Below are 182,900 nucleotides of genomic sequence, written 5' to 3' on the forward strand. Positions count from 1 at the left end.
ACGAGCAGCAGAGTGCCGAGCAGCAGGACTCACCGCATCAACAACTGTCCCTTTTCATCCGTACGCGGGTGGGGACGTTCACGTGTACGCCGACATCAGCAGACCAGATTCACGTCGCCTCCACGCCGGGCACCACCTGGCCAGTAAACGGGTTTCCGCCAGACTCATCCCGGGCCAAAAAGTAACACCCGGTTCTGATGCCATTTCATCAATAACGACGCGTCAACAGCGATCCCCTGCAAGGGAACTGCGCTCCGTCTCTCTGATCCCCACCTGACGTCTCACGGACGCCTTTTCCACAGTCGCTCACCACGGTCGCGTCACCGCTCCCGCAGCATGTGGCGGTTTGAAGCCTCCCCCCGCAGGGCGACTCCGAAGGGCCGAAAGTCCTTCATCTCTCGTGCAGCACCGCGTTCAGCTACTCAACTACCGCGAGCAGCCTCCCGCGTTCGTGGCACACCTTTTTTCAGGATCTCCGGTCTGGAGTGAGCGTCAGCCCTGTCCCACGGGCCCTGCCGTGCCCAGCGCCGACCCCGTCTGGTCGCGAGCGTCACTGCCACGGGCCGGGCCCGGAGCGGCCGGACCGGACCCGGAGGTGAGCATGAACCGGCCGAGGTAGTGGCCATTGCCGTAGGCGCGCAGCTCGATCTCGCCGTCCGGCCAGCCGACGGCGTCGAGGCCCCAGGGGCGTGTCCGCACGGAGTCGGATCTGCGAACGCTGTCATCGCCGCCTTGCGCCCGGCCCGTCTTCACGGCGGTGCACATCCGCCTGACCGAGTAGCGACCCTCCGGGCCACGAGTCGGGGCAGGCGAGTCGCAAGGCGGCAAGAGGAAAGGACCGTCCGATGGCACCGCGGCCACTGCCTGGCGCGCCCGTCAGGGACCCGTATGCGTGCGTCAGAGTCCCGTCAGAGAACGGAATTCTGGCTTGCCCCGCCCGTGCGCCACGCTTCCGTGGTCCTCGTTAACAGCGACTGGCCCCTCTTCGAACGACCGCCGAGCTCCCTCGGTGGTCGCGCCGCGAGCCACGCTTACGGGAAGCGCTCGCGCCTCCTCGACTCGCGTCAGCCGACGCCGCCTTCCGTCATCCGAGGGGTTCCGTGACCGACTCCGGTGCCCCTCGGTCCTCCTTCCCCTTCGCACGCACACCACCCCTGACCCGGGGCTGCGCAGGCGTGCGGAACCCCTGGATCGGATCATGTCCGACTAAGCCCTGTCGTCCTTGTCCGGCCGCACCGTCCTGGTCACCGTCGCCACCGCCGGCATCGGCTACGAGACCGTTCGGCAGCCCACTTCCGCGGCACGGGGCACGAGGACGTGGCCGTCCACACCGTCGCCGACCGCAGACGCCGCCATCTGGCTCCGGCCTGCGTAACCGCCGTGCGCGAGGACATCGCCTCCCGCGGCCATACCCCCGGCTGGAACTGCTCGGTTCACAACCGGGCCGGCCGTCTCCTGGCCTGGACCGCTGGATTCCGCCTGGTACGGGAGTATGTCCACTTCGCTGGATGCTGGAGGGCCTGGCCGACATGGGCAAGGACCAGGGGCGGGTGGGGCCTCGCCCGGAGTCCCAGCTGCACCACAAGGGCCAGCCCTGGTACCGCGTGATGTGCCTGACCGGCGTCGACTACTTCTCCACCCTCGGTTACCAGCCGGGCATCGCGGCCCTCGCCGCCGGCCTGCTGTCGCCGATCGCGACCATCGTGCTGGTGATCGTCACCCTGGCGGGCGCCCTGCCGGTCTACCGGAGGGTGGCGGAGGAGAGCCCGCACGGCGAGGGCTCGATCGCGATGCTCGAACGGCTGCTTTCCTTCTGGAAGGGCAAGCTGTTCGTCCTGACACTGCTGGGCTTCGCCGCAACCGACTTCCTGGTCACCATCACCCTGTCCGCCGCGGACGCCTCGACCCACCTGGTGGAGAACCCGCACCTCGAAGAGGCCCTGCACGACCAGCAGGTGCTGATCACGATGATCCTCATCGCGCTGCTCGGGGCGGTGTTCCTCAAGGGGTTCCTGGAGGCGATCGGCGTGGCCGTCGCCCTGGTGGCCAGTTACCTCGCGCTCAACGCGGTGGTGGTCGTCGTCGGCCTCTACCACGTCGTCACCGAGGGGCATGTCGTCACCGACTGGTCGAACGCACTGACCGCCGAACACGGCAACTTCTTCGTGATGATCGGGATGGCGCTGATCGTCTTCCCCAAGCTGGCGCTCGGCATGTCCGGCTTCGAGACCGGTGTCGCCGTGATGCCGCACGTCAAGGGCGACTCCGGCGACACCGAGCAGCAGCCCACGGGCCGCATCCGTGACACGAAGAAGCTGCTCACCACGGCCGCGCTGATCATGAGCGTCTTCCTGATCACGACCAGCTTCATCACCACCCTGCTCATCCCGGAAAAGGAGTTCGAGGAGGGCGGCAAGGCCAACGGCCGTGCTCTGGCGTACCTGGCGCACGACTACCTGGGCAACGCCTTCGGGACGGTCTACGACATCTCGACGATCTGCATCCTGTGGTTCGCCGGCGCCTCCGCGATGGCCGGCCTGCTCAATCTGATGCCGCGCTACCTGCCGCGCTACGGCATGGCCCCGCACTGGGCCCGCGCGGTGCGGCCCATGGTCATCGTCTTCACCCTGGTGGGCTTCCTGGTCACCTGGATCTTCGACGCCGACATCGACGCCCAGGGCGGCGCCTACGCCACCGGCGTCCTCGTGCTGATCACCTCAGCCGCGATCGCGGTGACCATCGCCGCGCGCAAGGCGGGCCAGCGGAACTGGACCGTCGGCTTCGGCGTCATCTCGGTGGTCTTCCTCTATACGACCGTCGTCAACGTCATCGAGCGTCCCGACGGCGTGAAGATCGGCGCCTGCTTCATCGCCGGCATCATCCTCATCTCCCTCCTCTCGCGGCTGATGCGCGCCTTCGAACTGCGCGTGACCGACGTGCACCTCGACGACATGGCGGAACGTTTCGTCCGGGACATCGCCAGCCGCAAGATCCGCTTCATCGCCAACGAGCCCGACGCCCGCGACAAGGCCGAGTACCGCGACAAGATCGCGCAGATCCGCAACGACAACGACCTGCCCGAGCAGGAGGACTTCGTCTTCGTCGAGGTCACCGTCACCGACCCGTCGGAGTTCGAGGCCGGTCTGATCGTGCGCGGCGCGGTCATGCACGGCCGCTACCGTGTCCTGACCCTGGAGTCGTCCTCCATCCCCAACGCGCTCGCCGCACTGCTCCTGCATGTCCGCGACACCACCGGCCGCATCCCGCACATCTACTTCGAGTGGACCGAGGGCAACCCCTTCGCCAACTTCCTGCGCTTCTTCCTCTTCGGCCAGGGCGAGGTCGCCCCGGTCACCCGCGAGGTACTGCGCGAGGCGGAACCGGACCCCACACGCCGCCCGCGCGTGCACGCCGGTTGACATGCCGTGCCTCGCCCGACGCTGCGGTGCGCCGGGCAGGAGACCCCGGCGGCACTCCCCCATGCACGCAGACCGCGCCAGAACCGCTGCGGGTCCGGCACCGCGAGCAAACGGTGACCACAAGACCACTCGAACCCAGTGACGGGACTGATGGGACATGAAGGCACTTCGGCACTGGAGTATGGGGACCAGGATCATCGTGCTCATGATGGGCTCCGGTGTCCTCGTCTCGGCGGGCGCTCTCGCCGAGTGGTGGTGGCTCATGGGCATCGGCGCGTGGATGCTCATCGCCGCCGGCCTGCTCGAAATGATCTACCGCCCTTGATCCACTCACCGGGGTCCGACACCCAGGCATCGTCCCTGTGAGGGAACCCGATTCTCGCCAAGACGTGCTCAGCATGCCGTCGCGCAGGCGGGTCAGCAGGCGTGTGATGAGGCGTGTGGACCGGTGCTCTGTCGCTGCCGGCGGCCTGCCCGTCCGGTCTCCTCGGTGCTGTCCTCCGAGCCGACCAGCAGGGCACGGTCTTAGATCGGAAGGGGACTGCTTTCAGCGACCGTAGTGCTCACCTGCCGGCGGCTGCGGAATCAGGGGTTCCCGACTCCGCAGCTCCCTGTCAGGCGGCCCCGGTGCGGCGGTGCTTGAGCCACCAGGCTCCGCCGCCAAAGGCCAGTACGGCCACACCGATGCCGATGGGCACGGCGAGGGGCATGCCGTCGTCGTCCTCGCTGCCGTCGGCCGCGGCCTTCGCCGAGGGGGCCGGTGTGGCCGGCTGGGCAGTGGGCTCGCCGGCGGTGGCGGTGGGTTCCTCGGCGGGTGTGGGGCTGATCGCCTTGGCGCCGGCTTCGGCGGGCTTCAGCTCGAGGCGCGGTGCGGGATGGCCGTGTCCGTGGCCGTCCCCGCTCTCCTCGTCGTCAAGTTCGATCCAGCGGTCGACCTTGCCGTCGCTGTAGGTCTGCAGGGTCTTGAAGACGAGGGACTCGGCATCGGGCAACTGCCGCACGGTGACGACGTATTCGGCGTCCTCCCCCACGGCGAGCTTGGGCCCCGAGACGGTGTAGCCCCGGCCGGTGGGGGCGAGTCTCCAGCCGTCCGGGCCCTCCTTGTAGGTGATGTCGCCGGGTGTGATGCCCTTGGGCAGGACCACTTCCAGCTTGGTGATGCCCGCGGAGCCGGACTCGGACGCCGCGGAGAACGTCAGGACGGCGTTCCGGCCGAGGGCCCGGGCGCCCTCCGCCTCGACCTCGGCATGGGCCGCGGCCGGTCCCGCGGTGGCGACAGTGACCACGAACGCGGCTGCCGTGAGGGCGCCGAGACGGTGCAGGGTGCGTGCCAGGGTCGGGTGATGCACGGGAAACTCCCTCGATCCGTTGATGTGGGGGCTGTTTTCGAGCGTGGGGCGGGTCCTCTGGCCAGGCAGGGGCGCGCGGACGGCGCTCCCCTGCCTGGCCGAAGGTACGCGTCGATCGCGAAACGACGGGCCGGGCGTCGTGCGGCTCAGACCGCGGCGCCTTGCGCGGCGGCGGTCACCTCGTAGCCCGCCTCGGTGATCGCAGCCCGTACAGCGTCGTCGTCCACCGCCTCTGCGTGTACCGTCACCCGCCCTGCCGGGACGTCGACGTCGACCTTGGTGACACCGGGTACGTCCCTCACCTCTTCGGTGATGCTCGCGGCGCAGTGGCCGCAGTTCATGCCGGACACGGTGTAGGTCTTCTCGGCCATGGGATGCTCCTGACTCTCTGTTTCCGGCGGTTGTGGCGTCGGCCGGGGGTGGGCCGGATCGGGTTGCGGCCGCCCGGAGGGCGAACCGGGCGGCTGTGTACGTACGTGGCAGGTCAGGCCGCGGCGGCCACCGGCGTGCGGTGTTCGGCCTCGTCCAGCCACTCGATCAGCGAGGTGCGGGCCCGGGCGACCCGGGAGCGCACCGTGCCGACCGGGCAGTCGCTGACACTGGCCGCCTCCGCGTACGGAAGCCCGACGAGCTGGGTGAGGACGAAAGCCTCGCGGCGGTCGTCCGGCAGCGCGTCCAGCAGCTCGGCGAGGGCGACGCCGTCGTCGAAGCCGGGCAGGTCGCGCGGCTGGGCGCGTTCGGCGGCCGACTGCCAGTCGTCGGTGTCCGACAGGCGGGGGCGGGAGGAGCTGTAGCGGATGCTGTCGATCACCGCGCGGCGGGCTATGGACAGCAGCCAGGTACGGGCCGAAGACCGGCCTTCGAACCGGTGCAGGCTGCCCAGCGCCCGCAGGAAGGTGTCCTGGGTCAGGTCGTCGGCGCTCTGAGGGTCGGCACCGAGGAAGGTCACATAGCGTCGGACGTCTCGGTGCAGGGCGCGGACGAAGAGGTCGACGGCGTCGGGGTCGCCGCTGCGGGCGGCCAGTGCCCAGGCCGTGATGGACGCGTCTCTCGACGCTTCATTCGCGTCTTCGCGCAGTGCGGACAGGACAGGAGTGAGCACCTGGTGTCCTCCTTCTCTGGAATCCGGGGAGCGGTGTCCGGGTCGACGCGCGCAGGGCAGCGAGCGGGACGGCGGAACCGGTGAAAGGGGAGCGGTCGGGCGTGCAGGTGCGCGCGACCGATGCCCGAGGCGGGGAGACGACGGCTCGTCGTCCCCCTGTGCGGCCTCGGGAAGCCGGCTGTCGTCAGGCGACAGCGATCCCCATGGGTGGACCCCGGGAAGTGATCGCGTGGGCGAGGAGAAGGCGCCGCGGCTTGCGATGCGAACGGCCCCTGAGGGAGCGCACACGTGGCCGGTGCGGCGGCGCGGGCAGCCGGAGGATCAGACGCAGCGGAGCGACGAGCCATCCGGCGAAGGCACGCAGGATGCGGAACGCGGCGCGCTCGCCATGGGCGAGCCACAGGCCGCACAGCACCGCGGCCAGAAGGTGGGTGGCGAGCATGCCGGTCGAGGACATGCCACCCATGCCATGGTCCAGGGAGTGCGCGGTGCCCAAGTGGTGCATCGACCCCGTGTGGTCCATCGACCCCATGGAGTGCATGGCGCCCATCGCATGGTCCATGGAGCCCATCGAGCTCATGGACATCGGCGTGGCGCCGTGCTCGGCGCCCGGACCCGACGGCGAAGCGCACAGCAGGTAGCCCAGCCACTGCTGGACGAGCGACCCGCCGCCGGACGACTGCGAGTGGACCACTGCCTGGGCGAGCGAGAACGACGAGTGGAGTACGGCCTGGGTGGCGACCACGACGGAGCCGACCAGGACGGGCCCGCGCTCCCGGCCGGCCAGCCACCAAGCAGTGCCGCCGGTCGCCGACGACGCCGCGATCATGGCCCACCAGGGCACCGCGGTCCCGGACATCATGACGTGCCCCAGGGAGGCGAGCAGCACGCAGACGGCCGCGAACACAGCGGCCCTGAGCGTGCGAGAACACCACCCAACGGTCATGGCGCCTCATCCTCGCAGTCCGGGTCTCACGCGTCACGAGAGGGTACGGACCTGACCCGGGTGCACGACTCAATCCCCCGACTGTGATCCACGCCACAGCAACGGACGGGAACTCGCAGGAACTTGCTGCCGACTTCTGTCGCGGACCCGGGAAGGTCGCCGGGGGCTGAGGAGGGGTGCCGGTGGCGGCCGAGCAGAGTGAGATCCGGACCGCGGCCGAGGTTCCCCCGGCGCGGGCGACCACGGCCATGACCGCACTCCTGACGTGCGCGATGGCCTTCTCGATGATGCAACTGTTCCTGCTGGGCGCCCTCGGACCACGGCTCGTGGACGACCTGCGTGTCTCGCCCACCGTGCTGGGTCTGACCACGACCGTCGGCTTCGGAGCGGCCGCCGTGCTCTCACCGGCCGGCGGGCGCGTGGTGGACCGGCTGGGGCCGCGCCGCTGCCTCGTCGCACTGCTGCTGGTGTCGGCGGTGGCCCTGGCACTGATCGGCTCGGCGCCGGGGACGGGGCTTCTGCTGGCGGCGGTCGCGTTGGGCGGCCTGCCGCAGGCACTGGCGAATCCCGCCACGAACAAGACCATCCTGGCGGTGGTCCCCGCCGAGCGCCGCGGTTCGGTGACCGGGATGAAACAGTCGGGCGTGCAGTTGGGCGCGTTCGCCGCCGGACTGCCACTGGCCGCGCTGGCCGGGGTCGTCGGCTGGCGGGGCGCGGTGTGGGCGGCCGCCGCGACGGCCGTGGTGGCAGCGGTCTGGGCGGCGCGTACGCTGCCCGCCGATCCACCGCCGAAGTACGCACCCGCCTCATGGCTCCCCCGGGGCACCATCGCCTGGCTGGCCGTCTTCTCACTGCTGCTGGGCTGTGGCATCGCCTCCGTGAACACCTACCTCGTCCTGTACGGCGTGCGGCGGCTCGACCTCGGCCCTACGGCGGCCGCCGCGCTGGTGGCGGTGCTGGGTGTCGCGGGGATCGCCGGACGAGTGGGCTGGTCGAAGGCCGCCGGTCAGCCGGGGCGCGCGCGGTGGCTTCCCGGCGGGCTGGCGGCCGGAGCGGTGGGGGCGGCGCTGCTGCTCGCGGCCTCGGCGTACGCCCATCCGCTGGCATGGGTCGCCGCTGTCGCCGTGGGTGTCTTCGCCGTCTCCGCGAACGCGGTCTCCATGGTGCTGGTGATGCAGCGGGCCGTGCCCGGACAGGCAGGCCAGGACTCGGCCCTGGTCTCGGCCGGTTTCTTCGCCGGCTTCGCGATCGGTCCGCCCCTGTTCGGCCTGCTGGCCGCTGCCGGGCACTACGGGACGGGGTGGCTGCTGGTCGCCGGTGAGTTCGCGGGCGCGGGCGTGGTGGCGCTGGTCTGGGCGGTGCGGGAGCGGCGATCGGTCGTACGGCGATGAGCACGACGCGTGCGGCCGAGGGCCACCTGGACCGGACTGCCGCTGTCCCCGAGTGGGTCGGCCCCGCGCTGGAGTCCGTCCTCGGCCGGGTGGCTGTCACCCGGACCGAAGTCGCGGGCCGCTTCCCCCTGTTCGCGGACTCCCGCAGCGGCCGGTGGACGACGACCGGGCGGGGCTCGTGGACGGGCGGCTTCTGGGCAGGACTGCTGTGGCTCCGCGCCCGGCACACGGGGCAGGAGTCCGACCGCGAGGCCGCCGTGCGGTGCACCGGCCGGCTCACCGACTGGGTGGACACCGACACCGCGACGCGCGGACTGATCTTCTGGTACGGAACGGCGCTCGCCGACACCCCGGAGGCCGCCGCTCTGCGCGCGCGGGCGGCACGAGCCTGCCGGGGCGCGTACGACGCCGAACTCGGCCTGGTTCCCTGGGGCTCGGCGTTCGGCGGGCCCCGGCTGCTGGCACGCGTGGACGGCGTGCCCGGCATGGTCCCGCTGCTGACCTCGGTGGACCCCTGGGCCGCAAGGTCCCATCTCCACCGCCACCTCGAACTCTGCGCGGGCGAGGGCCCCTCGTACTGGTCCTGGCGGTACGAGAGGTCTGTCGGCTGGGCTCCCTGCGACGACCCTCCGCCGGGCTGGAGCCGAGGCCGGGCCTGGCTGCTGCTGGCTGTCGCCGACGCCGTACACCATCCCGATACCGACGATCTCGCGGAAGTCGTGGACCGCCTGCTCCAGGAGCCGTCTGTACCGCCGGCGGACGCGGGACACCCCGATGGCCCTCTCGATACCTCCGCAGCCGCCATCACCACGGTGGCCCTGCTCAAGCTCGGCCATCGCGACCAGGCCGTCGCACTGCTCGACGCACTCGTCAGCACCCATGTCACGGCGAATGGCCGCCTCGTGAACGGTTGCTACGACCTCTCCTCGGGAACGGCGACGCAACACGAGCTGGTCTGGGGCGACTTCTTCCTCGCCTACGCCCTCGCCGCACTCGCGGGCCTGGTCGACCCCCACGACGTCTGAGCGCTCCGCCGGAGGTGCGGTGACGGTTGTTCTTCGTCAGGGGGACCGCAGGACCCGGCGTGCGACCGCGGTGATGTGGAGTTCGTCCGGGCCGTCGAGGATCCGGGCGGCCCTGCCGGTGCGGAACAGGGCGGGCAGCGCGGTGTCAGGACCGAGACCCGCGGCCCCGTACACCTGGATCGCCGCGTCGGCCACCTGCTGCAGGGCGCGCGCGGCGGCCACCTTGGCCAGGCCCACTTCCACATGCGCGTCGAGCCCCGCGTCGAGGCGGGCCACCGCTTCGTACACCAGCGGGCGGGTCGTGCGCAGGGCGAGCAGCGACTCGAAGACGTGACGCTGGACGAGTTGGAGGTCGCCGAGCGGGCCTCGGGAGCGGGTACGGGTCACCGCGCGCGCCCGCATCAGGTCGAAGGCCCGGCGTGCCTGCCCCAGCCAGCGCAGGCAGCGCAGGGTGCGGCCCAGCTGGAGCCGTTCGCCCGCGACGGCCAGGGCCTTGCCGCGCGCGCCGATCAGGTGGTCACCGTCGACCACGACCTCGTCCAGGGCGATCTCCCACTGCCCGCCCGCCCCGAACACCGGCAGCTCGCGCACCACGCGGAAGCCGGGTGAGCCCGTGGGCACGAGGAGCAACGACAGGCCCTCCCGGTCCGCAGGTTCGCCGTCGGTGCGCGCGAGCACCGTGACCAGGTCGGCGTCGGACGCCCCGCTGGTGAACCATTTCCGCCCGCTCACCCGCCAGGTGCCGTGCTCCCCCGGCTCAGCCCGGGTGGCGGTGAGGAAGGGATCCGTACCCGGCGTCTCCGGCTCGGTCATGGCGTAGCAGGCCCGTATCTCCCCCGCGACGAGCCGTTCGGCGTACTGGTCACGGACGCCGGGGCTGCCGTACCTCCACAGCATCAGTGTGTCGAGCAGGGGGGCGGAGCCGAGGGCGGCCGGTCCGTGGTCGCTGGCTCCCTCGGCCTCGGCGACATGGGCGTACGAGCGCAGTGGCAGCCCCTGGCCGCCGAGTTCCGAGGGAAGCGGCAGCGCCCACAGCCCTTCGGCCTTCGCCTCCGCCTGTACTCCCCGCAGCACCGCGGCCGCCTCTGGCCCGCCGGCGTCCAGCACCGGCTCGTGGGGCACCACCCGGTCGCGCACGAACGCCGCGACGCGATCTCGCAACTCTGCTGTGTCCGCCGGGCATCGGGGCGCTCCGGTGATGTCCTCCATGCCGATCTTCCTCACTTTCCCCGGAGCCGCGGGAACCCCGGCGCCCGGCCGTCCGACTGCATCTTCCGTGGAACTGGTCGGGGGCGATCGCCCCCGGGTTCCCGCGCGTCAGGAAAGGAGAGGCATGGCAACTCCAGCCACACCGGCCATCGCGCGGACGGCCGGACCGCTCGACGGGCTCCGCTTCGAGGGTTCAGGTCCACCGGGCGCGGCGGACGCTCTGGTCGCGGAGCATCTGAGGCTGCTCGGCGCTCGGCCTGACGGCGCTTCGGGAGGCCGGTTCACCGTCACCGGGCGCGAGGCCGGCGAGGTCTCCGCCGGCACCGTCTGGGGCGCGACCGCGAGCGATGAGGCCACCGTGCAGGCGGCCAGCGGCATCATGGCGGTGCACGGCCGCCGCGACGGCGCCCCCCGCGGCCTGGCCGTCGACTACGCCGCGACCGCTACCGGTGTCCTGGCCGTGCAGGGCCTGCTGGCCGGTCTGCTGGCCCGGGCGCGCGGGACCGGGCACATCACCCAGGTCGACGTGAGCGCCGAGCGGGCCGGGCTGCTCACGGTCTCCCAGTACCTGGCCGCCGCAGGCGCCGAGGAGGGCGAGGCCGCCGAACTCGCCCCGGGCGGACCGCCCTTCACGTCCGCCGACGGCACGGTCTTCGAGGTGGAGACGCTCGACCCCGGTGTGTGGGCGGCGTTCTGGCGCGCCCTCGACGCTCCCGAGGCTGCGATACGCCAGGGATGGCGGCCCTTCCAGTTCCGCTATGCCACCGCCTGCGCACCCTTCCCCGAGGTGCTGCACGAGGCGGTACGGGTGAGTACCTGGGAGCGGATCCGGCAGGCGGCGGGCTCATCGGGGGCGGATGTGTGCCCGTTGGGGTCGCTGGCCGGGCGGGCCGCCGAGTACGACGGGGCGGCGCCCTGGGAGCTGACCCCGCACGACGCCGTATATGTCCCGCGCGGAACCCCCGGCGGCGGGCCGCTGGCCGGGTTCACGGTCCTGGAGGCCGGTCGCCGTATCCAGGCCCCGCTCGCTGCCCACGTCCTTGGTCTGCTGGGTGCGGAGGTGATCCGGATCGAGCCGCCGGGCGGCGACCCGTTGCGCGGTATGCCGCCGACCTGTTCGGGGATCTCGGCGCGGTGGCTGGCGCTGAACCGGGGCAAGAAGGCCGTCGAGGTGGACATCAAGTCCCCTTCCGACCGGGAGCGGTTGCGTGAGATGGCCGCCGACGCCGATGTGTTCCTGCACAACTGGGCACCGGGCAAGGCCGCCCAGCTCGGTCTCGACCGCGCGGACCTGGCCGTCGCCAACCCCGCGCTGGTCTACGTGTACACCAGCGGCTGGGCGGACCGGCTGCCCGACGCCCCCATGGGCACCGACTTCATGGTCCAGGCCCGCGCCGGCGTCGGCGAGGCGGTACGGCCCGCCGACGAGGCGCCCGCACCGTCCCTCATGACGCTGCTCGACGTGCTCGGCGGACTGCTCGGCGCCGAGGGGGCTCTCGCGGGCCTGCTGCTGCGCGAACGGACCGGACGCGGAGTGCGCGTGGACTCGTCCCTGCTCGGCGCCGCCGACGTACTGACCGCCCCCGCCCTGGCCCGGGCCGCACAGGGACTCGACCCGCGCCGGCCGGCCGGGTTCCGCCGCCCGCTGCGCACGGCCGACGGCTGGATCGCCCTGCCCGACCACGCCGCGATCCCGTACGACGTGAGCGAGCTGCCGACAGCTCAGGTACTGGAGCGGCTGCGCGAACGCGGCCTGCCCGCCGTCCCGGTCGTCACCGACCTCGCCGATCTCCTCTCCTCCGGCCCGATCAGCCGCGACGCACACGGCTCCCCCGCCGTCCCGAACCCCTGGAGCTTCGCATGACCGTGGCCCTGCACGACCTGCTGCCCGCCGAACTGCGCCGCTCCTGGGCCGTCGACGGCACCTGCCCCGACCTCGACCTGTACAGCCTCTTCCGCGCCCGCCAGATCGCCGACCTGCACCACACCGCCGTCCTCGACGCCAAGGGGAAACTCTGTTACACCGCCCTCGACCGCAAGGTGCGATGTCTGGCCGCCGGGCTGTCCGGGCTCGGCATACGCGCCGGTGACGTGGTCGGCATACAACTGCCCAACGGGCGGAACGCCGTCATCGCCGACCTCGCCCTGGCCGCCCTCGGCGCCGTCGCGCTGCCCTTCCCGGTCGGCCGGGGCGGGCGGGAGGCGGCCTCGCTGCTGCGCAGAGCGGAGGCGGTCGCCGTCATCGCCGCCACCGAACACCGCGGCAGCCACCACGCCGCCGACCTGCTCGCCCTGGCCGGCGAACTGCCCACCCTGCACACCGTGATCGCCGCCGGTCCCGGTACGGCCCCGGACCACGCTGTCGCATTCTCCGCGCTGCTGCGCACCGACCCCAGGTCCTTCACCGCGGCCCGCCCGGACCCCGACTCCGCCGCCCGCATCCTCGTCTCCTCCGGCTCCGAGGCCGAGCCGAAGATGGTGGCGTACTCCCACAACGCGCTGGCCGGCGGCCGCGGCAACTTCCTCGCCTCCCTCATCCCCGACGACCGGCCGCCCCGCTGCCTCTTCCTCGTCCCGCTGGCCTCCGCGTTCGGCAGCAACGGCACCGCGGTCACCCTCGCCCGGCACGGCGGAACACTCGTCCTGCTCGACCACTTCACACCCGAGGCGGCCCTGGACGCGCTCGCCGAGCACGAGCCCACCCACGTCCTGGGCGTGCCCACCATGATCCGGATGATGCTGGACCGGATCGCCGAGGGACACCACCCGCAATTCACTCCCCCGACGGCCGTCGTCGTCGGCGGCTCACCACTCGACGAGGCCACCGCCGACGAAGCCCGCCGCGTCTTCGGCTGCCCGGTCGTGAACCTCTACGGCTCCGCCGACGGCGTCAACTGCCACACCGGCCTGGGCGACGAACCCCTGCGCGGAGAAGGGCCCGGCATCCTCGCCGGACACCCCGACCCGCGCGTCGCCGACATACGTATCGCCGTCCCCGGCACACCCGGGTTCACTGAGGCACCGAAGGGTTCCGTCGGCGAGATCGTCGCGCGCGGTCCCATGACCCCGCTGTGCTACGTCGCCGCCCCGGACCTGGACGCCCGCTACCGCACATCCGACGGCTGGGTACGCACCGGCGACCTCGGCCTCATCGAGGACGACGGCACCCTGCGGATCGTCGGCCGCCTGAAGGACGTCGTCATCCGGGGCGGGGCCAACATCAGCCCGGCCGAGGTCGAGATCGAACTCGCCACGCACCCACGCGTACGGGACGTGGTGTGCGTCGGCGTGCCGGATCCGCTGATGGGCGAACGGCTCGCGGCCTGCGTCGTCCCACGGGGCGACGCACCCACGCTGGAAGACCTCACCGCACATCTGGACGCGCGCGGTCTGGAGCGCCGCAAACACCCCGAACACCTGCTGGTCGTCACGGAGTTGCCGCTGACGCCGGCGGGCAAGCCGGACCGGGCCCTCCTGCGTGAGCGGTGCTCCGCACAGGCGCCGGATTCCCTCGCCCGGGCCGTCTGACCCGTACGGCCTGGGGCCCGGCTCGATCGGTTCACCGAAAGGGTGAACGACGTGCGGGGCCGGAGCCAAGAGGCGGCTCCGGCCCCGCACTCGCTCGGCGGGAGCCCTCGCTACGAGCCCATGGCCTTCTTGATGGTGTCCGCCGCGTTCTTGTAGACCGCCATCAGGTCCAGGTCCTTGCCGGGGTAGTTGACGATCTCCACCTGTTTCGCCCCGGAGTCGGGCAGCACCTTGCCCGTCGTCATGTGGACGTTGTCGAAGACGTAACCGGGCTTCTTCTTCGCCAGGTCGGACAGTTGCTGGGCGGTCACGGCCTCAGGGCCGTACGTTCCCGCCACCTCCGCGCCCGCCATCTTCGCCGACCAGACGGAGAAGACCTGGGCGACGACGGCCGGGGCCTTGCCGTCCGGCCAGGCGTCCTTCAGCTCCTTCCGCAGGGTGCCGTACTCACTCCTGAAGGACGTGTCCCACCGGGCGGCGGCATCCTCGGTCCCGAACAGTTTGCCCAGCCGCGTGACTTCGGCACTGGCCTTGTCGGCGGAGTTGTCGAGGTTGACCTCGACCAGTTTCGCGTCCGACCCGGCGGCCTCCTTGATCTTCTCCGCGTACGGTTCGAAGGGTGCGTAGAGCACGAAGTCGGCGCCCGCGATCGCCGTGAGGTCCGACGGCTTGGGGTCGTAGTCCGGGGCGTGCTGCGCGGACGACGGGACGATGACCTTCACGTCCTTCGCGCCCGCGGCCTTGGCGAAGGCGCCCTCCCAGGTGGTGGTGGCCACGACGACAGGGGCGTCGCCGTTCTTCTTCCCACTCGTGCTCGTGTCCGCGCTGTCGGCCTTGTCGGAACCGCACGCGGTGGCGGTCAGGACGAGCGCGGTGCTCAGGCTCAGTGCGAGGACGGAAGGGAGACGGGCGATGCGGACGCGGATGCGCGCCATGAGCTGATTCTCCGTTCGGGAATGAGATGGACGGCCAGGACGACGATCCCGGCCGTCAGGACGAGCACGGGCCCGGGCGGCCAGTCGAGCTTCAGCGCGACGAGGAACCCGGTGAGGTTCACGACGACGCCGATGCCGACCGCCCAGGCGGTGATGGACTTCAGGGAGGTGCCCAGCCGCCGCGCGGCCAGCGCCGGCAGGAGGGTCAGCGCGTCGACGAGCAGCGCGCCGGTCAGTTTGATGGCCCCGGCCACGGACACCGCGACCAGGACGAGGAGAAGGAGGGTGAGCAGATCGACGCGCACCCCCGAGGAGAGGGCGAGTTCACGGTCGTGGAGCAGGAGGGCGAGGTCGCGGCGACGCCAGAAGAACAGGGCCGGTACGACGACGGCCAACACGCCCAGCAGCCACAGGTCGGCCGTGCCCACGGACAGGATCGAGCCCCACAGCAGCGCGAACGCGCCCTGCGCGTTGACTCCGGAGACGGCCAGGACCAGCAGCGCTGCGGCGATCGCCAGGCTCATCAGCAGACCCATCGCGCCCGACAGCCCGTCCGGCGTGCGGGCCAGCGGCGCGACCCCGGCTCCGGCGAGGGCGCAGGCGACCAGCGCGCACAGCATGGGATCGAGCCCGGTCAGCAGCCCCACCGCGATGCCCAGCAGCGCGACGTGCATCATCGCGAACCGCACCGGCATGATGTCAAGACCCACGATGACGACACCGATCACGGGCAGGCCGACTGCGGCCAACAGCAGGGCGGTGCCCGCCCGTTGAACCGGTATGAGCTGGAGAAGCGGTCCGAGGTCGGCGGCGGCGAGGCTGTTCACCGGACCTCCCTCAGCCGGCCTGCGGCCATCTCCAGCACTCGGTCGCAGCGGTCGGCCAGGGCCCTGTCGTGCGTGACGACCACCACGGTCACCGGCAGCGACAGCAGCACATCGGCGGCCTCCTCCTGTCCCGCGAAGTCGAGGGCCGCGGTGGGCTCGTCGGCCAGCAGCACCCCCGCCCCGGCGGCGACACCACCGACCGCGCGGGCCAGATACATGCGCTGCAACTGCCCTCCGGACAGCGTGTGCAGCGGCCGTCCGGTCAGTGCTGCGACTCCCAGTTTCGCCGCCGCCTCCACGGCTTCGGCCCGTGCTCCGCTGCTGGCCAGCAACTCGTGTGCGAGCAGCGGAAAACGCCCCACCGCGGGCTTCTGCGGAATCCAGGCACACGCCCGGCGCCGCCACGCCCACTCGGCCGCCGTCGCCGTGCCCCGCCCGCCGACCGTGATCTGTCCGCCGGCCTGGCGGTGCAGGCCCAGCACCGCGCGGATCAGCGTGGTCTTGCCCGACCCGTTGGTGCCGGTCAACGCGACCCGCTCGCCTGCCCCGATGTCGAGATCGACACCCCGTACGGCCTCGACGCGGCCGTGCCGGCAGGCGACTTCACGCATCCGCACATCCAGACCGTCCATCCCACCTCCTGCTCGTTCCCCGAGAGGAGTCGGAGGGAAAGGGCGGTGAGTTCCCGCCGGGCCAGGCGAATCCACGACACTTCGCGGCATCGCGTTCGCGCGTCTGCCGTCGAGCACGAGCCCGTGCCCTTCAGCGCTCTGCCCGGCCCGCGGCGATGGAAGCGCAGGGAAACGGAGCCGAACGCGCACCGCCCCGGCTTCGCCGCAGCACCCCGTGCGGCGTGGAGCGGTCACGGCCGAGCACGGTCTCGCCGGCCGGCCCGCGTCGCGCGGTGATCTGATCGAGCCCGCGGGCCGCCTACGGCAATGACGTCGAGCCCGGCCGCACCACAGCGGCCACGACCCGCACCGGGCCGCTGTGCCGGAAGTGCAGGGTGAACCGCACGAGGTCGCCCGGGCGCCACTGGCCCGGGCGGACGGGCACCGTCAGATCGACGCCGTGCGGCGACATGGCGAGGGTCTCGCCCGCCGCGACGGAGACGGAGTCGACCAGCGAGCGGTAGGCCGCGTTCCCCTGGGCCATGCGGTGCCGGGACAGCGTGACGTCCCCGGGGACCTCCCGTGCCGTGGCGCGGATCAGTGTGTCGGCCGAGCCGCCCTCATTGGTGATCCGGAAGAACGCCGCCGTCTCCGGCACTCCGTCGGTGGGCATGAGGACCTTGCCGACTTCGACGCGGATGTCCGCCGGACGGCCGGCCCGGCCCGCGCCGACCCAGGTCGTCAGGCCCGCCAGGGCGACGCTGCACGCGGCCACGGGCACCAGGACGGCGAGTGCCCCGTCCCTCAGCCGCCGCGGGGTGAGTCCGGCCAGTGCGGGCACCGGGATCCCTCTCATCGGACCAGAGCCTTCCCGACGGGGGGTCGTCGCCTCCGGCCCCCGGCGACGGACGGCTGCCAGGCGCGCAGCCGAAGGCTGTTGGCGACCACCAGGACGGAGCTCGCGGACATCGCCGCGGCGGCGACCATGGGGTCGAGCAGGCCGACCATGGCGAGCGGCACGGTGACGGCGTTGTACCCGAACGCCCACGCCAGGTTCGTCCGGATCGTGCCCAGCGTGCGCCGGGCCAGGCGTACGGCGTCGACGAGGGCCTCGATGTCCCCGCGGGCCAGGGTCAGATCGGCCGCACCGATGGCCACGTCGGTGCCGCTGCCCAGGGCGATGCCGAGGTCGGCGGCAGCGAGTGCGGCGGCGTCGTTCACGCCGTCACCGACGACGGCGACCCGCGCTCCGTCCTGCCTGAGCCGCTCCACGAGAGCGGCCTTGCCCTCGGGGGTGCACCGGGCGTGGATCTCCTCGATGCCGAGCGCCCGGGCGACGGCCTCCGCGGGGGCCTCGCGGTCGCCGGTGGCGAGCACCGGCCGGATCCCGAGCCGGCGCAGCCGGTCCACGGCCCGGTAGCTGCCCGGCCGCACGAGGTCCCCGACGGCGATCAGAGCCGCGGCCCGGCCGTCGATCGTCACGAGGACGGGCGTGTGCGTGGCTTCCTCCGCAGCGGCGAGCGCCTCGGCGAGGATGCCCGGCACCTCGCCGTCCGGCGCCGCCACTTCGACCGTGTGTCCGTCCACCTGCCCGCTGACGCCGCGCCCGGGGACCGCGACGAAGTCGGTGACCTCCGGCAGTGGTCCACCATTGCCCGCACGGCGTGCGAAGGCGGTGACCGCCCGTCCGATCGGATGCTCGGAGCCCTGCTCCACCGCACCGGCCAGCCGCACCACCTCGTCCTGCCCGGACCCGCCCGGCAGCACGGTCACCTCGGCCACCGTCATGTGACCGGTGGTCAGCGTGCCGGTCTTGTCCAGGACAACGGTGTCCACGTGCTGGAGGGCCTCCAGTGTCCGCGGTCCGCGCACCAGCACGCCCAGTTGGGCGCCGCGGCCGGTGGCGGCCATCAGGGCGGTGGGCGTGGCCAGGCCCAGGGCGCAGGGACAGGCCACGACCAGGACGGCCACGCAGGCGGTGAGCGCCGCCTGCGGATCGGCTCCCGCGCCGAGCCAGAAGCCGAGGACGGTCACCGCGACGGCGAGGACGACGGGGACGAACGCCCCGGCGACCGCGTCGGCCAGCCGCTGTGCCCGCGCCTTGCCGGCCTGCGCGTCCATGACGAGCCTGGTGATGCGGGCCAGTTGGGTGTCCGCGCCGACGGCGGTGGCCTCGACGAGAAGCATCCCGCCGACGTTGACGGCGCCACCGGTGAGGGCGGATCCAGGACCGACCTCGACCGGCCGGCTCTCACCGGTGACCAGGGACAGGTCAAGGGCGGAGCTTCCTTCCGTGACCCGCCCGTCCGTGGCGACCCGCTCGCCGGGACGCACCACGAAGACCTGCCCCACCCGCAACTGCTCGATGGACACCGACCGTTCGCCGTGTGCGTCCTTCACGGACACTTTCTTGGCGGCCAGTTCGGCGAGCGACCGCAGCGCTGCCCCGGTCCCTCGCCGGGCTCGCGCCTCCAGGTAGCGCCCCGTCAGCACGAACAGCGGGACACTCACGGCGGCTTCGAGGTACAGGTGGGCCGTGCCTTCCGAGGCCGAGGGCACCAGGCTGAAGGACATGATCATGCCGGGCTCGCCGGCTCCGCCGAGGAACAGCGCGTACACCGACCAGGAGAACGAGGCCAGCACTCCGAGAGAGACCAGGGTGTCCATGGTGGCCGTGGAGTGGCGCAGTCCGCGAAGTGCCCGGATGTGGAAGGGCCAGGCACTCCACACCGCGACGGGGGCGGCCAGCATGAAGCACAGCCACTGCCAGTTGCGGAACTGCAGGGCGGGCACCATCGACAGCACGAGGACCGGGGTCGACAGCAGCGCGGTGACAACGAGCCGCTCCCACGCGCCGCGGTCCTCGGCATCGAAGCCGTCGCTGTCTTCCGCGCTCCCGCCCTCGCCGTCCTCGCGGGCGGGCAGGGCGGCCTCGTAGCCTGCCTGCTCGACCACGGCCAGCAGGTCCTCGGGGGCGACGCCGGCCGGGTGGCTGACCCGGGCGAGCCCCGTGGCGAGGTTGACCGTGGCCGCCACACCGTCCAGCTTGCCGAGCCTCTTCTCGACCCGGCGGACACAGGCCGCGCAGGTCATCCCGCCGACGGTGATGTCCGTGACCGTGAGACCCGCCGGCGGTCCGCCCACTGTCACCCGCCGCTCCCGTGACGCATCCCCGGCATGTCCTCCATGCGTCCGGGCGCCTCGCCCGTGCCGCCACCCTCCCCGGCCGTTCCAGTTCCGTGCATGCCGGGCGCCACCGGCCCGGACGCCGATCCGACCAGATAGGAGACCGAATACAGCACCACCAGCAGGAGCAGGAATCCGCACAGCGCGGGAGGAGGAAGCAGCTTCCGGGCGGTCGCACCGGTGGAGCGACGGGATGGCTGCGGAGTATCGGCCATGACCGGCCTTTCCTGGTCGCATCGGGTTGTCTTGCCGGGGAGGACGGCCTCAGCCGTACCGCTCCAGTGGTCGGGCCGACGGGATGCCGGGTTCCGGCAGTCGATCGTGAGGCGGGTCACAGCGCGAAGTCGACACGGGCCTCACCTGTCGCGGCGGACCGAGGGAGAGCCCGGCGGGGCAGGGCCCGGCACCCCCACCGTAATGACATCCATTTTCATGTATCGTTTCGCACGCCAACTCGTACTCGGAGGTCCCCATGGCCGTGCCCAAACGCAAGACGTCCCGCAGCAACACCAGGCACCGCCGGGCGCAATGGAAGGCCACGACGGCTCAGCTGGTGACGGTCACGGTGGACGGGGTTCCGTACCGCGTGCCCCAGCGGCTGGCCAAGGCGTACGAGCGCGGCCTGCTCCGCCCCGAGGGCTGATCGCCGTATGACCCACGCCCCCTCGCCGCGCCTTCCCGTCACCGTCCTGTCGGGCTTCCTCGGCGCCGGCAAGACCACCCTGCTGAACCATGTCCTCACCAACCGCGAGGGCCTGCGCGTCGCCGTCATCGTCAACGACATGAGCGAGGTCAACATCGACGCCGCCCTCGTGCGCGGCGGCGAGGCGGCTCTGTCGCGGACCGAGGAACGCCTGGTCGAGATGACCAACGGGTGCATCTGCTGCACCCTGCGCGACGATCTGCTGGAAGAGGTGGACCGGCTGGCGCGCGAGGGACGCTTCGACTACCTCCTCATCGAGTCCTCCGGCATCTCCGAGCCCATGCCGGTGGCCGCCACCTTCGCCTTCGCCCGCGACGACGGCGCCACCCTCGGCGATCTGGCCCGTCTCGACACGATGGTCACAGTCGTGGACGCCGCCAACTTCCTTCCGGAGCTCGCCGGCGGCGACGAACTCGCCGAACGCGGCCTGGACCAGTACGAGGACGACGAACGCACCGTCAGCGACCTGCTGATGGACCAGATCGAGTTCGCCGACGTCATCGTCCTCAACAAGCTCGACCTCGTCGACGCGGCGTCCGCCGACCGGCTGCGAGCCACCCTGGCCCGTCTCAATCCCGCCGCCCGCATCGTGCCCGCCGTACGGGGCCGCGTACCGGCCGCAGAGGTCCTGGGCACCAGCCGCTTCGACCTGGAGCGCGCCCAGCAGGCTCCGGGCTGGGTCAGGGAACTCAACGGCGACCACGTGCCCGAGACAGAGGAGTACGGCATCTCCTCGACCGTCTTCCGCTCCTCGGCGCCTTTCCATCCCGGGCGGCTGTGGACGTTCGTGACCGAGGCCCTGGACAGCGGCGCTCACGGGCAGGTCCTCAGGTCCAAGGGCTTCTTCACGCTGGCCAGCCGGCCGCACGTGACGGGACTGTGGTCCCAGGCGGGCTCCGTGGCACGCTTCGAACCCTCCTCCGCGCGGGACACCGACAGCCCGTACGCCCAGGAACTCGTGTTCATCGGGACCGACTTGAACGCGGCATCCCTGCGGGACGCCCTGGACGGCTGCCTCATGCGGGACGGCGAGGCCCCGCCCGCCACCGATCCCTTCCCCGCGTGGGACACCTACGGTTTCGACGAGAGCTGCGCGCACGAGCACGACCCCCGCACCACCGTGACGGGGCACTGAGACTCCGGGCCGGACGGTGGTCGCAGCCACGGCACCGTCCGGCCCGGTACAACTGCGTCAGGGGGGCCGCACATGGACGGGCAAAAGCCGCGCCTGGGAACGGTGCAGGAGACACTCCTCATCCCGCTGTACGCCCGCGCGGTGGAGAACCGCAAGGAACAGGCCCTGCTGCGGGACCCTCGGGCCGAAGAGATCGTCGCCTCGATCGACTACGACTTCGGACGATTCGACGGCCTCCCCAGCCTCACCGGCGCGCTGCTGCGCACCCTGCTGTTCGACCGATGGGTGGGGGACTTCCTCTCCGAGCACCCCGACGGAACCGTGGTGGAGATCGGCACCGGCCTCAGCACGCGGTACGAGCGTGTCGACAACGGACGCGCCCGGTGGTTCGAACTCGACCTGCCTGTCCCGGACAGTTCGTTGGTGGCCTTCGGCAGTGTCACGGACGTCAGCTTCTCGCCCGAGTCCGGGTCTCAGGCATGCAGTTGGCGCTTGCCCGGCTCCGAGACGTACGCCGTCCGGTCGCGGACGAACAGGGTGGGCCGGGGCTGCTGCCAGTCCAGGGGCTCCATCCAGTCGCCGACCGCGTCGATCTTCTTCTCCACCTTGCCGGTCTCCGGGTCGATGACGTGGAGAACGCCGTTGATACCGAGGACGAGGGCCTCGCCGTGCGGGCCGCGGGCGAGGGAGCGGAAGGAGTAGCTGGTGCCGAGGTCGACCAGCTTCATCTTCGCGGTGCGGGTGTCGATCAGCGAGATGCGGGTGGGCCGTTCCAGTTCGGCCTCGGGGTCGGTCTTGTAGTCGCCGAGGAGGATCGGGAAGTCGTCGCTGCCGGCCTGGTTGCCAGTGCGGGCGTAGTCGTCGGCGGCGTCGACCTTGGTGAACTCGCCGTCCTTGTGCAGGAGTACGCCGTCCTCGCAGCCGAGCCCGATCACCTCGTCCATGGCGGCGGCCTCTTCGTGAAGGCCGGGGCAGTTCTCGGCGCGGGCGATCTCCTTGTCGTCCTTGTTGAGGACGAGGGCGCCGGTGCGCTTCTCCTCGGTGCCCCGGGTGGTGACGAGTTCGCCGTCGGCCAGTTCGATGGCGACACCGTGGTGGGGCTCGGCGCTCGTTTCCTCGACATCGCCCAAGGAACCGGAGAGGGCCGGTCGTTCGGGCATCGGCCCTACGTGGGCCGCGGGTCGGAGCCGGACACCGGATAGGGGACGAACGTGCTGCTGTCCGGGTCGACGCGCAGGGCGCGGCCGAGCGGCGGTGCGGCGCGCTGGGGGCAGTCGAGGCGTTCGCAGACCCGGCAGCCCATGCCGATCGGGGTGGCGGCCGAGGCGTTGTCGAGGTCGAGCCCGTCGGAGTAGACGAGGCGGTGGGCGTGGCGGATCTCGCAGCCCAGGCCGATGGCGTACGTCTTGCCGGGTTCGCCCCAGCCGCCGCGGTGCCGGGTGACCGCGCGGGCCGTCCACAGGTACCGCTGCCCATCGGGCATACCGGCCACCTGGACGTGGATGCGACCGGGGGCTGCGAAGGACTCGTACACGTTCCACAGCGGGCAGGTACCTCCGGCCCGGCTGAAGTGGAACGCCGTGGCGGACTGGCGTTTGGACATGTTGCCGGCCCGGTCGACCCGGACGAAGGAGAAGGACACACCGCGCTGGCGGGGGCGTTGCAGGGTGCTCAGGCGGTGGCAGACGGTCTCGTAGCCGAGGCCGTAGCGGTCGCTGAGGCGCTCGATGTCGTAGCGGAACTCCTCGGCCGCCGCATGGAAGGCGGTGTACGGCAGGATCAGCGCCGCGGCGAAGTAGTTGGCGACACCGATGCGGGCCAGCTCGTGAGCCGGTGTACCCGGCTCGAAGTCCTCCGTGGTGAGACGGCTCAGCCCCTCGTCGTGTTCCAGCAGGGCGAGCTGCGTCGCCATGCGGAAGGCCCGCTGGCCGGGCCGCAGCCGCGGGGAAAAGTGGAGGGTGAGGCCGATCCGGTCGTAGCGGTGCAGCCGTTCGCCGGGCTCCGCGCCGAGGCGGACGCCGTGGGCATCGGCGAGCCTTGTGGTGAGGGCTCCGATCACCTCGCCGGGCCGGACACCTATCTCCTCGGCCAGCTGCTCGGCGGCGAGGTCGGTGTCGTGGAGGTAGTTCTGCCGGCGGTAGAAGACGTCCCGGATCTCCTCGTGCGGCGAGGGCGACGCCGCCGGCGTGTTCCGGTCCCCGTCCCGGCCGTCCGCCGCCCCGGCCAGCCGCTCGGACAGCAACTGGTTGCGGCGCCCCAGGTCGATCAGCACCTGGGCGACCGACGGCATCCGTGACGCCAGTTGGGCGAGGCCGGTCGCGGAGACCCGGTCGGCGGCCAGCTCGCCGGTCAGCGCCTCGCGCAGGTCGGCCACGAGGCGGGCGGTGTCCCGCTCGGAGAAGAAGGCGGCGTCGACACCGAACGTTTCCGTCAGCCGGAGGAGCACCGGCACGGTGAGCGGACGGGAGTCGTGCTCCATCTGGTTGAGGTAGCTCGGGGAGATGCCGAGCACGCGGGCGAGTTCGGCCTGGTTCAGCCGGCGCTCCTCGCGCAGTCGCCGCAGCCGCGCACCCGCGTACATCTTGCTCACCGAGCGCTCCTGCCTACCGGGGGTCCGACCCGGTCAGCGCACGGGACGGACCGACCGTTGAGGGCTTCGCAAAGTTGGCAGAGTACAGCAGGAAGATGCGCAGAAGTTGACACATCGCCAAGCTTGCTGGCACCGAGTGCCAGTGCCAGAGTCTCAGTGCGGCCCGCCGGACACGGCCGAAACCGCCCGGAACCGGGGCGCGATTCACTGCCCTGACGTCGGTGATCCCGGCATTCGGGGCGTACCACGCCGACAGCATTGCTCACCTTCGCCCTCCGGGGTGACGGCGGGCCGCACTCCGGCAAGACGACACGCAGTGCCATCTCTTTTCGCACGGGCAGCGGCATTGGCAGACGGCACAGACCGAGGAGACGGTGACAGTCATGGCAGAAGCAAGGACGCGGGCGGCCGAGGAACTGGCCCGGCGCTGGGCCACCGACCCGAGGTGGCAGGGCATCGAGCGCACCTACAGCGCCGAGGACGTCGTCCGGCTCTCGGGCAGCGTCCGGGAGGAGCACACCCTGGCCCGGCGCGGCGCCGAACGGCTGTGGCGCCAACTGCACGAGCGGGACTACATCCTCGCGCTGGGCGCGCTCACCGGTGGTCAGGCCGTCCAGCAGGTCAAGGCGGGCCTGCAGGCGATCTATCTGTCCGGCTGGCAGGTCGCCGCGGACGCAAACCAGGCCGGGCACACCTACCCGGACCAGAGCCTGTACCCGGCCAACTCCGTTCCCCAGGTGGTCCGTCGGATCAACAACGCACTGCTGCGCGCGGACCAGATCGCCACCAGTGAGGGCGACAGCTCCACCGACTGACTGGCGCCGATCGTCGCCGACGCGGAAGCCGGTTTCGGCGGGCCGCTGAACGCCTTCGAGCTGACCAAGGGCATGATCGCGGCAGGCGCGGCAGGCATCCACTACGAGGACCAGCTCGCCTCGGAGAAGAAGTGCGGGCACCTCGGCGGCAAGGTCCTCGTCCCGACCTCGCAGCACGTCCGCACCCTGAACGCGGCCCGGCTCGCCGCCGACATCGCCGACACCCCGACCGTCGTCATCGCCCGCACCGACGCACTCGCCGCCAACCTGCTCACCAGCGACGTCGATGAGCGCGACGCCGAGTTCGTCACCGGTGAGCGCACGGCGGAGGGTTTCTACCGGGTCCGCAACGGCATGGCACCCGTGATCGCCCGCGGTCTGGCCTACGCCCCGTACGCCGACCTGATCTGGGTCGAGACCGGCACCCCGGACCTGGAGCAGGCACGCGAGTTCGCCGAGGCGATCCATGGGCAATACCCGGACCAGATGCTGGCGTACAACTGTTCGCCGTCGTTCAACTGGAAGGCCGCGCTGGACGACGACCAGATCGCCAAGTTCCAGCGCGAGCTGGGCGCGATGGGTTACAAGTTCCAGTTCATCACCCTGGCCGGTTTCCACTCCCTGAACCACGGCATGTTCGACCTGGCCCGCGGCTACGCCGAACACGGCATGACCGCCTACGTCAACCTCCAGGAGCGGGAGTTCGCCGCGCAGGCGCACGGCTTCACCGCCGTCAAGCACCAGCGCGAGGTCGGCACCGGCTACTTCGACCTGGTCTCCACCGCCGTCAACCCCGCTTCCTCCACCACGGCGCTCGCCGGGTCGACGGAAGAAGAGCAGTTCCACTAGGCCGCCGGACCGGACACCCGGCGTCCGGCCGGGGCCCGGACGGGCGGAGGGGGACGAACCGTCTCCGTCCCCCTCCGCTCCCATCCCTCAGGAGAGCCCGATGACCACCACCGCACTCACCCACCCCGTCCGCGTGCTCGCCGCTCCCGGCCTCCGGCACGACGAGATCCTCACCCCCGCCGCCCTGGACTTCGTCAATCGCCTGGCCGAGGCTTTCGTGTCGCGCCGGCGGGACCTGATGAAGGAACGCCGTCGGCAGGTACTGCGGCTGGCGTCGGGCTCGCCCCTCGACTTCCCCATGGTCACCTCCGCCGTCCGCGACGACCCCACCTGGCGCGTCGCACCGCCCGCGCCCGGCCTGACCGACCGGCGCGTGGAGATCACCGGACCGCCCGACCGGCGCATGGCCGTCAACGCCCTCAACTCCGGCGCCAAGGTCTGGATGGCCGACTTCGAGGACGCCACCGCACCCACCTGGGACAACATCATCGGCGGCCAGCTCACCCTGCTCGACGCCATCGAGCGGCGCATCGACTTCACCACGCCGGACGGCAAGGAATACCGGCTCGGCGACCGGCTCGCCACCATCATGATCCGCCCCCGCGGCTGGCACCTCAACGAGGAACACCTGACGTACGACGGCCGGCCCCTGCCCGCCGCGCTCGTCGACTTCGGCCTGTACTTCTTCCACTGCGCCCAGCGGCAGATCGCCGCCGGGTACGGACCGTACTTCTACCTCCCCAAGCTGGAGAACCGGTACGAGGCCCGGTTGTGGAACGACGTCTTCCTGCTGGCCCAGGAACTGCTCGGCCTCCCGCGCGGCACGATCCGCGCCACCGTCCTCATCGAGACGATCACCGCCGCGTTCGAGATGGAGGAGATCCTCTACGCACTGCGCGAGCACAGCGCCGGGCTGAACGCCGGCCGCTGGGACTACCTCTTCAGCATCATCAAGACCTTCGGCCACCGCACCGACTTCCTCCTCCCGGACCGCGCGAAGGTCACGATGACCTCCCCCTTCATGCGGGCCTACACCGAACTCCTCGTGCGCACCTGCCACCAGCGCGGCGCCCACGCCATCGGCGGTATGGCCGCCCACGTGCCCGGCAAGGACCCGACCACGAACGAGGCCGCCTTCGCCAAGGTCCGCCTGGACAAGGAGCGGGAAGCGGAGGACGGCTTCGACGGCTCCTGGGTCGCCCATCCGGGGCTCGTCCCGGTATGCCGCGAGGTCTTCGACGGTGTCCTCGGCGACCGCCCTCACCAGCTCGACCGCACCCGCGACGACGTCGAGGTCACCGCCGCCGACCTGCTGTCCGTACGCCGGATCAGCGGACCGCCGACCCCCGAGGGTCTGCGCACCAACATCATCGTCGCCCTGCGTTACTTCGCCGCTTGGCTGCGCGGGCAGGGGGCGGTCGCCATCGACGGCCTCATGGAGGACGCGGCAACGGCCGAGATCGCCCGTGTCCAGGTCTGGCAGTGGCTGCGGCACCGGGTCGTCGACCGGAAGACCGTCCTGCGGATGCTGGACGACGAGACCGTCGCACTCGGCGCCGAGTACCCGTACGCCCCTGTCGAGATCCGGGCCCTCTTCCAACGGAACACGCTCGTGGGCGAACTGCCCCTGTTCTTCACCCCGGACGCCTACGCCCGTCATCTCGTTCGCCGCCCCGAGGGTGCGGCATGAGCGGCGGCATCCGCCGCGTCGGCGTGGTCGGCGGCGGCCTGATGGGAGCGGGCATCGCCGAGGTATGTGCCCTGGCCGGGCTGGACACGGTGGTGTGCGAGGTGGACGCGGTCGCCGCCCGGGCCGCCCGCGACCGGGTGGCGGTCTCCCTCGACCGCGCCGTGCGGCGGGGCAGGCTGGAGGAGAGCGCTACTCCTCGGGCAGGACCGTGGCCGCCCACGCACGTCCTCAGCCCACGCTGCAGCGCAGGTCACAGCATCACGAGATGCGTCTGATGCCCCATCAGAACGAGCGTCAAATGAGCGGCAAGACACCTCGGAGAGCGTCATTTGAGCGTCAAGATTTCGCCCGTAACGCCCATAGCGCACATCCCGCACTTCGACTAAAGCTGCAGGTCAACGGCCTTTTTCGGCAGGCTCAAGGATCGCGACACACTCCACGTGATGCGTCATCGGAAACAGATCGAACGCCCGCAGCATCCGCACCCGGTACCCACCGTCCCGGAAGTACCCCAAGTCCCGCGCCAGCGCAGCCGGATCGCACGCCACGTACGCGATCCGACGTGCCCCCAGCGACGCCAGATGCTCCACCGTCTTGCGGCCCGCGCCCGCCCGCGGCGGGTCGAGGACGATCAGGTCGACCTCCTCGATGCCCGTACGCGGCAACACGCTCTCGACCTTGCCCTGTTCGATGCGGACGCGGTCGAAGTCGGCGAGGTTGTGCCGTGCGTCCTCCACCGCCCGCTTGCCGGACTCGATGCCGAGCACCGCACCCTGGTCGCCGACGCGGTCGGCGAGGGCGCCGGCGAAGAGGCCGACGCCGCAGTACAGGTCGAGGGCCATGTCGCCCTTGCGCGGCAGCAGGCCCTGCATGACCGCGGTCACCAGTGTCTCCGCGGCCTTCGGGTGCACCTGCCAGAAGCCGCCGTTGCCGACGCGGTGCGTGCGGCCGTCGGCGCGTTCGCGGACGAAGGGGCGGCCGTGGACCCGGTGGACGCCGCCGGAGCGCTCGTCGACCCGCAGGACCGAGACGGGGCGGTCGAGTTCGACCAGCGGGAGGCGCGCGCCCGGCTTCGGGGTGAGGATCACCTGGCGGTCCTGGGAGCCCGTCGCCGCGATCGCCTCGACGGAGTCCATGCCCGTCCAGGACCGCTTCTCGATGCCCAGCTCGCTGACGCCCTCCGCGGCGATCAGGCAGTGGTCGATCGGCTCCACCTCGTGCGAGCGGTGCCGGCGCAGGCCCGCCCGGCCGTCGGCGGTGACGGCGTACTGGACGCGGGTGCGCCACGCGGGCACCTGGCCCGCGGGCACCTTGTCGCCCTCCGCCGGCAGCACCGTGCCGTCCCAGCCGGCCTCCTCCGGGGTGAGCCCGGCGAGGTGCTGGAGCTGTTCGGCGATGACGTCGGCCTTCAGGCGCCGCTGCGCGCCCGGCTTGGCGTGCTGCCAGTCGCAGCCGCCGCAGCGGCCGGGGCCGGCGAACGGGCAGGGCTCGTCGATCCGGTCCTTGGAGGCGTCGAGCACGGTCACGGCGTCGGCGCGCAGGAACCGCGCGCCCTCCTCGCCCTCCGTCACCCGCGCCACGACCCGCTCGCCGGGCAGCGCGTGCCGGACGAACAGCACCTGGCCCTCGGACGTACGGGCGATGCAGTGACCGCCGTGGGCGACGGGGCCGACCTCGACCTCGTACTCCTCCCCCACCAGCGACTTCCTCGGTTCTGCCTGCATGGCGGGGTGACTCCAAAACACGTGAGGGGGAAGGGCCGAACGGAAACGGCCGGACAACAGCCCACCAGTCTACGTGGCTGTCACCCGACCGTTTCACACGAGCCGTGCCGTCACACGGATCGCACGCGTCACACGAGCACGCGTCACACGAGCACGCGTCACACGAGCACGCGTCACACGAGCCGTCGTCTCAGGAGAGGATCTTCAGCTCTGGTCAGGAGATCTTCAGCTCTTGTGCTCGGAGGACTCCTTCGACCGCACCTGCGCGGGGCCGCGCCGCACCGAGCCCGGCGCGTTCCAGTCCTGCTGCCTGCGGGCCCGCCGCTTGGCCGCCTCGGAGGACTGCAGCTGGTAGGGCACCGAGGTCACCATGATCCCGGGCGTGAACAGCAGCCGGCCCTTGAGCCGCAGGGCGCTCTGGTTGTGCAGCAGGTGCTCGTACCAGTGGCCGACCACGTACTCGGGGATGATCACGGACACCGCGTCCCGCGGAGACTCCTTGCGCAGCCCCTTGACGTACTCGATGATCGGCCGCGTGATCTCGCGGTAGGGCGAGTCCAGGACCTTCAGCGGTACGTCGATGCCGCGCCGCTCCCACTCCTCGCGCAGGGCCTTGGTCTCCGCCGGGTCGACGTTGACGCTCAGCGCCTCCAGCGAGTCCGAGCGCATCAGCTTGGCGTAGGCCAGGGCGCGCAGCGTCGGGCGGTGGATCTTGGAGATCAGCACGACCGAGTGGACCCGTGAGGGCCGTACGAGGTCGTCGCTCGGGCCGTCGGGGGCGGCGATCTCGGCGGCGACCCTGTCGTAGTGCTTCCTGATGGCCGTCATCGTCGCGTAGAAGATCACCATGCCGAGCAGGGCGACCCAGGCGCCGTGCGTGAACTTGGTGAGGAGGACGACGACCAGCACAAGGCCGGTGAAGAAGGCGCCGAAGGCGTTGATGGCGCGGGAGCGGATCATGTGGCGGCGCTTGGCCTGGTCCTTCTCCGTGGCCAGGTGGCGGTTCCAGTGCCGGACCATGCCGGTCTGGCTGAGCGTGAAGGACACGAACACGCCGACGATGTACAGCTGGATCAGCCGGGTGGAGTCGGCGCCGTAGATCCCCACCAGCAGTCCGGCGGCGCCGGCGAGGAGCACGATGCCGTTGGAGAAGGCCAGGCGGTCGCCGCGGGTGTGCAGCTGGCGCGGCAGGTACCGGTCCTGGGCCAGGATCGAGCCGAGCAACGGGAAGCCGTTGTAGGCGGTGTTGGCGGCGAGGAACAGCACCAGCGCGGTGGCCGCGGCCAGGAGGATGAACAGGAAGCTGCCCTTGCCGAAGACGGCCTCCGCGACCTGGGAGATCACCGGGTTCTGGACGTAGTCCGGGCCGAGCGGGACACCGTTGTGGATGAGGTCCTTGGCGGGGTTCTCCGCCATGCGGACGTCGGTGGCGGCGGCCAGCGCGATGATGCCGCAGAACATGGTGACGGCCAGCAGGCCCATCGCCGCGAGGGTGGTCGCCGCGTTCTTGGACTTGGGCTTGCGGAAGGCCGGGACGCCGTTGGAGATCGCCTCGACGCCGGTGAGCGCGGCGCAGCCGGAGGAGAAGGCGCGCAGCAGCAGGAAGACCAGCGCGAAGCCGGCCAGGCCCTGATGCTCGGGCTTGATGACGTAGTCCGCCGTCGGTGCCCGCATGGTGTCGTCCAGGACCAGCCCGCGGAAGGCACCCCACGCGATCATGATGAAGACGCCGAAGACGAAGACGTAGGTCGGGATCGCGAAGAGCGAGCCGGACTCCTTCACCCCGCGCAGGTTCATCAGCGTCAGCAGCACGATCACGCCGATCGCGCAGAGCACCTTGTGCTCGACGACGAACGGGATCGCGGAGCCGAGGTTCTCGATGCCGGAGGAGATCGACACCGCGACAGTGAGGACGTAGTCGACGAGCAGCGCGCTCGCGACCGTCAGACCGGCCTTGGGTCCGAGGTTGGTGGTCGCCACCTCGTAGTCGCCGCCGCCGCTGGGGTAGGCGTGCACGTTCTGCCGGTACGAGGCCACCACGGTGAACATCAGCACGACGACGGCGACGGCGATCCACGGGCTGAAGTGGTACGCCGTCACGCCCGCGATCGACAGGACCAGCAGCACCTCGCCGGGCGCGTACGCCACGGAGGACAGCGGGTCGGAAGCGAAGACGGGGAGTGCGATGCGCTTCGGCAGGAGCGTTTCGCCCAGCCGGTCGCTGCGCAGTGCGCGCCCGATCAGGATCCGTTTGGGCACGTCGGTCAGTTTGGACACAACAGAGGATCGTAGGCGTTCGATTGCGGGGTCGCCCACCCGCCACCCCTGATCGGCGTTCGATCTGCTCTCCGAGTGAATTCACAGGCGCATGCGGCTGCGGATTCCGCAGGTCACGCGCTTCGCATGCCTATATGACTAAGCTCCGTCCGGTTCCCGGCCGTTGCCGCCCCTGGAGGTCCCATGCACACGCCCGCCCAGTTGATCGGCGCCGCGGCCACCCTCGTAGCCCTCGGAATCCTGACGGTGGCGAGCGTGCGCAGCATCAGCCGCCGCAAGGACGTGTCGCAGGGGGCGCGCTAGGAGACGCCGGGGTGCCGGAGGGCTCCGGCCGTTCGGAGCGCTCCAGCTCCGCCACCCCCGCGCGAAGCTCCGCCGGCCCGATGACGGCGGCTCGGGTCGACGGGATCGTGCAGGCGTAGGCGCCGGCCACGGTGCCGTGCAGGGCGCTGCGCCGGGGCGGGGCACCGTCCAGCCAGGCGTGGAGGAACGCGGCGGCGAAGGCGTCGCCCGCGCCGTTGGAGTCGACGACCGGTGCGGGGGGCACGGCGGCGGGTACGTGGGTGAGCTCCCCGTCGGCCAGCAGGTACGCCCCGTCCGCTCCGGCGGTGGCGACGACGACGCGGGCCCGGCCCCGCTCGCCGATCCGCCGCATGGTCCGTTCCGGGTCGGTCAGGGCCGCGCTGGACAGGAAGACCAGGTCGGCCCGGCGGGCGAAGGGCTCGTGGTAGGGGTTGGCGCCGTCCCAGTCGTGCAGGTCGGTGGAGATCGTGAGGTCCGCCTCGCGCAGGGCGGGCAGCGCGTGGGCGCACGGCTGGGTGATGACGACGTGGGCGTGCCGGCTGACGGCCGCGAGTGCGCGGACCGTGTCCTCGGGCAGCCGGTCCGTGTCGGCGGCCCGGGTGGCGTCGTAGAGGGACGAGCGCCTGCCGTCAGGGCCGACGAGGTTGACCGCGCGTTTGGTGCCGAGGGGCTGCGGGACGGTGGTGAGCCCGATGCCGTGCTCCCGGTGCAGCGCACGGACGAGGTCGCCCTCGGGGTCGTCGCCGAGGAAGTCGAGGTGGTGGGTGCGCAGGCCCAGCGCGGTCGTCCCGAGGGCCACGAAGTCCCCGCTCTGGCCCGCGCGGGTCACGATCCCGGGCCGGATCATGTGGCTGTCCGCGAACGGCACGGGCAGCTCGGGCACGTGCACGATCGTGTCCACGCCCGCGCCGCCCAGTACGAGGACGTCGATCTCGGCGCTCATGGCAGTTCCTCCCCCGGCCGAAGGCCCGGCAGGGCCCTCGGCAACCCCCTCGACTTTGCGGATACGTTGGAGTCGGGCAGCCGAACGCGGCACCGCCCCCGGAGGGCATCATGGCGTGATTCCACCGGCATGATGTTGCCCGGCGGCCCGCACGCAGGCCGCGACGTGATCCCCGGCAAGCCGAGAGAGAGACATGAGCACGACATTCATGAAGGCCAGAGGGCCTGCAGGAAGCGCGGTGTGACGCGATGCATATCGTCATCATGGGGTGCGGAAGGGTGGGTTCCGCACTGGCCCAGAACCTGGAGCAACAGGGGCACACGGTCGCCGTGGTCGACCAGGACCCCACCGCCTTCCGCCGGCTGGGCTCCTCGTTCGGCGGCCGCCGGGTCACCGGTGTCGGCTTCGACCAGGACACCCTGCGCGAGGCGGGCATCGAGGAGGCCGGCGCCTTCGCCGCCGTCTCCAGCGGTGACAACTCCAACATCATCGCCGCGCGCGTGGCCCGTGAGATGTTCGGCATCGAGAACGTCGCCGCCCGCATCTACGACCCGCGCCGCGCGGAGGTCTACCAGCGCCTGGGCATCCCCACCGTCGCGACGGTCCGCTGGACGGCCGACCAGATGCTGCGCCGTCTGCTCCCCTCCGGCGCCGAGCCGCTGTGGCGCGACCCCACCGGTGGCGTCCAGCTCGCCGAGGTCCACACCTCCACCGCCTGGGTCGGCCACAAGATCAGCCGGATCCAGGAGGAGACCGGCGTGCGCGTCGCGTTCCTGACCCGGCTCGGCGAGGCGGTCCTGCCCACCTCGCAGACGGTGCTGCAGGAGGGCGACCTGGTGCACGTGATGATGCGCACCGACGAGGTCGACAAGGTCGAGGCGGCGTTCGCCAAGGGTCCCGAAGGGGAGGGCGGTCACTGATGAGGGTCGCCATTGCCGGAGCCGGCGCCGTCGGCCGCTCGATCGCGGGCGAACTGCTGGAGAACGGCCACGAGGTCCTGCTGATCGACAAGGCGCCGACCGCCATCTCGGTCGAACGCGTCCCGCAGGCCGAGTGGCTGCTCGCCGATGCCTGCGAGATCACGTCCCTGGACGAGGCGGCGCTCCAGCGCTGCAACGTCGTGATCGCCGCGACCGGCGACGACAAGGTGAACCTGGTCGTCTCCCTGCTGGCGAAGACGGAGTACGGCGTCCCGCGCGTCGTCGCCCGCGTGAACAACCCCAAGAACGAGTGGTTGTTCAACGAGTCCTGGGGCGTGGACGTGGCCGTCTCCACCCCGCGTCTGATGTCGGCCCTGGTCGAGGAGGCGGTGAGCGTGGGCGACCTGGTCCGCCTGCTCCGCTTCAGCCACGGCGACGCCAACCTGGTCGAGCTGACCCTGCCGGAGGAGTCGGCCCTGGCCGGCACGCAGGTCGGCGACGTCGAGTGGCCGCAGGACACGTCCCTGGTGACGATCATCCGCGGCAACCGCGTCCTGACCCCCTCCCGGGAGGACTCCCTGGAGGCCGGCGACGAACTCCTCTTCGTGGCCGCCCAGGCCCGTGAGGAGCAGCTGGAGGACCTGCTGTCGGTGCGGCGCGACGCGGCGAGCTGAGCCGGTCGCCGAGCGAACGGAAAGGGGCGTCCCGAGTGCTCGGGACGCCCCTTTCCGTCAGCTTCGGGGGGTCATGCGGCTCCAGAAGGTCACTGCTCGGCGGACCGAGCGGCGGCGGCCTGCCGGTCCCGCTCCTCGGCCGCCTTCTCCTCCGCCTCCATCTCCGCGAACACGTCGATGGGTGCGGGCGCCTTCGCCAGGAAGACCCACGTCAGATACACCGCGAGCAGGAACGGCGGGATCTTCAGGGCGACCAGGACCCAGCCCAGCTGCGTGGTGTCGGCCCACCAGTACAGCGGGAAGAGGATCGCGCACTTGGCGAGCAGGATCGCGCCCCACGCGTAGCTGGCCTTCGCATAGGCCTTCTTGCGGCCGGGGTTCCGGGTGCGCCAGGAGAGGTTCTCCTTGAAGACCGGGCCGAGGATCAGCCCGATCAGCGGCACGCCGCACAGGGTGGTGATGATGTAGGCGAGGCCCAGTCCCAGCGTGTAGAGCATGCCGGGCAGGTAGAAGTCCTTGGCGTTGCCGGTCATCATCGCGAAGACGACACCGAAGGCCACGCCGAAGACACCGCTGAAGGCGTGCTTGACGGTGTCCTTCATCACCAGCCGGACCACGACCAGCACCAGCGACACGGCCAGCGCCGCGATCGCCGACAGGTGCAGGTCCCTGTTGATCGTGTAGATGGTGACGAAGAGGAGACCGGGAACCACCGTCTCCACCATGCCCCGCACGCCGCCGAACGCCTCGAACAGGGCGGCCTCGGTCACCGCCCGGGCGTCGTCCGCAGATGTCTCTTCGGTCGGCTTGTCGAGCGACGTCACCGGCTACTCCCGTCCGAGGGGTCTCAGTTCGTACTTGGGATTGAACAGCACCCGGCGGCCCCGGCTCATCGAGATCCGGCCCGATGCGATCAGCTTGCGCCCCGGCTCTATCCCCACGATGGAGCGCCTGCCGAGCCACACCACGTCCAGCGCGGCGGAGCCGTCGAACAGCTCGGCCTCCAGGGCCGGGACTCCGGCGCGGGGCCGAAGGGTGACCGTGCGCAAGGTACCAGTAACCGTCACTATCTGCCGGTCCTGGCAGTCTCCGATCCGGATGCAGCCGGCCGTCTCGGTGTCCTCGCGAAGCTCCTCGGACTCCAGGTCCTCCTGCGACGAGGAGAGCCGGTCGAGCATGCGCCGGAACCGGCCCACCGGCTTTTCGGAACGAGGAACAGCACTCATGTCTGAAGCGTACCGGGGCCTGCTGACGAAGGGCGAGGAGCCTGTTTCCCGACGCGATGCCCCTCACTTCTCGAAGCGATACCCCATCCCCGGCTCGGTGATGAAGTGCTTCGGATGGGAGGGATCCGCCTCCAGTTTCCGCCGCAACTGCGCCATGTACACGCGCAGATAGTTGGTCTCCGTCCCGTACGACGGCCCCCACACCTCCTGGAGCAGCTGCTTCTGCCCGACCAGGCGGCCGCCGTTGCGCACGAGGACCTCCAGCAGGTGCCACTCCGTGGGGGTCAGCCGTACGTCCTTGCCGGCGCGGTTGACCTTCTTCGCGGCCAGGTCGACGGTGAACTCGCCGGTGTCGACGATCACGTCGTCCTCGCCGCCGCCGGCCGGTTCGGCTCGGCGGACGGCGGCCCGCAGCCGCGCCAGCAGCTCGTCCATGCCGAACGGCTTGGTGACGTAGTCGTCGGCGCCCGCGTCCAGTGCCTCGACCTTCTCGTCGGAGGAGTGCCGGGCGGACAGCACCAGGATCGGCACCCGGGTCCAGCCGCGCAGGCCCCTGATCACCTCGACGCCGTCCATGTCGGGCAGTCCGAGGTCGAGGACGACCACGTCGGGGTGGCGGGCGGCCGCGAGCTTCAGGGCGGTGGCGCCGTCGTGGGCCGCGTCGACCTCGTAGGTGCGTGCCTTGAGGTTGATCACGAGGGCGCGCACGATCTGCGGCTCGTCGTCGACCACGAGGACGCGGGTCATGAGGCCTGCCTTTCCGGTTCTGCCGCGGGGTGGAGCTCCGGGCGGATTCCCGCCGCACGGAGGGTGAGGACCATGGTGAGTCCGCCGCCGGGGGTGTCCTCGGCGTTCAGGGTGCCGCCCATGGCCTCGGCGAAGCCGCGCGCCACGGCGAGCCCCAGCCCCACGCCCGCACCGCGCGGGGCGTCGCCGTGGCGCTGGAAGGGCTCGAAGATGCGCTCCTTGGCCTCGTCGGGGACGCCCGGCCCCCGGTCGACCACCCGCACCTCGACCCGGTCGGCCAGCGCGCTGGCGGCGACCAGCACGGGGGCGCCGGGCGGACTGTACTTGACGGCGTTCTCGACGAGGTTGGCCACCGCCCGCTCCAGCAGACCGGGGTCGACGGCGACCATGGGCAGCGTCTCGGGCACGTCCAGGCCGGCGCTGCCCTCGGGGACGCCGCCGAGCGCCATCGGCACCACCTCGTCGAGGTCGATCTCACGGATCAGCGGGGTGACCGTGCCGGTCTGGAGCCGGGACATGTCAAGGAGGTTCCCGACGAGGTGGTCGAGACGGTCCGCGCCCTCCTCGATGCCCTCCAGCAGCTCGGCGCGGTCCTCCTCGGACCACTCGACGTCCTCGGAGCGCAGGGAGGTCACCGCCGCCTTGATGCCGGCCAGCGGCGTCCGCAGATCGTGGCTGACGGCGGCCAGCAGGGCCGTACGGATGCGGTTGCCCTCGGCGAGCGTGCGGGCCCGGTCGGCCTCCTCCTGGAGCCGGCGGCGGTCCAGGACGACGGCGGCCTGGGCGGCGAAGGCGGCCAGCACCCGGCGGTCCTCGGCGGGCAGCACGCGGCCGGTCAGCGCCAGGGCCATGTGATCCCCGACGGGTATGTCCACGTCGGCCTGGTCGGGCCGCTCGACGGGACGTCCCCGGCCGACGCGCCCGGCGCAGGTCCACGGCTCGACGTCGCCGGCCCGTTCCAGCAGGGCCGCGGACTCCATGCCGAAGATCTCGCGGGCCCGTTCGAGCAGGTCCTCCAGGCCGGTCTCGCCGCGCAGCACGTTGCCGGCGAGGAAGGCCAGGATCTCCGACTCGGCCCGCAGCCGGGCCGCCTGGTGGGTGCGGCGGGCGGCGAGGTCGACCACGGAGGCCACCGCCACGCCGACCGCCACGAAGATCACGATGGCGACGATGTTCTTCGGGTCGGCGATGGTCCACCGGTGCAGGGGCGGTGTGTAGAAGTAGTTCAGCAGCAGGGAGCCCACCGCCGCCGAGGCCAGGGCGGGCAGCAGCCCGCCGAGCAGGGCCGCAGCCACCGTCAGCGCCAGGAACAGCAGCATGTCGTTGGCGAGGCCGAGGTCGACGGTGTTGAGCAGCACCGCGAGGACGGGCGGGCCGGCGACGCCGGCGATCCAGCCCCACACCCGCCGGGAGCGCCCGAGGCGCGCGCCCCGGGCCACCGGCAGACCGCGGCCCTTGGCGACCTCGTCGTGGGTGACGATGTGCACGTCGAGGTCGGGCCCGGACTCCCGGGCGACCGTCGCGCCGACCCCGGGGCCGAAGACGTACTGCCACGTCTTGCGTCGCGAGGAGCCCAGCACGATCTGGGTGGCGTTCGCACCGCGGGCGAAGGCGAGCAGTGCGGCGGGTATGTCGTCTCCCACGACATGGTGGAACGTTCCACCAAGATCCTCGACCAGGGTCCGCTGCAGCGCCAGTTCCTTGGGCGAGGCCGAGGTCAGTCCGTCGCTGCGGGCTATGTAGACGGCCAGCACCTCACCGCCGGCGCCCTTCTCGGCCAGCCGGGCGCCCCGGCGGATCAGCGTGCGGCCCTCGGGTCCGCCGGTCAGACCAACGACGATCCGCTCGCGCGAGCCCCAGATCGCCGACACCCGGTGCTCGTTGCGGTACTGCGTGAGGTGGGCGTCGACCCGGTCGGCCACCCACAGCAGCGCCAGCTCGCGCAAGGCGGTCAGGTTGCCGGGGCGGAAGTAGTTCGACAGGGCGGCGTCGACCTTGTCGGGCTGGTAGATGTTGCCGTGCGCCATCCGCCGCCGCAGCGCCTCGGGCGTCATGTCGACCAGCTCGACCTGGTCGGCCCGGCGCACCACCTCGTCCGGCACGGTCTCCTGCTGCCGCACCCCGGTGATCGACTCGACGACGTCGCCGAGGGACTCCAGGTGCTGGATGTTGACGGTCGAGACCACGTCGATGCCCGCGGCGAGCAGTTCCTCCACGTCCTGCCAGCGCTTGGCGTTGCGGGAACCGGGGACGTTGGTGTGGGCGAGTTCGTCCACCAGGGCGACCTCGGGGCGGCGGGCGAGGACGGCGTCGAGGTCCATCTCGGGGAAGACAGCGCCGCGGTACTCCAGCTCCCAGCGCGGCACCTGCTCCAGGCCGTGCAGCATCACCTCGGTGCGGGGCCGTCCGTGGTGCTCGACGAAGCCCACCACGCAGTCCGTGCCCCGTCCGACGCGGCGGTGCGCCTCGGACAGCATCGCGTAGGTCTTGCCGACGCCCGGTGCCGCGCCCAGGTGGATCCGAAGCTTGCCGCGTGCCATGGCTCCATTGTCTTCCGGTGGTCTGCCGACTGCGCAGCGTCGACCCTACGGCCGGAAGGCACGAGGTTCGGGTCCCCTGCCCGGCTCCGGGGCGCACTTTGACGGAACTCTGACGCGGACCGGCGGGCGGACCGGACGCCGCGGTCCCCGCCCGGCGCCCGTCCGGTCAGGGGGTCAGGCGGGGTTGTCGCCGTGCGTGAGGGTCTCCCAGGCGACGAAGAGGTTGTTGCTGCCGGCGGGACGTCCCCGCCGGGTCAGCGTCGCGGTGTTGGTCATGGCGTGAGCGAGACGGTTGGCCAGGGCGTTGAGGCCGACCTCGGTCACCGGCCCGAGGCCGAGCTTGAGCGAGCCGCCGCACAGCCAGCCCTCGGCACCCGCACCGAGCTGGTACTTGGCGTGGAAGCCGAGTCCGTGCCGCAGCCGCTCGCCCACGTCGGTGCCGTAGAGGTCCTGGCCCTGGATGCGGCTGGTCTCGGCGACGTGCGAGATGGCCGAGAGGCCGTAGCCGGTGTGGGTGAAGTCGCGGCAGGTCTCCTGGCTGAGTCCGTTGACGAAGGTCGACTGGCCCTGCCAGTACGTGACGACCTTCTCCCGGGTGTTCAGGTTCTGGCTCGGCACGGTCTTCGGCAGCGCGCCGTCGGACTCCAGGTAGACGTAGGCGGCCGTGCGCGTGCGGAACCTCGCCATGGCCTTGTCGTACGACGCCCTGTCCTCCAGGAAGACGGAGATGCCGACGGCGGCCTCCATCATCGACAGCTCCCAGTTGCCGTTGGAGTTCGAGCCGTTGATGATCTCGGGCAGGTAGACGGTGCGGAGCATGGTGGCGAAGCGGCCGGAGTTCGCCCAGGTGCCGGTGTACGTGTACTTGATGATCTCGGCGGCCTTCGGCCAGGAGGAGCCGGCCCAGCCGGTCTGCAGGGGCGCGTTGCTGTTGGTGTGGTCCCTGATCACGGCGGACCAGGCGTCCATCAGCTCGATGGCCTTGCGGGCGTGCCGTTCGTCGCGGGTGAGGTACCAGGCGAGGGCGTGGGTGTACGCGGCGATCGCGTCCTCGCGCTCGTCGGTGCAGCCGAGGTCGGGGTTGGAGTACGAACCGCACTCGACGACCGCCCGGGGCCTGGGCGTGCGGTTCAGGTCGGCGTATCTGCTCGCCATCATCTGGTCGAAGGCGCCCTTCCAGGGCTGGGCGCCGGCGTTGACCTTGGACCGGGTGAAGTCCAACTGGCCCTTGGAGACGGTGACTCCGGGGTGGGCGAAGGCGGCGGGGGCGCTGGGGGCGGCGTCGGCGGGCCAGGCGAGGGCACCGGCGACGAGGGCGGCCGAGGCCGCGAGGAGAGCGGTTCTGCGCATGCGTGGGGGACCTTCCGTTCTCGTATATGAACGTGAAGCGCCTTTATGAACAGACGCGTGGGACGGAGACGGTAGGTACAGACCAATGCGTCGTCAAGGTTCCGCGCACGAGAAAGGGCCGCACCCCCGGTGGGTACGGCCCTGGTGTCTCTGAGGGGTCAGCGGACCTCGGTGATCTCCGGTCCGCGCTGGAGCTGGCCCATTCCACCCGCGAAACGGGAGCCCTCCTCCTGCTGCACGCCCTCGGGGACCATCTGGGCGTCGTTCGGAAGCTTCAGGACGATCGGGTCGCGGGGCGCCATCGGGCCCTCGCCGCGGACCACGACGGTGTCCCGGAAGATCTGCTCCAGCAGCCCGGCGGCCTGCGGCTGCACCGCGCCCTGGCCCGAGATGACCCCGCGCAGGAACCAGCGGGGGCCGTCCACACCGACGAACCGCACGACCTGGAAGCCGCCGGTGCCGTCCGGCAGCTGTACGGGCACCTGGGCGCGCAGCTCCCAGCCCAGCGGCCCCTCGACCTCGTCGACGATGCCGCCCTGCTGGGTGATGCCGGTGCCGATCTCCTCGCGCACCTCGCCCCAGATGCCCTCGCGCTTGGGAGCGGCGAAGCCCTGGAGCTGGATGGCGCTGTCGCGCAGCACGACCGTGGCCGCGACGATCGCGTCGCCCGCGACCTCGACCCTGAGCTCCATGCCGTCGACGCCCGGCACGAACAGGCCGCCCAGGTCGACCCGGCCTTCGCCCGGGTCACGGACCTCCGAGTCGTCCCAGGGCCCGTCGGGGCGCGGCGCGGGCTCGAGCCTCAGGCGCTCGCGCTCGTCGTCCGCCTCAGTGTCGACACCGTCGACGACCTGCTCGGCCTCGCCGGCCGCGTCCTCGGCGGCATCCCTCTTCTTGCGACGTCCGAACACGTCACTGTCCTTCCCGGTCGGATACGACCGAAGCGTATCGATTCCCACCCGCCTGACCGCCCATGGCGGCCTGACCGCTTGTGCCGCTCGTCCCGTCCACCGCCGCATGGCCTCCGGTGGATCCGAAGCCCCCCTCGGCCCGCGTCGAGTCGGGAAGTTTTGCCACCTCTTGGAAGCGAACCTTCTCGACCTGCTGGACTACCAGTTGGGCAATCCGGTCGAAGCGCTCGAACCGCACGGCCTCGCGCGGGTCGAGATTCACCACGATCACCTTGATCTCCCCACGGTACCCGGCATCAACCGTCCCCGGGGCATTCACCAGGGCGACGCCGCAGCGGGCGGCCAGGCCGGATCGCGGGTGCACGAAGGCCGCGTACCCCTCCGGCAGCGCCACAGACACTCCCGTGGCCAGCACGGCCCGCTCGCCCGGCTCCAGTTGGCACGCCTCGGTGGTGCGCAGATCGGCCCCGGCGTCACCGGGCTGCGCGTACGACGGAAGCGGTACGTCCGGATCGACGCGCCGGATGAGCACGTCCAGCGGCGGCCGAGTCACGGGGCTCGTGAGGGTGGGGGGGCTTTCCGCGCTGACGGGGCTGTCGGGCCGCATGGGACCGGTGGTGTTCCCGGGTCCGGTCGGGCTCACGGGTTCACCTCGAAGGCGCGGGCGCGCCGGACCTGGTCCGGGTCGCTCATGGCGGCCTGGATCTCCTCCTGGCGGCCGTGGTCGACGAAGTGGTCGACCTTCACCTCGATGAAGAGCGCGTCCGCGCGCACCGCGACGGGCCCGTCGGGGCCGCCGACGCGTCCGGTCGCGGTGGAGTAGATCTTCCGCCCGGCCACCGCCGTCACCTCCGCCTGAAGATGCAGCGTGGTGCCGACGGGCACGGGCCGTACGAAGTCGGTCTCCAGCCGTCCGGTCACCGCGATCGTGCGCAGCAGCCAGTTCAGCGAGCCGAGGGTCTCGTCCAGGGCGGAGGTCAGCACGCCACCGTGCGCGAGGCCCGGAGCGCCCTGGTGGGCGGGCTGCACGGTGAACTCGGCGGTGAGCGAGACGCCCTCGCCGGCCCGCGCCTCCAGGTGCAGCCCGTGCGGCTGCTCGCCGCCGCAGCCGAAACACCGGCCGTAGTGCGCGCCGAGGAGCTCGCCGGGCGCGGGTGCGTCCGGGTGCCGCACCGGTTGCACGGCGTCGGCCGGAGGCTGCAGAGCTGCGGAAGTACCACTCACAGCCGGAGACCTTACCCGCGCGTCGGCCCCTTCCGGACACCGTGTCAAGCTTGGCCTCATGCAGCTCTCCGCCGCCCCGTACGAAGAACGCCTCACCGCCCCGCGGACCTGGTGGCTGATCTCGTTCCTCGTGGGCGTCTCGATGGCCCTGATCCTGCTCCCCTTCGGCACGCTGCCGATGCTCGGCGGCCTCGCCGGGGGCACCGCGGTCGCGGCCGTCGCCGCGAGCTCCTACGGCTCGGTCCGCATCCGGGTGGTCGGGGACTCCCTGATCGCGGGCGAGGCGAAGATCCCGCTGGCGGCCCTGGGCGAGACGGAGGTGCTGGACGCGGAGGAGGCCCGTGCCTGGCGCACCTACAAGGCCGATCCGCGCGCCTTCCTCCTGCTGCGCGCGTACATCCCGACGGCCCTGCGCGTGGAGGTCACGGACCCGCAGGACCCGACCCCGTACCTGTACCTGTCCACGCGCGAGCCGGAGCGGCTGGCGCAGGCGCTGCGGACGGAGACGTCGGCGTAGCACACCTGCGCGGGGCATCACCCGGCCGCTGTGGGACGGCCGGTCTCAGCGCCCGTCGCCGTGCCGACCGCGGTGTCCGCCGTCGGGCCGGTGGTCCTCGTGGCGCCCCAGGGGGTCTCTGGTGATCTCGCCCATCTCCAGGGCATCCGCCGGACGTTCCAGGGTGGGGAGCGCCTCCAGGGCCTCCCAGGGCACCTGGATCTTGCGCAGGTCGCGGCGGATCCGGCCGGCGAGCTTTCTCGTCTCGCCCCGGTTCATGACCGCCCCTACGGCGGCGCCCACCAGGAACGGCATCAGATTCGGCATGCTGCGGACCATGCGCTTCATGATCCGCTGCCGCAGTTCGCGCTTCATGCGGCTGTTCAGCGCCGCGCTGAGTGTCGACGGCTTGGTCGCGTCGATGCCGCGCTCCCCCGACCACGAGTCGAGGTACGCGGTGCTGCGCTGTTTGAGGTTGCCGGGCGGGCGCACGCCGTAGACCTCGTGGAGTTCGGCGATCAGCTTCAGCTCGATCGCGGCGACGCCGGTGACCTCGGCGGCCAGTTCCGTCGGCATCGCCGGGGGTACGGGGAGCATCGCGGCCGCGCCGACACCGGCTCCGACCGTCGCCGTCGCGTTCGCGGCGCCCGCCACGAGCTTGTCCGCGATCTCCTCGGGCCCGAGGCCCGGGAACTGTCTGCGCAGCGTGGCCAGGTCCCGTACGGGGACGCGCGGGGCCAGCTCGATGATGCGGTCGGCGAGATAGGCGAGTCCGGCCCGGGCCCGGTCGCCGCCCTTGCGGGCGCCTTCCCTGGCCCGCTCCCGGATCGCCCCCGCCCGCCGTCTCGCGACGGGTGCGGGGACGTCCACGGACGCCGGGCGGTCACCCCGGCCCGCCGGTTCGAGCGAGGCCGCCCCCGTACCGGTGGAGCCTCGCTCGTCGTCACGCGCGCCGTACTGCGGGCCGTCCATCGGCCCTTCGTCCGCTTTCCGTTTGGAGAAGCGGCGCTTCCAGGGAGAGGTCGAGCCAGTCACGGCCGACCCCTCCTCAGTCGCAGTCGCGGCAGATCGGCTGACCGTTCTTCTCGCGGGCCAGCTGGCTGCGGTGGTGGACCAGGAAGCAGCTCATGCAGGTGAACTCGTCCTGCTGCTTCGGAAGCACCCGGACGGCCAGCTCCTCGTTCGAGAGGTCGGCTCCGGGCAGCTCGAGGCCCTCCGCGGCCTCGAACTCGTCGACGTCCACGGCGGAGGCCGACTTGTCGTTCCTCCGAGCCTTCAGCTCTTCGAGGCTGTCCGAGTCGACGTCGTCGTCGGTCTTGCGTGGAGTGTCGTAATCGGTTGCCATGGTCGCTCTCCCCCTCTGGGTGTCTGCGGTGTCTCCAGCGCACGTAACGCGTGAGAGGCCGGACTTGTGCCCGACCTGAGGCGGAGATTTTGCCTCACATCAAGGTCTGTTACTCAATCGACACCCAACCGGACTCCTGACGAGTGATCGGCTTGGATGGCGATGGGGACCGTACACGGTCCGAATGCTGCACGCCAAAGGCGTCTCACCGTGTACTTCCCGTGATCAAGACCCCCGAAAACCGGGATTTTCCCGGCTTTCCGACAGCATGCATGATCACGGAGAGTAGATGGCCGGAAAGGCGTCCCTGTGATCGATCACACACGGTGCGCGCGCGGTGCAGCCTCAGAAATTCCGCGCAAAGCGAACATCCCCGTGTGCCGCCGAGTTGATCGGCGACATGATCTCAGATCGGAAGCGTGACGCGCATGACGAGCCCACCCCCCTCACGCGGCTGGGCGTAGATGTGCCCGCCGTGCGCCCGGGCCACCGACCGGACGATGGACAGCCCGAGCCCGACGCCCTTGTCGCTGCCCGTCCGCTCCGTGCGCAGCCGCCGGAACGGCTCGAAGAGATTGTCGATCTCGTACGCCGGCACGACCGGGCCCGTGTTGGACACGACCAGGACCGCCTGGCCGTGCTGGACGTCGGTGGTGACCTCGACCCAGCCGTCCTCGGGGACGTTGTAGCGCACGGCGTTCTGGACCAGGTTGAGCGCGATCCGCTCCAGCAGCACGCCATTGCCCTGGACCACCGCGGGCTTCTGCTCGCCCCGGATCACCACGCCCTTGCTCTCGGCCTCGCCGTGCACCTGGTCGACGGCCTGCTCGGCGACCTCGGCGAGATCCACCGGTCCGCGCTCGACGATCTGGTTGTCGCTGCGGGCCAGGAGCAGCAGGCCCTCGACGAGCTGCTCGCTGCGCTCGTTGGTGGCCAGCAGCGTCTTGCCGAGCTGCTGGAGTTCCATCGGCGCGTTCGGGTCGGACAGGTGCACCTCGAGGAGCGTGCGGTTGATCGCCAGGGGCGTTCTCAGCTCGTGCGAGGCGTTGCCGACGAAGCGCTGCTGGGCGGTGAAGGCCCGCTGCAGCCGCTCCAGCATGTCGTCGAAGGTGTCGGCCAGCTCCTTCAGCTCGTCGTCCGGGCCGTCCAGCTCGATCCGGCGGGAGAGGTCCGAGCCCGCCACCGCGCGGGCGGTGCGGGTGATCCGGCCCAGCGGGGAGAGCACGCGCCCGGCCATGGCGTAGCCGAAGGCGAAGGCGATGACCGCCAGGCCCAGCAGCGCCAGCAGCGAGCGGCTGAGCAGGCTGTCCAGGGCGTGCCGGCGCTGCTCGTTGACGCACGCGTTCATGGCGTTGTTGAACTCGGCGGGCGACGCCTGGTCCGGCAGGTTGCAGATGTCGCTGGTGACCTTGCCCTCGACGATCTTGAACGGCAGGTCGCTGCCCACGTTCAGGGCCTGCGCGGCCAGCAGGTAGATGATCGACAGCAGCAGGATGCCGGCGATGAGGAACATGCCGCCGTAGAGCAGCGTGAGCCTTATGCGGATGGTCGGGCGCAGCCACGGGAAGGGCGGCACGGGCCTTCTGGGGTCCCAGGTGGGCTTGGGCGGCGCCTGCGGGGGCGCGGGAGTCGTTGCCACGGGATATCAGATCCGGTAGCCGGAGCCGGGGACGGTGACGATGACGGGCGGCTCGCCCAGCTTGCGGCGCAGGGTCATGACCGTCACGCGCACGACGTTCGTGAACGGGTCGGTGTTCTCGTCCCAGGCCTTCTCCAGGAGCTGCTCCGCGGAGACGACGGCGCCCTCGCTGCGCATCAGCACCTCCAGGACCGCGAACTCCTTGGGGGCGAGCTGGACCTCCTTGCCGTCGCGGAAGACCTCGCGGCGGTTGGGGTCGAGCTTGATCCCGGCGCGCTCCAGGACGGGCGGCAGCGGCACGCTGGTGCGCCGGCCGAGGGCGCGCACGCGGGCGATGAGCTCACTGAACGCGAACGGCTTGGGCAGGTAGTCGTCGGCACCGATCTCCAGTCCCTCGACCCGGTCGCTGACGTCACCGGAGGCCGTCAGCATCAGCACGCGGGTCGGCATGCCCAGTTCGACGATCTTGCGGCAGACGTCGTCGCCGTGCACGAGCGGGAGGTCGCGGTCGAGGACGACCACGTCGTAGTCGTTGACCCCGATGCGCTCCAGGGCGGCCGCTCCGTCGTACACGACGTCGACGGCCATGGCCTCCCGGCGCAGTCCGGTGGCCACCGCATCGGCGAGCAGTTGCTCGTCCTCGACGACGAGTACGCGCACGTTCCTGGTCCTTCCTCATGTCCACCCGCGCGGCCCGGCACCGGGCACGCAGGCAGGGGTCTTCGACGGTGCCTTGGTGTGTTGCCCTCCATCCTGCCCTTTTCGGCCATAAGTCGGAGGTAAGGCGGGTGGGGGCGCTGGCCCCGGGCGGGAATACGAGATTTTCTCCTCCGGTTAGGTTTCCACGGAGGGGAGCTTGGGGAGGACGGCTTTACATCCCACGATCACGCTCTGCTGGCGCCGCACCACCATGCGGTGCGCATCAATCCGCTTACCGCAGGGCGGGCGTGGGTGTCCGGCACCGTCGCCGCCCGGCCGAGCGGCGCTGGGCATCCACAGGCGGCGTGATCGTCCCTTCCGAACGGCACACCCCCGTGCCAACGACCCACGACCCAGGACGAGGGGGCGCAGCATGGACGCATTCACCGCAGGACTTCTGCAGCGCATAAGGGCGACCGAGTCCGATCTGTCCCGGGCTCGCGACGAGGGCGACGAGTTCCTCGTCGATGTGGAGCAGGGCGAGCTCGACGACCTGCGCCGACTCGCTGCCGAGCACGGAGTGGTGGTCAGCGCGACGAGCGTCTGATCAGGCAGTACGAAAGCGGGCCCCGGCGAATCCAGCGCCGGGGCCCGCTTGTCGTCACAGATGGCTGTCCACCTCGTGTCCGGCGCATCGTGGGCCGTCGCCGGGCGGGGTGCCGCCCCTCTCAGTCGTGCCAGGCGCCGAAGTCCTCCAGCAGGCGCTGGAGGGGCTCGAAGACGCCGGGGGTACCCGCCACTGCCAGATCGCCCGACGGGCGCTCTCCGGGGCGTCCACCGGTCAGCGCACCCGCCTCCCGGGCGATGAGGTCCCCCGCGGCGAGGTCCCAGGGGTGCAGGCCGCGCTCGTAGTAGCCGTCGAGGCGGCCCGCGGCCACGTCGCACAGGTCGATCGCGGCCGAGCCACCGCGCCGGATGTCGCGCAGCAGCGGGATCAGCCGCTGCGCCACATCCGCCTGGTGGGCGCGGACGCCGGCGACGTAGTTGAAGCCCGTCGAGACCAGCGCGTGATCCAGCGGCGGCGCGGGTCGGCAGGCCAGGGTGCGCTCGCCGCCCCAGGCACCGGTGGCCCAGGCGCCCCGGCCGCGCACGGCGTGGAAGGTCTCGCCGCGCATCGGGGCCGCGACGACACCGACGACGGTCTCGCCGTCCTGCTCGGCGGCGATGGAGACGGCCCAGGTGGGCAGCCCGTACAGGTAGTTCACCGTGCCGTCGAGCGGGTCGATCACCCAGCGGACGCCGCTCGTGCCCTCCGTCGCGGCGCCCTCCTCGCCGAGGATGCCGTCGTCCGGACGACGCTCGGCGATCAGGCCCGTGATCAGCTTCTCCGCCGCGATGTCCATCTCGGTGACGACGTCGATGGGGCTGGACTTGGTCGCGGCGACCGCGAGGTCGGCCGGACGCCCGTCCCGCAACAGCGCGCCGGCGCGGCGGGCCGCCTCCTGGGCGAGTTCGAGCAGGTCCGTGTGCAGGGGGTCGGTCACGGGGCTCCTCACGCGTAGGTGCTGTCGGCGCCCGCGGCGACGGGCCGGGGGGCGCGGGCCGGGCAGCAGCCGACCGGGCAGAGGTTGTGGCTCGCCCCGAGGGCGCCGAGGGCGCACGGCGTGACGTCCTGTCCGCGCTCGACGGCGGCACGCTCGGTGACGAGCTCGCGGATCGCGGCGGCGAACCTCGGGTCGGCGCCGACGGTGGCCGAGCGCCGCATCGGCAGCCCGAGCTCCCCGGCCCGGGCCGTGGCCTCCGTGTCGAGGTCGTAGAGGACCTCCATGTGGTCGGAGACGAAACCGATGGGGGCGATGACGACGGCCGAGACGCCGGCCGCGTGCCGCTCGTCGAGGTGGTCGCAGATGTCGGGCTCCAGCCACGGGATGTGCGGGGCGCCGGAGCGGGACTGGTAGACGAGCTGCCAGGGGTGGTCGATGCCGGTGCGCTCCCGCACGGCGTCGGCGATCTGCTGCGCCACGTCCAGGTGCTGCTTCACGTACGCGCCGCCGTCGCCGTGCTCCTCGACGGGGCCGGAGGTGTCGGCGGAGGCCGTCGGGATCGAGTGCGTCGAGAAGGCGAGGTGCGCCCCGTCCCGGACGTCCTCGGGAAGCTCGGCGAGGGACCGGAGCACCCCGTCGATCATGGGCTCCAGGAAGCCCGGGTGGTTGAAGTAGTGCCGCAGCTTGTCGACCTTCGGCAGCTCCAGGCCTTCCGCCTCCAGGGTCTGGAGCGCGTCGGCGAGGTTCTCGCGGTACTGGCGGCAGCCCGAGTACGAGGCGTATGCGCTGGTGGCGAGGACCAGGATGCGGCGGCGGCCGTCGCGGACCATCTCTCGCAGCGTGTCCGTCAGGTACGGCGCCCAGTTGCGGTTGCCCCAGTAGACCGGCAGGTCCAGTCCGTGCTCGGCGAAGTCCTTGCGCAGGGCGTGCAGGAGGGCGCGGTTCTGGTCGTTGATCGGGCTGACCCCGCCGAAGAGGAAGTAGTGCTGACCGACTTCCTTGAGGCGCTCCTTGGGGATGCCGCGCCCGCGCGTCACGTTCTCCAGGAACGGGACCACGTCGTCCGGGCCTTCCGGGCCGCCGAACGAGAGCAGGAGCAGGGCGTCGTAGGGGCTGACATCGCGCGCGTCTGGCATGAGTCGATCCTGCCACCCTGCACCGACAGCCGGGAAACGGCAGGGGTGACACCGGCGCGGCAGGCGGGCATCACGGGCGCCGCGAGACCGCTCCGAACGGGTGCATCGGAGCACCCCGGGCCGTAAGCTGTGTCTACTGCGTTCGCAGCTTACTGAGCCCTTCGGAGACCCCGTGCCCAGCCCCTACCGCGCCCTGTTCGCAGCCCCCGGCTCCAAGGGTTTCTCCGCTGCGGGCTTCCTCGGTCGGCTCCCGGTGTCGATGATGGGCATCGGCGTGATCACGATGATCTCCCAGCTGACGGGGAGGTACGGCCTGGCCGGTGCCCTGTCGGCCACCGTCGCGCTGTCCGCCGCCGTGGCCGGACCGCAGGTCTCACGGCTGGTCGACCAGTACGGGCAACGGCGCGCGCTGCGCCCGGCGACGCTGATCTCCCTGGCCGCGGCGGCCCTGCTGCTGTGTGCGGCGCACTACGGGTGGCCGGACTGGGTGCTGTTCGTGGCGTGCGTGGGCATCGGCTGCGTGCCGAGCGTCGGCGCGATGATCCGGGCGCGCTGGGCGGCCCTGTACCGGGGGACGCCGCAGTTGCACACCGCGTACTCCTTCGAGTCCGTGGTGGACGAGGTGTGCTTCATCTTCGGGCCGATCATCTCCATCGGCCTGTCCACGGCCTGGTTCCCGGAGGCCGGTCCGCTGCTCGCCGCCTGCTTCCTGGCCGTCGGCGTGTTCTGGCTGACCTCGCAGCGCGCCACGGAACCCGAGCCGCACCCGCGCGAGCGGAAGGGCGGCGGCAGCGCGCTGCGCGCGCCGGGGCTCCAGGTCCTCGTGGCCACCTTCGTCGCCACCGGGGCGATCTTCGGGGCCGTCGACGTGGTCACCGTGGCCTTCGCCGACGAGGAGGGGCACAAGGCCGCGGCGAGCATCGTCCTCGCGGTGTACGCGGCGGGTTCCTGTGTGGCGGGCATGGTGTTCGGACTGCTGCACTTCGCCGGGGCACCGGAACGGCGGTGGCTGCTGGGCGTCTGTGCCATGGCCGTGAGTATGATCCCCCTCCTACTGGTCGGAAACTTGCCGTTTCTGGCCGTGGCGCTGTTCGTTGCGGGTCTGTCCATCGCTCCCACGATGATCACGACGATGTCCCTCATCGAAGAGCACGTACCACGCGCGCAGCTCACCGAAGGCATGACCTGGGTGAGCACCGGGCTCACGGCGGGAGTCGCACTCGGCTCCTCCGCGGCCGGCTGGGTGATCGACGCGGCCGGGGCGCGTGCCGGGTACGGGGTTCCGGCGGTGGCCGGGGCCGTCGCGGTCGCGGTGGGTTTCCTCGGGTTCCGCCGGCTCAAACGACCGGCACCGGGTCGGGGAGGCTCCGTTGAGCAGCACAGCGAACGGAAAGAACGGCACGTGGCGTAACTGGGGCGGCAACGTCTCGGCACGTCCCGCGCGGGAGGTCACCCCTGCCTCGGTCGACGAGCTGGCCGCCGCCGTGCGGCGGGCCGCCGAGGACGGACTGAAGGTGAAGGCCGTCGGTGCCGGGCACTCCTTCACGTCCATAGCCGCGACGGACGGCGTGTTGATCCGCCCTCAACTGTTGACCGGGATACGCGGCATCGACCGCGAGAACATGACGGTCACGGTGGAGGCCGGCACCCCGCTCAAGAGGCTCAACGTGGCTCTCGCCCGCGAGGGTCTGTCGCTCACGAACATGGGCGACATCATGGAGCAGACGGTCTCCGGCGCCACCAGCACCGGCACACACGGCACGGGCCGCGACTCGGGCTCGATCGCCGCCCAGATCAAGGGCCTGGAACTGGTCACCGCCGACGGCTCGGTGCTGCGCTGCTCCGATAAGGAGAACCCGGAGGTCTTCGCCGCCGCCCGCCTCGGCCTCGGCGCCCTGGGCATCGTCACCGCGATCACCTTCGCCGTCGAGCCGGTCTTCCTGCTCACGGCCCGCGAGGAGCCGATGCCGTTCGACAAGGTCCTCTCCGACTTCGAGGAACTCTGGGCCGAGAACGAACACTTCGAGTTCTACTGGTTCCCGCACACCGGCAGCACCAACACCAAGCGCAACAACCGCAGTGCCGGTCCCGAGAGGCCCGTGCCGCAGCTCAAGAGCTGGATCGAGGACGAGTTCCTCTCCAACGGCGTCTTCCAGGTGGCCAACTGGGTGGGCCGCGCGGTGCCCGCCACGATCCCCGCCATCGCCCAGATCTCCAGCAAGGCCCTGTCCGCGCGGACCTACACGGACATCCCCTACAAGGTCTTCACGTCCCCGCGCCGGGTGCGCTTCGTGGAGATGGAGTACGCCGTTCCGCGCGCGGCCGTAGTCGGGGCGCTGCGCGAGCTGAAGGCGATGGTGGACCGCTCCGGCCTCAGGATCAGCTTCCCCGTCGAGGTGCGCACCGCCCCGGCCGACGACATCACGCTGTCCACCGCCTCCGGCCGGGACAGCGCCTACATCGCCGTCCACATGTTCCAGGGCACGCCCTTCCAGCGGTACTTCACGGCCGCCGAGCGCATCTTCACCGCCCATGAGGGCCGTCCGCACTGGGGCAAGATCCACACGCGGGACGCCGAGTACTTCTCCCGGGTGTATCCGCGCTTCGATGAGTTCACGGCGCTGCGGGATCGTCTCGATCCTGATCGGCGGTTCCAGAACGACTACTTGCGGAGGGTTCTGGGGGCGTAGAGGGCGCACCGGGGGTGGTGCTCCCGGTGGCGCTCGGGGTCGGGCTCGGGCTCGGCGTCGTACGGTTGCCCTCGCCGGTGGAGGGCGAGGGGTTGTCGCCCCGCGGTGCGCCGGTGCCGGACGGGTCGGCGGTAGGAGCGTCGTCGGCGCCGGAACCGTCGGACGTGCCGGAGTCGGACGTGCCGTTCGTGCCCGAGCCGCCCGATTCACCGGAGTCAGGTGCGGTGGCGCCGCCGCGGGAGAACGCGTCGCCGACCGTCGTGCTGCGGCCGCCGCTGAGGTTGTGGCCCGACGCCAGCTCGTAGGTGGTGATTCCGGCCATCGTCACGCCGAAGACGACGGCTGCCGCGAGCACGGGCCGCTTCCAGCTCCTGGCCCGCGTCCGGTAGACGGTGCCTTCGGTGAACTCGCCGGGCCTCGGCGGGGCTTGCCCGGCGGACCCGGCCGCTGGCCTGGCCGCCACCGCCGTCACGTCCCTGAACTGCTCGCCGGTGCGCTTGAAGAAGTGCTGGAAGAGACTGCCACCGCAGGTCGCGACCACACTGACGACGCCGGCGCCCAGGATCGTGCCGTACACCCCGAAGTACGAGGCCAGCTTGGCCGCCAGGACCGCCGCCACGGCACCGCCCGCGACCTGGGGCACGTTCAGGTCGATCCGCCTGCTCTTCTCCGTCCCGTGCTCGCTCGACTCGTCGACGCCATCGGATCTTTCACGCATCCCCGGACCTTGCCTGCCTTTCCCGTACACGGTCGTCCATCTGCACAAGAAGGGGACGTGCGGCCGTAACCCTTAGTTCCGATTCTGGTGATTACGTGAAGTTCCCCACGTTCAAGATCGCGGAATGGGGGCATGGGGCGGCCAAGTCCCACCCCTTGCGAGAAGTTGGGCGGCGCGCCAATCCACGCACGTGGCCCGAATGGAGTACTGTTGCGAGCCCTGGGTCCGGTGTCCCGTAAGGGTGCACAGGACCTTGAAGGACCGCCGGGAGGGGGCTAGTTGCACAGGGTGACAGAGTTCGTCACTTAGCGTTGCGAATAGGTAACCGTGCCATAACGGCGATCCAGGGCCCGCGCCCGACACGCCGGGCAACTCGGCAAGGTTGTGGCAGGCTGCACCCGGGCAGGCCACACTCGACTAGCGGAAGCAGCGACGCACGTGACGTCGGCAGGCACCACCCGGGAGGTCCCCATGCCCGAACTGCGTGTCGTGGCCGTCTCGAATGACGGCACACGACTGGTGCTGAAGGCTGCCGACTCTACGGAGTACACGCTTCCGATCGACGAACGCCTGCGCGCAGCCGTGCGCGGCGACCGTCCCCGTCTCGGCCAGATCGAGATCGAGGTCGAAAGCCACCTCCGCCCCCGCGACATCCAGGCACGTATACGTGCGGGCGCGACCGCGGAAGAGGTCGCGCAGATGGCCGGCATCCCCGTGGACCGGGTGCGCCGCTTCGAGGGTCCCGTGCTCGCCGAGCGCGCCTTCATGGCCGAGCGGGCCCGCAAGACCCCGGTCCGCCGCCCCGGCGAGAACTCCGGTCCGCCCCTGGGCGAGGCCGTGCAGGAGCGGCTGCTGCTGCGCGGCGCCGACAAGGACACCGTCCAGTGGGACTCGTGGCGTCGCGACGACGGCACGTGGGAGGTCCTGCTGGTCTACCGCGTCGCGGGCGAACCGCACGCGGCGAGCTGGACGTACGACCCGCCCCGGCGGCTCGTCCAGGCCGTCGACGACGAGGCGCGCTCCCTGATCGGCGAGTCCGACGACCTGGCCGCGCCCGAGCCCAGCTTCCCCTTCGTCCCCCGCATCGCCCGGCTGCCGCGCGACAGACCGCTGGATCGCCCCGAGCGGCCCAGCCTGCCCGCGCAGGCGTCCGAACCAATCGAGGAGACCACGGGCGAGCGCGACTCGCTGACCAGCCTGCTCGAGGCGGTGCCCAGCTTCCGCGGCGACCTGGTGGTTCCGGAACTCCCCCCGGCGGAGCCCGAGGAGGAGCCCGTCGTCGCGGAGGTCGAGGAGGAAGAGCCTCCGGCTCCCGCGGCCTCGGCCGGTTCCGCCTACGCGGACGTCCTCATGCCGCGTTCCGTGGGCAGCCACCGCGACCGGCTCATCGGTGCCACCGACCGCCAAGCCGAGGCGGACGGCGTGCGTCCGGGCCGCCGGGCGGCCGTGCCGAGCTGGGACGAGATCGTGTTCGGGACGCGGCGCAAGAAGCAGGAGTAGCCGGGTCGGCTGCCGAAGGACGAGGGCCGCGCTGTCCGTGCGCGGCCCTCTCTTCGTGTCGGGCTCTTCGTGTCGGGCTTTTGGCGTCCGGCTTTGGCGTCCGGCTTTGGCGTCCGGCCTTTGGCGTCAGGCTTTCGGCGTCAGGTCACCGCGGGTCCGGACCGACGGCCACCGGCCGGTCCGGGTCCGAGGACCACTCCGACCAGGACCCCACGTACAGCTCCGCCGGAATGCCGGCGGCCGCCAGCGCCAGGACCTCGTGGGCGGCGGAGACCCCCGAACCGCAGTACACGCCGACCCGCGCCCCCTCGGTCACGCCCAGTCCCTCGAACCGCGCCCGCAGTTGCCCGGCGGGGAGGAAACGCCGGTCGGCACCCACGTTCTCCGTGGTGGGCGCCGACACCGCACCCGGGATGTGCCCTGCCGCCGGGTCGATCGGCTCCACCTCGCCCCGGTACCGCTCCCCCGCCCGCGCATCCAGCAGCACCCCGGACCGTGCCAGCGCCGCGGCGGCGTCCGCGTCGAGCAGCCCCTCCCCCGGCTCGGGCACGAAGTCGCCCTCCTCCGGAGCCGGCACGGACGTGTCCAACGGCCCCTCCCAGGATGGCAACCCGCCGTCGAGGACCCGCACGTCCGGGTGACCCGTCCAGCGCAGCAACCACCACGCACGGGCCGCCGCCCACCCCTGGCCGCCGTCGTAGACGACCACCGGCGTCCCGGCCGACACGCCCGCCCGGCGCATCGCGGCACCGAAGTGCGCGAGGTCGGGCAACGGGTGCCTGCCGCCCTTGCCCGGCGCGGAGGCCAACTCCCGGTCCAGGTCGACGTATACGGCCGTCGGGAGGTGCCCTGCCTCGTACGCGGCCCGGCCGTCGAACGGCGGCTCCCCGGCCGCCTTGGCCGCGGTGAGCTGCCAGCGGACGTCGAGCAGGACCGGCGGCCGGGCGCCCGCGAGATCCCTGGCGAGGTCGGATGCGGAGATGATGGCGTTCATGGCCCCCATCCTCGCGCACGGGGGTGGCCGAGCCGTCCGTGTCCGGCTACTCTGCTCGGCCGGAGCGAAGCGATCACGCGGCGTACGGGAACAAGCACATGCTGTACAGCTGAACGACACATGCCGACAAGCGCGCCGCGAGGGACAGGGCCCGCACATCGGGCATTGTCCCGGACAAGGGACGCCCTACCGGGCCGCCCCGCCCGGCTGCGGAGAGCACGGCCACCGCGAGGCCGAGAAGAGAGTGACGATGACCGACGCACGGGCGTCCGGCCCGAACGGTGACACACCCGCTCGGCACGCACCCGGCGCGCCCTGCTGGGTGAGCCTGATGGTGCACCGCCTGGACGCGACCGAGGAGTTCTACGGAGCCCTGTTCGGCTGGGAGTTCCAGCCGGGGCCCCAGCAGCTCGGCCCGTATGTGCGCGCCCTGCTCGATGGGTGGGAGGTGGCCGGCATCGGACGGCTGCCTCCGGACCGCCATCTGCCCATCGCGTGGACGCCCTACTTCGCCTCGGAGAACGTGGATCTCACGGCCGGGACGGTACGCAGCCGTGGCGGCACGATCGGCGTGGGCCCGCTGGACGCCGCCGACGCCGGCCGCCTCGCGATCGGCTCCGACCCGTCGGGCGCGGTGTTCGGCATCTGGCAGGCCGCCGCACACCTCGGCACCGCCGTCTCGGGCGTACCCGGCACACCCGCCTGGAACGAGCTGCTGACCTTCGAGTCGGCGAGCGTCGCCAAGTTCTACCGGATGGTGTTCGGCTACGAGGAGGAGCCGGTGGTCTCCGCCGACTTCGACTACGTGACCCTGCACCTGGGCGGCGAACCCGTCGCCGGCATCCACGGCCTGGGGCACGCCCTGCCCCGCGACCAGGGGCCGCACTGGGTGACGTACTTCCACGTCGACGACGTCGACGACGCGCTGGATCATCTCATCCACCTGGGCGGGCACGTACTGAAGCCGGTACACGACACCGCCCACGGGCGGGTGGCGAGGGTGGCGGACCCGGAAGGGGCGCGGTTCGCGCTGCTGCAGCGGCCGAGTTGACGGCCGGAGAGCGGGGCCGGGTCCAGCGACGGACCGACGGCCGGAGAGCGGGGCCGGGTCCGGCGACGGACGGCGGCAGCGGTCGAGCCGGGGGCCCGGCTCGGCCGGGTCCGGCGACGGACGGCGGCAGCGGTCGAGCCGGGGGCCCGGCGGGCCGGCCGCAGGTCGGGCCCGCGCCACCGGCAGCAGGTCAGACGGACGTCACCGGCAGCACGTCCGGGGACAGAGCCGCCGCGTGGGACGTCGCAGCCGTCATCCGGCGGCGGTGGTGACGGCGGCACAGGACCTCGTAGCCGACCTCGTCGGCGGAGTGGGTGACGTCGCCGACGACCACCTGGGCGCCCTCGACGACCATCACCCCGCCTATCGTGCGGGCGTTGTGCGTCGCACGGGCTCCGCACCAGCACAGGGCCTCGACCTGGAGGACCTCGACCCGGTCGGCCAGTTCCACCAGCCGCTGCGAGCCGGGGAACAGCTTGGAACGGAAGTCCGTCGTGATGCCGAAGGCGTAGACGTCAAGGCTCAGGTCGTCGACCACACGCGCCAGTTGGTCGATCTGCTCCGGCGCGAGGAACTGCGCCTCGTCGGCGATCACGTAGTCCGCGCGGCCGCCCTGCGAGAGGTGGTCGACGAGATACCCGTAGAGGTCCTGTCCGTCGGCGACCTCCACCGCGTCCGTGACCAGGCCGAGGCGTGAGGACAGCTTGCCCTCGCCGGCGCGGTCGTCGCGCGAGAAGATCATGCCCTGCAGTCCGCGCGCCGAGCGGTTGTGCTCGATCTGGAGAGCCAGCGTCGACTTCCCGCAGTCCATCGTTCCGCAGAAGAACACCAGCTCGGGCATGTGGAGTTGAGCACCTTTCGGCGTGGGAGGGCGAGGTGGGGCTTGGAGTGGGGCTGCTTCAGGAGCGTACTTCGAGCAGGGGGACCAGCTGCTCGGCGGGGGTCATCGAACCGTGGTTGCCGACCATCGCCGACTCCTTCGGCTCCCGCTCGGAGGCGATGAGCAGGACGTCGTCCCGCGCGGCGGCGACCACGTCACCGATCCTGCCGTACACCCGTGCGTCGATCCGCGGGCCGAACCAGCCCGCCGCGATGGCCTCGTCGCGCGAGGCCACCCAGAACTGCTCGCCGAGCACCTCACGCCAGCAGGTCAGGACGTCGTTCGCCGCGCCGGGCACCGCGTAGACGTGGCGGGCGCGGCCCTCGCCGCCGAGCAGGGCGACTCCGGCGCTCAGCTCCCAGTCCTCGTCGAAGTCGATGCGGTGCTGCTCGTCGAAGGGCACGTCGATCATGCCGTGGTCGGCGGTGACGTAGAGCGCGCTGCGCGGCGGCAGTTGCTCGGCCAGACGCTGGACCAGGCGGTCGGCGTACATGAGCTGGCCGCGCCAGGCGTCGGAGTCGACGCCGAAGCGGTGGCCGGCGCCGTCGACCTCGGCGAAGTACGTGTACACCAGGGAGCGGTCGCCCGCGGCCAGCTGCTCGGCCGCGAGGTCGATACGGTCCTCGCCGGGCAGCCGCCCGAGGAACGTTCCTCCACTGAGCGCGACCTTGGTCAGCGGGGTGTTCTCGAAGGTCGGGGACGACACCTGCGCGGCGTGCACCCCGGCCGCGTGTGCCAGCTGGAAGACCGTGGGGTACGGCTGCCAGGGGCCGGGCGGACTCCACGGCTGCCAGCGCAGCTGGTTCATCAGCTCGCCGGTGTCGGGGTTGCGGACGGTGTAGCCGGGCAGTCCGTGCGCGCCGGGGGGCAGGCCGGTGCCGACGGAGGCGAGCGAGGTCGCCGTGGTCGCCGGGTAGCCGGCGGTGAGCGGACGCCCGGTGCCGCCGCGCGAGGTGGCGAGCAGGGACGTCATGAAGGGGGCGTCCTCGGGGTGCGCCCTCAGCTGCTCCCAGCCGAGGCCGTCGATCAGGAACACGCAGTTGCGGTCGGCGGGCGTCAGCTCGGTGATCGCGGCGCTCATGTCCGGGACGCCCAGGCCGGCGGCCAGGGTGGGCAGGAGGTCGGCGAGCGATCCGCTGCCGTACTCGGGGACGGGCGCGGAGGCGACGGTGAGCGGTTCGGGGTGGTCGTCCCAGACCGTCTTGGGCTGTGCCATCAGCGGGTCGTGTCCGCGGTCGCCTCGGAGAGGGACTGGGCGAAGGCGAGCGCCTCGCGCACGGTCTCCGGTCCGTCCCCGGCCTCGCTGACGCGCAGGCTGAGGTCGTCCGCCGTCGAGTTGCCGGTGTAGCCGTGGTCCGCCTCGCAGTTGGGGTCGCCGCACGCGGCCGGCTCCAGGTCGATGCGGGCAACGGCGCCCCAGCCGATGGTGAGGACGACCTCGCGGGGCAGGGTCCCCGGCTTGTACGACTCGGGGTTGGCGACCACGCGGCTGACCACGACCGACGAGATGCGGCCGATCTTCACGGACTCCGTCGACGTCGTGGCGTACGGCGTCGGGGAGGTGCTGTCGGCTGCCTGCTCGTCGGTGTGGCTGACGATGAAGCGGTTGTCGGTGAGGACGAGCACCGTCACATGCCGCCGGACCTCGTTCTGGTCGAACGTCGTCTCCTGGTGGACCAGGTACGACCGGATGGGCTCGCCGCCCACGGCGGCCTCCACCGCCTCGGCCACGAGGGCCGGGTAGTAGCCGCTGCGCTCGATCGCCGCCCGCAGCCCCTGGGTCGTCGTACTGGTCTTGGCCATGACGCCCATCCTACGGGGGACCACTGACTGCGAGGGACAGCTCGCCCCCTGTCAGTACGCGGGGAGGGTCCGCGGGCCGAGGTCGTCGCGGGCGGGCGGGTGCGCGAGGCGCACGGAGGCACCGAGGACGCTCAGGCCGTGTGAGGCGACGACGACCGGTTCCAGGGTGACCGCGACGACCTCGGGGTGGTCGTCGACCAGCCGGGACACCCGCAGCAGCAGCTCCTCCAGGGCACGGGTGTCGGCCGGTGCCGAGCCGCGCCAGCCGAACAGCAGCGGGGCGGTGCGGATCGAGCGCACCAGCGAGTGCGCCTCCCGGTCCGTGACCGGGATCAGCCGGTGCGCGGTGTCCCCGAGCAGCTGTGAGGCGGCCCCGGCGAGCCCGAAGGAGAGCACGGCTCCGGCCGCGGGGTCGATGACGGCCCGTACGACGACGTCCACGCCGCGTGGCGCCATCCGCTGCACCACCGGCCGCAGCTCCTCCGGCGCGCCGAACAGCTCGGTCAACTCGGCGTACGACCGGCGCAGTTGCTCCTCGTCCGCGAGGTCGAGGCGGACGCCGCCCAGGTCGGCGCGGTGCCTGAGGTGCGGAGCCGTGGCCTTGAGGGCGACGGGATAGCCGAGGTCGCGGGCGGCCTCGGCGGCGGCGTCGGGGGTCGGGGCGGGCAGGGCGCGGTGGACCTGGACGCCGTAGTGACCGAGGAGGTCGCAGGTCTCGTCCGTGCCGAGTGTGAGTCCCTGGCCGCGCGCGAGGAGGCCGTCGATCAGCGCGGCGGCGCCCTTCTCGTTGATGTCCTCGTACTCCGGCACCTTGCCGGGCTCGGCGGCGTCGCGCCGCCACTGCGCGTAGGCCACGGCCTGGCCGAGGGCGCGGACGGCGCGCTCGGCGGCGGGGTAGGCGGGGATGAGGTGGGCGCCTTCCGGGGCCTCGGCGGCGGGGAGTTGATCCGCTGCGGGCGTCGGACTTGGAGCGTTTTGTAGCTGATCATCCGTTGTGGCCTGCGGTGCCGTGCTCGCCGCCGCCGACAGGGCCTCCGCCAGGCCGCCGAGTTCCACGTGGACCACGAGGACAGGCTTCGACGGGGCCGCGGCCGATGCCGAGCGCAGCGCCTGCGCGAGGGCCGCGTCGCCGACCGGGCCCTCCCCCACCGCCGGTATGGCGGTGACGACGACGGCGTCGCACCGGTCGTCGGCCAGGGCACGCGACAGGGCGGTGTGGAAGTCGGCCGCCGAGGCCGCGGTGGTCAGGTCCTGCGGGGGGTGCGGTCGCAGCCCCTCGGCCAGGCACGCGTCGTAGGTGAGCAGACCGAGCGACTCCGAGTTGCCCAGGATCGCCACCCTGGGGCCGCCCGGCAGGGGCTGGCGGGCGAGCAGCAGGCCCGCGTCGACCAGCTCGGTGATCGTGTCGACGCGGATGACCCCGGCCTGCCGCAGCAGCGCCGAGACGGTCGCGTGCGGCAGCCTTGTCGCCCGGACTGCGTGCCCCTGGGGAGCGGCGCCGTGCCGTGCGCCCTGGACGACGACCAGGGGCTTGGCGGCGGCGGTGCGGCGGGCGAGGCGGGTGAACTTGCGGGGGTTGCCGATGGACTCCAGGTACATGAGGACGACGTCGGTGTCGGGGTCCTCGTACCAGTACTGCAGGACATCGTTGCCGGAGACGTCGGCGCGGTTGCCGGAGGAGACGAAGGTGGAGACACCGGTCACGCCCGTGACACCGCCGCCGCGCCGGTGCAGCCGGGACAGCAGGGCGATGCCGATGGCGCCGGACTGGGCGAACAGGCCGATGCGGCCGGGGCGCGGCACCTCGGGGGCGAGGGAGGCGTTGAGCCGGACCCGGGGTGAGGTGTTGATGATGCCGAAGGCGTTCGGGCCGATGATCCGCATGCCGTACGTGCGCGCGTGCCGCACGAGTGCGCGCTGGCGTTCGCGCCCCTCGGGACCGCTCTCGGCGTACCCGGCGGAGACCACGACCAGCCCCTGCACGCCGTGTTCGCCACACTCGGTGACGACCTCCGTGACGTGCTCGGCCGGCACGGCGACGACCGCGAGGTCGACCGGGCCGTCGATGTCCCGCACCGAGCGGTGGGCGGGCACCCCGTCGAGCTCCTTCTGCCCGTCGGGGAGAGCCTTGTTCACGGCGTAGAGGCGGCCGCTGTACCCGGCGTCCCGGATGTTGCCGAGGACGCTGCGGCCCACGCCGCCCGGGGTGCGACCGGCGCCGATGACGGCGACCGAGCCGGGGGCGAGCAGCCGCTGCACCGAGCGGGCCTCGGCACGGTGTTCGCGCGCGTACTGCACGGCCAGGGAGCGGTCGGTGGGTTCGAGGTCGAACTCCAGACGGACGACGCCGTCCTCGAAACTGCGCTTCTGGGTGTAGCCGGCGTCCGTGAACACCTTGATCATCTTGTTGTTGGCGGGCAGCACCTCGGCGGCGAAGCGGCGGATGCCGCGCTCCCGGGCGACGGCGCCGATGTGTTCGAGCAGGGCGGAGGCGACGCCGCGGCCCTGGTGGGCGTCCTGCACGAGGAAGGCGACCTCGGCCTCGTCGGCGGGTGCCGACGCGGGCGTTCCGTCCGGGCCGATCCGGTCGTAGCGTACGGTGGCGATGAACTCGCCGCCGACCGTGGCCGCGAGTCCCACCCTGTCCACAAAGTCGTGGTGCGTGAAGCGGTGGACGTCCTTGGCGGACAGGCGAGGGTACGGCGCGAAGAAGCGGTAGTACTTCGACTCGTCGGAGACCTGCTCATAGAAGCTGACCAGGCGATCGGCGTCATCAACGGTGATGGGCCGGATGCGCGCGGTACCCCCGTCGCGCAGCACCACGTCGGCTTCCCAGTGGGCGGGATACTCGTGCCGGGCCGGCGAGGTCTGCATGGGCCCCAGAGTACGGCTAGCGTCCGGCAGCGGGCGCGAGGCAGTCTGTGGAGGGCGTCAGTCGGGTCGAGGCCGCGATCCGACGGCACCCCTGGAGTGGAACGCGAGGACCGCTCCTGGTGGGCTTCACGATATGGGAAACTGGTCTAGACAACCCTGAAAACCGAAGGGCAGCAACACATGGCTGAGCGCCGCGTCAACGTCGGCTGGGCCGAGGGTCTCCACGCCCGCCCCGCCTCCATCTTCGTCCGAGCCGCCACGGCCGCAGGCGTCCCGGTGACGATCGCCAAGGCTGACGGCAACCCCGTCAACGCGGCCTCCATGCTGGCCGTCCTGGGCCTCGGCGCCCAGGGGGGCGAGGAGATCGTCCTCGCCTCCGACGCCGAGGGCGCGGACGCCGCCCTGGACCGGCTCGCCAAGCTGGTCTCCGAGGGTCTCGAGGAACTGCCCGAGACCGTCTGATCCGCCGAGCGCCCGATCCGGCGCACAGCGAGGGGCTCGTCCGAATCCACCGGGCGGGCCCTTCGCCGTTCCCGGGTGACGCGGGTGGGCCCTTCGCCGTTCCCGGGTGACGCGGGCGGGCCCTTCACCGTTCCCGGGTGACGCGGGCGGGCCCTTCACCGTTCCCGGGTGACGCGGGCGGGCCCTTCGCCGTTCCCGGGTGACGCGGGCGGGCCCTTCACCGTTCCCGGGTGACGCGGGCGGGCCCTTCACCGTTCCCGGGTGACGCGCGCGGGACGATCATCATTCCCCGGTCGACAAGGACGGGTCCTCGCCCTAATCCCCGTTCGGCGCGGGCGACACTTCGCCATTCCCGGTCCACGTTGCCTGGAATTCCGAGAATCCGGGCAGCGGAAATAAGCCCCCGGGAATTGACTGCTCTTTGTATACGGCCGCCGTGTTAATGCCGCGGGCTCGCTGTGTTTACGGGATGTTGCGAGTTCCTCACACGGTCGGCGCGTTCCTGGGCGGAGCCGAACCGCAGGCGGTGCGCGCCCTTGGCGCGCTCGGTGTGCAGCGCCGTGACCGCCCGCGCGCGCTCGCCGTCCCCGCGCGCCACCGCGTCCACGATCGCGCCGTGCTCGGTCCAGGACTCCACCGGGCTGGCCGGCGCCTCCACGGCGTACATCCAGGCGATCTTGTGGCGGAGCTGGGTGAGCATCGAGGTCAGCGCGGGGCTGCCGGAGGCCTGGGCGAGCGTCTCGTGGAACCAGCCGCCGAGAGAGCGCAGGTCGTCACTGTTCCCGCGGCGGGCCCGCTCCTGGCCCAGCCGGACGAGGCCGCGCAGGACCTTCAGATGCGCCTCGGTGCGGCGCTGGGCGGCGCGGGCCGCACCGAGCGGCTCCAGCAGCATGCGCATCTCCAGCAGGTCGCCGGCCTCCTGCTCGGTGGGTTCCGCCACGCACGCGCCCGCGTGCCGGCGGGTCACCACGAAACCCTCGGCCTCGAGCGTGCGCAGCGCCTCCCGGACGGGCACCCGCGAGACGCCGTAGCGGCGTGCGAGGAGTTCCTCGGTGAGCCGGCTGCCGCGTGCGTGGACACCCGCGACGATGTCGTCCCGGATGGCCGTGCACACCGAGTGCGCGGGAATACGCATGACCGACCTCCGCTTAATCCCCGTGAAACGCCGACGAGCGGCGTGCGTTCCGTGACTCTATTGCAATGAGCCGGAATTTCCGACGGCAGGCGACAATCCATGGATATTTTTTGGACAGCGGGGGGCCGTAAACGGCGAAAAGCCCCGGCTCGGGGAGCCGGGGCTTTCGGGGGAAGCGGAGAGGTTGCGGTCAGACACTCACGCCGTGCGAGCGGAGGTAGGCGACCGGGTCGATGTCCGAGCCGTACTCGGGGCTGGTGCGGGCCTCGAAGTGCAGGTGCGGGCCGGTGACGTTGCCGGTCGCGCCGGACAGGGCGATCTGCTGGCCCGGGGTGACCTGCTGGCCCACCGAGACGCCGATGGAGGACAGGTGACCGTACTGGGTGTACGTCCCGTCGTTCATCTTGATCACGACCTGGTTGCCGTAGGAGCCGCCCCAGCCGGCCTCGACGACGGTGCCCGCGCCGACCGCGTGGACGGAGGTGCCGCTGGCGGCGTGGAAGTCGACGCCGGTGTGGCTGCCGGAGGACCACAGACCGCTGCTGGCCTTGTAGCTGGTGGAGACGTACGAGCCGGAGATCGGGGGCACGAAGGAGTTGAGGCGCTTGCGCTCGGCCTCGCGGGCGGCGCGCTCCTTGGCCTCGCGGGCCTTCTCGGCCGCCTCCTTGGCCCGCTCGGCGAGTTCGGCGGCCCGCTTGCGGGCGGCCTCCTCGGCCTTCTGCTTGGCGGCGGCCTCGTCGGCGGCGTGCTGCTGCGCGAGCGCCTGGGCGTCGATCTGCTGGGCCACGGTGTCGCCCATGGTGATGACGACCGGCGTGAGGCCGGTCTGCTCGGCGCTGGGCTCGGCGGCGAAGGCAGCGGGGGCCGCCACGGTGCCGATCACGCCGGTGGTGGCGAGGGCCGCGACGCCCGCCGCGCGGGCGGTGGAGCGCTGCATCCTGCTGGGACGACGGTGCTTCCCGGTGGCGCGAGTGAACGCCATGTGGTGGCTGGTCCTTTCCTTCCCTCTCGCCTACCGGGTTAGCTGACGGGTTCGGAGCAGGAAGGTCTCCTACGGACTCCCTCGCGACTCGCGCGGGCGCCCGATTCACCCCAGGGACTGCGATGGGTCCCCGGCTCCCCTGGCTCGCGCCGTACGGGGACTCGGCGATGACTGTCCGGTGCCGCGGGTGCGGCGCACTACCTGACGAACAGCCCGGATGACGCTAAGCGGCGCCACTTTCAATTCCCAAACGAAACCCGGCTTTTGTAGCGCATCCCACAGGGCAGACAGGCAACTCCCATCCCAATTCGGGCATACAGGGGCCCTGGTGCCTTTGAAGACAAACCAGGGCCCCTGAGCGCGTGTCGTTCCGCGTGCCGCTACTCGGCGGCGACGACGGTGACTTCGCCGATGCCGAGGGCCTCGACCGGCGCCTTGATCTGCGCCGCGTCACCGACGAGGACGGTCACCAGACGGTCCACCGGGAAGGCGCTCACGGCCGCCGCGGTGGCCTCCACGGTGCCGGTCGCGGCGAGCTGCCGGTACAGCGTGGCCTGGTAGTCGTCGGGGAGGTGCTGCTCGACCTGGTCGGCCAGCGTGCTCGCGACGGCCGCCGCCGTCTCGTACTTCAGCGGCGCCACACCCACCAGGTTCTGCACGGCGACGTCCCGCTCGGCGTCGGTCAGTCCCTCGGCGGCGAGGGTGCGCAGCACCGTCCAGAGGTCCTGGAGGGCGGGACCGGTGTTGGGGGTGTCGACGGAGCCGCTTATGGCGAGCATCGCGGCACCCGTGCCGTCCGGGGCGGACCTGAGGACCTGGCCGAACGCCCGTACGCCGTAGGTGTAGCCCTTCTCCTCGCGCAGGACACGGTCCAGGCGGGAGGTGAGGGTGCCGCCGAGGCAGTACGTGCCGAGCACCTGCGCGGGCCATACGCGGTCGTGCCGGTCCGGCCCGATCCGGCCGATCAGCAGCTGCGTCTGGACGGCGCCCGGGCGGTCCACGATGACGACCCGGCCAGTGTCGTCGGCGGTGACCGGAGGCACGGGACGTGGCTCGGCCGAGGAGCCCGTCCAGGCGCCCAGCGTGTCCCCGAGCAGGGCGTCCAGATCGATGCCGGTGAGGTCGCCGACGACCACGACGGTGGCCGTGGCGGGGCGGACGTGCTTCTCGTAGAAGGCGCGTACAGCCGCGGAGTCGATGGCGGCGACGGTCTCCTCGCTGCCCTGCCGGGGCCGCGACATGCGCGCGTCCGCCGGGAACAGCTCCTTGGAGAGCTCCTTGGCGCCGCGGCGGGAGGGGTTGGCCAACTCGTGCGGGATCTCGTCGAGGCGGTTGTTGACCAGCCGCTCGACCTCGCTGTCGGCGAAGGCGGGCGCCCTCAGGGCGTCGGCGATCAGACCCAGGCCCTTGGTGAGCCGGGAGGCGGGCACCTCCAGGCTGAGCCGGACACCGGGGTGGTCGGCGTGCGCGTCGAGGGTGGCACCGGCGCGCTCCAGTTCCGCGGCGAAATCCTCGGCGGAGTGCTTGTCGGTGCCCTCGGAGAAGGCCCGGGCCATGATCGTGGCCACACCGTCGAGTCCGGCCGGCTCGGCTTCCAAGGGGGCGTCCAGCAGCACCTCCACGGCGACGACCTGCTGGCCGGGACGATGGCAGCGCAGCACCGTCAGGCCGTTGTCGAGCGTGCCGCGCTCGGGGGCCGGGAAGGCCCACGGCCGGGCGTCGCCCGCCTGCGGCCGGGGGTGGAAGTCCATCGTGGCGAGCTCGGTCACTTGGCCGCCTCCTCGTTCTCGTCGGCCGCGGCTGCGGTGTCGTCGGTGGTGCCGGCGGTCTCGTCGGCGACGGGCTCGTAGACGAGCACCGCGCGGTTGTCGGGTCGCAGGCGGGCCTTGGCGACCTCCTGGACCTCCTCGGCCGTGATCTCCAGCACGCGCTGGACGGCGGTCAGGGCGAGCTGCGGGTCGCCGAAGAGCACGGCGTACCGGCACAGTTCGTCGGCGCGGCCCGCGACCGTACCGAGCCGGTCCAGCCACTCGCGCTCCAACTGGGCCTGGGCGCGCTCCATCTCCTCGGGCGTGGGGCCCTCCTCGGCGAACCGGGCGAGCTCCTCGTCGATGGCGGTCTCGATGACCGGAACCTCCACGTCACCGGACGTCTTCACGTCCAGCCACCCCAGGGAGGGCGCCCCGGCGAGCCGCAGCAGGCCGAAGCCGGCCGCCACGGCCGTACGGTCGCGGCGCACGAGCCGGTTGTAGAGGCGGGAGGACTCGCCGCCGCCGAGGACGGTGAGGGCCAGGTCGGCCGCGTCGCACGCGCGCGTGCCGTCGTGCGGCAGCCGGTAGGCGGCCATCAGGGCGCGGGCCGGGACGTCCTCCTCGACGATCTCGCGCAGCTGCTCGCCGATGGTCTCCGGAAGCGCCCCGTCGCGCGGGGCGGGCTTGCCGTCGTGACCGGGGATGGAGCCGAAGTACTTCTCGACCCAGGCGAGCGTCTGATCCGGGTCGATGTCGCCGACCACGGAGAGCACGGCGTTGTTCGGCGCGTAGTAGGTGCGGAAGAACGCGCGCGCGTCCTCCAGGGTCGCGGCGTCCAGGTCGGCCATCGAGCCGATCGGGGTGTGGTGGTAGGGGTGGCCCTCCGGGTAGGCGAGGGCGGTCAGCTTCTCGAAGGCGGTGCCGTAGGGGACGTTGTCGTAGCGCTGGCGGCGCTCGTTCTTGACGACGTCCCGCTGGTTCTCCATCGACTCGTCGTCGAGTGCGGCCAGCAGCGAGCCCATGCGGTCGGCCTCCAGCCAGAGGGCGAGCTCCAGCTGGTGTGTGGGCATGGTCTCGAAGTAGTTGGTCCGCTCGAAGCTGGTCGTGCCGTTCAGCGAGCCACCCGCGCCCTGGACGAGCTCGAAGTGGCCGTTGCCCTTGACCTGCGCGGATCCCTGGAACATCAGGTGCTCGAAAAGGTGAGCCAGGCCGGTACGCCCCTTGACTTCGTGGCGCGAGCCGACGTCGTACCAGAGGCACACCGCCGCGACCGGGGTCAGGTGGTCCTCGGAGAGCACCACGCGCAGGCCGTTGGCCAGGCGGTGCTCGGTCGCTGTCAGGCCCCCGGAGCCTGCCTGGGCTGTGGCCGTGTGACCCATGGGCATGTACGTCCCTTCGATCGCTGAGCGGTTGTTCAGACCGCGGATTCCTGCCGGTCCTGCCACTGTATGCAAGCGCGCGAAGCCCTGGTGAAGTTCCCGGCGGCGACCTCGGCCCGACAGCACGCAAGCCGCCCCGGGCAGGGTCCTGGTCCCGGTTGTCAGTGCGGCGGTCCACAATGGTCCGCGTCAGTTCTCGTTCACGCTTCAGCATGAGCGAGCCGAAGGGCGCGCCGGTGATGAGAGGGCGAGCGCGCGGAGGCCCGAAAATTGAGCACGATCGGCCTCTCATCACCGGCATCAGTGCCCGTAGGCGAGCGACCAGGAAACAGAAGGAGCCGGCAGCGATGGCCCGCCGCAGCACGAAGACCCCGCCGCCCGACGACTCGTACGAGGAGCGGATCCTCGACATCGACGTCGTCGACGAGATGCAGGGCTCCTTCCTCGAGTACGCGTACTCGGTCATCTACTCCCGCGCCCTTCCGGACGCACGCGACGGCCTCAAGCCGGTGCACCGCCGCATCGTCTACCAGATGAGCGAGATGGGCCTGCGCCCCGAGCGCGGGTACGTCAAGTGCGCCCGGGTCGTCGGCGAGGTGATGGGCAAGCTGCACCCGCACGGCGACGCGTCGATCTACGACGCCCTCGTGCGCATGGCCCAGCCCTTCTCGATGCGGGTCCCCCTGGTCGACGGCCACGGCAACTTCGGCTCGCTGGGCAACGACGACCCGCCGGCCGCCATGCGGTACACCGAGTGCCGGATGGCCGAGGCGACGAGCCTGATGACGGAGTCGATCGACGAGGACACCGTCGACTTCAACCCCAACTACGACGGCCAGGAGCAGGAACCGGTGGCTCTGCCCGCCGCCTTCCCGAACCTCCTGGTCAACGGCGCCTCGGGCATCGCGGTCGGCATGGCCACGAACATGGCGCCGCACAACCTGCGCGAGGTCATCGCCGCCGCCCGCCACCTCATCAGGCACCCGAACGCCGATCTCGACGCGCTGATGAAGCACGTCCCGGGCCCCGACCTGCCCACGGGCGGCCGCATCGTCGGCCTGTCCGGCATCCGGGACGCCTACGAGTCCGGCCGCGGCACGTTCAAGATCCGGGCGACGGTCTCGGTGGAGCCCGTGACGGCCCGCCGCAAGGGCCTCGTCGTCACGGAGCTGCCCTTCACGGTCGGCCCCGAGAAGGTCATCTCCAAGATCAAGGACCTGGTCGGCTCCAAGAAGCTCCAGGGCATCGCCGACGTCAAGGACCTCACCGACCGCGAGCACGGCCTGCGCCTGGTCATCGAGATCAAGAACGGCTTCGTTCCGGAGGCGGTCCTCGAGCAGCTCTACAAGCTGACGCCGATGGAGGAGTCCTTCGGCATCAACAACGTGGCGCTGGTGGACGGCCAGCCGCTCACGCTGGGTCTGAAGGAGCTCCTGGAGGTCTACCTCGACCACCGCTTCAACGTCGTACGGCGGCGTTCGGAGTTCCGCCGCGGCAAGAAGCGCGACCGGCTGCACCTGGTCGAGGGTCTGCTGACGGCCCTGCTGGACATCGACGAGGTCATCCGCCTGATCCGCTCCAGCGAGAACTCCGCGCAGGCCAAGCAGCGCCTGATGGAGCAGTTCTCGCTGAGCGAGGTGCAGACGCAGTACATCCTCGACACGCCGTTGCGCCGTCTGACCAAGTACGACCGCATCGAGCTGGAGTCGGAGAAGGACCGCCTCAACACGGAGATCGAGGAGCTGACCCGGATCCTCGACTCGGACTCCGAGCTGCGCAAGCTGGTCTCCTCCGAACTGGCCAACGTGGCCAAGAAGTTCGGCACCGACCGGCGTACGGTGCTGCTGGAGTCGGGCGGTGCCCCGGTCGCGGCCGTGCCGCTCCAGGTCGCCGACGACCCGTGCCGGGTGCTGCTGTCCTCCACGGGTCTGCTGGCCCGTACGGCGAACGGCGAGCCCTTCACGGAGGAGCCCGGCGCCAAGCGCGTGAAGCACGACGTGATCGTCTCTGCGGTGCCCGCCACCGCCCGCGGTGAGGTGGGCGCGGTCACCTCGACGGGCCGGCTGCTGCGGCTGAACGTGGTCGACCTGCCCCAGCTCCCGGAGTCGCTGCCGACGCCGAACCTCGCGGGGGGCGCGCCGCTGGCGGAGTTCGTCACCCTGGAGGACGACGAGACGGTGGTCTGCCTGACCACGCTCGACGAGTCGTCGCCGGGCCTGGCGCTCGGCACGGCGCAGGGCGTCGTCAAGCGCGTGGTGCCGGACTATCCGGCCAACAAGGACGAGCTCGAGGTGATCGCCCTCAAGGAGGGCGACCGGATCGTCGGCGCGGTCGAGCTGCGCACCGGCGAGGAGGACCTGGTCTTCGTCACCGACGACGCGCAGCTGCTGCGCTTCCAGGCGTCCCAGGTCCGCCCGCAGGGGCGTCCGGCCGGCGGTGTGGCCGGCATCAAGCTCACCGAGGGCGCGAAGGTCATCTCCTTCACGGCGGTGGACCCGGCCGTGGACGCCGTCGTCTTCACCGTCGCCGGCTCGCGGGGCACGCTGGACGACTCCGTCCAGACGACGGCCAAGCTGACCCCGTTCGACCAGTACCCGCGCAAGGGCCGCGCCACCGGCGGTGTCCGCTGCCAGCGGTTCCTCAAGGGCGAGGACTGCCTGTCCCTGGCCTGGGCGGGCCCCGTCCCCGCGCTCGCCGCGCAGAAGAACGGCACCCCGGCCGACCTTCCGGACATCGACCCGCGCCGCGACGGCTCGGGAGTGTCCCTGGCGAAGACGGTGTCGGTGGTGGCCGGGCCGGTCTAGGCATGACCTAGCTAGAAGACCGATGAAGATCTCACTCCGGCCGCCGGGATCGCCCCGGATTGCCGGTAAATGTCAATCGCCACGAACCGGTGCAAGCCGGGCGCAATTCCAAGATCTTCAGGACACTCCTAGACCGGGTACGCGCCCTGCTCCTCGGGCTCGCGTACGTACCGCAGGACGCCCCACATGCCGTGCTCGTCGGCGTGTGGGGCGTCGCTCCTGGACGCCTCCAGCTCCTTCTCGAGCGCGGCGGCGTCGATCCCCGAGCCGATGAGGACCAGTTGGGTGAGGCGTCCGCCCCCGGCCGGCCAGGGCTCCGGGTAGAAGCGCAGGAACCGCCCGACGGCATGGACGGCGTAGCGGTTGCGGACGTCGTGCGGCCCGAAGTCGACGTAGCCCTTGATCCGGTACAGCCCCTCGGGGCGGCTGTCGAGGAACGTCATCAGCCGGCGCGGGTCGAGGGGGACCGGGGAGACGAACGACAGGCTGTCGTAGGCGGCGTGCAGGTGACCGGCGTGATCGCCCTCTTCGTGGAGGTCGGCTTCGTGGAAATCGGTTTCGTGGAGGTCGTCGAAGGACAGCTGCCCGATGCGCTCCTCGCTCGGCCGGCAGTCGAAGAGGAACTCGGGGTCGATCCGGCCGTAGGTGGCCGGGACGACGGCGGCGCGGTCGACGAGGGTCCGGACCAGCCCGAGCACGCGTTCGCCGTCCGCTGCGCGGTCGAGCTTGTTGACCACGACGAGGTCGGCCAGCGCGAGATGCCGGTCGATCTCGGGGTGCCTGGCCCGGGTGTCGTCGAACTCGGCGGCGTCGACGACCTCGACGAGCCCCCCGTACACCACCCCCGGATGCTCGCTGGCCAGCAGCATCCGCACGAGCTCCTGCGGCTCGGCCAGACCGCTGGCCTCGATGACGATGACGTCGATGCCGAGGCCGGGCTCCGCGAGCCGCTCCAGGTACTGGTCCAGTTCGCTCGCGTCGACGGCGCAGCACAGGCAGCCGTTGCCGAGGGAGACCGTCGAGTCGCCGAGCGCTCCCGCCACGGCCATCGCGTCGATCTCGATCGCCCCGAAGTCGTTGACGAGGGCGCCGATACGGCTGCCGCCGCTGCGGTGCAGGAGGTGATTGAGCAGGGTGGTCTTTCCCGAGCCGAGGAATCCGGCCAGGACGACGACCGGGATCTGCTGCGGTTTCGGACTCGGCTGGCTCACCGTGCGACCTCTCTCGCGCCGACGCGTGCACCGGCTCGCGTTCCCGGCACAACTGGGAAATGGGGATGCCGCCCCAGGATACGAGCCGTGAGATCCACGCCTGAGTGAACGATTGTTAGCAGCACTCGCGGGGCTCGCACGGACCTCCCCGAAGAACTGGACGGGTAGCTTCCCGCCGACGCGTCCAGGGCGGACTACGAGCGCATCGTCGTGGTCTCCCGCAGGACCCTCATCGACGCCAAGGGCGACATCCCCGACGCCTGATCCCGTCGGTCACCCACGGACCCGACGCGAAGGCCCGGTACCTTCCGGTACCGGGCCTTCGCGCTCCGCGGCGCCCTCGCTCAGGCGGGCAACGGCGCCGGGGCCTCCGGCCCCACGTACCGCGCCACCGGCCTGATGATCTTCGTGTCCTCCGCCTGCTCCAGGATGTTGGCGCTCCAGCCCACCGCGCGCCCGGCGGCGAAGGTCGGGGTGAACATCTCGCGCGGCAGGCCGCAGAGTTCCATGACCACGCCCGCGTAGTACTCGACGTTGGTGTGGAGTTCCCGGCCGGGCTTCAGCTCCGCCAGGATCGCCTCGATGCGACGCTCCACCTCGACGGCGAAGTCCACCCGCGGCCCGCCGAACCCCTGGGCGACCTCGCGCAGCATCCGGGAACGCGGGTCCTCCGTACGGTAGATCGCGTGCCCGAAGCCCATGATGCGCTCACCGGCGAGCACCCGCTGACGCACCCAGGAGTCGATACGGTCCGGGATGCCGATCGCGTCCAGAGTGTCCAGCGCGCGGCTGGGCGCACCCCCGTGGAGCGGCCCCGACAGTGCCGCCACCGCCCCGGCGAGGCACGCCGCCACGTCCGCGCCCGTCGACGCGATGACCCGGGCCGTGAACGTTGATGCATTGAATCCGTGATCAATGGTGGAGATCAGGTACTGCTCGATCGCCCGCGCGTGCGGCTCGCCGGGCACCGAACCGGTCAACATGTACAGGTAGTTCGCCGCGTAGGACAGGTCCTCCCGCGGCTCCACCGGTTCCAGCCCCTCACCCAGCCGATGCAGCGCGGCGAGCAGCGTGGGAACCGCCGCGGCCGCCTCGATCGTGTCCTGCCGGCGCCGGTCCGCGTCGATGTCGTACACGGGCCGGAACCCCTTCGCCGCACCCAGGAGCGAGAGGGCCGTACGCATCCCCGCGAGCGGACCGGAGCGTCCGCCGGCCGCGGCGACGGCCGGCAGCGCCGCTCGCACCTCGTCGGGCAGCCGACGCAGCGCGGCGGTCTCGGTCGCGAAGGCCGCGCTCCGCGCCGCGTCCGGCAGTTCGTCGTGGACGAGGAGATGCCAGACGTCCTCGAAGCCGCGGGTCCGCGCGAGGTCGACGGCCGAGTACTGCCGGTAGTGGTAGAAGCCCTCCAGACCGCGGACGTCACCGATCCGGGTGTCGGTGACGACGACACCGGCGAGCCCCCGAGGCACTTCGAGAAGAGTGGCTGCTGACCTGTTGACGGACATGACTTCCTCCCTGGACTTGATTCGACTATCCATGATTGACTCGATATCTGTCAATATTGATTGAATCAATACATCAGTCAATGGACCGGTGGACGGATACGGTGACCCCCATGCGCGATCAAGAGCCCGCCCCCACGGACGCGGAACGGCGGTTGAACACCAAGGAGGCCGCCGAGCTGCTCGGCGTGAAGCCGGAGACCGTGTACGCGTACGTGAGCCGCGGCCAGCTCAGCAGCCGACGGGCGAGCGGCGGGCGAGGCAGCACCTTCGACGCCGGGGAGGTCGAGGCGCTCGCCCGACGCAACAGGCGGGACGGCTCGGGCAGCTCCGGTTCGGGCAGCACCGGTTCGGGCAGCACCGGCGGGGGCAATTCCAGTGGCGAGCTGTCCGTCCGCACGCGCCTCACCCTCATCGAGAGCGACCGCTACTTCTTCCGCGGTGTCGACGCGGTCGACCTGGCCACACGGCACACCTACGAGGAGGTGGCCGAGTGGCTCTGGACGGGCCGGATGCTCCCGGGCAGCACGTTCACCGCGCCCGCAGGGTTCGTGTCCGTCGCCCGCCGCGCCGTCGAGGCGCTGCCCGAACACGCCGCGCCCGCGGACCTGCTGCGGGTGGCGACGGTCGCCGCCGCGACCGCCGACCCGCTGCGGTTCGACCTGTCCGAGGACGCCGTGCTCGGCACCGCGCGCACTCTCATCCCCACGCTCGTCGCCGCCCTGCCGCCGAGGGGACACGACCGCCGTGACGAGGGCTCCATGGCCCACCGCCTGTGGACCCGGCTCTCGATGCGCAAGGACCCCGACGAGGCGTCCCTGCGCGCCCTGGACGCCGCCCTCGCCCTCCTCGTCGACCACGACCTGGCCGCCTCCACCCTGGCGGTGCGCGTCGCCGCCTCGGCCCGCGCGCACCCCTACGCGGCGGTCTCCGCCGGGCTGGGCGTGATCGAGGGCCCGCTGCACGGCGCGGCCAGCGGGCTCGCCCACCGGCTGCTGCAGGACGTGCTCGAACAGGGCGACGCGGCACCCGTGATCGCGGACGAACTGCGCGCCGGCCGCCGCGTCCCGGGCCTCGGCCACCGGCTCTACCCCGGCGAGGATCCACGCGCGCGTGCCCTGTTCGCCCACCTGGAGCGGATCCCGCGCGCGGAACCCGCTCTCCTCGCGGCCCGCGACATCGTCGAGACCACCGCCCGGCACGTCCCGCTGCACGCCAACGTGGACCTGGCGCTCGCCGTGCTCACAGTGTCCTCCGGCATGGCGCCGACCGCGGGCGAGACGATCTTCGCCGTGGCCCGCACGGCGGGCTGGATCGCCCACGCCCTGGAGGAGTACGGCGAACGCCCCCTGCGGATGCGCCCCAGCGGTCTCTACGCAGGTCCGCGGCCTCCTCAGCCGCTGCCGGAGTAGCTCGGGGAGGGGCCGAAATTCGCAGCGGCCGAAGTCAGGTTAGGCTCACCTCTGTGAGTACGTGCTCAAGCGTCTCCCGGGACTTCGACGAGCCCGTTTCGGGAACCGCGGCCACCGCGAGGACCTGGCTGTTGATCGAACAGCCCGGTCCGTGGGGTGCCAAGGCGCTCACTTCGAGCCACCTGGACCCCGCCCTTGGACGTGCCCTGGAGGCCGCCGCCAAGGACACGGGCGTACGGATCGCGCTCATCCGCCGCCCCGGGCGCCATGCGGACCGCCGCATGCCCACCACGCGCCGGGTGTACGTCGCGCACGTCGTTCCGGGAAACGTGTGGCTGCACAGCGCCTCGACCTCGGACCCGGGACAGCTGCTCGGCCTCGACTTCGCAGCGCTCGGCCGGGGCGACCACCGTACGTTCGACGCGTTGCTCGGCGGCCGACGCCACGACGGTGACCCGCTCGCCCTCGTCTGCACCAACGGCAAGCGCGACCGCTGCTGCGCCCTCCTCGGCAGGCCCCTCGCGGCCGAGCTGGCGACGTCCGGGGTCGAGGGCGTCTGGGAGGTCACCCATCTGGGTGGTCACCGCTTCTCCCCCACGGTGCTGGTGCTGCCGTACGGATACGCGTACGGCCGGGCCGAGGCCCACTCCCTCAAGGAGGTCCTGCACGGTGCCCGGGAAGGGCGGATCGTCGCGGAGGGGTGCCGGGGCAGCTCCGCCTGGGAACGGCCCGGTCAGGCGGCCGAGCTCGCCGTGCGTACCAGGACGGGCGAATACACCGCGGAGGCGCTGAGCGTCGTCCGGACGGTCGGCTCGGCCCCGCGCTGGGAGGTGACCGTCGCCCACACCGACGGGCGCCGCTGGCAGGTCGACGTGTCCCAGGGCGCGGCACTGCCGGCCCGCCCGGAGAGCTGCGGGGCGTCCGTCCTCGGTCCCCCCGCGCGGATGGACGTGGCGGCGGTGCGCGAGCTGAGGATGGCGACGGCGCCGGCGGGCTGACTTGGTGCATTGACGCCGTCGGCTTTCGTGCATTGATGCTGCCGGCAGTCGTCCATTGATGCTGATGACACTGCACACATTGATCTGGAGATCCACGCCACACCCGTCTAGGGCAGGCAGCCGGCCGCACGTACCGTCTTGGGTATGAGCCCCACTCCCCCCGCACGCCGCCTGCGCCTCGGCCTGCCCCGGCGGGTGTTCTCGCAGGTGCTGCTGATGCAGGTGGCGATCGCCGCGGGAGTCGCGGTGCTCGCGACCGGATTGTTCCTCGCGCCCCTCGGCAACCAACTGGACGACCAGGCGATGCGCCGCGCGCTCGCGATCGCGCAGACGACCGCGCAGCAGCCGGAGCTCGCACGGGAGGTGCGGCAGACGCCGCCGTCGCCGAACGGTCCTGTGCAGCGGGAGGCAGAGCGGATCCGGAAGGCCACCAAGGCCGAGTACGTCGTGGTGATGGACTGGCGGGGCGTGCGCTGGTCGCACACGGACCCGAAGCAGATCGGCGGCATCGTCTCCACCGACCCCGGCCAGGCCTTGGCCGGCAAGGAGGTCATGGAGATCGACAGCGGCACCCTGGGCCGCTCCGCCCGGGGCAAGGTGCCGCTACGTGACAGCGACGGCACCGTCGTCGGCGCGGTCTCCGTCGGCATCGCCTACGACAGCGTCCGGGCCCGTCTGATCCACGCGATCCCGGGCCTGCTCGCGTACGCCGGCGGCGCCCTGGCCGTGGGAGCGCTGGCCGCGTGGCTCATTTCCCGGCGGGTCCAGCGGCAGACCAGGGACCTGGCCTTCTCGGACATCGCGGCGCTGCTGTCCGAACGCGAGGCCATGCTGCACGGCATCCGGGAGGGCGTCGTGGCCCTGGACCGCACCGGCCGCATCCGCCTCGTGAACGACGAGGCACAGCGCCTGCTGGGCATCGGGGAGACGGTGGTGGGCCGCTCCCCCGACGAGGCGCTCGGCGCGGGCCGTACGGCCGATGTGCTGGCCGGACGCGTGACCGGGACGGATCTGCTCACCGTGCGCGGGCAGCGGGTGCTGGTCGCCAACCGCATGCCCACCGACGACGGCGGCGCCGTGGCCACCCTGCGCGACCGCACCGAGCTGGAGCAGCTGGGCCGCGAACTGGACTCGACGCATGGTCTGATCGACGCCCTGCGTGCCCAGGACCACGAGCACGCCAACCGTATGCACACGCTTCTGGGACTGCTCGAACTGGAGATGTACGACGACGCCGTCGAGTTCGTCGGCGAGGTGGTCGGTGACCACCGGGCCACCGCGGAACAGGTCACCGAGCGGATCGAGGATCCGCTCCTCGCCGCCCTGCTGGTCGGCAAGGCGACCGTCGCGGCCGAACGGGGCGTCGCCCTGTGGGTGTCGGACCGGACCCGGCTGCCCGACCGGCTGGTCGACCCGCAGGGGCTCGTCACCGTCGTCGGGAACCTGGTCGACAACGCCCTGGACGCCGTCGCCGGCACACCGCACGCGCGCGTGGAGGTCGAACTGCGCGCGGAGGGACGTACGGCGATCCTCAGGGTGCGCGACACCGGGCCCGGGATCCCGCCGGAGCACCGCGAGTTGATCTTCACCACGGGATGGTCTACGAAGAAGCCGCCGGCTCACCGCGAGCGGGGCATCGGGCTCTCCTTGGTACGCAGGCTCGCGGAGCGGCAAGGGGGCAGCGCGACCGTCGGAGAGGCGCACGGCGGGGGCGCGGAGTTCACCGTCGTCCTGCCCGAGGCGCTGGCCGAGCCGGGCCCGGAGCCGGCCGTCCTGACCGTGCCGTCAGCTCCGCAGACCACCGAGGAGAAGTCGTGATGATCGAGGTCCTGGTCGTGGACGACGACATGAGGGTCGCGCGGGTCAACGCCGCCTACGTCGAGAAGGTGCCGGGCTTCCATGTCGCCGGCGTGGCCCACAGCGCGGCGGAAGCACTGCATCGACTGGAGACGCTGCCCCGCCTGGACCTGGTGCTTCTGGACCACTACCTGCCGGACGCGACGGGGCTGGCGGTCGTCCAGGAGATGCGGCGGCGCGGCGACCAGACCGACGTGATCATGGTCACGGCCGCCCGGGACGTCACCACCGTGCAGGCCGCGATGCGGCACGGCGCGCTGCAGTACCTGGTCAAGCCGTTCGCCTTCGCCGGCCTGCGGGCCAAGCTGGATGCCTACGCCGAGCTGCGCCGCACCCTCGACGGCGGCGGAGAGGCCGAGCAGGCCGAGGTGGACCGCATCTTCGGGGCGCTCTCGGCGCCGTCGGAACCCGACCTGCCCAAAGGGCACTCCCCCACCACCGCCGAGCTGGTCCGCCAGTCCCTCATGAACGCGGACGGCCCCCTGTCCGCCCAGGAGATCGCCGAGCGGACCGGAGTGAGCCGTCAGACCGCACAGCGCTATCTGAAGCTCCTGGAACGCACAGGACGGGCCAGACTCACCCTCAAGTACGGCGACGCGGGCCGCCCGGAACACCGTTACGTGTGGGCGACCCGCGGCTAGGGCGACAGCCTGCCGGTTCCTCCACGAACCGGTGCTGGGCGCCCTCCTGCCATGACACCGAAGGTGCCATGACACCGAAGGCACCTCCCTCACGCCGCTCCTGCACCCGTCAGCGAACGCACCTCTGTCTCCGCGTGCTTGGCCTCGTCCGGGACCTCCGTCGAGGTGACCGTGCCCAGCCAGCCCGCGAGGAAGCCGAGGGGGATCGAGACCAGGCCCGGGTTCTGCAGCGGGAAGTACTGCAGGTCGACGCCCGGGAAGAGTGAGTCGGGGCTTCCAGAGACCACCGGGGACAGCACCACCAGCACCACGGCCGGAATCAGACCGCCGTAGACGGCCCACACGGCGCCCCGGGTGGTGAAGCCACGCCAGAACAGGGAGTAGAGCAGTACCGGCAGGTTCGCGGACGCGGCGACGGCGAAGGCCAGGCCGACCAGGAACGCCACGTTGAGATCCCGCGCCAGCAGACCGAGCGCGATCGCCACCACGCCGACGCCGACGGCCGCGACACGGGCCACGGCCACCTCGCTGCGCGGCTTCCCGCCCCGGCGCCGCAGGGAGGCGTACAGGTCGTGGGCGACGGACGCCGAGGACGCGAGCGTGATCCCGGCGACCACGGCGAGGATCGTGGCGAAGGCGACCGCGGCGACGATCGCGAAGAGAACCGTCCCCCCAGTGGACCCCGCGCCACCACCCAGGTCGAGCGCCAGCAGCGGAACGGCCGTGTTCCCGGCCGCGTTCGACCCTCGCACCGCGTCCGGCCCCAGGATGGCGGCCGCACCGAACCCGAGCACGATCGTCATCAGGTAGAAGCCGCCGATGAGCCCGACGGCCCAGACGACCGAGCGGCGGGCGGCCCGCGCGGTGGGCACCGTGTAGAAGCGGGACAGGATGTGCGGCAGCCCCGCCGTACCCAGCACCAGGGCCAGCCCGAGACTGATGAAGTCGAAGCGGGCCGTCCAGTCCCCGCCGTACTTCAGTCCCGGTGCCAGAAACGCCGCGCCGTGCCCGCTGCGCTCCGCCGCCGTGAGCAGCAACCGGTCCACATCACCGTGGAATCGCAACAGGACGAGCACCGTCAGCACGATGGTGCCGCCGAGCAGCAGGACCGCCTTGACGATCTGGATCCACGTGGTCGCCCGCATCCCTCCCAGGGACACGTAGATCACCATGAGCGCGCCCACACCGATGACGGTCCAGTCCCGCGCCGCGTCGCTCGTGCCCCCGAGCAGCAGCGCCACCAGGCTGCCCGCGCCGACCATCTGCGCCACCAGATACAGAACGGACACCGTGACCGAGGAGGTTCCCACCGCGATGCGAACCGGCCGCTCCCTCATCCGCGCCGCCACGACGTCGGCCATCGTGAACCGGCCGCAGTTGCGGACCAGTTCGGCGACCAGGAACAGCACCACCAGCCACGCCACGAGGAAGCCGACGACATACAGCAGCCCGTCGTAGCCGAACAGGGCGATGAGCCCGGTGACTCCGAGGAAGGAAGCGGCCGACATGTAGTCGCCCGCGATGGCAAAACCATTCTCCATGGGGGAGAACAGCCGCCCGCCCGCGTAGAACTCTTCCGCCGAGCCCCGCCGGTTGCGGCTGACCCACGTGGTGATCCCCAGGGTGACCGCGACGAACGCGCTGAAGAGCAGCAGCGCCAGCGTCTGGTGTTCCTCCGTCACGACGTACCACCATTCATGCCACGCGTCAGTTCCTGTGTGTCCCACCGCAGTTCGAGCGCGGCCCTGTCCCGGCGCAGCCGCGCGTGCCGCGCGTACGCCCAGGTGAGGAGGAACGTGGACAGAAACTGCCCGAGTCCCGCCGCCATCGCCACGTTCACCGCTCCCGCCACGGGCCGCGCCATCAGTTCCGGCACGGTTGTGGCGGCCACGACGTAACCCACGTACCAGGCGAAGAAGGCCACGAACGCCGGCACCACGAACCTCCGGTACCGCCGCCGCACCTCCTGGAAAGCCGCACTGCGCTGCACTTCGAGGTACACGTCGGCCGCCGCCGCGGCCCCCGCCCCGCCCTCCGTCCGTGCCGACGGAACCACCGCAGGACCCTGCGCCCCGTCACCGGCCGACTCGCCCCACCCGGAGGCGAGGGCGTCGTACCAGGGATCGTCGTACCTGAGCTGTCCGGCCTCCTCGGCCGGGACCGGGTCATGACCGTCGAGAGGCCCGACCCAACTCTCCTGGCCGGCCCCACCGCCACGGGGACTGCCCTTGCTTCGCTGCATGCCCAAGGATGGTCAGAACGGGAAGATCCCCGACTCCTCTTCCCCTCGGTCTTCACCCCTTCAGGTGACTGACCCGCTGGTGGCCGCACGAGTCCTGTCGCGTAGGCGTAACGCACCGCCTGCGCACGGTCCTTGAGTCCTGTCTTGGTGAAGAGGTTGTTGATGTGGGTCTTCACGGTCGCCGTGGAGACATGCAGCCTCCGGGCGATCTCCGCGCTGTTGAGCCCTTCCGCGATGAGGAGCAGCACCTCCATCTCCCGGGCGGTGAGCCCGTCCGGCGGCTCAGACGGCGCGGCCGGTGCGGGCTCGGCCTGCGCGAGACGCTCCAGCAGTCGCCTCTGGATGCCCGGTGAGAGGCCCGCGTCTCCCGAGAGCACGCTGTGCACGGCTCGCACGATCTCGTCCCCGCCCGCGTCCTTGGTGAGACAGCCGCGGGCCCCCGCCTCCAGGGCCGGGGACAGCGACTCGTCGTCCGCGAACGTCGTGCGCACCACGACCTGCCTCCCGGAGTGCTCCGCGCGGATCCTGCGAGTCGCCTCCACACCGTCGCAGCGCGGCATGCGCAGGTCCATCAGCACCACGTTCGGGGCGAGTCCGGCGACGAGCGCCACCGCCTCCTCCCCGTCCCGCGGCTCCGACAACCTCGATCCCGGGCAGCAGACCGAGCAGCATCACGATGCCCTCCCGCACCACGGTCTGATCGTCGGCGACCACCACCCGAGCGGACTTCGGCTCGGCCTCCTGCGTCATACCGGCACCTTCAACGTCACCACGAACCCCTCCTCACCCGGCCCGGCCTCGAGGGAGCCGCCCAGCAACTCGGCACACTCCCGCATGCCCAGCAGACCGTGCCCGGCCCCCGACCCGGTCAGTTCGCCCGGCGAGCCCCCCGAGTCCCGTACATCCAGGGTCACTTCGTGCGGACGGTAGTCGAGCCTGAGGCGTACCTTGGCGCCAGGGGGCGTGCTTGCGGACGTTCGCCAGAGCCTCCTGTGCCGCTCTGCGCACGGCCTGGGACGCCTCGGTCGGCAAGGCCCTGCGTTCACCCGTGCCGGTGATCTCGGCGCCTCCGGCCGCGCTGACCAGCTCGTTCAGGAAGTCCTCCAGCGGAGTCAGCTCGCCGCGCAGGGCGGAGAGCGCCTGCCGGGTCTCGGCGAGGCCGCCTCGCGCCATCTCCCGCGCCGCGACCACACGTTCGTGGATCTGCTCCCGTTCTCCTCCCCGCTCGATCAGCAATCGGGCCGCCTCCAAGTGCACGAGCTGGGCCGAGAGGCTGTGCGCCAGCACGTCGTGGATCTCCCGTGCTGTACGGGCCCGTTCCGCGAGCGCCGCCGTCTCCGCCTCGGCCGCACGCGCCGCCCGATCCTGGGCGAGGAGCCGCTGTGCGCTGCCGCGGGCCTCGGCGTCGAGGCGCAGCGTGCAGCCGGCCAGGGCGATGCCGATGCCGGTGACCACGGTCGTCAGCACATCGTCGTTCTGGGCGACCCCGTACGCGCCGAGTGCCACTCCGGCGGCGCTCAGGGCGACCGCCGCCGGCAGCCGTTCCAGCGCCGAGAGGGCGCAGCCGCACCGAGCCCGGTGCCGCGGCTACGCGTCGATCCGTGACCGGTCCAGCGTCGCCGCCGAGTTGGAGATGAACTCCTTGCGCGGCGCCACGTCGTTGCCCATCAGCAGATCGAAGACCTGCTCGGCGGACTCCAGGTCGGAGAGGTTGATCCGCCGCAGGGTGCGGTGACGCGGGTCCATCGTCGTCTCGGCCAGCTGGTCGGCGTCCATCTCGCCGAGGCCCTTGTAGCGCTGGATCGAGTCCTTGTAGCGGATGCCCTTGCTCTGGAACTCCATGAGCTTGTCGCGCAGTTCGCGGTCCGAGTACGTGTAGACGTACTTGTCCTGGCCCTTCTTCGGCTGGATGATCTCGATGCGGTGCAGCGGCGGCACCGCCGCGAAGACCCGGCCGGCCTCGACCATGGGCCGCATGTAGCGGTGGAACAGCGTCAGCAGCAGGGTGCGGATGTGCGAGCCGTCGACGTCGGCGTCGGTCATCATGATGATCTTGCCGTAACGGGCGGTGTCGATGTCGAAGGTCCGGCCCGATCCGGCTCCTATGACCTGGATGATCGCGCCGCACTCGACGTTCTTCAGCATGTCCGTCACGGACGACTTCTGGACGTTGAGGATCTTGCCGCGAATCGGCAGCAACGCCTGGAACTCGGAGTTCCGGGCGAGCTTCGCCGTGCCGAGCGCGGAGTCACCCTCGACGATGAACAGCTCGCTGCGGTCGACGTCGTCGCTGCGGCAGTCGGCCAGCTTGGCGGGCAGCGAGGAGGACTCCAGGGCCGTCTTGCGCCGCTGCGCGTCCTTGTGCTGCCGGGCGGCGATGCGCGTGCGGGCCGCGGCGACAGCCTTCTCCATCACGACACGGGCCTGCTGGGCGGCGTCCCGCTTCGTGGACGTCAGGAACGCCTTGAATTCCCTGGAGATCACCGTGTTCACAATCCGGCGGGCCGCAGAGGTCCCGAGGACCTCCTTGGTCTGCCCCTCGAACTGCGGCTCGGCCAGGCGCACGGTCACGACCGCCGTCAGGCCCTCCAGCGCGTCGTCCTTGACGATGTCGTTCTCGGCGACCCGCAGCAGCTTCTTGGCGCGGAGCACCTCGTTCATCGTGGCGGCCACGGCCTGCTCGAAGCCGGCGACATGGGTGCCGCCCTTGGGCGTGGCGATGATGTTCACGAACGACCTCAGGGTCGTGTCGTACCCCGTGCCCCAGCGCATCGCCACGTCGACATCGAGCTCACGGGTGACCTGGGTGGGGGTCATCTGGCCGTGCTCGTCCAGAACCGGGACGGTCTCCTTGAAGGTGCCCTGTCCGGAGAAGCGGAGGACGTCGCAGACCGGCTTGTCGTTGGCCAGGTACTCGCAGAACTCACTGATTCCGCCGTCGAAGCGGAAGGACTCCTCGCCCTTGCTGCCGCCCTCGCCGAGCCCGTATTCGTCGCGCACGACGATGGTCAGACCGGGCACCAGGAAAGCGGTCTGGCGGGCGCGCTGATGCAGCGTCTCCAGGTTGAGCTTGGCGTCCTTGAGGAAGATCTGGCGGTCGGCCCAGTACCGCACGCGCGTGCCGGTGCGGGTCTTCGGGATCTTCTTGGCCTTGCGCAGCCCGCTCTTGGCCTCGAACTTGGCCTCCGCGCCGTTCCCCGCGAAGGCGCCGGGGACACCGCGCCGGAAGCTGATCGCGTGCGTGTGGCCACCGCGGTCCACCTCGACGTCCAGCCGGGCGGACAGTGCGTTCACCACGGAGGCGCCGACGCCGTGCAGACCGCCGGAGGCGGCGTAGGAGCCACCTCCGAACTTACCGCCGGCGTGCAGCTTGGTCATGACGACCTCGACACCGGACAGACCGGTCTTGGGCTCGACGTCGATCGGGATGCCCCGTCCGTTGTCCCGGACCTCGACCGAGCCGTCGTCCTGGAGGATCACCTCGATGTGGTCGCAGTACCCGCCCAGGGCCTCGTCGACGGAGTTGTCGATGATCTCCCAGACGCAGTGCATCAAGCCACGGCTGTCGGTCGACCCGATGTACATACCCGGGCGCTTGCGTACGGCCTCGAGCCCCTCGAGGACGAGCAGGTGCCGCGCGGTGTAGTTGGAACCGTCCCGGTCTGCTCCTGCCAGCAGAGCTGTGGACGGCACGGACGTTTCGGCGGTCACGCGGTTCGCTCCTCGCTGAATTTCAGATGGGGCCCTCATGGGTAAGGGCGCGGCTTCAGTCACCGGTGAGAGGGTACCGAGGCCTGGTAGAGCCGTTGTAACGCCACCCTCGTCGGAAACTCACACTAGTCCACACTCGCATACGTGTTCGATCCCTCGATGGAGTGAAGTACACATCACGTTCCCTTCCAGGCATGAACCATTTAGGCTCCGGGCACGTCCTCATGAACAACCGGCAACCCAGCCGGGAGGACCGACCACCGATACAACGCGAAGCCCCGTAAGACACATAGACACGCAATACGGCACATTCGCCGCCAACCGGCAGCAGACAGCCGCCTCGCAAGATTCTTTCGAGGAAAAGCCACGAGCGGGAACGTTTTGGGGCTGGTTGGATGTTGACCCTGGTACGACAGCTCGTCGAGCTAGAGAAGAGGCGACGTGACTACTGTTCTGACCCCCGCGAGCCCCCTGACGGCCGCTGATCGCTGCGACCGCTGCGGCGCCCAGGCGTACCTGCGCGTCGTCCTGCTCAGCGGCGGAGAACTGCTCTTCTGCGCCCACCACGGCCGCAAGTTCGAGCCGGAACTCAAGAAGATCGCCGCTGAGATACAGGACGAGACGGAGCGGCTCACGTCCGCTCCCGCGACCGCCTCCGAAGAAGAGCGCTGAGACCTCGCGTCCGACGACGAGCCAGCCCGGCACAGGCCGGTGAACGGGCGGCTTCCTCTGGTCACCAGGGGCAAGCCGCCCGTTCTCGTCGTTCCAGCCGGTTCAGGCGCCCAGCCGATGCAGGGCTCCGCCGGACGCCTCACGCACCGCCCGAGCCCCGTGCCGGCGGCTCCACCGGGTCACGCACCACTCGAAGCCCGTGCCCGTGCGACTCCACCGGGCCTCACGCACCGCCCGAAGCCCGTGCCCAGCCGAGTGTCCGCATGATGTCGGACACCCGCATGTAGACCCCGGGGTTGCCGGCCCTGCCACATCCGATCCCCCAGGACACGAGCCCGATCAGGCGCCCCTGGGCCACCAGTGGCCCTCCACTGTCCCCCTGACAGGCGTCGCGGCCCCCCTCGGTCTCCCCGGCGCACAGCATGCTCGTGGCGTCGTAGGTGCCGTCCGAGCCGCCCGGGTACGCCTCCTCGCACAGCGCGTCGGGGAGCACGCGCACGCGCGCCGCCCGCAGGCTGTCGGGGTACTCGCCGGCACCCGAGGTGTCGCCCCACCCGTACACCGTGGCGGTCTCGCCCGCCGTGTACGCGGGATCACCGTCGGCCGCCATGCCGATGACCGGGTCACCCTGAAGCGGTTCGGCCAGAGTGAGCACGGCGAAGTCCCCGGCATTGCTGACACCGTCGTAGGCCGGGTTCACCCACGTGTGGCGCACGATGACCTCCTGGCCGCTGCCTGAGAGCAGGTCTGTGCGTCCGGCTATGACCTTGAGGTCACGTACGCGCTCGGGCGGCCCTCCCAGGACGTCCTCGTCCAGGCAGTGGGCCGCGGTGAGCACGGTCGAGCGACCGACCGCCACGCCTCCGCAGAACTGCCCCGCGCGCGTACCCCCGAACCGGTCACGACTGGACAGGGCCACCGTCCACGGGCTCTGGGACGCCTCGACGGGAAATCCACCTATGACCACACTGTCGGCGGCCACAGGGGCACTGGAGCCCATTGCCAGGGCCGGTACCGCGACTGCCAGGACCAGCGGCGGGACCAGAGCTCGTGCCAGACGACGACGCATACGCACTCCTCACTCCGTGGTGTCCGTGGGACACCCAGAGTGATTCACCCCGCGGAACCCCGCACCCGCGGCAAGGCAGCATCACGAAGGCCCGGCCGGCGCTGGGCGCTTTCCAGGGGTCGTGGCAACACGTGGTCGTGCTGATCAGGCCGCGAGCAGTTCATGCAGACGATCGGCTGGGGTTTCCCAGCCGAGCGTTTTGCGTGGGCGGCCGTTGAGTTCGGCGGCGACGGCGTCCAGGTGCTCGCGGCTGTGGACGGACAGGTCGGTGCCCTTGGGGAAGTACTGCCGCAGCAGGCCGTTGGTGTTCTCGTTCGAGCCGCGCTGCCAGGGGCAGGCCGGGTCGCAGAAGTAGAGCGGGATGCCGGTGGCCACGGTGAACGCACCGTGAGCGCCCATCTCACTGCCCTGGTCCCAGGTCAGGGACCGTCTGAGGTGGGACGGCAGGTCTGGACCGTGGTGACCAGCGCGTCCCGGACGCTCTCGGCGCCGTGGTCGCCGGGCAGGTGCGGGAGCATGACGTAGCGGGTTGCGCGTTCGACCAGGGTGCCGATGGCCGTCTTCCCGTCCTTGCCGATGATGAGGTCGCCCTCCCAGTGGCCGGGAACGGCTCGGTCTTCCACCTCGGCGGGCCGTTCGCTGATCATGAGCATGGGGGTGGAGAACCGCGGCTGGCGCTGCTGGGCCTGGCGGCGGGGCTTGCGCCGGGCGCGGCCGGTGCGCGGGGCGCGGGCGAGCTCGCGGCGCAGCTCTCCCCGCCCCTGGATGGAGAGGGCCTGGTAGACGGTCTCGTGGACCACATGCATCTCCGGCCGGTCGGGGAACTGTGTCCGCAGAGCCTGGCAGATCTGCTCCGGACTCCACCGCAGGTGCAGGCGGTCCTGAATGAAGTCGCGCAGCTCCGGGTTCTGGCTGACCTTCCCCGGCTTGGGGCGGGGCCGGCGGGCGTCCTCGCGGGCCTGGGCCGCGTGCGGGCGGTACTGACCGTTCCCCGGATGCCGGTTGCGGCGGATCTCGCGGCTGATGGTGGACGGGCTGCGGCCCAGCTCGGCGGCGATGGCCCGCATAGTGGCCTTCTCCCGCAGCCGGTCGGCGATGTAGATCCGGTCGTCCTCGCGCAGGTACCTCGACGGACCGGAAGGCGGCACCACCGCGTGGATCGGTGGTGCCGCCTTCTGCCTGCGGTCGGCACTGCGGCCGTTCCGTCATCGCCGACCGGTCTTGTCGTCGATGCCGACGATCCGGCACGCCTCTTTGTTGCTCAGGCCCTGCTGCATGAGCCGGGAGTATGCCTCCCGCTCACGCAGCAGCTTCTTGGGCCCTTTGGGCTACCGTCCGAAGCTCCCGAACCTTGAAGGGAAGCCTCGGGGAACCGGGCCTTCGTGTCGTACGACCTCGCTCAGTCGAGGTAGTCGCGCAGCACCTGCGAACGCGACGGGTGGCGCAGCTTCGACATGGTCTTGGACTCGATCTGGCGGATCCGCTCGCGCGTGACGCCGTAGACCTTGCCGATCTCGTCGAGGGTCTTCGGCTGACCGTCGGTGAGGCCGAAGCGCATCGAGACCACGCCCGCCTCGCGCTCGGACAGGGTGTCCAGGACGGAGTGCAGCTGCTCCTGCAGGAGCGTGAAACTGACCGCGTCGGCAGGAACGACGGCCTCGGAGTCCTCGATGAGGTCACCGAACTCGCTGTCGCCGTCCTCGCCCAGCGGGGTGTGCAGCGAGATGGGCTCGCGGCCGTACTTCTGGACCTCGATGACCTTCTCGGGGGTCATGTCGAGTTCCTTGGCCAGCTCCTCCGGGGTGGGCTCACGGCCCAGGTCCTGGAGCATCTGGCGCTGCACGCGCGCGAGCTTGTTGATGACCTCGACCATGTGCACCGGGATACGGATGGTGCGGGCCTGGTCGGCCATGGCGCGGGTGATCGCCTGACGGATCCACCAGGTGGCGTACGTGGAGAACTTGTAGCCCTTGGTGTAGTCGAACTTCTCGACCGCGCGGATCAGACCGAGGTTGCCCTCCTGGATGAGGTCCAGGAACAGCATGCCGCGGCCGGTGTAACGCTTGGCCAGGGAGACCACCAGACGGAGGTTGGCCTCCAGGAGGTGGTTCTTGGCGCGGCGGCCGTCCTCGGCGATGATCTCCAGCTCGCGCTTGAGCTTCGGGGCCAGCTTGTCGGCGTTCGCCAGCTTGTCCTCGGCGAACAGACCCGCCTCGATGCGCTTGGCGAGCTCGACCTCCTGCTCGGCGTTGAGCAGGGGGACCTTGCCGATCTGCTTGAGGTAGTCCTTGACCGGGTCGGCGGTGGCTCCGGCGGCGGCGACCTGCTGGGCAGGCGCGTCGTCCTCGTCCTCGTCGGAGAGTACGAAGCCCGCGTTCTCGGTGGTGCCCTCGGGCTCCTCACCGGCCTTGCCGGGGGCTGCCTCCTCGAGCACCTCCTCCTCGAGGATCTCGGCGTCGTCCTTCTTGGCGCCGGTCTTCTTGGCCGCCGTCTTCTTGGCGACGGTCTTCTTCGCTGCGGCCTTCTTGGCGGTCGTCTTCTTGGCAGCCGCCTTCTTGGCGGGTGCCTCCTCCTCGGCGGCGGGCTCCGCGGCGGGCGCCGCCGGCGTGGCGGTGGCAGTGGCCTTCCGGGTGGTCACCGCCTTGGCCGCGACCGTCTTGGTGGCGGTGCGCTTGGCGGGACTCTTCGCTGCGACGCTCTTTCGGGTGCGCTTGGGCTCTGCGGCACTGACCATCAGCGTCACACCCTCTTCCTCGAGGATCTGGTTGAGGCTGCGCAGTACGTTCTTCCACTGAGTGGCCGGAATCTGGTCAGCTTCGAAGGCCCGACGCACGTCATCGCCGGCGATCTGCCCCTCAGCCTTTCCCCGCTCAATGAGCGCCATGACAGAGACGGACTCGGCGATCTCCGGCGGGAGCGTACGGGATGTGCTGGCCGACACGAACAACCTCTCGGAACGTTGGAAAACGGCTTCCGGCCCCGTCCACAGTGGACAGGAGCCGACCGCCGGCTTGGGGATGGGCCGACGGCGCGGGCGGGGGCCGGGAAGATGCACAGCGCCGTGAACGACGTCCGTATTCCCTCCGCGGCAGTCACCTCTTAGGTCATCGCGTTCTTCCCGCGAGCGTTACGCCCAATCCGCGTGGCCCGAGTCACACCCCGTAAGCGAACAAAAACGGTCAGACACTGACAGAGGAGGTCACATACGGTACCGACCCGGGCCGCCCTGCCGGGCCCCGGCCCCTTCGCGCCGTCGGACCCCGCAGGGTCCCAAGGATCCCACGGGGTCCGACGGGAGGCGGATCACCGATCAGGCACTGCCACAGGAGGGGGGTGGCACACCCGGCCGCGCCGCCCGCGGAACGCGGTCAGTGCTCGCGCGGGGCGGGCACGACCCGTTCGACCTCGGGGTGGACCGTGAGGAGTTGACGCATGGCCGCCTCGGCCGCCGTTCCGTCACCGGCGGCGAGGGCGTCGCAGATGCGGCCGTGGTGCCCCAGGGACGTCTCGTTCGGCCGGTCACAGCCCGTGACCGGGCTGCCGGAGACCTGAAGGGCCGCGGACACGATCCCGGAGAGGTGCTCCAGCATGCGGTTGCCCGCGACCTGGATGAGCAGCGAGTGGAACTCGGAGTCGGCGCGGGAGAAGGTGAGCGCATCACCCTGGGCCATCGCGTGCCCCATGATCTCGACCATGTCGGCGAGGCGCTGCTGGACGTCCTCGCGCCCATGCCCGGCGGCGAGGCGGGCGGCGAGCGGCTCGATGGTCCACCGCAGCTCGCTCAGCTCGCGGCGCTGATCGTCACGCTGCGGCCCGAAGGCCCGCCACTCGATGATGTCCGGGTCGAGGAGATTCCAGTCGCTGACGGGGCGCACGCGCGTGCCGACGTTCGGCCGGGCGCTCACCAGACCCTTGGCCTCCAGGACGCGGAGCGACTCGCGGACGACGGTGCGGGAGACCTCGAAGCGCTGGCCAATCTCCTCGGGCACCAGAGGGCGGTCCGCGCCCAGATCGCCGGACACGATCATCTGACCCAGCTGTTGGACGAGTTGGCCGTGCAGCCCGCGTCCGCGGCTGCCCGCGGCGCGTCGGCCCACGCGGCCCAGCTCGGGGTCCCCGCCCTCCCAGGCGGGGATCCCGACACGGTCGACGGCGGGCGCCTCGGCGTACGGGTAGCGGTCGAGTTCGCCCGGGCTCGTGAGGCCGGAGTCAGCGGAGCGGGCGGCGGTCATCATGGTGTGCGCAAGGGTACTCACGCATCCTTTGTCGGCGCCGTCTCCAACTCCCTTGAGGTCTTTGGTGAAAAGCACACGAAAGGGTGATCGCTCACCCCGTCGCAATTGACGCCTTATCAGAAAGAAATGGGCGTTCTGCGGGGAGTTGCGCACATGGCCGGACTAAGGGTTACGGACAGTCGTCACCGGAACCTGCTGCGCAGGGTGGTGAGCAGATACGCGCAGAGCAGCGCGGTCAGCGACAACGTCAGTGCTCCGCCTACGGGTTGGGAGACCACCTTGAGCGCGGCCTCCAGGTAGCGCTCGCCCCCGAAGGGCCATCGCGGCAGAAGGGCCTCCCGCAGCCGCACGGGGAGTCCGGCCGCCGTTCGCACGGACGGTCCGTTCACGAGCTGGTGCACGACAGGCACGACGAGGAGGGGGACGGCGCCCACGGCGGCGAGTCCGGCCGTGGTGGAGCGGAAGACGCCTGCGGCGAGTACGCCGGCCCAGGCGCAGCCGACCACGAGCCCGATCCAACTGGCACCCAGCGGGAACCAGTCGACGGGAACCTGGGCGAGCTCCCGTCCGTAGACGAGATAGAGCACTTCGGCGTCGCAGCCGACAGTGAGGACGGCCAGCACCAGCGCGGTGGCCGAGGAGACGAGCAGTTTGGCGGCCAGCAGCCCCAGTCGGCGGGGCACGGTGCCGCGGTCCGCCGCCAGCGCGGGGTGGCGGAACTCGTCGCCGAAGGCCAGCGCGCCGAGCAGTCCCGCGCCGAGCGCCGCGGGCGGCAGGGGAAGCTCCTGCGGCCACGCGGCCAGCAGGCGCGGCTGCGGAGTGTGCCCGATGCGTGCGAGCACGACCGCGATCACAGCGGACACGGCGAGCGTGACGGCACCGGTCAGGAACCCGGTGCCGATCCCGGTGGCGCGGCGGATCTCGTAGCGGAGAGGGCGGAGAGGGCTGGGGGCGGCGCGGACGGAGATGGGCGGCGGCAGAGGAGGCAGTGCGTCGAGTGTGCGAACCGTGCCGGCACGGGCGTCGCGCGGCGACCTGTGCGACGAGGGCGCGGTCACCGCCGGGGAACCGTCGCCTGGGTGACCGGCCGAGGAGGCGCCCAAGAGCTCATCCGGCTCGGCGTCGGGCAGCTGCGGTTGCCCGACGGACAGCGACGCCGTGTTTGCGACCGGCTTCGGTGCGTCCGGGTGGGGTTCCGGCGCGGGTGTGGGCGGCGGCTCAGTCATGGGGGCTGTCGGCCCTCCAGAGGAAGGCGACGGCTCTCGTGTGGCCGGCTCCCGTGCGTCCGAAAAGGATTCCGGCGCGAGTGTGGGCTGCGTCTCGATCGAGATGGCAGCCGGGCCTCCTGTTGAGGGAGAGGGCTCGTCCGCGACCGACTCCAGCGCGTCCGAGAGGGGCCCCGGCTCAGGCGTGGGGCGTGACTCGATCACGTGGGCCGAGGGATGTGGTGTGGACGGTCTCGAAGGATCGAGAGGGGGTCCCTGCTCTCCGGGCCGGGGCGCGAGGACTGTCCGGTGTGCATCAGTGACGCGGTCCGACTCATCAAGACTTCGGTCATCGACCGCGTCAGCGATGCGTCCTGACTCCACTGGATCCCGGCCATGCGACGCGTCCGTGATGCGCCCTGCCTCGACGCGACTTCGCTCAGACACTCCGCTTGCCTGAGCACCCCCCGCACCGGGCCCCATGTCCCCGACCTCGTCGGCGAGTTGGTGAACGACGATGCCATGGCGGAACGCAGTTTCGCCGATGTCCGCGCACGTACCGCCGTACACCGAAAGGCGGTTGCCGCCGTCGTGGACGACTTCGACGGAGCGCTGCGAGGTGCGGGCCTGCTTGGCCAGGAGAACCGCCAGACGGGCCGCGTGCGGGCTGCGTACGGCGACTCGGGGGCGAAGGCGGGTGCGCGAGAACTCCGCGGCCTCCTGATCGGCCACGATCCTGCCCTGCTCCAGGGTGACGACCTGGTCCGCCGTGCGCGCGGCTCCCTTCGGGTCGGACGTGGTGAAGAGAACCGTGCCGCCCTGAGCGGCGTGGGCACGCAACATGCCGTGCAGCCAGGTGCCCTCACGCGTGGAGAGCCCGTCGGCCGGGTCGTCGAGGACGAGGGTGTGCGGGTCGGCCAGGAGGACGCAGGCCAGGCCGAGGCGCCGGTCCATGCCACGGGAGAGGGTGCCGAGGCGTTCCTCGCGCAGGCTCACGAGCCCGACGGCCTCCAGGACTTCGTCGGCACGCCGGACCGGGACGCCCGCGGCGGCACACAGCATGCGCAGATGACCCCGGACCGTGCGGGCGGGATGCCCGGGCACGTCGCCCAGCAGCACACCGACCTCGCGCGAGGGATGGGCGATGCGATGCAGGGGGCGGCCGCGGAAGTGGGTGATGCCGCGCCCCTGTTGCAGTTCGAGCATCAGCCTGAGGACCGTCGTCTTGCCGGCGCCCGGTGCTCCGAGCAGCGCGGTGATGCGGCCCGCCCGCGCCTCGAAGGAGACGTCGTCGGCTGCGGGCGGACGCTCTTTGCGCGGCTTGCTGGTCAGTCCGAAGGCCTGGATCACTCACAGCAAGATAGCGCGCTATGTCCGGTTTTTCGGGCACCCCGCAGTCCGCCTCGGGCAGGACCGTCGCCCGCGACCGGACCGCGTGCGGGTCGATCTCCGGGCCCGGCGAGGTCCGCGGCAGGCGCGCATGGCAGGCCCGCCGGTCACACCTCGGGGCGCAGCATCGGGGGGTTGAGCAGCGTCGCGCCACCGGCGCGGAAGAGCTGGGCCGGGCGACCGCCCTGTCGGGTCGTCGTCCCACCGGTGGGAACGAGGAAGCCCGGAGTGCCCGTGACCTTGCGGTGGAAGTTGCGCGGGTCGAGCGCCACGCCCCACACCGCCTCGTAGACACGGCGCAGTTCCCCGACGGTGAACTCGGGCGGGCAGAAAGCGGTGGCCAGCGACGAGTACTCGATCTTGGATCTGGCGCGCTCCACTCCGTCCGCGAGGATCTGCGCATGGTCGAAGGCGAGTGGCGCCACCGGCTCGGCGTCCCGCCCATAGCCGCCCTGCTGCAACAACTCCTCGACCGGGGCCCAGCGCGCGTTGCTGGCGTCTCCGCCGGCCCGGGGCGCGGGCAGGTCGGGGGCGAGAGCGAGGTGGGCGACGCTCACGACCCGCATCCTGGGGTCCCGCTTGGGGTCTCCGTAGGTGGCGAGCTGCTCCAGATGTGCGCCGTTGTCCTGAGCCGGGACGGACGGGTCGTGGACGCTCAGTCCGGTCTCCTCGGCCAGCTCCCGAGCCGCGGCCTGCGCCAAGTCCTCGTCGGCCCGTACGAAGCCGCCGGGCAGCGCCCAACGTCCCTGGAACGGCGGTTCGCCCCTGCGTACCGCCAGCGCACACAGAGCATGGCGGCGCACGGTCAGTACGACCAGGTCCACGGTGACGGCGAAGGGCGGGAACGCTGACGGGTCGTAGGGCATGCGGCGATCATAGTCGTCTGCCTGACGATAAACACTCCCTTCTTCGGTCCCTTCCCTTACTGATCCACTTCGGTCGGATTCGAACTCCACTGCCTGGCACCTGGTCCTACATGCGTACGTCGCCGCACGTCAGACCCCCAGCTGCAGTCCGTCGGCCGCCTCCTCGACCATGGCGAGGCCCAGCCGGCTCACCCGCACGGAGAACGGGGCGCCCGCCACGCGCAGTCCCGTGAAGCCGATCTCCCCGAGGGGTGCCCCCCGCATGGGGCGCAGGGTGACCGTCCCGGCCGGGGCGTCGGGGCGGATGCCGGCGAGGGTGGTCAGAAGCAGCACTCCGGCGGCTGCCGCTGTGGCCGCGGGGCGGCAGGCCGCCGGGTGCGGGAGCGGAGCACTTCCTGCGGTGCGCTGCTCCCCCGCGTACATCTCGGGCAGCCGGTGGGCGAAGGTCTCCGCGGCCGCGAGTACGCCGCGCAGCAGCGAGCTTGCCTCCTTCTCGTAGCCGGCGGCGGCCAGTCCGGCGACGGCGAGTGCCGACTCCTGGATCCGTACGGCTCCTGCTCGGTGGCCGAACGGATTGAATCCGGGTTCCTTCGCGCCCAGTCCGCGCAGCCCCCACCCGGAGTCCATGAGCGGGCCACCGAGCAGCCGGGCAAGCTTCTCGGTCCGGACCTTGTCGAGCAGACCGGGTGCCAGTTCGCCCCCGCCCAGCAGGCCGGTGTCGAGGAGGTGCACGGCGGCCGCGCCGAGGTGGGGAACCAGCCTGCCGTCCGGGGCACGGGCTGCCGCGGGTCGGCCGCCCCCGCGGTCCTCCACCCAGAAGTCCCGAGCGAACGCGGTCCGCAAGGCCTGTGCCCATTCCCGGAGAGCCGCTCCCCCCGCCCGTCCACAGGAGTCGAGCAGGTCGGCGCCGAGCAGGGCGGCACGGTGGGCGTGAGCCTGCGTCTCACAGCGGACGCCGCCCGGGTTCGGGTCGCCCAGGTACGCGCCGTCGCCCACGCTGGTGCGCAGCCATGCCAGACAGCGCTCGGCGGCGGGCAGCAGCTCTTCCGTCTCCTGCTCGGGGAGACCCCAGCGGCGGGCCTCGGCGAGCAGGGCGGGGAACAGCAGCGTGGCCTCTGTACCGGTGCACTGCGGCGGCAGGTGCGGCCCTGCGTCCCGTCTGGGGCCGGGGATCATTCCGGACTGCGCGCCGGGGCCGGTGAGTTGGGTCCGGGCAAGGATCCGCAGCGTCCCGGCGGCGAGGCCGGTGCCGAGTGGCAGCGCCATCCGGGCGGCGACCAGCGCGTCGGCGGGGGCCAGACCGCAGCGCCAGGGTGCGCCGGCCGCGAGGTGGGTGTCGGCGGGGTTCGCGGAGTCGCGCAGGAGGAGGGCCTGGAGGTCCTCGATGCTCGTCCGCAGCAGGGCTGGGGCTCTCGGATCGTCGCCCTCAGCACACGCCGCGGCCAGAGGGCTGGTCGCGGCTCGCCCCGCGGCCCGGAGGGCCCCCGCGCCGTCCGGCCGCACCCGCAGCTCCACGGTCCTGCTGCCGCCGGGTGGCAGGTCGAGCTCCCAGCGCAGCAGCCCGGCCGAGGCGAGGGCATCCGACGGGGGCGGTTCGGCCGTGACGGACGCGTGGCCGGTGGCGCAGGACCAGCGCAGGCCCGAGCCGTGGACGCTGGCGGAGAGTTCGGGGCCCGCGCCGCCGGAGGCGATCGCCCCGAGGTCGGCCAGGTCGGTGCTCAGGACGATCTCGACCGGCAGCCGCAGCGGGCAGGGAGCTGCGCTGTGCAGGGTGATCCGCTCCGTGCCGTCCGCGAAGCGGTTGCGTTCCACGATCACGTCCGGGTCCGGGCCCGCCTGCGGTGACGCGCGGAGCGTGCCCACGAACCTGGCGCGGTCGGCCGAGACCATCAGGGCCTGCATCGCGAGGGGTTCTCGTCCGGCGACACGGATCTCGCACCGGGAGAGCACGCGCCGCCCGGCACGGTAGAACCCCTCCAGCCCGCGACCGGTCAGCTGCCCTTCGTCGGTCGAGATGGCCAGACCGGGTAGGGCGACGCAGATCATCGCGGTGTGGGCGGGTGGCAAGTCGGTGGACCAGCGCAGTTTGGGGACCGTGGCACCCCGGGGCGGGAGTGACGACGAATACCCCGGTGATGCCGGAGTCCGTCCTTGAGCAGAGGGCGGTGAGTACCCGCCGTACCCCGGACCCGCACCAGGGCGACGACTCTGGGCCGTCCATCGGAGAGACGCTCGGCCCGGGCCCGGTGATGACGGCGAGCGCGAGTCGGGGCCGGTGGGGGCAGAGGCGCTTGACGTACTGCCCGGGAGCCTCGGTCCGTAACCGTCGAGCCGTGCCGCCGGTCGCGGAGGGACAGCCCGCTCCCCCGCCCCTGGCACTCCGGCACCGGGCGGGCCCAGACCCGAAGCGAGGCGTGGCAGGGACCCGCCCTGGGGGCGGCGGTCATCGGCGGCAGCGGGCGGAGTCGGCTGTTGCATGGGGAGGCTTCCTCTGCGCTCAGTGCGCCTCGATGTGTTCGGCGCCGGGGCCGGAGGGCTCCGGCGGAGCGGGGGCAGTGCGGCGTCACGGCCTGTCCAGCCGCTCCGCCACTCAGGTGAACGGTGGGGGCGTCCTCCGAGTCACGCCCGTAGCCCGTCGCCTTGCGCGTCGAGATCGCCCGGCGGTCGCTCACGCCCGGTCGCCCCCGGCGTGACCGGGCGGTACGGCGTCCTGGCCTGTGTCCCGGCAGGGCATGGCCGCCTTCTTGGACGGACGCGCACGCGTACCGGTCGTTCGCACGCTGCCGGACCGCGTAGAGCTCGCCGTTGTGGCACGGCCCGGGCGAGAACCGGTTTCGGTAGCACCAGCGGGGCGCGTGCTGTCCGCCGGCGTGCGCCGCCGGGGAGCCCGAGCTCCCCTGTCACGGTCGTCCACGCCAGAACGTCCGGAGGTGGCGCCAGTGGTACCGGCAGGACGGGAACGGCGGCGACGACGCGACGGCACCGCTGTCGGCAAGGGCGCTTCGGACGACCCGACCTCGGGCGTCACCGCTGTTGGTGAGGGCTTGCCAGAGGCCACGGAATCGGGCGTCACCGCTGGCGGCGAGGACTTGCCGAGGACCCCGGAATCGGGCAACGGCGCCACTGCGGGTGAAGGCTTGCCGAACGGCCCGGAGTCGGACGGCGCCGCTGCCTGCGAAAGCGTGTCGTGTGGCTCGGTCTCGGACGGCGAGGCCGTCCCGCGGGCAGCGGACTCGTTCCCGGCCGCCCGCGGCTCCAAGAGGTCGGCCACCACGCGCCCACGGTCTTCGCGCTCCGATCGCAGGCAGCTTCGGATCGACTCCGGGTCGAGACCTTCATTGCAGGCCTGGTGCAGAAGGCGGGCGAAGAGGTAGTCGGGATCGGCGCCCAGGGCCATGGCCAGGGCTTCTCGGGCCTCCAGTTCGTCTCCGGTGGACCACGCGACCCAGCCGGCCAGGGTCAGCGGCGCCGCGGCATGTTCGCCGTAGGGCCCGACGCAGCGGCGAGCCAGTGTCCTCCAGAGGCGAAGGGCGTGTCCGGCCTCGTCGCCCTCCATCCACTCTGCAGCGCGGTCGCGGGTCGCTCGGTCCTGGAGGCCGAGGATCAGCCGGGCGGCCTCGTGGTGCCCGACCAGTTCGTCGTCGCGGAGATCCGCCAGAAGCATGCCGGAGGCGGGCTGTGCCTCGGCGAGGCGGTCCAGGATCCTCCCGGCCAGTTCCAGCGTCTCGTCGGCCACAGCGACGCGGCCTGTGTCGTCAAGGATCTTCGGCACCAGGGCCATGCTGGCGGCGTCCAGGGCCGCCTCCTGCTCGAGTGCCACGGCGCTCTCCCAGGGGAGCAGCCGGGCCCGGAGCTCCCGCAGCGTGCCGCGCACCTGGATGCCGGCGTAGGTGGCCGCCGCGGCCAGCACGGAGGTGCCGGGCAGGCCCATGGGGGCTCCCTCAGGGGAGCAGCATGCCGCGTTGTCGCAGCAGTAGGACCAGTAGCGGCCCTCCGAGATGCACAGCGCCTCGACCACCACCACGTCCTGGGAACCGCACTCGACACGCAGCCTCTGGGCCAGAGGCCTCAGCCGCTCCATCACCTGCCGACCGGTCTGTCCCTTCTCCGGTTCCTGGCACAGGAAGGCGACCATCGCCTCGGGCCGGGCCCCTCGGCGCTCGCTTCCCGTCACGAGGCCATGGGACAGCTGCCGGGCTGCGGACGGCCAGTCGTCTGCGTTCGCGGGGATACCGAGCCGGGCCCGGCCGCCGAACCGCCCGCGTCCGTCCCCGTCGTGCAGCGCGACCAGGACGATGCTGTCCTCGGGGCGGTATCCGAGCAGGTACGGCAGAGCGTCTGCCAGTTCGGCAGGGGTGCGCAGGGTGACCTGATGCTCGTCGCCGTGACTGCCGTACGCGGAACTGGAGGCGCGCGGCTCGGACGGGTTGCTCTCCTTCCTCGCCCCTTCACCGTTCTTGTGCCCGCCCTGCGCCGCGGGCCCGGTGATGTCGCCGTTCTCGGAGGATCCGGTCGTTTCGCTGTGGTTCGTCATGCGAAGACGATCTCGCGGAACGCAATCCTCCGCTTGAGCCTGTGGATAAGTCCGATCAGGGACACGTCACCCCCAGCCGCTGCGTCCACAGGTTCCGGTGCGCGGCTCCGGATGTCAGTGCCGTCCTGTTGTATGGAACCCATGGAGCACACGAGCAACGCGGACCTCCGGGCGGCGGCCGACGCGGTCCTCGCCCGTCTCGTCGGGGACGTCTCGGGGGAGGCCAGGCTGCGCGAGGACCAGTGGCGGGCGATCGAGGCGCTGGTCGCCGACAGACGCCGTGCCCTGGTCGTCCAGCGCACGGGCTGGGGCAAGTCCGCGGTGTACTTCGTGGCCACCTCGCTGCTGCGGTCGCGGGGCAGCGGCCCGACGGTGATCGTGTCGCCGCTCCTCGCGCTCATGCGGAACCAGGTCGAGGCGGCTGCTCGGGCGGGCATTCACGCCCGGACCATCAACTCCTCCAACACCGAGGAGTGGGACGCCGTTCAGGACGAGATCGCCGCGGGCCAGGTGGACGTCCTCCTGGTGAGTCCTGAGCGGCTCAACAACCCGGATTTCCGGGATCAGGTGCTCCCCCGACTCGCGGCCGCCACGGGGCTCCTCGTGGTGGACGAGGCCCACTGCATCTCCGACTGGGGACACGACTTCCGGCCGGACTACCGTCGGCTGCGCACGATGCTCGCCGATCTCCCTCCTGGCGTGCCGGTGCTCGCGACCACCGCCACGGCCAACGCGCGCGTGACAGCTGACGTCGCGGAACAGCTCGGCACCGGCGGCAGCTCGGACGCCCTCGTGCTGCGCGGTCCGCTGGACCGGGACAGCCTGAGCCTGAGCGTGCTGCGGCTGTCGGACGCCGCGCACCGGATGGCCTGGCTCGCCGAACACCTCGACGAACTGCCGGGGTCCGGAATCATCTACACCCTCACCGTGGCGGCTGCCGAAGAGGTCACCGCCTTCCTCCGGCAGCGGGGGCACACGGTCGCGTCGTACACGGGCAAGACGGAGAACGCCGATCGCCAGCAGGCCGAGGAGGATCTGCTCGGCAACAAGGTGAAGGCACTGGTCGCCACCTCGGCGCTCGGCATGGGCTTCGACAAGCCCGACCTGGGCTTCGTGGTGCACCTGGGTTCGCCCTCCTCCCCCATCGCCTACTACCAGCAGGTGGGCCGCGCCGGGCGCGGTGTGGAGCATGCCGAAGTGCTCCTGCTCCCGGGCAGGGAGGACGAAGCGATCTGGAAGTACTTCGCGTCGCTCGCCTTCCCCTCCGAAGACCTGGTGCGCCGCACGCTCGACATCCTCGGGCACGCGGAAAAGCCCCTGTCGCTCCCCGCCCTGGAGCCCCTGGTCGAGCTGCGCCGCTCCCGCCTGGAGACCATGCTCAAGGTCCTCGATGTGGACGGGGCGGTCAAGCGGGTCAAGGGCGGCTGGATCGCGACCGGGCAGCCGTGGGCGTACGACGCCGAGCGGTACGCGTGGGTGGCGCGTCAGCGCGAAACCGAGCAGCAGGCCATGCGCGCGTACGCGTCGGCGACCGACTGCCGTATGGAGTTCCTGCAGCGCCAGCTGGACGACGAGGCTGCCAAGCCGTGTGGACGCTGTGACAACTGCGCCGGTCCGCGCTTCGCCGCCGACACGTCCGAGGAGGCGCTCGACGCCGCGCGCGTGGACCTGGGCCGGGCCGGTGTCGAGGTGGAGCCCCGACGGATGTGGCCCACCGGGCTGCCGGCAATCGGAGTGGACCTCAAGGGACGCATCCCGGCAGGCGAACAGGCCGCGTCAGGACGCGCGCTGGGGCGACTGTCGGACATCGGGTGGGGCAACCGGCTGCGGCCCATGCTCGCACCCAAGGCACCCGACGGGCCCGTGCCCGACGACGTGGCCAAGGCCGTGGTGGATGTGCTGGCCGACTGGGCCAAGGGTCCCGGCGGCTGGGCCCCGGGCGCTCCGGAGAGCGGGCCGCGCCCGGCCGGCGTCGTCACCGTCGCCTCGCGCACGCGTCCGCATCTCATCAACTCCCTTGGGGCGCGCATCGCAGAGATCGGCCGGCTGCCGTTGCTGGGCGCCGTCGAGTACACCGGCGACGCGTTCTCGGGTTCTCGGAGCAACAGCGCCCAGCGGCTGAAGGCGCTCGACGGGGCCCTGGCCGTGCCACCCTCCCTCGCGTCCGCCCTCACTGAAGCCCAGGGCCCGGTTCTCCTCGTGGACGACTACACGGAGACCGGCTGGACTCTCGCGGTCGCGGCCCGCATGCTCCGACGCTCCGGCGCGCAGGGGGTGTTGCCGCTGGTGCTGGCTGTGCAGGGCTGACGTCGTACGGGGACCGGGGCGGCCGTCCCGGCACGCCTCTGGACGCCGCACACCCCCATGACGTACGAACGTGTCGTGGTCGAACGCCCCATGGGTGATCCGGCGACACACACGGTGGGGATATTAGCCGCGCATCATCTGATAGCGGTCGGCTGCCTCAATTGCTCGTTGCCGCATTCACGTTCGACAGGAAGAATTGAAGTCCGCTCCCGCACGGCTCGCCGGCCGCTCCGGTAGGGCTTTGCTGCGGTGCGCGCTCCCAGGAATCCGACCCCGCCCGCAGTGTGGGCGCGTAGCCGAAGGGAGGACCGTGACCTTCGGATTCGCTCCGGCCTCGGCAGCGGCGTCGACGTCCGCCGCTTCCGTCAACCGCTTGCTCGAACCCGCGGAATGGGCCGCCGCCGGGATCCCACTCCTGCGCAATCCCCGTGAGATCGTCAGCGCACTGCACGCCCGGCACCACCCGCAGCCGGCGACGGCTGTCGTCGCCGTGCTCGACCCGGACGAGCGGCTGCGGGCGAGTGCCTCGTTCGTGCGCCGCGCGGCCCCTGCCGACGGCTGGATGTTCCGCAACGCGCTGCTCGCGCAGCTGCGCCGGGTCATCCCACACGATCTGCGCCGCCGCTCACCGGTGCGCACCGCGGTACTGCTCTACTGCCGTGAGGGCGACGCGCGTTGGACGGAGGAGGACGGCGCGTGGATGTGGGGGCTGCGCGACGCGTGCACGCTCCACGGACTGCGCTGCGGGGCGTACATCACGCTGACCCGTGACGGATGGCAGGTCCAGGGCGAGGGCCGCGGCGGACGCCGCCCTCACTCGGCATCCGCACCGGAGCCGTTCGCCACGTCGGAGGCACCGCCACCCATACCGCGCACCGGCGGCGCCTCCGAGGTACTGCGCCGCGCAGCGGCGGCACGCTGAGTCCCGGACAGACCGTTCCGAACGGAGCCGGGACCTCACTTCGTCATACGGCACACCACGACTCCGACGACGGCCGGAAGGGGCCGTTCGACCCGGCACCGGCCGTGCCGCCAAGCACGGCGGTCCGCCACGGCCACAGAAGCGCTTCTCAGGTCGGGCCGGGTCACCACGCAGGCACGGCCCTCCGCCCTTCGGGCATGCTGAACACCCGCCGGGCGGCCCCGCGACAGCGGCGCCTGAAGTCACCCCCAGCGCCCTGCCGGGCGCTACGGCACAGGCTCAGACACCCGCGCCCAGCACCGAGTTGATCCGCTGCGGGTCACCACAGACGATCAGCAGGGCACCGGCCCGGGAGTGAGCCAGGGAGAGGGCGCTCACGGCAGCGTCCTCGGGACCGCCGTTGACGGCGACCACGGTCACCGGACGCGACGCGGCACGGGCCGCGATGGTGACATCCGTGTAGAAGACGTCGTCACCGGCGTCGTGCTGGGCCCAGTAGGAGGCTTCACCGAAGGACAGTTCGTGGGCGGCCCACGGGTGCTGCTCCCCGGTCGTGATCACCAGGATGTCGCCGGGGGCACGACCCGAGTCCAGCAGCAGGTCCACGGCCTCCTCGGCGGCGTCGAGCGCCCCCTCCACGGAAGCCGGGATCAACTGGATCTGCGGGGCGACCGGAGCGGCGGCACCGGCGGCGGGACCCGACGGAGCGGGCTTGGTGGCCGCATCACGCGGAGTCCGTTGCACGGGCGGCGCCGGCCGGAGAGGGCCGGGACGACCGGGACGCGACGGAGCCGCGGGACGGGGGCCGGGTACGGGACGGGGGGTCGGCGCGGTACGGCTGCTGGCCGGAGTGGCGCGGGGACCCTGGGCACTCTCGTGAATCTGAGGCTCCTCGGGAATGAGAGGCATGAGTTGATATTTATCAAACGTTGGTACGACCCGCGTCGGCGGGTGGCGCATGTGCGCGAACGAAACCGTCAGAAATCGAAGCCGAGCTGCCCCTCGATCTCCGGAACACTTCCGTCCGCCCAGCTGCGGACCTTCTTGAGGTGCCGCCACTGGGGCAGCGCATCAAGATACGCCCACGACAACCGGTGGTAGGGGGTGGGGCCCCGCTCCGCCAGTGCGGCCTTGTGCACGGGTGATGGATACCCGGCGTTGTCCGCAAAACCGAAGTCTGCATGGTCGATACCCAGTTCGGCCATCATTTTGTCGCGCTGGACCTTGGCGATCACTGAGGCCGCCGCAACCGCCACGCACGACTGGTCGCCCTTGATCACCGTGCGGACCCGCCAGGGCGCACCGAGGTAGTCGTGCTTGCCGTCGAGGATGACCGCGTCGGGACGCACGGGCAGTGCGTCCAGCGCACGCCCCGCAGCGAGCCGCAGCGCGGCCGTCATCCCCAGAGCGTCTATCTCCTCCGGGGAGGCATGCCCCAGTGCGTACGACGTCACCCAGGTCCGCAGTTCCTCGGCGAGGGTGGTGCGTCGTTTGATGGTGAGCAGCTTCGAGTCCGTGAGCCCCTCGGGCGGACGGCGCAGTCCGGTGATCGCCGCGCAGACGGTGACGGGACCGGCCCACGCGCCGCGGCCCACCTCGTCGACACCTGCAACGATCTTCGCTCCGGTCGTGGCTCGAAGGGAGCGCTCGACGGTGTGAGTAGGCGGTTCGTACGGCATGGCGCCCCTAGATTACGCCGCCGGGAACCGGCCGCGACACCCCGGTCCGCAACGGCGGTCTCGTCGCCCTCGAGACCCCCCGTCGAGCATCGCCCGGTCGCCGCGCGGGCCGTCGCCCGACTCGAGCACAAGCCTCCTCGCGGGCAGCGTCAGGCACCGTGCGGCCGCAGCAGCGGAACCATCAACTGGTCGATCATCTCCTCGACTTCACTGTCCTGCCATTCACAGCCGCACATCTTGGAGCGGTACATCATCATGGCCGGTACGGCGTCGAAGACATAGCCGTTGGCAGCCTCGGGGCGCACCTCGCCGCGCTTGATCCCCCGGTCGACGACTTCCCGCAACATCTTCATGGTGGGCTCCACGACCCCGTCGAAGATCACGCCATGGAAGCGTTCGGCCTGCGCCGTGTCGCATTCGTGAATCACCGAGCGAAGCGCGAAACCCGGGCGGGAGAACATCGCGTCACGGGCCAGCAGACACAGCGCCAAGAGGTCCTCGCGGACACTTCCTTCATCCGGAGCGGCGTCGAACTGGGGCAGCCCGGCACGCAGGGCGTCGGCGACAAGATCCTCCTTGGACGGCCAACGCCGGTAGACCGCGGCCTTGCCGGTCTGGGCGCCGGCGGCGACACCCTCCATCGTCAGGCCGTTCCAGCCAACGGTGCTGAGTTGGTCGAGGGCGGCGTCGAGGATCGCACGTTCGAGGACCGCGCCGCGGCGGCGGGCAGTCTGAGCGGGGGCATCCGCCCAGCTGGGGGTAACCATCTGACTCTCTCCAACGAGCAGAGGAAGCGGGAATTCCGGGGACGGGAGACGCGCCGGACGGCCACACAGGGGGACGTACCGACCGACGACGTCTTGAGTGAACGCTTGCGTTCACTGTCGGGGACTCACTACCGTTGACGCGGCAGTGAACGCCAGCGTTCACTAAAGCACTCGTGGGGGACCCATAGTGACAACCTCTCCATTGCTCCAAGAGCAGAAGCCAGGCGCGGCACGCCGACAAGGACGCCCCGGCATAGCGCTCACCGTCATCGCGGCCTGCCAACTCATGGTGGTACTCGACGCGACGATTGTGAACATCGCACTCCCGCACATTCAAGAAGCGCTCGAGTTCAGCACCACCGACCTCACCTGGGTCATCAGCTCCTACACCCTCACCTTCGGCGGCCTGCTGCTCCTCGGCGGCCGCGCCGGTGACATCCTCGGACGGCGCCGGGTCTTCATGACCGGCATCCTCCTGTTCACCCTGGCCTCGCTGCTCGGCGGGCTGGCCCAGGAACCCTGGCAGTTGCTGGCCGCCCGGGTCTTGCAGGGCGTGGGGGGCGCGATCGCCTCGCCCACCTCGCTGGCACTCATCACCACCACGTTCCCCGAGGGACCGGAGCGCAACCGGGCCTTCGGTGTCTTCGCCGCGGTCTCCGCGGGCGGTGGCGCCATCGGCCTGCTCGCCGGCGGCATGCTCACCGAGTGGCTCGACTGGCGCTGGGTGCTCTTCGTGAACGTGCCGATCGGCGTACTGATAGCCGTGCTCACTCCGCTCTACATCAGCGAGTCCGAACGGCACTCGGCCCGCTTCGACATCGCGGGCGCCGTGACCTCGACCGCCGGCATGGCGTCCCTCGTCTACGGCTTCATCCGCGCCGCGGACGAGGGGTGGAAGGACCGCCTCACCATCGGGTCCTTCGCCGCCGCCGTGCTGCTGCTTCTCGCCTTCGGGATCATCGAATCCCGGGCCAAGGAGCCGATCACCCCGCTGCGGATGTTCGCCGACCGCAACCGCTCGGGCACGTACGTGATCATGCTGAGCCTGGCCGCGGCGATGTTCGGCATGTTCTTCTACATCGTGCTGTTCGTGCAGAACGTGCTCGGGTACAGCCCGATCCAGGCGGGACTCGCCTTCCTGCCCGTGACGTTCGTGATCGCGCTCGGCGCCGGTCTGTCGCAGCGGTTCCTGCCGGTACTGGGCCCCAAGCCCTTCATGCTCGTGGGCTCCGCGCTCGCGATGGCCGGGCTGGCCTGGCAGGCACTCATCAGCTCCGACAGCTCGTACGTCGGTGGCGTCCTCGGCCCGATGCTGGTGTTCGGCTTCGGCATGGGGCTGAACTTCGTGACGCTGACGCTCACCGCCGTCTCCGGCGTCGCCCCGCACGAGGCGGGCGCGGCCTCCGGGCTGCTCAACACGACACAGCAGGTGGGCGGATCGCTGGGCCTGTCCATCCTCACGACGGTCTTCGGCACGGCGACCAAGAACGAGGCCGAGAAGCAGCTTCCGCAGTTCATGGCCGAAGGGACCGCGGAGCAGAAGGCGGAGTTCGCCAGGACCCACCAACTGCCCGCGCCGTGGGGGCACGAGGTGTTGGCGCACGGCATCTCGACAGCGTTCATTCCGGCCGCCGCGATGGCCGTCCTCGCCTTGGCCACGGCCTGGTTCGTGATCCGGGTCCGTAAGAGCGACCTGGAGGCCCTCTCCGGTTCTGCCGGACCGGGACTCGGCTGACGCAAGAGCACCACGAACCGGCTCCGGAGCCTCACCGACGGGTGCAGCACAGTCCCGCCGGCGGCTGCCGGGACGGTTCATGCGCGGCTGCGGCGGGGCGGGTCGCAGGCGAGGGAGGGACGGCGAGACCGTCAGCGCAGCCGCCCTCGAGCGACCCGCACGACGCGCGACAGCGCCGCACCAGCCGATCAGGACGGCAAGCAGCACCTCCATGACCATCCCCCTCTCCACGAACACGGACGTCCGGCGTGTGCACGCCCCGACAGCTGCCACAGCGGATGCCGGAACAACGGACGGCCGATCACGGAGAGTTCCCAGGATGTACGGAGAGTTTCCGAACGAGGTGCGAGTCCTGCGTCAGGCCGACGTGGGCACCCAGTCCGGGAGCGGCTCCGTCCGCTGGACCCATTCAGCGGGCGGTGCTCCCGCCTTCCCCGAGGCGATGACGCCGCCGACAATGGCGCACGTGGTGTCGACGTCCCCGCCGACCTGGGCGGTCGTCCAGAACGCCCGCTCGTAATCGCCGAGGCTCCTCGCCGCCGACCAGAGGGCGAAGGGGACGGTGTCGTGGGCGGTCGTCCGCCGCCCGCACCCCAGTACCGCCGCGACCGTGCCCGGGTCGCCGTAGTCGAGCATGTCCCGCGCCCTGCGGAGTCCCGCGCCCACGGCGCTCTTCGGTACCAGGTCGATGACCCCGTCGAGGAGGGCTTCGGCTCCGGGCGGCCCCTCGGGGGCGGCGGCGAACGCCGCTGCCGCGGCGACGGCCATGGCCCCGACGACGGCCTCGCGGTGCTGGTGGGTGGGGTAGGCCGAGATCTCCGCCTGGTGGGTCGCCTGCTCCGGATCGTCCGCGTACCAGGCCCCCAGCGGAGCGATCCGCATCGCCGCGCCGTTGCCCCAGGAGCCCTGGCCCTTGAAGAGCGCGGCGGCCAGTTCCCGCCAGTCGCCACCCTCCCGGACGAGCCGCAGCAGACGGTTGACCGCGGGACCGTAGCCCCGGTCGAAGTCGTGGTGCTCGGCGAAGGAGTGCGCCAGGGCGTCCTGGTCGATGCGGTGGTGGGCGGCGAGAACGGCGACGACCGAGCCGGCCATCTCCGTGTCGTCCGTCCACTGCCACGGTCCGGAGGGCACCTCGCGGCGCTTCAGCAGGGGGTAGTTCACCGGCACGAAGTACTGGGAGCCGAGGGCGTCTCCGACGGACAGCCCGCGCAGGCAGGCCAGGGCGCGCTCCAGGCGCACGTCGGGGGAGGAATCAGCGGTCATCGCCCTGCCACTCTATCCGGTGACCCCGTACGGCTCGGGATCTCGCCAACGGTCGAACGGCCGGTCGAGGGTGTACTTGCCGTCGTCCCCCAGAACGAGCATCCGCACCTCGCCGTTCCCCGGGTTCGACAGCGACTCGAACTCCGCGACCGTCCAGTGGAACCACCGCATGCAGAACAGCCGCATCGCCAGACCGTGGGTGACGATGAGGACGTTCGGCGGGTGGTCGGGGTCCTCGAAGCTGCGGAACAGGCTCTCCAGGAAGCCGCCGACCCGGTCGTAGACGTCGGCGCCGGACTCGCCCTGGGCGAATCGGTAGAAGAAGTGGCCGTACGCGTCCCGGTAGGCCTTCTGGAGGCGGACCTCGTCCCGGTCCTGCCAGTTGCCCCAGTCCTGCTCGCGCAGCCGGGGCTCCTCGCGTACCCGTATGAGTCGGGGGTCGAGGTGGAACGCGCGCAGGGTCTCGTGCGTACGCCGGTAGGGGGAGACGTACACGCTGACGTGCTCGTCGCCGAACCGCTCGCGCAGCCGCTCTCCCGTCGCTTCCGCCTGCCGCCGACCGCGCTCGGTCAGCGCGAGGGCGTGGTCGGGTTCACGCTCGTAGACGGAGTCATCAACATTGCCCGTTGATTCGCCGTGCCGGACAAGGACGATGCGCCGTGGTCGTGCCATGCCAAGACCCTAGATCGGGTGAGGTCCGGTGGAGCACTCCCCCCGCACCCATACGGCGTAGGTCACACGATTCCTGCACCACAGGTCACACCGGTCGCACGCTTGTACGGATGGAATGGCTCCGTCCGCGCACACCCGGCGTCACAGGGCCCGTGTCGGAGCCCTCCGGAAAAGCGGTCGAGCCGTCGGAATCAAACCGTCCAGCTCGTTTCCATGTCCACGACGTCCCCGGTGAGCGCCGCCACGTCCGCCTCCGTCTGAGCCCTCAGGGCGAGCCGCTCCACACGTTCCGTGCGGTACTTGCCGTGCTCGGCGGCCGAGCGCCACATCGACAGCACCAGGAACTCGTTCCCGGGCGCCTCGCCGAACAGCCCGCGCACCATGCCGGGTGAGCCGGCCATCGCCGGGTTCCAGACCTTTTCCTGCATCAGCACGAAGTGCTCGGCCCGCTCCTCGTGGATGCGGCAGAGCGCCACCCGGAGCAGGTCGGCGTCCGTGAAGCGCGGCTCGAAACCGGTCTTCACGTCGAAGCGGTAGTCGAAGAGTCTGACCTGGGCGTCCTTGAACGTGCCCGCCTGGGTCGACGCGAGCCGGTCGTGGGACCGTGCCATGAAGGAGTCGTAGAAGGCGCGGCTCTCCCAGAACGCGAAGATGTGCGCCACATCCGGCCGCCCCCGGCTCCAGCCACCCCCCTGCCCGCGAAACCCCGGCTCCCCCAGAAGCCCCGCCCACTTCCGCTGCCCCCGCTCGAAACCGCGGCGGTCCACCACGGTGCAGCGAATCCACTTGACCAGCACCGCGCCATGGTAAGGCCAGGAAGCGTGGCATCGGTCGCTCTCGGCTGGACCGCTCCTCCACGCCCGCACCCCCTCGCGTGGCAGGATGGACAAACAGCCATGTGCGCCCGGCAGTTGGGGCCGACGGACAGGTCGTATGGGGAAGGGGACTCTGGTGGACGGGCTCAGCAAGGGGCTTCGCAAGGTCGAGATCGCTGTGCGGTGGGATCCCAGCCCGGCGGGGCAGCCGTCCACCGATCTGGACCTGGTCGCGGCGACCTATACGGCGGGCGACCCGCACGGCGACGCCGCGTACCTGGTGCACTTCGACAGCCGATCCCCCGACGGCACCATCACGCTCAACCGGGACAGCAAGGACGGTCAGGGCTTCGGCTACGACGAAGTCATGACGCTGGAGCTCGACCGGCTCGACGTCCGCTACGCGCGCGTGGTGGTCGGTGTCGTCATTCAGCAGCGCCCGGCGGAGCGCACCTTCGTCAGCGTGCGCAACCCCGGACTGCGTATCCGCGAGGGGTACACCGTCCTGGCGGAGGGCGACTTCGGCGACGTCCTGGGAGCGACGGCGGCGACGGTCGCAGAGTTCGTGCGGGACGGCACCGGCCCGTGGGAGTTGCGCTCCGGACTCCGTGGTTTCGAGGGCGACCCGGTGGACTTCACCAGGACGATGGGCGCGGCGCGCCGGCCCTGACCTGGTCGCGGACGAGACACGTAGGACGAGAGGGGCACCGCCCGCAGGCGGTGCCCCTCCGTCATCGGCTCAGGCGTTCGGCGTCAGCTGCAGCCGCTGGTCGAGCCGCAGCCCTCGCAGATGTAGCAGGAACCGGCGCGCTGCATCTTCGTACCGCAGGAGAAGCACAGCGGGGCGTCGGCCTGGATGCCCAGCTGCATCTCCACCAGTTCGGCGCTGGTGTGCGCCTGCTGCGGGGCGGGCTTGACCGCTTCCTCGGCCTTCGGAGCGGCAACGGCCTTCAGCTCCTGGGCACGCGGTGCCGACTGGGCCAGCCCCTCCACGTCGACCTCGTCGTCGGACGGCTCGTACGACCCGGTCTCGAGGTGACGCTGGCGCTCCTCGGCGGAGTGGATGCCGAGCGCGGAGCGCGTCTCGAAGGGCAGGAAGTCCAGCGCCAGGCGGCGGAAGATGTAGTCGACGATCGACTGCGCCATCCGCACGTCCGGGTCGTCCGTCATACCGGCCGGCTCGAAGCGCATGTTGGTGAACTTCGAGACGTACGTCTCCAGCGGCACGCCGTACTGGAGACCCACGGAGACCGCGATGGAGAAGGCGTCCATCATGCCCGCGAGGGTCGAGCCCTGCTTGGACATCTTGAGGAAGACCTCACCGAGACCGTCGTCCGGGTAGGAGTTGGCGGTCATGTAGCCCTCGGCACCGCCGACGGTGAAGGACGTGGTGATGCCGGGACGTCCCTTCGGCAGGCGCTTGCGGACCGGGCGGTACTCGATGACCTTTTCGACCGCGGTGCGGATGGTGTCCTCGGTCTTCTCGGTGATCTCCGCCTTCTCCTTCTCCTTGGTCTTGGCGGAGAGGGGCTGGCCGACCTTGCAGTTGTCGCGGTAGATCGCGAGCGCCTTGACGCCCAGCTTCCAGGCCTCGAAGTAGATCTCCTCGACCTCCTCGACGGTCGCCGTCTCCGGCATGTTGACCGTCTTGGAGATGGCGCCGGAGATCCACGGCTGGATCGCGGCCATCATGCGGACGTGGCCCATCGGGGAGATGGCCCGCTCGCCCATGGCGCAGTCGAACACCTCGTAGTGCTCGGGCTTGAGACCGGGGGCGTCGATCACGTTGCCGTTGTCGGCGATGTGGGCGACGATCGCCTCGATCTGCTCTTCCAGGTAGCCCAGGCGACGCAGGGCCTGCGGGACGGTGCCGTTGACGATCTGCATCGAGCCGCCGCCGACCAGCTTCTTGAACTTGACCAGCGCGAGGTCGGGCTCGACACCGGTGGTGTCGCAGGACATCGCCAGACCGATGGTGCCGGTCGGGGCGAGCACGGACGCCTGCGAGTTACGGAAACCGTTCTTCTCACCGATGCGCAGCACGTCTCCCCAGGCCTCGCTGGCGGCGGCCCACACCGGGGTGTCCAGGTCGTCCATGCGGACGGCCGTGTCGTTGGCGTCCGAGTGCTGCTTCATGACGCGCTTGTGGGCGTCGGCGTTGCGGGCGTAGCCGTCGTACGGGCCGACGACCGAGGCGAGTTCGGCGGAGCGCCGGTAGGCCGTGCCCGTCATCAGGGAGGTGATGGCGCCGGCGAGGGAGCGGCCGCCGTCGGAGTCGTAGGCGTGACCGGTGGCCATCAGCAGGGCGCCGAGGTTGGCGTAGCCGATGCCGAGCTGGCGGAACGCGCGCGTGTTCTCGCCGATCTTCTGGGTCGGGAAGTCCGCGAAGCAGATCGAGATGTCCATCGCGGTGATGACCAGCTCGACGACCTTCTGGAAGCGCTCGGCCTCGAAGGACTGGTTGCCCTTGCCGTCGTCCTTCAGGAACTTCATCAGGTTCAACGAGGCCAGGTTGCAGGACGTGTTGTCCAGGTGCATGTACTCGCTGCACGGGTTCGACGCGGTGATCCGGCCGGACTCGGGGCAGGTGTGCCAGGTGTTGATGGTGTCGTCGTACTGGATGCCGGGGTCGGCGCAGGCCCAGGCGGCCTCGGCGATCTTGCGGAAGAGCGACTTGGCGTCGACCTCCTCGATGACCTCACCGGTCATCCGGCCACGCAGCCCGAACTGGCCGCCCTGCTCGACCGCCTTCATGAACTCGTCGTTGACACGGACCGAGTTGTTGGCGTTCTGGTACTGGACGGACGTGATGTCGTCGCCGCCCAGATCCATGTCGTAGCCCGCGTCGCGCAGGACGCGGATCTTCTCTTCTTCCTTGACCTTGGTCTCGATGAAGTCCTCGATGTCCGGGTGGTCCACATCGAGGACGACCATCTTGGCGGCGCGGCGGGTGGCGCCACCGGACTTGATCGTTCCTGCGGAGGCGTCGGCACCGCGCATGAAGGAGACCGGGCCGGAGGCGTTGCCGCCGGAGGACAGCAGTTCCTTGGAGGAGCGGATCCTGGAGAGGTTCAGGCCGGCGCCGGAGCCGCCCTTGAAGATCATGCCCTCTTCCTTGTACCAGTCGAGGATCGACTCCATGGAGTCGTCGACGGACAGGATGAAGCAGGCGGAGACCTGCTGGGGCTGCTTGGTGCCGACGTTGAACCAGACAGGGCTGTTGAAGCTGAAGATCTGGTGCAGGAGGGCGTACGCCAGCTCGTGCTCGAAGATCTCGGCGTCGGCGGGCGAGGAGAAGTACTTGTGGTCCTCACCGGCCTTCCGGTACGTCTTCACGATGCGGTCGATCAGCTGCTTGAGGCTGGTCTCGCGCTGCGGGGTGCCCACGGCACCCCGGAAGTACTTGCTGGTGACGATGTTGACCGCGTTCACCGACCAGAAGTCGGGGAACTCGACGCCGCGCTGCTCGAAGTTGACCGAGCCGTCGCGCCAGTTGGTCATGACGACGTCACGACGCTCCCAGGCCACCTCGTCATAGGGGTGAACCCCAGGAGTGGTGTGGATGCGCTCGACACGCAGGCCCTTGCTCGCCTTGGCGCTCTTGGCGCGGGTACTCCGTGCCGGACCGCTCGCCGTCTCTGTCATGCCGCCTCCCTGTACGGGCGAAAACGCCCTGAAGTGCCCCGTTGTTCCCGTGGCACGGTGTTCTGTCTGGCGTTGCGGGCACCCACTCACGTCACCCGCAACAGGTCTTCTCATCGCCGCCGCCCGGCCGGGCCCGGAGCCGCCTTCCGGGTCCGGCCCGCCGGTCAGTCGGCGGCGCCGGCGGGCTGGGGGACCTGTTCCGCCCCTCCGGACCCGCGGTCGTCTTCCTGGCCCCCCGTGGCCGTGTCCTCGCGGTCTTCGTCGTCCGCGCCGGGGTGTCCCGTCTGCGCCCTCAGTTCCCCGATGGCCGCCTCGAAGTCGTCGAGCGAGTCGAACGCCCGGTAGACGGAGGCGAATCGCAGGTAGGCGACGAGATCGAGTTCCTGCAGCGGGCCGAGTATGGCCAGCCCCACGTCGTGGGTGGTCAGCTCGGCGCTTCCGGTGGCCCGCACCGCCTCCTCGACCCGTTGGCCGAGCTGGGCGAGCGCGTCCTCGGTGACGGGCCGCCCCTGGCACGCCTTGCGCACTCCATTGATGACCTTCGTACGACTGAAGGGCTCGGTGACTCCGGACCGCTTCACCACCATGAGCGAGCACGTCTCCACGGTCGTGAAACGACGGGAGCAGTCAGGACACTGGCGGCGCCTGCGGATCGATGTGCCGTCGTCGGTCGTACGACTGTCGACGACACGACTGTCGGGGTGCCTGCAGAAGGGGCAGTGCATGAACTTCCAACCCTCCTCACAGCAGACTCAATAGCCTCGCCGGTCCTCTTGCGCCCCACGAAGCAGCCCCAAGCATAGGCGATGACCATGGGCCTCGAGACCCGGGGGACCACAACTTCTGGGCTGCTGCTGCAATCCAACCACTAGATGTGGGGATTGGCTCATACATCGACGCCAATCCCGCGTGTCGCGCGCGTAGGCGCACGTGGCGACCGACGGGCCGGGCCCCACCGGCCCCGCGCACCTGCGGAGGCCCCGCCGCGAACGGCATTCCCGGGGACACGGACGGATCCGTTCCCGCACAGCCGTATCGCCGCGGCACATGCGGAGATACCGTGGGCGCCGCGAGGAGGGGACGTGGGACTCCCGCACAGATGAGGGCTGGTCCCGGGGCAGGGGAATGCCGGATGGCAGACTGGGGCACCAGTCCACGAGTGATCACCCCGGCGGTGAAGAGTACAGCAATGGGCCCTTTTGCCCGCCAGGTGGCGCGGCCGCCAATACACCCGGACACATGATCGCGTCCCGTGATTCGCGATTTTTCACTCGAACGTGTGTTTGGCGCAACCTTTCGAAAGCAACTACCGTTGTCCAGCAGGGAGACCATCGAGAGGGGCCGACGTGACCACCACCGCAGACAGTGCCGCCATCGCTGCCCAGGACCGCTCCCAGGGCCGACTGGAGCCGGTGCATGCGATGAACGAAGCCACGAACCCTGAGGGGCACAAGCGCTCCCTGCCGGGGCGACCTCCCGGCATCCGGGCAGACAGCTCGGGACTCACCGATCGCCAGCGCCGCGTGATCGAGGTCATCAGGGACTCCGTGCAGCGACGGGGCTACCCGCCGTCCATGCGGGAGATCGGTCAGGCCGTCGGCCTCTCCAGCACCTCCTCCGTCGCACATCAGCTGATGGCTCTGGAGCGCAAGGGCTTCCTGCGCCGCGACCCGCACCGCCCGCGCGCGTACGAGGTGCGGGGCTCCGACCAGGCCGCCTCGGTGCAGCCCACCGACACGGCGGGCAAGCCGGCCGCGTCGTACGTGCCGCTGGTCGGCCGCATCGCCGCCGGTGGCCCGATCCTCGCCGAGGAGTCCGTCGAGGACGTCTTCCCCCTCCCCCGCCAGCTCGTGGGGGACGGCGAGCTGTTCGTCCTGAAGGTCGTCGGTGACTCGATGATCGAGGCCGCGATCTGCGACGGCGACTGGGTCACGGTGCGCCGTCAGCCGGTCGCCGAGAACGGCGACATCGTGGCCGCGATGCTCGACGGCGAGGCCACCGTCAAGCGCTTCAAGCGCGAGGACGGCCATGTCTGGCTCCTGCCGCACAACGCGGCCTACGAGCCCATCCCCGGCGACGACGCGACCATCCTCGGCAAGGTGGTGGCGGTACTGCGACGCGTCTGACAGCGCGCACCGCGTCGGGTGGGCCCCATCGGCCCGCCCTCTGACCGGGCCCCGGGACCTCTGCGCCGGTTCCGGGGCCCTGCGCTGTCCGGGGGCAGATCGGGGCAGCCGACTCGTGGGGAGGGCTGGCGGTTGGCCTGCGGCTGAGCCACAGGCCAACCGCGCAGCTCATGCGTCGTCCGTCTGCCCGGCTGCCGCTTGCTGGGCAGACGCGTCGATCGCCGCAAGCGACTTCCGCACCTGGTTACGGTCCGTCGTGAACCAGAAGTCGGGCAGTGACGCCTTCAGATAGCTCCCGTACCGGGCCGTCGCCAGACGCTGATCGAGGACCGCGACCACACCCCGGTCCCCCGACGCCCGTACGAGGCGGCCGGCGCCCTGAGCCATGAGGAGCGCGGCGTGGGTGGCGGCGACCGCCATGAAGCCGTTGCCGCCCGCGTCCTCGACGGCCTTCTGCCGGGCGCTCATGAGCGGGTCGTCCGGGCGGGGGAACGGGATCTTGTCCATGACGACCAACTGGCAGCTGGGTCCGGGGACGTCGACGCCCTGCCAGAGCGACAGCGTGCCGAAGAGGCAGGTCTTCGGGTCGGCCGCGAAGTTCTTGATGAGCTCGCCCAGCGTCTCCTCGCCCTGGAGGAGGATTGGGTACTCGGGGATCCGGGACCGGAGCTCTTCAGCGGCCAGCTGGGCGCCCCGCATCGAGGAGAACAGGCCGAGGGTGCGGCCGCCCGCCGCCTGGATCAGCTCCGTGAGCTCGTCGAGCATGTCCGCACGGTCGCCGTCCCGCGCGGGACGTGCCAGGTGCTTGGCTACGTAGAGGATGCCCTGCTTGCGGTAGTCGAAGGGCGAGCCGACGTCGATGCCCTTCCACTGCGGGACGTCGTCGCCCTCGGTGCCCTCCGGGGACAGACCCAGGGAGGCGCCCACACCGTTGAAGTCGCCGCCCAGCTTCAGCGTGGCGGATGTCAGGACCACGGAACGGTCCGCGAAGAGCTTCTCCCGCAGCAGACCGGAGACGGACATGGGGGCGACGCGCAGGGAGGCACCGAAGCGGTCGTGGCGCTCGTACCAGACCACGTCCCACTCGGAGCCGTTCGTGATGCGCTCCGCCACGTCGTGCACGTTCTCCACGGAGGCCAGGGCCTGCTTGCGGACGGCGTCCTCGTCCTGGACGGACTTGTCGCGGGTCGCGCCGATCGCGGAGATGACCGTGCGGCACGCGTCGCGCAACGCCATGAGGGCGTAACCGAGGTCCTCGGGAATCTCCTCCAGACGGCCCGGCAGCGCCAGCTCCATCAGCCGTTCGAAACCCTCGGCTGCGGTCTGGAGCTGGTCGGCGGCCTTCTCGTTGACGAGTTTCGCGGCACGGCGCACCGCGCGGTTGACCTGGCCGGGGGTGAGCTCGCCGGTGGCGACTCCGGTGACCCGAGAGACCAGTTCGTGCGCCTCGTCGACGATCAGCACCTCATGCTGCGGGAGGACCGGGGCCCCCTCGATGGCGTCGATCGCGAGCAGCGCGTGGTTGGTGACGACGACCTCGGCGAGCTTGGCCCGCTCACGAGCCATCTCGGCGAAGCACTCGGCGCCGTACGCGCACTTCGCGGCGCCCAGGCACTCCCGCGACGACACCGACACCTGGGCCCAGGCCCGGTCCGAGATGCCGGGCGTGAGGTCGTCACGGTCACCGGTCTCGGTCTCGTCGGCCCAGTCGCGCACCCGGAGCAGGTCCTGGCCCAGCTTGCTGGTGGGCGCGGCGGCCTCGAACTGGTCGAAGAGGCCCTCTTCCTCGTCCTGCGGGACTCCCTCGTGCAGTCGGTGCATGCACAGGTAGTTCGACCGGCCCTTGAGCATCGCGAACTCCGGGCGGCGACGCAGGAGGGGGTGCAGCGAGTCGACCGTTCTCGGCAGGTCGCGCTCCACCAGCTGGCGCTGCAGGGCCAGGGTGGCGGTCGCGATGACCACTCGCTCCCCGTGCGCGAGCGCGGGCACCAGGTAGCCCAGCGACTTGCCGGTACCGGTGCCGGCCTGGACCAGCAGGTGGGAACCGTCGTCGATCGCTTCCTCGACGGCTTCGGCCATGGCCACCTGACCGGGGCGCTCCGTACCGCCGACGGCAGTGACGGCAGCATGCAGGAGTTCGGGGAGTGAGGGCTTCGTCATAGCGCGACCACCCTACGACCCCGCACTGACAAACGGGCGATCAAGGCGGGGACGGGGGACGGGATCAAGGCCGTGGACTCCTCGGTGAGGTGGTGTGGTGGCTTGTGGGTGGCTCGACCGGCTACGGGGATGAGGGCGTGGCGGAACCGCGCGAACGAGGTCCTGGCGGATTGCTCAGCAGATTCGCGGCTCGGGCGGGAACTGCGGCGGTACGGGCTGCGTTCAATGAGTGATGGCGTGGTGACACAGCGCTACAGCAGATGCCGGAGGGGCCGGTCTCGGACCATGAGGGCGGCCCGCTTGGCGGGCAGGTCGACCTCGGCGGAGAACCGGAAGCCGGCGGTCAGGAATGCGGCTACGGAGGGGGTGTTACGAATGTCGGGTTCAGCGATGACACGTGTGCAAGAGGGGCGCTGCGTGAGAACGAGATCGGCCGCGGCCCGGAGCAGCAGACCCCCAAGGCCGCGCCCACGATGCGCGATTCCGCCGACCAGCACATGGATCCCCATGTCGTGAGGCCGGGCCGGGTAATGACGGGCCAGCAGGTCCAGATCCGCCCGGTAGATCTCCCAGTAGCTCATGGGCGCTCCGTCCAGGACGCCGATGCACGGCACGCTGCGCCCGTCGCCGGCGAGCTGGGCCCGTAGGTGGTCCTGCGTCACCTCCTGCGGTCCCGCCAGCCCCCAGAACGCAGCGGCGGCGGGGTCATTCATCCAACGGCAGATGAGCGGAAGGTCGCGTGCGAGGCGCACGGGGACGAGGTGGAACCCGCCTGCGGGTGTGTCGACCGGGCCCCATTCGGCGATGCGGTCGAGGAGGCCGTCATGACAGGGGACGGAGGAAGGGCGTGATGCCGAGTCCTCGCCGGAGGCTCTCCCGAGATCCGGGGGGTCGGATCGGGACCCGGCACCGCAGGCCACGTCGGTCATGACAGGGACGGCTCTCCCGGTTTCGGCGATCGGCTCGGCGGGAGGCACCGAACGCTCCTCTCATGAAGGGAGTGGGGCATGTCCTCAGGGAGGAAGGGGCAGGTCAGCAGTGGTCAGGGACGATCAATGCGTTCAGGAGTGCAGGGGGTTGGCGATGGTGACGTAGACGGACTGGGTGTCGACCGGGCCGACGAGTTCGTCGAGGCCGTGCAGCCGGGTCAGCAGGTTGGCTTTGCAGCGCAGGACGGGTGAGTCGAGCAACCGGGCCGGCAGCGAGGTGCGCAGCGGGGCCGGGCCGGAGGCGACGTCCCCCAGGAAGCGGCGGAAGGCGGCGAGCAGCAGCCGTTCGTCCGCCAGCCCCTGGGCGCCGAATGCGCCGATGAGGCCGAGCACGTTGTTGACCGCCAGGTAGTACACGAGCCGCTCGTCGGTGACCTCGTCACGGACGAACGTGTCGCTCCGTTCTCCGATGCCGGGCAGCCGGGAGTCGAGCTCCGCGCGCCGGGACTTCCGGAAGTAGTAGCCCTGGTTGTCGCGGTAACGACCACCCGTGGGCCAGCCGTCGGGGTCCAGCAGGAGCAGGGTGTTCTGCTGGTGCGCTTCCAGGGCGATGCCGGCTTCGCCGTCCAGCCAGAGGACGGGACGCACCACGTGCGCAAGGTAGCGCAGGAACCACTCGGCGGCGACAGCTCCGCGCGGTCGGCCGGTACGACGGGCGAGGCGGGTGACGACCTCGGCCAGCCGGGACCGCAGGGCCGGGCCGTGCTTCTCCATACGCCCCGGGGCACTGTCCAGCGGGGTCGGGGAGCACGGGCGCGGCGAGAGGAGTCCCGCGACGCAGGAGACGTCGTCGGAGGGGGCGAACGGGTTGTGGCGGATCACCACGTCCAGTCCGGGCACCGGGACGCCGTCGGGAGTGTCCACGGCGAGCCAGGCCGGGTCCCGGACGATGTCGAAGCCCGGGTGCACAGCCCGCCACTGCTGGGCGAGGCCACTGCGGAGCAGGCGGTGGACCTCGACGCCGCGGTGGAGTTCCTTGCGGAGGTTCTCGCGGCGGGAGTTGGTGATGCGCAGCCCCAGCGAAAGCTTGAGCATCGCGGGGGCGTGGGTTCGGTAGACGGTTCGTACGGAGGAGGTGGGGTGCCAGGGAGGGCCGTGGGTGCCTAGGTCACGGAGCAGCCCGGCGTCCAGGAGAGCAGCCATCTCGGCACGGTGACGGATCTCGTGTGCCTGCCAGGGGTGCAGGGGCAGGAGGGCGTACCCGTCAGGCTGCGCCGGTGCGGTCCCGGCGAGGCGGGCGGTGAGCCGGGACGCGGCGACAGGGCGCCCGCGTTCGGTCCACGAGGAATCGGTGGCGAGAACGGAGGAAGCGACAGCCATCCAGTGCAGAGGGAAGGAGCCGTGCGACTCGGGTGAGTACAACAGCGCTTCGGCGTCGGAGAGGCCTTCGCGGCTCTTCGGGCTCGGGTGCAGGGGGTGACCGAGGACGAGTGACTGTTCCGCGGACAGGAAGAGGTCGGGGCCGTCGGCCGGGGCTTCCCGACGGGCGGTGACGAAACCGGCGACCCGGCGGAGGGAGTCGGCAACGCCCGCGACGAGCCCGGCGCCGTCGCCGATGCCGGCGGTGGCGGGGCTGGGGGCGCCCATGGGAAGGGAGCCGTGAGCCGGTCCGATACCGGAGCCGTCTGAGGACGTCTCCCTCGTGAACAGGGCGGCGATCGTGACGGCGTCGGCCGGTGGAGCGTGGTCGGGCGCATGGGCGAGACGAGGGGGGCCGAAGCGGTGCCAGCCCGTCGGGGACCAGTACCGGACCGGCGCGAGGAGAGTCGTGCCGCTGGCGGGAAGGGGGATGCGCAGGACGCCGTCTGCCGGGGCGGGCTGGTCGGTCTCGCGCGCCCAGCAGCGGAGCAGGTTCTCCACTGCGGCGGCCTGGGCGACGGTGTGCGGGTCGGGATGCTCCAGGGGGTCGCTGTCTGGGCCTGCACTCAGCCCCTGGACGGGTTTCACGACCGGCCGCTGGTGAGGGATTCGCGGGTTCGGTGACGTTACCGGCGGCCATGCGCCGACGGAGCCGTGTCCAGGCGTCGGGGTGGGGTCGTCGGGGTGGGGGGTGGCGTTCACGACAGGTACCTCATGGGGTGGTTCCGGATCATGCGGGTGGGGGCGCCGGGCCGAGGAGCTCCACTCGCTCGGTGGTGCCCGAGGGGGCGCGAAGTCGCGCAGGTGGCGGGCGTACGGGCCAGGTCCAGGGCGCCCGGTCGCCCGGCTGCTGGTCGCCTGGTCGCTGGTTGCCTGGTCGCCTGTCGGGCAACGTCTGGCAGGTGAGCCGGCGCACGCGCCCGGGCACGGCGTGGACTCCCACGCCACTGATGCTCACCGCGGTCACGGTGCGGCTGTCGTGCCACGTCCTCGGCATCGGGCCGCTGCCCGGACCGCGTCGGCCAGGCGGTCCAGTACGGCCGCCGCCTGTTCGTCGGTGATGGTCAGAGGAGGGAGCAGTTGCATGACGCTCGCGTGAGGGCCGGCGAGTCCGACGATGAGGCCGCGTCGCAGGCACTCCCTCTGGACCGCGGCAGCCAGTTCGGGGGCGGCGGGGCGCGGCCGGCGGCCGCTGCCGGGCACCACCGATGCCGCCACGCCGCCTTCCGCAGCCCCTGGACTGCCTGTGAAGCCGGGCTCCCCCTCCCCGTCCGGATCCACCAGCTCGACGCCGATCATCAGTCCCCTCCCCCGCACATCCCCTACACACCCGAAATCGGAGGCCAGTTGCCGGAGTTGACTCATCAGGCGCGCTCCCAGGGTCGCCGCTCGGTCGGCGAGAGCGTTCTCGCGGACGTGGGCGAGGGTGGCGGTGCCGGCGGCCATGGCGAGCTGGTTGCCGGGGAAGGCGTCGGCGGGGGTGCCGGGTTCCCGGGTGACGAGGTCGTCGCGGTAGACCACGACGGCCAGCGGCAGGCTGCCGCCGATGGCGTTGGAGAGGACCATCACGTCGGGAGTCACGCCGCTGTGTTCCACGGCCCAGAAGGCGCCGGTCCGGCCCACGCCCGTCTGGATCTCGTCGGCGATCAGCGGGACGGACCGGTGGGCGGTGAGTTGTCGCATGCGCCGCAGCCAGGAGTCCGGTGCTGGGATCACGCCGCCCTCGCCCTGGACCGGCTCGACGAGCATCCCGGCGGGCAGTGGCACCCCGGACCCCGGGTCGTCGAGGAGGGATTCCGTCCAGCGGGCGGCGAGGTCGGCCCCGTGATCGCCTCCGACGCCGAACGGGCAGCGGTAGTCCTGCGGGTAGGGCAGGCGGGCCACCCGCGCGTCATGGGTGTTCGCGGACGGGTCGTCGAGGACTCCGGCGGTACCACCGCGACCGGCTCCGGTGAACGTCAGGAGGCCGCTCCGTCCGGTCGCCGTGCGTGCCAGCGCCCAGGCGGTCTCCACGGCTTCGCTGCCGGCCGGTCCGCAGAACCGCACCCGCGCCCGCGAGGCGAGCCCTGGCGGCAGGGTACGGAACAGCTCGTCGAGGAAGGCGTCCCTGACGGGTGTCGCCAGGTCGAGGGCGTTCAGGGGGGCGCCGGAGTCGAGGACTTTGCGGATGGCCTCCAGGACGACCGGGTGGTTGTGGCCCAGGGCGAGTGTGCCGGCGCCGGAGAGGCAGTCCAGGTAACGGCGGCCGTCCGCGCCCTCGATGGTCAGTCCCCGGGCTCGTACCGGAACGATCGGCAGGGCGCGGGCGTAGGTTCGGGCGGCGGGTTCGCGTGCGCCTTGGCGGCGTGGGGCTCCCTCGGGCGTGGAGCGCGGGGCGGGGGCGGTGTGGTCGACGGCCCCGCCAGGGGCGGATTTCACCTGCGTACACCCCGCAGCGGCCTCCTCCGACGCACGACCCCCATAGGTGGATTCCGCCACGGCTTCCAAGACCTCCCACTGGGCACGGGCAACAGAGGACCCGCATCCAGACAGCAGGCCCCCCATCCGCTACCAACCCCGGATCACTCACGGGGTTACGGGTTGCCTCAAGATCCTTTCCGTGACGGAACTGTTGCGGATCCGTCGGATGGCCCCCACAGCCACCGCATAGTGTGTGGTGCCGTTCCCGGACACCGTGAGGTCGCCCCCAAGTTCCCGCGAGACAGCGGGAATCGGGGGCGAAGCGCCGGTTCGTCCACGTTCGTTCCGTACCAGGGGGAGTCAGATCATGCCATCCACACGACCGTCGTCCCATACCGGCCGAGGAGGGAGGGCGCTCCGCGGGAACTCCCCCGTGCTGGCCGCGGTGGCCCTCGCCTCGGCGCTCGCGCTGACCGCCACCGCCTGCGAGTCGGGCGACGCCACGGCGGACGGTGAGGCCTCCGCGTCGGCCACCGCCTCCGACGACGGCAAGCTCAGGATCCCTGACGACATCAGGGACCGGCTCCGCGAGCACGGGATCGACGTCGACAAGTGGAAGGACGGCGCCTGGAAGAACTGGGACCGGGACGACTGGCTGCGCGAGGCGAACGAGTACATCAACCCGATCATCGAGGGGCTCTGGAACCCGGACCGCATGCGGGACGCCGAGGAGCCCGACCAGAGCGTCGACGACAGCGACCTCGCAGGTGACCAGGGCGTGACCGACCCGACGCCCGAGCCGGTCGAGGCGCAGGCCGTGCCGCCGTCGTACCACGCCAACGCCCCCACGGCGGGGAAGGTGTTCTTCGACTCCCCCGAGGGCTCGGCGGTCTGCTCGGCGACCGTCGTGAAGGACCCGGCGCACCCGGGCAAGTCCAACCTCGTGTGGACGGCGGGCCACTGCGTGCACGCGGGCAAGAAGGGCGGCTGGTACCGCAACATCGCGTTCGTGCCGTCGTACAACGACGACGGCAAGCCGGTGGCCGAACTGGAGAACGCCACGCGCGAGGACGTCGCTCCCTACGGTGTCTGGTGGGGCGACTGGGCGCAGACCTCGGACCAGTGGATCGAGCAGGGCGGTTCGACGGGCGGTGACGGAGCGCCGTACGACTTCGCGGTCATCCATGTGACGCCGGAAAAGGGCAGCGGCGGCAAGTCGCTGGAGGAGATGGTCGGTTCGGCGCTGCCGGTCGACTTCAAGGCGCCCGCGGTGCCGCGGGTGAAGAGCGTCACGGCGATCGGCTACCCGGCCGCGCCGCCCTACGACGGGCAGAAGCTGTTCCGCTGCCAGGACCGGCCCGGGCGGCTGTCGGTCACCGCGACTGATCCGACGATGTACCGCATCGGTTGCACCATGACCGGCGGTTCGAGCGGCGGTGGCTGGGTCGCGACCGGTTCGGACGGCAAGCCGGCGCTGGTGTCCAACACCTCGATCGGCCCGGTGACGTCGGGCTGGCTGGCCGGACCGCGCCTGGGCGCCGTGGCGAAGGGTGTGTATGACTCGGTCAGCAAGAAGTACGCCAACCGCTGACCGGCCGCTGACTCGCGCTGCCGGTGGGGCGGCGCACCCCGGGCGGCTTCCTCACGAGGCCCGGCCCGGGGGCTCTCGGAAACCTTCGCCCCCCCACCCCGGTAGCCCCTCAACTCCACCGGCATAGTGGGGAGTCGCGCGGGAGCACCGGCGCCGCATCATGACATGCACACGCGGCGCCGCGCACCGACGCACCAGCACCAGCACCAGCACCAGCACCAGCACCAGCACCAGCACCAGCACCACATTCGTACGCACAACGGGGGTCATCGCACCATGCGTTCCACACATACGCCCGCATCCAGGCGTGGGCGGCGCACCGTCCTCGCCGCCACCGGGCTCGTCGCCGCCCTGGCGCTCACCGCGACCGCCTGCAACGGCTCCGAGGATTCGGCGAGCGACAAGCCCGACGCCGGCAGTTCCCAGGCCGCCGCGGACGGCGGCAAGGTCAAGATCCCGGCCGATCTCGCGGGCAAGCTCAAGGAGCACGGCATCGACGTCGACCGCTGGAAGGACGGCGGCTGGAAGGACTGGGACAAGGACAAGTGGCTCAGTGACGCCAAGGACTTCGTCAACCCGGTGATCGAGGGCCTCTGGAAGCCGGAACGGATGCAGTCCGCCGACGAGGCCGACAAGACGGTCACGACGAAGGACGCATCGGCCGGCCAGGGGGTCAGCGACCCGGACCCGGCACCCGTCCGGGCACAGGCCGAGAAGACGCCGAACCACCGCAACGCGGCACCGGTCGGCAAGGTCTTCTTCGACTCCCCCGACGGGTCGGCCGTCTGCTCCGGCACGGTCGTCAAGGACGTGAACCACCCGGGCAAGTCCAACCTGGTCTAGCAAGATGGGCGCCTGGGGCTACCCGGCCGCGCCGCCCTAGAACGGCGAGAAGATGTTCAGGTGCGTCGACGTGACCGGCCGGTTCTCGCTCAGCCCGTCCACGCCGACGATGTACCGCATCGGCTGCGACATGACCGGCGGTTCGTCCGGTGGCGGCTGGTTCCGGGTCCTGAACGGCAAGTCGGTGCTGGTCTCCAACACCTCGATCGGCCCGGCCGACAACTCGTGGCTGGCCGGTCCGCAGCTGGGCCGGGACGCCGAGGCGCTCTACCAGAACATGAGCAGGACGTACGGCGGTCAGTGACCCGCACATGCTGAAGGCCCGCCCCGTGCTTCCCTCTGAAAGCGCCGTGCAGGGGGCGGGCCTTCTTGCGTCGCACGGGACGCGGGGCCCCGCTCGGGCTCAGAGCGCAGGCGTCGGAACGTACGGCGTGAGCTCCGCCGCCAGCTCCTCGTGGACCCGCACCTTGAGCAAGGTGCCCTCCGGGGTGTGCTCCTCGGAGATCACCTCGCCCTCGTCGTGGGCACGGGCGACCAGCTTGCCGTGCGTGTACGGCACGAGCGCCTCGATCTCGACCGACGGGCGCGGCAGCTCGTTGTCGATGAGCGCGAGCAGCTCCTCGATGCCCAGGCCGGTGCGGGCCGAGACGGCGATGGACCGCTTCTCGACGCGCAGCAGCCGCTGCAGCGTCAGCGGGTCGGCCGCGTCCGCCTTGTTGATCACAACGATCTCGGGCACGTCGGTGGCGCCGACGTCCCGGACCACCTCGCGCACGGCCGCCAGCTGCTCCTCCGGGAACGGGTGCGAACCGTCGACCACGTGCAGGATCAGGTCGGACTCGCCGACCTCCTCCATCGTGGAGCGGAACGCCTCGACCAGGTGGTGGGGCAGGTGGCGCACGAACCCGACCGTGTCGGCCAGCGTGTACAGCCGCCCGCTCGGGGTCTCGGCCCGGCGCACGGTCGGGTCGAGGGTCGCGAACAGGGCGTTCTCCACCAGCACACCCGCGCCCGTGAGGCGGTTGAGCAGCGAGGACTTGCCGGCGTTGGTGTAGCCCGCGATGGCCACGGACGGCACCTTGTGGCGCTTGCGCTCCTGGCGCTTGATCTCGCGGCCGGTCTTCATCTCCGCGATCTCCCGGCGCATCTTCGCCATCTTCTCGCGAATCCGGCGCCGGTCCGTCTCGATCTTGGTCTCACCGGGACCACGGGTGGCGAGGCCGCCGCCCTTGCCGCCGCCCATCTGCCGGGACAGCGACTGACCCCAGCCGCGCAGTCGCGGCAGCATGTACTGCATCTGCGCGAGAGCGACCTGCGCCTTGCCCTCTCGGGACTTGGCGTGCTGGGCGAAGATGTCCAGGATCAGGGCCGTCCGGTCGATGACCTTGACCTTGACGACGTCCTCGAGGTGGATCAGCTGGCCGGGGCTGAGTTCACCGTCGCAGATGACGGTGTCCGCGCCCGTCTCGACGACGATGTCGCGCAGCTCCTCGGCCTTGCCGGAGCCGATGTAGGTGGCCGCGTCGGGCTTGTCGCGGCGTTGGGTGACTCCGTCGAGCACCAGCGCGCCGGCCGTCTCGGCGAGGGCTGCGAGCTCCGCGAGGGAGTTCTCCGCGTCCTGCACGGTTCCCGAGGTCCAGACGCCGACGAGGACGACCCGCTCCAGGCGGAGCTGGCGGTACTCGACCTCGGTGACGTCCTCGAGTTCGGTGGAGAGGCCCACCACACGGCGCAGGGCCGCGCGGTCGGAGCGGTCGAACTGGTCGCCGTCTCGCTCTCCGTCGATCTCGTGGCTCCAGGCGACGTCCTCTTCCATCAGGGCATCGGCCCGAAAACCCTCGGGGTGGCTGTGCGCGAAGCGCTTGGAGTCCTGGGAAAAGGAAGAAGAGGAGGTCATTGGATCCTTACGTAGGTGGGAAACCGTTCACTGTCTGCAACGCACGGGCGGGCCGGGAGATTCCCGGCGTTCCGTGCCGCGCCGACCTGAAGATGGTCGCACGGCACGGGGCGTCTCGTCACCGTGTTATCGGGCGGACGTCATCGCCTGCCGGGCCTGCTTCTCGGGAGCCTCCGGCTTCCCTGCAGGAGCCTCAGGATTCGCCGCAGGAGCCTCAGGCTTCGCCGCCGGGAGCCTCGGGCTCCCCGCAGGAGCCTCCGGCTTCGCGGCGGGAGCCTTCGACTTCCAGTCCCGGTGCCCCGGCATCGGCGGGGTCTTCTCGCCGTACAGCCAGCCCTGGAAGAAGCCGCCCAGGTCGCGCCCGGCGATCTCGGTGGCGAGCCGGACGAAGTCCTCCGTCGTGGCCGTGTCGTCCTGGTGGCGGCCGACCCAGGCGCGTTCCAGGCGTTCGAAGGCCGGGTGGCCGATCTCCTGGCGCAGGGCGTACAGGACGAGCGCGGCGCCGTCGTAGACGTTGGGCCGGAAGATGCTGGTCTTGCGGCCGGGGTCGGGCGCCTTGGGGGCGGCGGGCGGTCCGCCGGCGGCGCGCCAGCGGTCGGAGGAGGCGTAGGCGGCCTTCATCCGGTCCCGCATCGGCTTGTCGGCCTGCTCCTCGGCGTACAGCGCCTCGTACCAGGTGGCGTGCCCCTCGTTGAGCCACAGGTCGGACCAGGTGCGGGGGCCGACGCTGTTGCCGAACCACTGGTGGGCCAGCTCGTGGACCATGATCGACTCGACGTACCACGGGGGGTAGACGGGATCGGTGAAGAATTCCCGTTCGAAGAGGGAGAGCGTCTGGGTCTCCAGCTCGAAGCCGGTGGAGGCGTCGGCCACGAGCAGGCCGTACGTCTCGAAGGGGTAGCGGCCGACCTTGCTCTCCATCCAGGTGATCTGGCCGGGGGTCTTCTCCAGCCAGGGTTCGAGCGCCTTGCGGTGCTCGGTCGGGACGACGTCCCGTACGGGCAGCCCGTGCGGGCCGGTGCGGTGCAGCACCGTGGAGCGGCCGATGGAGATCTGGGTGAGTTCGGTGGCCATGGGGTGCTGGCTGCGGTAGGTCCAGGTCGTGGACCCGCCGGACTTCTCCACTCCGGCGGGCAGGCCGTTGGCGACGGCCGTGTGACCGTCGGGTGCGGTGACCCGGATGGTGAACATCGCCTTGTCGGAGGGGTGGTCGTTGCACGGGAAGACCAGGTGCGCGGCGTCGGCCTGGTTGGCCATGGCCAGTCCGTCCGCGGTGCGCACCCAGCCGCCCTCGCGGCCCTCGCGGGGCACGGGATCACTGGTGTGCCGCACGGTGATCCGCATCCAGTTTCCGTCCGACACGGAGTCCTCGGGCGTGATCACCAGGTCCTCGCCGGCGGTGCGGAACTCGGCGGGGTCGCCGTCGACCTCGACCGACTCGACGGTGCCGTGCGCGAAGTCCAGGTTGACGCGGTCCAGGTCGGCGGTCGTCCAGGCGTCGATGGTGGTGACGGCCCGCAGCGGTTCGCTGTTGTTGCCCGGATAGGTGAACGAGAGGTCGTACGACGCCACGTCGTAGCCCGGGTTGCCGAGGTACGGGAAGAGCCGGTCGCCGACGCCGAGCGGGACGACGGGGGCGCTCGCTGCCACGAGGCAGACGGAGATCGCCGAGGTGAGCAGGGCGGCGGCGGTGCGGCGCCGCCGGGTGGGGGTGGTGGCCTGTCTGTGGGGGGTCAGGAGCATGCCCCACGGCTATCAGCGCGTGGGTGAGCCGCGGGGACGGCGCGCCTTCGTCCCACCCGAACCGGGGACCGGAGCCTGCGCCGGGTGCCGTCCCGGCGGCGGCGTGAGGCCGCCGGGACCGGGGCCTGCGCCGCCCTAAGGCGTTCCCGCGAGCCCGGCGCGCCAAGGCAGGTCCGTGTGCGAGGCGAGCCCGGCGGCTCGAACGGCGGTGGCGGGGCGAGCCCGGCGCTTGACACCGCCGTGCACAGGCCCTGGCCGGTCAGCCGCCCTGTGGCTGCGGCTGGGCCCGGCTGACGTCGTACACCCCGGCCACATTGCGCATCGCGCGCATCAGGGCGGGCAGCTGGCCGGCGTCCGGGAGATGCACGGTGTAGGTGTGCCGCACCTGCTGCTGGGTCGGGGGCTCGACGGTCGCCGAGACGATCTCGGCGCCCTCGGAGGCCATGGCCTCGGTGAGGTCGGCCAGCAGATGGGGACGGACGAACGATTCGGCGACCAGCGTGACCCGGCACTCGGCGGTCTCCCCCCAGCGCACGCCGACCTCCGCACGCCCCCCGTCCTTCATGCGCGCCACCGCGGCACACTCCACGCGGTGCACGGTGACCGCTCCTCCGCGTACCGCGAAGCCGGTGATCTCGTCGGGCGGTACGGGCGTGCAGCAGCGGGCGAGCCGGACGCTCGCGCCGGGCAGGTCGGCGAGGACATGGCCGGTGCCGGGGCGGTCGGCGGGCTGCTCCGGGGCCGTCTCCGGGTCGGGTACGTCGACGGGCCGCAGGGCGGACCGGTCCCCGGCGATCCGCGCCTCGCTCTGCTGCTGGGACTCGGCCTGCGCCGGATGCGCGGTCAGCCACCGCTGGATGGCGATCCGGGCCGCGGGCGTGTGGGCGTGCTCCAGCCACTCCCGGGAGGGCTCCGACGCCGGGTCCTGGCCCATGAGGAGCTGAACGGTGTCGCCGTCCCGCAGCACGGTGCTCAGCGTCGCCAGGCGGCCGTTCACCCGGGCCCCGATGCAGGCGTGCGCGTCCTCGCCGTACTGCGCGTACGCGGCGTCCACGCAGGTCGCGCCCTCCGGCAGGCCGAGGGTGCCGCCGTCGGGCCGGAACACGGTGATCTCACGGTCCTGGGCGAGGTCCTCGCGCAGGGTCGACCAGAAGTGGTCGGGGTCGGGCGCCGCCTCCTGCCAGTCGAGGAGCCGGGAGAGCCAGCCGGGGCGGGTGGGGTCGACGCGCTCGCCGTCGGCCGGGTCCTCGGGGGCCGGTGCGTACGGGTTTCCGAGGGCGACGACACCGGCCTCGGCGACCTTGTGCATCTGGTGCGTCCGGATCAGGACCTCGACGACCTGACCGTCCTCGCGCGCCACGGCCGTGTGCAGCGACTGGTACAGGTTGAACTTCGGTACAGCGATGAAGTCCTTGAACTCGGAGACCACCGGCTTCATACAGGTGTGCAGTTCACCCAGGACGCCGTAGCAGTCGGCGTCCTCGTTCACCAGCACCAGGACGCGGCCGAAATCGGAGCCGCGCAGCCGGCCGCGTTTGCGGGAGACGCGGTGCACCGAGACGAAGTGGCGGGGCCGGATGAGGACTTCGGCCGTGATGTCCGCCTCGCGCAGCACCCCGCGCACCTCGTCGGCGACCTCGGCGAGCGGGTCGTCCGCGCGGGCCGCGTTGCGGACGATCAACTCTCTGGTGTGCGCGTACTCCTCGGGATGCAGGATCGCGAAGACCAGGTCTTCCAGTTCGGTCTTGAGCGCCTGGACGCCGAGCCGTTCGGCGAGCGGGATGAGTACGTCACGTGTCACCTTGGCGATGCGCTCCTGTTTCTCGGGGCGCATGACGCCGAGGGTGCGCATGTTGTGCAGCCGGTCGGCGAGTTTGATCGACATGACTCGGACGTCGTTGCCGGTGGCGACGAGCATCTTGCGGAAGGTCTCGGACTCGGCGGCGGCGCCGTAGTCGACCTTCTCCAGTTTGGTGACGCCGTCGACGAGGTAGCGGACCTCCTCGCCGAACTGGTCGCGTACCTGGTCGAGCGTCACGTCCGTGTCCTCGACGGTGTCGTGCAGCAGGGACGCGGTCAACGTCGTGGTCTCGGCGCCGAGTTCGGCGAGGATCAGGGTCACCGCGAGCGGGTGCGTGATGTACGGCTCACCGCTCTTGCGCATCTGGCCGCGGTGCGAGGACTCGGCCAGGACGTAGGCGTGGCGCAGGGGTTCTAGGTCCGCGTCGGGGTGGTGGGCGCGGTGGGCCTCGACGACATGGCTGATGGCGTCGGGCAGCCGGCCGCGGGCGGCGGAGCCGAGCAGGGCCGCGCGGCCGAGGCGGCGCAGGTCGACCCGGGGGCGGGCCTTTCTGCGGGGGGCTGTCGGCGTCACCTGTCCTGACACCGCGCCCGGCATCGGGCCTGGGGTCACGGAATTCGTGGCCTCCGCACTCATGGGCACCTCCGGCTGCGTCAACCGGCGGACGGGGTGCCCCAGAGCGGACACGGCTCAGGGAGCGGCTTCGGTCCCCCGTCCGGGCCGGTGCTTGATGCTACCGAGCCCACCACGCCCGACTGACCGCCTCTCGCCGAGCGTGAAACTGATCACCCATTCGAGGGATGAATGTGAGGTTTGCACCCCCCTACGCCACCACTCTTACGACGTGATTCCCGCCAAGTGGCCGGATATCAACGGTGGTTTCGGGTCGGGTGGCCGAAGCCGGGCGGATGTTTCAGGACGACCCGCTGCCGCTCACGCGGACGCGGCGGCTTCCAGCCAGTCCGCGTCGATCTCCCCCTCGGCCACGATCACGGCCGGACCGGTCATCTCGATCTCGCCGTCGGGCCGCTCGGTGATCACCAGGGTGCCGCCCGGGACGTCGACGGTGTAGGTCGCGGGGGCGCCCGTGGCCGTCGGGTCGGCGCCGTCGCGGCGGGCGGCGGCCACGGCGACCGCGCACGCGCCCGTGCCGCACGAGCGGGTCTCGCCGGAGCCGCGCTCGTGCACGCGCAGCGCGACGTGCCCGGGGCCGCGGTCGACCACGAACTCCACGTTCACACCGTCCGGGTACGCGGCGGCCGGGCTGAAGGGCGGCGGGGAGAGCAGATCACCGGCGTGGGAGAGATCGTCCACGAAGGCCACCGCGTGCGGGTTGCCCATGTTGACGTTCCGCGCGGGCCAGCTGCGCTCACCGACACTCACCGTGACGTCGCCCTCGGGGAGCACCGCCCGGCCCATGCCCACGGTCACGTCACCGTCCTTGGCGATGTGCACGGTCTTCACGCCTCCGCGCGTGGCGACCGCGAGGTCTCCCTCGGTCACGTGACCGGAGCGCTGGAGGTAGCGCGCGAACACCCGCACGCCGTTGCCGCACATCTCCGCGACCGAGCCGTCGCCGTTGCGGTAGTCCATGAACCACTCCGCCTCGGCCGCCATGCCCTCGGCCTCCGGGTGGGCGGCGGACCGCACGACATGCAGCAGCCCGTCACCGCCGATGCCGGCGCGGCGGTCGCACAGGGCGGCGACGGCGGCCGGGGGCAGGTCGATGGCGTTCTCGGGGTCCGGGACGATCACGAAGTCGTTCTCGGTGCCGTGCCCCTTGAGGAAGGCGATCCGCGTGCTCATGCCTCGATCGTAACGGGGCACGCATCCACTAACGGAGTCGTGCCACCCGCCACACGGCGAGGACCACCACGACGGCCACGACCAGGGCATACGCGAGGACGACCCGCCAGTCGGCTCTGCGGCCGGAGCCGCGGGCCGGCAGGCCCGGCCAGGTGTAGCCGACGCGGCGGGCGGCCATCATGCCCCAGCCGGCCGCGCAGGAGCAGATCAGCAGGCCCAGCATGGCGATGACGGCGCCGCTGTCGCCGAAGTCGAAGGCGAGCGGGAAGGCGAACATCAGGGAGCCGAGTGCCGCGAGGCTCACGATGGGAGCCAGCTGCCAGATGCGGAGCCGGCGCTGCGGGCGCAGCTCGACCTCGACCTCGTCGGCGAACATCTCGCCGGGCTCGGGGCCGTCGTCCGTCACACCCTGCGTCTCGTCGGGCCCGTCGGAGCTGAGGTGGTCCGCATCCTGCTCAGGTGCGTCCCCGCGCCCCGTCTCATCCCGCTCGGCGGTGAAGTGATCAGTGCTTCGTGCGGTGTCGCGAGGGCCGGCCTCCATCGCCACGCGCCCTCCCAACTAGGACTCAACTCGGTCGATCGAAGCTCGATGATGGCACGCCGCCGAGGGGCCGGATGACGGCCTGGGCGTCCCGATGCCATGACGTGATCAGGCTGTAACCGGTCGTTCGACCAAGGACAGCGCGAGCTGCGGAAGTTCCGTGCGATCGGCCGCCGCCCCACTCAGCCAGTGCACCCGCGGGTCGCGCCTGAACCATGAATCCTGGCGGCGCGCGAAGCGCTTGGTGGCACGCACGGTCTCGGTCCGCGCTTCCTCGAGGGTGCACTCCCCGGCGAGCGCCGCGAGCACCTGCTGGTAGCCGAGCGCGCGCGAGGCCGTACGCCCTTCACGCAACCCCTGCGCCTGGAGTGCGTTCACCTCGTCCACGAGGCCGGCGTCCCACATCCGGTCGACCCGGCGTGCGATGCGCTCGTCGAGCTCGGGGCGGGCCACGTCGACGCCGATCTGGAGAGTGTCGTACACCGAGTCGTGGCCGGGGAGGTTGGCCGTGAAAGGCCTGCCGGTGATCTCGATCACCTCAAGGGCGCGGACGACCCGGCGGCCGTTGCTCGGCAGGATGGCGCGGGCGGCCTCGGGGTCGGCGGCGGCCAGGCGGGCGTGCAGCGCTCCGGAGCCGCGCAGCGTGAGCTCCTCCTCCAGGCGGGCCCGGACCTCGGGGTCGGTCCCGGGGAACTCCAGGTTGTCGACGGCCCCGCGCACATACAGCCCCGAGCCGCCGACCAGGATCGGCCAGCGGCCCTCGGCGAGCAGCGCCTCGATCCGCTCCCGGGCCAGGCGCTGGTACTCGGCGACGGACGCCGTGACGGTCACGTCCCAGATGTCCAGCAGGTGATGGGGGACGCCGTCGCGCTCCTCGGGCGTCAGCTTGGCGGTACCGATGTCCATCCCTCGGTAGAGCTGCATGGAGTCGGCGTTGACGACTTCACCACCGAGACGCTGGGCCAGGAATACGCCCAGATCGGACTTTCCGGCCGCAGTTGGTCCGACGACGGCGATGACGCGGGGGGCGGGGGGTGCACTGCTCACCGCCCCAGTCTCGCAAACCTCGACACCGGGTCTCGAACGAGTTACGTGACGCGACGACCGCGGGGTCGTTGCCCGTTGCGAGGTTCCTGCCGCCGGATCACAGAGGCGGTGGCCCGGGCCGCGCAAATTGCCGCACCGGGCAACGCGGGATTTCGCCCGCACGAGTAACGTATGGAGTGGATATGGGCGTTTTTGCACGACTTCTCCGGCGGTCGAAGGCCACGGCGGAGACGCCTGCGGCCGAGGCTCAGACCGACACGGCGAAGGCCGGGCCCGAGACGGAGGCGGCCGAGGCCGCGGAGACGAAGGGCACCGACGGAGCGAAGGAAGCGGCGGAGACGACTGCCGAGGCCACCACGGAGGCCTCGACGTCCACCGAGTCCGAGGGTGTCGACATCCCCAAGCAGCAATCCACCGAGAAGGCGGCAGACAACGAGGCCGGCGAGGGCGCCCGTACCTGACCGCCCTGCGCGAGGGAAGGTGAGCCATGGGTCTCATGAAGATCGTGAAAGCCAAGCTGGGGCCGGTCAAGGGCAAGGTCTCGGACCTCGCACAGCGGCACGAGGGCAAGATCCACCACGGTCTCGACAAGGCCTCGCAGGCCGTAGACAAGACGACCAAGGGCAAGTACAGCGACAGGATCCAGTCGGGCACGGGCCGGGCCAAGGGCGCCATGGGCCGACTCACGCACCATGGCGACACCTCATCGGACACGGGCGGCACGACGACGTCCGGCACGACGCCGCCCGGCACCGGCCGGACGGCTCCGCCCCGGGACCCGGGCGGCACTCCCCATCCGGAGGCACCACCGCCCACCTCCTGAGCGCACATCGGCACAGCAGGTTCCGTGCACAGCAGGTTCCCTGCGCTCATCGGCACACTCAAGGGCACATCGTCGGACGGCCGCGGAGCACGAGAACTCCCGGCCGTCCGCCGTTTCCCGCGCCCGTGTCCGTGCCTCGCCGCCCGGTCTACGACCAGGCGGCGACGACGTATCCCACGCCGTACGGCGCGTCCTCGTACAGCAGAGAGCCGCCGAGGCCCGCGCCGTCGGCCGCGCCCGCCAGGACCTGCCAGGGGGCCCGGCCGGACACCTTCAGCTCGTGTGCCAGCCCCGTGTCCAGTGTGGTGAGGGCCGCCACGTCCGCCGCGCCGAGCGCGCGTGCGACCTCCGCGTCGAAGGGCGCCGCCCGTTCGTCCAGATACCCCGGGGCCTTGAGCGTCCGGCACGCGCTCGCGTCGCCCATCACCAGCAGGGCGACCCGCTCGTCCCGGGTGGCGATGTCCCTCCCGGTCCGCGCGCACAGCCCGGGCGGGTACGACTCCCCTACGCCGAGGCCCTCGACCGGAGCGTCGGACCACCCGGTCCGCTCCAGCAGCCAGGCCGCGACCGCCAGCGCGTACGGCAACCGCTGTTCCGTGTCCGCGCCCTCGCCCGTTCCCAGCCGTACGTCGAGATCGACGCCGAAGCCCCGCAAGGACCCCGCCGTGCCCTCCGGGTACGCCTCGGGCCCGGCACCGTCCACCGGTCCGACGACCACGAGCCGACTGGGCCGGGCGGCGGCGAGCACCCCCAGTGCGTCCGTGCAGGCGGCCCGCGCGGCGTCCAGTTCCGGGGCGGCGCCGGCGGCGACCTCGGGGACCAGCAGGGGCGGGCAAGGGCAGACAGCGGCGGCGACAAGCATGATCGGCAGGGTAACTCTCAGGAGCGGGAGCCGCTGCCACCGCTCTGGGCGGCGGCAGCCCGGGTCAGTCGCAGCCGCACCCGCTCGCCACGGCGGGCAGGGGCTCGGGGGCACCGATCTTCGGCAGGCCCAGCATCACGCCGACGGGCTTGGCCTTCTCGGCCGCGTTGCGCTTCTCCCAGGCGTCGCCCGCGCGCGTGCGGCGCACGTCCAGCACAGGGCCCTCGGCGAGGAGGTGGTGCGGGGCGGCGTAGGTGATCTCGACCGTGACCACGTCGCCGGGACGGACGTCCTCGTCCGGCTTGGTGAAGTGGACGAGGCGGCTGTCGGGGGCGCGGCCGGAGAGGCGGTGGGTGGTGTCGTCCTTGCGGCCCTCGCCCTCGGCGACCATCAGCTCCAGCGTGCGGCCGACCTGCTTCTTGTTCTCCTCCCAGGAGATCTCCTCCTGAAGGGCTACGAGCCGCTCGTAGCGCTCCTGGACGACCTTCTTGGGGATCTGGCCGTCCATCTCGGCGGCCGGGGTGCCGGGCCGCTTCGAGTACTGGAACGTGAAGGCCTGGGCGAAACGGGCCTCGCGCACCACGTGCAGCGTCTGCTCGAAGTCCTCCTCGGTCTCGCCGGGGAAGCCCACGATGATGTCCGTGCTGATCGCGGCGTGCGGGATGGCGGCGCGGACCTTCTCGATGATGCCGAGGAAGCGCTCCTGGCGGTAGGAGCGGCGCATGGCCTTGAGGACCGGGTCCGAGCCGGACTGGAGCGGCATGTGCAGCTGCGGCATCACGTTCGGCGTCTCGGCCATGGCGGCGATGACGTCGTCGGTGAAGTCCCGCGGGTGCGGCGAGGTGAAGCGGACGCGCTCCAGGCCGTCGATCTTCCCGCAGGCGCGCAGCAGCTTGCTGAAGGCCTCGCGGTCGCCGATGTCGGAGCCGTAGGCGTTGACGTTCTGACCGAGCAGTGTGATCTCGGAGACGCCCTCGGCGACCAGGGCCTCGATCTCGGCGAGGATGTCGCCGGGGCGGCGGTCCTTCTCCTTGCCGCGCAGGGCCGGGACGATGCAGAAGGTGCAGGTGTTGTTGCAGCCGACGGAGATGGAGACCCAGGCCGCGTAAGCGCTCTCACGACGCGTGGGCAGCGTAGAGGGGAACGCCTCCAGCGACTCGGCGATCTCGACCTGCGCCTCCTCCTGCACGCGGGCGCGCTCCAGCAGGACCGGCAGCTTGCCGATGTTGTGCGTGCCGAAGACGACGTCCACCCAGGGCGCCCGCTCCACGATGGTGTCGCGGTCCTTCTGCGCGAGGCAGCCGCCGACCGCGATCTGCATGCCGGGGCGGCTCGCCTTCTTCGGGGCGAGGTGGCCGAGGTTGCCGTACAGCTTGTTGTCGGCGTTCTCCCGCACGGCGCAGGTGTTGAAGACGACGACGTCCGCCCCGTCGGCGCCCTCGGGGGCACGGACGTAGCCCGCGTCCTCCAGCAGTCCGGACAATCGCTCGGAGTCGTGGACGTTCATCTGGCACCCGTAGGTGCGTACCTCGTATGTGCGCGTGCCGCCCACTGACTGGCTCCGGTCGATGCTGCTCATGGGGACAAGGGTAGGCGGTCGGCGAAAGTGGCTCGGCCGCCTGTGGACAACCTCCGCCCCGGGCTCAGGGTTCGATGAGTCCGGCCCTGATCGCATACCGGGTCAGCTCCAGGCGATCACGCATGCCGAGCTTCTGGAGGAGGTTGGCACGGTGGCGCTCGACCGTCTTGGCGCTGATGAAGAGGAGTTCGCCGATCTCCTTCGAGGTGTGGCCCTCGGCGACCAGCTTGAGGATCTCCTCCTCGCGTTCGGTGATGGCCCGCTCCGGCAGGCCGTCGCCCCGGTGCAGCCGCTCGAGGTAGGAGCGGACTAGGGCGCGTTCGGCGCCCGGGTAGATGAACGGCTCGTCGCGCACGGCCGCCCGGCAGGCCTCGACCAGGTCGCGGTCGGCGACGGACTTGAGGACGTAGCCGCTCGCTCCGGCCCTGAGCGCCTCGAAGAAGTACTCCTCGTTGTCGTACATGGTCAGGATCAGGATGTGCAGGTCGGGCAGTCGCCGGGAGAGCTCCCGGGCCGCCTGGAGGCCGGTCATGCGGGGCATGGCCACGTCCAGGACGGCGAGGTCGACGGGGGTCTCACGCGCGCGTGCGACGGCTTCGGCGCCGTCCCCGGCCTCGGCCACGACCGTGAGGTCGGGCTCCCCGTCCAGGATGAGGCGCACGCCCCGGCGCACGAGGGTGTGGTCGTCGGCCAGCAGCACACGGATCGGTGTGGGCATCAGCGGGGTCCTTCGGTCACTGGTTCGCGCACGGCCACCGGTACGCGCAGCCGTACGTCGGTGCCCCCGCCCGGCGCTGTCTCCAGAGTCAGGGCGGCACCGATGAGCAGGGCGCGTTCGCGCATGCCCGTGAGGCCTGCGCCCTCGGGGGCGTCGCCGAGGCCGGTGCCGTTGTCGCGTACGAGGAGTTCGACGCCGCCGGGGACCGGCTGGAGGCGGAGTTCGGCGCGGTCGGCGGCGGCATGCCGGGCGGTGTTGGTCAGGCCCTCCTGGGCGACCCGGTAGACGACGAGTTCCGCTTCGGGGGTCAGGGCGGGAAGCTCGCCGGTGACGTGATGGCGCACGGTCAGCCCGTGGGCCGAGAACTCGCCGGTGAGCGAGCGCAGGGCGCTGGCCAGCCCGAGTTCCTCCAGTACGCCGGGGCGCAGCCGGCGTGCGATCCGGCGGATCTCGTCCAGGCCGGCCCGGGTCGCCTCCTGCGCCTGGCCCACCTCCTCGCGAAGGTCTTCCGGCGCCAGATCCGCGACGCGCTTGAGCTGGAGGAGGACGGCGGTCAGGGTCTGCCCGACCTCGTCGTGGAGCTCCCGGGCGATCCGGTGCCGTTCGCTCTCCTGCGCGGACAGTGCCCGTGCGGCGCCCGCGGCCCGCTCGGCCTCCAGCCGGTCGAGCATCGTGTTGTACGTCGTGATCAGCCCGGCCGTCTCCGCCGGTCCCGCGACCACCGGCCGGGAGCCCGGACGCAGCAGATCCGCGGTGGCCATGGCCCGGTCCAGCCGTTGCAGGGGCACCAGGCCGAAGCGCAGCACGAGCGCGTTGCCGGCGAGCAGCAGCACCAGGCCGCCGAGCAGAACGAGGGCCTCGCCCGCGAGGACGGGGGTGGACACGGTGACCGGGCCGAGCAGCAGCGCCGTGGCCACGACCAGGCCGGCGGCGTTGAGCGAGAAGATCCGCCAGAACAACGACACGCTCCTGGACCCGCTCCTTCCCGCGTTCGCGCAGTGCACCGCCCCGTCCACCCTCTCCGGCGACCGGCAGCTGCGCATATCCGTCACGACACCCATGTCGTCACCGTACGGCCGGATGGGACCATGCGGACTTGACCCGTCCGGTGATCGACACCGCTCATCGGACCAGCCGAGCGCGACCACATGCGGCAACCTGCGACAACGTGCGACAACGTGCGACAAAACAACGAACCAGACGGACAAGGGGAAGCAACGTGTCAGCTCCGCGCCTGAGGGCGACGCCACTACCGGGTATCGGGGTCCAGTACGACCTGGAGACCCGGGAGCACCGCCACCTGTCGGTGGTGGCGCACCGCGACGGCACGCGCACGGTGAACGTGTACCGGTCCGACGACCCCGACTCCTGCGCCCAGTCCCTGAAGCTGACCACCTCGGAGGCGGGATCGCTGATCGACGCGCTGAAGCCGTCCCACCACAGCCCGAGCCTGCTGTACACCACGGACCTGGGGCTGGTCGCCGAGCGGATCGAGGTGGCCGCGACCTCGCGCTGGAACGGGCGGGTGCTGGGCGACATGCGGATGCGGACGGAGACGGGCGCGTCGGTGGTGGCCGTGCTGCGCCGGGCCGAGGCCATCCCGTCGCCCGCGCCGGACTTCCGGCTGGCGGGCGGCGACACGCTGATCGTCGTCGGGACCCGTGAGGGCGTCGACGCGGCCGCGACCATACTCGGGCGGGAGTGAGCCGTTGCACTCCGCGGTTCTGCTCATCGAGTTCGGTTCCATCATTCTCGGCCTCGGCCTGCTCGGCCGGTTCGCCGCCCGGTTCCGGCTCTCCCCGATACCCCTGTACCTCCTGGCCGGTCTGGCCTTCGGTGAGGGCGGTCTGCTGCCGCTGGGCGCGAGCGAGGAGTTCGTCGCCACCGGCGCGGAGATCGGCGTCATCCTGCTGCTGTTGATGCTGGGCCTGGAGTACACGGCGAGCGATCTGGTCTCCAACCTCAAGACCCACTATCCGTCCGGTCTGGTCGACTGCGCCCTCAACGCGCTGCCCGGGGCGGCCTTGGCGCTGCTGCTCGGCTGGGGTCCGGTGGCCGCCGTCGTGCTGGCCGGTGTCACCTGGATCTCGTCGTCCGGCGTGATCGCGAAGGTGCTGGGCGATCTGGGCCGGGTCGGCAACCGGGAGACGCCGGTGATCCTCAGCGTGCTGGTGCTGGAGGACCTGGCGATGGCGGTGTACCTGCCCATCGTCACCGCGCTGGTGGCGGGAGCCGGCCTGATGGCCGGGAGCGTGACCCTGGCGATCGCGCTGGGCGCGGCCGGGCTGGTGCTGTTCCTCGCCGTGCGCTACGGCAGGCTCATCTCGCGGTTCGTCTCCAGCGACGACCCGGAGAAGCTGCTGCTGGTCGTGCTGGGTCTGACGATCCTGGTCGCGGGCGTCGCGCAGCAGCTCCAGGTGTCGGCGGCGGTCGGGGCCTTCCTGGTGGGCATCGCACTGTCGGGGGAGGTCGCGGAGGGTGCGCACACCCTGCTGAGTCCCTTGCGTGACCTGTTCGCGGCGGTCTTCTTCGTCTTCTTCGGGCTGCACACCGACCCGTCGAGCATCCCGCCCGTCCTGCTGCCCGCCCTCGGACTGGCCGTCCTCACCGCGCTGACGAAGATCGCCACCGGCTACTGGGCGGCCCGGCGCGCCGGGATCTCCGTCAGGGGCCGCTGGCGTGCGGGTGGTGCGCTCGTGGCCCGCGGCGAGTTCTCGATCGTCATCGCCGGGCTGGCGGTGTCGGCAGGCATCGAACCGTCCCTCGGCCCCCTGGCCACGGCCTACGTCCTGATCCTGGTGGTGCTGGGCCCGCTCACCGCGCGTTACACCGAGCCGGTGGCGACCTGGTGGGGACGACGCCGCGAGCCCCGCCGCCCGGAGCCGGCGCCCCAAGCGACCGAGGCCGAGGCACCGGTCGCCGACTGAGGAGAGTGGGGCAGCGGTCGCCGACGAGAAGAGTGGGGCACAGATAGCCGACCGAGGAGAGTGGGCCGGGCGGCGCGAGACCGGGGCCCGGGACGGTGCCCGGGTCAGGCGCCCCCGCCCGGCGCCCACCCCTGTCTGCGCAGCACCCCCGGCACGTCCGGCGCCTCGTAGTGCTCCCCTTTGAGCACCTTGCCGTCCTCGCGGCGGGAGACCGAGCCGTCGGGGCCGATCTTCGTCATGTTGGAGCGGTGGACCTCGGCGAGCACCGCGTCCAGGTCGATGCCGTGCACCAGGGCGGTGCCGTAGGCGACGTAGACCACGTCCGCCAGCTCGTGGGCGAGCCGGTCGAGCGGGCCCCGCACCGACACCTCCGCCACCTCGGCGGCCTCCTCCGCGAGAAGCTCGCCCCGGTGAGCGGCGAGTTCCGGAGAGATCTCCGTGGGCGTACTGCGGGCGTCCAGGCCGAAGGCGCGGTGGAATTCACGGACCAGGTCGGCGGGCGAAGAACTCATGGGGCCGACTGTAGTGGCGGCCACCGACACTCCCCGCCCTCGCCCTGTGGCCCCTGCCCTGGTCAGAGGGGCACTCCGGCTGGCAGGATCGCCCGCATGTCCAGAACGCTCCCCCGTATCGGCAGGCGCGGGGCCCTGCAGGGCGGCACCGCCGCCCTCGTGGTCCTCGGCCTGCTGCTGTGGTGGCTGCGCCCCTGGGCCGAGGAGCCGCCGAGCGGCACCATCACGTTCAGCACGGGCACCCGCGCCGGGGTCTACCACGAGTACGGGCAACTCCTGCGCACCGAGATCGACAAGGACATGCCCGACCTCAAGGTGCGGCTGCTGACCAGCGCCGGCTCACAGGAGAACGTCGCCGACGTGGCGACCGGCGAGGCGGACTTCGCCATCGCCGCGGCCGACGCGATCGCCACGTACAAACTCGACAACGCCCCGGGCGCCGACCGGCTGCGAGGCCTCGCCCGCCTCTACGACGACTACGTCCAGCTCGTCGTGCCACCGGACTCGGACATCCGCTCCGTCTCCGACCTGCGGGGCAAACGCGTGGCCATAGGGCTGCCCAACTCTGGCGTACGGCTGATAGCCAACGGTGTGCTCAGGGCCGCCGGCATCGACCCGGAGAAGGACATCCAGCCGTCTGCGGACGGCATCGACACCGGACCCAAGCGGCTGGGGCACGGCCTCGACGCGTTCTTCTGGTCGGGCGGGCTGCCCACGGACGGGCTGAGCCGGCCGGCCAACAAGTCGCCATCGGCCTTCCGGTTCGTGCCCATCGACGCCAGGCTCGTGGCCAAGCTGCACGACCAGGGCGGCGCCACGCGCTACTACCGTGCCACCAAGATGCCGGAGTCGGCCTACCCCACCATTCAGCGCGGTCACGCGGTGCCGACCCTGGCGGTGTCCAACGTGCTGCTCACCCGCAGCGACATGGACCCGCGGCTCACCGAATGGCTGACCCGCACGGTGCTCGACAGCCGGGACCTCATCGGCGCGACCGTCCACTCCGCCCAGCTGGTCGACGTCCGCACGGCGATCTACACCGACCCGCTGCAGCTGCATGCCGGCGCCCAGCGCTACTACCAGTCGGTCAAGCCGTAGCGGCCCGCGCCCGCAGCTCCAGCCGGAGCGGCCCCGCCCCGCAGCTCCCGTAGCGTGCCCACAGCTCCCGTGGCACTGGAACCGCCGCTGTCGCCTTCCGTCATGCCGTGGGTGCCGACCTCGGCACCGCCACCGTGACCTTCAGCCCGTGCGGCGCGTGACGGGCGTAGGCGATCGAACCGCCGCCCGCCGCGAGCAGGGCCCGCGAGATGGACAGCCCGAGGCCCGAGCCCTTGATGTTCTGATGCCGGCCGCTGCGCCAGAAGCGGTCGCCGACGCGGGCCAGCTCCTCGTCGGTGAGACCCGGGCCCTGGTCGGTGACGACGACGGTGGAGGTGGCGCCGTGGGAGGCGACGGTCACCTCGACGGTCCGGTCCTCGGGCGTGAACTTCACCGCGTTGTCGATGACCGCGTCCAGCGCGCTGGACAGCGCGACCGGGTCGGCCCACGCGGTCGTCGGCGGGCAGTCCCCCACCAGGCGCACGCCCTTGGCCTCGGCGGTCGGGGCCCAGGCAGCGAGGCGTTCCGCGGCGAGCTCGCCGATGTCGGTGATCTTCAGATCCGCCTCGGTGTGCTCGGCCAGCGCCAGGTCGAGCAGGTCGTCCAGGACCTGCGCGAGGCGCTTGCCCTCGGCCTGGACCGAGGCGATCTCCTTGTTGCCCTCGGGCAGCTCGAAGGAGAGCAGCTCGATGCGCAGCAGCAGCGCCGCGAGGGGGTTGCGCAGCTGGTGCGAGGCGTCGGCGACGAAGGCGCGCTGCTGCTCCAGCACGTCCTCGACGTTGTCCGCCATCTCGTTGAACGACCGGGCCAGACGCTGGAGTTCCGGCGGCCCGCCGGCGGCGGCCACCCGTGACTTGAGCCGCCCGGTGGCGATGTCGTGGGTGGTGGCGTCCAGCACCCGTACGGGCTTGAGCACCCAGCCGGTCAGCCGTAGGGCGGCACCCACGGCCAGCAGCATCGCGGCGAACTCGCCCGCGCCGATGACCAGCCAGCCGTGCAGGGTGCGGGAGCGCAGCTGCCCGGTGGGCGAGTCGGTGACGACGACCGCGACGACGTCCCCGTCCCGGATGACCGGCGAAGCGACCACGAGGTTACGGCGCTGCCAGGGCCACACCTGCTGCGGGTCGTGGCTGCGGCGGCTGAGCAGCGCCTCGTCGAACGCCTCCCGTACCTCGCCCTCCTTCGGCAGCGACCACTTGGCCGGGGCGTGGGCCATAGCACTGCCGCTGCGGTAGAAGACCCCGGACCGGATGCCGTAGACGTCGTAGTAGCTGGTCAGCTCGCTACTGAGGGTGGCGAGGCGCTCGTTCTCGAACGCGCCCTCGGTCCCGTCGGGCGAGTCGGTGACGAACTGGGCGAGGGCGGCGAAGCGCGCCGTGTCGTCGATCCGGTCGACGACGACCTTCTGCTGCTGCGCCCCGGCGAGGCTCACGGCGAGCGGGACGCCGAGCGCGAGCAGCACGGCCGCCATCAGGATGATGAGCAGCGGGAGCAGACGAGTGCGCACCAGGCCCCGCTACCCGGCAGGCGCGACGAGCCGGTATCCGACTCCGCGTACGGTCTCGATCAGGGCCGGCATGCGCAGCTTGGCGCGCAGGGACGCCACATGCACCTCAAGGGTCCGCCCGGTCCCCTCCCAGCTGGTCCGCCACACCTCACTGATGATCTGCTCCCGGCGAAAGACCACCCCGGGCCGCTGCGCGAGCAGGGCCAGCAGGTCGAACTCCTTGCGGGTCAGCTGGATCACCGATCCGTCCACGCTGACCCGGCGGTTGGGCAGCTCGATGTGCACCGGGCCGAGCCGCAGCTCGGTCTCGATACCGCCGGAGGTGTCCTCGTGGGAGGTGCGCCGGCTCACGGCGTGAATACGGGCGAGCAGCTCCCCGGTGTCGTAGGGCTTCACCACGTAGTCGTCGGCGCCGAGGTTGAGACCGTGGATACGCGAGCGCACGTCGGAACGGGCGGTCACCATGATCACCGGGGTGCTGGTCCGCTTGCGGATCTTGCCGCAGACCTCGTATCCGTCCTGGTCGGGCAGGCCCAGGTCGAGGAGGACGACGCCGAAGCAGTCGCTCTCGGGAACGAGGGCCTGGAGGGCCTCCTCACCGCTGCGCGCGTGCGTGACGTCGAACCCGTGCCGCGCCAGAACCGCCGACAGGGCGGCGGCGACGTGGTTGTCGTCCTCGACGAGCAGCAGTCTCACCCGGGCTCCCTTCGGTTCACTGGCCGTACGATCTGGGTGTGTACAAAAGGCGTGCACGCGCGCGCGTGCACCTTGTGCAGTCACGCTGATGGATGAGGACGGCGTCAAGAGGGTTCCGGTTGCGGAGCGCTTCCGTTACCCGGCCGATATGAGCACTGCTCACAAGTGCTACGACACGTGTCCGATTGCTATCGGATCGTGATGCTCAGATTCCCCTCAGATGTAATGACGCAGGTCGTAGAGGGTAACTAGTGTCCTCCGAAACCGAGGAGGACGGAGCCTGAGAGCGATGACCGAAGTATCGGTGGCCAAGGAAGATGTGGCCGCGACCGGAGAACTGGTCGTCCTGAAGAGCGTCAACAAGCACTTCGGCGCGTTGCACGTACTCCAGGACATCGACCTGACGATCGCCCGCGGTGAAGTCGTCGTGGTCATCGGGCCCTCCGGGTCCGGCAAGTCCACCCTGTGCCGCACCATCAACCGCCTGGAGACGACCGACTCCGGCACGATCACGATCGACGGCAAGCCCCTGCCCGCCGAGGGCAAGGAGCTCGCCAGGCTCCGCGCCGATGTCGGCATGGTCTTCCAGTCCTTCAACCTCTTCGCGCACAAGACCGTGCTCGAGAACGTGATGCTCGGCCAGATCAAGGTCCGCAAGAAGGACAAGAAGGCGGCCGAGGAGCGGGCCCGCGCCCTGCTCGACCGGGTGGGTGTGAGCGCGCAGGCCGAGAAGTACCCGGCGCAGCTCTCCGGCGGCCAGCAGCAGCGTGTCGCGATCGCCCGGGCGCTGGCCATGGAGCCGAAGGTGATGCTCTTCGACGAGCCGACCTCCGCGCTCGACCCCGAGATGATCAACGAGGTGCTGGAGGTCATGCAGCAGCTCGCCCGCGACGGCATGACCATGATCGTCGTCACCCATGAGATGGGTTTCGCGCGATCGGCCGCAAACCGCGTGGTGTTCATGGCAGACGGCCGAATCGTCGAGGAGGCTGCGCCCGACCAGTTCTTCAGCAATCCGCGCAGCGACCGTGCCAAGGACTTCCTGTCGAAGATCCTGCACCACTGACGGCGCGGGTCGCGTCAGCGACGATCCGCGTCACCCGCAACCCCGGCTCTCTCTTCACGTCAAAGGATGTTCACGATGAAGCTCCGCAAGGTCTCCGCCGCGGCCGCCACCGCTCTCGTCCTCGCTCTGACCGCTACCGCCTGCGGTGGTGACGGTGACGGCGACTCGAACGGCTCCGGCTCCGGTGGCGGCAAGACGATCAAGATCGGCATCAAGTACGACCAGCCCGGTCTGGGCCTGAAGGAGCCCGACGGTTCCTTCTCCGGTTTCGACGTGGACGTCGCGACGTACGTGGCCAAGGAACTGGGCTACAAGCCGGACCAGATCGAGTGGGTCGAGACCAAGAGCGCCGACCGCGAGAACGCACTCTCCCGCGGTGACGTGAAGCTGATCGCGGCCACGTACTCGATCACCGACGAGCGCAAGCAGAAGGTCGACTTCGCCGGTCCGTACCTGCTGGCCCACCAGGACCTGCTGGTGAAGAAGGACTCGGACATCACCAAGGCGACGGACCTCAACGACAAGAAGCTGTGCTCGGTCGCCGGATCGACCTCGGCGCAGAACGTCAAGAAGGACTTCGCCCCCAAGGCTCAGCTGCGCGAGCTCGGTGGTTACTCGGAGTGTCTCTCCGCCCTGCAGAGCGGCGGTGTCGACGCGCTGACCACCGATGACTCGATCCTCGCCGGTTACGCCGCGCAGGAGCAGTACAAGGGTCAGTTCAAGCTCGCCGGCCTGAAGCTGAGCAACGAGAACTACGGCGTGGGCGTCAAGAAGGGCGACACCGCGACAGTTGACAAGGTCAACGCCGCCCTGGAGAAGATGGTCAAGGACGGCGCTTGGCAAAAGGCCGTCGAGGAGAACTTCGGCCCGGCGAACTACAAGAACGAGCAGGCCCCGAAGATCGGCCAGATCGTCCAGTAACGCGCAACTCCGACGACGCTGGATCCCGAGAGTCGATACGGGCATCCACAGACGCGCCGCCGTCGCTTCCCTGACGGCGGCGCGCCACGTCCGCCACCTAAGCCACACACCCGGAAGCGCGGGAGATCGTGTTCGACTTTCTTTCAAACTATGACGACCCGACCCTGCTGGGCGCTTTCTGGGTCACCGTGAAGCTCACCGTCTTCTCGGCCGTCGGTTCCCTGATCTGGGGCACCCTTCTCGCGGCCATGCGGGTCAGTCCCGTCCCGCTGATGCGGGGTTTCGGCACCGTCTACGTGAACGTCGTCCGGAACATCCCCCTGACCGTCATCATCGTCTTCACGTCGCTGGGACTCGCCGACATCTTCGGTGTGACGATGGGCGCGCCCGATGACTTCAAGGTCAAGTTCTTCCGGCTGGCCGTCCTCGGCCTCACCGCGTACACCGCGGCTTTCGTCTGTGAAGCCATCCGCTCCGGCATCAACACCGTGCCTGTCGGTCAGGCCGAGGCCGCCCGGGCCATCGGGCTCAGCTTCAGCCAGGTGCTGAGGCTCGTCGTCCTGCCGCAGGCCTTCCGTTCCGTCATCGGGCCACTGGCCAACGTACTGATCGCGTTGACCAAGAACACGACCGTCGCGGCCACGATCGGCGTGGCGGAGGCCGCACTTCTGATGAAGGAAATGATCGAGAACGAGGCTCAGACGCTGCTCATCGGTGCGGTCTTCGCCTTCGGTTTCGTGGTACTGACCCTGCCCACCGGCCTCTTCCTCGGTTGGCTGAGCAAGCGACTGGCGGTAAAGCGATGACGTCCGTTCTCTATGACACCCCCGGCCCGAGGGCCAAGCGGCGCAATATCATCTTGTCGGTGGTCTTCACCCTTCTGCTCGCCCTGCTGCTGTGGTGGGTCTGGCAGACCCTGGACGGCAAGGGCCAGCTCAAGTGGTCCTTGTGGCAGCCCTTCACCACGTCCCAGGCCTGGACGACGTATCTGCTCCCCGGCCTGGCCAACACACTGAAGGCCGCCGCCCTGGCCATGGTGATCGCCCTTCCTCTGGGCGCTGTCCTCGGCATCGCACGCATGTCTGACCATCGCTGGGTGCGTGTCCCGGTCGGTGCGATCGTGGAATTCTTCCGGGCGATCCCGGTGCTGCTGCTGATGCTGTTTGCCAACGAGCTCTACGTCCGCTCGACGGGCATTCCGAGCGACGAGCGCCCCCTTTACGCCGTCGTCACCGGTCTGGTGCTCTACAACGCCTCGGTCCTCGCCGAGATCGTGCGAGCCGGCATTCTGTCTCTGCCCAAGGGGCAATCAGAGGCCGCAATGGCGATCGGTCTTCGCAAGAGCCAGACGATGGCCAGCATTCTCTTGCCGCAGGCGGTCGCCGCCATGCTGCCGGCAATCGTCAGCCAGCTGGTGGTCATCGTGAAGGACACCGCGCTGGGCGGCGTGATGCTCGGATTCACCGAACTGCTCAACTCGCGAAGCACCCTCGCTGCAAACTACGCGAACGTCATCCCCAGCTTCATCGTGGTGGCGGTCATCTTCATCGTCCTGAACTTCATCCTCACGTCCTTCGCCTCGTGGCTGGAGCGCAGGCTGCGCCGCAGCAAGCGGAGCACGGGTGCTGTTCTCGGCGCCGACAAGGTTGACGACGTGAACGCCGCCGAGGTGGGCGGCACATACGGTACTGGTGCCGGCGGCTCCATCTGACGCTCCGACAACCTCTCCTCCTGTGGCCCGCCGGAAACCCGGCGGGCCACAGTGGTGCCGAGCCGAGAGCCAGTCGCTTGCGCCGCCCACCGCTGACACCCCCTCAAGTGACGAGCGCGTCGCCTCGCCACCCTTGATGCGGCGCCATGATCGCCACCAGCCCCTGGTCACTTGACGCAAGCACCGGCAATGGGTTGCATACGTTCTGTGATCGTGCACCCTGCTCCAACTCCCTGTTCACCTACGTCTCTGAGGACACCACCGCGGGCAGGAGGCGCCTCGCCGTGGACCCGGTGATCATCGTCGGAGCGGGGCCCGTCGGGCTCACGCTCGCCCTGGCGCTGGCGCGTCAGGAGGTGCCGTGCGTCGTCCTCGACGAGGGCCCGGGCAAGGACGAACCCCGCGCGGCGCGCACCGTCGTCCTGCGCGAGGACACCGCCGCCCTGGTGGAACGGCTGACCGGCATGTCCCTCGCCCAGGCCGGTGCGCACTGGGCCGGATGGCGGTCGATGCGGCGCAAACAGGTGATGCGCGAGATCGTCTTCGACGGCACCGAACCCGCCCCTGTGCACATCGCCCAGCACGTGCTGACCGGCGCCCTGCGCGCGGCCCTCGCGGACGAGCGGCTCGTCAAGGTCGCGGTGGAGAGCCGCCTCGACGGCCTCGAACAGGAGTCCTCCGGCGTCACGGCCCACACCCGCGGCCCCAAGGGCACGTGGTGGCGAGGCAGTTACCTGGTGGGCTGCGACGGCCCCCGCTCGACCGTGCGCAAGATCCAGGACATCCGCTTCCCGGGCCGTACGGCGGTGGAACGTCACGCCGTCGCCGCGCTCCGTACGGAACTGCCCTGGCACGACGAGGCGTTGCTGCACCGCCTGCCGCCCTGGCGCATGTCCGGGCCCGCGGCCGGCGAGGTCACCGCGCGCCCGCTGCCGGACGGCGTCTGGCGCCTGGACTGGCTGCTGCCGCCCGGCAAGGACCTGGTCACCCCCGAGCTGCTGCTCACCCACATCCGGGAGACCCTGGCCGGCTGGGCGGGCGGCACGGTCCCGCCGTACGAGCTGCTGGACACCGGTGTCCACACCGTCCACCACCGGCTGGCGCGTCGCTGGCGCGCCAACCGCGTGTTCCTCGCCGGGGACGCGGCCCACCTGCTCGGCGCACTGGGCACGCACGGCCTGGACGAGGGCCTGCGGGACGCCGACAACCTCGCCTGGAAACTGGCCCTGGCCTGGCACCACGGGCCGCACGAGGCTCTCCTCGACAGTTACCAGACGGAACGGCGAGCGGTCGTCGCCGCCCGGCTCCGCGCGGCCGACCAGGCGCTGCCGCTGCTGCGCGGCGGCGGAGGGCTGCGCTCCGTCGTTCCCGGCTCCTCCCGGGGCCACGACGCTCTCCTCACGGAGGGTCACTTGGGGCAGGGCCAGCTCGGCGCGCCAGGGGCGTACGCCGACTCGCCGCTCGCGCCCCAACGCCTCGAAGGGGAGGTGCCGGTCGACACCCCGCTCGGCACACCGGTCACCGATGTACGGGTCACCGCGGAGGACGGCACCTTCGTACGGCTGCGGGACCGGCTCGGCCGCGGTGCGCTGCTCGTGGTGCTCATCGCGCCGGGCACGGGTGTCTGGGAGCGCAAGCACTGGGTCAGCGCAGGCATCATGCCGCAGCTCGCGGCGGCGGTCACGGCGCTTCCGCACCCGGCCGAGTTGCTCGTCGCCGAGAGTTATCCGGGTGCGGCCGCGCACACGGTGCTTCTGGTGCGCCCCGACGGGTACCTCGTGACCGCGCTGAGCGGGGTGCGCCCGGCCGATCTGTACGCGGCGGCGGAGGCCACGGTCGGCGGGCCGGTGAAGGCGCAGGCAGAAGCCGGTGCTTCGGCCGGTTCACGCTGAGGCCGGCGCCGCAACGATGTGCTCACTGTCACGGTGCGTCCGCATGGTGACAGTGAGTTGACCCGCCCGGGCGGCCATGGTGTACTCCGGTGCGTGACCGACACCTGTGTGCGCCTGTGGCGGAGGGTCCATATGGACCTCCTCCGCTATGCGGGCTGCGTGTGTCGCCCGTCCTGCTGACTTCGCATTCCCCTCGCCTCTGCGCGCGCCGCGCTCTGTCTGCCTGCTGCCGCGCCTTGCTCGCGAACCCTCACCAGGACCTTCAGGACGGCACCCGTGTCTGTATCCCCTTCTGCGACCCCTCCGGTCTCGGCCGGTCCGGCTCCCACCCAGACCGACCTCTACGACTTCGTCCGGCGCACCGCCGCCGACACCGAGCTGATCGACTCCCTGCCACTCGACCCGGAGGGCCGCACATGGGTGCGCCTGGACGGGCCCGGCGGCAGCGAGGCCTGGCTGATCGGCTGGCCGCCCGGCACGGGCACCGGCTGGCACGACCACGCCGACTCGGTCGGTGCCTTCCTGACCGCGTCGGGCGTGCTCAAGGAGAACTCCCTCGCCGCGCGGCTGCCCACCGACGGCTGGAAGACCCTGGAACTCGCCGGGGACGTGGACCGGGAGCGCCGGCTGCGGGCCGGCCAGGGCCGCGCCTTCGGCCGGCACCACGTCCATGAGGTGCTGAACGAGTCGCCCGACCGGCACGCGATCTCCGTCCACGCCTACTACCCGCCCCTGCCGCGGATCCGCCGCTACAGCCGCAGCGGTCCGGTCCTGCGGCTCGAGCAGGTCGAACGACCGGAGGACTGGCAGTGAGCACCACACCCGGGTCGGCAGACAGCGCAACACAACGCCCCATCGGCATCGACGAGTTGCTGGAGCGCATCCGGGCGGACTACGAGCGGATCGGAGCGCAGGAGGCGTACGAGGCGGCCCAGGCGGGTGACGCGCTCCTGGTCGACATCCGCTACGCCGCCCTGCGTGAACGGGACGGCCTCATCCCCGGCGCCCACGTCGTCGAGCGCAACGAACTGGAATGGCGCCTCGACCCCCAAGGCAGCCACCGCCTCCCCGAGGCCACGAGCCACGCCCTGCGCGTCATCGTGATCTGCAACGAGGGCTACGCGTCCAGCCTGGCGGCCCAGTCCCTGCATCAGCTGGGCCTGCACCGGGCCACGGACCTGGTCGGAGGGTTCCAGGCTTGGCGCGGGGCGGGTTTGCCGGTGGAGTGAGCTCTGGGTGTGTCCCACGCACCCCTCAGAACCCTTCTTCCCCGAGGAACTCCGTGTCCTCCCCTTCCTCCTCCAGCGCTTGCCGCACCACCCTCAGGGCCATGCCCTCGGGGTAGCCCTTGCGGGCGAGCATGCCCGCGAGGCGCCGGAGGCGTTTGTCGCGGTCGAGTCCGCGGGTGGAGCGGAGCTTGCGTGCGACGAGCTCACGCGCGGTCTCCTCTTCCTGCTCGGAGTCGAGCTGGGAGACGGCCTCGTCGATCAGCGTGGAGTCGACGCCCTTGGTGCGCAGTTCCCGGGCGAGCGCACGCCGGGCCAGCCCTCTGCCGTGGTGGCGGGATTCCACCCAGGCGTCCGCGAAAGCACCGTCGTTGATGAGGCCGACCTCTTCGAACCGCGACAGCACCTCCTCGGCGGCGTCGTCCGGGATCTGCCGCTTGCGCAGGGCGTCGGCGAGTTGCTTGCGGGTCCGCGGGGTCCCGGTGAGCAGGCGCAGGCAGATCGCCCGAGCCCGCTCGACCGGGTCCCCTGGAGGTGCCTCCTGCTCGGCCCTCGACGAGGAGGAGGCACCTCCGTCCTCGGTGTCAGCCGCCGCCTCGCCGAAGCCACGCCGACGACGACCGCGCCTGCCACGCGGCCCGCCGTCACGCGAGCCGCCTCTGGATGGGCCGCCCCCGTGCGGCCCGCGATGGTCGCCCTCCTCGTACAGTCCGTCGCCCTCGTTCGGCATGCCCCCTGGGTCTTCCACCCCGTCCACAGCTGAGCCCGTGTCGCCTCCGGTGCCCCTCCCCCGTGGGACACCGGAGGCGGCGTACTCGTACTCCGCCCAGTCGGTTCGCCGTGTCACGGATCAGCTCTTGGCTGCGGCGGCCTTGGACTTGGCGGTCTTGGCCGCTGCCGGGGCGGGGACGGCCGGGGCCGCGTCGGCCGGTGCGGTGACCGCGGCGCCCGTGCCCGGCTCGGCGGCCGGCTCCTCGGGACGCACACCGACGCCCAGCTTCTCCTTGATCTTCTTCTCGATCTCGTTGGCCAGGTCGGGGTTGTCCTTCAGGAAGTTGCGCGCGTTCTCCTTGCCCTGGCCGAGCTGGTCGCCCTCGTACGTGTACCAGGCGCCGGCCTTGCGGACGAAGCCGTGCTCCACGCCCATGTCGATCAGGCCGCCCTCGCGGCTGATGCCCTGGCCGTAGAGGATGTCGAACTCGGCCTGCTTGAAGGGCGGCGCGACCTTGTTCTTGACGACCTTGCAGCGGGTGCGGTTACCGACCGCCTCCGTGCCGTCCTTCAGGGTCTCGATGCGGCGGATGTCGATGCGCACCGAGGCGTAGAACTTCAGCGCCCGGCCACCGGTCGTGGTCTCCGGGGAGCCGAACATCACGCCGATCTTCTCGCGGAGCTGGTTGATGAAGATCGCGGTGGTCTTGGACTGGTTGAGCGCGCTGGTGATCTTCCGCAGGGCCTGGCTCATCAGACGGGCCTGCAGACCGACGTGGCTGTCGCCCATCTCGCCCTCGATCTCCGCGCGCGGTACGAGCGCGGCGACGGAGTCGATGACGATGAGGTCGAGGGCGCCGGAGCGGACCAGCATGTCCACGATCTCCAGGGCCTGCTCGCCGTTGTCCGGCTGGGAGAGGATGAGGTTGTCGATGTCGACGCCGAGCTTCTTCGCGTACTCGGGGTCGAGGGCGTGCTCCGCGTCGACAAAGGCGACCTGGCCTCCGGCCTTCTGTGCGTTCGCCACCGCGTGCAGGGTCAGGGTGGTCTTACCGGAGGACTCAGGTCCGTAGACCTCGACGACGCGGCCGCGCGGCAGACCGCCCACGCCGAGGGCCACGTCGAGGGCGGTGGACCCGGTCGGGATGACCTCGATGGGCTCGTTGACCCGGTCGCCCATGCGCATGACCGCGCCCTTGCCGAATTGCCGTTCAATCTGTGCGAGCGCGGCATCCAGGGCCTTCTCGCGGTCGGTTCCTGCCATGGGTTCCACCCGATTTGCTTGAGTCGATCGCTTCACGTCAAAGACGCTAACGCCTGCCACTGACAATGCGCCCCGACGCACGTCCGGCCTGTGGATAACTCGGGCATTTCTCTACCCAAAGTACGTCGAAATGCCCTTCGTTGAGCTTCGCCGGCACCTCCATGAGAATGGATGTTCGATTTTAGTGTCAAGCGCACCACGCGCCACCGCCTACCCTGATCGCGACGGTGCGCACTCAGGGGGAGAGGCGGATGTGTCGGATCACCGCGGCGGGCAGGGAAGCCGCCGTCGCACGGTTCCTCCAGGAGCACCTTGGCATCGCGGGCCGCATCGGATCACCCCGAGCAGCGCGGCTGCGACGACATCGCCTGGACCAGCTTCCCGGAGTGCCCCGCCGGGGTCCCGGCCCTCCTGCGCGGCCTGCTCGATCCGGTCGCGGCTCGGGAGGCCGAGCGGGTGCTCTGCATCGTCCTGATGGACAGCCCCTTCAGCATGGGTCCGGCGATGCCGGCGGCCCTGCCGTTCCTGCTCCGTCTCGCCGCCGATCCGGCCGTGCCGGTGCGGGCCGAGCTGGTCGAGGTCCTGCTGGTCGTCGCGGAGCTCTTCCATCCCGTCGACGGAGGCAGTGAGCAGGCGATCCGGTTCCGGGGCAGCGACCGCGACCACCCGGAACACGCACTCTGCCGGGCCGTCTTCGCCGAGCACGCCGACCTGGTGCGCGGGGCCTGCTCGACGACCGGACGCTGCCGGAGGAGCTCATCCCGCCCGACGAGCGGCGGAGTCTTCTGACGGTGGCGACGCCGTAGGAGCCCGATGGCTCGGACGTCTCAGACGGGCCTCTCAGCTCGCACCTCTCAGGAAGAGTTCTCCCCGGACCCGGAGCCCCCGCCCCCCGGTCGTTCCGCCCCCGGTCGCCGCGCCCACAAGTTCCTCGCACGCGTGAGCAGGCCCGGTCCCTCTCCTCGTCGGCGGTGGCCGCGCACCCGGGGGTCGTCCGTGACGTCGTAGCGCTTCACGTACGCCCCCAGGAACGCCTGGAGCGTGGCGATGGCGGGGATGGCGATCAGCGCGCCGACGGCGCCGAGGAGGGCGGTGCCGGCGACGACCGAGCCGAAGGCGACGGCGGGGTGGATGTCGACGGTCTTGGAGGTCAGCTTCGGCTGCAGCACATAGTTCTCGAACTGCTGGTAGATCACCACGAAGATCAGGACCCACAGCGCGTACCAGGGATCGACCGTGAACGCGATCAGCATGGGCAGGGCGCCCGCGAGATACGTGCCGATGGTGGGGATGAACTGCGACACCAGGCCCACCCACACGGCGAGCACGGGCGCGTAGGGCACGTCGAGGGCCTGCAACAGGACGAAGTGCGCCACACCGGAGATCAGCGCCATCAAGCCGCGGGAGTAGATGTAGCCGCCGGTCTTGTTCACGGCGATCTCCCACGCGCGCAGCACCTCGGCCTGCCGGGCGGGCGGCAGGACCGAGCAGATCGCGCGGCGCAGGCGGGGGCCGTCCGCGGCGAAGTAGAACGAGAACAGGGCGATCGTGAGCAGTTGGAAGAGGCCCCCGATGACCTGGGCCGACACGTCCAGGACGCCGGTGGCACTGTTCTGGACGTAGTTGCGCAGCCAATCGGAGCGGAGCAGGCCCTCCTGGATGTCGACGCGCTTCAGGTCGGTCTTGAAGTGCGTGTTGATCCAGTTGATGACGGAGTCGAGGTACTCGGGGAAACCCTCGATCAGCTTGATGATCTGGTCCGCGAGGACGGAACCGAGCAGGGTGACGAAGCCGGCCGACACGACCATCACGCCGATGAAGACGATGAACGCGGCCAGCCCCCTGCGCATGCCGCGTGAGGCCATCCAGCTCACCGCGGGTTCTATGGCGAGCGCCAGAAAGAACGCGATGAGGATGTTGATCAGCAGGCCGGTGAGCTGGTGGAAGGCCCAACTGCCCAGCTGGAACGCGGCGACGAGAGCGAGCGCGAGCACCATGGCGCGCGGCAGCCAGCGCGGCATGCGGCCGTTCGACGGGGCCTCGCCCACCGGGGGCCGGACGGGCGGCGTCGTGCCGGAAACGGAGGACTGCTGGGCTGCCTGCCCGGTCTCGTCAGTGGGTGCCACGGTCCAAGTCTCGCCCACGCCACCAACAGGCGTCTGCCCGGCTGCGATCTTCGCCACCGGGCGGCGATGTCCGAGGCCGGTCGGCTGGTCAGGCCGGTGCTCGCCAAGGCCGTACGGCCCGGTCAGTCGCCAGTCGCCATGGCCGCCGTCCGGCCGATCAGACCGACCGATGGCCGCCCAGACCGCCCGGCCGATCAGGCCGCTGGCACCCAAGCCGTCCGCGCCAACCGTCCGCTGGCCGCCGAAGCCGCCCGCCCCATCGCCCGACCGTCGCCCACGCAGCCCGCCCCATCGCCCGACCGTCGCCCACGCGGCTCGCCCCCCACTGCCCGGCGGTCACCGCGGCTCATCGGCAACCGTCAGCCGGTCAGCGCCTCTCCCGGGGCACGTCCATCACCGAGCAGACCACCTGCCAGACCTCCTTGGCGTCCCAGCCGGCCGCCAGGGCCTCGTGCACCGTGCGTCCACCCAGCTCGGACATCACGTGGTCGCGCGCGAACATTTCGGCGTACCCAGGACCGAAGTGCTCCGCCATCCGCTGCCAGAAGACCGTCAACCGCATGACCCCAGTATCCCGCCCCTGGGGGTGGGCCTGGGCCGGGTCCGCCTGCCGGCGCCGCTTCGCGCCCTACGGTCTGACCCATGGCCGAAACAGGAGCTACCGAGTTCCCCCCGACGCCCCCGCCGCACAGCCCCGTCACGCGCGCGGAGCGTTTCGTCTGGCTCACCGCGCGCGTGCTCGAGCAGCGCCGCTTCGCCCACCACTTCCGGGGCGCCGCCGCAGAACCGGTGGAGATCGCCCTGGACGCCTACCGCAACGAGGACGGCGGGTACGGCCATGCGCTGGAGCCGGATCTGCGCGGTCCGGTCAGCCAGCCGTTGCACACCGCGCACGCTCTGCGCGTCCTGGACGCCGTCGGACGCTGTGCCGGCCAGCGCGTGGAATCTGCCGCTACCTGACGTCCGTCTCCACCGCGGACGGCGCCCTCCCGGCGATCCACCCCAGCCAGCGCGACTACCCCACGGCCCCCTTCGTGCCGGTGGTGGACGATCCGCCCAGCGAACTCCTGGCCACCGGGCCGGTGGTGGGGCTGTTGCACCGCAACGAGGTGTGGCACGCCTGGCTCTTCCGGGCCACGGACTTCTGCTGGCGGGCGGTCGAGTCCCTGGAGAAGTCGCATCCGTACGAGATCGAGGCCGCCGTGACCTTCCTGGACTCCGCCCCCGATCGCCCGCGCGCGGAGGCGGCCGCCGACCGTCTCGGCCGCCTGGTCCGCGAACACCGCCTCGCGGCCCTGGACCCCGACGGCCTCGACGCGTATCCGGTGTCCCCCGGCTACGCCCCGGGGGAGCACCACTTCCCGTACGACTACGCGCGTACGCCGCGTTCGCTCGCGCGCGCGTGGTTCACGGACGACGAGATGGCCCGCTCCCTGGACCACCTCGCGGCCCAGCAGCAGGAGGACGGCGGCTGGCCCGTCCGGTGGCGCCACTGGGCCCCGGCCCCCGCCCTGGAGGCGCGTCCGCTCGTGACGATCGAGGCCCTGCGCGTGCTCAGCGCGTACGACCGCGCGGTCGACTGATCATCCCGCCCCCATGGCCCGCACCCCCGCGCTCACCACGACGGCCGCGGCGACGACGAGCAGGAACGGGGCGCGCAGCAGCAGCGCCACGGCAGCGGCGGCGAGCCCGGCGGCCCGCGCGTCCAGCACCAGCGTCTGGCCGTCGGCGAAGGTCTGCTGGGCCGTGAGGGCCGCGAGCAGCGCGACGGGCAGCAGCGCGGCGAGGCGCTTGACGACGGGCCGCTCCAGGGCCCCTGCGGGCACCAGGAGCCCGGCCAGCTTGACGGCGTAGCAGCCGAGGACGGTCGCCCCGATCGCGATCCAGACGTTCACCGCGCGTCCCCCTGTCCCCCGCGGCGGCGGCCGTCCGCCCACAGCACGGCCGGCGCCGCCAGGGCGGCCAGCAGCACCGGCACCCCGGCGGGCAGCACGGGCAGCAGCCCGAGCCCCAGCAGCACGGCGAGCCCGGCGACGGCCCGCTCGGTGCCGGTCTTCAGCATCGGCGCGAGCAGCGCCAGAAACACCGCGGGCCCGGCGGCGTCCAGGCCCCACGCGTCCGTGTCCCCGATGGCCTCGGCGCCCAGGGCACCGAGCAGCGTGGTCAGGTTCCACAGGAGGTACAGGCTCAGCCCGGTCACCACGAACCCGAGCCGTGCGGCGCGGCGCGTGGGCTGGGCGAGCGCGACGGCTGCGGTCTCGTCGATCACACACTGTGCGGCGAACGGCCGCACCGCGCGCGGGAGTGCGAGCAGCTGCGACAGGCGCAAGCCGTAGAAGGCGTTCCGCACGCCCAGGAAGAAGGCCCCGGCGGCGGCGGTGAACGGGCTGCCCCCTGCGGCGAGGGCCCCCACAAGGGCGAACTGGGACGCGCCGGTGAACACCAGGAGACTGAGCGCGCACGTCTGCAGCAGCGTGAGTCCGCCGCCGGCCGAGGTCACTCCGAAGGCGAACCCGGACAGCCCGACGGCCACCCCGACTCCGAGGGCGTCGCGTACGACGGCCCGGTCCGTCTTCGTGCCGATGTCTGCGTCTTCGAGAGCTGTCCGATCTGCCACGCCCCGCACGCTACGGACCCCGGCTACCCCAGGTCTTGTACGTTCTTGCGCTCCCGCTGGTACGCCCCCGGAGGCACACCGACCATCCGGCTGAAGTGCCGGTTGAGGTGGGGCTGGTCGGTGAATCCGACGGTCACGGCGGCTTCGGAGGGAGTCGTCCCGGTGTCCAGCAGCCGTCGCGCCCGGCGTACGCGCGCGTCCGTGAGCCAGGCGTGCGGTGGCATGCCGTAGGTGTCCCGGAAGGCCCGCAGCAGCGCGAACGGGCTGGTCCCGAGGTCGGCCGCCAGCCGGTCCAGGGTCGGCGGCCGTGCCATGCGCTCCTCCAGCACGCCACGCGCGCGTGCCGCGATCCGGGCTCCCGCGGTGCGCACCTCCCGCCGGGGCACGGGTCCGCCGTTCAGCCGCAGAAGCCTGGTCACCGCCACCCGCAGCAGTGTGTCCGCGGCCAGCGCGTTGCCCTCGTCCGCGGCCCGCAGCACCTGGTGCACGAGCCCCACGGCGTAGGGGTCGTCCATCACCGGGCTGACGAACCCCGGCGTCCCGCGCAGCGTCGTCGTCTCGGCCGCGATCTCCGCCACCACGTCGACCGGCGGGTACACGGCTCCGTACCGCCACCCTTCGGGCACTCCGGCCCGCCCGGTGTGCGGCGTATCGGGATTCACCAGTGCGAGGGCCCCTGCCCCCGCGTACTGGTCGCCCCCTCCGTGGTGGAAGACCTCCACCCCGTCGGCGATGGCGGCGATCACGAAGTTCTCGTGCGTGTGCCGCACGAACGTCTTGCGCACGTACCGGGCCCGCAGCAGATCGACCCCGGGCAGCTCGTCGTACCGCCAGTGCCGTGCGCGCTCGTTCATACGACCATTGTCCGCGGTCGGCGGACGACGGAGCACACCCCCGAAAGCCGGAGCCGCCCCGCCTCGTCCCTCGGGGCACACCTCCGACGGCCAGCCAGGGCCACGCCCGGCGCACACCCCCGAGGGCCAGAGCGCGACCCCCGCCTCATCCCCGGCGCACCCCCCCCGAGGGCCAGAGCGCGACCCCCGCCTCATCCCCGGCGCACCCCCCCGAGGGCCAGAGCGCGACCCCCGCCTCATCCCCGGCGCACACCCCCGGAGGCCGGAGCCGCTCCGCCCCATCCCGGCGCGCACCCCGGGTGACAAGGCGGCGAAGCCCCGTTGTCAGTGCGGAGGTGCACGATGGACGCATGCCCAGCAATGCGCACCGAGCCCTGGACGGCTTCTCACCCGCGACCCGCGCCTGGTTCACGGGTGCCTTCTCCGCGCCCACCTCGGCCCAGGCCGGTGCGTGGCAGGCCATCCACGAGGGTTCGGACGTGCTGGTCGTCGCCCCCACCGGCTCCGGAAAGACCCTGGCGGCCTTCCTGGCCGCCCTGGACCAGCTGGCCTCCACACCTCCCCCGGCCGACCCCAAGAAGCGCTGCCGCGTCCTGTACGTCTCCCCGCTGAAGGCCCTGGCGGTGGACGTCGAGCGCAACCTGCGCAGCCCGCTGACCGGCATCCGCCAGGAGTCCGTGCGCCTCGGTCTGCCCGAGCCCGAGGTCAAGGTGGGCATCCGCTCCGGTGACACCCCGGCCGCCGAGCGCCGCGCGCTGTCCACCCGCCCGCCTGACATCCTGATCACGACGCCCGAGTCGCTGTTCCTGATGCTGACGTCGGCCACCCGCGACGCCCTGACCGGCATCGACACGGTGATCCTCGACGAGGTGCACGCGGTCGCCGGCACCAAGCGCGGCGCCCACCTCGCGCTCTCCCTGGAGCGGCTGGACGACCTCCTGCCGAAGCCGGCCCGCCGCATCGGTCTCTCCGCGACGGTCCGCCCGGTGGACGAGGTGGCCCGGTTCCTCTCGCCGCGCCGCAAGGTCGAGATCGTCCAGCCGGAGTCGGGCAAGGAGTTCGACCTGTCCGTGGTCGTCCCGGTCGAGGACCTGGGCGAGCTGGGCGGCTCCCCGGTGGCGGACGGCCAGGAGGGCGCGGAGCGTCCGTCCATCTGGCCGCACGTGGAGGAGCGGATCGCCGACCTCGTCCAGTCCCACCGCTCCACGATCGTCTTCGCGAACTCCCGCCGCCTCGCGGAGCGCCTCTGCAACCGCCTGAACGAGATCGCGTACGAACGGGCCACGGGCGAGCCCCTCGACGAGCACCACTCCCCCGCCGAGCTCATGGGCGGCTCGGGAGCGGCCCAGGGCGCCCCCCAGGTCATCGCCCGCGCCCACCACGGGTCGGTGTCCAAGGAGCAGCGGGCCCTGGTCGAGGAGGACCTCAAGGCGGGGCGCCTGCCCGCGGTCGTGGCCACGTCCAGCCTCGAGCTGGGCATCGACATGGGCGCGGTGGACCTGGTGGTCCAGGTCGAGTCGCCGCCCTCCGTCGCCTCCGGCCTGCAGCGGGTGGGCCGGGCGGGGCACCAGGTGGGCGCGGTCTCCACCGGTGTGGTCTTCCCGAAGTACCGCGGCGACCTGGTGCAGGCGGCGGTGGTCACCGAGCGCATGCGCACCGGTTCCATCGAGTCCCTCAGGGTCCCCGCGAACCCGCTGGACGTCCTGGCCCAGCAGGTGGTCGCCATGACGGCCCTGGACTCGTGGCAGTTCGACGACCTCCTCGCCGCCGTCCGGCGCGCGGCCCCCTTCGCCTCGCTGCCCGAGTCGGCCTTCACGGCGGTCCTCGACATGCTGGCCGGCCGCTACCCGTCCGACGCGTTCGCCGAGCTGCGCCCGCGCGTGGTGTGGGACCGGGTCACCGGTGAGATCACCGGCCGCCCCGGCGCGCAGCGCCTCGCCGTCACCTCCGGCGGCACGATCCCCGACCGCGGTCTCTTCGGCGTCTTCCTCGCGGGCGCCGACCCCAAGAAGGGCGGCGGCCGGGTCGGCGAGCTCGACGAGGAGATGGTCTACGAGTCCCGCGTCGGCGACGTCTTCACGCTCGGCACCAGCTCCTGGCGCATCGAGGACATCACCCGCGACCGCGTCCTGGTCTCCCCGGCCCCCGGCGTGCCGGGCCGACTGCCCTTCTGGAAGGGCGACCAGCTGGGCCGCCCACTGGAACTGGGCCGGGCGGTGGGCGCGTTCCTGCGCGAGGTCGGCTCGCTGCCCAAGGACGACGCCCGCCTCCGGCTCCTCGCAGCCGGCCTGGACGCGTGGGCCGCGGACAACGTGCTCTCCTACCTGGACGAGCAGCGCGAGGCCTGCGGCCACGTCCCGGACGACCGGACGATCGTCGTGGAGCGCTTCCGCGACGAGCTCGGCGACTGGCGCGTGGTGGTGCACTCCCCCTTCGGCGCCCAGGTGCACGCCCCCTGGGCGCTCGCGCTCGGCGCCAAGCTCTCCGAGCGGTACGGCATGGACGCGCAGGTCATGCATGCCGACGACGGCATCGTGCTGCGCCTGCCGGACGCCGATCTCATGGGCCTGGACCTGCTGGACCAGGAGCCGGTGAAGATGGGCCGGGAATACGACGCCGAGCAGGCGCCCCTGGGCGCGGCGGACGTCGTCTTCGACAAGGGCGAGGTCGATCAGGTCGTCACCGACCAGGTGGGCAGTTCCGCCCTGTTCGCCTCCCGGTTCCGCGAGTGCGCCGCCCGCGCGCTGCTGCTGCCGCGCCGCAATCCTGGCCGGCGCACCCCGCTGTGGCAGCAGCGGCAGCGCGCCTCTCAGCTGCTGCAGGTGGCCAGTGAGTTCGGCTCGTTCCCCATCGTCCTGGAGGCGGTCCGCGAGTGCCTCCAGGACGTCTTCGACGTGCCGGGGCTCGTCGAGCTGATGGGCGACCTGGAGTCCCGCAAGGTCCGCCTGGTCGAGGTCACCACTCCCGAACCCTCCCCCTTCGCGCGCTCCCTCCTCTTCGGCTACGTCGCCCAGTTCCTGTACGAGGGCGACTCCCCGCTGGCCGAGCGCCGTGCCGCCGCCCTGTCGCTGGACTCGCGGCTGCTGGCCGAGCTGCTGGGCCAGGCGGAACTGCGCGAGCTGCTCGACGCGGAGGTGCTGACCGAGCTGGAGCAGGAGCTCCAGTGGCGCACCGAGGACCGCCGCGTCAAGGACGCCGAGGGGGTCGCGGACCTCCTCCGCCTCCTCGGCCCGCTCACGGACCCGGAACTGGCCGAGCGGGGCGCCGAACCGCACTGGGCCCAGGACCTGGCGGGCACCCGCCGGGCCATCCGGGTCCGGATCGCGGGCAGGGACCACTGGGCGGCGATCGAGGACGCGGGCCGCCTGCGCGACGCCCTGGGCACCGCCCTGCCGGTCGGCGTCCCGGAAGCCTTCACGGAGCCCGTCAAGGACCCGCTCGGTGACCTCCTCGCGCGCTACGCCCGCACCCACGGCCCGTTCACCTCCGCCACGGCAGCGGCCCGTTTCGGTCTGGGCGTGGCCGTCACCGAGGGCGCCCTCCAGCGGCTCTCGGCGGCGGGCCGGGTCGTCCAGGGCGAGTTCCACCCGGCCGGGATCGGCCAGGAGTGGTGCGACGCCGCCGTACTGCGCCGGCTGCGCCGCCGCTCCCTGGCCGCCCTGCGCCACGAACTGGAGCCGGTCCCCCCGGCCGCGCTCGCCCAGTTCCTCCCCCAGTGGCAGCACATCGGCAAGGGGCACTCCCTACGCGGCATCGACGGTCTGGTCCGCGCCATCGAGCAGGTGCAGGGCGCGTCCGTGCCGGCCTCCGCCCTGGAGAAGCTGGTGCTGCCCTCCCGGGTCGCGAACTACACCCCGGCGATGCTGGACGAACTCACCGCCGCCGGAGAGGTGGTCTGGGCCGGGGCGGGCTCGCTCCCCGGCAAGGACGGCTGGGTCTCCCTCTACCTGGCGGACTCGGCCCCCCTGCTCCTGCCGCCCCCGCACCCGCTGGAGCTGACCGCCCTGCACCAGTCCGTCCTGGACACCCTTTCCGGCGGCTACGGCCTGTTCTTCCGGCAGATCGCCGACCAGGTCCGCGCCACCACTCACCCCGAGGCCACCGATCCCCAACTGGCCGACGCCCTCTGGGACCTGGCATGGTCCGGCCGCCTGACGAACGACACGCTCACCCCCATGCGCTCCCTGCTCGGCTCGGGCCGCACCGCGGGCTCCACGGCCCACCGCGCCAAGCGCTCGATGCCGCGCGGCCGCTACGGCTCCCTGACGGCCGCGGCCCGCACGGCGTCCCGCTCCGGCCCTCCGACGGTCGCGGGCCGCTGGTCCTTGCTACCGGCCCACGAACCGGACCCCACCGTCAGGGCCCACGCCCTCGCCCGCACCCTGCTCGACCGGCACGGCGTCGTCACCAGGGGCGCGGTCTCGGCGGAGGGCGTCGAGGGCGGCTTCTCGGCGACGTACCGCGTCCTGTCGGTCTTCGAGGAGAGCGGCCAGGCCCGCCGCGGCTATGTGGTGGAGGGCCTCGGCGCCGCGCAGTTCGCGATGGACGGCGCGGTGGACCGGCTGCGCGCGGTGTCCAACGCCCGCGACCGCGGCCAGGACCTGCCCGGCCCGCCGCCCGGCTCCGAACCCGACCCGTTCCCGGCCCATGACTTCGCCGGGCCGGACGACTCCGCTCCCTCCCACGACCACACCGGCGACCCCGGCCCCGACGGTTTCCCCGACCTGGACGCCTCCTTCGCCACCCCCGATCCGTCCCCGGGCGAGTGGGTCTCGCCCCGCGACTACCCCCAGGCCGCCCCGCCCTGGCAGAACGGTGGGCGCGCAGGGTACGACCAGGGCTTCGCGGGCCGTCGCGGCCGCCCCGACGGCGCATCCAGGGCCGTTGTCCTCGCCGCCGCCGACCCGGCGAACGCCTACGGCGCCGCCCTGGCCTGGCCCGAGCCGCCGACCGGCGCCGGGCACAAACCGGGCCGCAAAGCGGGCTCCCTGGTGGTGCTCGTCGACGGTGAGCTGACGCTCTACATGGAGCGGGGCGGCAAGACCCTGCTGGCCTGGCCCTCCGACCCGGACGGCGAGCCGTCCGCCGACCCCCGTCTGGGCAGTGCCGCCGAAGCCCTCGCCGCGGCCGCCCGCGCGGGCTCGCTCGGCACGGTCACGGTGGAGCGCGTCAACGGCGCACAAGCCCTGACCGACCCCATCGGCACCCTCCTGGAAGGAGCCGGCTTCATCGCGACACCCCGAGGACTCCGCCTGCGCGCATGACGACCACCCGCCCACGGCCACCCCGACCGCGCACGCGTCGACCGTGCCACCCTTGACCCATGCCCGAAGGTGACACGGTCTGGCAGGCCGCGAGGCGGTTGCACGACGCCCTCGCGGGCAAGGCGCTGACCCGCAGCGACCTCAGGGTTCCCCGCTTCGCCACGGCCGATCTCACGGGACGCACGGTCCTGGACGTCACCCCGCGCGGCAAGCACCTCCTCACCCGCATCGAGGGCGGTCTGACTCTCCACTCCCACCTGCGGATGGACGGCTCGTGGAAGGTGTACGGAAACGGCCAGCGCTGGAGCGGCGGCCCCGGCCACCAGATCCGCGCGATCCTCGGCAACCCCGACCGCACGGCCGTCGGCTACCGCCTCCCCGTCCTGGAACTCCTGCGTACGAGTGACGAGCACCGCGCGGTCGGCCATCTCGGCCCCGATCTCCTCGGCCCGGACTGGGACCCCGACCGCGCCCTCGCCAACGTCCTCCAGGACCCCGCCCGCGAACTCGGCGAGGCCCTGCTCGACCAGCGCAACCTCGCCGGTGTCGGCAATGTCTACAAGAGCGAGATCTGCTTCCTGCTCGGCGTCACCCCCTGGCTCCCGGCCGGCGACCTGCCCCCCGACCGGGCGGCGAAGCTGCCGGCGCTCGCCAAGAAGCTGCTGGAGGCCAACCGCGACCGCCCCATCCGCAGCACCACGGGCCGCCGCGGCCAGGACCTCTTCGTCTACGGCCGCGCCCCGCGTCCCTGTCTGCGCTGCCGCACCTCGATCCGCGTCGCCGACCAGGGCGACGGCTCCCGCGAACGCCCGACCTACTGGTGCCCCACCTGCCAGCCCGGACCCGCCCCCGCCCCGACCCGGCGCGGCCGCACCAATTGACGACCCGTCAGAAACGCTCGTACGGTCCTTGTATGCCCGTCACGGCGTACGACCTCAGCGGCCGCACCGCGTTCGTCACCGGCGCCGCGAGCGGCATCGGCCGCGCCTCGGCGCTTCTGCTCGCCGAGGCGGGCGCGACCGTGCACTGCGCGGACCGTGACGCCGAGAGCCTGCACGAGACGGCGACCCTGATCAAGGACGGCGGCGGCACCGCCCGCACCCACACCCTCGACGTCACCGACCGGACCGGGCTGAGGCAGGCCCTCGGATCCTGCGCGCATCTGGACGCCCTGGCCGCGGTCGCCGGGATCATGCACAGCAGCCCCGTGCTGGAGACCCGGGACGAGGACCTCGACCGGGTGCTGAACGTCAATTTCAAGGGAGTCCTGTACGCATGCCAGGAGGCGGCCCGCCTGATGATCGCCCGCCGCACCCGGGGCAGCATCGTCACCATGGCCTCCGGCGCCGTCGACACGGGCGGCCCCGGGCTGCTCTGCTACGGCGCGGCCAAGGCGGCGGTGGTCCAGCTGACGAAGACCCTCGCGACGGAGGTCGGCCGGTACGGCATCCGCGTCAACGCGGTGGCCCCGGGCTGGATCCGCACGCCCATGACCGACCGGCACGACAGCGAGGTCCAGGCGCACACGGAGTCCGTCATGGCCCGCATGTCACCCCTGGGCCGGGTCGGCGAGCCCGAGGACGTCGCGCACGCCGTCCTCCACCTGGCATCCGACGCCTCGGCCTTCACCACGGGCCAGATCATCCGCCCGAACGGGGGCGTGGCGATGCCGTGGTGACACCGCCCCTCCGTACCCCGGCCGCCCAGATCCGCCGCCACCGCCCCGCCCTCACGACTCCCCGCGCCTGTCCCTTGGGCACGCAGTGCACGGGCAGCACGCTCAACCCCCAGCCCCCGGCCGCGACCGCCGCCTCCAGGGCCCCCGCCCCGGGTACGGTCACGATCCGCAGCACGGCCCACCACCACAGCGCTCCCATCCCGAGCACGGCCCCCCGCACCCCCCAGCGCGCTATCCCCGCCATGACCGCCTCCTCCAGCCGACGCCCACGCGGCGCAGCCGTGCGCGCCGAGCGGCGGGTATACCCGCCCCCGGCCCGTCACACGCTCCGGGGTCCTGGACGGGGAAAGGGCCGGCGCCCTCTTCCGTCCGTCACCCGTTCTCGGCCTGGAACATCCAGTGGTGCTTCTCCAGGTCCGCCGTGATCCCGATGAAGATGTCCTGGCTCACCGGATCCGGCTCACCGGTCGACTCGACCCGCTCCCGCATCCGTGTGATCACCGCACCGAGGGCTTCGACGAGCGTGCCCACGGCGGTGGTGTCGTCGACCCATCCTTCGGGGGTCACTCCGATCCCGCTGCCGACGGCCACGGTGGCGGCCCGCCCGTCAGGGGAGATCCCGAGAGCCGCGGCGCGCTCGGCCACGGTGTCGGAGTACTTCCGCGCGGTGTCGACGACCTCGTCGAGCTGAAGATGCACGGAACGGAAGCGCGGCCCCACCACGTTCCAGTGGATCTGCTTCGCCACGAGGGCGAGATCCACCAGATCGACGAGGGCACCTTGCAGCGCCTCGGACACGGTCTTCAGGTTCGCGTCCGACAACGAGCTCTTCACGACGTACATCCGCACCTCCGAGGACTGCCCCCCGCCATCCCCTCAACGATGACCGCCGCACGCCACACCGGCAAACGGACAGAAATCAGGCACCGCACGAGCAAGTGAGGAGACAGGACGGCATCGGCCGCCCCCGAGCAAGCGAAAACCCCGGGCGGCACCCCTCCGGATCTCCCGGAGAGGCCCGGCCGGGGCCTCTGTCATGCCGTGTGAGCGCAGAGCCTCACGCGGCGACGACGTCCACTGCTTCGGCAGGCGCCTTGATGGTCACCCGTTCGGGTGGCACACCGGTCACCGAGACGGAGCCCAGCATCGGGCGAACCGCCGCGGGTACAGGCTCGCTGGGGGTGGCCGCAGCGGACTGGGCCAGCTCGGCGAGGGCGAGCTCGTCGCTCACTTCCCGCATGAGCTCGGACATCCGTACGTCCAGCGCGTCGCAGATGGCGGAGAGCAGCTCGGAGGAAGCCTCCTTCTGCCCCCGCTCCACCTCGGAGAGATAGCCGAGTGAGACTCGGGCGGACGAGGAGACTTCGCGCAGAGTACGGCCCTGGCGCTGGCGCTGCCGACGCAGCACGTCACCCAGCAGGCGACGGAGCAGAATCATCGGTGGCTCCCTCCTCGGACCGCGTAGCCGCATCCATTACGCCCCACCGTACCGCCTTGCGCCGCGGCCGTGCGGGGAGCGATGTCGTGTTCACTCAGGGCTGCAAACATCAAAACCCCCCGTTCCGTTCCGTATCCTGTGCCCGCTCATTCCCAGTCTGTTCGCCCGCAAGCTCCTTCAGGAGCAGTGCGAGTACGCTCCGTACACTCTCTCTACGAATTTCCGCGCGGTCGCCGTTCAACCGCAGAGCCTCCACTTTTCCGCCGCCGGCAGAACCGGAATCGGCTCCGACGGGCCCGTCCACGGCGACGAAGACTGTTCCGACGGCCTGTCCGTCCTGCGGATCGGGACCGGCGACACCGGTGGTCGCGATGCCCCAGTCGGTGCCGAGCGCCTTGCGCACGCCCACGGCCATCTCGGCCGCGACCTGCGCATCCACTGCTCCGCGCGCCGCCAGCAGAGTGGCGTCGACACCGAGCAGGTCGCGCTTCAGATCGGTGGCGTAGGCGGTCACGGAACCCCGGAAGACCTTGGACGCCCCGGGGACGGATGTGATCTCCGCCGCAACGAGGCCACCGGTCAGCGACTCCGCGACGGCGAGCGTCTCGCCCCTCACCGTGAGTAGTCGCACCACGTCGGTGGCCGTGGAACTCACGCTTCCTTCTCCTCCAACGCGGCCTTGCGCTCGGCGATTCCCTGCCTGCGCAGCACAATGGCTTGTTTCACATAGTCGAGACCGGTCACCACGGTCAGCACGACCGCCGCGGCCATCACCCACCACCTGAGGGTGGCCAGCCACCCCGTCAGCGCCAGCACGTACATGCCGACGGCCACGCCCTGGGTGAGGGTCTTCAGCTTGCCTCCGCGGCTGGCGGGGATGACGCCGTACCGGATGACCAGGAAACGCAGCAGGGTGACGCCGAGTTCCCGGCCGAGGATGATGCCGGTCACCCACCAGGGCAGATCGCCGAGCGCGGACAGACAGATCAGCGCCGCCCCCATGATCGCCTTGTCGGCGATGGGGTCGGCGATCTTCCCGAAGTCCGTGACCAGGTTGTACGTGCGCGCCAGGTGACCGTCGAACAGGTCGGTGATCATGGCGATGGCGAACGCCGCCCAGGCCAGGGACCGCCAGGCCGGGTCGTAGCCGCCGTCGGCGAGCATCAGTGCGACGAAGGCCGGTACGAGGACCAGCCGGAGCATGGTCAGGAGGTTGGCGATGTTCCAGACACTGGCCTGGTTGACGGCGGCGGCAGCGATCTTCGCGCCCCGCGGGGTCTTCCCGTCGTCCTGCGCATCCAGTCCGGCGTCCTCGCCGGGGACGGCCTCATCGCCGGCAGCCGTCCCGGCAGTCCCGTCGTGCCGCCCGCCGGACGAGGCGCCGGGCCCCGCTCCGGGCGCTCCGCCGTCGGCCGACCGCGCGGCCGCCGTTCCCGCGACCTTGCCTGGAGCCGCGGTGGACGCGGCAGCGGCCGCACCCGCCGCCGCCCTCCTCGCGCCGGAGGAGCCTCCCGCCGCGGATGCCGGGACACCGGTCATCTGCCCGCCTCCTCACTCCACGCAGGCGACGCGAACGAGCCCTGCAGCGGCTCGGCCACCAGGTCGACACCTTCCGTGCCGACCACCTTCGCCTCGACCATACGGCCGACCCGCAGCCCCGCGCCGCTCGTGAGCTGCACCTGGCCGTCCGTCTCGGGCGCCTGGTGCTCCGCACGGCCGTACACGCCCTCATCGTCGACGGACTCGACGAGGACCCGCACGCTCTGGCCGACGCGCTCCTCGGCCCGCTGCGAGACGAGTTCCTCGGCCAGTCGCGAGATGTGGGCCAGCCGCTCGGCGACGACGTCCTCGTCGAGCTTGTCGTCGTAGGTCGCCGCCTCGGTGCCCTCCTCGTCGGAGTAGCCGAAGACGCCGATGGCGTCCAGCCGCGCGCCGTTCAGGAACCGCTCCAGCTCGGCGAGGTCGGCCTCGCTCTCGCCGGGGAAGCCGACGATGAAGTTGGAGCGCACACCGGCCTCGGGCGCCTTGCTGCGGATGGTGTCGAGCAGCTCAAGGAACCGGTCGGTGTCACCGAAGCGGCGCATCGCGCGCAGCACGCCGGGCGCGGAGTGCTGGAAGGACAGGTCGAAGTAGGGCGCGATCTTCGGGGTCGAGGTGAGCACGTCGATGAGGCCGGGCCGCATCTCGGCCGGCTGGAGGTAGCTGACGCGCACACGCTCGATGCCGTCGACCTCGGCGAGCTCGGGCAGCAGGGACTCCAGCAGGCGGATGTCGCCGAGGTCCTTGCCGTAGGAGGTGTTGTTCTCGGAGACCAGCATGATCTCCTTCACGCCCTGCTCGGCCAGCCAGCGCGTCTCGTTCAGCACGTCGCTCGGGCGACGGGAGATGAAGGAGCCGCGGAAGGAGGGGATGGCGCAGAAGGAGCAGCGGCGGTCGCAGCCGGAGGCGAGCTTCACGGAGGCGACCGGGGAGCCGTCGAGGCGGCGGCGCAGGGGGGCGCGCGGGCCGGAGGCCGGAGCGAGGCCCTCCGGGAGGTCCGCCGGCGCGACGGCGGGCTCGGCCGGGCCGTGCCCGGGCAGCGCGACGTCGGCCGCCGACTCCTGGCGCTCCGCCGGGCTGATCGGCAGCAGCTTGCGCCGGTCGCGCGGGGTGTGCGAGGCGTGGATACCGCCGTTGAGGATGGTCTGGAGGCGGTCCGAGATGTCCGAGTAGTCGTCGAAGCCCAGCACGCCGTCGGCCTCGGGGAGGGCTTCGGCGAGTTCCTTGCCGTACCGCTCGGCCATGCAGCCCACCGCCACGACGGCCTGGGTTCTGCCGTGCCCCTTGAGATCGTTGGCTTCCAGGAGGGCGTCGACGGAGTCCTTCTTGGCGGCTTCGACGAAGCCGCAGGTGTTCACGACGGCGACGTCCGCGTTCTCGGCGTCCTCCACGAGCTGCCAGCCGTCCGCCTCCAAACGGCCTGCGAGCTCCTCCGAGTCCACCTCGTTACGGGCGCAGCCAAGGGTGACGAGTGCGACGGTACGGCGTTCAGGCATGGGCTCAAGACTACTTCGTCCCGCTGACACCCCACGTCGACGGGGTTGGCCGTTTCCCGGCCAACCCCGTGTCAACTGGATGTTTCGGGCTGATCACCCGGCCTCGGGGTCGCCCTTCGTGTATGTCAGGCGTTCGACGGCTCCCGGCTGGAAGTTCTCCTCGATCTTCTTGCCGTTGACGAAGAGATCGATCGCGCCGGCGTCACCGAGAACGAGGTGGACCTTCGAGCTGTCCTGGAAGGTCTTGGTTTCGCCCTGCTTGAGGACGCCGTCGAAGATCATCCGGCCGTTGTGGTCCTTGGCGGCGATCCAGCTGCGGCCGTCGGCGGCGGCCACCCGGACCGTCACCTTGTCCTGCGGCGCGGCCGCGATGGCGCTGTCGGACGGCTCGGGCTCGGGGTCGGCGGGCTTCTTGGTCTTGGTGGTCGGGGAGGCGGAGTCGCTGGGCGTGGAGCCCTCCGCCACGTTCGCCTCGTTGCCGCTGTCGTCGCCCTGGAACATCGTGAAGCCGACGAAACCGATCACGGCGACGATCGCGGCGACCATGGCCGCGGTCCAGTTGGGGCCGCGCCGCTCCGGACGGATACGTTCCGCCTCGAAGAGGGGAGCTGCCGGGGTCGGTGCCGGACGTCCGCCGTGCTCGTCGCCGTACTGGGCGAGCAGCGGCTCGGGGTCGAGGTGGACGGCCTTGGCCAGGGCCCGGATGTGCCCACGGGCGTAGACGTCCCCGCCGCAGGCGGAGAAGTCGTCCGCCTCGATGGCGTGCACGATGTTCATGCGGACCCGGGTGGCGCTACTGACGTCGTCGACGGTCAGCCCGGCGGCGATACGAGCCTGCTGCAGGGCACGGCCGATGGAGGGGCGGGCTTCCTCGCGGTCTGCTTCGACGTGCTCGTTTTCGAACGGACGCTCGTCTTCAGGGGAGTTGCCGATGGACACGGGGGCGCCTTTCGAGCGTGTAGCCGCCTGTGCTGGAAGTTCAGTCTAGGGGGGTACCAAAAGGGTGGGGCAACCGGGCGGTGTCACTTTGTACGCCATCGGAATGGCCCGACATTCCGATGGTGGGGTCGCTGGTTGTCGCTTCCCTCAACTTGACGTACGCCGAAGGGAAACGGTTGCTCGATGATCCCTTACGGGTAAGTCACGATCCGGACACCCGTTTGCCGTAGCGCGCCGCGAGACGATCACCGTGTCCCGCTTCCCTACCCTTCAGACTCCCCCCGGATCAGGGCGAGCACGCCATCCAGCTCATCAGGCTTCACAAGAACGTCACGAGCCTTCGAACCCTCGCTCGGTCCGACGATGTTCCGGGACTCCATCAGGTCCATCAGCCGGCCGGCCTTGGCGAAGCCGACGCGCAGCTTGCGCTGGAGCATGGACGTCGACCCGAACTGCGTGGAGACGACCAGCTCGGCCGCCTGGCACAGCAGGTCGAGGTCGTCGCCGATGTCCTCGTCGATCTCCTTCTTCTGCTTGGTGCCCACGACGACGTCGTCCCGGAAGACCGGCGTCATCTGGTCCTTGCAGTGCCGGACGACGCCCGCGATCTCCTCCTCGGTGACGAAGGCGCCCTGCATACGGGTGGGCTTGTTGGCCCCCATGGGCAGGAACAGCCCGTCGCCCTTGCCGATGAGCTTCTCGGCACCCGGCTGGTCGAGGATGACCCGCGAGTCGGCCAGCGAGGACGTGGCGAACGCCAGCCGCGACGGGACGTTCGCCTTGATCAGACCGGTGACGACGTCCACCGACGGCCGCTGCGTGGCGAGCACCAGGTGGATGCCGGCCGCGCGCGCGAGCTGCGTGATGCGCACGATCGCGTCCTCGACGTCCCGCGGCGCGACCATCATCAGATCGGCGAGCTCGTCGACGATGACCAGCAGGTAGGGGTACGGCTGGAGCTCGCGCTCGCTGCCCTCGGGCGGCTTGGCCTTGCCCTCGCGCACGGCCCGGTTGAAGTCGTCGATGTGCCGGTAGCCGTAGGCCGCCAGGTCGTCGTAGCGCAGGTCCATCTCGCGGACGACCCACTGGAGTGCCTCGGCGGCCCGCTTGGGGTTGGTGATGATCGGTGTGATCAGGTGCGGGATGCCCTCGTACGCGGTCAGCTCGACCCGCTTGGGGTCGACCAGGATCATCCGCACGTCCTCGGGGGTCGCCCGCATCATGACCGAGGTGATCAGACAGTTGATGCAGGACGACTTGCCGGAGCCGGTGGCGCCGGCGACCAGCATGTGCGGCATCTTCGCCAGCGAGTGCATGACGTAGCCGCCCTCGACGTCCTTGCCGAAGGCGACCAGCATCGGGTCGTCGTCCTCGGCGGACTCCGCGAGGCGCAGGACGTCGCCGAGGTTGACCATCTCCCGGTCGGTGTTGGGGATCTCGATGCCGACCGCGGACTTGCCGGGGATCGGGCTGATGATCCGCACGTCCGGGCTGGCGACGGCGTAGGCGATGTTCTTGGTCAGCGCGGTGATCCGCTCGACCTTCACGGCGGGGCCGAGCTCGACCTCGTAGCGCGTGACCGTCGGCCCGCGGGTGAAGCCGGTGACGCCGGCGTCCACCTTGAACTCGGTGAAGACCGTCGTGAGCGACTCGACGATGAGGTCGTTGGCGGCGCTGCGGGACTTGCCCGGGCCGCCGCGCTCCAGCAGGTCGAGCGACGGAAGGGAGTACGTGATGTCGCCGGACAGCTGGAGCTGCTCCGCGCGCGGGGGCAGGTCGCGGGGCTCGGCGGGCGGGGACTTGGTGAGGTCGCGGACACCGGGCTTCGGCTTCGGCGGTTCGGGCGCGTCCTGCTCGGGCCTGTCCTGCTTGCGCTTGTCCTGCTTGAGCTTCTCCTGCTGCGGCCGGGCGGACGGGACGGGCGTCGGTGTGGTCGCCTCCTGGTCCCCCACTCGCACGCCCTGGGTGAGGTCGGCGACGATCGGGGAGGGCGGCATGCCGTGCAGCACGGCACCGTCGAGGGCCGCCGCTGCCGCTGCCGCGATGTCCACGGCGTCCCTGCGCCGGTCCATGTCGGGCTGCTGCACCGCCGAGCGGCGAGGGCGGCCACGGCGCCGGGTGAGCGCCTCCTCCTCGGCACTGTCCGGGTCGTACGCCTCGGGCGCCGGCGCACGCCTGCCGCGCGGGCGCGCGGGCAGCGACTCGCGCCACTGCTCCTCATAGCGCTCGTCGTCCTCGGCGAAACCGAACTCGTCCTCGGACGGGTCGCGAAGGATCCCCAGACGCACCCCGAGCAGCCGCAGCCGCTGCGGGATGGCGTTGACCGGCGTGGCCGTGACGACGAGCAGCCCGAACACCGTCAGCAGCACCAGCAGCGGCACGGCGAGCACGTCGCCCAGGGCGTACGACAGCGGCGTCGCCATGCCCCAGCCGATGAGGCCGCCGGCGTCCCTTATGGCCTGCATGCCGTCGCCACGCGCGGGTGAGCCGCACGCGATGTGGACCTGGCCGAGCACGCCGATGACGAGCGCGGACAGGCCGATGACGATGCGTCCGTTGGCCTCGGGCTTCTCCGGGTGGCGGATGAACCGCACGGCGATGACGGCGAGCAGTATCGGCACGAGCAGGTCGAGCCGGCCGAAGGCGCCGGTCACCAGGATCTCGACGAGGTCGCCCACGGGGCCCTTGAGGTCGGCCCAGGTGCCCGCGGCGACGATCAGTCCGATGCCGAGCAGAAGCAGGGCGACACCGTCCTTGCGGTGGGCCGGGTCGAGGTTCTTGGCGCCCTGCCCTATGCCGCGGAACACGGCGCCGACCGCGTGCGCCACGCCGAGCCACACCGCGCGCACCAGCCGGTAGATGCCACCGGTGGGGCTGGGTGCCGGCCTGGGCGCGACCTTCTTGGCCGCGGCCTTCCTGGCGGGCGCCTTCTTCGCGGGAGCCTTCTTGGCGGCGGCCTTCTTCGCCGGAGCCTTCGCGGCCGCCTTCTTCGGGGGCGGCGGCTTCTTGGCTGCGGAGGGACGTGAGGCCATGGGTGTGAGGTTACCGGTGGAGACGACAGGGGACACGCGTGTCCACGGCTTCACCCGTTCGTGTCGCTTCGGGAGAGGCACGAAACTGACGCGCGCTCACGGACGGGCAATCCCGCCTGTGCGTGGGTCAGTTCTGCGAGGACACCGAGGACGCGCTCCCGGTGCCCGGCTCCAGCGCGTCCAGCGCCCGCCGCAACCCCGTGAGCTTGCGCTCCAGATGAGCCGCCGTGGCCACCGCGGCGGCGTCCGTCGACTCGTCGTTGAGCTGCTTGGTCAGCGCTTCGGCCTGCTCCTCGACGGCCGCGAGCCGCGCGGAGAGCTCCGCGAGCAGCCCGGCCGGCTCCTTGGCCTCGCCGCCCGCGTCCTTGCCGTTGCCCTCCAACTGGAGCCGCAGCAGCGACGCCTGCTCCCGGAGCTGGCAGTTCTTCATGTACAGCTCGACGAAGACGGAGACCTTCGCGCGCAGCACCCACGGGTCGAACGGCTTGGAGATGTAGTCCACCGCGCCCGCCGCGTAACCCCGGAAGGTGTGGTGCGGGCCATGGTTGATCGCCGTGAGGAAGATGATCGGGATGTCCCGGGTCCGCTCGCGGCGCTTGATGTGCGCGGCCGTCTCGAAGCCGTCCATGCCCGGCATCTGGACGTCCAGCAGGATGACCGCGAAGTCGTCCGTGAGCAGCGCTTTGAGCGCTTCCTCCCCGGACGATGCCCGCACCAGCGTCTGATCGAGCGCAGAGAGGATCGCCTCCAGCGCCAGCAGATTCTCCGGCCGGTCATCGACCAGGAGGATCTTGGCCTTCTGCACCATGGCCCGCCCTCCTCGCCCCGGCGTGGGGCCTCCCCTGTCCGCAAGACCTGTGGAAGCACCGGTGGGTGCCGCCCCAGGGGACGACTCCCTTGCGTCGCCCGTCCTTGTGCCGGTCATCGTAGCCGCACCCCGCCCGTCGCCACACCCTGTCACCGTGATGTCACTGTGCACGTAGCAGAAACGCAGCAGGAGACCAGAAGGTTCCCCAGATCCTGTACTTCTACACGACTATGCGCACACCGAGTCGGCAACTCCGCGTGAACACCGAACCTTCCCGACATGGTCGCGCAACTGACCAGTGTTCCCCTCATTCCCCCCGCATCCACTGATCCATCACCGCCAGCAGGTGATCGGGGTCGACCGGCTTGGTCACGTAGTCGGAAGCGCCCGATTCGATCGCCTTCTCGCGGTCGCCCTTCATCGCCTTCGCGGTCAGCGCGATGATCGGCAGCCCGGCGAACTGCGGCATCCTGCGGATCGCCGAGGTCGTCGCGTACCCGTCCATCTCGGGCATCATGATGTCCATCAGCACGACCGCCACGTCGTCGTGCTGCTCCAGGACCTCGATCCCCTCACGGCCGTTCTCGGCGTACAGCACGGACAGGCCGTGCTGCTCCAGGACGCTGGTCAGGGCGAAGACGTTGCGGATGTCGTCGTCCACGATCAGGACCTTCTGGCCGCCGAACCGGATGCCGCGGGTCGGCCGCGGCGCCGGCTGCTGCTCGGCCGGGGCCCACTGCTCCAGCTGCGCGGGGCGCGGCGGCAGCTCGGGCATCCTGCGGCGCCGCCGGAACAGGGCGGCAGGCCCGTTCTGCGTCTCGCGGTACGACGTCACCTCGGCCGGCGTCTCGACCTCCGCGTCCGGCAGCGCGGACGGGCCGGACGCCGACGCGACCAGGTCGCCGGCCTCCAGGCTGGGCAGCTGCTGCTGGTAGCCCTGCGGCGGCAGTTCGCTCGGGTGCAGCGGCAGGTACAGCGTGAACGTCGAGCCACGGCTGGGCTCGCTCTGCGCGAAGATCTCACCGCCGAGGAGCTGCGCGATCTCCCGCGAGATGGACAGCCCGAGGCCCGTACCGCCGTACTTGCGGCTGGTGGTGCCGTCGGCCTGCTTGAACGCCTCGAAGATCACCCGCATCTTGCTGGCGGCGATGCCGATCCCCGTGTCGGTCACGGAGAACGCGATCAGCTCGGCGTCCGGATCGGTCAGCGACCCGGTCTCCAGCAACTGCTCCCGGATCTTCTGCGGCACGTCGTCCCGCGCCGGCCTGATGACCAGCTCCACCGACCCCGAGTCGGTGAACTTCACCGCGTTCGACAGCAGGTTGCGCAGCACCTGCAGCAGCCGCTGCTCGTCGGTGTGCAGCGTCGCGGGCAGCTCCGGCGAGACCCGCACCGACAGGTCCAGGCCCTTCTCCGCGGTCAGCGGCCGGAAGGTGGCCTCCACGTAGTCCACGAGCTGGACGAGCGCGATCCGCGTCGGGGAGACGTCCATCTTGCCCGCCTCGACCTTCGACAGGTCGAGGATGTCGTTGATGAGCTGGAGCAGGTCCGATCCGGCCCCGTGGATCGTCTCGGCGAACTCGACCTGCTTCGGGGAGAGGTTCCCCTCGGCGTTGTCGGCGAGCAGCTTGGCCAGGATCAGCAGCGAGTTGAGCGGCGTACGCAGCTCGTGCGACATGTTCGCGAGGAACTCGCTCTTGTAGCGCATCGACACCGCGAGCTGCTCGGCGCGCTCCTCCAGGACCTGCCGCGCCTCCTCGATCTCGGTGTTCTTCACCTCGATGTCGCGGTTCTGCTGGGCCAGCAGCTCGGCCTTCTCCTCCAGTTCGGCGTTGGACGCCTGGAGGGCCTTCTGCCGCTGCTCCAACTCGGCCGACCGCTCACGCAGTTGCTCGGTCAGCTCCTGCGACTGCGCCAGCAGCAGCTCGGTCTTGGTGTTGACGGAGATGGTGTTGACGCTCGTCGCGATCATCTCGGCGATCTGGTTGAGGAAGTCCTTCTGGATCTGCGTGAACGGCGTGAAGGACGCCAGCTCGATGACGCCGAGCACACTGCCCTCGAACAGCACCGGCAGCACGATCACCTGCGCGGGCGGCGCCTCACCGAGCCCCGAGGAGATCCTCAGATAGCCGCTGGGCGCGTTCTCCACCAGGATCGTGCGCTTCTCCTCGGCAGCCGTCCCGACCAGCGCCTCACCGGGCTGGAACGACGTCGGCATGGAGCCCATCGAGTAGCCGTAGCTGCCGAGCATCCGCAGCTCGTACTGGTCCTCGTCGGTGGCACTCACGTCCTCGCCGTCGACGAGCGGCATCGCCACGAAGAACGCCCCGTGCTGGGCGGAGACCACCGGCGTCAGCTCGCTCATGATCAGCGAGGCCACGTCCTCCAGGTCGCGGCGGCCCTGCATCAGCGCCGAGATCCGGGCCAGGTTGCCCTTGAGCCAGTCCTGCTCCTTGTTGGCGATGGTGGTGTCGCGCAGGTTGGCGATCATCTTGTTGATGTAGTCCTGGAGTTCCTGGATCTCCCCGGACGCGTCCACGTCGATCTTCAGGTTCAGATCGCCACGGGTCACCGCGGTCGCCACGCGCGCGATGGCACGCACCTGCCGGGTCAGGTTCCCGGCCATCTCGTTCACCGACTCGGTCAGGTCCCGCCAGGTGCCGTCCACGTCACGCACGCGTGCCTGGCCGCCGAGTTGCCCCTCCGTGCCCACCTCGCGGGCGACCCGGGTGACCTCCTCCGCGAAGGACGACAGCTGGTCGACCATCGTGTTGATGGTCGTCTTCAGCTCCAGGATCTCGCCGCGCGCATCGATGTCGATCTTCTTCGTCAGGTCACCCTTGGCGATGGCCGTGGTCACCATGGCGATGTTGCGCACCTGACCGGTCAGGTTGGACGCCATCTGGTTCACGGACTCGGTGAGGTCCTTCCACGTGCCGGCCACACCCGGCACGTGCGCCTGACCGCCGAGGATGCCGTCCGTGCCCACCTCACGGGCCACCTTGGTGACCTGCTCGGCGAACGAACTCAGCGTCTTCACCATGGTGTTGATGGTGTCGGCGAGCTGCGCGACCTCACCGCGCGCCTCGATGGTGACCTGCCTCGTCAGGTCACCGTTGGCGACCGCCGCCGAGACCTGGGAGATGTTCCGCACCTGAGTGGTGAGGTTCTTCGCCATCAGGTTGACGTTGTCGCTCAGGTCCTTCCAGATGCCCGTGACACCCGGCACGTGCGCCTGGCCGCCCAGGATGCCCTCGGTACCCACCTCACGGGCCACCCGGGTCACCTGCTCGGCGAAGGAGGACAGCTGGTCCACCATCGTGTTGACCGTCGTGACCAGCTCGAGGATCTCGCCCTTGGCGTCGACGGTGATCTTCTTCGAAAGATCTCCCCGGGCCACCGCGGTCGTGACCTCGGCGATGTTGCGCACCTGAATGGTCAGGTTGTTCGCCATGCCGTTCACCGACTGCGTGAGGTCCTTCCAGGTGCCGGAGACGCCCTGCACCTCGGCCTGACCGCCCAGGATGCCTTCCGTACCCACCTCACGGGCCACCCGCGTGACCTCTTCGGCGAACGACGACAGCTGGTCCACCATCGTGTTCAGGGTGTTCTTCAGCTCCAGGATCTCCCCGCGCGCGTCCACGGTGATCTTCTGCGACAGGTCACCCCGGGCCACCGCAGTCGCCACCTGGGCGATGTTGCGCACCTGACCGGTCAGGTTGGACGCCATGCCGTTCACGGAGTCCGTCAGGTCACGCCACACACCGGCCACACCCGGTACCTGCGCCTGACCGCCCAGCCGGCCGTCCGTACCCACCTCGCGCGCGACCCGGGTCACCTGGTCGGCGAAGGCCGAGAGCTGGTCGACCATCGTGTTGATGGTGTTCTTCAGCTCCAGGATCTCGCCGCGCGCGTCGACGTCGATCTTCTGCGACAGGTCACCCCGGGCCACCGCCGTCGTCACCTGCGCGATGTTGCGTACCTGGGAAGTGAGGTTCCCGGCCATCGAGTTGACGGAGTCGGTGAGCTCCTTCCAGGTGCCCGAGACACCGTCCACCCGGGCCTGCCCGCCCAGACGGCCCTCCGTGCCCACGTCCCGGGCCATCCGCGTCACCTGATCGGCGAAGCTCGACAGCTGGTCCACCATCGTGTTCACGGTGTTCTTCAGCTTGAGCATCTCGCCGGAGACGTCGACGGTGACCTTCTGCGAGAGGTCGCCGTTGGCCACCGCCGTCGTCACCTGGGCGATGTTCCTCACCTGACCGGTGAGGTTCCGGAACGCCGTGTTGACGGAGTCCGTCAGGTCCTTCCACGTGCCGGCCGCGCCGGGCACCTGCGCCTGGCCGCCCAGCTCACCCTCGACACCGATCTCCCGCGCCACACGCGTCACTTCGGCACCGAAGGCGGACAGCTGGTCCACCATCGTGTTGACGGTGTTCTTCAGCTCCAGCATCTCGCCGGCCACGTCGACCGTGACCTTCTGCGAGAGATCACCATTGGCCACCGCCGTCGTCACCGCGGCGATGTCCCGCACCTGAGTGGTCAGATTCCGGAAGACCGTGTTCACCGAATCGGTGAGATCTTTCCACGTCCCCGCGGCGCCCGGCACGTTCGCCTGACCGCCGAGCTGCCCCTCGGCGCCGACCTCGTTGGCCACGCGCGTGACCTCGTCCGCGAAGATCCGCAGCGTCTCGGTCATCTGGTTGATCGTGTCGGCGAGCTGCGCGACCTCTCCGCGCGCCGGCACGGTCACCTTGCGTGACAGGTCACCGTTGGCGACCGCGGTCGTCACCTCCGCGATTCCGCGCACCTGGGCCGTGAGGTTCCCGGCCATGGTGTTCACCGAATCGGTGAGTTCCTTCCACACACCGGCGACGCCCGGCACCTGCGCCTGACCGCCCAGCGCACCCTCGGTGCCCACCTCACGGGCCACCCGGGTCACCTCGGAGGAGAACGCCGAGAGCTGGTCCACCATCGTGTTGACGGTGTTCTTCAGCTCCAGCATCTCGCCGGCCACCTGGACCGTGACCTTCCGCGACAGATCACCCTTGGCGACCGCCGTCGTCACCAGCGCGATGTCCCTCACCTGGGCGGTCAGCCGGTTCGCCATCGTGTTGACGGAGTCCGTCAGGTCCCGCCACGAACCCGACATGCCCCGTACCCGGGCCTGCCCGCCCAGCTTGCCCTCGGTGCCCACCTCACTGGCCACACGCGTGACCTCGTCGGTGAACGTCGACAGCTGGTCGACCAGGTTGTTGACGGTCCGCCCGACCTTCAGGAACTCGCCCCGCAGCGGCTGACTGTTCCCGTCCGCCGCGTGCGTCCGCAGCTCCATACGCGGTGACAGATCGCCCTCCGCCACGGCGGACAGCACCCGGCCGACCTCGGAGACCGGCCGCACCAGGTCGTCCACCAGGGCGTTCGAGTTGTCGATCGCCGTCGCCCAGGAGCCCTCACAGGCACCCGTCTCCAGCCGCTCGGTGAGCTTGCCCTCGCGGCCCACCATCCGCCGCACCCGCGACAGCTCACCCGTGAGATGCAGATTGCGGTCGGCCACCTCGTTGAAGACCGCCGCGATCTCGGCCATCACGCCGTCACCGGACACCGTCAGCCGCTTGCGGAAGTTCCCGTCCCGCATCGACACCAGGGCCGCCATCAGCCGGTTCAGGGCCGCCGTGTCCACCTCGGTCGTGCCACTACGCACCTTGCCCTGGTTGCTCGGGGACTGTCCGCCTTTCGCGCGCGCCCTCTTGCCACGCGTCGCTGCGCCAGACTCCACTGTGTCCCTCCCGCAGGGGTCGACCGTCACTGCTGTGCTCCGGTACCACGCTCGGCGTACCAGTTACTACTGCGTATTCTCTGCCCTGCATACCAGGCCGTCTCCAGGGGGCTGCTGCCCAAGGTCGGCGTCGGGCACACAGCCTGCCCGGACCTTCACAGGAAGCTTGCCCAGTGTTTCACCCTGGCCGAACCAGGCCATAACAGTTCGGCAGCTTCGCACATCGTCCGCACACCCTCCGGACGGAAACACTGCAGACCGGCATCCGCTTGGACCGCGAAGGTAAGTAACCTTGCATCCGGCTGTCCAGCCACGCCGGTCCGTCCGGCCTGGGCGGTGGCACGAAGACGAGCGGGCATCGGAGGGGCGGCCGCACACATGACCACCGGACTGATCCCGGGGGGACAGCCCCCGGACCCCCGGCCGACGGGCGCCCTGCCGCAACAGCGGCGCGAGCCGGTCGGCCACGCAGCCCAGCACGTCGAGAACCGGTCGAGGAGTTCTGTGATCACCGCGCGCGCGGCCGCCAGTTTCGAGCCCGTCGGCCGATCGGTCGCGAGCGCCCGCTCCTTCGTACGCGACACTCTCCAGGGCTGGGGCTTCGCCGACATCGTCGACGACGCCGTCGTTCTGACCAGCGAACTCGTGACCAACGCCGTCGTCCACGCCGGCACCTCCGCCGACGTGCTGTGCCTGCGCAGCGACGAAGGAGCGCGCATCGAGGTGGCCGACCGCTACCCCGAACGCGAGATCCCCCTCCAGGGCCCCGCCATCAACATGGGCAGCCCCGACCGCGAGGGCGGCCGGGGCCTCCAGCTGTGCGCGGCCCTCGCCGGCCGCTGGGGCGTCGAGTACACCCCCGCCCACAAGACCGTCTGGTTCCAGCTGGACCTGCCCGCACGCGCGGTGGGCACCCGCGCGGCCGGACCGGCCCTCCCCGCCGAGCTCCTCCCCCTCGCCGACGGCCGGGTCCGCGTGGCCGTCATCCAGATCGACCGCACCGGCCACATCACCGCCTGGAACGAGGACGCCGAGGAGCTCTTCGGCTACCCGGCCGAACAGGTCAACGGCAAGCCCCTCACCGACCTCGCAGCCTGGCCGCACACCCCTGGCACCAGCACCGGCATCGCCGAGGCCCTGCGCCTCTCCCGCTGGGAGGGCAGCTACGGCATCCGCACCGTCACCGGCAGAGTCACCCCCGTCTACGCCTCCCACCTGCGTGTCCGCGACACCGGCGGCGAACCGTCAACCGTCTGCCTCCTCGTACGGGACCACGAACGGGCTGTTCTGCAGACACCCCTGCGCGTGCCCGCCTCCGACACCTCGACCGGCTCCGAGGGCCAGAGCACCGACCCCTTCGAGGTCTTCATCGGCTCCCCCGCCCCGGACGACCTGGACGGCCTCCTGCAGCGCACCGTCGAACGCGCCCGCGACATGCTCGACGGCGACTCCGCGTTCCTCCTGCTGGCCACCGACGACGAGACGGAACTGGAGGTCCGCGCCTCCACCGGCCTCCCCTCCGCCCGCCAGCGTTTCGCCCGCGTGCCCGTCGAGGCCGGCCCCGGCCGCTACGGATCGGCCCGCATGCCCGCCGTCCACGACGACCTCACCGCGGTCCCCGGCGCGGTCCCGCTCCTGAACGGCACGGGCATGCGCTCGGTCGTCACGGTCCCCCTGAAGGTCGAAGGCCGCCTCACCGGCTCCCTCGGCGTCGCCGCCGAAGCCCCCGCCAGATACTCCAACGAAGAGGCCCTGCGCCTGCAGTTCGCCGCCGACCGCATCGCCCTCGCCGTCGAATCGGCCCGCCTGGGCGAACTGGAACGCCTGCGCCGCGGCTCCCTCAGCTTCCTCGTCGAAGCCTCCGACCTGCTGGCCGGCACCCTGGACCGCGACCAGACCCTGGCCCTGATGGCCCAGATGACGGTCCCGACCCTCGCCACCTGGTGCGCCGTCTACACGATCGCCGACCAGGCCTCCGAGCCCTACCTCTCGTACGTCCTGCACGAGGACGAGGAACTCATCGACGGCATCAAGTCCCTGCTGTCGAAGGTCCCCCCGCCCGACCCGGTCCCCACCCCCGGCGCCCGCGTGTGGACGGCCCCCGGCGAGGTGGCCCACCAGGCGGCCCTGCGCAGCTCCATGCGCAGCCTCGGCCTCAGCGGCAGCCCGACCCGCCAGATCACCCCGGGCATCGGCCCCACCCTCGCCACCGCCTCCGCCGTCGGGGGCGAGACGGTCGTCCTCCCCCTGGTCGCCCGCAACCGCGTCATCGGCATGCTCACCCTCGGCAAGCCCACCGACGAGCACTTCCGCCAGGAGATCCTGGAACTCGCCGAGGACCTCTCCCGCCGAGCGGCCCTGGCCCTGGACAACGCCCGCCTCTACTCGGAGCGCACGGCGATCAGCCAGTCCCTCCAGCGCAGCCTCCTGCCTCCGGGGCTCCCCGAGATCGGCGGCGTGGAGGTCGACGTCATCTACCGCGCGGCCGGCGAGGGCAACGAGGTCGGCGGCGACTTCTACGACGTCTTCCCGATCCGCGACGGCGCGTACGGCTTCGCCATCGGCGACGTCTGCGGCACGGGCCCGAACGCGGCAGCGGTCACCGGCCTGGCCCGCCACGCCCTGCGCCTCCTGGCCCGCGAGGGCCTCAGCGGCCCGGCCGTCCTGGAGCGCCTGAACTCCGCGATCCTCGACGAGGGAGCCCGCAGCCGCTTCCTCACCCTCCTCTACGGCGAACTGCGCCCCCAGGAGGACGGCAGCGCCGAACTGAAGGTGGTCTGCGCCGGCCATCCGCTCCCGCTGCGCCTGCGCCAGGACGGCTCGGTCGAACCGGCCGCGGAGCCCCAGCCCCTCCTCGGCGTCATCGAGGACCTGGAGCTCTACGAGCAGACCGTCACCCTCGACCCGGGCGATGTCCTGCTGTGCGTCACGGACGGCGTCACCGAACGCCGGGAGGGCGCCCGCATGCTCGGCGACGACGGCCTCGCCGACGTCCTCACGACCTGCACGGGCCTCACGGCAGGAGCGGTCGCGGCCCGCATCATGCGCGCGGTGGAACGCTTCGCGTCGGACGCTCCTTCGGATGACATGGCGATCCTGGCCATGCGCGTCCCGGGTCTCCACAAGGACTAGGAGAACGCGAAAGGCCCCACCCGTGAGGGTGGGGCCTTTTCGGTTTGAGCCCCCAAGCGGAATCGAACCGCTGACCTTCTCCTTACCATGGAGACGCTCTACCGACTGAGCTATAGGGGCCTGTTGCTTTGCGAGGTCTCCCTCGCGGCAACGGAATAGATCATACCCCGAACAGACCCGTGCTCCCAACCACGTCAGAAGGCGGGCTGGAGAAGCCCTCCGAGGGCATTGCAGGCGGACACGATCCGCTGCATGTCCCGCTTGGTCAATGACGCGTCCACGGGCAGCGCGAGCGTCTCGTCCGCGGCCCGCTCGGTCTCCGGAAGCGAAACACAATGCCGGAATTCGGGCAGTCGGTGCACGGGCGTCTTCACCGGCACCCGGCACCCGACTCCCTTGGCACGCACGGCCCGCGCGAAGGCATCCCGATCGGGTCGCCCATTACCCGGAACCCGCACGACGTACTGCTGATAGGTGTGCCCGTCACCGTCGTCCGGCGTCCGCACACCCCTCAACTTCATATCGAGATAGGCCGCGCGCTCCCGGCGCTGGGCTATCTCGTCGTACGGCGCCTCGGACTCCCCCTGCTCCAGCACCAGCAGTCCGTGCCGCTGACCCACGGCGTGCAGCCGCGCGATATCGGCGAGCCGGCCGAAGCGGTGTACGACCACCACGGCCGCGGTCCGCGCGGTGACCGCCGCTTCCACGGCAGCCGGGTCGAGGCAGTAGGTGGACGGGTCTATGTCGGCGAACACCGGCAGAGCCCCGGCCATGGCCACGGCCTCGGCGACCTCGACGTTCCCGAAGGCCGGCACGACGACCTCGTCACCGAGTCCGACACCGGCGGCCCTGAGCATTGCAGCAGTACCCATGCCGTGGATGCTCGTTGCGCAACGTGAACTTCAAGTGACGCACAACAAAAAAGGGTTGGACCCGAAACCGAAGTTTCGGGTCCAACCCTTTCAATGATTGTTCGGCGGCGTCCTACTCTCCCACAGGGTCCCCCCTGCAGTACCATCGGCGCTGTAAGGCTTAGCTTCCGGGTTCGGAATGTAACCGGGC

General features: G+C 71.1%; 144 protein-coding genes, 1 tRNA gene, 1 rRNA gene, 8 pseudogenes and 1 riboswitch. Of the genes and pseudogenes, 53 read left to right on the forward strand and 101 right to left on the reverse strand.

Translation table 11 applies throughout. The annotated features are described in order from the left end of the window. Nucleotides 1-492: 492 nt before the first annotated feature. Complete coding sequence (locus HDC93_RS27940; RefSeq protein WP_185013616.1) at nucleotides 493-699, reverse strand: hypothetical protein; 207 nt, start codon at nucleotides 697-699, stop codon at nucleotides 493-495. A 618-nt stretch (nucleotides 700-1,317) separates the two neighbouring features. On the opposite strand from HDC93_RS27940, the gene HDC93_RS27945 reads away from it, so the two are divergent. The 3 genes from HDC93_RS27945 to HDC93_RS27955 all read left to right on the forward strand — a co-directional run bounded on the left by HDC93_RS27945 (nucleotide 1,318) and on the right by HDC93_RS27955 (nucleotide 3,744). Then, the gene (locus tag HDC93_RS27945; RefSeq protein ID WP_185013618.1) at nucleotides 1,318-1,608 is read left to right on the forward strand and encodes a GNAT family N-acetyltransferase; all 291 of its coding nucleotides are present in this window, start codon (nucleotides 1,318-1,320) and stop codon (nucleotides 1,606-1,608) included. After that, complete coding sequence (locus HDC93_RS27950) at nucleotides 1,509-3,419, forward strand: APC family permease (protein ID WP_185013620.1); 1,911 nt, start codon at nucleotides 1,509-1,511, stop codon at nucleotides 3,417-3,419. Before HDC93_RS27945 ends, HDC93_RS27950 begins: the two co-directional genes overlap by 100 nt. A 181-nt stretch (nucleotides 3,420-3,600) precedes the next feature. After that, nucleotides 3,601-3,744 carry a hypothetical protein gene (locus HDC93_RS27955; RefSeq protein WP_185013621.1) on the forward strand — a complete coding sequence of 48 codons (144 nt, stop codon included), beginning with the start codon at nucleotides 3,601-3,603 and terminating at the stop codon, nucleotides 3,742-3,744. A 289-nt stretch (nucleotides 3,745-4,033) separates the two neighbouring features. Here HDC93_RS27955 and HDC93_RS27960 read toward each other — a convergent pair whose 3' ends face one another. From HDC93_RS27960 to HDC93_RS27975, 4 genes are all read right to left on the reverse strand, one after another. Then, on the reverse strand, nucleotides 4,034-4,768 hold the full coding sequence (locus HDC93_RS27960; protein WP_185013623.1) for a DUF1775 domain-containing protein: 735 nt from the start codon (nucleotides 4,766-4,768) through the stop codon (nucleotides 4,034-4,036). A 146-nt stretch (nucleotides 4,769-4,914) separates the two neighbouring features. Further along, nucleotides 4,915-5,139, reverse strand: coding sequence for a heavy-metal-associated domain-containing protein (locus tag HDC93_RS27965; protein WP_185013625.1), 225 nt, complete (start codon nucleotides 5,137-5,139; stop codon nucleotides 4,915-4,917). Nucleotides 5,140-5,252: 113 nt separating this feature from the next. Beyond that, the gene (locus HDC93_RS27970) at nucleotides 5,253-5,870 is read right to left on the reverse strand and encodes a sigma-70 family RNA polymerase sigma factor (protein ID WP_185013627.1); all 618 of its coding nucleotides are present in this window, start codon (nucleotides 5,868-5,870) and stop codon (nucleotides 5,253-5,255) included. A gap of 184 nt (nucleotides 5,871-6,054) precedes the next feature. Then, entirely contained in the window at nucleotides 6,055-6,816 is a 762-nt protein-coding gene (locus HDC93_RS27975; RefSeq protein ID WP_185013629.1) for a hypothetical protein, read from the reverse strand. A 248-nt stretch (nucleotides 6,817-7,064) separates the two neighbouring features. Here HDC93_RS27975 and HDC93_RS27980 point away from each other — a divergent pair, with 248 nt between their 5' ends. Together HDC93_RS27980 and HDC93_RS27985 are read left to right on the forward strand one after the other, a co-directional pair. Beyond that, nucleotides 7,065-8,207 (forward strand): MFS transporter, encoded by a 1,143-nt coding sequence (locus HDC93_RS27980; protein ID WP_260419812.1) that lies wholly within the window; start codon nucleotides 7,065-7,067, stop codon nucleotides 8,205-8,207. Then, nucleotides 8,204-9,232, forward strand: coding sequence for a glycoside hydrolase family 88 protein (locus HDC93_RS27985; RefSeq protein WP_260419804.1), 1,029 nt, complete (start codon nucleotides 8,204-8,206; stop codon nucleotides 9,230-9,232). Before HDC93_RS27980 ends, HDC93_RS27985 begins: the two co-directional genes overlap by 4 nt. A gap of 36 nt (nucleotides 9,233-9,268) precedes the next feature. Here HDC93_RS27985 and HDC93_RS27990 read toward each other — a convergent pair whose 3' ends face one another. Next, nucleotides 9,269-10,441: an acyl-CoA dehydrogenase family protein gene (locus HDC93_RS27990; protein WP_185013630.1), complete on the reverse strand. Its 1,173-nt coding sequence runs from the start codon at nucleotides 10,439-10,441 to the stop codon at nucleotides 9,269-9,271. Nucleotides 10,442-10,565: 124 nt separating this feature from the next. Between HDC93_RS27990 and HDC93_RS27995 the strand changes: the two genes are divergently transcribed. Both HDC93_RS27995 and HDC93_RS28000 read left to right on the forward strand, forming a co-directional pair. After that, a complete protein-coding gene (locus tag HDC93_RS27995) occupies nucleotides 10,566-12,305 on the forward strand; it encodes a CoA transferase (RefSeq protein WP_185013632.1) in 1,740 nt (579 codons plus the stop codon). Then, complete coding sequence (locus HDC93_RS28000; RefSeq protein WP_185013634.1) at nucleotides 12,302-13,969, forward strand: class I adenylate-forming enzyme family protein; 1,668 nt, start codon at nucleotides 12,302-12,304, stop codon at nucleotides 13,967-13,969. The genes HDC93_RS27995 and HDC93_RS28000 overlap by 4 nt, the downstream gene beginning before the upstream one ends. Nucleotides 13,970-14,079: 110 nt before the next feature. Here the strand turns inward: HDC93_RS28000 and HDC93_RS28005 are convergent, their stop codons facing one another. The 6 genes from HDC93_RS28005 to HDC93_RS28030 form a co-directional block, all read right to left on the reverse strand. After that, nucleotides 14,080-14,904, reverse strand: a complete 825-nt coding sequence (locus HDC93_RS28005) for a metal ABC transporter solute-binding protein, Zn/Mn family (RefSeq protein ID WP_185013635.1) — start codon at nucleotides 14,902-14,904, stop codon at nucleotides 14,080-14,082. Then, complete coding sequence (locus tag HDC93_RS28010) at nucleotides 14,853-15,731, reverse strand: metal ABC transporter permease (protein ID WP_185013636.1); 879 nt, start codon at nucleotides 15,729-15,731, stop codon at nucleotides 14,853-14,855. Before HDC93_RS28010 ends, HDC93_RS28005 begins: the two co-directional genes overlap by 52 nt. Next, the gene (locus HDC93_RS28015; protein ID WP_185013638.1) at nucleotides 15,728-16,363 is read right to left on the reverse strand and encodes an ATP-binding cassette domain-containing protein; all 636 of its coding nucleotides are present in this window, start codon (nucleotides 16,361-16,363) and stop codon (nucleotides 15,728-15,730) included. Before HDC93_RS28015 ends, HDC93_RS28010 begins: the two co-directional genes overlap by 4 nt. Before the next feature lie 298 nt (nucleotides 16,364-16,661). Next, nucleotides 16,662-17,198, reverse strand: coding sequence for a copper chaperone PCu(A)C (locus HDC93_RS28020; protein ID WP_185013640.1), 537 nt, complete (start codon nucleotides 17,196-17,198; stop codon nucleotides 16,662-16,664). Further along, the gene (locus tag HDC93_RS28025; protein WP_185013755.1) at nucleotides 17,195-19,435 is read right to left on the reverse strand and encodes a heavy metal translocating P-type ATPase; all 2,241 of its coding nucleotides are present in this window, start codon (nucleotides 19,433-19,435) and stop codon (nucleotides 17,195-17,197) included. Before HDC93_RS28025 ends, HDC93_RS28020 begins: the two co-directional genes overlap by 4 nt. Nucleotides 19,436-19,488: 53 nt before the next feature. Continuing rightward, nucleotides 19,489-19,743: a hypothetical protein gene (locus HDC93_RS28030; protein WP_185013642.1), complete on the reverse strand. Its 255-nt coding sequence runs from the start codon at nucleotides 19,741-19,743 to the stop codon at nucleotides 19,489-19,491. 257 nt (nucleotides 19,744-20,000) lie between these two features. On the opposite strand from HDC93_RS28030, the gene rpmF reads away from it, so the two are divergent. Both rpmF and HDC93_RS28040 read left to right on the forward strand, forming a co-directional pair. Beyond that, nucleotides 20,001-20,171: a 50S ribosomal protein L32 gene (gene rpmF, locus HDC93_RS28035; RefSeq protein ID WP_185013643.1), complete on the forward strand. Its 171-nt coding sequence runs from the start codon at nucleotides 20,001-20,003 to the stop codon at nucleotides 20,169-20,171. 7 nt (nucleotides 20,172-20,178) lie between these two features. Continuing rightward, a complete protein-coding gene (locus HDC93_RS28040; RefSeq protein WP_185013645.1) occupies nucleotides 20,179-21,366 on the forward strand; it encodes a GTP-binding protein in 1,188 nt (395 codons plus the stop codon). 404 nt (nucleotides 21,367-21,770) lie between these two features. Here HDC93_RS28040 and HDC93_RS28045 read toward each other — a convergent pair. Further along, a pseudogene (locus HDC93_RS28045) lies at nucleotides 21,771-22,478 on the reverse strand (hypothetical protein); the annotation flags it as partial. A gap of 53 nt (nucleotides 22,479-22,531) precedes the next feature. After that, nucleotides 22,532-23,956 (reverse strand): short-chain fatty acyl-CoA regulator family protein, encoded by a 1,425-nt coding sequence (locus HDC93_RS28050; protein WP_185013646.1) that lies wholly within the window; start codon nucleotides 23,954-23,956, stop codon nucleotides 22,532-22,534. A gap of 383 nt (nucleotides 23,957-24,339) precedes the next feature. On the opposite strand from HDC93_RS28050, the pseudogene aceA reads away from it, so the two are divergent. From aceA to HDC93_RS28065, 3 genes and pseudogenes are all read left to right on the forward strand, one after another. Beyond that, nucleotides 24,340-25,620, forward strand: a pseudogene (gene aceA, locus HDC93_RS28055) (isocitrate lyase). Nucleotides 25,621-25,720: 100 nt separating this feature from the next. Further along, on the forward strand, nucleotides 25,721-27,310 hold the full coding sequence (aceB, locus tag HDC93_RS28060; protein WP_185013648.1) for a malate synthase A: 1,590 nt from the start codon (nucleotides 25,721-25,723) through the stop codon (nucleotides 27,308-27,310). After that, nucleotides 27,307-27,501: pseudogene (locus HDC93_RS28065) on the forward strand (3-hydroxyacyl-CoA dehydrogenase NAD-binding domain-containing protein); the annotation flags it as partial. The gene aceB and the pseudogene HDC93_RS28065, both read left to right, overlap by 4 nt. A 204-nt stretch (nucleotides 27,502-27,705) precedes the next feature. On the opposite strand, the gene HDC93_RS28070 reads toward HDC93_RS28065, so the two are convergent. From HDC93_RS28070 to HDC93_RS28080, 3 genes are all read right to left on the reverse strand, one after another. Further along, the gene (locus tag HDC93_RS28070) at nucleotides 27,706-29,034 is read right to left on the reverse strand and encodes a class I SAM-dependent RNA methyltransferase (protein ID WP_185013650.1); all 1,329 of its coding nucleotides are present in this window, start codon (nucleotides 29,032-29,034) and stop codon (nucleotides 27,706-27,708) included. Between the two features lie 225 nt (nucleotides 29,035-29,259). Beyond that, the gene (locus HDC93_RS28075) at nucleotides 29,260-31,311 is read right to left on the reverse strand and encodes an APC family permease (RefSeq protein ID WP_185013652.1); all 2,052 of its coding nucleotides are present in this window, start codon (nucleotides 31,309-31,311) and stop codon (nucleotides 29,260-29,262) included. Between the two features lie 265 nt (nucleotides 31,312-31,576). Continuing rightward, nucleotides 31,577-32,557, reverse strand: coding sequence for a PfkB family carbohydrate kinase (locus HDC93_RS28080; RefSeq protein ID WP_185013654.1), 981 nt, complete (start codon nucleotides 32,555-32,557; stop codon nucleotides 31,577-31,579). Nucleotides 32,558-32,805: 248 nt separating this feature from the next. Here HDC93_RS28080 and HDC93_RS28085 point away from each other — a divergent pair, with 248 nt between their 5' ends. Both HDC93_RS28085 and HDC93_RS28090 read left to right on the forward strand, forming a co-directional pair. After that, a complete protein-coding gene (locus HDC93_RS28085; RefSeq protein WP_185013655.1) occupies nucleotides 32,806-33,477 on the forward strand; it encodes a TrkA family potassium uptake protein in 672 nt (223 codons plus the stop codon). Beyond that, nucleotides 33,477-34,151: a TrkA family potassium uptake protein gene (locus HDC93_RS28090; protein ID WP_097221367.1), complete on the forward strand. Its 675-nt coding sequence runs from the start codon at nucleotides 33,477-33,479 to the stop codon at nucleotides 34,149-34,151. Before HDC93_RS28085 ends, HDC93_RS28090 begins: the two co-directional genes overlap by 1 nt. 89 nt (nucleotides 34,152-34,240) lie before the next feature. Here HDC93_RS28090 and HDC93_RS28095 read toward each other — a convergent pair whose 3' ends face one another. The 8 genes from HDC93_RS28095 to HDC93_RS28130 all read right to left on the reverse strand — a co-directional run bounded on the left by HDC93_RS28095 (nucleotide 34,241) and on the right by HDC93_RS28130 (nucleotide 42,149). Further along, nucleotides 34,241-34,975, reverse strand: coding sequence for a DUF3159 domain-containing protein (locus tag HDC93_RS28095; RefSeq protein WP_185013657.1), 735 nt, complete (start codon nucleotides 34,973-34,975; stop codon nucleotides 34,241-34,243). Between the two features lie 3 nt (nucleotides 34,976-34,978). Beyond that, nucleotides 34,979-35,377: an OB-fold nucleic acid binding domain-containing protein gene (locus tag HDC93_RS28100; RefSeq protein ID WP_104781211.1), complete on the reverse strand. Its 399-nt coding sequence runs from the start codon at nucleotides 35,375-35,377 to the stop codon at nucleotides 34,979-34,981. A 63-nt stretch (nucleotides 35,378-35,440) separates the two neighbouring features. Then, nucleotides 35,441-36,124, reverse strand: a complete 684-nt coding sequence (locus tag HDC93_RS28105) for a response regulator (RefSeq protein ID WP_185013659.1) — start codon at nucleotides 36,122-36,124, stop codon at nucleotides 35,441-35,443. Then, on the reverse strand, nucleotides 36,121-38,664 hold the full coding sequence (locus tag HDC93_RS28110) for an ATP-binding protein (protein WP_185013660.1): 2,544 nt from the start codon (nucleotides 38,662-38,664) through the stop codon (nucleotides 36,121-36,123). Before HDC93_RS28110 ends, HDC93_RS28105 begins: the two co-directional genes overlap by 4 nt. A gap of 174 nt (nucleotides 38,665-38,838) precedes the next feature. Further along, complete coding sequence (locus HDC93_RS28115) at nucleotides 38,839-40,014, reverse strand: alginate lyase family protein (RefSeq protein ID WP_185013662.1); 1,176 nt, start codon at nucleotides 40,012-40,014, stop codon at nucleotides 38,839-38,841. A gap of 158 nt (nucleotides 40,015-40,172) precedes the next feature. After that, entirely contained in the window at nucleotides 40,173-40,925 is a 753-nt protein-coding gene (locus HDC93_RS28120; RefSeq protein ID WP_031106683.1) for a DUF3710 domain-containing protein, read from the reverse strand. Between the two features lies 1 nt (nucleotide 40,926). Then, nucleotides 40,927-41,532, reverse strand: a complete 606-nt coding sequence (dut, locus tag HDC93_RS28125) for a dUTP diphosphatase (protein WP_260419805.1) — start codon at nucleotides 41,530-41,532, stop codon at nucleotides 40,927-40,929. A gap of 32 nt (nucleotides 41,533-41,564) precedes the next feature. Beyond that, nucleotides 41,565-42,149, reverse strand: a complete 585-nt coding sequence (locus HDC93_RS28130; RefSeq protein WP_185013664.1) for a PaaI family thioesterase — start codon at nucleotides 42,147-42,149, stop codon at nucleotides 41,565-41,567. A 58-nt stretch (nucleotides 42,150-42,207) separates the two neighbouring features. On the opposite strand from HDC93_RS28130, the gene HDC93_RS28135 reads away from it, so the two are divergent. Next, nucleotides 42,208-42,666 (forward strand): DUF3093 domain-containing protein, encoded by a 459-nt coding sequence (locus HDC93_RS28135; RefSeq protein WP_185013665.1) that lies wholly within the window; start codon nucleotides 42,208-42,210, stop codon nucleotides 42,664-42,666. A 45-nt stretch (nucleotides 42,667-42,711) separates the two neighbouring features. Here the strand turns inward: HDC93_RS28135 and HDC93_RS28140 are convergent, their stop codons facing one another. The 4 genes from HDC93_RS28140 to HDC93_RS28155 all read right to left on the reverse strand — a co-directional run bounded on the left by HDC93_RS28140 (nucleotide 42,712) and on the right by HDC93_RS28155 (nucleotide 46,289). Next, the gene (locus HDC93_RS28140) at nucleotides 42,712-43,680 is read right to left on the reverse strand and encodes a hypothetical protein (protein ID WP_185013666.1); all 969 of its coding nucleotides are present in this window, start codon (nucleotides 43,678-43,680) and stop codon (nucleotides 42,712-42,714) included. Nucleotides 43,681-43,693: 13 nt separating this feature from the next. Further along, complete coding sequence (locus tag HDC93_RS28145) at nucleotides 43,694-43,990, reverse strand: DUF4193 domain-containing protein (RefSeq protein WP_003993510.1); 297 nt, start codon at nucleotides 43,988-43,990, stop codon at nucleotides 43,694-43,696. A 406-nt stretch (nucleotides 43,991-44,396) separates the two neighbouring features. Continuing rightward, a complete protein-coding gene (locus HDC93_RS28150; protein ID WP_185013667.1) occupies nucleotides 44,397-45,629 on the reverse strand; it encodes a HAMP domain-containing sensor histidine kinase in 1,233 nt (410 codons plus the stop codon). A gap of 6 nt (nucleotides 45,630-45,635) precedes the next feature. Further along, nucleotides 45,636-46,289: a response regulator transcription factor gene (locus HDC93_RS28155; protein WP_003993508.1), complete on the reverse strand. Its 654-nt coding sequence runs from the start codon at nucleotides 46,287-46,289 to the stop codon at nucleotides 45,636-45,638. A gap of 412 nt (nucleotides 46,290-46,701) precedes the next feature. Between HDC93_RS28155 and HDC93_RS28160 the strand changes: the two genes are divergently transcribed. After that, entirely contained in the window at nucleotides 46,702-46,875 is a 174-nt protein-coding gene (locus tag HDC93_RS28160) for a hypothetical protein (protein ID WP_179878997.1), read from the forward strand. Between the two features lie 121 nt (nucleotides 46,876-46,996). On the opposite strand, the gene HDC93_RS28165 is transcribed toward HDC93_RS28160, so the two are convergent. Further along, on the reverse strand, nucleotides 46,997-47,812 hold the full coding sequence (locus HDC93_RS28165; RefSeq protein ID WP_185013668.1) for an inositol monophosphatase family protein: 816 nt from the start codon (nucleotides 47,810-47,812) through the stop codon (nucleotides 46,997-46,999). Nucleotides 47,813-47,820: 8 nt separating this feature from the next. Further along, nucleotides 47,821-48,948: a ferrochelatase gene (locus HDC93_RS28170; RefSeq protein WP_185013669.1), complete on the reverse strand. Its 1,128-nt coding sequence runs from the start codon at nucleotides 48,946-48,948 to the stop codon at nucleotides 47,821-47,823. Nucleotides 48,949-49,120: 172 nt separating this feature from the next. Between HDC93_RS28170 and HDC93_RS28175 the strand changes: the two genes are divergently transcribed. Next, nucleotides 49,121-50,359, forward strand: a complete 1,239-nt coding sequence (locus tag HDC93_RS28175) for an MFS transporter (RefSeq protein ID WP_185013670.1) — start codon at nucleotides 49,121-49,123, stop codon at nucleotides 50,357-50,359. Then, complete coding sequence (locus HDC93_RS28180; RefSeq protein ID WP_185013671.1) at nucleotides 50,319-51,638, forward strand: D-arabinono-1,4-lactone oxidase; 1,320 nt, start codon at nucleotides 50,319-50,321, stop codon at nucleotides 51,636-51,638. Before HDC93_RS28175 ends, HDC93_RS28180 begins: the two co-directional genes overlap by 41 nt. On the opposite strand, the gene HDC93_RS28185 is transcribed toward HDC93_RS28180, so the two are convergent. Continuing rightward, nucleotides 51,562-52,356 (reverse strand): hypothetical protein, encoded by a 795-nt coding sequence (locus tag HDC93_RS28185; RefSeq protein ID WP_185013672.1) that lies wholly within the window; start codon nucleotides 52,354-52,356, stop codon nucleotides 51,562-51,564. The two genes, HDC93_RS28180 and HDC93_RS28185, sit on opposite strands and share 77 nt — an antisense overlap. A 471-nt stretch (nucleotides 52,357-52,827) precedes the next feature. On the opposite strand from HDC93_RS28185, the gene sepH reads away from it, so the two are divergent. After that, the gene (gene sepH, locus HDC93_RS28190; RefSeq protein ID WP_097221352.1) at nucleotides 52,828-53,856 is read left to right on the forward strand and encodes a septation protein SepH; all 1,029 of its coding nucleotides are present in this window, start codon (nucleotides 52,828-52,830) and stop codon (nucleotides 53,854-53,856) included. Nucleotides 53,857-54,001: 145 nt separating this feature from the next. Here sepH and HDC93_RS28195 read toward each other — a convergent pair whose 3' ends face one another. Next, nucleotides 54,002-54,850, reverse strand: a complete 849-nt coding sequence (locus HDC93_RS28195; protein ID WP_185013673.1) for a sulfurtransferase — start codon at nucleotides 54,848-54,850, stop codon at nucleotides 54,002-54,004. A gap of 250 nt (nucleotides 54,851-55,100) precedes the next feature. On the opposite strand from HDC93_RS28195, the gene HDC93_RS28200 reads away from it, so the two are divergent. Next, a complete protein-coding gene (locus HDC93_RS28200; RefSeq protein WP_185013674.1) occupies nucleotides 55,101-55,901 on the forward strand; it encodes a VOC family protein in 801 nt (266 codons plus the stop codon). A 190-nt stretch (nucleotides 55,902-56,091) separates the two neighbouring features. Here HDC93_RS28200 and HDC93_RS28205 read toward each other — a convergent pair whose 3' ends face one another. From HDC93_RS28205 to HDC93_RS28220, 4 genes are read right to left on the reverse strand one after another with little or no spacing between them, the layout of a single operon-like run. Beyond that, complete coding sequence (locus HDC93_RS28205; RefSeq protein WP_185013675.1) at nucleotides 56,092-56,742, reverse strand: thymidine kinase; 651 nt, start codon at nucleotides 56,740-56,742, stop codon at nucleotides 56,092-56,094. 58 nt (nucleotides 56,743-56,800) lie between these two features. Further along, on the reverse strand, nucleotides 56,801-57,997 hold the full coding sequence (locus HDC93_RS28210) for an alkaline phosphatase family protein (RefSeq protein ID WP_185013676.1): 1,197 nt from the start codon (nucleotides 57,995-57,997) through the stop codon (nucleotides 56,801-56,803). After that, on the reverse strand, nucleotides 57,997-58,584 hold the full coding sequence (locus HDC93_RS28215) for a DUF5998 family protein (RefSeq protein WP_185013677.1): 588 nt from the start codon (nucleotides 58,582-58,584) through the stop codon (nucleotides 57,997-57,999). Before HDC93_RS28215 ends, HDC93_RS28210 begins: the two co-directional genes overlap by 1 nt. A 51-nt stretch (nucleotides 58,585-58,635) precedes the next feature. Beyond that, nucleotides 58,636-61,458 (reverse strand): bifunctional GNAT family N-acetyltransferase/acetate--CoA ligase family protein, encoded by a 2,823-nt coding sequence (locus HDC93_RS28220; protein ID WP_185013678.1) that lies wholly within the window; start codon nucleotides 61,456-61,458, stop codon nucleotides 58,636-58,638. 180 nt (nucleotides 61,459-61,638) lie between these two features. Here HDC93_RS28220 and HDC93_RS28225 point away from each other — a divergent pair, with 180 nt between their 5' ends. Then, complete coding sequence (locus HDC93_RS28225; RefSeq protein WP_003993478.1) at nucleotides 61,639-61,920, forward strand: HPr family phosphocarrier protein; 282 nt, start codon at nucleotides 61,639-61,641, stop codon at nucleotides 61,918-61,920. Nucleotides 61,921-62,359: 439 nt separating this feature from the next. Here HDC93_RS28225 and HDC93_RS28230 read toward each other — a convergent pair whose 3' ends face one another. The 4 genes from HDC93_RS28230 to HDC93_RS28245 all read right to left on the reverse strand — a co-directional run bounded on the left by HDC93_RS28230 (nucleotide 62,360) and on the right by HDC93_RS28245 (nucleotide 67,173). Further along, nucleotides 62,360-63,055 (reverse strand): GntR family transcriptional regulator, encoded by a 696-nt coding sequence (locus tag HDC93_RS28230; protein WP_185013679.1) that lies wholly within the window; start codon nucleotides 63,053-63,055, stop codon nucleotides 62,360-62,362. Nucleotides 63,056-63,245: 190 nt separating this feature from the next. Further along, nucleotides 63,246-64,037, reverse strand: a complete 792-nt coding sequence (locus HDC93_RS28235) for a M23 family metallopeptidase (protein WP_185013680.1) — start codon at nucleotides 64,035-64,037, stop codon at nucleotides 63,246-63,248. A 12-nt stretch (nucleotides 64,038-64,049) separates the two neighbouring features. Next, nucleotides 64,050-64,214: riboswitch (cyclic di-AMP (ydaO/yuaA leader) on the reverse strand. Nucleotides 64,215-64,417: 203 nt separating this feature from the next. After that, a complete protein-coding gene (locus tag HDC93_RS28240) occupies nucleotides 64,418-65,806 on the reverse strand; it encodes a pitrilysin family protein (protein WP_097221345.1) in 1,389 nt (462 codons plus the stop codon). Continuing rightward, nucleotides 65,803-67,173 (reverse strand): pitrilysin family protein, encoded by a 1,371-nt coding sequence (locus HDC93_RS28245; RefSeq protein WP_185013681.1) that lies wholly within the window; start codon nucleotides 67,171-67,173, stop codon nucleotides 65,803-65,805. Before HDC93_RS28245 ends, HDC93_RS28240 begins: the two co-directional genes overlap by 4 nt. A 341-nt stretch (nucleotides 67,174-67,514) precedes the next feature. Between HDC93_RS28245 and HDC93_RS28250 the strand changes: the two genes are divergently transcribed. Then, nucleotides 67,515-69,971, forward strand: a complete 2,457-nt coding sequence (locus tag HDC93_RS28250; protein ID WP_185013682.1) for a DNA topoisomerase (ATP-hydrolyzing) subunit A — start codon at nucleotides 67,515-67,517, stop codon at nucleotides 69,969-69,971. Between the two features lie 128 nt (nucleotides 69,972-70,099). Here the strand turns inward: HDC93_RS28250 and HDC93_RS28255 are convergent, their stop codons facing one another. After that, nucleotides 70,100-71,182 (reverse strand): GTP-binding protein, encoded by a 1,083-nt coding sequence (locus tag HDC93_RS28255; RefSeq protein WP_185013683.1) that lies wholly within the window; start codon nucleotides 71,180-71,182, stop codon nucleotides 70,100-70,102. Nucleotides 71,183-71,526: 344 nt separating this feature from the next. Next, nucleotides 71,527-72,687, reverse strand: a complete 1,161-nt coding sequence (locus HDC93_RS28260) for a citrate synthase/methylcitrate synthase (protein ID WP_185013684.1) — start codon at nucleotides 72,685-72,687, stop codon at nucleotides 71,527-71,529. Nucleotides 72,688-72,797: 110 nt separating this feature from the next. Between HDC93_RS28260 and HDC93_RS28265 the strand changes: the two genes are divergently transcribed. The 4 genes from HDC93_RS28265 to HDC93_RS28280 all read left to right on the forward strand — a co-directional run bounded on the left by HDC93_RS28265 (nucleotide 72,798) and on the right by HDC93_RS28280 (nucleotide 77,592). Then, entirely contained in the window at nucleotides 72,798-74,096 is a 1,299-nt protein-coding gene (locus HDC93_RS28265) for a citrate synthase (protein WP_185013685.1), read from the forward strand. Nucleotides 74,097-74,149: 53 nt separating this feature from the next. Continuing rightward, the gene (locus tag HDC93_RS28270; RefSeq protein WP_185013686.1) at nucleotides 74,150-75,094 is read left to right on the forward strand and encodes a sucrase ferredoxin; all 945 of its coding nucleotides are present in this window, start codon (nucleotides 74,150-74,152) and stop codon (nucleotides 75,092-75,094) included. Nucleotides 75,095-75,238: 144 nt separating this feature from the next. Next, complete coding sequence (locus HDC93_RS28275; RefSeq protein ID WP_185013687.1) at nucleotides 75,239-76,912, forward strand: sensor histidine kinase; 1,674 nt, start codon at nucleotides 75,239-75,241, stop codon at nucleotides 76,910-76,912. Next, nucleotides 76,912-77,592 carry a response regulator gene (locus tag HDC93_RS28280; RefSeq protein WP_185013757.1) on the forward strand — a complete coding sequence of 227 codons (681 nt, stop codon included), beginning with the start codon at nucleotides 76,912-76,914 and terminating at the stop codon, nucleotides 77,590-77,592. The genes HDC93_RS28275 and HDC93_RS28280 overlap by 1 nt, the downstream gene beginning before the upstream one ends. A gap of 89 nt (nucleotides 77,593-77,681) precedes the next feature. Here HDC93_RS28280 and HDC93_RS28285 read toward each other — a convergent pair whose 3' ends face one another. The 5 genes and pseudogenes from HDC93_RS28285 to HDC93_RS28305 all read right to left on the reverse strand — a co-directional run bounded on the left by HDC93_RS28285 (nucleotide 77,682) and on the right by HDC93_RS28305 (nucleotide 83,545). After that, nucleotides 77,682-79,274, reverse strand: a complete 1,593-nt coding sequence (locus HDC93_RS28285; protein ID WP_185013688.1) for a cation acetate symporter — start codon at nucleotides 79,272-79,274, stop codon at nucleotides 77,682-77,684. Then, nucleotides 79,271-79,834 (reverse strand): DUF485 domain-containing protein, encoded by a 564-nt coding sequence (locus HDC93_RS28290; protein WP_185013689.1) that lies wholly within the window; start codon nucleotides 79,832-79,834, stop codon nucleotides 79,271-79,273. Before HDC93_RS28290 ends, HDC93_RS28285 begins: the two co-directional genes overlap by 4 nt. Nucleotides 79,835-79,905: 71 nt before the next feature. Beyond that, a pseudogene (locus HDC93_RS28295) lies at nucleotides 79,906-80,584 on the reverse strand (response regulator); the annotation flags it as partial. Further along, a pseudogene (locus tag HDC93_RS28300) lies at nucleotides 80,581-81,403 on the reverse strand (sensor histidine kinase); the annotation flags it as partial. The pseudogenes HDC93_RS28300 and HDC93_RS28295, both read right to left, overlap by 4 nt. 18 nt (nucleotides 81,404-81,421) lie before the next feature. Then, on the reverse strand, nucleotides 81,422-83,545 hold the full coding sequence (locus tag HDC93_RS28305) for a type IIA DNA topoisomerase subunit B (protein ID WP_185013690.1): 2,124 nt from the start codon (nucleotides 83,543-83,545) through the stop codon (nucleotides 81,422-81,424). Between the two features lie 441 nt (nucleotides 83,546-83,986). On the opposite strand from HDC93_RS28305, the gene HDC93_RS28310 reads away from it, so the two are divergent. Next, on the forward strand, nucleotides 83,987-84,217 hold the full coding sequence (locus HDC93_RS28310) for a hypothetical protein (RefSeq protein ID WP_003993464.1): 231 nt from the start codon (nucleotides 83,987-83,989) through the stop codon (nucleotides 84,215-84,217). Nucleotides 84,218-84,440: 223 nt separating this feature from the next. Here the strand turns inward: HDC93_RS28310 and HDC93_RS28315 are convergent, their stop codons facing one another. The 8 genes and pseudogenes from HDC93_RS28315 to HDC93_RS28350 all read right to left on the reverse strand — a co-directional run bounded on the left by HDC93_RS28315 (nucleotide 84,441) and on the right by HDC93_RS28350 (nucleotide 97,515). Continuing rightward, nucleotides 84,441-85,286: a trypsin-like serine protease gene (locus tag HDC93_RS28315; protein WP_185013691.1), complete on the reverse strand. Its 846-nt coding sequence runs from the start codon at nucleotides 85,284-85,286 to the stop codon at nucleotides 84,441-84,443. Nucleotides 85,287-85,430: 144 nt separating this feature from the next. After that, nucleotides 85,431-86,446: pseudogene (locus HDC93_RS28320) on the reverse strand (IS30 family transposase). A gap of 239 nt (nucleotides 86,447-86,685) precedes the next feature. After that, entirely contained in the window at nucleotides 86,686-88,227 is a 1,542-nt protein-coding gene (locus HDC93_RS28325) for an RNA polymerase sigma factor (RefSeq protein WP_185013692.1), read from the reverse strand. A 427-nt stretch (nucleotides 88,228-88,654) separates the two neighbouring features. Then, nucleotides 88,655-89,542, reverse strand: coding sequence for a FadR/GntR family transcriptional regulator (locus tag HDC93_RS28330; RefSeq protein WP_185013693.1), 888 nt, complete (start codon nucleotides 89,540-89,542; stop codon nucleotides 88,655-88,657). A gap of 161 nt (nucleotides 89,543-89,703) precedes the next feature. Continuing rightward, nucleotides 89,704-92,076 carry an ATP-binding cassette domain-containing protein gene (locus tag HDC93_RS28335; RefSeq protein ID WP_185013694.1) on the reverse strand — a complete coding sequence of 791 codons (2,373 nt, stop codon included), beginning with the start codon at nucleotides 92,074-92,076 and terminating at the stop codon, nucleotides 89,704-89,706. A 146-nt stretch (nucleotides 92,077-92,222) separates the two neighbouring features. Beyond that, on the reverse strand, nucleotides 92,223-92,981 hold the full coding sequence (locus HDC93_RS28340; protein ID WP_142158764.1) for an NUDIX domain-containing protein: 759 nt from the start codon (nucleotides 92,979-92,981) through the stop codon (nucleotides 92,223-92,225). A gap of 129 nt (nucleotides 92,982-93,110) precedes the next feature. Next, complete coding sequence (locus HDC93_RS28345; protein ID WP_185013758.1) at nucleotides 93,111-95,027, reverse strand: glycogen debranching N-terminal domain-containing protein; 1,917 nt, start codon at nucleotides 95,025-95,027, stop codon at nucleotides 93,111-93,113. Between the two features lie 622 nt (nucleotides 95,028-95,649). Then, a complete protein-coding gene (locus HDC93_RS28350) occupies nucleotides 95,650-97,515 on the reverse strand; it encodes a DUF4192 family protein (protein ID WP_185013695.1) in 1,866 nt (621 codons plus the stop codon). A 141-nt stretch (nucleotides 97,516-97,656) separates the two neighbouring features. On the opposite strand from HDC93_RS28350, the gene HDC93_RS28355 reads away from it, so the two are divergent. Continuing rightward, a complete protein-coding gene (locus HDC93_RS28355) occupies nucleotides 97,657-99,822 on the forward strand; it encodes a RecQ family ATP-dependent DNA helicase (RefSeq protein WP_185013696.1) in 2,166 nt (721 codons plus the stop codon). A gap of 310 nt (nucleotides 99,823-100,132) precedes the next feature. After that, nucleotides 100,133-100,744: a hypothetical protein gene (locus tag HDC93_RS28360; protein WP_185013697.1), complete on the forward strand. Its 612-nt coding sequence runs from the start codon at nucleotides 100,133-100,135 to the stop codon at nucleotides 100,742-100,744. Nucleotides 100,745-101,023: 279 nt separating this feature from the next. On the opposite strand, the gene HDC93_RS28365 is transcribed toward HDC93_RS28360, so the two are convergent. From HDC93_RS28365 to HDC93_RS28375, 3 genes are all read right to left on the reverse strand, one after another. Further along, nucleotides 101,024-101,653: a hypothetical protein gene (locus HDC93_RS28365; RefSeq protein WP_185013698.1), complete on the reverse strand. Its 630-nt coding sequence runs from the start codon at nucleotides 101,651-101,653 to the stop codon at nucleotides 101,024-101,026. A 68-nt stretch (nucleotides 101,654-101,721) separates the two neighbouring features. Next, a complete protein-coding gene (locus HDC93_RS28370) occupies nucleotides 101,722-102,423 on the reverse strand; it encodes a ribonuclease HII (RefSeq protein WP_030845438.1) in 702 nt (233 codons plus the stop codon). Nucleotides 102,424-102,572: 149 nt separating this feature from the next. Then, entirely contained in the window at nucleotides 102,573-103,190 is a 618-nt protein-coding gene (locus HDC93_RS28375) for a TetR/AcrR family transcriptional regulator (RefSeq protein ID WP_185013699.1), read from the reverse strand. A gap of 187 nt (nucleotides 103,191-103,377) precedes the next feature. On the opposite strand from HDC93_RS28375, the gene HDC93_RS28380 reads away from it, so the two are divergent. Continuing rightward, nucleotides 103,378-104,925, forward strand: a complete 1,548-nt coding sequence (locus tag HDC93_RS28380; protein ID WP_185013700.1) for an MFS transporter — start codon at nucleotides 103,378-103,380, stop codon at nucleotides 104,923-104,925. A gap of 357 nt (nucleotides 104,926-105,282) precedes the next feature. Here HDC93_RS28380 and HDC93_RS28385 read toward each other — a convergent pair whose 3' ends face one another. The 3 genes from HDC93_RS28385 to HDC93_RS28395 all read right to left on the reverse strand — a co-directional run bounded on the left by HDC93_RS28385 (nucleotide 105,283) and on the right by HDC93_RS28395 (nucleotide 107,657). Beyond that, nucleotides 105,283-106,188 (reverse strand): ADP-ribosylglycohydrolase family protein, encoded by a 906-nt coding sequence (locus HDC93_RS28385; RefSeq protein ID WP_185013701.1) that lies wholly within the window; start codon nucleotides 106,186-106,188, stop codon nucleotides 105,283-105,285. 12 nt (nucleotides 106,189-106,200) lie between these two features. After that, a complete protein-coding gene (locus HDC93_RS28390) occupies nucleotides 106,201-106,860 on the reverse strand; it encodes a histidine phosphatase family protein (RefSeq protein WP_185013702.1) in 660 nt (219 codons plus the stop codon). Between the two features lie 191 nt (nucleotides 106,861-107,051). Then, nucleotides 107,052-107,657: a YdbC family protein gene (locus tag HDC93_RS28395; protein WP_185013703.1), complete on the reverse strand. Its 606-nt coding sequence runs from the start codon at nucleotides 107,655-107,657 to the stop codon at nucleotides 107,052-107,054. A gap of 136 nt (nucleotides 107,658-107,793) precedes the next feature. On the opposite strand from HDC93_RS28395, the gene HDC93_RS28400 reads away from it, so the two are divergent. Further along, entirely contained in the window at nucleotides 107,794-108,345 is a 552-nt protein-coding gene (locus HDC93_RS28400) for a TerD family protein (protein ID WP_260419807.1), read from the forward strand. Nucleotides 108,346-108,428: 83 nt separating this feature from the next. Here the strand turns inward: HDC93_RS28400 and HDC93_RS28405 are convergent, their stop codons facing one another. Both HDC93_RS28405 and nrdR read right to left on the reverse strand, forming a co-directional pair. Beyond that, on the reverse strand, nucleotides 108,429-111,320 hold the full coding sequence (locus tag HDC93_RS28405) for a vitamin B12-dependent ribonucleotide reductase (RefSeq protein WP_185013704.1): 2,892 nt from the start codon (nucleotides 111,318-111,320) through the stop codon (nucleotides 108,429-108,431). Between the two features lie 164 nt (nucleotides 111,321-111,484). Beyond that, nucleotides 111,485-112,045, reverse strand: coding sequence for a transcriptional regulator NrdR (gene nrdR, locus HDC93_RS28410; RefSeq protein WP_185013705.1), 561 nt, complete (start codon nucleotides 112,043-112,045; stop codon nucleotides 111,485-111,487). 621 nt (nucleotides 112,046-112,666) lie between these two features. On the opposite strand from nrdR, the gene lexA reads away from it, so the two are divergent. Then, on the forward strand, nucleotides 112,667-113,446 hold the full coding sequence (lexA, locus tag HDC93_RS28415) for a transcriptional repressor LexA (RefSeq protein ID WP_031108030.1): 780 nt from the start codon (nucleotides 112,667-112,669) through the stop codon (nucleotides 113,444-113,446). 168 nt (nucleotides 113,447-113,614) lie between these two features. Here the strand turns inward: lexA and HDC93_RS28420 are convergent, their stop codons facing one another. The 4 genes from HDC93_RS28420 to HDC93_RS28435 form a co-directional block, all read right to left on the reverse strand. Then, nucleotides 113,615-115,606 carry an ATP-dependent DNA helicase gene (locus HDC93_RS28420; RefSeq protein WP_185013706.1) on the reverse strand — a complete coding sequence of 664 codons (1,992 nt, stop codon included), beginning with the start codon at nucleotides 115,604-115,606 and terminating at the stop codon, nucleotides 113,615-113,617. Between the two features lie 251 nt (nucleotides 115,607-115,857). Further along, nucleotides 115,858-116,583 (reverse strand): GNAT family N-acetyltransferase, encoded by a 726-nt coding sequence (locus HDC93_RS28425; RefSeq protein WP_311774637.1) that lies wholly within the window; start codon nucleotides 116,581-116,583, stop codon nucleotides 115,858-115,860. Nucleotides 116,584-116,667: 84 nt separating this feature from the next. Then, nucleotides 116,668-118,656, reverse strand: coding sequence for an IucA/IucC family protein (locus HDC93_RS28430; RefSeq protein ID WP_185013708.1), 1,989 nt, complete (start codon nucleotides 118,654-118,656; stop codon nucleotides 116,668-116,670). Nucleotides 118,657-118,917: 261 nt separating this feature from the next. Then, a complete protein-coding gene (locus HDC93_RS28435; protein WP_185013709.1) occupies nucleotides 118,918-120,498 on the reverse strand; it encodes an aminotransferase class III-fold pyridoxal phosphate-dependent enzyme in 1,581 nt (526 codons plus the stop codon). 223 nt (nucleotides 120,499-120,721) lie between these two features. Between HDC93_RS28435 and HDC93_RS28440 the strand changes: the two genes are divergently transcribed. Beyond that, nucleotides 120,722-121,945, forward strand: a complete 1,224-nt coding sequence (locus tag HDC93_RS28440; protein WP_185013710.1) for a serine protease — start codon at nucleotides 120,722-120,724, stop codon at nucleotides 121,943-121,945. Between the two features lie 276 nt (nucleotides 121,946-122,221). Next, nucleotides 122,222-123,092: pseudogene (locus HDC93_RS28445) on the forward strand (hypothetical protein). 99 nt (nucleotides 123,093-123,191) lie between these two features. Here the strand turns inward: HDC93_RS28445 and hflX are convergent. The 6 genes from hflX to miaA form a co-directional block, all read right to left on the reverse strand. Next, nucleotides 123,192-124,685 (reverse strand): GTPase HflX, encoded by a 1,494-nt coding sequence (gene hflX, locus HDC93_RS28450; protein WP_185013711.1) that lies wholly within the window; start codon nucleotides 124,683-124,685, stop codon nucleotides 123,192-123,194. A gap of 126 nt (nucleotides 124,686-124,811) precedes the next feature. Continuing rightward, nucleotides 124,812-126,428, reverse strand: a complete 1,617-nt coding sequence (locus HDC93_RS28455; protein WP_260419808.1) for a M1 family metallopeptidase — start codon at nucleotides 126,426-126,428, stop codon at nucleotides 124,812-124,814. A gap of 259 nt (nucleotides 126,429-126,687) precedes the next feature. Further along, nucleotides 126,688-128,865 (reverse strand): bifunctional (p)ppGpp synthetase/guanosine-3',5'-bis(diphosphate) 3'-pyrophosphohydrolase, encoded by a 2,178-nt coding sequence (locus HDC93_RS28460; protein WP_185013712.1) that lies wholly within the window; start codon nucleotides 128,863-128,865, stop codon nucleotides 126,688-126,690. Nucleotides 128,866-129,162: 297 nt separating this feature from the next. Then, the gene (gene dapF / locus HDC93_RS28465) at nucleotides 129,163-130,035 is read right to left on the reverse strand and encodes a diaminopimelate epimerase (protein ID WP_185013713.1); all 873 of its coding nucleotides are present in this window, start codon (nucleotides 130,033-130,035) and stop codon (nucleotides 129,163-129,165) included. A 28-nt stretch (nucleotides 130,036-130,063) separates the two neighbouring features. Then, nucleotides 130,064-130,576 (reverse strand): hypothetical protein, encoded by a 513-nt coding sequence (locus tag HDC93_RS28470; protein WP_185013760.1) that lies wholly within the window; start codon nucleotides 130,574-130,576, stop codon nucleotides 130,064-130,066. A gap of 108 nt (nucleotides 130,577-130,684) precedes the next feature. Beyond that, complete coding sequence (gene miaA, locus HDC93_RS28475; RefSeq protein ID WP_185013714.1) at nucleotides 130,685-131,623, reverse strand: tRNA (adenosine(37)-N6)-dimethylallyltransferase MiaA; 939 nt, start codon at nucleotides 131,621-131,623, stop codon at nucleotides 130,685-130,687. A gap of 182 nt (nucleotides 131,624-131,805) precedes the next feature. Here miaA and HDC93_RS28480 point away from each other — a divergent pair, with 182 nt between their 5' ends. Together HDC93_RS28480 and HDC93_RS28485 are read left to right on the forward strand one after the other, a co-directional pair. After that, nucleotides 131,806-132,084, forward strand: coding sequence for a hypothetical protein (locus HDC93_RS28480; protein ID WP_185013715.1), 279 nt, complete (start codon nucleotides 131,806-131,808; stop codon nucleotides 132,082-132,084). A 26-nt stretch (nucleotides 132,085-132,110) separates the two neighbouring features. Next, a complete protein-coding gene (locus HDC93_RS28485) occupies nucleotides 132,111-132,446 on the forward strand; it encodes an antitoxin (RefSeq protein WP_185013716.1) in 336 nt (111 codons plus the stop codon). Nucleotides 132,447-132,594: 148 nt separating this feature from the next. Here HDC93_RS28485 and HDC93_RS28490 read toward each other — a convergent pair whose 3' ends face one another. The 4 genes from HDC93_RS28490 to HDC93_RS28505 all read right to left on the reverse strand — a co-directional run bounded on the left by HDC93_RS28490 (nucleotide 132,595) and on the right by HDC93_RS28505 (nucleotide 136,570). Continuing rightward, entirely contained in the window at nucleotides 132,595-133,308 is a 714-nt protein-coding gene (locus HDC93_RS28490; RefSeq protein ID WP_185013717.1) for a class III extradiol dioxygenase subunit B-like domain-containing protein, read from the reverse strand. Nucleotides 133,309-133,372: 64 nt separating this feature from the next. Continuing rightward, nucleotides 133,373-134,887 (reverse strand): tRNA (N6-isopentenyl adenosine(37)-C2)-methylthiotransferase MiaB, encoded by a 1,515-nt coding sequence (gene miaB, locus HDC93_RS28495; protein ID WP_185013718.1) that lies wholly within the window; start codon nucleotides 134,885-134,887, stop codon nucleotides 133,373-133,375. A gap of 64 nt (nucleotides 134,888-134,951) precedes the next feature. Then, nucleotides 134,952-135,605 carry a response regulator transcription factor gene (locus HDC93_RS28500; RefSeq protein ID WP_097221299.1) on the reverse strand — a complete coding sequence of 218 codons (654 nt, stop codon included), beginning with the start codon at nucleotides 135,603-135,605 and terminating at the stop codon, nucleotides 134,952-134,954. Next, entirely contained in the window at nucleotides 135,605-136,570 is a 966-nt protein-coding gene (locus HDC93_RS28505; protein ID WP_185013719.1) for a sensor histidine kinase, read from the reverse strand. The genes HDC93_RS28500 and HDC93_RS28505 overlap by 1 nt, the downstream gene beginning before the upstream one ends. 254 nt (nucleotides 136,571-136,824) lie before the next feature. Here HDC93_RS28505 and HDC93_RS28510 point away from each other — a divergent pair, with 254 nt between their 5' ends. Next, nucleotides 136,825-137,310: a cation:proton antiporter regulatory subunit gene (locus HDC93_RS28510; RefSeq protein WP_185013720.1), complete on the forward strand. Its 486-nt coding sequence runs from the start codon at nucleotides 136,825-136,827 to the stop codon at nucleotides 137,308-137,310. Nucleotides 137,311-137,314: 4 nt separating this feature from the next. After that, complete coding sequence (locus HDC93_RS28515; protein WP_185013721.1) at nucleotides 137,315-138,532, forward strand: cation:proton antiporter; 1,218 nt, start codon at nucleotides 137,315-137,317, stop codon at nucleotides 138,530-138,532. A 104-nt stretch (nucleotides 138,533-138,636) separates the two neighbouring features. Here HDC93_RS28515 and HDC93_RS28520 read toward each other — a convergent pair whose 3' ends face one another. Next, entirely contained in the window at nucleotides 138,637-139,044 is a 408-nt protein-coding gene (locus HDC93_RS28520; RefSeq protein WP_185013722.1) for a MazG nucleotide pyrophosphohydrolase domain-containing protein, read from the reverse strand. A gap of 96 nt (nucleotides 139,045-139,140) precedes the next feature. On the opposite strand from HDC93_RS28520, the gene HDC93_RS28525 reads away from it, so the two are divergent. After that, the gene (locus tag HDC93_RS28525; RefSeq protein ID WP_185013723.1) at nucleotides 139,141-140,142 is read left to right on the forward strand and encodes a TAXI family TRAP transporter solute-binding subunit; all 1,002 of its coding nucleotides are present in this window, start codon (nucleotides 139,141-139,143) and stop codon (nucleotides 140,140-140,142) included. A 100-nt stretch (nucleotides 140,143-140,242) separates the two neighbouring features. Here HDC93_RS28525 and HDC93_RS28530 read toward each other — a convergent pair whose 3' ends face one another. Together HDC93_RS28530 and HDC93_RS28535 are read right to left on the reverse strand one after the other, a co-directional pair. Beyond that, nucleotides 140,243-141,649, reverse strand: a complete 1,407-nt coding sequence (locus tag HDC93_RS28530; protein WP_185013724.1) for a HAMP domain-containing sensor histidine kinase — start codon at nucleotides 141,647-141,649, stop codon at nucleotides 140,243-140,245. Nucleotides 141,650-141,658: 9 nt separating this feature from the next. Continuing rightward, on the reverse strand, nucleotides 141,659-142,345 hold the full coding sequence (locus tag HDC93_RS28535; RefSeq protein ID WP_185013725.1) for a response regulator transcription factor: 687 nt from the start codon (nucleotides 142,343-142,345) through the stop codon (nucleotides 141,659-141,661). 289 nt (nucleotides 142,346-142,634) lie between these two features. Here HDC93_RS28535 and HDC93_RS28540 point away from each other — a divergent pair, with 289 nt between their 5' ends. The 8 genes from HDC93_RS28540 (at nucleotide 142,635) to HDC93_RS28570 (ending at nucleotide 149,164) form a co-directional block, all read left to right on the forward strand. Further along, a complete protein-coding gene (locus tag HDC93_RS28540; RefSeq protein WP_185013726.1) occupies nucleotides 142,635-143,411 on the forward strand; it encodes an amino acid ABC transporter ATP-binding protein in 777 nt (258 codons plus the stop codon). Nucleotides 143,412-143,486: 75 nt separating this feature from the next. After that, nucleotides 143,487-144,332 carry a glutamate ABC transporter substrate-binding protein gene (locus tag HDC93_RS28545; RefSeq protein ID WP_185013727.1) on the forward strand — a complete coding sequence of 282 codons (846 nt, stop codon included), beginning with the start codon at nucleotides 143,487-143,489 and terminating at the stop codon, nucleotides 144,330-144,332. A 128-nt stretch (nucleotides 144,333-144,460) separates the two neighbouring features. Further along, nucleotides 144,461-145,138, forward strand: a complete 678-nt coding sequence (locus HDC93_RS28550; protein WP_185013728.1) for an amino acid ABC transporter permease — start codon at nucleotides 144,461-144,463, stop codon at nucleotides 145,136-145,138. Beyond that, nucleotides 145,135-146,043, forward strand: coding sequence for an amino acid ABC transporter permease (locus tag HDC93_RS28555; protein WP_185013729.1), 909 nt, complete (start codon nucleotides 145,135-145,137; stop codon nucleotides 146,041-146,043). The genes HDC93_RS28550 and HDC93_RS28555 overlap by 4 nt, the downstream gene beginning before the upstream one ends. 284 nt (nucleotides 146,044-146,327) lie before the next feature. Further along, nucleotides 146,328-147,935: an FAD-dependent monooxygenase gene (locus HDC93_RS28560; protein ID WP_185013730.1), complete on the forward strand. Its 1,608-nt coding sequence runs from the start codon at nucleotides 146,328-146,330 to the stop codon at nucleotides 147,933-147,935. Between the two features lie 108 nt (nucleotides 147,936-148,043). Beyond that, entirely contained in the window at nucleotides 148,044-148,115 is a 72-nt protein-coding gene (locus HDC93_RS39415) for a putative leader peptide (protein ID WP_310851512.1), read from the forward strand. Nucleotides 148,116-148,211: 96 nt separating this feature from the next. Next, nucleotides 148,212-148,748: a cysteine dioxygenase gene (locus tag HDC93_RS28565; protein ID WP_185013731.1), complete on the forward strand. Its 537-nt coding sequence runs from the start codon at nucleotides 148,212-148,214 to the stop codon at nucleotides 148,746-148,748. Continuing rightward, the gene (locus HDC93_RS28570) at nucleotides 148,745-149,164 is read left to right on the forward strand and encodes a rhodanese-like domain-containing protein (RefSeq protein WP_185013732.1); all 420 of its coding nucleotides are present in this window, start codon (nucleotides 148,745-148,747) and stop codon (nucleotides 149,162-149,164) included. The genes HDC93_RS28565 and HDC93_RS28570 overlap by 4 nt, the downstream gene beginning before the upstream one ends. Nucleotides 149,165-149,189: 25 nt before the next feature. Here the strand turns inward: HDC93_RS28570 and recX are convergent, their stop codons facing one another. Together recX and recA are read right to left on the reverse strand one after the other, a co-directional pair. Further along, complete coding sequence (recX, locus tag HDC93_RS28575) at nucleotides 149,190-150,008, reverse strand: recombination regulator RecX (protein ID WP_185013733.1); 819 nt, start codon at nucleotides 150,006-150,008, stop codon at nucleotides 149,190-149,192. A gap of 3 nt (nucleotides 150,009-150,011) precedes the next feature. Further along, nucleotides 150,012-151,136 carry a recombinase RecA gene (gene recA / locus HDC93_RS28580; protein WP_185013734.1) on the reverse strand — a complete coding sequence of 375 codons (1,125 nt, stop codon included), beginning with the start codon at nucleotides 151,134-151,136 and terminating at the stop codon, nucleotides 150,012-150,014. Between the two features lie 312 nt (nucleotides 151,137-151,448). Here recA and HDC93_RS28585 point away from each other — a divergent pair, with 312 nt between their 5' ends. Continuing rightward, nucleotides 151,449-151,925 carry a hypothetical protein gene (locus HDC93_RS28585; protein ID WP_185013735.1) on the forward strand — a complete coding sequence of 159 codons (477 nt, stop codon included), beginning with the start codon at nucleotides 151,449-151,451 and terminating at the stop codon, nucleotides 151,923-151,925. Between the two features lie 65 nt (nucleotides 151,926-151,990). Here HDC93_RS28585 and HDC93_RS28590 read toward each other — a convergent pair whose 3' ends face one another. Both HDC93_RS28590 and HDC93_RS28595 read right to left on the reverse strand, forming a co-directional pair. Next, nucleotides 151,991-153,262, reverse strand: coding sequence for an AI-2E family transporter (locus tag HDC93_RS28590; protein WP_185013736.1), 1,272 nt, complete (start codon nucleotides 153,260-153,262; stop codon nucleotides 151,991-151,993). 367 nt (nucleotides 153,263-153,629) lie between these two features. Next, entirely contained in the window at nucleotides 153,630-153,824 is a 195-nt protein-coding gene (locus tag HDC93_RS28595) for a DUF3046 domain-containing protein (RefSeq protein ID WP_030853368.1), read from the reverse strand. Nucleotides 153,825-153,904: 80 nt separating this feature from the next. On the opposite strand from HDC93_RS28595, the pseudogene HDC93_RS28600 reads away from it, so the two are divergent. Continuing rightward, nucleotides 153,905-154,845 (forward strand): annotated as a pseudogene (locus HDC93_RS28600) (hypothetical protein). Here HDC93_RS28600 and HDC93_RS28605 read toward each other — a convergent pair. Genes HDC93_RS28605 through HDC93_RS28615 form a run of 3 tightly spaced genes read right to left on the reverse strand, consistent with a single transcriptional unit; the run spans nucleotide 154,846 to nucleotide 156,733 of the window. Next, complete coding sequence (locus HDC93_RS28605; protein WP_185013737.1) at nucleotides 154,846-155,157, reverse strand: AzlD domain-containing protein; 312 nt, start codon at nucleotides 155,155-155,157, stop codon at nucleotides 154,846-154,848. It lies immediately after the preceding pseudogene. Next, on the reverse strand, nucleotides 155,154-155,879 hold the full coding sequence (locus HDC93_RS28610) for an AzlC family ABC transporter permease (RefSeq protein WP_185013738.1): 726 nt from the start codon (nucleotides 155,877-155,879) through the stop codon (nucleotides 155,154-155,156). The genes HDC93_RS28605 and HDC93_RS28610 overlap by 4 nt, the downstream gene beginning before the upstream one ends. Before the next feature lie 23 nt (nucleotides 155,880-155,902). Next, a complete protein-coding gene (locus HDC93_RS28615; RefSeq protein WP_185013739.1) occupies nucleotides 155,903-156,733 on the reverse strand; it encodes an AraC family transcriptional regulator in 831 nt (276 codons plus the stop codon). Between the two features lie 350 nt (nucleotides 156,734-157,083). Between HDC93_RS28615 and HDC93_RS28620 the strand changes: the two genes are divergently transcribed. Genes HDC93_RS28620 through HDC93_RS28630 form a run of 3 tightly spaced genes read left to right on the forward strand, consistent with a single transcriptional unit; the run spans nucleotide 157,084 to nucleotide 163,675 of the window. Further along, nucleotides 157,084-161,997 carry an ATP-dependent helicase gene (locus HDC93_RS28620; protein WP_185013740.1) on the forward strand — a complete coding sequence of 1,638 codons (4,914 nt, stop codon included), beginning with the start codon at nucleotides 157,084-157,086 and terminating at the stop codon, nucleotides 161,995-161,997. A gap of 59 nt (nucleotides 161,998-162,056) precedes the next feature. Continuing rightward, complete coding sequence (locus tag HDC93_RS28625) at nucleotides 162,057-162,878, forward strand: Fpg/Nei family DNA glycosylase (protein ID WP_185013741.1); 822 nt, start codon at nucleotides 162,057-162,059, stop codon at nucleotides 162,876-162,878. Nucleotides 162,879-162,910: 32 nt separating this feature from the next. Further along, nucleotides 162,911-163,675, forward strand: coding sequence for an SDR family NAD(P)-dependent oxidoreductase (locus HDC93_RS28630; RefSeq protein WP_185013742.1), 765 nt, complete (start codon nucleotides 162,911-162,913; stop codon nucleotides 163,673-163,675). On the opposite strand, the gene HDC93_RS38800 is transcribed toward HDC93_RS28630, so the two are convergent. The 10 genes from HDC93_RS38800 to HDC93_RS28675 form a co-directional block, all read right to left on the reverse strand. Beyond that, on the reverse strand, nucleotides 163,638-163,919 hold the full coding sequence (locus HDC93_RS38800; protein WP_260419809.1) for a hypothetical protein: 282 nt from the start codon (nucleotides 163,917-163,919) through the stop codon (nucleotides 163,638-163,640). The genes HDC93_RS28630 and HDC93_RS38800 overlap by 38 nt on opposite strands. A gap of 128 nt (nucleotides 163,920-164,047) precedes the next feature. Next, a complete protein-coding gene (locus HDC93_RS28635; protein WP_185013743.1) occupies nucleotides 164,048-164,518 on the reverse strand; it encodes a Dps family protein in 471 nt (156 codons plus the stop codon). 214 nt (nucleotides 164,519-164,732) lie between these two features. Continuing rightward, entirely contained in the window at nucleotides 164,733-165,113 is a 381-nt protein-coding gene (locus tag HDC93_RS28640; RefSeq protein ID WP_185013744.1) for a helix-turn-helix domain-containing protein, read from the reverse strand. 109 nt (nucleotides 165,114-165,222) lie between these two features. Then, a complete protein-coding gene (locus tag HDC93_RS28645) occupies nucleotides 165,223-165,768 on the reverse strand; it encodes a CinA family protein (protein WP_185013745.1) in 546 nt (181 codons plus the stop codon). Further along, the gene (gene pgsA / locus HDC93_RS28650) at nucleotides 165,765-166,652 is read right to left on the reverse strand and encodes a CDP-diacylglycerol--glycerol-3-phosphate 3-phosphatidyltransferase (RefSeq protein ID WP_185013746.1); all 888 of its coding nucleotides are present in this window, start codon (nucleotides 166,650-166,652) and stop codon (nucleotides 165,765-165,767) included. Before pgsA ends, HDC93_RS28645 begins: the two co-directional genes overlap by 4 nt. Continuing rightward, nucleotides 166,649-168,148: a 30S ribosomal protein S12 methylthiotransferase RimO gene (gene rimO / locus HDC93_RS28655; RefSeq protein ID WP_185013747.1), complete on the reverse strand. Its 1,500-nt coding sequence runs from the start codon at nucleotides 168,146-168,148 to the stop codon at nucleotides 166,649-166,651. Before rimO ends, pgsA begins: the two co-directional genes overlap by 4 nt. Nucleotides 168,149-168,241: 93 nt before the next feature. Next, complete coding sequence (locus tag HDC93_RS28660; protein WP_185013748.1) at nucleotides 168,242-169,087, reverse strand: helix-turn-helix domain-containing protein; 846 nt, start codon at nucleotides 169,085-169,087, stop codon at nucleotides 168,242-168,244. 263 nt (nucleotides 169,088-169,350) lie between these two features. Continuing rightward, nucleotides 169,351-172,119, reverse strand: a complete 2,769-nt coding sequence (locus tag HDC93_RS28665) for a DNA translocase FtsK (protein WP_185013749.1) — start codon at nucleotides 172,117-172,119, stop codon at nucleotides 169,351-169,353. A 127-nt stretch (nucleotides 172,120-172,246) separates the two neighbouring features. Then, nucleotides 172,247-172,927: a two-component system response regulator gene (locus tag HDC93_RS28670; protein WP_185013750.1), complete on the reverse strand. Its 681-nt coding sequence runs from the start codon at nucleotides 172,925-172,927 to the stop codon at nucleotides 172,247-172,249. Nucleotides 172,928-173,234: 307 nt separating this feature from the next. Then, on the reverse strand, nucleotides 173,235-178,706 hold the full coding sequence (locus HDC93_RS28675) for a HAMP domain-containing protein (protein ID WP_185013751.1): 5,472 nt from the start codon (nucleotides 178,704-178,706) through the stop codon (nucleotides 173,235-173,237). Between the two features lie 378 nt (nucleotides 178,707-179,084). On the opposite strand from HDC93_RS28675, the gene HDC93_RS28680 reads away from it, so the two are divergent. Beyond that, nucleotides 179,085-181,838, forward strand: coding sequence for a SpoIIE family protein phosphatase (locus HDC93_RS28680; RefSeq protein ID WP_185013752.1), 2,754 nt, complete (start codon nucleotides 179,085-179,087; stop codon nucleotides 181,836-181,838). Between the two features lie 47 nt (nucleotides 181,839-181,885). On the opposite strand, the gene HDC93_RS28685 is transcribed toward HDC93_RS28680, so the two are convergent. The 3 genes from HDC93_RS28685 to rrf all read right to left on the reverse strand — a co-directional run. After that, nucleotides 181,886-181,958, reverse strand: a tRNA-Thr gene (locus HDC93_RS28685). Nucleotides 181,959-182,032: 74 nt separating this feature from the next. After that, on the reverse strand, nucleotides 182,033-182,695 hold the full coding sequence (locus tag HDC93_RS28690) for a DegT/DnrJ/EryC1/StrS family aminotransferase (RefSeq protein WP_185013761.1): 663 nt from the start codon (nucleotides 182,693-182,695) through the stop codon (nucleotides 182,033-182,035). Nucleotides 182,696-182,809: 114 nt separating this feature from the next. Beyond that, a 5S ribosomal RNA gene (gene rrf / locus HDC93_RS28695) occupies nucleotides 182,810-182,900 on the reverse strand; the annotation flags it as partial.

Source organism: Streptomyces sp. AK010 (assembly GCF_014207295.1).
GTDB classification, from domain to species: Bacteria; Actinomycetota; Actinomycetes; order Streptomycetales; family Streptomycetaceae; genus Streptomyces; species Streptomyces massasporeus.

Coding starts and splice junctions, on each gene's coding strand:
- HDC93_RS28355 (WP_185013696.1), top strand. CDS start 97,657: ATGGAGCACACGAGCAACGCGGACCTCCGGGCGGCGGCCGACGCGGTC.
- HDC93_RS38800 (WP_260419809.1), bottom strand. CDS start 163,919: ATGGCGGGGATAGCGCGCTGGGGGGTGCGGGGGGCCGTGCTCGGGATG.
- HDC93_RS28440 (WP_185013710.1), top strand. CDS start 120,722: ATGCCATCCACACGACCGTCGTCCCATACCGGCCGAGGAGGGAGGGCG.
- HDC93_RS28420 (WP_185013706.1), bottom strand. CDS start 115,606: ATGACGAAGCCCTCACTCCCCGAACTCCTGCATGCTGCCGTCACTGCC.
- HDC93_RS27990 (WP_185013630.1), bottom strand. CDS start 10,441: ATGGAGGACATCACCGGAGCGCCCCGATGCCCGGCGGACACAGCAGAG.
- HDC93_RS27985 (WP_260419804.1), top strand. CDS start 8,204: ATGAGCACGACGCGTGCGGCCGAGGGCCACCTGGACCGGACTGCCGCT.
- HDC93_RS28470 (WP_185013760.1), bottom strand. CDS start 130,576: ATGGAGGCCGGCCCTCGCGACACCGCACGAAGCACTGATCACTTCACC.
- HDC93_RS28555 (WP_185013729.1), top strand. CDS start 145,135: ATGACGTCCGTTCTCTATGACACCCCCGGCCCGAGGGCCAAGCGGCGC.
- HDC93_RS28460 (WP_185013712.1), bottom strand. CDS start 128,865: ATGAGTGCGGAGGCCACGAATTCCGTGACCCCAGGCCCGATGCCGGGC.
- dapF (WP_185013713.1), bottom strand. CDS start 130,035: ATGAGCACGCGGATCGCCTTCCTCAAGGGGCACGGCACCGAGAACGAC.
- HDC93_RS28185 (WP_185013672.1), bottom strand. CDS start 52,356: ATGCGTGAAAGATCCGATGGCGTCGACGAGTCGAGCGAGCACGGGACG.
- HDC93_RS28110 (WP_185013660.1), bottom strand. CDS start 38,664: ATGGCACGCGGCAAGCTTCGGATCCACCTGGGCGCGGCACCGGGCGTC.
- HDC93_RS28040 (WP_185013645.1), top strand. CDS start 20,179: ATGACCCACGCCCCCTCGCCGCGCCTTCCCGTCACCGTCCTGTCGGGC.
- HDC93_RS28375 (WP_185013699.1), bottom strand. CDS start 103,190: ATGGTTACCCCCAGCTGGGCGGATGCCCCCGCTCAGACTGCCCGCCGC.
- HDC93_RS27955 (WP_185013621.1), top strand. CDS start 3,601: ATGGGGACCAGGATCATCGTGCTCATGATGGGCTCCGGTGTCCTCGTC.
- HDC93_RS28085 (WP_185013655.1), top strand. CDS start 32,806: ATGCATATCGTCATCATGGGGTGCGGAAGGGTGGGTTCCGCACTGGCC.
- HDC93_RS28195 (WP_185013673.1), bottom strand. CDS start 54,850: ATGAACGCCATCATCTCCGCATCCGACCTCGCCAGGGATCTCGCGGGC.
- HDC93_RS28665 (WP_185013749.1), bottom strand. CDS start 172,119: ATGGCCTCACGTCCCTCCGCAGCCAAGAAGCCGCCGCCCCCGAAGAAG.
- HDC93_RS28245 (WP_185013681.1), bottom strand. CDS start 67,173: ATGCCCATGGGTCACACGGCCACAGCCCAGGCAGGCTCCGGGGGCCTG.
- HDC93_RS28345 (WP_185013758.1), bottom strand. CDS start 95,027: ATGATCTGCGTCGCCCTACCCGGTCTGGCCATCTCGACCGACGAAGGG.
- HDC93_RS28680 (WP_185013752.1), top strand. CDS start 179,085: ATGACCACCGGACTGATCCCGGGGGGACAGCCCCCGGACCCCCGGCCG.
- HDC93_RS28480 (WP_185013715.1), top strand. CDS start 131,806: ATGGGCGTTTTTGCACGACTTCTCCGGCGGTCGAAGGCCACGGCGGAG.
- HDC93_RS27995 (WP_185013632.1), top strand. CDS start 10,566: ATGGCAACTCCAGCCACACCGGCCATCGCGCGGACGGCCGGACCGCTC.
- dut (WP_260419805.1), bottom strand. CDS start 41,532: ATGCGGCCCGACAGCCCCGTCAGCGCGGAAAGCCCCCCCACCCTCACG.
- HDC93_RS28230 (WP_185013679.1), bottom strand. CDS start 63,055: ATGCGTATTCCCGCGCACTCGGTGTGCACGGCCATCCGGGACGACATC.
- HDC93_RS28025 (WP_185013755.1), bottom strand. CDS start 19,435: ATGACCTGCGCGGCCTGTGTCCGCCGGGTCGAGAAGAGGCTCGGCAAG.
- HDC93_RS28370 (WP_030845438.1), bottom strand. CDS start 102,423: ATGCCGTACGAACCGCCTACTCACACCGTCGAGCGCTCCCTTCGAGCC.
- sepH (WP_097221352.1), top strand. CDS start 52,828: ATGCCCGAACTGCGTGTCGTGGCCGTCTCGAATGACGGCACACGACTG.
- HDC93_RS27975 (WP_185013629.1), bottom strand. CDS start 6,816: ATGACCGTTGGGTGGTGTTCTCGCACGCTCAGGGCCGCTGTGTTCGCG.
- HDC93_RS28100 (WP_104781211.1), bottom strand. CDS start 35,377: ATGAGTGCTGTTCCTCGTTCCGAAAAGCCGGTGGGCCGGTTCCGGCGC.
- HDC93_RS28005 (WP_185013635.1), bottom strand. CDS start 14,904: ATGGCGCGCATCCGCGTCCGCATCGCCCGTCTCCCTTCCGTCCTCGCA.
- HDC93_RS28595 (WP_030853368.1), bottom strand. CDS start 153,824: ATGCGGTTGACGGTCTTCTGGCAGCGGATGGCGGAGCACTTCGGTCCT.
- HDC93_RS28015 (WP_185013638.1), bottom strand. CDS start 16,363: ATGGACGGTCTGGATGTGCGGATGCGTGAAGTCGCCTGCCGGCACGGC.
- miaB (WP_185013718.1), bottom strand. CDS start 134,887: ATGAGCAGCATCGACCGGAGCCAGTCAGTGGGCGGCACGCGCACATAC.
- HDC93_RS28620 (WP_185013740.1), top strand. CDS start 157,084: ATGCCCAGCAATGCGCACCGAGCCCTGGACGGCTTCTCACCCGCGACC.
- HDC93_RS27950 (WP_185013620.1), top strand. CDS start 1,509: ATGCTGGAGGGCCTGGCCGACATGGGCAAGGACCAGGGGCGGGTGGGG.
- rimO (WP_185013747.1), bottom strand. CDS start 168,148: ATGCCTGAACGCCGTACCGTCGCACTCGTCACCCTTGGCTGCGCCCGT.
- HDC93_RS28635 (WP_185013743.1), bottom strand. CDS start 164,518: ATGTACGTCGTGAAGAGCTCGTTGTCGGACGCGAACCTGAAGACCGTG.
- HDC93_RS28080 (WP_185013654.1), bottom strand. CDS start 32,557: ATGAGCGCCGAGATCGACGTCCTCGTACTGGGCGGCGCGGGCGTGGAC.
- HDC93_RS28340 (WP_142158764.1), bottom strand. CDS start 92,981: ATGCCCTACGACCCGTCAGCGTTCCCGCCCTTCGCCGTCACCGTGGAC.
- HDC93_RS28390 (WP_185013702.1), bottom strand. CDS start 106,860: ATGGCACGACCACGGCGCATCGTCCTTGTCCGGCACGGCGAATCAACG.
- HDC93_RS28385 (WP_185013701.1), bottom strand. CDS start 106,188: ATGACCGCTGATTCCTCCCCCGACGTGCGCCTGGAGCGCGCCCTGGCC.
- HDC93_RS28690 (WP_185013761.1), bottom strand. CDS start 182,695: ATGCTCAGGGCCGCCGGTGTCGGACTCGGTGACGAGGTCGTCGTGCCG.
- recA (WP_185013734.1), bottom strand. CDS start 151,136: ATGGCAGGAACCGACCGCGAGAAGGCCCTGGATGCCGCGCTCGCACAG.
- aceB (WP_185013648.1), top strand. CDS start 25,721: ATGACCACCACCGCACTCACCCACCCCGTCCGCGTGCTCGCCGCTCCC.
- HDC93_RS28500 (WP_097221299.1), bottom strand. CDS start 135,605: ATGCCCACACCGATCCGTGTGCTGCTGGCCGACGACCACACCCTCGTG.
- HDC93_RS28210 (WP_185013676.1), bottom strand. CDS start 57,997: ATGGCACAGCCCAAGACGGTCTGGGACGACCACCCCGAACCGCTCACC.
- HDC93_RS28070 (WP_185013650.1), bottom strand. CDS start 29,034: ATGCAGGCAGAACCGAGGAAGTCGCTGGTGGGGGAGGAGTACGAGGTC.
- HDC93_RS28275 (WP_185013687.1), top strand. CDS start 75,239: ATGAGCCCCACTCCCCCCGCACGCCGCCTGCGCCTCGGCCTGCCCCGG.
- HDC93_RS28615 (WP_185013739.1), bottom strand. CDS start 156,733: ATGAACGAGCGCGCACGGCACTGGCGGTACGACGAGCTGCCCGGGGTC.
- HDC93_RS28350 (WP_185013695.1), bottom strand. CDS start 97,515: ATGACGAACCACAGCGAAACGACCGGATCCTCCGAGAACGGCGACATC.
- HDC93_RS28225 (WP_003993478.1), top strand. CDS start 61,639: ATGGCTGAGCGCCGCGTCAACGTCGGCTGGGCCGAGGGTCTCCACGCC.
- HDC93_RS28170 (WP_185013669.1), bottom strand. CDS start 48,948: ATGCCAGACGCGCGCGATGTCAGCCCCTACGACGCCCTGCTCCTGCTC.
- rpmF (WP_185013643.1), top strand. CDS start 20,001: ATGGCCGTGCCCAAACGCAAGACGTCCCGCAGCAACACCAGGCACCGC.
- hflX (WP_185013711.1), bottom strand. CDS start 124,685: ATGACCTCCTCTTCTTCCTTTTCCCAGGACTCCAAGCGCTTCGCGCAC.
- HDC93_RS28545 (WP_185013727.1), top strand. CDS start 143,487: ATGAAGCTCCGCAAGGTCTCCGCCGCGGCCGCCACCGCTCTCGTCCTC.
- HDC93_RS28090 (WP_097221367.1), top strand. CDS start 33,477: ATGAGGGTCGCCATTGCCGGAGCCGGCGCCGTCGGCCGCTCGATCGCG.
- HDC93_RS28200 (WP_185013674.1), top strand. CDS start 55,101: ATGACCGACGCACGGGCGTCCGGCCCGAACGGTGACACACCCGCTCGG.
- nrdR (WP_185013705.1), bottom strand. CDS start 112,045: ATGCACTGCCCCTTCTGCAGGCACCCCGACAGTCGTGTCGTCGACAGT.
- HDC93_RS28485 (WP_185013716.1), top strand. CDS start 132,111: ATGGGTCTCATGAAGATCGTGAAAGCCAAGCTGGGGCCGGTCAAGGGC.
- HDC93_RS28105 (WP_185013659.1), bottom strand. CDS start 36,124: ATGACCCGCGTCCTCGTGGTCGACGACGAGCCGCAGATCGTGCGCGCC.
- HDC93_RS28220 (WP_185013678.1), bottom strand. CDS start 61,458: ATGCAGACCTCGCCGGCCCGGCACGAGTATCCCGCCCACTGGGAAGCC.
- HDC93_RS28315 (WP_185013691.1), bottom strand. CDS start 85,286: ATGCGTCGTCGTCTGGCACGAGCTCTGGTCCCGCCGCTGGTCCTGGCA.
- HDC93_RS28280 (WP_185013757.1), top strand. CDS start 76,912: ATGATCGAGGTCCTGGTCGTGGACGACGACATGAGGGTCGCGCGGGTC.
- HDC93_RS28030 (WP_185013642.1), bottom strand. CDS start 19,743: ATGGCCGATACTCCGCAGCCATCCCGTCGCTCCACCGGTGCGACCGCC.
- HDC93_RS28160 (WP_179878997.1), top strand. CDS start 46,702: ATGGACGCATTCACCGCAGGACTTCTGCAGCGCATAAGGGCGACCGAG.
- HDC93_RS28625 (WP_185013741.1), top strand. CDS start 162,057: ATGCCCGAAGGTGACACGGTCTGGCAGGCCGCGAGGCGGTTGCACGAC.
- HDC93_RS27965 (WP_185013625.1), bottom strand. CDS start 5,139: ATGGCCGAGAAGACCTACACCGTGTCCGGCATGAACTGCGGCCACTGC.
- HDC93_RS28405 (WP_185013704.1), bottom strand. CDS start 111,320: ATGACAGAGACGGCGAGCGGTCCGGCACGGAGTACCCGCGCCAAGAGC.
- HDC93_RS28265 (WP_185013685.1), top strand. CDS start 72,798: ATGCGCGATCAAGAGCCCGCCCCCACGGACGCGGAACGGCGGTTGAAC.
- HDC93_RS28670 (WP_185013750.1), bottom strand. CDS start 172,927: ATGGTGCAGAAGGCCAAGATCCTCCTGGTCGATGACCGGCCGGAGAAT.
- HDC93_RS28640 (WP_185013744.1), bottom strand. CDS start 165,113: ATGATTCTGCTCCGTCGCCTGCTGGGTGACGTGCTGCGTCGGCAGCGC.
- HDC93_RS28135 (WP_185013665.1), top strand. CDS start 42,208: ATGCAGCTCTCCGCCGCCCCGTACGAAGAACGCCTCACCGCCCCGCGG.
- HDC93_RS28365 (WP_185013698.1), bottom strand. CDS start 101,653: ATGCCTCTCATTCCCGAGGAGCCTCAGATTCACGAGAGTGCCCAGGGT.
- HDC93_RS28235 (WP_185013680.1), bottom strand. CDS start 64,037: ATGGCGTTCACTCGCGCCACCGGGAAGCACCGTCGTCCCAGCAGGATG.
- HDC93_RS28145 (WP_003993510.1), bottom strand. CDS start 43,990: ATGGCAACCGATTACGACACTCCACGCAAGACCGACGACGACGTCGAC.
- HDC93_RS28455 (WP_260419808.1), bottom strand. CDS start 126,428: ATGCTCCTGACCCCCCACAGACAGGCCACCACCCCCACCCGGCGGCGC.
- HDC93_RS28260 (WP_185013684.1), bottom strand. CDS start 72,687: ATGTCCGTCAACAGGTCAGCAGCCACTCTTCTCGAAGTGCCTCGGGGG.
- HDC93_RS28525 (WP_185013723.1), top strand. CDS start 139,141: ATGTCCAGAACGCTCCCCCGTATCGGCAGGCGCGGGGCCCTGCAGGGC.
- HDC93_RS28540 (WP_185013726.1), top strand. CDS start 142,635: ATGACCGAAGTATCGGTGGCCAAGGAAGATGTGGCCGCGACCGGAGAA.
- HDC93_RS28520 (WP_185013722.1), bottom strand. CDS start 139,044: ATGAGTTCTTCGCCCGCCGACCTGGTCCGTGAATTCCACCGCGCCTTC.
- HDC93_RS28490 (WP_185013717.1), bottom strand. CDS start 133,308: ATGCTTGTCGCCGCCGCTGTCTGCCCTTGCCCGCCCCTGCTGGTCCCC.
- HDC93_RS27980 (WP_260419812.1), top strand. CDS start 7,065: ATGACCGCACTCCTGACGTGCGCGATGGCCTTCTCGATGATGCAACTG.
- HDC93_RS28020 (WP_185013640.1), bottom strand. CDS start 17,198: ATGAGAGGGATCCCGGTGCCCGCACTGGCCGGACTCACCCCGCGGCGG.
- HDC93_RS28400 (WP_260419807.1), top strand. CDS start 107,794: ATGGGGAAGGGGACTCTGGTGGACGGGCTCAGCAAGGGGCTTCGCAAG.
- HDC93_RS28435 (WP_185013709.1), bottom strand. CDS start 120,498: ATGGGGGGCCTGCTGTCTGGATGCGGGTCCTCTGTTGCCCGTGCCCAG.
- HDC93_RS28205 (WP_185013675.1), bottom strand. CDS start 56,742: ATGCCCGAGCTGGTGTTCTTCTGCGGAACGATGGACTGCGGGAAGTCG.
- HDC93_RS28215 (WP_185013677.1), bottom strand. CDS start 58,584: ATGGCCAAGACCAGTACGACGACCCAGGGGCTGCGGGCGGCGATCGAG.
- HDC93_RS28115 (WP_185013662.1), bottom strand. CDS start 40,014: ATGCGCAGAACCGCTCTCCTCGCGGCCTCGGCCGCCCTCGTCGCCGGT.
- pgsA (WP_185013746.1), bottom strand. CDS start 166,652: ATGACCGGTGTCCCGGCATCCGCGGCGGGAGGCTCCTCCGGCGCGAGG.
- HDC93_RS28630 (WP_185013742.1), top strand. CDS start 162,911: ATGCCCGTCACGGCGTACGACCTCAGCGGCCGCACCGCGTTCGTCACC.
- HDC93_RS28250 (WP_185013682.1), top strand. CDS start 67,515: ATGGCCCGCCGCAGCACGAAGACCCCGCCGCCCGACGACTCGTACGAG.
- HDC93_RS28000 (WP_185013634.1), top strand. CDS start 12,302: ATGACCGTGGCCCTGCACGACCTGCTGCCCGCCGAACTGCGCCGCTCC.
- HDC93_RS28290 (WP_185013689.1), bottom strand. CDS start 79,834: ATGCAGCGAAGCAAGGGCAGTCCCCGTGGCGGTGGGGCCGGCCAGGAG.